This window comes from Burkholderia sp. MSMB1826, assembly GCF_001526325.1.
In the GTDB taxonomy this organism is placed as follows: Bacteria; Pseudomonadota; Gammaproteobacteria; order Burkholderiales; family Burkholderiaceae; genus Burkholderia.
On record NZ_LOYN01000022.1, the window covers coordinates 1 to 230686 of the forward strand.

Sequence of the window (230686 nt, forward strand, 5' to 3'; positions counted from 1 at the left end):
GAATCCGCCTCGCCTGACAACTCAACCAAGCCGGAAATCTCCACTTCCGACCGGGACTAATTCTGGTTCAGGGTCACAAGCCGGAAATCTCCACTTCCGACCGGGACTAATTCTGGTTCAGGGTCACCACATCTGAAGCGGAACGGACGGACGATGGCTGCCCTGCCCCAGACTACTGTGTTCTTCTCATTCTTGGGGCCCCTTCTGAAGTAGATTGAGCGCCATCTGCGTTGACCGCCAACACCTACACAGCGCCTACACGGAGTTTTTGATGAGCAAGCATAGGTTTCGAAACGCGAGCTAACCCATTGATTTTACTGGCCCGCCCTACACGATTCGAACGTGTGACCTACGGCTTAGAAGGCCGTTGCTCTATCCAACTGAGCTAAGGGCGGTCGGGGAGAAAAGACACGGCCTGCCACGGACCGCATTCGGCATCGGGCTTTTGAGCAACGAGCAGCAACACCGCCCGCAACCACATTCACTCAAACCCCCGAAACAAAACGGGCCCGGCATGGAGCCGAGCCCGAAATTATACCCGATCATCGCGCCGGATCACGCGAGACCGGCGCCCGCGGCATCAAACCGGCTGCGGATGCAGCATGAACCAGCCGAGGCAGAACACGCCGGCGATCACGCAATACACGCCGAACGACGCGAGCCGGCCGCGCCCTTCGAAATAGCGCATCAGGAACCGCACGCTCAGGTATGCGGCAATCGCCGTCAGCACGCCGCCGAGCAGCGCATCGGCGAGCTGGTCGCGCGCATGGAACAGCTTCGGCAATTCGAGCACGCCCGCGGCGAAGATGATCGGCGTGCCGAGCAGGAACGAGAATTCCGCCGCCTTCTCCGCCGTCAGCCCCGCCGCGTTGCCGGCGATCATCGTCAACCCGCTGCGCGAGAAGCCCGGAATCAGCGCGCCGATCTGCGCAAGGCCCACGAAGAACGCCTGCTTGAACGTCATCTTCTCGGGCGGCCGATGCGCGCGGCTACGCTGAATGCGATCGCCGAGCCACAGCAACACGCCGTTGACGATCAGCGCGATCGCGACGATCCGCAGATCGTGAAACACGCGTTCGATGCGCTTCTCGAGCAGCAGCCCGACGATGCCGGTCGGGATCGTGCCGATGATCAGCGCCCACATCAGATGCCCGTCGTCGTTCTTGCGGCCGCCGAGCTGCGCGAAGAAGCCGCCGATCAGCGCGATCCAGCGCGCGCGAAAGTACCACAGCAGCGCCAGCGCGGTGCCGAGGTGGAGCGCGACGAGAAAGGGCAGCAGTTGCGGCGCGTGCTTGTCGATGTGCATGCCGAACAGCGCCGGCACGAGCAGCGTATGGCCAAGACTGCTGACGGGGAAGAGTTCGGTTACGCCCTGCAGGACGCTCAGGAATACCAGAAACCAGAGGCTCACGCGTCGGTCCTTTTAGTGAAGATTAAGCGGAAGGGAAAGCGGACGACGCGATGCGCGTCCTGAAAACGCGCCCCGATTATGCCCAGCCAGGATTACTGCGCCAAGGCATTTGGCAGGATATTGCGGCAATGCACACAAACGCTTGCAATTTGTAAGCATCAAGAAAGCAAAAAGCCCGCCATTTGCATGGCGGGCCTGCAGGCGCCGGCAGAAATTGCCGTCAGCGACCGAGCTGATAGAAAAATAATACCGTGCTACCGGTAAACATGCCGAACAGTGCGATTCCCATTGCCATTGCCAGATCCATGGCCCCCTCCGCGAAGTGTCATGACCCGGCAACATCACCGGTTTAGACGCATTATCCAGACCGTCGACAGTGTTAAAAACTCGCAATTTCCCGAGAAGGGTTTTCCCCGACCGCCCGCGGCCCGATAATGGAACGCACGCTGCTCCAGTCACTTCCAACCCGATTCGCCATGCCGATCTTCCAGCAACACGACATTCACGAACTTCACGCCGGCCCGTCGCTCGTCCGGGTCGCTCCGCAATTCGGCGGCCGTCTGCTGTCCTGGCACGTCGACGGCGAACCGGTGATCTTCTGGCCGGAAACCGCCGATTGGAGCAACCTCGCCCGCGTGCGCGGCGGCAATCCGCTGCTGTTCCCGTTCCTCGGCCGCCACCGCGTCGACGGTGAAATCGGCCGCTGGCGCGACGCCGCCGGCGTGGTTCGCGATCTGCCGATGCACGGTTTTGCGCGCGACCTGCCGTTCGACGCGCACCCGTCGGCCGACGGCGCCGCGCTGACGATGACGCTCGACGCGAACGACACGCTGCGCGCGAGCTACCCGTTCGATTTCCGGTTCGAAACGACCTACCGGCTGGCCGACGCGCACACGCTGGAAGCCGCGTTGACGACGACCAATCGCGGCGATACGCCGCTGCCCTATTACGCCGGCCACCATTTCTATTTCGCGCTGCCGCATGGCGAGCGGGCCGACACCCTCCTCGAGCTGCCGCCGACCCGCCGTTGCCAACAGCGCGCGGACGGCTCGATCAGCCCGCTCGAACCGGGCGAAGCCCGTTACCGCCTCGACAATCCGGACATCCTCGATCGCTTCCACTGTCTCGACGGCGAGCCGTCCGCGCCGGTGCGCATCGTGATGCCGGGCCGCGGTCGCACGATCGAGATCGCGCTGGACGTGCCGGGCTCGATCCCGTGGTACGCGGTCACGACGTGGACAGAAAAGCCGGATTCGGACTTCTACTGCGTCGAGCCGTGGCTCGGCCTGCCCGATGCGATCCACAACGGCCTCGGGCTGCGCATGCTCGCACCGGGCGCGACCGAAACGGCCACGCTGCGGATCCGCGTCGCCCCGCTCGCCGGCTGATTCGGCACGCATCGAACCGGGGCGCGGCGGCCCGCCTGCGACCGAAACTGCGGTGCGCGGGTCGAACCCGTTAAAATCGGACGTTTTGTGTTGCCTGCCGCGTCACGCGCGGCAGGGTTTTGCGAGGTTCAATGTTCGAAACAACAACGAAGCGACTCTTCGCAGCCGCCTGCGCCGCCCTGCTCGTCGCGTGCGGCTCCGCGCCCGTCGGCCCCGGGTTCTATCGCGTCGAGCGTGGCGACACGCTCTACAAGATCGCGCGCGACAACCGCACGTCGGTACAGAGCATCGTGCGCTGGAACCAGATGACGAACCCCGATGCGATCGAAGTCGGCCAGGTGCTGCGCGTCGCACCGCCGCCCGGCACGGCCACCGCATCGACGCCATCGAGCACCGGCACCGGCAGCGCGGGCCGCGCGCGCCCGGCCCCTTCCGCGCCGGTCGAATCGGCCGTGAAACCGGCCACGAGCATTGCGCTGATCTGGCCGGCGGCCGGCAACGTGGTGCGCACGTTCGACGGCTCGAAATCGAAGGGCATCGACATCGCGAATTCGCCGGGCACGCCGGTGGTTGCGGCCGCACCGGGTGTCGTGGTCTATGCCGGTAACGGGTTGCGCGGCTACGGCAACCTGATCATCCTGAAGCACAACGCCGATTACCTGACGGCCTACGCGCACAACCGCGCGTTGCTGGTGAAGGAAGGTCAATCGGTCACGCAAGGGCAATCGATCGCCGAGATGGGCAACAGCGACAGCGATCGCGTCGCGCTGCATTTCGAGTTGCGCTATGGCGGCCGCTCGATCGATCCGTCACGCTACCTGCCGGCGCGCTGAGCGCGCGACGGACGACACGCGACACCGGCGCGCATCGCGTGCCGTCGCGGCGAAAACGGAAAAAATCGAGTCAGCGCTTGCGCAGACGTCCGGTGAAACGGCCGGACAACGGATCGACATGACGAGCAAACGCCACCAGCACACCGATTCCGATCAGGCTGAACCCCGCAGCTATCAGAAGCAAATCCATGGTCACACCACTGTTTTGTCTTGATCTTATGCGTCATTGTGGAATCGTGCACTGAGCCGTCACTATTGGACGAGTCAGAACATTCCCTATCAGCGAACACCATTGTGAATTCGTCTGCGTGAAATCCTGATGTAAGCCGTTCACCCGACGCCACGCCGACGCCCAGGAGACCATGCGATGCTGCCCGCCGCCGACCGCTACGACCACCTCCTCTCCCGCTTCCACTGGGACATTCCGACGCATTACAACATCGGCGTGGACGTGTGCGACAAATGGGCCGACGGCAGCGGACGCCTCGCGCTGATCCACGAAACCGCGCAAGGCGACGTCTCCCGCATCACGTTCGACGACCTGAAGAATGCTTCTAACCGGCTCGCGAACAGCTTTGCGCGCGCCGGCCTGCGGCGCGGCGACCGAATCGGCATCTTTCTCGCGCAGGGCCCCGAAACGGCGATCGCCCATCTCGCCGCGTACAAGTCCGGCGCGATCGCCGTGCCGCTCTTCACGCTGTTCGGCGTCGATGCGCTCGAGTACCGGCTCGCGAACAGCGAGGCCGCCGCGCTCGTCACCGACGCGGCCGGCTACGCGAAGATCGCGCCGCTGCGCGCACGACTGCCAGCACTGCATACCGTCTACTGCGTCGGCGACGATGCGCCCGATGCGCCGGGCGTGCTGCGCTATGACGCGGCGCTCGCCGCCGAATCGCCGGATTTCGTGCCGGTCGATACGGCCGCCGACGATCCGGCCGTGATCATCTATACGTCCGGCACGACGGGCAAGCCGAAAGGCGCGCTACACGCGCATCGCGTGCTGCTCGGCCACCTGCCGGGCGTCGAGATGTCGCAGCAGTGCTTCCCGCGCGACGCACGCCTGTTCTGGACGCCCGCCGACTGGGCATGGATCGGCGGGCTGCTCGACGTGCTGCTGCCGTCATGGCATCACGGCGTGCCGGTGCTCGCGCGCCGCTTCGAGAAATTCGACGGCGAGGCGGCGTTCGCACTGATGGCGCGGCACGGCGTCACCCACGCGTTTCTGCCGCCCACCGCGCTGAAGCTGATGCGCGCCGTCGCGGCGCCGCGCGAACGCTACGCGCTGTCGCTGAAATCGGTCGCAAGCGGCGGCGAATCGCTCGGCACCGAATTGACGGCGTGGGGCCGCGACGCGCTCGGCGTGACGATCAACGAGTTCTACGGGCAGACCGAATGCAACATGGTGCTGTCGTCGTGCGCGGCGCTGTTCGATGCGCAGCCCGGCGCGATCGGCAAGGCGGTGCCCGGCCATGCGGTCGCGATCGTCGACGCGGACGGCGCACCGCTGCCGCCCGGCGTCGAAGGCCGCATCGCGGTGCGCCGCCCCGATCCGGTGATGTTTCTCGAATACTGGCGCAACCCCGGCGCGACGCGCGACAAGTTCGCGGGCGACTACCTGCTCACCGGCGATACGGGCACGATCGACGCCGACGGTTTCGTGCGCTTCGTCGGCCGCGACGACGACGTGATCACGAGCGCCGGTTACCGGATCGGCCCGGGCCCGATCGAGGATTGCCTGCTCACGCATCCGGCGGTGCGAATGGCGGCCGTCGTCGGCGTGCCCGACGCGACGCGCACCGAAATCGTCAAGGCGTTCGTCGTGCTGAACCCCGGCCACGCCGGCGACGCTGCGCTCGTCCGCGCGCTGCAGGAACACGTGCGCACGCGGCTCGCCGCGCACGAGTATCCGCGCGCGATCGCGTTCGTCGACAGCCTGCCGATGACCGCCACCGGCAAGATCGTGCGCCGGGCGCTGCGCGACGCGTGAGCGGCCCGCTCGCTCGGCCGGCCCGGCCGGATGGTTTATAGTGGCGCCACGCAGCTATTCCAAGAACTCGATGTCCTCTGATCAACACTCCGCCACGGGCGCGTCGCACAGCCCGCTCTACGCCAAACTCCTCGGCGAGACCGCCAAGATCGACTGGTGCGATCTCGAGCGCTTCTTCGCACAAGGCAAGCTGTTGTCGGTTGCGCGCGACCTCGATCTCGTCAGCGTCGCGGAAGCGGTCGCCAGCGACGACACCGAACAGGTCACGCGCTGGCTGTCGTCCGGCCTCGTCGCGCGCATGCCGGCCGAGACCGCCGCCGACTACGCGGCGCGCAATCCGGAACTGTGGGCGGTCGTCGTCTCGCCGTGGGTCTGCGTGCAGGAACGCGCCTGACGCATCCGCCATGTCCGAATCCGCGTTACCGCACGGGGCCGGCGGCGCTGCGGCCGTCGTCACGCACCGGCGCGTGCTCGCGCTCGCGTTCCCGATCGTCGTCGCGAACCTGACCCAGCCGATCCTCGGCGCCGTCGACACGGCCGTCGCCGGCCACCTCGACGGGGCGCAATATCTCGGCGGCGTCGCGCTCGGCGGCCTGTTCTTCAATTTCGTGTTCTGGGGCTTCGGCTTCCTGCGGATGGGAACGACCGGGCTCGTCGCGCAAGCGCATGGCGCCGGCGACGCCGCCGGGATCCGCCTGAATCTGCTGCGCGCGCTGATCGTCGCGTTCGCGCTCGGCGCCACGGTGCTGGCGCTGCAGGCGCCGCTGCTGTCGTTCGCGCTGTCCGCGCTCGGCGGCAGCGACGCCGTCCACGCGACGGCGCTCGCATACAGCCACGCACGGATCTGGAGTGCGCCGTTCGCGCTCGCGAACTACGTGGTGCTCGGCTATCTGCTCGGCGTGCAGCGCGTTCGACTCGCACTCGTCGCACAGGTGTTCATCAATGCGGTGAACATCGGCGCCGTGCTGCTCTACGTGTACGGCTTCGGTTGGGGCATCGCCGGCATCGGCGCCGCGACCGCCACCGCGGACGCGTGCGGCTTCGCGCTCGGCGCGTGGATGCTGTGGCGGCTGCGGCCGCGCGGCCTTGCACCGCTCGCGGTACGCGCGCTGGCCGACCGGGTGGCGCTCAAGCGGCTGATCGTGCTCAATCGCGACATCTTCCTGCGCACCCTGTGCGTGCTCGGCGCCTTCGGATGGTTCGCGCATCTCGGCGCAAAACAAGGCGACGCGACACTCGCCGCGAATGCGCTGCTGCTGAATTTTCAGACCTTCATGGCGTACGGCCTCGACGGCTTCGCGCATGCGGCCGAGGCGCTCGTCGGCGCGGCGGCCGGCGCGCGCGATCGCCACGCTTTCCGGCAAGCCGTACGCGTCACGCTGTTCTGGTCGGCGCTCGGTGCGCTGCTGTTCGCGCTCGTTTACTGGGTGGCGGGCGGCTGGATCGTCGCACGTCTGACCGACCAGGCCGAGATCCGCGCCGTCGCGCTGCGCTACCTGCCGTGGGCCGCGATCTCGCCGATCGTGTCGGTCTGGGGTTTCCTGCTCGACGGCGTGTTCATCGGCGCGACGCAGACGCAATCGCTGATGCGCGCGATGGTCGTGTCGCTGTCGATCTTCGTCGCGGCCACGCTCGCCGCCGTCGACACGTTCGGCAATCACGGCCTCTGGTTCGCGCTGCTGGTATTCATGGCGGCGCGCGGCGTGACGCTCGCGCGCTACCTGCCGGCGCTGTTACGGCGCATTGGCGCCGACCCGCAAGCCGCATCCGCGGCCCGCGCGTGACAGCGGGCCGAGCGACCGTTACTGCACGGGTTTCGGCGACGGCGCGTCGAGCATCGACGGCGGCGTCACGTCGGTCGGCACGCCGCGATAGTCGGCCGGATCCTCGGGCGGGTGGCCGCGGCGCGCCTGGCGGGGATCGCTGCTGCAGGCGGCAAGAAGGGATGCGACCAGCACGGCCAGCATGAAACGGGTCATCAGGTAGGGCTCCAGAAAACGGCGCGCCCATCGCACGCCGGGACCGCGCCGAGTCTAGCGGAAATCCGGTTTCAGGGTTGCGCCGCGCATGTCCTACTATGTACGCATGGCGCTGTGCCGTTGATAGGAGGCTGCCATGTCGTCTGAGGAAATTGCGGGCCTGATCGGCCTGTTCATCGGTGTGATGGTGCTGGTCGCGCTGTCGTACTTCGAGTCGCGCGAATACAAGCGCAGCCACGAAGGCGAAGGGATGATCCACCACTGGATGGCGGAACACCACCTGCTCGACTGGCGGCGCAAGCACTGAGCGCGCCGCCGCCGTACGGCCCTCCTCCGGCCGTCGCGAACGTGCCGCCCTGCGGCACGGTGGTCGTCGCGTATCGCTGAAATTATCAGGGCCCGATACGCTCACATTGATCGGATACACGAACGCCGTCGCGCGGCACAGGCCACGCGACGGCGTTCGCTTGCGCGCGCCGCGCCTCGGAAGGTGCGACGCGGTTCGATCCGCTCAGCCCAGGAAGTGACGGGCGTAGCGCGCGTTGATGTCCGACAGGCGGAACAGCGTCAGGAAATCCGCGCAGTTGAAGTCGGGATCCCAGGCCGGTGCGCCGCAAATCTTTGCACCGAGACGCAGGTAACCCTTGATCAGCGGCGGCGGCGCGACGACGGTGCCCGTCTGCAGTTCGTCGACCGGCAGCGCCGTGTGCGGGAACGCGCGATACTCGGGCGCCGTCAGCGAGCCTGCCGACAGCGACTGGTACAGGTTCGCCGCGTAGTGACCGCCATCGGCCATCGATACGCTCGCGCAGCCGAGCATCGTCTCGTAGCCGTTCTGCATCATGTACGCGCCGAGGCCGCCCCACAGCGCCATGATGACGGCGCCGCTGCGGTAGTCGCTGTGCACGCACGAGCGGCCGACCTCGACCATCTTGCCGCGCAGGTGCGTGAGCCGCGACAGGTCGAATTCGCCTTCGGCGTACAGGCGGCCGACACGCGCCGCCTGGTGCGGCGGCAGCACGCGATACGTGCCGACAACTTTCAACGTGTCGAGATCGCGGACCAGGAGGTGATCGCAATACGCGTCGAACGGATCGACGTCGAGCCCGGAAGGGCCGCTGACCTGCGCGCCCATCTCTTCGGCGAACACGCTGTAGCGCAGGCGCTGGGCTTCGCGCAATTCGTCTTCCGTACGCGCCCATGCGGCGCGCAGGCGATACTCCGATGTGACGGTTTCACTGGCGCGCGGCAGGTGGCGCCGCGACGTGTCGAGGGGCAGCGAGGCAAAAGGGAGCGTAGGCGTCGGCAGTTCTCGCATTAGGCTTTCCTGGTCGTAAGGAATAGGACGACATGCCCGCCAATGTAGTAATCGGCCGTGACCGTTATGTGGCACGACCGTGTCCTTTCAATGACGTGTCGCCGATTTGACTTTAGCAGAAAGCTCGCAAAACCGTATGATCAATCCCTTCAAACCCATTCGGACGGGCCTCACGCCAGTTCGGGCGTCAGGACGGCCCGCAGCACGGCCTGCCGGCTGCCGTCGCGCGTGCGGCTCGCCAGCCACACGATTCCGCCCTTCTTGACGCTCCAGCTGTCGTCGCCGCCGGCGATCAATTGCGCGGCGACGCTGCCGAGCGTCGGCTGGTGGCCGACGATCACGACCGTCGGGGCGATGCCTTCCGGCCAGCCGGCCGCTGCCAGCACGTCGTCGACGCTGCCGCCCGGGGCGAGCGCGTCGACGGTGCGGTACTGGTCGGTCAGTGCCTCGACGGTCTGTACGGTGCGCGCCGCCGGGCTCGCGAGGATCACGGTATTCGTCTCGAGCCGGCCGCGCAGCCATTTGGCCATCGCCTGCGCGTCCTTGCGGCCGCGCACGGTCAACTGGCGCGCGAGATCGCTCGTCGCGTAGTCTTCGGCCTCGGCGTGGCGCCACAGGATCAGGTTCATCATGATGTTCTCCTTGCTTCGGCGAGCGAACGCGCGCGCATGCGCGCAGGGCGGCCGATCTCACGAGAATTGTCGCAAATCGCGGCCGATTCGCGGCCGGGGCATTTACCCGCATATCGTGATTGACCGAATCGGTCATTCGACGTTATTATGTTTGGCTCGTCGGAGCGTAGCGCAGCCTGGTAGCGCATCTGATTTGGGATCAGAGGGTCGAAGGTTCGAATCCTTTCGCTCCGACCAAAGGAATCAAGGGGTTACAAGCCATTGGCCTGTAGCCCCTTTTCCGTTTACGACGTCGTGTAGGCACCATGTAGGCATCTACTCCCACGATAGGTCAGACACAATGACTTGCGTTGCGGATGTCGCTTAATTGCAGAGCAGAAGCCGTCCAAACTTACGACGAGGGTTCGATTCCCTCACCCGCTCCTCGAGCTCATGCTGATTAGAGCAGCGGGCTCATAACCCGCCGACGCCGTGTTCGACTCACGGGAGGCCTACCACACCGGCCAGCTGTGTGGCCCCGCCCAATACACACGCGGCTCGATGCTCGTTAATATCGGCTCAACAAGCTGTGATCTCTGCCCTCGGAATTGGGGAGCGTCCGGCACTCATCACAAAACGTTGCAGTCGATCCCAAGCCGCCAGATAGCGATGCTTGGGGATCGCTGCCAATTGCTCGTCATGCACGACCAGCACCCGCTCCACATCAGCGGCTTCATCCTCGTGAAGCGCCCACGCCCCACCCCGCTCGGCGCGCGCGATACAGGCATCCAGTACGACTTCCGCTCGTCGGTACAAGTCAAGATCGGAACCCGAAGCCGTCTCGCTTCGCATATAGAACGCCAAATAGACGACCCGGAGCAGGCAAACACCTGATCACAACCCCCGTTTCCGGAGCGAACCATGGCCAGCGCCATGTGGTTCTCGAGTGACAGCGCCCGCACTTTCTCGGTCGACAACGGCAACAGCATTTCTTTCGTCAGCCCGGCGCGCCCTCCTCGACGCATCGTGCGTCCCGGGCTCGTTCCACCTTTTCTCATAACTAGAACTTTCGCTCGCGAGTCATTCCTTACCTTCAAAATCCCACTTCCGGCGCTTCTTCGGATCTTTTGTCATTTCCAGAAACGCACAATTGGGACACCAACGCCCCTTGTTTTTCACGTTTGCTGGTGAGGACTGCCACACATGGCCCCGATGGCACTGCCAAGTCAGTTTCACATGCGCTCCTTGGTATTCCGTCGACATGCACAAACCACCACGCTTCTTCGCGATGTCCTGCATGGTCTCAAGCGTAAGGCGTCGCGCGATACCAGCACATTTCGGACACCAATGCCCGTGCACTACCATATGCCCAGGGGCTTTCCAGCGATGGCTTTGCGCGCATTCGAATAGGTAATGATCCCGACTACGCGTGTACTCTGTTGCCAAGCACCGGCCTCCGTGTCCTCGCGCAACAGCCTGCAATCTTTCTAGCCCGTCGGCAAGGATATTGCATTGCGCCGATTTGACACGCCCGCATTCGGGGCACCATTTGCCTCTACGGATCAGTTCGCCAGTCGTCTCCCACTCGTGCCCTTCGGCACACCGTAGCCGGTAACGTTCAGATAGCCCCCCGGAACGGACCATTGAGAAGATCTCCGCTCCGGCCAGCGATAGCATTCAGCCAGCGCGCTTCAATCTCATCCGCTTCGCATGCCTCACAACGAGCTTGCTCGCTTCGGTACAGTAGCGCCATTGCATTGCGAGTAAATCGGTGGCCCTTCTCGCATTCGAATTCATACCGCTCGTTGTAGCCGGCCCAGGTGCCAGAGAGACAACGCCAGTTCAGCGCCGTAACAGTGGCGTGCAATCGCTCAAACGCTACCGCTCCCGCTTCGTCGAATCGACATGCCGTACACCATGCCCCATCCAAGATCGAACCGGCAAAGCTTTGCCACTCATGGCCTGCTGCACAACGAAACCGGTATCGTGACATCAGGCCCGTATAGCTTTCGCTCAAACAAGCCCCACCCCGTAACGCCGCTGCCGCCTGCAACCGCTGTAGGCCGTCGGACCGGCGTTGTTGTTCGGCATTGTCCTTTCTCGCGCACGCTGGACACCAATGACCGTTTAAAATGAACCCACCTTTGGTCTGCCAGCGGTGGCTACCTGAACATTCCAGTTCATAGCGTGTTGCCCTGCCGACGTATTCCGTAGCGAGGCAACGGCCGCCTTTGCTTTGTGCCGCCGCCTGCAGGCGTGCAAGTCCGTCATGATTCAATCGGCGCGCAGAATTGGCTTCCGCCACGCAACGCCGGCACCAGTGGCCGGCAACGATATGCTGTCCCAGCGCCCCCCACTCGTGCCCCTTCGCACAGCGGAGGCGGTATCGCCTCGCTACGGTCGTGAATTCGCTCCCTACAAGCTCTCCTCCGCGCTCCCTGACAATTTCCATCCATCGGTCACGCAGCGCTTCCCGCTTGCATTCGGGACATGCGGTCACATTTTTGTACAGGATAGACGTCGCAAGCCGCTCGAATCCATGCCCATTCGAACACCGGAAACGGTAGTTCGCCTGTGCGCCAGCCCATGCCATCGTCAGAAGCGTGAGCCCTCCCGCCTCCGCAAGCTCTACTGTATGTTTAAACGCCTCTTCAGCTGTACGCGCCATATCGTAAACAACCGTATTGTTTCACCACGAACACCGGACATCCCACCCAATCGGAACAACTTGCTCCGAAGCCATCTAGAAGACGAGTCCCGAGCTAGAATGCAGTCATGGAAAATCACCTGAAACAGCACCACGCAGCGATCCCAATCCGTCAAATCCGCGCGATGTACGACGACCACACAATCCGGGTCTACCAAGCGTACTCAGACGCGATCGCCGATTCTGCTCTGACGAATGGAACGTTCGTTTCGCCACCGTTCAAGATGGAACGAATGACCTGGATTAAGCCATCGTTCATGTGGATGATGTACCGTTCAGGCTGGGGACTGAAAGATTCCGGACAAAGACGCATTCTCGCCATCGACATATCGCGCGAAGGCTTTGAGTGGGCATTGGCTCATAGCTGTCCGAGTCACCCTGAGGAAGCAATGTATCGAGAGGAATGGTTGCGCATTAAGGAGAGCGCTCCCGTACGCGTTCAATGGGACCCAGAGCGCGATCTATCGCTACAACCGCTCACACACCGTGCGATCCAAATCGGCCTCAGCAAGCAAGCCGTCGATCTGTATGTGCATGAGTGGATACAGCGCATCATCGACGTAACTCAACTGGCATATAGCGTGCACTCTCTCGTCCTCCAAGGCGATTTCGAGTCAGCGCACGCTTTGCTACCTATAGAACGTCCGTACCGTATTGATGCCTAGATTGCACAAGCCCGTCGTGTAATGTGGGAAGGCTGCACACTTACTCCCAATTCACTTCGCAAATCTACTTTCCATGGTTCAGAGTTTGTGCGTCGGCCCTTCACCGTTTGACACCACCGAAGCTCGCGAGTGCGGCGTCTTTCATCTACTCGATGGACACAGCCATTTCAAAAGCAATCTTCGATTGATTGAGGCCACCATCCATGGCTGGCTGCTGCTTCAATTCGTCGAGGGCATAGACGATACCAACTCGACATCCAGGTTTGAACAGTTCCGCGTCAATTTTGTTGTTGACGTAGATCCCCGAGGTACATAGCGACCCATCATCCAACTGAATGTCGATCGTATCGTTTGGCACGTTCTTGTCTTGCCCTGCAACAAACGCCCGCCGGATAACACTAATTTGATAAAGAAGTGGCATTCTACCTTCTTGAATACTGGTCCACCATTCCGTTGATCCAAATAGACCATACGTACCACGAAGCCCCATTCGAGGCTTCGCAGCATTTAGCGTCAACGCTTGTGCGAGCTGAACCTGCATAGGATCTTCTCGCAACCTATCTTCGAACCGAAAGACACATTTCATAGGCAATCCGAGATCCTGAAAATGCAGCAACATCATAAATCCTCATCAGCACAACCCCTCACGCCGAAACAAGCCGGAAGAAATTTGCACACCCAAACCTTGACCACCCTGACTCAAAAACCATCAAACCACAACACCAAGTCGAATACCTGATTCAATCAAAACACATTGATATATGTTACAACTTGATTTTAGTTAACTGACAAATTACAAGAATCATCACCAGCCACTTCAAACCCCTTCAACTTGTCAGAATAAAAAATCTCCTCAGCATCATCGAATTCAGTTTCCACAATCTCAAGCAACTCAGCGACCTTTTCACCGAGACCAACCTTACTCAAGAGTTTTCCCTTATATGCATATTCAGCACCACCCGCGACGGACTCAACCACAATGCTTTCTAGCATATCTTGTTTAAAAACAAGCCGCGCCAATATATTCTGCCAATCATACTCAACAGCCCCCATATCAGCCGCACGAAAATATATAACCCCAGATTGACGACAATCAATCAATATTTTCGGCGAATTTCGGAGCCCAGTCGTTTTTTGGAGAATCTCTCCGTCGCACCCTATAAGCTTTTTAATAGCGTCATGCGGTAAACCAAGGGGTAACCCAAACATTGCCCGCCCTGGCTCAATAGGCGCTTCCCAGTCAAACCCTTGATTCATTAGCGACTCCACTTCCTACTTACCGCGTCAAAACTAATCACATCAGCGACATATTCCCCCCCAAGCAAGTCAGGAGATGCTGGCGCTAGAATTTCCTAAGATCTGTTATTGACGAAATTCACACTGAACATCTTGCCATTTGGCTTCCTTCATTGACAATCGAAACCATGGGCATCCTCGAATTGCTTGACAGAATCTTGCAGAGACGAAGCCGACCCCAATTGGTGTAGCCGCCCGCTCTCCCGCTCTACAACAATCGGCCCATTTCCGCCAAGAGAAAATATAATGTTCCCGGTCTCCAAATATTTTCTCGAATTGAATACGAACACCCATCCATACTGTTTTTCGATCGTCTTTTCCTCAACAACTGCATATCCACCGGTGGACTCGGTTGAACCCATTTGATCAAGATACTCTTGAACACGTTGCAGCGCCTGATCCTTGGTTATAGCCATACTTCCTCCTATTTGTCTGTCCTGAGAATAAACCATCGCGTGTACCCATCGCTCAGGTTTGTAGGCTTGCCAGTTTGTCCATCAAGGAAGCGAATCGATCCGCCTTGGTTTACTACGTTACTAAAGTGTCCTACCTCATCTCCGCGAGCACCGAACACAACTGCTCTGGAGCCATCTCCCCAATTCGACATAGTCTGAGCAATCGCATCAGGGCCTGTACGACCGATCCAATTGAAGGGGGTTTTTCCAAAAGCCGTCGCAACATCCGCTGGGCTTGTCACCTCTCCTGGCAAGGCGCTCGCCGGATTTCCGGCCAATGTCGCGTCTGTGGCAACGGCGCAGTTCGCACAATTCATCGTTCTGCCATCGGACGGATAGATCGAATTTACATCTCGGACGCTGTGCCCGCCGACCGCCTCACCAATATCAACGCTAATACCCGGCTTGCTGCTTGCCAGAACCCTGTCAGTAAGCACCGCCAACGCGGCACTACCAGTCAACACCCCAACAGCAGTCGGATCACCCTGGCCGACAGCCTTCATCGTATCCGAGAACCCAGCCACCGAATTCACAGCGGTTTGCTTCACACCGTTCCGCTGAATCGATTGGCCAACCTCGCTTACAGGATCGCCGACACCGCCACCAATGACGGACAATCCATCAAGCGTTTGCAGCGCCCCCTGCACGGCACCGTTTGCCACCGCTTTGGCAGCCGATGACGCAGCAGTTCCGACCCAAGACGCAACTTGCGTAGCCTTGCCGTTCGCGAGCTTCGTAGCATCCCACACCCTCTCCGCCAAGGAATACTGGAGGAACGTCGGATCGCTCGCTTGCGCATCACGCAAGATCTTCTGTGCTTGAGCGTCTTGCGCTCCAAGCTTCTGCATGTCGTCATAATGCCGAAAGTCCGCGGTACCCTTCACGAACTCCGCAGAACAATCGACTTGCGAGCAAGCAGCTGCAATCAAGCGGTTGTAGAGATCGACATTGTTTCCTGCCAAAGCCTTGATCTTGTCGATTTCCATGGGACTCAATTGCCGATTGAAGCGATCCGCACTCGCTCCAGTCAACGCCCCCGTTCCACCTCCGACCAACGCCCCCGCCCCACCTGCCAGCACGTTCGACGCAAGATTCCCCAGCAGTTCGTCCACGCTCGCGTTACCAGTCGGCCCCGCGTCCTTGATCGATTTGGCGAGCTCATTCAGCTGCGGCGCGAGCTTCGCCGACACACCGGCGCCCGCAGCTCCACCGGCTGCTCCCAATCCCCCACCGGTCAACCCGCCTGTCAATGCACCACCAGCGATATGCAACGCGACGCGGTTGTCGCCGCCTTCGGCCCAGTCCTTCGCATCCTGCAAATATTGCACCTGAAGCTTCGGATCGGTCTCGTTTGCCGCTGCTGTCAATGCTTCACGCTGTTTCTTGTCCGCATAGGCTCCGATCTGCTTCGCGATCGCTTCCGACGCCGCTTGCGCTGCGTTGATCAGATCAGATTGGTTGCTCAACACCTGTTGCAGATCCGGCGTCTTGCTAACCGTGCCATTCAGGTCCGACGTATCACGATTCAGCGTCGCCACATCCTGCTTCTGGTTCGCCTTGTCCGTGATCGTGATGTTGCCGGCACTGATTGCACTCTTCGTGGTCGCATTGCTGCTATCACTCTCGCTCACGTACAGCGGTAACGCGCCGCCCGTATTCTTTCCGCTCGTCTGCCCATGCGTAGCGTAATTGTTGCCACCGTCGCCGACACCACCACCGGCACTAATTCCGAAGCTACTTGCGTCGTATTCCGAGTGGTTCTGAATATCCGAGAACGACAACGTTCCGGTCGTCAATTGGTTCTTATCAGGCGTCGCTGTACTTGCGATATACGCGCCCTTCAGGTCCGTATTGCCCTTGACCGTCCCATCAAAACCACCGTCCCCGGCCTGGATGCCGGTCTGCTCGTTCACGCCCGCGTAGTTGCCTCTCGCATGACCGTTCTGCATACTGGCGCTCGCGCTCGCGCCCGCCATGCTCGCGCTGAACCCGCCGCCCGAACTACTCTGATGCGCCGCGCTCTTGCTCGTATCCTGCACGGACGCGAGATTCAGGTTGCCGCCAACATCCGCGATCACCTTGTTCGCGTTGACGTTCGCCCCGACGATATTAGTGTCACCGCCGCTGATGATCGTCGCCGTCTTGCTCGCGTTGATGTGCGTATTGTTCTGCGTCGCCGCATCCGAGTTCGCATCGCCGTGTGCGCGCGACATTGCCGCCGACACGCCAAACCCGCCCGTACCGTACGAGACCCCCACGCTTGCACTCTTCGACTCGTTCGTGCTGCGCGTGCTGTCGGTGTCCGTGCTGTTGACCAGATTGACCTTGTTGGTCGCCTGCAACAGCACATCCTTCGCGCTCACGTCCGATCCCTGGATCGTTACGTTGCCCTGCCCCGCGTTCTTGTCACCCGTTGCAACGAACGCGGCCGTACCGCCGGCCTTCACGCTGCTGCCATTGTTCTGCGTGCTGTTCTCGGTGAACGTCGACTTGCTGTACGACGAGCCGAAGCTCAGCTCCACCTTCGCTTCGACCTTGCCCTTCGGATCGTTCAACGCATTCGTCATGCTGCCCGTTGCACCGACAAGATCCGCCATCCCGCCAGCCGCCGCGATCGCGTGCAGCGCTGCCGCCCGGCCGTCCTGGCTGCCGCCCGCACCTTGCACCTGCTGATTCACGTTCTGGATCGCGTCGATCACTGGCGACTTCACCGCGAGCGTGAAGCCCGAACTCTTCACCTCGTGCGTTTCTTCGTGATGACGATCCGTCTGCGATGCATCGATCGTCACTTCCTTCGCGATGCCGGTCACATCCTGGGCGGCGACGATGTCCGAACCGGTCACATGGAGCTTGTTACCAGCCACCATCGACACGCTGCCGTCCGTGCTGCCGATCAGGCTGCCCTGCGAACCCTTCACCGTATCGCGGCTGGTATCGATCGTCTGGTTCGTGCCATACGAGATCCCGACACCCGCGCTACCAAGTCCGGAATTCTTCACATCCTTGTAGTGATACTCGCTCGAGGCAGTGTCCGCCGTCGTGACGGTCAGGTCGTGGCCGGCAGAAAGGCTCACGTCGTTGGTCGCCGCGATCGTCGCCGCCTTCGCCGTCAGGTCGTTGCCAGCCTGCACCGCAACCGTGCTGCCCGACAACGTCGTGCCGACCGCATTGGTGTAACTGCTCGAATCGATCGTGTGCGTCGATTTCGATGACAGGAAGCCGTTTTCCTTGTGATAATGCTCGTCGTTCGCGCTCGCGCTCTGTTCACCGGCCTTCAGGTTGACATCATGGCCGGCGCTCACGCCGATTGCGCCCTGCGCGTTGGCATATGCAGCCGTCGCATTCACGTCATGGCCGGCCACTATCGCCAGGTTGCCGCCCGTCGCGATCTGCGTGCCCGTGTCGCTCGACGCCGAGTGTTCCGCGTGGTTGCGAGCATCCCACTTCACCGCGTCCTGGCTGCTCTGACGAACCGCATTCAAATTCACGTCGTTGTTGGCTGCCAATACGGCATTGCCAGTCGTCGCGATTACGGCCGCATTGGCGTTCAGATCGTGACCGGCGACCGCCTGTAAGCTGCCAGCATTGATTGTCGAAATACGGTCGAGACCGGTTGCACTGCTGGTCTTCGTGGTGGCCGAACTCGTCGTAGTCGTCAGGTTGAGGTCTCGCCCGGCCGACAGCGCTACGATATTGCCCTGAATTAACCCGCCGAGATTATTGAGATCCTGGTTCGCGCTCGCGAGCACGGTTCCACCCGACACGGTACCGCTGTTGTCGATCGAATCCGCATGGATGATCGTGACGTTGCGGCTCGCGATCGTGCCCGAGTTCTTGTACGCACCGTTGGCATCGACCGTGACGTTCTTGCCGGAGATGATCGTACCTTCGCCCGTCACATCCGCCGCGTTCGCGTGGAGATAGACCTGTGGCACCAGCACCGTCTGCTGGCCACCATTCGGTAACGTCACCGTCTGACTCACGAGCCAGACGATGTCGCTCGTCAACGCGGCCATCTGCGCATCGGTCAGCGCCGCACCGACGTTCAATCCGAACTGCTGCGATGCCTTCACGCCATTCGCCATCAGCGCCTGATATTCGCTCTGGTTGTCCGTGTAATCGCCAATGAAACGCTGGCCGGTCGTCTGGATGATCTGTTGCTGGATCAGTTGCTGCTCGTAGAAACCGTCGCCGATGCGCTTGAGAACCGTGTTCGGATCGACCTTGAGCGCCTCCAGCATCGTGTCGCTCGATAACCATTTCCGGTAATCGGTAAAGCGCGGGTCCGTCTCGATCAGGAAGTGGCTGCCGGGGTCGCTCGTGACCTGATACAGCGCGTTGTTGGGCAAACGCGTGTTCGGCGTCACCGTGCGCACGACGACATCACCTACATTCGCCTTCACGGCCGATACGTTCCCCGCACCGACACCAGACACGCCCGAGCCGACCAGCAATTGCCCGCCAATATCCTTTCCCGCCACCGGCGTCACGCTCGTACCGCTTGCGCCCTGCGCAACGGACGTCGCTGCCGCCACGCTCTTGATCGGATTTGACGGCTTGCTCGGATCGGTCAGCACCACCGGCAGATCGATGGTCTGCGCCGGAATGGCAGGCATGAAGGGAGTCGAACTGGTTGCGCGCTCGTCACCGCTGAACGCACCGCCAGACTGAACCCACGTATAGATCGCCTGGCCTGAACCCGTGAACGTTTTCGTGCCTTGCGCACCGATGTTCTGTACGTTTTTCGGATTGTTACCGTCACCGGCCACGATCTGACTCTTGTCGTTGACGCCCGAGGCGGTATTGATCGTGATACTACGACCAGAAGTGATCGTGCCCGGTTGCGAAGCCGTGACAACATCCTTGGTCGATGTCACGTTGGCCGTATAAACGGTGTACGTCTGGACGAGGCGGTTCGCCACGTCAGCGTTATACCCGACCAGCGCCTGATTCAGGTTCTGATAGGCGGCAACGGTCGCTTTGTACCACTGCTGGAAAGGCGCACATGCCGCGTTGGTCGAGGTCAGACACGACGGGCTCGCCGAATCGAAGGAATTCGGTTTTGCACCCGTCACGTCCGCTTCAGTGGGGGCCTTGATGGCAAACCAATCGCTGCCGACGCCCCTTCGTCCGAAAATTAGCGCGGCGGGCGCCGTCATGGCGAACGGCCCCTGCGTGACCCACGCGGGATTTGCCTCGGGCGGCGGCGTCACGCCGAACGTCGCCCAGATGTCAGCTGGCACCGTACGATACGCGCCAGTCTGGGCCGCCGCCGCCCCCGAGCCAAAGTAATCGGCCGCGTACGCCGTGTTATCGATTTTGCCGGCCACGCCGTTCATCGTGTACCTCGCGTACTCGGCAAACGGATACTTGGTCGACGGCAGCAGAATGAATTTCTGGTCGTCGTCCAGCGCCCACTGATAGTCCGTGCCCGGATGAATTTCCTGACTGTTCTTCTGGTACAGATAAACGGTCGACGGGTCGATCTTCTCGGTCGAGCCCGGCACCTGATACCACAACTGGTTGCCACTGTCGGTCGTGACCTTCGAAGTCTGGAAGTTCGAGTTCAGATTCTCGAACCGGTCCGCGTTGATCGTGATGTCGCGGCCCGCATCGATCTGCGCGCCATTGTTCGTCACGAGTTGGGCGCTGCCGGTTGCCTGACGATTCGCATCCAGCGCGCCGCCGACGCGAATGTCGTTGCTCGCGTAGATCAGTGCATCGTTCTGGTTCTTGAAAGTCTGCGCGCCAATGTCGAGGTCGCTACGCGATGCGATCACGCCCCCCACGCCTTGGGCGTTCTGGTCGTTGATGATTGTGTTCGCCCTGACTACGACCGTATCGCCATAAATCCGGCCACCGGCATTCGTGATGGTGTCTCCGGCGGTCACCGTCGTTGTGCCACCATCGACCAGACCTTCGTTCGTAATCGACTGGTTCGCGTGGACGTTCGTAGCATTCCCACCAAAAATCTCGCCCGTCGCACGGTTCTGAATGGAATTGGCGTTGACGTTAGCAACATTGCCTGCCGACAGTGTGCCGCTGTTGTCGAGCGCGCCGCCGACCGTGGTCGTCAGATCATGGCCCGCCACAACCTGTCCGGTGTTGGTCAGATCGCCTTGCGTCGTCACATTGACGTCGCCCGCCGATTGGAGCTTGCCCTCGTTGTTCAGCGTCCCGGTCGAGACCGTCAGTTGCTGACCGCCATTGATGTCGCCCTGGCTGTTGATTAGCGTATTGGAGGCCATCAGCGTTGCCGTGCCTTTCGACTGGATGCTCCCCGACGTGTTGTCGATCGTCGGTGCTGTGAGCTTCGCATCCTTGTCCGCGCGAATTGAGCCTGACGTATTGTCGATCGTCTGGTTGGCGTTCAGCGCAACGCTCGCGCCCTCCATGCCGGCCGTCAGCCCCGGCACACCTGCCGTCGTCGGCAGCGTCGAATTGGCGGTCTGCGCATTGCGAATCGTATCGCCCGTCACCGATAGCGCGCCGCTCGCGTGCATGGCCCCACGTGTGTTGTCGACCGTTGTACCGAACACGGTTACATCGCTGTTGCCGCCGATCTGGCCGGCCACGTTCGACACAGTGCCCGAGCTTCGCACTGTCAATGCACCGTCCGCTACAAGTGATCCCGCATCGTTCGTCACGGATGCAGCATTGACGGTCGCCGCTCCGCTTGAAGAGATTGCGCCACCCGCGTTGCTCAGCGCTCCGGTTGTCAGCGTGACACCGTTGCCGAGAACCTGACCACCCGTGGACTGCCCTGCCAGTACGCCGTTGTCGAACGTCTGGCCGTGCGTATCGATGTCGGCGGCTCCCGTTGCCTGCATCAACCCCGACCGGTTATCGAATGCTCCCGACCGGCTCACCAGTGACTGGCTTGCCGCCACTTTACCGAGCGTGTTGTCGACCGCCCCCTGCCCGGACGCGAGCGTAACGTTCGCCCCCGTGATCGTGCCGCCCGAGTTCAACAATCCGGCATTTGTCAGGGTCGTGTCGCCCGAAGCCAGCAGCTTGCCGCCTGCGTTGTCCGTCGTGCCGGATGTCCCCACCGCCAACGCGCCGGAAACCGAACCGATGGTGCCACCGTGGTTCGACACGGTTTGCGCCGTCACCGTCGTGTCGCGTGTCGCAGCGATCGTACCGCCTGCATTCGTCAATGCGCCTGCCACGGTGAGCTTCGCCGCATCCGCCGACACTGTGCCTTGCGAATTGTCGAACGTACCGGCCTGCGTGTTCAGCGCGCCAGCTGCGGTGATCTTGCCCTGCGTATTGTCGAGTGCCTGAGAGACGGTCAACGCCATGTCGCCGGTGGACGTGCCGATCTGGCCCGCACGGTTGCTCAGCGTGCCGGCGGTTGTGGTCAACCCGGTCGCCCCCACCAGCTTCCCGCTGTCGTTCGACAGCGTACGCGTGGCAGTCAGCGACAACGCATTCGTCGTTGACCCGATCTGGCCGCCCGCATTGACGAGGTCTCCCGTCTGGATTTGCGCACCGTGCACGGCCGTCATACTGCCGTTAGTGTTGTCGATTGTGTCGCTTGCGACGGTGAGTGTCTTGGCCGAGCTCACCGTACCGTCAGTGTTCGTCAGCGACTGCGTCGCACGCAGCGTCGTGTCGCCAGCGGCCGATCCGATCGTACCCGCCACGTTGCCAATGCTGTTTGCCGTGACCGACAGACCATTTCCGCTGACCATGGAGCCCGACTGATTCGAGACGTCGCCTGTCGCCGCCACAGTCAGTGTGTCGGTGGCGCCGATCTTGCCACCGGTATTCACCACATCGGACGCTGTGATCTGCGCCGCGTGTGCGCTGATCGATCCGGCTGCGTTGTTGAGATGGGCGGTGCGGATGGTCAGATCGTTACCGGACGCAACCTTGCCGCCGGCGTTGTTCAGCGATTGCGCGACGTCGAGTGAGGTATTTCCCGTCACGGAGCCAATCTGGCCCTGTGCGTTGGAGACCGAATTCGCGGTCAGCGTGAGGCCATTGCCAGCTGCGATCCTCCCGTTGTTGTTCGACACGCTCCCGGTCGTCGTCAATGTCAACGCGCCCGTCGAAGTGCCGATCTCGCCCGCCACGTTCGTAAGGTCGGTTGCAGCGATCTGCGCCGTGCGCGCCGTGATGTGCCCTTGGGTATTGTTGAGCCCACCGGACGAGTTCAGCGACAACGCATCGGCCGCCAACGTGCCGGACCGGTTCGATGCCGATTGCGCGGTCACGTTCGCCAGGTTCTGCGAGCTGATGATGCCCGAGTCGTTGACTAGTTGCCCCGCATTCAGCGTCACGTTCTGGCCGCTCATCGTGCCGGCGACGTTCGACAGCGTGCCATTCGTCGCGACGTTGACTGCACTGGCCGCGTTCACGGTCCCGTGGTCGAGCGTGACGTCGTTTGCGAACAGATTGACGTTATCGCCCGCTGCCAGCGTGCCGCTGCTCGTCACATTTGCAGCGCGTGCCGTGACGGAGCCCCCGCCGACGAGATTGCCAGCGGAATCTGCCCCCGCATATGCCTGCCCACTATTGTTGAACGACGTGGCGGCTATCAGGTTCGTGTTGCCGCCCGACGAAATCGTTCCGGCGTTCGATAATGCGTGCGACGCGTTCAGATCGGTGACCTGCGTACTGACAATCGTGCCTTGCTGGGAAACGTTGACGCCATCGATGCGGGTGTTCGCGGCCGACTGCAGACGCGCGTTCGGCACAATCGTCACATCGCCATTGTTCGCTACTTGAATATCGCCGGTTAGTGACGTGACCGAACCAGCATCTCGCACCCCGACACCGGCCTCGGTCCCAATCATCCGGACGCTATTGGCGAACATACTACCCAGTGCCTGCACGTCGATCGCGACACCAGGCGTCGCGCCGGTGCCGGCCTGGGCCTGCGCGGCGTTGCTCGCATAGTCGACACGGTTCGCGCCCGCGACCGCATTGATCGAATCCGCCCACACCTGACCGTTGATCGTCATCGCACGCGAAATCAGGTCGATCGCACTGCCGTGCGCGTCGAGCCCTGCCCCGGCGATGCCGATCTGTCCTTGCGTCACATTGAAACCCGCGAGCGTACCGTCCGGGTTGAACGTCGGCACGCCGGTGGTCAGTGTGACACGCGGCACATTCAGAAAACCGCAACCCGCACAGGTGATGCCTGCCGGGTTCGCGATCACGAGGTTCGCGCGATTGCCCGCGATCTCGGTAGGTCCGAGCAATTGACTTGGATTGCCTGATGTGATCTGGTTGACGATCACGCGCGCTGAGCTGTTACCCAGGAATGGGTTACCTTGCACCCAGCCGGCAAGCTGGGATTGTGCGTTTTGCCCGCTGTTGACGAGTACCGCGCCCTTCGTACCGACGTTGTACTGCGTGAAGTTGTTCAGCGAGACGCCGTTTTTCGGTGCGGTGATATTGACGAGCGGCACGCCTGATGCCGACACACCAACGACCGGATAGGTCGGACCGCTTCGATCAGGCGTGATCGGTAGCGTAGCCTGCGCTTCCGCAACGAGGGGCTGCATGCCAAATGTGCAGAGCGCGGCAAAGACAGTCGCCCGTGCTGCGAACCAGATCGAGACTCCGGAATCATCGGCCGCAGGACGAACGGCACGTTGTACACGAGAGCGCTCGCCGCCCCCATGCGCCGATGCATTTTCGTCAACTGCCACCAGCATGCCGCGCACGGCACTGAATACCAAGCGAAAGATTCCGGAATTCATGATCGTCTTATTCTTGAATGCATTTCAGGCCGGTATTGCGCACATCGCGCAAACGCCCGGCCCCACTCACGTTACTTGCAGCTCAGTGCCACCAAGCCGTTGATGTTGCCCGTCGTCGTAGCCGGGATGCCGTACGACACGATCAGGTACGGTTGCTTCGCATTCGAACCCATGACCGTGCTCATCAGAGTCGACTTCGTTTTGGAGCTCAGCTCCGTGAGGCCGACGGAGGAAGTCCCGACGAACGACTGGTTCTGGTCGTTGCCGATCGAATACTGCAGATTCAACGTGTAGTTGATGGCCGTATTGCCGAACGTGTCCGTCCCGCTCGTCAGCGTCGCCGCAGCGCCAGCCAGCGAACCCGGTGCCGTGTTACCGTCCACCGATGTCGGGCGCGTTGCAAAGGCGAGCGAACATTGCATCTGCACGGGCGAGGTCACATCGATTGCAACCGGTACGCCAACTGCCCAGACCTGGCCTTGATTGGCGTTATACGTAGCGCCAGACGAATCGGCGCCGTCTGCCCAGCGGCCGATCGCGATGTCGCCATTTCCGGCGAGGTCCGTCACGACGCCTTTCGTCAGCGTTTTGATCGTGCCCGACGAACCGTACGGAATCGCGATATACGCACCCGGCGCCTGCTCTTTGAGCGTCGATACTGGCTGAGAAAGGGCCGTCAGCGTGTAATTCCCGCTCGGCATCTGCGCGCCGTTCCAGGACGCGGGCGGCATCAGAACACGAACCGTCGAAACCTGGCTCGAGATCGATTGCGATTGCCCTTCCACACGAATCCCCGACGAAGACGACGCGCTGCCCGACGGTGCTCCGTTCGACGACGCGCCACTCGATGCGGCATTGCTACCGCTGCCGCCATCGTCACCACCGCCACATGCGCTCAGGCCAAACGCGGCCACCACCGCAAACGTTGCCGTAACGGCTTGAAAAACACGACGCTTCTCGTACAGGTTCTGCATAACCTTTCCTTCTTCTCTTTCTCGATCGACAAAAACACCCGAGTCGCAACACATGTCGTTGCGCTCGGACCACCCCAACTACACTTAGAACAACGTGCTGACCTGGAACAGCAGCGTCGGCGAACTCGTCTTGAAGCCCTGCGGCTTCGACAAAGGAAACCCGAGCGACACGTCGTAGTTCAGTGCGGCACCGAGCACGTTCTTCGGTGCGAGATTGCCGCGCACACCGACAACGGCACCGACCAACGTTTCGCCGAGCAGGTACTGTGCGGCCGGCCCTCGCACGCGCCCGGCATCGACGCCGGCATAAAGCGCCTGCGTGCCAACAGGCGTCGGCACATACCAGTCAAGTTCGTTGGAAACGACCCAGCCGCTCTCTGCAGCCAGCGTCAGTTGCTGATCGAAGCCGCGCACGGCGTAACGCGTGCCGATCGTGAAATAGTCGGAAGGGGTCAGGGGCGTACGTGCGTTCTGCATGTTCCAGCCGAACTGGTACGAGAACGTCTGACTGCCGATCTTGAAAGGGACCTGGGCACTGACGCTCGCCAACTCAACCTGTGTCTTGCCGTCGAAGTCGGGGGCGCCGACCACCGTGCCCGAATTACTGGACAGCCCCGGCAGCGATGCGCGCCAGGCGAACGAGCCGTCGAGGACAACATCGCCGATGTACTGGCGATGCGCGATGCCGAGCTCGTAACCGATGATGTCGCGATGCTGCACGGGAAGATCGACACCATCCAGCGAGTTGCGACTGATCTTATGAAACAGGTTGCCGTGAAGCTCCGTACGCGCGTGAGCGTTCCGATAGATCACGCCCGACAGGCCAGCCTGAAGCTGTGACTGCACGCCGCTGTATTCGATCGGCGCATCGAAGCCGGCCACCGTCTGCTTGTAGCGGGAACGGCTCGCGTTCAACGTCAGCATTGCATAGCCAATCGGCACACCGTAGTTCGCAGACACCGACTGGTTACCCTTGTCGGATGCGCCAAAATTCGCATTCGTCGTGCCGGCGATTTGCAACTGGTCGTAGAGGTGGAACGGCGAGTCGAACGTGAACGAGCCCGACAGTTCATACTTGCCCGTGGAATCGAGGCCCGCGTTGTCCGTACCGATAACGGCATGCCAGCGCTTGCCGGTTCCGGGGTGAAAGACGAGTTCGGAGTCTCCCGGATTCAGGCCCGGCGCGATGTCGAACGTGGCATCGGATTGGGATTGAAGACGACGCAGGTTCTCCAGCCCTTGATCGATGTCGCGCTGGTTCAACAGCACTCCGCCCGACATCGGCAACGCCGCGCGCAACCAGCCGATTGTGGACTTGTCTGCTCGGACATCACTAATGCGCCCCGGCACAACGCGCAGCGTCAACGTGCCCGATTGCAACGTTTGCGTCGGCACGAGCATGCGAGACGTCACGTAACCGCGCTCGATCAGCGCATTATTGGCGGCATCCTGGATCTGCTTGAGTGCCGTCTTGCCGACACACTGGCCCACGACCGGCTGAAGGAAACGCGCGAGCCAGCCGAACGCATTGTCTTCCAGCACGATTTCCTTGATCGGAAAACACGGATTATCGAGCGGCAGGTTCGAGACGCCGAGGACCGCAGTTTTCTCTCCTGTCGGCGTCAATACGTTGGGGCGCGGGTTCAGCTCCTTGGTAGCCTCAAGTTGCTGCTGCTGCAAACGCTGGATTTGTGGGCCGAACGTAGTTTCGGATGGCGGAACGCCTTGGGCCAGCGCAGAAACGCTCGCCAACGCCGAAATCAACGCTGCCGAAGTTTCTCGTTTCTTCACTTGTTAGCGGCGTAATGGTTGGTCTCTCGCGCCGTAATCTATCGAAGTATTCGCCCGTGCATTGTCAAGAATTGCAATGACGATTGATCGATTGACCGCCCAGTTCCGATGCTGTAGCGACTCTCTTGGCCCGATAACTTCTATTACGGCAGCTGCAACCACCCCTTATAATTAACAATTAGAAACATTTAAACAAGTTAGCCATCCATTCATTTAGAGACGCCAGAAGCACCCTTCCTTCCGTCTCTTTCGACACCTCATAGCACTGAATACTCGGCTCTCTCTTTGTTTTTTCTGCAAAATCAGTTCTCGTCGTTACCGAGCATCCATTTCGCAAATTAATTTCAAGACAGTCGCGAACTGTTTCTTGCCAGCAAGCTCTATCATTTAGATAATCCTCTCAAGCAAAAAATCTTGACATGTTTAACTTTTTCATCGGTTTTTTATGCATTGAAATGCCGGTTCGTTCACGATAATCGCACACGTCAACGTGTCGCGTATCTACAACGGTCTCTGCAAGGGCAAAGCCGAGTTCGACACCGCATTCGAGTTTTTCGGACACATATCACCTTCCCGAGCACGGCCTGCTACGGCCGCTCCGCCGCTGCAGTTCCGCTGGCGCACTTCGCTCAGGAATTTCCGTGATCTCTCATCTCCCTCCCTTCGTCCTTATCGGGCTGGGCCTCGCACTCGTCGCGATGTTCGGGTTCGGCTTCTATTAGCTCGCGACCAAGGACCGGCCGACACGCCCTCTTTCCCCCGTCACGCCCCCGCCGGCTCGTGGCACCATCTGCACGCGCGTCACTGATGTCGATGAAGACGACGAACGGGAAGCGTTCGCGCCGTATCCCGATTAGGTTGTTCAGGCGGCACACGAAGCCACCATCGAATCACACGACAGCTATCCCCCCGTTTGGCCAACACGAAGAACCCGTCCACGCATCCCCTGCGAGCGAAGCTCGCCATGATCTGCACGACGCGATCGAATCGTTGATGGGCGAACCAGACAAGCCGGCGCCGCCCCAGCCCGCCACCGCATCGTCATCCGGACCGACGATCCGCTCTCCACGCTGTCTGTCGTCACGTATCGACACGCGCAATCGCGCCCGCATAGCCGGTAGCACCATCGGCAGCGTTGCCGGGGCGACGGGCGGCATGGCCGCCGTACTCGCGGGCGCTGAGACCGGTGCCGTCGTCGGCTCGATTGCTGGCCCAGTCGGCACGCTGTTCAGCGGCCTCGCCGGCGCGGTCATCGCCGGACTCGTCGGCAGCGCCGCAGGCTGTGCGGCCGGCTCGGCCGTCGGTGACGCAATTGATGACAACGTTCTCAACAGTCACCACTGCTGCCTGAGCTGTGGGCACGCCTTCCGCGCCACGCAAAGCTGAACGGTCCCGCTCGTCTACCTCGCATCTCCCAACCGCTCCCCCTCGTCCGGCACTCGCCGGACTGTATGTCCTCGTCTATTTTTCAGGAGGCTTTATGCACCTTGTTTCTTCTATGGCCTATGTCGGCGCAGAGCCTTGGCATGGCCTGGGTAACCGGCTCGCGCCCAAACAGTCACTCGAAGTCTGGCGTCGCGCCGCCGGCATGAACGGCGTATCGAAGAAGCCGAAGTGTGCTTCGTCGCTGCTGGCGGCCGCAATCTCGGTTCAATTCACGCGTCCCCCGAACAGAAAGTGCTGTACCGTTCGGACACCAAGGCGCCGCTAAGCGTTGTGAGCGCCCGCTACCAGGTCGTGCAGCCCGAAGGGATTCTAGAGTTTTACCGTGATTTGCCAGAGATCGGCGGCTTCCAGCTCGAGACCGCCGGCACATTAAAAGGCGGACGGAAAATCTGGGCGCTCGCACCGGTCAATCCGGCACGCTCAAGGACAAAGACGAGGTGAACGGCTACTTGTTGCTCGCCACGGTGTGCGACGGCACGCTCGCGACGGCTGCACAATTCGTATCAATATCAATTCGTGTGGTCCGTAAGAATACGCTTGCGATCGCCCTAAGCAATGGTATCGACACGGTAAAAGTCTTCCATCGTTCGCAATTCGACGCGGCCGCAGTGAAACGACAACTCGGCATAGCGGTCTCCACTTGGCTAGCCACAAAGGGCGCGATACATAGTCGCCTTTTCGTGCGACGTAATGGCCATCAAAAGACATTGTCGAAGAGGCCGTAATCACCTTGCCTTCGTGGTCAGTGTCATCGTGAAGGCGGATTAGATTTATCATGATATTCCGTCTTGACAAAAAATGACCCTAATTTTTCGTTTTGCAAGAAGAGAATGTATTTGGGATGGCAGTTATCTTAAGGTTGTCATCGAGAATGAACTTACGCTCCCGACACTCGGAAGGCTTCCCGTTTGATGCGGCTATATAGTATTTTACGACAAGTATCTTGCTGTCCGCCTTGCTTAGCAATTCTGTGATATATGATCTACCATCCTGAGTTTTAGCAGGGGTTTTTCCATTTGATGAAAAAATATCCAGGGAGTTTAAATCCTTTCCCGCTGAAAGGTCTGATAAGGTGTAATAGCGGCACTCCATGCCGCAACTATGAATCCCGATGTGATATTTTCCTGCGAAATTTATTACAGGAGGCTCCACTAGCTTGTCATCGTCATCCCGCCATCCGGAATCTGTTTTCTTGTAATACTTTGGTATGTGCAGGGAGCCTTGATAAAGAGCGGAAGGATGCTTGGCGAAATCGATATCCTCTCCCCAGCACAAGGCATAGCTTGTTGACGCAACCACAATGACACATTTCAATAAAATACCTGGCTTCATTTTCATTTAATTAAATCATCAAGACCAGGAACTGCAAGATCACTATTTCCTGCCGGCTCGCCCGCCACATACTTTTCAAAATGCTTTTTCACAGATTTCATGCTGACCCCACCTTGACCGGCCGTAAAGTTTGTCTTCACTGTCGCCCCCGCAGATTCCACGGCAGTTCATGTAACCACCATGTAACCCGATGATGGGAAATTCAATCCAACGATATAGCCCCACACTAGGATGTCGATCTACAACACCATCCCATTTCCCCTGATTCGGGTTAGAGGGTCGAATCCTTTCGCTCCGACCAAAGGAATCAAGGGGTTACGGTTGAACACCGTAATCCCTTTTTCCGTTTACGGGCGATTTTTGCCGGCATCCTGGATGCCCACCCGTTTTTCGGCACGCGCGGCGTGCGGCCCGGCCCCGGCTCAACCACCCCATCGCCCCGCCTACACATACACCGCCAAGCCCGCGCACGGAACTTGCTGGAACACGCGATAATACGTGTGAACAACCCGAACCGCGCATGAAAAACAACGTTCTCAAGCCAGCCCTCTGCGCGTCGCTGCTCGTGCTCGCCACCGTCGGCTCCGCATCGGCGAAAGCGCTCGACGACGCGCTCGACTGCCATTCGACCGGCCACAAGTTCGTCGCGCCGCTGCTCGCCGCCGGCGACATCCAGTCGGAGCCGATGCACGTCGAATCGAACTCGGTCAATGCGTTCCGCACGAGCCGCCCGCTGACGGCCTACGGCTTCGGCGTCTATGTCGTGCTAGGCTACCAGGCGAATGACCCGATCTTCCGTCCGGGCGACGGCACGCCGATCGGCGACTGGGCTTACGGGGTCGTCGTGCGCGGCACGAAGAGTTCGGTCGAGGAAGCCGTGCGCAAGGCCGGCAGCGACGCAACCGTCAAGCAGGCGTTCCCGTTCCTGACCGCGATCGTCTGCTCGTCGGACTGAGCGGACCGCCGGCACGCCGGTGCGGCCGCGCCTGAGCGGGCGCGCCGCCGGCATCGCTCCACCCGGAGCCCGAGCGCCTTCCGGCCCGCTATCGCCCCGTCACGCGCCGGTATACACCACGCGATACGGAATACCGACCTTCTCCCACTCCGCCGCCTCCTGGCTGAGGCTGTAGTCGGTCAACGGGTTCTGCTCGACCCAGGCGTTCGGCAGACGCACCTCATACCCGCCCTTCTTCATCTGCGAAACGGAAATGTCGGGCAGCCCCGCGTCGGTCCGGCGCCGGCACAGCAGCGCCGCGAGCCGCAGGCAGAACAGCAGCGGCCACTCGACCTCGCGCGCCTGCGACAATTTCCCGAGCTTGCCCGCATGGCCGAGCACGAGCGCCGCGAGCCGCGCCTGGTCGGTGCGCGAAAAACCCGGCATGTCCGCGTTGCTCGCGATATAGGCCGAATGCTTGTGATACGCGCTGTGCGAGATCGACAGGCCGATCTCGTGCAGCGCGGCCGCCCAGCCGAGGAACATCCGCCCTTCCTCGCGCGCTTCCTCGTCGTCTTCCTCGAGCTCGTCGTAGAAGCGCCCGGCGAGCGCGCCGATCCGCTCGGCCTGCGCACGATCGACGCCGTAGCGGCGCATGAAACCCTCGACGGTCACCGCACGCATGTCCTCGTGCTGCGTCCGGCCGAGCAGGTCGTACAGCACGCCGAGGCGCAGCGCGCCGTCGGTCGTATCGACGTAGTCGACGCCCAGCTCCTCGAACACCGCCAGCATGATCGCCAGGCCGCCGGCAAGCACCGGCACGCGGTCGGGCTTCAGCGCGATCAGCTTCAGCCGGTTGACGTTCTCCGACTTGATCAGCGCACGCTTGAGCCGCTCGAGGCCGCCGCGCGAAATGCCGTGCGTGATGCCCGGATCGTTGAAGCCGTTCGCCTCGACGAGTTCCGCGAGCGCGCGCGCGGTGCCGGACGACCCGATCGCCTGATCCCAGCCGGCCTTCTTGTATTCGCTCGAAATGATCTGGATCTCGCGCTTGGCCGCGAGTTCGGCCTGCCGCATCGTGTATTCGTCGACGTTGCCGGCCGGAAAGAAGGTGCGGCTATGGCTTACACAACCGATGTAGAGGCTTTCCATCACGATCGGCGTGTAGTGCGAACCGATGATGAATTCGGTCGAGCCGCCGCCGATGTCGACGACGAGCCGCTTGCCGGCACTCGCCGGCACCGAGTGCGCGGCGCCCGCATAGATGAGGCGCGCCTCTTCGCGGCCCGCGATCACTTCGATCGGGAACCCGAGCGCCGCCTCGGCCTCGCCGAGGAATTCGGCGGCGTTCTTCGCGACGCGCAGCGTGTTGGTCGCCACCGCGCGCACATGATCGGGATGGAAATCGCGCAGGCGCTCGCCGAACCGCTTGAGCGCCTCCCAGCCACGTTCCTGCGACGCGCGATCGAGCATCTTGTCGCTCGACAGGCCGGCGGCCAGCCGAACCGGCTCGCGCAGCGCGTCGACGGGGTAGATCTGGCTGCCCGCCGGCGTTTCCTCGACGCGCCCGACGATCAGCCGGAAGCTGTTCGAGCCGAGATCCACGGCAGCCAGCAAGTGGGGAGTTGTAACCATCAGAAGGGGGCTCCGTGCGCGTTCTTCCGCGGCCGCCGTTCCGGCAACCGCGGGCGATCAATCAAAGGCGACATTTTAAGCGTGGAACGCTTGCCGTTGCCACGCTTCACGGGCATGCACACTGCTCGATTCCATATAGCCGAAACATTTATGCGACGAAACGGTTACGGCGTAGAATTTCCCGATATAAAAACCATTGCTGTCATCAGCACGTCATCGTACCGTGAGAGTTTCCGAGCGTCCTTTCGATTCATCGCCTGAATTCCCCCCTACTCTGCCGATGTCCGTCCGTTACCCGCTTCTCAATCGTGAACTCGGCATCCTCGGTTTCAACGAGCGCGTGCTGGCCCAGGCGGCCGACCCGCAAGTGCCGTTGCTCGAGCGCCTGCGCTTCATCTGCATCACCAGCAGCAACCTCGACGAATTCTTCGAAGTCCGGATGGCCGGCCTGCAGGAACAAATCCGCGACAACCCCGGCGCGCTCACGCCCGACGGCATGTCGTTACAGCACGCTTACGATCTCGTCGTCGAACGCGCGCAGCGGCTCGTTCATCGACAGTACACGATGCTGCACGAAACCGTGCTGCCGGCGCTCGAACAGGAAGGCATCTACTTCCACGCGAGCGACTCGTGGAACGACGAGCAGCTCGAATGGGCGCGCCACTATTTCCTCGACGAGCTGCTGCCCGTGCTGACGCCGATCGGCCTCGATCCCGCCCACCCGTTCCCGCGCGTACTGAACAAGAGCCTGAACTTCGTCGTCGAGCTCGAAGGCCGCGACGCGTTCGGTCGCCAGGCCGTGATGGGCATCGTGCAGGCGCCGCGCGCGCTGCCGCGCGTGGTGCGCATGCCGCATGCGCTGTCGGGTTTCGAGCACGGCTTCGTGCTGTTGAGCTCGTTCATGCAGCGCTTCGTCGGCGAACTCTTCCCGCAACTCGTCGTGAAGAGCTGCAACCAGTTCCGCATCACGCGCAACAGCGAGCTGTTCGTCGACGAAGACGAAATCACGAACCTGCGTGTCGCGCTGCAGGGCGAACTGCCCGCGCGCCACCTCGGCAACGCGGTACGCCTCGAAGTGTCGGCCGACACGCCGCTGCACATCGTGCGACGCCTGCTCGAGGAAAGCGAACTCGGCGACAAGGACTGCTATCGCGTGGCCGGGTCCGTGAACCTCGTGCGCCTGATGCAGATTCCCGATCTCGTCGACCGCCCCGACCTGAAGTTCACGCCGTTTACCGCATCGACGCCTGCCGCCATCACCAACGCGCCGACGATGTTCGACGCGATCGACGCCGGCGACATCCTGCTGCACCACCCGTACGAAAGCTTCCAGCCGGTGCTCGAACTGCTGCAGCAGGCCGCGAGAGACCCGAGCGTCGTCGCGATCAAACAGACGATCTACCGCACCGGCACCGACTCGCCGCTGATGGACGCACTGATGGAAGCCGCGCGCAACGGCAAGGAAGTGACCGTCGTCGTCGAGCTGCTCGCGCGCTTCGACGAGGAAACCAACATCAACTGGGCGTCGCAGCTCGAAGCCGTCGGCGCGCATGTCGTGTACGGCGTGGTCGGCCACAAGTGCCACGCGAAGATGATGCTGATCGTGCGACGTGTCGTGCAGGCCGGCAAGGCGTCGCTGCGCCGCTACGTGCACCTCGGCACCGGCAATTACCATCCGCGCACCGCACGCCTCTACACCGACTTCGGGTTGATGACGGCCGACCAGAAGATCTGCGAGGACGTTCATCACGTATTCCAGCAACTGACCGGCATCGGCGGCGAACTGACGCTGCACGAGCTGTGGCAGTCGCCGTTCACGCTGCATCCGCGCATCATCGATTCGATCCGCGCGGAGATCGTCAATGCGCAGGCCGGCAAGCGCGCGCGCATCGTCGCGAAAATGAACGCGCTGCTGGAGCCGTCGGTGATCGCCGCGCTGTACGAAGCGTCGCAGGCCGGCGTCAAGGTCGACCTGATCGTGCGCGGCGTCTGCGCGCTGAAGCCCGGTGTGCCGGGGCTGTCGGAAAACATCACGGTGCGCTCGATCGTCGGCCGCTTCCTCGAACACCACCGCATCTACTATTTCCACGCGGGCGGCGCCGAGGACGTCTATCTGTCGAGCGCCGACTGGATGGACCGCAACCTGTTCCGCCGCGTCGAAGTCGCGTTCCCGATCCGCGAGCGCAAGCTCAAGCGGCGCGTGATCGCCGAAGGGCTGTCGGTGTGCCTCGGCGACAATCAGTCGGCCTGGCAGATGCACAGCGACGGCCACTATCGCCGCCGTCGCACCGGCAAGACGATCCGCAACGCACAGCTCGGGTTACTCGCGAAATTCTGCTCGTGAGCCGCCGGCGCGATGCGGGTCGAGCGCCGCTTCGCCCCCAAAAAAAGCAGCCCGCGGGCTGCTTTTTTGATGCCGGGCCGCTACGCGATCATGCTTCGTAAGCGGCCGGCCGGATCGCGATGATGCGCGAGCCCGGGAACCGTGCGGTAAACGTACTGCCGCGTCCTTCCTCGCTCTGCACGTACAGATGCGCGTCGTGCCGCTGCAGCACGTGCTTGACGATCGCGAGCCCGAGGCCCGTGCCGCCCGTATCGCGCGACCGGCTGCGATCGACGCGGTAGAAGCGCTCGGTGAGCCGCGGCAGGTCCGCGGCCGGAATCCCGAAGCCGCTGTCCGTGACGGAAAAGACGCCCTGCGCGCCCTCGCGCCGCCACGACACGACGATCTTGCCGCCGTCCGGCGTATAGCGGATCGCGTTCGTGACGAGATTCGCGAACGCGCTGAACAACTCCGTCTGCGCGCCCGTGACGCCGAGCGTCTCGTCGATCGAGAACGCGATGTCGTGATGCCCGTTCGACAGCGTGTGCGCATCCTCCTTCAGATGATCGAACACCGCACGCATGTCGATCGCGTGATCGACCGGCGGCTTGCTCTCGCCTTCCAGCTTCGCGAGCACCAGCAGGTCGGTCACGATGTGCCGCATCCGCGATGCCTGTTGCTCCATCATGTCGAGATAGCGCGCGCGATCCTCCTCGTTCAGCGGCAACTCGCGCATCGTCTCGAGGAAGCCCGACAGCACGGTGAGCGGCGTCTTCAATTCGTGCGACACGTTCGCGACGAAGTCGCGCCGCATCGCGTCGGTGCGCTCGAGCTCGGTGATGTCCTGCGTGAGCAGCAGCTTGCGGTTCTCGCCGTACGGAAACACCTGCACGGCCAGCACGTTCTGCCGCGAATCGCCCATGCCGCGCATCACCAGCGTCTCGTCGTAATGCTGCGCATTCAGGTAGCGGACGAAGTCGGGGTGGCGCACCAGGTTCGTGATGTGCTGGCGCAGGTCGCGCTTCGCATCGAGGCCGAAATGGACTTCGGCGATCGCGTTGCACCATTCGATCTGGTCGTGGTCGTCAAGCATCGCGACGCCGTTCGGCGACGCCTGGATCGCCTGGATGAAGCGCGAATGCTGCTGTTCGACCTGTCGCACCTGCGCATGCCACTGCTTCGCGAGCTTGTGCAGCCGATAGTAGATTTCGCCCCAGATGCCCGGCGCGCTCGGCACTTCGCCGTAGACCGGCGCATCGAGCAGGCGCCACAAACGTTGCGTATGGAAGGTGCTGAAAAAGCCCTGCGCGACCAGCATCACGACCACGAACGCTAGGCCCGCGGTCGGGCCAGCGAAGACACCGACCAACACGCCGATCAGCACGAGCAGCACGAGCGACACCAGAAAGCGCGCCCAGATGATGTTCATGATTCAGCGTCCGAAAGAATGAACGGCATGCCGCGGCACACGGCATGCCCGAATACGTTACGCGTGCTTGGCGAGGCGGTAGCCGCTGCCGCGCACGGTTTCGATCATCGCATCGCAGCCGGCCGGTTTCAAGGCCGCGCGCAATCGTTTGATGTGCACGTCGACGGTGCGCTCCTCGACGAACACGTGGTCGCCCCACACCTGGTCGAGCAACTGCGTGCGGCTGTGCACGCGCTCCGGATGCGTCATGAAGAAATGCAGCAGGCGGAACTCGGTCGGGCCGAGATCGAGCTTGATCTCACTGCCGTCGCCGTGCGCGGCGACGCGATGCGTGGCAGGGTCGAGCCGCAGCCCGTTGATCGACACGACGTCCTCGGTCAGCTGCGGTGCGCGGCGGCGCAGCACGGCCTTGATGCGCGCCATCAATTCCTTCGGCGAGAACGGCTTCGTCACGTAGTCGTCCGCGCCGATCTCGAGGCCGAGCACCTTGTCCTGCTCGTCGCCGCGGGCGGTGAGCATGATGATCGGGATGTGCTTGGTCCGTTCGTTGTTGCGCAGGTCGCGCGCGAACGCGATACCGGACTTGCCCGGCAGCATCCAGTCGAGCAGCACGAGATCGGGCAGCACGTCGCTGATCAGGTTCTGCGCCTGTTCGGCGTTGTACGCGCGGATCGGGCAGTGACCGGCGTGCTGGAGATTCACCGAGATCAGTTCGGAAATCGCGGGCTCATCTTCAACGACGAGAATGTTGCTGGGCATCGGCACCTCTGTTCTTCCTGTACGGAGTCGATTAACTGTTGGCTTCGCGATCGAGCGTGTCGCGCGGCTGGTGCCGCACGTCGGTGCCCTTCACGATGTAGATGATGAATTCGGCGATGTTCTTCGCGTGGTCGCCGATCCGTTCGATCGCTTTCGCGATGAACAGGTACTCGAGGCCGACCGAGATCGTGCGCGGATCTTCCTGCATGTACGACACGAGCTTGCGCACGAACGCGCGAAACTCCATGTCGATCTCCTTGTCGTCCTTGACGATCTGCGCGGCGGCCACCGTATCCAGGCGCGCGAACGCGTCGAGCGCGCGGCGCAGGATCGTCACGGCCATCTCGCCCGACACCTTGATCTCGGCGATGTTGACCGCACGCGCGGCCGGCTCGTCGACCAGGCGGCGCACGCGCTTCGCGATCTTCTCGGCCTCGTCGCCGGCGCGTTCGAGGTTCGTAATCGTTTTCGAAATCGACATCAAAAGACGCAGGTCGCGCGCGGCGGGCTGCCTCCGCGCGATGATGTTGCCGCACTCCTGGTCGATGTCCACTTCCATCGCGTTCAGCGTTTCCTCGGCCGCGATCACCTTCTCGGCCGTCTCGCGATCGAATTCGTTCAGCGCGTGCATCGCGCCGACGATCTGCGACTCCACGAGGCCGCCCATTTCCAGCACTTTCGACGACACGGCATTCAGGTCCGCATCGAACTGGCTCGACAGATGTTTATCCGACATGACTGTTGTTCTCCGTCATCAACCGAAGCGGCCGGTGATGTAGTCTTCCGTTTCCTTGCGCACCGGCTTGATGAAGATCTTTTCGGTCTCGCCGAACTCGATCAGCTCGCCCAGGTACATGTAGGCCGTGTAATCCGAGCAACGTGCGGCCTGCTGCATGTTGTGCGTGACGATCACGACCGTGTAGTCACTCTTCAGCTCCGCGATCAGCTCTTCGATGCGGCCCGTCGAGATCGGGTCGAGCGCCGAGCACGGTTCGTCGAGCAGCAGCACTTCCGGACGGATCGCGATGCCGCGCGCGATGCACAGACGCTGCTGCTGGCCGCCCGACAACCCATAGCCGCTCTGGCTCAGCTTGTCCTTCACTTCGTTCCACAGCGCGGCCTTCGTGAGCGCCCATTCGACGCGGTCGTCCATTTCCGAACGCGTGAGCTTTTCGAACATCTTCACGCCGAACGCGATGTTGTCGTAGATCGACATCGGGAACGGGGTCGGCTTCTGGAACACCATGCCGATCCGCGCGCGCAGCAGCGAGATGTCGCGCTTCGTCGTCAGCAGGTTCTCGCCGTCCATCAGGATTTCGCCTTCGGCGCGTTGCTCCGGATAGAGCGCGAACATCTTGTTGAACGTGCGCAAGAGCGTCGACTTGCCGCAGCCCGACGGGCCGATGAACGCCGTCACCTTCCCTTCGGGAATGCGCAGGTTGATGTTCTTCAGCGCATGGAACTTGTTGTAGAAGAAGTTGAGGTTGTTGACCTCGATCTTCGCGTTCAGCGGCGCGAGCGGACGGCCGTTCGCCGCATCGTGCGTGCCGGTGGGCGCAGCGTTGCGCTCGACGGGATTCAGGTGGCTTTCTGCCATATTCATCGGATTGCTCCGCCGTTACTTTTTCGAGAAGATCGAGCGCGCCAGGACGTTCAGTCCGAGCACCCCGAGCGTAATCAGGAACACGCCCGCCCATGCGAGCGACTGCCACTCCGCGAACGGGCTCATCGCGAACTTGTAGATCGTGACCGGCAGGTTCGCCATCGGCTGGCTCATGTCCCACGAGAAGAACTGGTTCGACAGTGCGGTGAACAGCAGCGGCGCGGTTTCGCCGGCGATCCGCGCGACCGCGAGCAGCACGCCCGTCACGATCCCGCCGACCGACGCGCGCAGCGTGATCTTCAGCACCATGCGCCATTTCGGCGTGCCGAGCGCGACGGCCGCTTCGCGCAGCGCGTTCGGCACGAGCTTCAGCATGTTCTCGGTCGTGCGGATCACGATCGGGATCTGCAGCAGCGCGAGCGCGATCACGCCGGCCCAGCCGGAGAAGCGCCCCGACTTCGCGACGACGATCGCGTACACGAACAGGCCGATGACGATCGACGGCGCCGACAGCAGGATGTCGTTGATGAAGCGGATCGTGCTCGCCAGCAGGTTCTTCTGGCCGTATTCGGCGAGATAGACGCCCGCGAGAATGCCGATCGGCGTGCCGACCAGCGTGCCGAAGCCGCACAGCAGCAAGCTGCCGACGATCGCGTTCGCGAGACCGCCGCCTTCCGTGTTCGGCGCCGGCGTCGATTCGGTGAACAGTTGCAGCGACAGGCCGCCGACGCCGAGGTGCACCGTCGTGTAGAGAATCCACACGAGCCACACCAGGCCGAAGGCCATCGCGCCGAGCGACGCGGCGAGCGCGATCGCGTTGATGGCCTTGCGCTTGCGCTGCAGGCGGTTGCGCATCGCGTCGAGCGCGGCGCCGTCCGGCCCCGGGAAATTCATGATGGGCTCGCTCATTTCTTGCCCTCTCCCTTCTCGAGACGAAGCAGCAGCAGTTTGGAGATGGACAGCACGATGAACGTGATCACGAACAGGATCAGGCCCAGTTCCATCAGCGCGGACGTATGCAGGCCCGGCTGCGCTTCCGCGAATTCGTTCGCGAGCGCCGACGTGATGCTGTTGCCCGGCGCGAACAGCGACACGCTGTCGAGCAGGTTGGTGTTGCCGATCACGAAGGTCACGGCCATCGTTTCGCCGAGTGCGCGGCCGAGGCCGAGCATCACGCCGCCGATCACGCCGGTCTTCGTATAGGGCAGCACGACCTTCCACATCACTTCCCAGGTCGTGCAGCCGATTCCGTATGCCGATTCCTTCAGCAGCACCGGCGTGACCTCGAACACGTCGCGCATCACCGACGCGATGTACGGGATGATCATGATCGCGAGGATCACGCCGGCCGCGAGGATGCCGATGCCGATCGGCGCGCCGGACGTCAGCGGGCCGAGCACCCACACGTCCTTGAACAGGCGGCCGATCGGTTTCTGGAAGTATTCGGCGAAGATCGGCGCGAACACGAGCAGCCCCCACATGCCGTACACGATCGACGGAATCGCGGCGAGCAGCTCGATCGCGATGCCGAGCGGACGGCGCAGCCACACGGGCGCGAGCTCGGTGAGGAACAACGCGATGCCGAAACTGACCGGCACTGCAATGACGAGCGCAATGATCGACGTCACGATGGTGCCGTAGATCGGCACGAGTGCGCCGTAGATGTCCGAGTTGGGATCCCACTCGGATTGCCACAGGAAGCCGAGGCCGAACTTCTGGATGGTCGGCATCGACGCAATGATCAGGGAAACGATGATCCCGCCCAGCAACAGCAGGGTCACGATCGCGGCGAGCCGCGCAAGGCCGCCGAACAGGACATCCCCGAGACGGCTCGGCGCGCGCTGTGCACTGTCGGGCGATCGGGAGGACGTGTATGAAATATCAGACATGGGTGCCTGCTTTTGATTGCCGGGCGCCGTAACGCCCGGCTTTACCGCACACACTGCCCGACCGGCACGGCCGGGCAGCGAACCGCTGGATGGCTTACTCGGCGGCGACCGGCTTGCCCGAAGCGTCCGTCACCTTCGTCTTCCACTGCTTGCGGATTTCCGTCTCGACCGACGCCGGCAGCGAGATGTAGTCGAGGCTGTCGGCTGCCTTCTCGCCGTTCTTGAACGCCCAGCTGAAGAACTTCAGCGTTTCCGCGCCCTGCTCCGGCTTGTCCTGCTTCGCGTGCAGCAGCACGAACGTCGCACCGACGACCGGCCATGCTTCCTTGCCCGGCTGGTTCGTCAGGATCTGGTAGAACGACTTCGACCAGTTCGCGCCTGCGGCTGCCGCCTTGAACGTTTCCGTCTTCGGCTCGACCACCGTGCCCGTCGAATTCTTCAGCGCGGTGTAGGTCATGTTGTTCTTCTTCGCGTACGCCCACTCGACGTAACCGATCGCGCCCGGCAGGCGCTGCACGAAGGCCGCGACGCCGTCGTTGCCCTTGCCGCCCGTGCCCGTCGGCCAGTTGACCGTCGTGCCTTCGCCGATCTTCGACTTCCACTCGTCGTTGACCTTCGACAGGTAGTTCGTCCAGATGAAGCTCGTGCCCGAACCGTCAGCGCGGCGGACCACGGCGATGTCCGTATCCGGCAGCTTGACCTTCGGGTTCAGCGCGACGATCGCCGGGTCGTTCCACTTCTTGATCTTGCCGAGGTAGATGTCGCCGAGCACCGGGCCCGACAGCGTCAGTTCGCCGGCCTTCACGCCCGGCACGTTGACGACCGGCACCACGCCGCCGACCACCGTCGGGAACTGGAACAGGCCTTCCTTCGCGAGCTCTTCGTCCTTCAGCGGTGCGTCCGAACCGGCAAAATCGACCGTCTTCGCGACGATCTGCTTCAGGCCGCCCGACGAGCCGATGCCCTGGTAGTTGACCTTCGAACCGCCGGACTGCTGGTAGTCCGCAGCCCATTTCGTATAGATCGGCATCGCGAACGTGCTACCTGCGCCCGTGATGTCGGCAGCGTGGGCGGCGACGGCGAAAAGCGCGCCAGCCAGGCCGGCAATCGCGGTTTGCATCAATTTCATGAGACCTCCAGTGTGTGAGCGGATGACTACGGCACCGCGAAGGTTAGGGGCTCCTCATGACGGTAATGTGACAATCGATGAAACTGGCGTGACAGTAACATGACTGGTTGAAAGGGAGTATCGGGGTGGCGCGGCGAGGCGCGGGAGCGGCGCGGGCGGCAAGAATTGCCTGGCTCGGAAGGGTGGGATGGATCGCCCTTTTCCGGGGCGTGCGGGCGCATCGTAGCGCACCGTCAGCCGGACGGGAAGCCCGCCCGGCAAGAGTCATGATTTCGGGGTCGAATGCACGATTCGATCGGAACAGCGCGTGTGCCGAACGTTGCTTCTATTAGGTAAGGCAAACCTTTGCGTCAGACGAAACGACGGCGCCCGAGGGCGCCGTACGCACATTCATCGGCAGTCGGCGCGCGGGTCCGTCGGACCGTCACGCGCCCCGGCGCAGGTCAGGTCGTCGCCGCGCGCACCGCGTCGGCGATCGTCTCCGCATGGCGCACGGCATCGGACGCCTGCTGCGCTTCGACCATCACGCGCAGCACGGGCTCCGTGCCCGATGCGCGGATCAGCACACGGCCGCTGCCGGCGAGCGCGGCTTCGGCTGCATCGATCGCGGCGCGAATCGACGCGCTGCCCTTCCAGTCGGCGCCCGGCTTCATCCGCACGTTGATCAGCTTCTGCGGGAACAGCGTGACGCCGTCGAGCATCTGCGCGAGGGTGCGGCCGCTGCGCTTGAGCGCGGCCAGCACGAGCAGCGCCGACACGATGCCGTCGCCGGTCGAGTGCCGGTCGAGCGACAGGATGTGGCCCGACCCTTCCGCGCCGAGCTGCCAGCCGTGCTCGCGCAACTGCTCGAGCACGTAGCGGTCGCCGACCGCCGCCCGCACGAATTTCACGCCCTCGCGCTGCAGCGCGACTTCGACGGCGAGGTTCGTCATCAGCGTGCCGACCGCGCCGTCGACCTTGCCGTCGGTCGCGATCCGGTCCTTCACGAGCACGTAGAGCAGCTCGTCGCCGTTGTACAGACGGCCGGTCGCGTCCACGACCTGCAGGCGATCGGCGTCGCCGTCGAGCGCAATGCCGAGATCGGCGTGGTTCGCCCGCACCGCGCGCACCAGCGCATCCGGCGCGGTCGCGCCGACGCCGTCGTTGATGTTGAAGCCGTTCGGCGCGACGCCGATCGGAATGACGTCCGCGCCGAGTTCGTGGAATACGTGCGGCGCAACCTGGTACGCGGCGCCGTGCGCGCAATCGATCACGAGCTTCAGCCCGCGCAGGTCGAACGCGGCCGGGAACGTGCTCTTGCAGAACTCGATGTAGCGGCCGCCGGCGTCGTCGAGGCGGCGCGCCTTGCCGAGCCCGTCCGACGGCGCGCACTCGAGCGGCTTGTCGAGCCACGCTTCGATCGCAGCCTCGGTGTCGTCGGGCAGCTTGTTGCCGTCAGCCGAGAAAAACTTGATCCCGTTGTCGTGATACGGGTTGTGCGACGCGCTGATCACGACACCGGCCGACAGACGCAGCGCACGCGTCAGGTACGCGACGCCGGGCGTCGGCATCGGGCCGGCCAGCATCACGTCGACGCCGGCCGCCGAGAATCCGGCCTCGAGCGCGGCTTCGAGCATGTAGCCCGACACGCGCGTGTCCTTGCCGATCAGCACGGTCGGACGCGAGCCTGCCGCGACGTCGGCCGAGCTGGCCAGTACCTTGCCGGCCGCATAGCCGAGACGCAATACGAAATCCGGCGTGATGGGCGCGTCGCCCACCGTGCCGCGAATGCCGTCCGTGCCGAAATATCGACGTCCCATGGAATCCTTCCTCCTTCGTCTTTCTGACTTGCTTATCGTTGCCGCGCGGCTGCGCGCACGGCTTTCCATACTTTCAGCGCATCGACCGTCGCCGCGACGTCGTGCACGCGCACGATCGCGGCGCCGCGCTCGACCGCGCACACCGCGGCCGCCACGCTCGCCGCGACGCGCTCCATCGGCGGCTTGCCGCCGATCACCGCGCCGAGCATCGATTTGCGCGACATGCCGGCGAGAATCGGATAAGCGCGCCCGTCGGGTCGCGCCGGTGCCGTGTCCGGCAATGCGGCCAGCAGCGCATAGTTGTCGTCGACGACCGCCTTGCCGAACCCGAAGCCGGGATCGACGCAGATGCGCTCCGCCGCCACCCCCGCGTCGCGCAGCGCCTGCGCGCGGGCCGCGAGAAAGTCACGCACGTCGGTCACGACGTCGCCGTAGTCGGGTTCGCCGACCTGCATCGTCTGCGGCTCGCCGAGCATGTGCATCGCGCACAGGCCGCTATTGCCGTCGCGCACCGCGTCGATCGCACCCGGCTGGCGGAACCCCCAGATGTCGTTGATCAGGTCCGCGCCGGCGGCCAGCGCCGCGCGCATCACGGCCGGCTTGTAGGTATCGATCGACAGCGGCACGTTCAGCGGCCGCAGCGCCTCGACGAGCGGAATCACGCGCGCGAGCTCGTCGTCGAGCGGCACGGGCGGTGCGCCGGGGCGCGTCGATTCGCCGCCGATGTCGAGCAGGTCCGCGCCGTCGGCGATCATCCGCTCGGCCTGGCGCAGCGCATCGTCGCGCGCGAGGAAGCGGCCGCCGTCGGAAAACGAATCGGGCGTTGCGTTGAGGATGCCCATCACGAGCGGGCGTTCGAACGTCAGTTCGAAGCGGCCGCACCGGAGCGGCGCGGGAATGAACGGGGACACTGCGGAATCGGACACGAGCAACTAGCGTGGATGAATGCAAAACGGGCCGGTGTGAAGCCACACCAGCCCGTGAACGGTGCTAAAGCGGAGATTATGCCGCCGGCGTAGCCGGCGCCGGCGCGCTGCCGGGCTTGACCTCGGCGCTGCCGCCGCCCGACGAATCGCCGCCGACAGCCGGCGAGCTCTTCGGCGAGCGCGGCGGACGGCCTTCCATGATGTCGTTGATCTGATCGGCGTCGATCGTCTCCCACTCCATCAGCGCGGCCGTCATCGCCTCGACCTTGTCGCGGTTCTCTTCGAGCAGGCGACGCGCGAGGTTGTACTGTTCGTCGAGCACGCGGCGGATTTCCGAGTCGACCTTCTGCTGCGTCGCTTCCGAAATCGTGCGCGTGAAGCCGCGGCCGAACGGCGACGCATCGTTCTCGTCGTCGACGTAGACCATCGGCCCGAGTGCGTCGGTCATGCCGAAACGCGCAACCATCGCACGCGCCGTCTGCGTGGCCTTGTTGAAGTCGTCCGATGCGCCGGTGCTGACCAGATTCATGAACAGCTCTTCGGCCACCCGCCCGCCGAACAGGATCGCGAGGCGGTCCAGCAGGTAATCCTTCGAATACGTCTCGTTGTCATGCTCCGGCAACTGCCAGGTGACGCCCAGCGCGCGACCGCGCGGGATGATCGTGACCTTGTGCACCGGGTCGGCCTTCGGCAGCAGCTTCGCGATCACCGCGTGGCCCGACTCGTGATACGCGGTTGCGCGCTTCGCTTCCTCGCGGATCACGGCCGACTTGCGCTCCGGACCCATGAAGATCTTGTCCTTCGCATCCTCGAAATCCTGCATCTCGACGATGCGCTTGCCGCGACGTGCGGCGAACAACGCCGCCTCGTTCACGAGGTTCGCGAGATCGGCGCCCGAGAAGCCCGGCGTGCCGCGCGCGATGACCGCCGCGTCGACGTCGTTCGCGATCGGCACCTTGCGCAGGTGCACGCGCATGATCTGCTCGCGGCCGCGGATGTCCGGCAGGCCCACATACACCTGACGGTCGAAACGGCCCGGACGCAGCAGCGCCTTGTCGAGCACGTCGGAACGGTTGGTCGCGGCGATCACGATCACGCCCGAGTTCGCCTCGAAGCCGTCCATCTCGACGAGCATCTGGTTCAGCGTCTGCTCGCGCTCGTCGTTGCCGCCGCCCATGCCGGCGCCGCGATGACGGCCGACCGCGTCGATTTCGTCGATGAACACGATGCACGGCGCATGCTTCTTCGCCTGCTCGAACATGTCGCGCACGCGGGCCGCACCGACACCGACGAACATTTCGACGAAGTCCGAACCCGAGATGCTGAAGAACGGCACCTTCGCTTCACCCGCGATCGCGCGAGCGAGCAACGTCTTGCCGGTACCCGGAGGGCCGACCAGCAGCACGCCGCGCGGAATGCGGCCGCCCAGTTTCTGGAATTTCTGCGGATCGCGCAGGAAGTCGACGAGCTCGGACACTTCCTCCTTCGCTTCGTCGCAGCCCGCGACGTCGGAGAAGTTCACCGCATTGTTGTTCTCGTCGATCAGCCGCGCACGCGATTTCCCGAACGAGAATGCGCCGCCTTTGCCGCCCCCCTGCATCTGCCTCATCATGTAGAACCAGAACACGATGATCAGGATCGTCGGCCCGAGGTAATACAGCGCGGACATCAGCGCGTTCGGCTCGTCGTCGGCCTTGCCGCTGACCTGCACGCCGTACTTCATCAGATCGCCGACCATCCAGATGTCGCCGGGCGACACGATCTGGTATTTCTGGCCATCAGCCGGAGTGACGGTGAGGTTGCGCCCCTGAACGATGACGTTCTTGACCTTGCCGTTCTTGGCGTCGTCCATGAACTGCGAATAGGACACGCCTTCCTGGACGCGGGGCTTGTCGAACTGCTTGAACACCGTAAACAGCACCAGTGCGATCACCAGCCACACCGCTGCCTTCGAAAACATATTGTTGTTCAAAGCACCACTCCTTCACTCGTAGACGAGCGCCTACATTTTCCTTGCGGCGCCCCTCGGTCATTCTAATCCAGTCCGACCACCCCTGCCATAAGCATTGACAACCGCCGCGATAGCGCTTCGCTTGTCTGGCAAGGGCCGGAGCCCGTTTGCGCATCAGCGCGGGTGCTTCAGTTGCCGACCCAAAATGAACGTTTCGGACGATTTGTCGCGGGATGCCTTGGGCTTGCGCGGCGCGACGACCTTAAACTGCTGTTTGAACTTCTCGACGATCTGGCTGTAGCCGCTGCCGTGAAAACACTTCACGAGCAGCGCACCGTCCGGCTTCAGATGGTTCTGCGCGAATTCGAGCGCCAGATCGCAGAGATGCTCGATGCGCGCCGCGTCCGCCGAGGCCACCCCGGACAGGTTGGGGGCCATGTCGGAAATAACAAGGTCCACTGCGCGGCCTTCGAGCACTTCTTCGAGCTGGTGGAGGACGTCGTCCTCGCGGAAGTCGCCCTGCAGGAAGTGGACGTCGGCGATCGGCTCCATCGGCAGGATGTCGAGCGCAACGATCGTGCCGTCGATGCCGCCTTCGCGCGCCGCGTCGCGCTTCTTGCCCTGCGCGAGCTTGTTGCGGGCATACTGGCTCCAGCTGCCCGGCGTCGCGCCGAGATCGACGATCACCTGGCCCGGACGGATCAGCTTGTCCTGCTCGTCGATTTCCTTCAGCTTGTACGCGGCGCGCGCGCGATAGCCCTCCCGCTGCGCCATTTTGACGTACGGGTCGTTGATGTGGTCGTGCAGCCAGTGCTGGTTGAAGCGGTTTTTTGCCATTCGAGAGAGATTGCTGCCAATTGCTTCGTGAAGCCGCGCTTTTAGCGGATAATACGCGTCTTCTTCGCGCGGCTGCGGCCCCTTTTCAGGCCCAAGCCGCGATTTTACGTGGTTTCGGCGCACGGCTGACGCGGTAACGTTCCGCGATCGCTATCCAGTCGGCGCGCCCTTATTAAGATTTCGACATTTCCATGCCCGCCCTTTCGCTTTCTCCCGCCGAGCGCTCCGCGCTGCGCTCCCAGGCCCATGCGCTCAAGCCCGTCGTGCTGATCGGCGCCGAAGGGCTGACCGACGCCGTACTGAAGGAAATCAAGGTGCACCTCGACGCGCACCAACTGATCAAGATCCGCGTGTTCGGCGACGAACGCGACACGCGCGTCGCGATCTACGACGAGATCTGCGACCGCCTGAACGCGGCGCCGATCCAGCACATCGGCAAGCTGCTGGTGATCTGGAAGCCCGAGGCGGCGGTTGCGGCCCCGACCCGCGGCCGTCGTGCCGGCGCGCTGCCGAGCGCGGCCGAAGCCGCCGACGACCGCAAGGGTCGTGCGCCGCGCACCGTCAAGGTCGTCAAGGTGTCGCCGAACGCGAGCCCCGTGCGCCGTCCGCGGCCGGTCAAGGTCACCGTGCGCGGCAACGAGCGCGTGACCGCAGGCGGCACCGTGAAGCGTGCGAAAAAGCGCCAGGCCAGCACCAAGCGGCCGTTCCAGGGCAAGTAACACGCCGGTGCGGCACGGATTCCCGTGCCGCCCTGCCCCGGCGCGCCGCTCAGGCGTCGCGCGTCGGCAGACGCCAGATCAGCATCAGCCCCAGCACGCTCTCGACGAGATAGAACACGCTCGAGACGCCGTGCAGCATCCCGAAGCGGCTCGCATACGGCGAATTCGCGATATCGGTGCCCGCATCCATCGCGGCCACCCGCAGCGCGTTCATGAACGGCTGCAGCGCGAAATACCCGACCAGCACGCACACGACCATCGCGGCAACGATCCAGCGCACGCGGCGATATTCGCTGATGCCGCGCCGCACCTGCTGGTTCGACAACGCGAGCAGCAGCACGCCGCACACGACGCCGAGGATCGCCTCGATGCGAAACAGCTGGGCGGCGACCGAACCGGCCGTCATCCGCTCCAGCGTCTTGAACAACACGGGCGCGACCGCATACCCGATCGTCAGCAGGCTGCCGACCCACACGGCCGACAGCAGACGGAACACGCGATGCGGCATCACGTCGCCCCGCTTCAGATGTAGCTGACCGAGATGATTTCGTACTCGCGCACGCCGCTCGGCGCCTGCACGGCGGCGACGTCGCCTTCGGACTTGCCGATCAGCGCGCGCGCGATCGGCGAGCTGACCGAGATCAGGCCGTGATCGATGTCGGCTTCGTCGTCGCCGACGATCTGGTACTTGACGGTGTCGCCCGACTCGAGATCCTCGAGCTCGACCGTCGCGGCGAACACCACGCGGCCATCGGCGTCGAGCACCGTGGGGTCGATGACCTGCGCGGCGGACAGCTTCGATTCGAGTTCGGCGATGCGCCCCTCGATGAAGCCCTGTTTTTCCTTCGCGGCATCGTATTCGGCGTTTTCGGACAGGTCGCCCTGTGCGCGGGCCTCCGCGATCGCGTTGATCACGGCCGGCCGCTCGACGGACTTGAGGCGCTGCAATTCATCGCGCAGTTGCTCTGCGCCACGCTTTGTCAACGGAATGGTGCTCATAAACGGCTCAATCGCTAAAAACGGCTATAAAAAAAATCACCGCGATTAAGCGCGCTTCCGATGCACTGGAAACACCGCCTAATCGCGGCACGTGTTGCTTCGACAGGTAACTGACCGCTTAGTTTAGGCGAGCGTGAAGACCTTGTAAATCATAGACTTCCAGATCCTTCAGGTAGCGCAAGCCCTCGACGGCCGCGCGCGCGCCCGACATCGTCGTGTAGTACGTGACCTTGTGCGCCTGCGCGCTCATGCGGATCGAACGCGAATCGGCGATCGCCTGGCGCGTCTCGTCGACCGTCGTGAACACGAGTGCGATCTCGCCGTTCTTGATCATGTCGACGATGTGCGGACGGCCGTCCTTCACCTTGTTCACGACCTTCACCGGCACGCCGGCCGCTTCGATCGCGGCAGCCGTGCCCTTGGTCGCGACGATCGGGTAGCCGAGGTCGTGCAGCATGCGCGCGACTTCGACGGCCTTCGGTTTATCCGCGTCCATCACGGTCAGCAGCACCGTGCCCGACTCCGGCAGGCGCGAACCGGCCGCGAGCTGCGACTTGAACAGCGCTTCGCCGAACGTCTGGCCGACGCCCATCACTTCGCCCGTCGAACGCATTTCGGGCCCGAGGACCGGATCGACGGTCGGGAACTTGACGAACGGGAACACCGCTTCCTTCACGCTGAAGTACGGCGGCTCGATTTCCTTCGTCACGCCCTGCTGCGCGAGCTTCTGGCCGACCATCGCGCGCGCCGCGATCTTCGCGAGCGGCAGGCTGGTCGCCTTCGACACGTACGGCACCGTGCGCGACGCGCGCGGGTTCACTTCCAGCACGTAGATGATGTCCTGCTTCGACCCATCCGCCTGCGGCACCTGCTGGATCGCGAACTGCACGTTCATCAGGCCGACCACGTTCAGCGCCTTCGCCATCGCGCCCGTCTGGCGCTTCAGTTCGGTCACGGTTTCCTTCGACAGCGAGTACGGCGGCAGCGAGCACGCCGAGTCGCCCGAGTGAACGCCCGCCTGCTCGATGTGCTCCATCACGCCGCCGATGAACACGGCTTCGCCGTCGCAGATGCAGTCGACGTCGCACTCGATCGCATCGTTCAGGAAGCGGTCGAGCAGCACCGGCGAATCGTTCGACACCTTCACGGCCTCGCGCATGTAGCGCTCGAGGTCGCGCGGCTCGTGGACGATTTCCATCGCGCGGCCGCCGAGCACGTACGACGGACGCACGACGAGCGGATAGCCGATTTCGTCGGCCAGCGCGAGCGCTTCGTCTTCGGCGCGGGCGGTGCGGTTCGGCGGCTGGCGCAGGCCGAGGTCCTGCAGCAGCTTCTGGAAGCGTTCGCGGTCTTCGGCCGCGTCGATCATGTCCGGCGACGTACCGACGATCGGCACGCCGTGCGCCTCGAGGTCGAGCGCGAGCTTCAGCGGCGTCTGGCCGCCGTACTGGACGATCACGCCGACCGGCTTTTCCTTGTCGACGATCTCGAGCACGTCTTCGAGCGTCAGCGGCTCGAAGTACAGGCGATCGGACGTGTCGTAGTCGGTCGACACCGTTTCCGGGTTGCAGTTGACCATGATCGTTTCATAGCCGTCCTCGCGCATCGCGAGCGCCGCGTGCACGCAGCAGTAGTCGAACTCGATGCCCTGGCCGATCCGGTTCGGGCCGCCGCCCAGCACCATGATCTTCTTGTTCGTGGTCGGCTGCGCCTCGCACTCTTCCTCGTAGGTCGAGTACATGTAGGCCGTTTTCGTCGCGAACTCGGCCGCGCACGTGTCGACGCGCTTGTAGACCGGGCGCACGTTCAGTTCCACGCGGCGCTTGCGGACGTCTTCCGGCGTCGCGCCGAGCAGCTTCGCGAGGCGGCGGTCGGAGAAGCCGCTCTGCTTCAGGTAGCGCAGCTCGTCGAACGTCAGCGACGCGAGCGTGCGGCCGCCGAGCGCCTTTTCCTTCAGGATGATCTGCTCGATCTGCTCGAGGAACCACGGGTCGATCGCGGTTTCCGCGAAGATTTCCTCGGCCGTCATGCCGATGCGGAACGCATCGCCGACGTACCAGATGCGATCCGGGCCCGGCTCGTGGATCTCGATCGCGATCTCGTCGCGGTTGGTCGACTTCTCGTCGAGGCCGTCGACGCCGACTTCAAGGCCGCGCAGCGCCTTCTGGAACGATTCCTGGAACGTGCGGCCGATCGCCATCACTTCGCCGACCGACTTCATCTGCGTGGTCAGGCGAGAATCGGCTTCGCGGAACTTCTCGAACGCGAAACGCGGGATCTTCGTGACGACGTAGTCGATCGTCGGCTCGAACGACGCCGGCGTCTGGCCGCCGGTGATTTCGTTCTTCAACTCGTCGAGCGTGTAGCCGACCGCCAGCTTCGCGGCGACCTTCGCGATCGGGAAGCCGGTGGCCTTCGACGCGAGCGCCGACGAACGCGACACGCGCGGGTTCATCTCGATGACGACCATGCGGCCGTCCTTCGGGTTGATCGAGAACTGCACGTTCGAGCCGCCCGTGTCGACGCCGATCTCGCGCAGCACCGCGAGCGATGCGTTACGCAGGATCTGGTACTCCTTGTCGGTGAGCGTCTGTGCAGGCGCGACCGTGATCGAGTCGCCGGTGTGCACGCCCATCGGGTCGAGGTTTTCGATCGAGCAGACGATGATGCAGTTGTCGGCGCGGTCGCGCACGACTTCCATCTCGTATTCCTTCCAGCCGAGCAGCGACTCTTCGATCAGCAGCTCGCGCGTGGGCGACAGGTCGAGACCGCGCTTGCAGATCTCCTCGAACTCTTCGCGGTTGTACGCGATGCCGCCACCCGAGCCGCCGAGCGTGAACGACGGACGGATCACGACCGGGTAGCCGCTGCCGCCGGTGGCCGCCATGATCTCGGCGTGCACCTTGGTCGCTTCTTCCATCGAGTGCGCGATGCCCGACTTCGCGGAGCCGAGACCGATCTTGGTCATCGCGTCCTTGAACTTCTGGCGGTCTTCCGCCTTGTCGATCGCTTCCGGCGACGCGCCGATCAGCTCGACGCCGAACTTCTCGAGCACGCCGTGGTGGTGCAGGTCGAGCGCGCAGTTCAGCGCGGTCTGGCCGCCCATCGTCGGCAGGATCGCGTCCGGGCGCTCCTTCTCGATGATGCGCGCGACGACTTCCCACGTGATCGGCTCGATGTAGGTCACGTCGGCCGTATTCGGGTCGGTCATGATCGTCGCCGGGTTACTGTTGACGAGAACGACCTTGTAGCCCTCCTCACGCAACGCCTTGCAAGCCTGCGCGCCCGAATAGTCGAACTCGCACGCCTGGCCGATGATGATCGGGCCGGCGCCGATGATGAGGATGCTCTTGATGTCTGTGCGTTTTGGCATGGCTTGTGAATTCAATAAGTAATCGTTGTCGTGGGTCGGCCGGCGGCGCTCAGCTCATGGTCGCGAGCGCAAGCTTCACCGAGAAACCGATGAACAGGCCGCCCACGCTGCTCGCCGCGCCTGCCGCGAGCTTGCGGCGGCGACGGAAATGCTCGGCGAGCCGCGCCCCCGCGAAGATCAGCGTGCTCAGGTACAGGAAGCTCGCGCATTGCGCGATCGCCCCGAGCACGACGAACGACAGCGCGGGATGCGGGAATGCCGGGTCGACGAACTGGATGAAGAACGAGATGAAGAACAGGATCGCCTTCGGATTCAGCAGGCTCACGATCAGCGCCTTGCGGAACGGCCTGTCGAAAGACCGCTCGCCGTCGTCCGCCTGCGGCGCCTCGACCGGCGCATCGCCGCGCGCGCGCAGCTTGCTCCACGCGCCGCGCAGCATCCCGATGCCGATGTACAGCAGATACGCGGCGCCGCCGTACTTGACGACGGAGAACAGCAGCGGGTTCGCCTTCAGCAGCGACGCGACGCCCGCGGCCGACAGCACCATCAGCACGGTATCGCCGACGAACACGCCGCAGGCCGCGCGATAACCGGCCTTCACGCCGCGCTGCGCGGCGAGCGACAGCACGTACATCGAGTTCGGCCCCGGCAGCAGGATGATGAAGATCACGCCGAACACGTAGGTCCAGATATCCGTGATGCCGAGTGCGTGGCCGAACATGATGCGAATCTCCCGTCCTTCGGTTGCGTCGATGACGTTAAGCGTTGCGCTGCTTCGCCGCGTCCATCAGCGCGGTGAAACGGTCGAACAGGTAGCCGATGTCGTGCGGGCCGGGCGACGCTTCCGGGTGGCCCTGGAAGCAGAACGCCGGCTTGTCGGTCAGCTCGAAGCCCTGCAGCGTGCCGTCGAACAGCGATACGTGCGTCACGCGCGCGTTGGCCGGCAGCGAATCGGCGTCGACCGCGAAGCCGTGGTTCTGCGACGTGATCACGACACGGCCGTCGCCGAGATCCTTCACCGGATGGTTCGCGCCGTGGTGGCCCGTTTTCATCTTGAGCGTCTTCGCGCCCACCGCGAGGCCCATGATCTGGTGGCCGAGGCAGATGCCGAAGGTCGGCACGCCGCGCTCGATGAACTCCTTCGTGGCCGCGATCGCGTAATCGCACGGCTCCGGATCGCCGGGGCCGTTCGACAGGAACACGCCGTCCGGATTCAGCGCGAGCGCATCGGCCGCGCTGGCCTGGGCGGGCAGCACCGTCACGTGGCAGCCGCGCTCCGCGAGCATGCGCAGGATGTTGTACTTGACGCCGAAGTCGTACGCGACGACGCGATACTTCGGCGCTTCCTGCATGCCGTAGCCGCCTTCGAGACGCCATTCCGTCTGCTTCCACTCGAACGGCTTGGCGGTCGACACGACCTTCGCGAGATCCATGCCGGCGAGGCCCTCGAACGAGCGCGCGAGCTCGATCGCCTTCGCTTCGTCGTCGGAGCCCGTCAGGATGCAGCCGCTCTGCGCGCCCTTGTCACGGAGGATGCGGGTCAGCTTGCGGGTGTCGATGCCGGCGATCGCGACGACGCCTTCGTCGCGCAGGTAGTCGCCGAGCGTGCGGTCCATGCGGAAGTTCGATGCGAGCGTCGGCAGATCGCGGATGATCAGGCCGGCGGCATGGACTTTCGTGGCTTCGACGTCTTCGGCGTTCACGCCGACGTTGCCGATATGCGGATAGGTGAGCGTGACGATCTGGCGCGAGTAGCTCGGATCAGTCAGGATTTCCTGATAGCCGGTGATCGCGGTATTGAACACGACTTCGCCGATCGTATGGCCTTCGGCCCCGATCGAATAACCACGAAAGACCGTGCCGTCGGCGAGTGCAAGCAAGGCGGGAGAAAAAGACGGCAACACGGGAGGCTCCTTGGGGAACACCCTGCTGCCGACCTGTTTACCCTGCCGCGCGCGCGCCGCGCTGCGTGGGCGCGCGCGGTCGCTAGCTGGACGCGGCCTGCGTTGTCGAGACGCGAACCCGGCGCATGGCGCACGAGGCTTCGCGGCATCGCCCGACAGGCGGCGTGCGGCGGATGAACGGGATGTATGAGGTAGGCGCTAGGGTGCGAGGTTGATCAGCACAAACTTTCAAATTATAGCCTGAAAATGGGCCTATCTTCAATTGATATGGCCGTCCGATCGCGGTCGCGCCGCACCCCGCGGCGCGGCGCGACGTGCTACGGCCCCGTTTCCGGGGCCGCCCTAGCCGCCAGCGTACCGCCGGATCAGTGCGCTTGGCCAGTGCCGCGCGCGGGCCACGCGTACCAGACCGCACTCGCGAGCTGCAGCGCGAGCAGCACGCCCCAGGCGGTGAAGTGCGCGGCCGCCGGATAACGGCCGTCGACCGCCGGCCAGTGCGACAGCACGGCGCCGACGCCGATCTGGAACGCGAAGATCAGCAGGAAGATCACGAGCGTGAGCGTCGTGTTCGCGCGGCCGATCAGATGGGCGGGAAAATGGCCGGCCATCACCGCGTAGGTCAGGATGCCCACGCCGCCGAACATGCCATAGGCGGCCCACAGCCCGGCCGGCGGCAACGGCACGCGCGCGACGATCGCGAACTGCGTCGCGACGAACAGCGCCATGCCGATACCGCAAGTGGCGTAGACCGACACGCCGCGCCGTTCGAGCACGCGCGCCGCCGCGCCGAAGCCGACGCAGCCGGCCATCATCGCGAAGCCGAGCACCGACACGAGGCGCGCGGCATGCGGCGCATCGAACCCGCCGACATCGCGCAGATACGGGCCGACCCACAGCGACTGCATCGCATAGAACACGCCCTGCGTGACGACGGAAAACGACGCGATCTTCCAGAACGCGCGGCTACTCAGGATGTGCCACGTGCCCTTGAACTGGCTGACGAGCCCGCCCTGATGGCGTGCCCGCTGCGCGTCGGGCGCCCCGAAGCCGATCGACGCCGCCACGACCACCGTCAGCGCCGCGAGGCCGAAACAGATCGCGCGCCAGCTCGTCCAGCCGAGCAGCCAGGTCAGCGGCGAGCCGACCATCACGCCGCCGAGACCGCCCACGGCCATCACGAGGCCGTTGACGAGCGGCAGCCGGCCGACCGGAAAATGCTGCGCGAGCGCCTTGAACGCCGCGCCGAGACACACCGATACGCCGACGCCGATCAGCAGGCGGCCGACCATCATCGCGCCGATGCCGTGCGCCGCGCCGAACACGGCCGCGCCGGCCGCCGCGAACAGCAGCATGCCGGCCGTCACGCGGCGCGGGCCGAAGTGGTCGAGCATCACGCCGGCCGGAATCTGCGCGCCGGCGAAGCCGAGGAAATAGAGGCTGGTGAGCAGGCCGAGATCGGCGGCCGACAGCCCGAGCTCGTGCGTGACGAACGGCGCGAAGCCCAGATTGACGCCGCGAAACACATACGACACGAAATACCCGACCGAAAACAGCGCGAGCACCCTCACCTGCACCGACGACATCGCTTCCCCTTGTCATATGAAGACGCGCGACGCAGCGCCGCCGCGCCGCGCGCAAACGAAAACGCCGTCACCTCGGTGACGGCGTTTCGTCGAATTCGTCGGATGATAGCGCAATCGTGCGGGCGTTACCGGCCGCCACGCCGTGCGCACCCCCGCGCTTACTTCTTCTTGCCCTTGTGCGCGGCGGTCTTGGCCGGCGCGGCTTTCGCGGGGGCGGCTTTCGCGGGCGCGGCCTTCGCCGGCTTCGCCGACGACTTGGCGGCGCCGCGCTTGCCGCCGTGCGACTTGCCGCCCACCGCCAGGCTCGCGCGCTCGATGTGCGCACCGCCCGTCGACGTCGCGATCCGTTCCGGGCCGGGTTCCGCCGGCACCGCGCGGCCGACCGGCACGTGCAGCACGAGCGCCTGGCCCGGCATCGCGAGATCGCGGTGCGTACGGTTCCACGCCTTCAACTGACCGACCGACACGCCGTAGCGGCCGGCGATCGCCGCCATCGACTGCTTGCGGCGCACGCGGATCAGCATCTTGCGCGTATCGGGAACGTCCGGCTCCATCGCGAGCACGCCGTTTTCGGCGACGTCGGCGCTGATGTCCTCGTCGTCGTCGTCGCCGCGCGGCACGACGATCGTCGAGCCCGGCTTCAGGCGCATGCCGGCCGGAATCTTGTTGACCGACATCAGCGTATCGGCGTCGACGCCGATCTTCTCGGCGATCGCGGCCGGGCGCGCACGCTCGCTGACCGTGTAGGTGGTCCACGACGACAGCTGGCCGCTGTAGGCTTTCAGGCTCTTCTCGAACGCGGACGCGTTGTCGAACGGCAGCAGGATCTGCGGCTCGGTCGCGCCGAGGATCACCGGCTTCGAGAACGACGGGTTCAGCGAGCGGAACTCGTCGAGCGGCAGGTTCGCGAGCTTCGCGGCCACCGCCACGTCGATGTCGCGCGACGTCGTGACCGTCACGAAATACGGGTGGTTCGGGATATCGGGCAGCGTCAGGCCGTACTGCTGCGGGCTCGCGATGATGTTCTTCACCGCCTGCAGCTTCGGCACGTAGTTGCGCGTCTCGTTCGGCATCCGCAGGCTCTGGTAGTCGGTCGGCAGGCCGGCCGCCTGGTTGCGCGCGATCGCGCGCTGCACGTTGCCCTCGCCCCAGTTGTACGCGGCCAGCGCCAGATACCAGTCGCCGAACATGTCGTGCAGGCGGGACAGGTAGTCGAGCGCGGCGCTCGTCGATGCAAGCACGTCACGACGCTCGTCCTGCCACATGTTGCGCTTCAGGTTGTACGTGCGGCCGGTGCCGGGCATGAACTGCCACATGCCGGCCGCCTTCGCGACCGACAGCGCCTGCGGGTTGTACGCGGACTCGATGAACGGCAGCAGCGCGAGCTCGGTCGGCATGTGACGCGCCTCGAGCTCTTCGACGATGTGATACAGGTACTTCTGCGAGCGCTCGGTCATGCGCTGCACGTAATCGGGCCGCTGCGTGTACCAGGTCGTCTGCATGTCGACGAGATCGCTCTGCAGGTCGGGCATCTGGAAGCCGCGACGGATGCGCGCCCAGAGATCGGAGTCTGCACTGGTCAGGTCGCCGACGGATTGCTTGTCGACGTCGACAGTTTCTTTGGCGGTGGCTGATTTACGGAGGTAGTTGGACGTCGCCTGCGAATCGGCGGCGTTGTTGGCGACAGGGGGCTGGCTCGCACACGCGGCGAGGAGTAGCACCACCATCGCACTCAATATAAGTCGCATGAAAATCTCGGCTTCCGACGGCTGGAAATTGCAGGCGATACTACGGAAGTGCGTGCTTCACGTCAATAAAAACACCGAAAACTCAGCGAAATCCTACATTTGGAGCAATTTTTACAGACACCGCTTGAGCTTTGGAGTCCTCCGGAAAACGTCATCGAAACCGGTTTTTCCATTCGCGCATCAGCGTGAACGCCGCCAGACGATCCGTCACCGTTTCGTGCAGCTCGGCCTCGAGCGTCGCATGGATCGCCGCGCTGTCCGCCCGCATGAACGGGTTAACGGCACGCTCGTGCGCGATCGTAGTGGGCAGCGTCGGCACGCCGCGCGCGCGCAGCGCCTGCGCATCGTCGCGCCACGCCGCGAGCGCCGCATTGCCGGGCTCGCACGCGAGCGCGAAGCGGATGTTCGACAGCGTGTATTCGTGTGCACAATGCACACGGGTGTCGCCCGGCAGCGCCGCGAGCGCGTCGAGCGACGCGAGCATCTGCGCGGGCGTGCCTTCGAACAGGCGGCCGCAGCCGCACGAGAACAGCGTGTCGCCGCAGAACACGTGCGGCACCGCGTTGCCCTGCCCGACCCGCTGGAAATACGCGATATGGCCGCGCGTATGACCCGGCACGTCGAGCACGTCGAATGCGACGGCCGGTGCGTCGAGCGTCACGCGATCGCCGCCCGAAAGCGGCCGCGTGACCACGTCGATCGCTTCGGCCGCGGGGCCGTAAACGGCGAGCGGAGCATCGGCCGGTTGGCTATTGCGCAGCGCCTCGACACCGCCGACGTGGTCGGCGTGGTGGTGCGTGAGTAAAATAGCGGTCAACCGCCAGCCTCGTTCGGCAAGAACCCGGCGTACGGGCGCGGCTTCACCCGGGTCGACGGCGATCGCATCGCAGCCGTCCGAGACGAGCCAGATATAGTTGTCTTCGAATGCCGGAACCGGCACGTATTCCAGCTCGTTCATGGGCGCGCAATCATCGTTATGTCTGACCGTCAAATTATAGACTGGCCCGCCTGGACCGACTCGCCGCCCGGCCGCTACGTGCTGGGCTGGGAGCAGGCGCAGCTCGACCGGATCGTGTCCGACGTCTTCGGCTTCCACGCGCTGCAGCTCGGCTTGCCGCAGCTCGACGCGCTGCGCGAGAACCGCATGCCGTATCGCGGCCTGGTGCTCGATCCGGCGAGCGGCGCGAGCGCGCCGTATCAGTATCCGCGGGCGCGCGAAACGCACGCGGCGGCCCATGCGCCGGCCGATCGCAGCACGACCTGGTGCGACCTGCTCGACCTGCCGTTCGAGTCGCAGAGCGTCGACCTGATCGTGATGCCGCACACGCTCGAATTCACGTCCGATCCGCACCGCCTGCTGCGCGAGGCCGAGCGCGTGCTGATGCCGGAAGGCCAGCTCGTGATCACCGGCTTCAACTCGCTCAGCCTGTGGGGCATGCGGCAGTCGTTCGGGCGCATGGCGAACCGCCCGTTCGTGCCGGCCACGCGCGACCAGATCGCGTTCATCCGGCTCAAGGACTGGATCAAGCTGCTCGGCTTCGACCTCGAACGCGGCCGCTTCGGCTGCTACCGGCCGCCGCTCGCCACCGATCAGTGGCTGGCCCGCTACGGCTTCATGGAGGCCGCCGGCGACCGCTGGTGGCCGATCTTCGGCGCCGTCTACATGGTGACGGCCGTCAAGCGCGTGCGCGGCATGCGTCTCGTCGGCCCGATCAGGATGAAGAAGCCCGTGCTCGCACCGGGCCTGACGCCGGCGGCCTCCCCGACCACCCATCAAGAACGTTCATGACAACCGACACCATCGACATCTATACCGACGGCGCCTGCAAGGGCAACCCCGGCCCCGGCGGCTGGGGTGCGCTGCTGCGCTACGGCACCCAAGAAAAGGAACTGTTCGGCGGCGAGCCGAACACGACCAACAACCGCATGGAGCTGATGGGCGTGATCGCCGCGCTCGAGGCGCTCAAGCGGCCGTGCCGGGTGATCGTGCATACCGACTCGCAATACGTGCAGAAAGGCATCAGCGAGTGGATCCACGGGTGGAAGAAGAAAGGCTGGGTCACCGCGGCGAAGACGCCCGTGAAGAACGCCGACCTGTGGAAGCGGCTCGACGCGCTCGTCGTGCAGCACGACGTCGAATGGCGCTGGGTGAAGGGCCACGCCGGCCACCCCGAAAACGAACGCGCCGACGCGCTCGCGAATCGCGGCGTCGAATCGCTCGCGGCCTGAATCCGGGCCGCCCTCCTCTCTTTCCCGATTTATCCGACATGCGCCAGATCATTCTCGATACCGAAACCACCGGCCTGAACGCCCGCACCGGCGACCGCCTGATCGAAATCGGCTGCGTCGAGCTGCTGAACCGCCGGCTCACCGGCAACAACCTGCACATCTACGTGAACCCCGAGCGCGACAGCGATCCGGGCGCACTGGCCGTGCACGGCCTCACGACCGAGTTCCTCAGCGACAAGCCGAAGTTCGCGGAAGTCGTCGACCAGATCCGCGACTTCGTGAAGGGCGCCGAGCTGATCATCCACAACGCGCCGTTCGACCTCGGCTTCCTCGACGCCGAATTCGCGCGGCTCGGCCTGCCGCCGTTCACCGAGCATTGCGGCGGCGTGATCGACACGCTGGTGCAGGCCAAGCAGATGTTCCCCGGCAAGCGCAACTCGCTCGACGCGCTGTGCGACCGCTTCGGCATCAGCAACGCGCACCGCACGCTGCACGGCGCACTGCTCGACTCGGAGCTGCTCGCCGAGGTGTATCTCGCGATGACGCGCGGCCAGGACAGCCTCGTGATCGACATGCTCGACGACACGGGCGCCGACGGCGGTGCGGCGAACGGCCAGCGCGTTTCGCTTGCGGCGCTCGATCTGCCGGTCATCGCGGCAAGCGACGACGAGTTGGCCGCGCACCAGACGCAGCTCGACGAACTCGACAAGTCGGTCAAGGGCGCCTGCGTGTGGCGCCAATCCACCGACGCGGAAGCAGCGGACGCCGCGCAAGCCGCCTGACGCGGCACCCGCCCCGCCGCGCGTGCGGCCGCGCCTACGCGCGCGGCTGCAGCGCGATCACCGCCATCCCGCCGAGCGCGAGCGCCGCGCCGGCCACGTCCCAGCGGGTCAGCGCGACGCCGTCGACCACCCGCAGCCAGATCAGCGCCACCGCGATGTACACGCCGCCGTACGCGGCGTAAGTGCGCCCCGCCGCGCTCGGGTGCAGCGTCAGCAGCCACGCGAACAGCGCGAGCGACAGGGCGGCCGGCACCAGCAGCCAGGCCGGGCGCCCGGCCTTCAGCACGAGCCACGGCAGATAGCAGCCGACGATTTCGGCCAGCGCGGTAGCGGCGAACAGCGCCGCGATCCTCATCAGTTCGGTCATCCGGTTCCTCGCGAATTCAGCCCGGTCGCGACGGGCGGCGCGACGGCGCCGCGCGCCGCCGATCATACCCGAGCGGGCCGCGCCGGCGCCCCCCGCCAGACGGGCGACTCCGGTCAATTTGCACGATCGTCCGTCATCGTGCTATCATGTCGCCTGTTTCAACATTCAATCTCTGTCTTTTCGATTTTGAGAGAAGTCCGTCCGCACAATGCGGGCCGGTGCCTCGATCGAAATTGCATCCACAGGAAAGCCCGCCCGACAGGCCCGCTTTTCTCGTTTCGTTGCCCCTCCGGGGCGTTGCCGGAACGCCGGACCCTCGTCCGCACCGGCATCTGCCGCCTGCATCACGCGGCCCATTCTTCATGAGCGCACTGTCGCGACGGCCCATCGGGCCCGCGTCGAAGCAGCCCCTCGGCCCTTTGCTGCCTTGCGCAGTCAGTGCTCGATGGTCTGCCCCGACGCGCAGCACACGACCCCGCGCTCGCCGGCAAACCGTGTCGGACGGCCTGCCCGTTCCGGCGCTGTCAAAGGAGTGCATGACCTTGACCGCAACACACGTCAGCCCGACCGCTGTCTCTTCCCCCGCTTCGTCGTCCGCCGAAGCCCCGCTCGCCGTGGACGACATCACCGTCGTCGACCAGAGCCTGCTCAAGCGCGCCGTCAGCGCGATGGCCATCGGCAATGCGATGGAATGGTTCGACTTCGGCGTCTACAGCTATATCGCCGTCACGCTCGGCAAGGTGTTCTTCCCGTCCAGCAGCCCGTCCGCGCAGTTGCTCGCCACCTTCGGCACGTTCGCGGCCGCGTTCCTCGTGCGTCCGCTCGGCGGCATGGTGTTCGGCCCGCTCGGCGACCGCATCGGCCGCCAGCGCGTGCTCGCCGCCACGATGATCATGATGGCCGTCGGCACCTTCGCGATCGGCCTGATCCCCAGCTACGCGTCCATCGGGATCATGGCGCCCGTGCTGCTGCTCGTCGCCCGCCTCGTGCAGGGCTTCTCCACCGGCGGCGAATACGGCGGCGCCGCCACCTTCATCGCCGAGTTCTCGACCGACAAGCGCCGCGGCTTCATGGGCAGCTTCCTCGAATTCGGCACGCTGATCGGCTATGTGCTGGGCGCGGGCGTCGTCGCGCTGCTCACCGCGTCGCTGTCGCAGGACGCGCTGCTGTCGTGGGGCTGGCGCGTGCCGTTCCTGATCGCCGGCCCGCTCGGCCTGATCGGTCTCTACATCCGGATGAAGCTCGAGGAAACGCCCGCGTTCAAGCGCCAGGCCGAACAGCGCGAAGCGCAGGACAAGGCCGTGCCGAAAGCGCGCTTTCGCGAGACGCTGCTGCGCAACTGGCGTGCGCTGCTGCTGTGCGTCGGCCTCGTGCTGATCTTCAACGTGACCGATTACATGGTGCTGTCGTACCTGCCGAGCTTCATGTCGTCGACGCTGCATTTCGACGAATCGCACAGCCTCGTGCTGGTGCTGATCGTGATGGTGCTGATGATGCCGATGACGCTGTACGCCGGCCGCCTGTCGGACAAGGTCGGCCGCAAGCCGGTGATGCTCGCCGGCTGCGTCGGCCTGCTGGTGCTGTCGATCCCGTCGCTGATGCTGATCCATGCGGGCACCACGGCGTCGGTGTTCGGCGGCCTGCTGATCCTCGGCGTGCTGCTGTCGTGCTTCACCGGCGTGATGCCGTCGGCGCTGCCCGCGCTGTTCCCGACCGAGATCCGTTACGGCGCGCTCGCGATCGGCTTCAACGTGTCGGTGTCGCTGTTCGGCGGCACGACGCCGCTCGTCACCGCGTGGCTCGTCGACGTGACGCACAACCTGATGATGCCCGCGTACTACCTGATGGGCGCCGCGCTGGTAGGCATCGTGTCGGTCGTCGCGCTCGCCGAAACCGCGCGCCAGCCGCTGAAGGGCTCGCCGCCGGCCGTCGCGACGCGCCGCGAAGCGCATCAGCTCGCGCGCCAGTTGCGCGAGGAGAACGACGAGTCGGACATCTACGGCGTCGCGACTCCCGCACGCGCATGAGCGTCGCTCAATGAAAAAGCCCCGGCCGAAGCCGGGGCCCGATCGAACCCGATCCGCCCGACCGGCTTGCGCCGGCCGGGCTTTTTTTCATCCGCGCGCCGCGAACGTGCTCATGCGTGCGCTTCGCAGTGACGGCAGAAGATCAGCGCGCGCGAGCGCGACACGGCCGCCTGCGCGCCGCGCGCCGCCACGATCAGCCCGACCTGGCCGAGATTGAAGTCGCGCTCGACCATCAGCTGCGCCAGCGCGGCAAGCGGCAACACGACGGACGGGTGGTACAGACTCGATTCGATCAGGGCTTTCATCATCGGCTCCATCTGGCAACGCGTAATTCGATGGAGTGGATTCTAGGGATCGGTCGCCTCCGGATAAACAGCGCGAATGCGAAGTCACTTGTCAGCCGTCGAGAACAATCGGCAGCGACTGGCCGGACACGAGCCGGCGGCGTCCAACGTCGATGTGCGACGGCCCGGCGCGCGAGCTCTAGGCGAGCGGCGTTTCGACGAAGGCCGGCAGCGCTTCCGCCCGCGCGGAATGCGCGGCGAGCGCCGGATAACGGGCCGGATCGATCCGCGCAAGCACCGGGTAATCTGCGGCCACGAATTGCGTGAAGCGCCACGCCACCGCGACCGTCACGTCGGACTGCAGCAGCCGCGCACCGCCGAACCAGCCGTTGGTGGCCGCGACCAGCGGCTCCAGTGCGCCGTATGCGGCTTCGAGCTGGCTCAGCACGCGCTCGACCCACGGTTCGTGCTGCTTGTCCGACGGCCGCAGCGCCTGCTCGTAGACGACCTGCACGGTCTTCTCGGCGGCGGCCAGCGCGAACCCGATCGGCACCAGCGCGCGCAGCCGGGCATCGACGGCGTCGGGCAGCAGGCGCCGCTCCGGCGCGGCCAGGTGGTCGAGATAGTCGACGATCAGCGACGAATCGATCAGCGTCGCGCCGCCGTCGGTCACGAGCGTCGGCGCCTTGACGACCGGGTTGATCGTCCTGAACTGCTCGACATGACGAAACACCGAGAGCGACTCGTGTTCGAACGGGAGGTCGAGCAGCTTCGCCGAGATGGCGACGCGGCGCACGAACGGGGAATCCAGCATGCCGATCAGCTTCATCGCAAACGCTCCGCTTCGAGGAAATGGAAGCGACGACTGTAGCAGCGTCGCGCGGCAGCGCATAGGGCCCGTTCAGGCCAATAGCGGGCTTGCGCCGGCCATTGCGTGCCCGTGCGCTCGACACGCCGCGTTAGCCGGCCGCAACGAGCTCGCACTGCCCGTCCACAGTGACCATAATGCAGGTTCACGCTCCTTCCGCCCCAGGGTCCGCCATGTGGTACGCCGTCGTCGAGCAGCAGCGGGAATGGATGCGCGCATGGCGCGCGGCGACGCGATACGCGTTCGATGCGTGGCCCGCGGCGTCGCTGCCGCATGCCGCGTCGTCGTGCTACGACGACCTGTTCGAACCGCTGCTCGGGCCGCAGGCCGCGCCGCCGGGCTTCGACCTCGCGTGGCCGGACGTCGGCGAGCAGGTCGTCGCGCACACGCCGTTTTGCGACTTGCGGCGCTTCGCGCACGCCGATGCGCGCCGCACGGTGTTGCTGTGCGCGCCGCTCGTCGGGCACGCGGCCGTGATGATGCGGGAAACCGCCGAAACGCTGCTCGCCGATGGCGACGTCTGCGTGACCGACTGGCGCAATGCGCGCGACGTGCCGCTCGCGGCAGGCCGTTTCGGGCTCGACGAGTACGTCGCGATGCTCGACGACTTCGTCGCCACCCTCCAGCGCGACGATCGGCCGCTGCACGTCGTCGCCGTGTGCCAGGCGACCGTACCGGCGCTCGGCGCACTCGCGCTGCGCGCCGCACGCGGCCTCGCGCCGCCCGCGAGCATCACGCTGATCGGCGGCCCGCTCGACGCGCGGCTGAACCCCAGTGCGCTCGGCGCCGCGGCCGCCGCCCATTCGCTCGACTGGTGCCGGCGCCACCTGATCGACATCGTGCCGCCCGGCTTCGCGGGGCACGGCCGCGCCGTGTTCCCGACCTATCTGCAGCAGGGCGAGATCGCGCTCCTGTATCCGCAACGCTTCCTGACGCTGATCGAAACCTACGCGCTGGCGGCGTCGCGTTTCGACATGAGCGGGCTTGCCGACGCCCGGCGGGCGCTGCGCGAATACACGGCGCTGCTCGACATGCCGGCCGACTATTTTCTCGACACGGTCGACGTCGTGTTCCAGCGCATGCTGCTCGCGACCGGCGCGTGGCGCGTGCGTGGCCGGCGCGTCGACCCCGCCGCGCTGCGCGACGTCGCGCTGCTGACCGTCGAAGGCGCCCGCGACGCGGTCACGGGCGCTGGGCAGACGCATGCGGCGCTCGCCCTGTGCAGCGGCCTGTCGGCCGACGAGCGCCATCGCGTCGACATCGACGATTGCGATCACTACGGGCTGTTTACGGGGCCACGCTGGCACGGCAACGTCCATCCGGCGCTGCAGCGCGTGTTCGCGCTGGCGGAAGCCGGCCGAGCGCGCCCGCGCCGGAGCCGTCGGACGTGACGCCGCGTCAGGGGCGCGCCGCGTCGAGCAGCGCGCGCACCTCGTCGTCGCTCGTCTGCTCGAAGCGCGCGTAGAACTGGCTGATCCCGAAGAACCGCAGCGGCTGCGACACCGTGACGAACGCGTCGGCCAGGCCGTCGAACGCGTGCGCCGCACCCGCCGGCGCGACCGGCACCGCCGCGACGATGCGCGCCGGGTGGCGCTCGCGCAGCGCCTGCAGCGCGACGCGCATCGACGCGCCGGTCGCGACGCCGTCGTCGACGACGATCGCGATGCGTCCGTCCACCGCCTGCGGCGGCACCGCGCCGCGGTACAGCGCCTCGCGGCGTTGCAGTTCGGCCGTCTCGCGCGCGATCACGTCGGAGAGTTGCGCATCGGAGACGTCCATCGCACGGATCACCGAGCGTTGCAGATGCATCGCGCCGCCCGTCGCGATCGCGCCCATCGCGAGTTCGGGGTCGAACGGCACGCCGAGCTTGCGCACGACCAGCACGTCGAGGGGCGCGCGCAGCGCGCACGCGACCGGATACGCGACGGGCACGCCGCCGCGCGGCAACGCGAGCACGACCACATCGCTTCGCCCTGCGTATTCGCGCAACGCGTCGGCCAGTTGGCGGCCCGCGTCGGCGCGATCGGCAAAACCGCTTTCGGTCACGATCGACTCCCTGCCGTTGCGCCGCGTGCGCGCCACCCGCGCCGGCGCCTGTCAACGAGGATGGTGCATCGCTCGCGCCGATGCAAGCAGGGTCACACCGGCGCGACGCGCCGCAACGAAGGGTCAGAGACCGCCGGCCTGCCGGTACAGCCGCCAGAACGACTGGGCGTAGGACTGCGCGAGTTCGGGTGCGCGCCGGAACACGTTCACCGTGTCCGCGTGCTCGGCCGCGCCGTCGGACAGCGTCGTCAGCGCGACGCTGTCGTCGACGATCACGAAGCGCGACGCGGGGCCGCCGCCCCGGGAGTCGATCGCGACGTCGATGCCCGCGGATTTCAGATAGCCGGCGCCGCTGTACCTGCCCGCACGCGGCGGGCGCACCAGCACGACGCGCACTTCGATCCCGCGCGCGCGGGCCGAGCGCAGCGCGCTCGCGACAGCCGGCGGCACCTGCGTATAGCCGGCCAGCAGCACGCGGCGCTGCGCCTGTTCGATCAGGTCGACGGTCGCGTCGGCCGCCGCGTTGTCATACGAAAAGTACGTGCCGACCGATGCGGCGTCGGACGGAATATGGCTGGCGTGGACGCTCGTCGCGCAGCAGAACGCGGCGAGAATGAAGGCGGCTGGTCTCATGGCGGGCGCCATTGTAGCGACGCCATTTCGCGTGGCAAGGGGCGGCGGCGACGCTGCTGCGCCGGCGCAACACACGGTGCGAAACAGGTGCCCGGCGGCCGGGTTTCAGCCGGGTTTCGCCGTGCCGATCAGCCGGCCGCGACGCGCGCGAGCCAGTTCGTCACGCCTTCGACGGAACGGAAATCCGCGAGGCTGCGCGCCGGCAACGCGGGATACGCGCCGGCGGCCATCTCGGCCAGCGCGCGGCCGGGGCCGAGTTCGAGAAACGCGGTTGCGCCGGCCTCCACGCACGCGGCAAGACAGGCCGCCCACTCGACCGGCTCGGCGATCTGCCGCGCGAGCTTGTCGAGGCCCATGTCGACCTCGAGCACCGACGCGCCGTCGATCCCCGAAAACAGCCGCGTGCCGGGCAACGGCCGACGCACGGGTGTCGTGGCCAGCGTCGCGCGGAATGCGGGTACGGCCGCCGCGAGCCGGCGCGTGTGCGACGCGATCCGCACGCAGACGGGCGCGACGCGCAGCGCGCCGGCACGGGTCGCATCGTCGGCCACGGCATCGACATCGGCGCGCCGCCCGGCGACCACGAACGCATCGCCGGGATTCGCGATCGCGATGGCCGCGTCGCGACCGTCGCACAGCCGCGCGAGTTGCGGGCGCGTCAGGCCGCGCACGAACACCATCCGCTCGTCGCCGCCGCTCGCGGCATCCATTTCGCGTGCCCGCGCGGCGGCCAGCTCGAGCGCATCGTGCGGGTCGATCATCCCCGCGACGCTCCACGAGCCGACCTCGCCGACGCTGTAGCCCGCGACGCAACGCCGGCGCGGCCACGCCGCGTCGAGCAGCGCCGCCGCCGCGAGCGCCTGGACCGTGCAAAGAATCTGCGCGGCGCGGTTTTCCCGCAGCGCGTCGGGTCCGGCCTGCCGGACCCACGCGCGCGGATCGTCGCCGAGCAGCCGGCCCGCATGCGCGAACAGTGCGTCGGCCTGCGGCGCCGACCCGGTCAGGTCGAACATGTCGGCGCGTTGCGCCCCCTGCCCCGAGCACAGAATGGCCAGCGTCATCGCGCGTCCCCTTCGGCGTCGAGCGCATCGACGAACACGCTCATCGCGAGCAGGTCGGCCGCGCCGCCCGGGCTCAGCCGGCGCGCGACGAACGCACGATGCGCGGCCGCCGCGCGCAGCCGCCAGTCGGGCGTGCGCACGCCGCCGCGCGCGACGAACGCGCGGGCGGTCGCACGGGCGAAATCGAGGCCGTCCCGGCCGCCCCGATGCAGCAGATTCGTGTCGTCGAGCACGGCGATCAACGCGAAGCACGCGGCAACCCGCGCGGCTTCCGGATCGTCCGGCAGGTCGCGCCGTGCGCGGCGCAGCGCGGGCAGCCCGACCGCGTACACGGACGGGAAACCGTCGGCGGCTTCGCGACGCGCGCCGCCGACACCGTAGCGACGGCTGGCGCACTCGCCGTGGCTGTCCGGCAAACGCGGGCCGCCGAGGATCTCGACGCCCCAGCGACCGGCCACGAACGCACCGAGCGTGGTGCCGTCCGGCATCGCGCCCGGCCGCGCGCGCCGGCCGGCGGCCGCGCACAGCAGCCCGAGCCCGAAGATCGCGCCGCGATGCGTATTGACGCCGCCGGTCGCGGCGAGCATCGCGTGTTCGGCTCGCAGGCCGATCTTGCGCAGCACGGCCATGTCCGCGTCGCGCGCGCCCGCGTCGGCGAGTTCCGCGAAGTACGGTCGCAGCACGGCCGCGCTGCGCGCGAACGTCGCCGCGTCCATGTCCGCGTGACTGCCGGTGTCGACGTGACTGACGAGGCCCGGCTTCGGATAGGTCTCGATCTCGAGCACGAGGCTGCGCTCGGCCAGCGCGGCGATGCGCTCGGCATCGGACGGCCCCGCCAAGCGGCAGGCACCGCGGGCGCTCATCGCGTGCCTCCGGCGAATGCGTCGGCGCGCATCAGCTCGACGGCCCGCGCGGTCTTCACCGCGACTTCAGGCAACCGCGCGTGCAGTTCGCGCCAGTTGACGCCCGCGCCGTCGTCGCGCAGCAGCTCGCCGTCGATGCGCATCGGCGCGCGCGCGTCGATCGCCGCGAGACCGTCGAGCAACGGCGCGAGCGACGCGGGGTCGGGCAGCGGAAATACGATGTCGAGATCGGATGACGCGCTCAGGTAAGCCTCGCCCGTCAGCGCCTGCCAGGCGAGGCTACCGAACACGCGGCCCTGCACGCCGCAGCGCGCGCCGAGCGCATCGAGCGCGCGCAACGGCGCGTGCCATGCCGCGGGCGCGGCGGCGCGCACGTCCGTCAACGTCGGCAGCGGACCGACCGTCGCGAGCGCGTCGGCGGACACGTTCAGCGCGATGCGCCGCTTGCCTGCCGAAGGCGGCAGCGGCAGGCCGAGCGGCACGCGGCCGGCATCGGCTTCATCCGGCGACGCGCGACGCACGATCAGCGGCCAGCCGCGTGCGGCCCATGCGCGTACGAGCGGGTCGCCCGCGAGCGCGGGGTCGCGGGCGAATGCCGCGCCCCACCCGCCCGCCGTCAGCGTGACGAGCGTATGGCGGCGCAGCGGCAGCTCAGCGTGCGGCACGCGCGAGTGCCTCGACGCGGGCGGCGACGTCGGTCGCGATCGGCCTGCCGCGCGCCGCGCGCCGGTCGATGCGCTCGGCCGGCTTGCCGAGCCATTCGCCGACCTGCGCGTCGAGCGCGCGGGACGGATCGAGCACGGCGTCGACGGCGCCCATCTTCACGAGATTGTCGAGGCCCGGCGCGAACACCGGTGTCGAACGCGCCATCTCCTTCAGCACGTCGATCGCCAGCTTGGTCACGCGCGACATCGACGGCAGATCCATCACCTCGGGCTCGGCGCCCGGCACCGCGAGCAGCGTACGCGTCGCGAGCGCGGTCGCGATGAATGCGCCGGCGGCCGTGTGGCCGTACAGCACGCCGATCGTCCGGTGCCCGGCGAGATCCGCGTGCATCAGGCACTTCGCGAGATGCGACAGCCCTTCGTTCAGGCCGAGCAATTCGTCGCGCTTGCTCATCCGCTGGCTGTCGCTGTCGACCAGCACGAGGATCGGCGTGTCGCCGCCGCGCGCGACCGTCTCGAGCACGTGCGACGCGAGCGTCAGCGCCTCATCGATGCCGAACGGCAGGCGCTCGGCAACGCCGATCACGTCGACGCGCACGCCGGCCAGTTCCGCGTGGCCCGTCAGCAGGCCGCCGTTGCGCGCAATCGCGTGGCCCGCGGGAAACAGCGCGTTCAGTACTTCATCGAGCGTCATGCTGCCTCCCGCCGGGCCGCCCCAAGGGAAGCAGGCGCCCCCTCGGGGCGCAGCGAACGAAGTGAGCGTGGGGGTCGTTTCATTTCTGCTCCTGTAACTGGTCGGCGAGCCTGGCGAATTCGTCGTCGGACATGCCGGGAATCGCTTCCGGCCGATCCGCGCCGAGCATGCGCCACACGTCGAGCGCATCCTGGCAAGCGCCGAACCGCTCGACCCGCGCTTCGAGGCGCGCCTGCTCCGCGCGCAGCATCGCCGCATCGAACGCCGGCGCCCGGTCGATCAGCGCGAGCGCGGCCGCGCGGAACGCGGCCGGCGTATCGGCCACGTAGCGATCGGCGCCGCCGATCAGCCGCCGGTGCTTGCCGCCCATCGTGCGCCAGATCAGCGCGCGATCCTTCGAGTCGAATTCCTCGACGCCGCGATTGGTCTCGATCACCTCGGGGCCCGACACGCTGATGCGCCCCTGCTCCGACACCGCGAGCGCGGAACAGCACGCGGCGAGCAACCCGCCGCCGCCGTAGCAGCCCGCGCGCCCGCCGATCAGCCCGATCACCGGCACGCCGGCCGCACGCGCTTCGACGAGCGCGCGCATGATCTCGGCGATCGCGAGCTCGCCCGCGTTCGCTTCCTGCAGCCGCACGCCACCCGTATCGAACAGGATCAGCACCGGCTTGCCGACTTCGCGCGCGGCGCGCAGCAAGCCGGTGAGCTTCGCGCCGTGCACTTCGCCGAACGCGCCGCCCATGAAGCGGCCCTCCTGCGCGGCGACGAATACCGGCCGGCCGTCGAGCCGGCCGTGGCCGACCACCATCCCGTCGTCGAACTGCTGCGGCAGATCGAACAGCGGCAGATGCGGGCTCGTCACGCGCTCGGCCGGCCCCAGGAATTCGTCGAAACTGCCCGCGTCGAGCAGCCCGTCGATACGCTGCCGCGCCGATGCTTCGTACCAGCTCGCCGCATTTGCGACGAACGCCGGCGCGTCGTGAATCGCGTCGCTCATCATGCGTCTCCCTCGATCGCGCGCACGGCCTGCGCGAGCCGCAGCGACACCATGTCGGGGCGCGCGCCGCCGTCGTTGATCGACAGCTTCAGACCGCCCGGCGTGCGCCGCTCGACGAAATCCGACACGACCGCCTGCCAGACCGCGCCGAAACCGACGGCCGCGGTGCGGATGTCGATCTCGCATTCGTTGCCCGGCAGCACGCGCTCGACCAGCACCTCGAGGTTGCCGGACGCGACCACGCCGACGAGCGCCGCGGCCTGCTCGCCCTTCGCGCGTTCGCGCGCGGTGAAGCGATAGTTCAACTGTTCCATGCCCTCTTCCTCACCAGTTGCGGAACCGCGCCGGCGGCGCATAGAGCCCGCCCGACCAGTGCACGAGATCCTTGATCGAACGCGCGGCGAGCCAGCGGCGGTCGGCGTCGAGCGGATCGATGCCGAGATCTTCCGGGCGGCGGATCACGCCGCGCTCGCGCAGCCGTTCGACCAGCTTCCGGTCGCGGCCGCGGCCGACGTCCGTATAGCCGGCGACGCCGCGGATCGCGTGCTCGCGTTCGTCCTTGTCGCGGCACATCAGCAGGTTCGCGATTCCTTCCTCGGTGACGATGTGCGTGACGTCGTCGCCATACACCATGATCGGCGCGAGATCGAGCTGCAGCTTGTCGGCGAGCTTCAGCGCGTCGAGCTTCTCGACGAACATCGGCACGTTCTTGTCGCCGAACGTCTCGCCGATCTGCACGACCAGCTTGCGGCCGCGCCGCAGCGCCGCCGGCGTGTCGGGGTCGGCTTGCGCGCCGGCCTTCAGCCACGGCTCGCTCGGATGGCGGCGGCCGCGCGCGTCGCTGCCCATGTTCGGCGCGCCGCCGAAGCCGGCGATCCGCTCGGCCGTGACCGTCGACGAATGGCCCGCCAGGTCGATCTGCAGCGTCGAGCCGATGAACATGTCGCACGCGTAGAGGCCGGCCGTCTGACAGAACGCGCGGTTCGAGCGCAGCGATCCGTCGGGGCCCGTGAACCACACGTCGGAGCGCGCACGGATGTAGTCGTCCATCCCGACTTCGGAGCCGAAGCAGTGGATCTGCTCGACCCAGCCCGATTCGATCGCGGGAATCAGCGTCGGATGCGGATTGAGCGCCCAGTGCGTGCAGACCTTGCCCTTCAGCCCGAGCTTCTCGCCGTAGGTCGGCAGCAGCAGCTCGATCGCGGCCGTGTTGAAGCCGATCCCGTGATTCAGGCGGCGGATGCCGTACGGTTCGTAGATGCCCTTGATCGCGAGCATCGCGGTCAGGATCTGCGTTTCGGTGATCGCCGCCGGATCGCGCGTAAACAGCGGCTCGACGTAGAACGGCCGACCGGCCTCGACGACGAAATGCACGCGATCGCCCGGGATGTCGACGCGCGGCACCTTGTCGACGATGCGGTCGACCTGCGCGATCACGATGCCGTCCTTGAACGCGGTGGCCTCGACGACGGTCGGCGTGTCCTCGGTGTTCGGGCCGGTGTACAGGTTGCCGTCGGCGTCGGCGCTCACGGCCGCGATCAGCGCGACCTGCGGCGTAAGGTCGATGAAATAGCGGGCGAACAGTTCGAGGTAGGTATGCACCGCGCCGAGCGCGATCTTGCCGCCGAACAGCAGCTTCGCAATGCGCTGCGACTGCGGGCCCGAATACGCGAAGTCGAGACGCTTCGCGATCCCGCGCTCGAACACGTCGAGATGCTCGGGCAGCACGACGCCCGACTGCACCATGTGCAGGTCGTGGATCTTCGCGCTGTCGACGTCGGCGAGCGCGGTGGCGAGCAAGTCGGCCTGCTTCTGGTTGTCGCCTTCGAGGCAGACGCGGTCGCCGGGCCGCAGCACCGCCTCGAGCAACGCGACGGTGTCGCGCGCATCGACCCGCTTGCCGTGCGCGTAGGCCGCGCCGGCCGCGAGGCGTGCATCGCGCGCCTGCCGCGCGTGATTCCATCCCGTCATGAACAGTTCTCCGCTTCGATGGTTCAGCGGCATTCTAAGCCTGGCGCCGCCGCCGATTGATGATGTTGACGAATGCGACTCAGAGGACGCCGCGATGGATGCGGCCCGCCGCGGCCGGCACGCGCCGGCCGCCCGGATCGCACTCGGCGGCTATGCGCCGACCAGCGCGCGCGTCGTGAAGAACAGCAGCGACGGCCCGAGCAGGCAGCCGACGCCGGTATGGAACGTCGCGACCAGCGCGCCGTACGGGACGAGCCGGCGGTCGGTCGCGGCGAGCCCCGCGCTCACGCCGCTGACGGTGCCGGCCAGCCCGCCGAAGATCATCGCGGAGCGCGGCGTCTTCAGGCCCATGAAGTTGGCCGCGACCGGCGTGCCGACCATCACGATGATCGCCTTGACGAGCCCCGTCGCGATGCTGAGTGCGATCACGTCGGAGCTCGCGCCGATCGCCGCGCCCGTGACGGGCCCGACGATGTAGGTGACGGCGCCCGCGCCGATGGTCGTCATGCTGACCGCATCGGTATAGCCGAACGCGCGCGCGATGCACGCGCCGACGATGAACGGCAGCACGGTGCCGAGCAGCAGCGACACGACGCCGACGAGCCCGGCCTTGCGCGCCTCGGTCGGCTGCACCTCGAACGCGGTCGCGACGATCGCGAAATCGCGCAGCATCGCGCCGCCCATCAGGCCGATGCCGGCGAACAGCTTGACGTCGGCCAATCCCTTCTCGCCGCCGGTGAATGCGCCGCCGACGTACGCGAGCACGAGACCGATGACGATCGCGATCGCCGAGCCGTGCACGCGGCCGAACGTGAGCTTGCGCGACGCGATCGAAGACAGCCACATGATCAGGCCGACCAGCGCGAACGAAGCGACGAGCCCGTTGTGGGCGACGGTTTTTTCGAGCATCTGCAGCATGGCGGCCTCCGTTACCGTTCTTCGAATTGCGGCACGCCCGCGAAGGCCGTGTCGTCGCGCCCCATGCGCGCGAGTACCGCGATGCAGCATGCGCAGACCGCGACCGCGCCGACGGCGGCCAGCAGCGCGACCGGCCCGCCCTTGAGCGCGGCGACGACGTTCTGGTTCGCGGCCATCGCGACGACGACCGGGATGTACATCGCGCCCCAGAAACCGACGCCGGCCTCGGTCTCCTTCGGCAGCCAGCCGCGCCGATGCAGCCACAGGCGCAGGCAGATCAGCAGCAGCATCGCGATGCCGACGCCGCCGACGTTGGTCTTCACGCCGATGGCTGCGCCGAGCAGGTCGCCGAGAAACAGTCCGGCCAGGTGGCAGAACGCCAGCAGCGCGGTTCCGTAGATGATCATGAGTCGTCTCCAGTCTCTTCGTGAGGGCGCCTGACGCGTGCGGGAGCCAGGCCCGCACGCCGATCCCGGGCGGACTGTTCGTCTCCTGCGGCGGGGCGCCGCGGCCCGGCGGCTCGTCGTGCGAGCGCGTTCTCGGGGTCGATGGGATGATGCGGGTTCGGGCCGGACGCCGGATGCCTTAGACTGACCGATGCTGCCGGCGGCGCGACACGGGCTACGCGTCCGGCGCCCCCTTCGCGGAGGCCACACTGGCGCGTGATCCGATACTAGCGCCGCAAAATCCGGCCATTTATGAAGTTGTCGAAACCGATTCAGTGGATTTAGCAATGCGTCCGTTACCGCCCGAGCTGCTGCGCAGCTTCGTCGCCGTCGCCCAGTCCGGCAGCTTCACCGCTGCGTCCGAGCGCGTGAGCCTGTCGCAGTCGACCGTCAGCCAGCATATCCGCCGCCTCGAGGAGCTGCTCGACCGGCCGCTGTTCGAGCGCGACACGCGCAACGTGCACCTGTCGCAGCACGGCGACGCGCTGTTCCGCTACGCGGTGCGCATCCTCGAACTGATGGACGAGGCCGTCACGTCGGTATGCGGGCCGCCGCTGTCGGGCAAGGTGCGGCTCGCGATGTCGGAGGATTTCGCGTCGGCGCACCTGACGGCCGCGCTCGCGAGCTTCGTGCAGCGCAACCCGGACGTCGAACTCGCGATCTCGACCGGGCTGTCGGGCGACCTGTTCGACGCGCTCGACGAAGGCCGGCACGATCTCGTGTTCGCGAAACGCATCGCCGGCAGCCGGCGCGGACGCGTGATCCGCAGCGAACCGCTGTACTGGTGCACCGGCCCCGATTCGCCCATCACCGGCCACGAAGCCGTGCTGCCGCTCGCGATGCATCCGGAACCGAGCGTGTCGCGCCGCCGCGTGCTCGAATCGCTCGAAGCCGTCGGGCGCCCTTACCGGATCGCCGTCGTGAGCAGCAGCATCGCGGTGTTGCGGGCGGCCGCGAGCGCGGGGCTCGGCGTCAGCGCGTTCGCCGGCTACGTGATCCCGGCCGGGCTCGCGCGGCTCGAGGCGGGACTGCCGGAACTCGGCGAACTCGAATACGTGATCGATCGCCCGGCGGCCGCGTCGCGCTCGACGCTCGCGCTGGAAGCCACGCTGATCGCGGCGGCGGCCGAGTTGTAACGGCGCCGTGCGCACCTGACGGCTTTGCCCGGCACGCGTCATCGTCCGCGCAGCACCCGCTCGCGACAATGGGACCCATCGGAGGCGCGCCGCGCATCGCCGCGCGTCTCCGGCACCCCGTCCCCTTGATCGGAGCCCGCCATGAAGAACGTCCTGCGATTCGCCGCCGCGACCGCTGCAGCCGCGCTGCTGTCCCCCGCCTTTGCCCAGACCGACGCGTCGGCGCCCGCACCGGGCCTCACGCGCGCGGAAGTCGTCGACCAGCTCAAGCAGGCCTATCTCGACGGCGAACTGCCGACGAACGACGGCAACTACCCGCCGGACGCCGCGACCCGCGCGCGCAATCGCGAACTCGTGCAGGCCGCGAACCCCGCGTGGCTGGCCCATGTGCCGCCCGCGCCCCAGGCAACGTCGCAGCAGTGACCGGCGCCGCCGCCGCGCGCGATCGGGTCGTGATCAGGGCAGGAAGCTGCGGCGCCGCGCGTCGATCAGTTCGACGAGCAACCGGTCGCGCTCCGCCGCCAGTTCCTGCATCGAGCGCTCGCCCTGGATCGCGCGCAGCGCGTCGTTCAGCTTGCGATCGACTTCCGGATCGAACGAAGGCGTGCCGAGGTCGTCCCACCAGCTCGTGATCGGCCCCGACAGGTGCTCGAGGAAGTGCGCGATCCCGCCCGCGCCGCCGCCGAGGTGATAGGTCAGGCACTGGCCCATCAGCCCCCAGCGCAGGCCGGGGCCCCACGCGACGGCCTTGTCCGCATCGGCGACGCTCACGACGCCTTCGCCGACGAGGTGATACACCTCGCGAAACAGCGCGGCCGCGAGCCGATTCGCGACGTGGCCGGTCATCTCCTTGTTCAGGACGATCGTCTGCTTGCCGAGCCCGTCGTAGAAACGCTTCACGCGTCCGATCACGTCCTGGCCGGTCGCATCGCCGCCGACCAGCTCGACGAGCGGAATCAGGTGCGGCGGATTGAACGGATGCGCGATCAGGCAGCGTTCCGGATGCTTCGCGCACGCGGTCTGGATCTCGGACATCTTCAGGCCCGACGAGCTCGACGCGATCGGCACGTGCGCGGGCAGCACGCCGTCCATCTGGCGATAGAGCGCGCGCTTCAGGTCGAGTCGCTCGGGGCCGCTCTCCTGCACGAAGTCGACGCCGTCCAGCGCACGCACGAGATCGGCGTCGAACGACAGCCGCGCGGCAAGCTCCGCGGCCCGCTCGCCGAGAAACGCGGCCAGCGCGTCGCGCAGCCGCGCATCGGCCTGCGGGGCCGGGTCGGTCGCGACGACGTCGAAGCCCTGCGTCAGGTAGAAAGCGGCCCAGCTCGCGCCGATCACGCCGGCACCGACGATTGCGATACGTCGAATGTCCATGGTTGTCCCGTGTGGTTGGTCTGCGGATATGCCGCGCCGATTGTCGCATCGAATCCCGCGCGCTCGCATCGACGCAGATTGCGCAATCCCTCTTGAAATGCGCGACGGCGGCCACTAATTAAGCGTCGTCGGGCAGTGCCTCATGCAACGCACCGCCCCCGTATCGATCCAGTGGAGCCACCCGTCGCGCCCGCCGCAGGCGCCGCGCCGTCACGTCTCCCGCGTTCCCTGTTCAGGAGGACCAACATGAGCGGTATCCATTTCGGCAACGACCTGTTCGACGAATTCGCCCGCGTGCAGCGGCAGATGGCGAGCCTGCTCGGCGAGCGCCCGTCCGGCATCCGCGCGGTGCGCCCCGGCGCCTTTCCCGCACTCAACGTCGGCGCCACCGACGATGCGATCGAGATCGTCGCATTCGCGCCCGGCATGGCCGCGGCCGATTTCGACGTATCGATCGACAAGGATCTGCTGACGATCAGCGGCGAGCGCAAGCCGGCGCCGCGCACCGAAGGCGACGACGTGCGCACGTATGCGCAGGAGCGCTTTCACGGCGCGTTCCGCCGCGTGGTCGAACTGCCGCGCGACGCGGACCCCGACCAGGTCAGCGCCCGCTACGAAAACGGCTGCCTGCTGATTCGCGTCGGCCGGCGCGAAGCATCGAAGCCGCGCGCGATCACCATTCAGTAAACCTTCAGGATACCGACATGAACACGAATCCGACCCTGGCCGAACGCCACCCGGGCACCGTTCACGCTGCCGCCGCCGAAGCCGCCCGCCGGCCCGCGATCACCCCGTCCGTCGACATCATCGAGGGTTCGCGCGGCGTCACGCTGCGCGCCGACCTGCCCGGCGTGCCGCGCGAGAACCTCGACGTGAAGGTGCACGACAATACGCTGACGATCGAAGCCGCCACGCACATCGACACGCCGGCCGAGCTGCGCGTACGGCACGCGGAAGTGCGGGCGACGCGCTATGCGCGGTCCTTCGTGCTGAGCGCCGATCTCGACACGTCGCGGATCGACGCGAACCTGCGCGACGGCGTGCTGACGCTGACGATTCCGCGCCGCGAGGAAACGCGCCCGCGCCGCATCGACGTGACGGCCGGCAATGCGTAAAGGTCGATGCGCGTCCTGACACGACACGCGTGAAAAAGCCCCGCACCGGCGCGATGCCGGGCGGGGCTTTGTTGCATCGAGCCGCGCGCATTCGGGCGCGCGGACGGCAGATTCAATCGAAATCGAACAGGTCGAACACCGACTTCTTGCGACGCCGGCCGTCGTGCCGGTATCGCTCGTCGTGCGAGCGGCCGTCGCGCCCCCAGCCGTCGTCGCGGCCGTGCTGCGCGTACGCATCGCGTTGCGCCGGCGTGTCGCGGCGAGCCGGCGCGTCATCGGTTTCGCGGGCGATCAGCTTGTCGAGTTCGCCGCGATCGAGCCACACGCCGCGGCAGGTCGGACAGTAGTCGATCTCGATCGACTGGCGCTCGGCCATCAGCAGGTCGGGCGTCTTGCAGACAGGGCATTTCATCGCATTTCTCCTTTCCGTTCGAATTTCATTCGGAATCCGTATGAGGTGAAAGAGCCGGCCGCTGCGGCGGCCGGCGTCACGCGTGCCGCGTCAGTCGCGCGCCACGTGCGCCGCCCGCTTCGCCTTCGCGCGCCGCGCCAGCATGTTCATGCCCTCGACGAACGCCGAGAACGCCATCGCCGCATAGATGTACCCCTTCGGCACGTGCGAACCGAATCCTTCGGCGATCAGCGTCATGCCGATCACGACCAGGAACGACAGCGCCAGCATCACGATCGTCGGGTTGCGGTCGATGAAGCGTGCGAGCGGCTGCGCGGCGAACAGCATCACGGCCACGGCGACGATCACGGCGACGAACATGATCGGGACGTGCTCGGTCATGCCGATCGCGGTCACGATGCTGTCGATCGAGAACACGATGTCGAGCATCACGATCTGTCCGATCGCGGCCCACACCGTCAGGCCGGCCGCACCGACGGCCCCGCCCGCGCCGTTACCGTCGTGCGACACGTGGTGATGGATCTCGGTGGTCGCCTTCCACACGAGGAACAGGCCGCCCGACAGCAGGATCATGTCGCGCCACGAGAACGCATGGTCGAACAGCGTGAACACGGGTTCGGTGAGGCTCGCGATCCACGCGACGCTGCCGAGCAACGCGAGGCGCATCACCAGCGCGAGCGCGATGCCGAGACGCTGCGTCCGCGCGCGCTGCGCCTCGGGCAGCTTGTTGCTGAGGATCGAGATGAAGATCAGGTTGTCGATGCCGAGCACGACTTCCATCACGACGAGTGTGAGGAGCGCGGCCCAGACGGCGGGATCGGCGGCAAGCGTCAGCAGGTAGTCCATGGAATGGGCCGATACGAAAGTGGAAAGCCCGATGATATGCCGCCCCACACTTCGGAAAAATCAGAGAGAATCTGACCTTAGGTTCGGTTTTTACGATATATCCTGCTCCGATGCTGAATTTTCGACATCTGTACTATTTCTGGGTCGTCGTGAAGGAAGGCGGCTTCGCGCGTGCGGCCGCCCGACTGGACATGGCCGTGCAGACGATCAGCGCACAGGTGCGAGAGCTGGAGAAATCGCTCGGGCACCAGTTGCTGCGGCCGGCCGGGCGCGGCGTCGCGATGACCGACGCGGGGCAAGCCGCCTTCGCGCGCGCGGAGGTCATCTTCGAGATGGGCCGGCTGATTCCCGACGACGTACGCGCGGCGGCCAGCCAGCCGACCGTGCGGCTCGCGGTCGGCCTCGCGGACGGCATCTCCAAGCTCGCCGCGCACGCGATCCTGGCCCCGGTGCTCGACACGCCCACGCTGCGGCTGCTGTGCCACGAGGGCGAGCACGACGCGCTGCTCGCGGAACTCGCGCTGCATCATCTGGATCTCGTGCTGGCCGGTCAAGGCGCGCCGTCCGGGTCGAACCTGCGCGTGACGAGCGAGCGCCTCGTCGCGTCGCCGGTCGACTGGTACGGGCCCGCGGCGCTCGTCACGCCGAGCGCACGGCAGCGCTTTCCGCAGTGCCTGGCCGGCCTGCCGATGCTGCTGCCGACCGCGCATTCGGCATTGCGCGCGCGTCTCGACCGGTGGCTGGAAAGCGAGCGGATCGTGCCGCGGGTGGCCGGAGAGTTCGAGGACAGCGCGCTGATGGCCGTGTTCGCGGCGCGCGGCCTCGGCGTGTTTCCGCTGAGCGAACTCGGCGCGAACGATGCGTCGCTGTTGCGCGGGCTCAGGCGGCTCGGCCGGGCGGGCGACGTGACCGAGGAAATCCACGCGATCCGCTCGCGGCGCGGCGAACATCATCCGCTGACGTCGCGCTTGCTGGCCGCGGCGCACGGCGCGCCGGCCGTCTGAAGCGAGCGCGACATCAAACGAAACTATAATGTCGCCCCGGCCACACGAGACGTGTGTGCACGCCCATCCGGGCACCACCCTTGCGCCGCCTCTCGCCGAGCCTTCTGAAAGACGCCATGCACAACCGATTTCGCCTGTTTTCCGTTTCGTGCGCGCTCGCGGCCGCGACCGTGCTGGCGGCATGCTCGTCGCCGCCCAAGCCGATCTACCAGCAGGAACAGTTCGACGCGACCAGCAGCCCGTATGCGCATACGTTCCACTCGAAATCCGACGCGGCCTGCGAGGCCGCGCGGCGCGCGCTGCTGAGCCAGGGCTACGTGGTGTCGTCGTCGCGCAACGATGCCGTCGACGGCAGCAAGAATTTCCAGCCGAGCAACGACATGCACGTCGTGATCGAGTTTCACGTCGTGTGCGCGGATGCGAATGCGGACGGCTCGTCGAGCATCGCGTACGTGAACGCGGTGCAGGACCGCTATACGCTGAAGAAGTCGAATACGTCGGCCAGCGTCGGCCTCAGCGTGTTCGGCTCGCTGTCGCTGCCGATCGGGTCGAGCGACGATGCGCTCGTCAAGACCGCGAGCGAGACGATTCCCGCCGGCGTGTTCTATGAGCGCTTCTTCAATCTCGTCGACCATTTCCTGAAGATCGATCCGGCGCGCCGCGACCGTGCGACCGTAAAGGCTGCCGAGAAGGAGCCCGTCGCGCCGCTGCCCGAGCCCGCGCCGACGCCGCAGGGCGAGCCGATGAAGATGACGACGCCGGTCGTACCGACGCCGCCCGCCGCGCCGGTGCCGCTTTCGGCGCCGGGCATCGCGCCGGGGTCGGGTGCGAATGCCGTGCCGTCGGCGGCATCGGCCGTCGCGGCGCCTGCAACGCGCGCTGCCGCGCCGGCGGCGGCGTCCGGGTCGGTGCCGGCTTCGGGCGCCGCGCCCGCAGCGGCGTCCGCGCCTGCGCCGGCTTCGGCGGCCGGTCCGGCGCCTGCGTCGGCTCCCGCATCAGCGCCTGCTCCCGCATCGGCGCCTGTGCCGGCTTCCGGGCCGGCAACCGCGCCGGCCCCTTCGTCGACCTCAGGTTCGACGGCCGCACCGGCTTCCGCGCCCGCGTCTGCTTCGGGTCCGGCAGCAGGGCCGAGCGCCGCCGCTCCGTCGTCGGTCGCGCCCGCGCCTTCGGCGGCAGCATCGGCACCCGCATCTGCATCGGCATCGGCGCCGTCGAGCGCATCGCCTGCGCCGGCTGCCGCCGATCCGGTCGCATCGTCCGCGCCGTCCGGCGCGAGCGCGCCAACCGCGCACTGATCGCCCTCCCGTATCGTCGCGCCCGGGCGAATGCACCGTAGCGCGACGGTACGCCTCCCTTCCGCGTCATTCCCCGAAACCCGTTCATGCCCATGCGGCCGTACGCCCGCCGCGCATGGCCGCGCGGGATTGAAGGGATGACGGCGAGGCAACGCCGACGCATCGCCGCTGGCCGCACGCGGCCCAAGCCCGCAGTTCACCGCACGCGACGATCGCACGCGGCCTGCCGTCTCTCGACTGCGCTGTCTGCCCGCGCCCTCGCCTACCGCAACGTCGCGCGCAGCGTCTGCAAATGCTCGACGGTCGTGGTCACGCCGCCGCAGACGATCACCGCAATGTCCGCTGCCGACGCGAGCACCGGCACCGGCCGCTCCAGCGCGGCCAGCGCAGCGCCGCACGCAGGCTCGACGACGATCCTGTGTTCGTCGAGAAACCGCAGCGACGCAGCCACCGCGTCGGCATCGGACACGACGACCGGATGGATCGCGTGGCGTGTCGCCCATTCGACTGCCGCGTCGCACGGCCGCTTCGCGCCGAGCGTCGTCGCGATGCTCGCGATGGCCGCCAGTTCGACCGGACGCCCCTGCGCGAGCGAGCGCGCGTAGCAGTCGGCGCCTTCCGTCTCGGCCGCGACGACCGGCACGTCGTGCCAGCCGTTGCGCGTCAGCCCTTCGAGCACGCCGCACAGCAGACCGCCGCCGCCGACCGCGAGCACGACCGCGTCGGGCTTCGGGCCTACCGCCGCCATCTCGTCGATCATCGTCGCGTGCCCCTGCCACAGGATGCGGTCGTCGAACGGATGCACGAACGCGTCGTGCTCGCCGAGCGCCGACTGCGCGAACGCGTTCGCCTCCGCCCAGCTCGCGCCGTGCACCACGAGTTCCGCGCCTTCGACGCGGATCAGCTCGCGCGCCCGGGCCGACGTGCTTTCCGGCACGACGACGCGCACCGGCACGCCCAGCTCGCGGCCGCAATACGCGACCGCGATGCCCGCGTTGCCGCCCGACGACGACACGAACCGCCGGGCCCCGTCCGCCTGGCGCGCTTCGCAGACGGCGCCGATGCCGCGCAGCTTGAACGAGCCTGACGGCTGCAGCGCATCGAGCTTCAGCCGGATGGCCTTGCCGAGCCGACGGGACGCGATGGGCGAGCGGATATAAGGAGTCGGGATATGAAGCGGCATGGGACGGGACGCAATGAGGACGGAGGAAAACGCACGCGACGCGCGACGAAGCGAATGCGGCAACGACGGTGGTCATCGTACGGCCCGCTCGTCATGCTTTCCAATACCATCGAATGGCGTTTGCTATGCTTGGCAGGCATATCCACTCACCGGACCGGACACCGCATGCGCCAGATCGAACTGCGTCACCTGCGCTACTTTGTCGCCGTCGCCCAGGCCGGCAGCGTGATGGCCGGCGCCCGCGCGGCCGGCATCGTGCAGCCGGCGCTGTCGCGGCAGATCCGCGAGCTCGAGGACGCGATCGGCACGCCGCTGCTGATTCGCCGCGCGACGGGCGTCACGCTCACGGCGGCCGGTACGAGCTTCCTGCACGACGCGACCGGTCTGCTCGCGATGCTGCAGGACAGCCGCGAGCGCGCGTTGCGCAGTGCGGCCGGCCAGCTCGGCGAACTGCGGCTCGGCGCGCTGCCGAACTGCCTGCCGTTGCCGGTCGTCGCGAACGTCCTGAAGGCGTTTCGCGACGCGTGCCCGGACGTGAAACTGTCGATCGCGCCGATGCTGTCGGCCGAACAGGCGAACGCGCTGATGCGCGGCCAGCTTGACGCCGGGATCATGGCGTGGCGTCGCGAGGAAGCGCCGCACCTGACGGGCGTACGGCTGTTGAGCGATCGCTTCGTGCTGGCGATGCCCGCGCCGCCGGGCGGCCGCTTCGTCGCGCCGCGCACGCTGGCCGACGTCGCGAACGAGCCGTTCGTCTGGTTCGATGCGCAGCGCTCCGCCGCGCACCACCGGTTCCTGATGACCCAGTGCCAGCAGGCCGGCTTCACGCCGCGCATCGCGCAGGTCGGCAGCGACATCCCGACGCTGATCGGTCTCGTCGCGGCCGGGATGGGCTGCGCGTTCGTGCCGCAAAGCGCGTCGCCGACCTGCCCGCGCACGGTCCGGCTCGTCGCGCTCGACGAACTCGCGAGCCGCTTCGACATCGAGTTCGTGTTCGACGGCGCGGCGGCGGCGCCGTCGCCGGTCGTCGCGCGTTTCCTGGCGGCGGTCCGCGAGGCGGCCGGCGAATCGAGCTGAACGAAGGCGGATGCATCGGCGCGCGATCGGACGACGCACGTTGCCACGCCGACGAACGGGAGGCCCATTTCCGCGATCCCGGCGTTTCTGCGGTTTTCGTGGACTAAACGACACCATCGCGTCATCGAAAAAACTTTCAGGACGCCGACAGGCAACGCCACGACCCCGCAATTTTCAAATTGACACCAAAAACAGTCGTTTAACGCCGATTCGAATCGTCATGGCCCGAAATATACTGCGCGCGCATCCAACCCCTCGTGCCAAAGAGAGGATGCGTTTCCGCCCCGGCCACGGTCCCCCTGTGGTCGGGGCTTTTTTGCCGTCGAGCCCGGCGGTGAAAGGCTTTCCGGCTATTGCGCGACGTCGGCCATCGGCGCTCGCCTTCCCCCCGAAGCTCCGCGCCCGAGTCACGCCATGCACGTTGCCCGCACGCTGCATTGTTGACATGAAATCAAGATAATTTCGCCCGGATGCGGCTTTTTCCGCAAAAGTCATGCTGGCACACTTCACGCTGTCCTCGACGGCCTCGCGCCGTCGTTCCCCGCTTACAGGAGCTCACCGCGTGAACCCCACGACTTCCTCCCCGTCCCGCGGCGGCGCCGCACTGCCGCTGCTCGCACTCGCCGCCGGCGCGTTCGGCATCGGCACGACCGAGTTCTCGCCGATGGGCCTGCTGCCCGTGATCGCCGACGGCGTGCACGTGTCGATACCGCAAGCCGGCATGCTGATCAGCGCGTATGCGATCGGCGTGATGGTCGGCGCGCCGCTGATGACGCTGCTGCTCGCGCGCTGGTCGCGCCGCGCCGCGCTGATCGCGCTGATGTCGATCTTCACGATCGGCAACCTGCTGTCGGCCGTCGCACCGGACTACACGACGCTGCTGCTCGCGCGGCTCGTGACGAGTCTCAACCACGGCGCGTTCTTCGGGCTCGGCTCGGTGGTCGCGGCGAGCCTCGTGCCGCGCGACAAGCAGGCCAGCGCGGTCGCGACGATGTTCATGGGCCTGACGATTGCAAACGTCGGCGGCGTGCCGGCCGCGACCTGGCTCGGCCACCTCATCGGCTGGCGCATGTCGTTCGCGGCGACCGCCGGCCTCGGCGTGATCGCGATCGCCGGCCTGTTCGCCGCGCTGCCGAAGGGCGAAGCCGGCACGATGCCCGACCTGCGCGCCGAACTCTCCGTGCTGACGCGGCCCGTCGTGCTCGGCGCGCTCGCGACGACGGTGCTCGGCGCCGGCGCGATGTTCACGCTCTATACGTACGTCGCACCGACGCTCGAACACCTGACGGGCGCGACGCCCGGCTTCGTGACCGCGATGCTCGTGCTGATCGGCGTCGGCTTCTCGATCGGCAACGTCGCGGGCGGCCGGCTGGCCGACCGCTCGCTCGACGGCACGCTGATCGGCTTCCTGGTGCTGCTGATCGCGACGATGGCGGCGTTCCCGCTGCTCGCCGCCACGCATGCGGGCGCCGGCGTCACGCTGCTGGTCTGGGGAATCGCGACGTTCGCGGTCGTGCCGCCGCTGCAGATGCGCGTGATGCGCGCGGCCCATGAAGCGCCGGGCCTCGCGTCGGCCGTCAACATCGGCGCGTTCAACCTCGGCAACGCGGTGGGCGCCGCCGCCGGCGGTGTGGCGATCTCGGCCGGGTTCGGCTACGCGGCGGTGCCGCTCGTCGGCGCGCTGATCGCCGCCGCCGGACTCGCGCTCGTCATGCTGCAGGTCACGCAGCGCCGCCGCACGCCGGCCGCCGCGAATTCGTGAGCGCGGGCGCCCAAACCGCCTGCCCCCTTCCGCACGCATTTTCGCGGCCGCGCCATTGAACCGACCCATGAAGCCGGACGGTTGACGTCCAGGCGGTTCAATGAAAAACACCCCGAAGGCTGGATCTAGTCCACCTTTCGGGGTGCGGTTCACATGCGGCCGTTTTCATTTTCGACGGACGGTCCGATTCCGCCGGCCCGGTCAGCGCCCCGTGGCAAACCCGCCGAAGAACGCGCGCGCGTTCGCATCGAGACTCTCGAGGTGATAGCCACCCTCCTGCACGATCACCGTCGGCAATCCGAGCGCGCCGATCGCGCCGCCCAGTCGCCCGAACCCGTCGGTCGTGACCGCGACCTGCGATTGCGGATCGTCCTTGTAGATGTCGAAGCCGAGTGCGAGCACCAGCGCATCGGGCTGAAACCGCGCGAGCGCGCGCAGCGCGTCGTCGAGCCGCTCGAAGAACGCCGACTCCGGCGCGCCGTGCGGCATCGGCAGGTTGACGTTGAAGCCGGCGCCGGCGCCCGCCCCCGTCTCTTCCTCGTAGCCCGCGACGACCGGGTAGAAGTTGGTCGGGTCGCCGTGAATCGATACGTACAGCACATCGTCGCGGCCGTAGAAAATCTCCTGCACACCCTGCCCGTGATGCATGTCGGTATCGAGAATCGCGACGCGGCGATGGCGGCCGAGCAGCGCCTGCGCGGCGATCGCCGCGTTGTTCAGGTAGCAGAAGCCGCCGGCCGCGTCGCGGCGCGCATGATGACCGGGCGGCCGGCACAGCGCGTAGGCCTCGCGTGCGCCGTCGTTGACGTCGGCGGCCGCGGCCAGCGCGTCCTGCGCCGACCAGTACGCCGAGCGCCACGTATTCGCGCCCACCGGGCAACTGCCGTCGGCGAGATAGCGCGCGGCTTTCGCGAGCACGCCGCGCAGCGGGTTCGGATCGCGCACGAACACGTTCGACATCACTTCGTCGCCCCAGTCGTCGGGCATCCGCTTCCAGTCGCGGTGCGCGTCCTCGAGAAAGCGCAGGTAGTTCATGTCGTGCACGGCAGCAATCGGCGCGGCGCCGCGGTCGGCCGGCTCGCGCACGTCGAAGTCGAGCGAGCGGACGGCCGCGACGAGCCGCGCCGCGCGCTCGGGCACTTCCTGCGGCTCGCGCATCTGCCCGCGCGACAGGTAGCTGCGCGGATGGTGCAGCAGCTGTTCGGGATGGAAATAGGTTTTCATGAAGGTCCTCGTCGATTCGCCGTATCAGGCGCCGTGCGTCACGGCCGGCGCGTCGACGCGCGTCGCGATGCCCGCGCGCGCCAGCACCGCATGGAGCAGCACGTTCGTGCCGCGCGTCACGTCGTCAGGCAACGCGTCCTCGGCTTCGTTGTGCGACAGCCCGTCGACGCACGGAATGAACACCATCGCGGTCGGGCAGCGGCGCGCGAGCAGGATCGCGTCGTGGCCGGCGCCGCTCACGATCCGCTCGTGCGTGTAGCCGAATGCGGCCGCCGCCTGCGCGACCAGCCCGACGCAATCGCGGTCGAACGGCGTCGCCGGGCTGCGCCAGCAGGTATCGATCGCCACCTGCACGCCGCGCACGGCGGCGACGCGCGCGCATGCGTCGCGCAGGTCGCGCTCCATCGCATCGACTTCGGCATCGTCGTGATGACGCAGGTCGACCGTGAACGTCAGGTCGCCGGCAATCGTGTTGCGCGATGCGTTGCGAATCCCGACCTGCCCGATCGTCGCGAGCCCGCGCGGCGCGTAGGCGGCGACGATCCGTTCGAGCTCGAGCGCAATCTGCGCGCTCGCGAAATACGCATCCTTGCGATACGGCATCGGCGTCGTGCCCGCGTGCGCAGCCACGCCCGTCACCGTCACGTCGAGCCAGCGGATCGCCTGCCCGCCCGTGACGACGCCGATCGTCGTGCCGTTCGCCTCGAGCACCGGCCCCTGTTCGATGTGCGCCTCGAAATACGCGTCGACCGCGCCGCCCGTTGCGCGCGTGCCGCGATAGCCGCACGCGTCGAGCGCCGCGCCGAGCGTGACGCCGTCGGCGTCCTGCGTCGCGAGCGCGTCGTCGAGCGGCAACGCGCCCGTGAACACGGCCGAACCGAGCATCGCCGGCGCGAAGCGCGCGCCTTCCTCGTTGGTCCACGACACGATCTCGAGCGGCTTGTCGGTCGCGATGCCCGCGTCGTTCAGCGTGCGCACGAGTTCGAGCGCGGCGAGCACACCGTAGACGCCGTCGAAGCGGCCGCCTTCGGGCTGCGTGTCGAGATGGCTGCCGATCAGCACCGGCGCGGCGTGCGCATCGGCGCCGTCGCGCCGGGCGAACAGGTTGCCGACGGCATCGACGCTCACCGCCAGCCCCGCGTCGCGGCACCATTGCGCGAACAGATCGCGTCCGCGCCGGTCGTCATCGGTGAGCGCGACGCGCCGCACGCCGCCGCGCGGTGTCGCGCCGACGCGCGCCATGTCGGCCAGGCTGCGCCACAAGCGGGCGCCGTCGATTTCCAGCAGGTCGTTCATAAGCATTCCCGATCGATTCGTTCGTTGAGGTTCAATGCGAGCCGAGCGCTTCGGCGGCGGCCGGCCGCGCGGCGCGGCGCGCATCGAGCGCGACGATGCAGAGCAGCGAAATGCCGGCGAGACACGTGTAGAACACCGCGAGCGGCCACCACTGGCCCGTGAAGCGATGCGCGAGCCACGTGCCGACGAGCGGCGTCAGGCCGCCCGCGATCGCGCCGCAAATCTGGTAAGCGAGCGAGATCGCCGAATAACGCACGTGCGCGGGAAACACCTCGCTGACGAAACCCGCGATCACCGAGTAGAAGCCGGCCATGCAGACGACGGCGAGCGCGATGCCCGCGACCAGCGAAGCGGACGTGCCGCCCTGCACGAGCATGAACATCGGATACGGCGACAGCATCGCGAGCAGTGCCGCGAGTTTCAGGAAGCGCGCCCCGCCGATGCGCTCGGCGATCCATGCGGCGAGCGGCTGTGCGAAGAACTGGATGATCGCGACCGCGAACAGGCTGTCGAGGATCAGCGAGCGCGATACGCCGACGTACTGGGTCGTGTACGCGATCATGAACGTGTTCGTGAAATAGACGCCCGCGATGCCGATCGTGTTCGCGCCGATGCAGAGCAGCACGAGCCCCGCCGCGGAACGGAACACTTCCGCGACCGGCAGCTTCACCGTGCGGTTGGCTTCCTTGACCCGCGCGAATTCCGGCGACTCGTTCACGCCGAGCCGGATCAGGATGCCGACCACGAGCAGCACCGAACTCGCGAGAAACGGCAGGCGCCAGCCCCATGCGAGGAAATCGGCCTTGTCCATCGACGTGACCGCGCGGAACGCGATCAGCGACAGGATCAGCCCGGCCGGGCTGCCGAGCTGCGCGAACGATGCGAAGAACGTGCGGCGCCCCTGCGGCGCATGCTCGCCCGCCATCAGCACCGCGCCGCCCCATTCGCCGCCGACCGCGATCCCCTGCACGATGCGCAGCGCGACGAGCAGCACCGGCGCGAGGATGCCGACCTTCGAATAAGCGGGCAGCAGCCCGACGCAGACGGTCGCGACGCCCATCATCATCAGCGTCGTCATCAACGCCTTCTTGCGGCCGATGCGGTCGCCGAGATGGCCGAAGATCACGCCGCCGAGCGGACGCGCGAAGAAGCCGACCGCGAACGTCGCGAACGACGCCATCGTGCTGACGAACGGATCGTGCGACGGGAAATAGAGTTCGCCGAACACGAGCGCGGCAGCGGTCGCGTAGATGTAGAAGTCGTACCACTCGATCATCGTGCCGATGAACGCGGCCGTCGCGGCGCGTCCCGGCTGGCGGGCGGAAGGAAGGGACTGGGTCATGCGGGCTCCTGACGCACGCCGCGGCGGGGCGACGCGCAATATCGTGACGACGGCCGTCTGTCGCGGCCTCGCGCCGCACGCTGCGGCGCCCCTCCTTTATCGGCGACCGCAAATCATTAGTCAAATTTCAAGTTATTATTCGCGATATAAATCGAACTAATGACCGCTCCGGAGACTCGATGCGCCCCGATCTCGCCCCGTTCCTGAACGACCGCCTCGACTGGAACCTGCTGCGCACCTATCTGGTGATCATGCAGGAGCGCAGCGTGAGCCGCGCGGCCGCCCGCCTGCACGTCACGCAGCCGGCCGTCAGCCAGGCGCTGCGGCGGCTCGAGGAAACGCTCGAGCGCCGGCTGATCGAGCGGCGCGGCGCGCACTTCGCGCCGACGCCGGCCGGCGAAGCCGTGTACCGGATCGCGAGCGACATCTACGGCGGCATCTCGCGCCTCGAGACCGAAATCGACGACAGCACGGCCGACCTGACCGGCTCGATCCGACTGCTGACGGTGAGCCGCATCGAGTCGCCCGTCTACGACGAGTTCCTCGCGGATTTCCATCGCGCGTATCCGCGTATCGATCTGCAGATCGAAGTGATGCGCTCGTCGGACATCCTGTCGTCGCTGCTGCAGAAAACGGCCACGGCCGGGCTCGGCCTGTGCCGCACGCCGCACGACAAGCTGGAGATGCGCTGCTTCCTGCGCCAGCGCTACGCGATCTACTGCGGCCGCCATCACCGGCTGTTCGGGCAGACGCAGTTGCGGATGGACGACCTGCTCGCGGAGAATTTCGTGTCGTTCACGAGCGACCAGATCGGCGACAGCCTGTCGCCGCTCACCGTGTTCCGCGACCAGAGAGGCTTCACGGGGCGCATCGTCGCGTCGTCGCCGAGCCTCGAGGAAGTGCGGCGGCTGATCTTCGCGGGCTACGGGATCGGTTGCCTGCCCGAGCACATCGTGCGCGACGACATCGCGCAACAGCGGCTGTGGCGGCTACCGCCCGACGACGGGCTCGTCGATGTCGACGTGTTCCTGCTGTGGCATCGCGACCGCAAGATGAATGCGGCCGAGCACGCGTTTCTCGACGCAATGGAGCGCTGCATTCAGCGCTACTCGCTCGCGGAGCGGCTCGGGAAATGACGGCGCGCATGCGGCCGGAACTCGCGCCGGGCGCCCAAGGCCCCGGCGCGGCGCGCGTTAAAAGCGATGCACGATACCGAGTTGCACGCCGCGCGCATTCGCGCCCGGGTACGCGAGCGGCAGGCCGGGATTCGCCGCACCGGCGAGCGTGTAGCCGGCCTGGTTGCGGTTGCGCAGGTAAGACAGCGCACCGTAGAAGCTCGTGCGCTTCGACAGATCGTACTCATACATCAGCCCGAGCTGATCCGCATTGTTGCCTTGCGACGACTGGTCGTGCAGATACGCGTAACCGAGCGCGACGTAGCTGGCAGGGTTGAACTGGTATTTGACCGACAACCCGTACACGCGCGAATCGATCCCGAGGTCGGCCCACTTCACTGCGGAAAAACCGCCGTACACGGTCGCCTTGCCGATCGCGTAAGACGCACCGGCCATGAGCGTGCGATCGGTCGTAGTCGCCGCGGCGTTCTTCAACCACTGGCCCGCGACGAACGCGCCGAACGGGCCGTGTTCGTAGGTCAGGTCGAACTGCTGGCTGGAACCGGCCGAGCGTACGCCGCCCGCGTCGCCGAATCCGAAATACAGCCCGCCCTGGAAACCCGCGATCTCCGGGCTCTGGTACGACAGCGTGTTGCTCGTGCGGAACGCGAACACGGTCAGGTTGTCCATGCCGGACGCCTGCGTGACGCCGCCGAACGCATCCTGCCCGCCCTGGTCGTTGAATAGCGGCGAATTCTGCCGGCCCGCGCGCACCTTGCCCCACTGTCCCGCGATGCCGACCCACGCCTGCCGGTTGAACATGCTGCCGGCGCTCGCGAGCGAGCCGTCGTTCGGATTGAAGCCGTTTTCCAGCGCGAACTCGATCTTCTGGCCGCCGCCGATATCCTCGCCGCCCTTCAATCCGAATCGACTGCCCCACTGGCCGCCCGAGTTGATCGCGGCCGTATAGCCGTTGCCCGTATTCACGTACTGCGCGAATTCGTCGATCACGCCGTACAGCGTGACGCCGTCCTGCGCGCGCGCAGCGCCCGAACCGGCGACGCAGGCGATCGCCACCGCGACACGAACACCGGCGTGCACCGGCTGCGCGCGGCCATCGATGCCGCGCACTTCATTATGCTTAGTCATACTATTCAATTGACAGAGGTTGAAACGATGCCTGGCGCGGCATGAATGCCGCACCGCCATCGCTGGATACGGGATTGTGTCGACAGCGCCCGGCGCAGGCTGCGCCCGGCTTCGCGCTCAGGCCGGCGGCTTGCCGGCCCGATGCACGAGACGTGTCGTCAGTGGTGGACTTCGCCGCGTTCGAGCGGCAGGATCAGTCGCTCGGGAATGCTGCGTCGCGACGCGCGGGCGCCGACGTAATACAGCACGGCCGGCACGACGAGACCGAGGATCCACGAGATGTCGGTGCCGCCGAGCGCATCGACGAGCGGCCCCGTGTAGATGTGCGTCGACATGAACGGCAACTGCACCAGGATGCCGATCACGTAGATCGCGATGGCCATCGCGTTCCAGCGGCCGTAGCGGCCATCCGGATCGGACAGCGCCGGCACGTCGTAGCGCGACCGCGTGAAGCAGTAGTAGTCGACCAGGTTGATCGCGCTCCACGGCGTGAAGAACGCGAGCAGGAACAGGATGAACGCGGTGAATTCCTTCAGGAACGAATGACGGCCCGCGAGCGCGATCAGCGTCGACACGCAGATCATCCCGAAGATGTAGACGAGGCGGCTCTTCGACGATACCGCGCCCTTGCCGCGAAAACCGCTGACGATCGTGGCCATCGACATGAAGCTGCCGTACGCGTTGAGCGCCGTGACCGTCACCTTGCCGAACGCGATGCTGAGATACAGCAGCGCGGCCACGGCGCCCGTCGAGCCCAGGCCGACGATGTACGACACTTCATGGTGCGCGAACTGGCTGCCGGCGAGCGCGGCCGCGAACACGCCGAACACCATCGCCGCCTGTGCGCCGATCACCGAGCCGAGGCCGACCGCGAGAAACGTCGCGACCGACGACGTCGAGCGCGGCAGATAGCGCGAATAGTCGGCCACGTACGGGCCGAACGCGATCTGCCACGACGCGGACAGCGACATCGCGAGCAGGAAACTCGGCAGCGAGAAATGCCGGTTCGCGAGCAGCGCGCCGATGTCGTGGTTCGCGAACAGTTGCGCGAACATGTAGACGAACGCGACGATGCCGACCACGCTCGCGATCCGGCCGACGAAATGGATCGCGCGATAGCCGAACACGGTCAGCACCACGATCACGGCCGCGAACAGCAGGATGCCGGCCGCATCGTCGACGTGCAGCAGTTGCGCGACGGCCTGCCCGGCCAGCACCGAGCCGCTCGCGGAAAAGCCGATGTACATCAGGCACACCAGCACGATCGGGATCATCGCGCCGTACACGCCGAACTGCACGCGGCTCGAGATCATCTGCGGCAGACCGAGCTGCGGCCCCTGCGCACCGTGCAGCGCCATCACCGCGCCGCCGACGAGCTGGCCGAGCAGCAGCGCGACCAGCGACCAGAACACGTCGCCGCCGAGCACGACCGCGAGCGCGCCCGTGACGATGGCCGTGATCTGCATGTTGGCCGACAGCCACAGCGTGAACTGGCTCAGCACGCCGCCGTGGCGCTCGGCGTCGGGAATGAAGTCGATCGAGCGAACCTCGATCAGTCCGCCGGCTTTTCCACTGGAATTCGTTGACACGGGTCAATCTCCAAAATACTCAGGATCACATATGGTTTGAACGAGACGGGAAGCTGCGAGCCGCCCTTTCGGCTCGTCGAATGCGGGGCGCCGTGGATCGCCGGCATGCGCCACGCACGCAGGGTCTGCCCGCTGGCGCGCAAGCGGCACGACGCGTGCCGACATTGCCAGCGGATGATCTTGTATATACAACTTGCGAGATATCGGTGATTACCCGGTGTCCGGGAATTTTCGAAATCGTCCGAGGAAAGCGCGATGTCCGGCCTGCCGAGGCGACGGTTGCAGATAGAAAAATGAAAGCTGGAGGTTCGCGCGGCGACGCCGCGGCTTGCGGTGCCGACGAGCATCGGCAGGCTGCCGTTCGCCCCCGCCGGCCCGGTACGTCGCCGGTGTCTCGCGCGCGCCGTTTCAGGCGAGCCGGTCCGAGGCAATGACATGCATGCCCGGGCGCGCATCGAGCGCGGCATCGAGCAGCGCGCGGGCAATGCGCGGCGCGGGATTCACGCGCCACTTCAGCGGCAACAGCGGGCGGGCGGCAGTCAGCGCAAGCACCAGCATCCGTTCGCCGAACCTGAACTCGTCGCGGCTGCCGCCGATCAGGCCCGGTCGCACGTACGTGAGCGAATCGAACCCGACGCCGGCGAGCGCCTGTTCGACCTCGCCCTTCACGCGGTTGTAGAAGATGCGCGATGCGGCGTCCGCGCCCAGTGCGGAATTCAGCACGTAGGTCGGCGTGCCGTGCCGATGCGCGAGACGCGCGACCGCGAGCGGATAGTCGTGATCGACGCGGCGGAATGCGGCCTGCGAGCCGGCGGCCCGCATCGTGGTGCCGAGCGTGCAGATCACCGCGTCGGCCCGCCACCAGTCGGCCGCCTCCGGCAGTCGATCGAAGTCGACCTCCAGCGCGCGCATCTTCGGATGCGGCGACAACGGCCGGCGCGCGAGCACGACGACCTGGTCCACCCGCGCGTCGGCGAGCGCGACTTCGAGGACGTGGCGCCCGACGAGCCCGGTCGCGCCGATGAGCAACAGTTTCATGTCCGGTCGTTCCGTGAGGCGCCTGCGTGCGCCAATCGTCGGAAAATGCCGCGTGCGCGCGGCGTTTCTCCATGCCGCACCGCGGCGAACCCGCCGGTGCGCGGCCGATGAATCAGGCGGGATAGCGACACGATGAACGGTTCGCGTGGGACGGTCAACCGCGGCGGCCGCCCCGCCCGCGCCCCGCTATGAACCGAGCGCCGCCTGCCGCGACACGCTCGGCGCCACGCCCGTCCAGCGCTTGTACGCCTGCGAGAACGACGAGATGTCGCTGAACCCCAGTTCGTCCGCGATTTCCTTGATCGACAGTCGCCCTTCGGCAATCAGCGTCTGCGCCCGCGCCTTGCGCACCGCATTCGAGATGTCGCGGAAACACGCACCCTCGTCCCGCAGCCGACGCTTGAGCGTGCGCTCGCTCGTGTTCAGCAGCGTCGCGATGTCCTTCAGCTGCGGCGGCCGGTCGAACGGCCGCGTGGACAGGTATTCGTTCAGGAACGACACGAGGTCGACCCGCGTGCGCCGGCGCGCGATCAGCTCCGCGCACATGCGCTCGCACATCGCGGCCGTCGCGGCATTGGCCTGCGGCAACGGCCGTTCGAGGTGCGCATGCTCGAACGTGATCGCATTAGCTGGCCGCCGGTACCGGACCGGCGTGCCGAGCACGTGCCGGCCGCCGGGTTCGGCGTCGTACGCGAGGTCGAACGTGGCGAGCGTGAACGCGCTGCCGATCGCGTCGCGCAGCACGCGGCACGCGGCGCCCATCGCGCGCTCGACGAAGAAGCGCTGCAGCGGCGCGGACAACTCCGGCGCCGCGTCGAACACGATCGTGCCGTGCCGCCCCGCGCGACGGTACGTCATCCCGACGAATGTATAGGTCAGAGCCAGATACCGGCCCGCGAGCGCGACCGCATCCATCCCGGTCGCGCTGCTCAGCAGCCCGTATCCGAGCAATCCGTAGGCGGAAAGCTGGTACGACAGGCCGACCGTCAAGCCCACGCCCGGCTCGTCGCCGGCCAGCGCGAGCAGGTTCGACGCGACGGCCCGTTCCTGCGCGGCCAGCACCGTGAAATCCGGATCGGCGAGTTGCTTCAGCGTGAGCTGCGAGCCCTTCAGCAGCGCGGCCGGCGCGATCCCGCGGTCGCGCCCGAACGCGATCATCAGCAGGACGGAAGCCGGGCTGCGGACAAAGTTCCAGACGTTCATCGGGCGCCTCGTGACGTGTGTTGGCCTCGATTCTAAAGCGGTTGGCCCGCGCCAGCATGGGCGAGCGCCGCGTGCCGCGCGATGATGGCTCCATCGCAACCGCCCTTTCACTCGACCGACCGGAGTCCGATGCCATGTCCAGGACCTATGCAGATCAGCCCGTCTGGCGCGCCATGCAGGCGTTCCTGCCGCCCGACTTCCAGTGGGCGGCCGATCGCCACCCCGACGAGCAATGGTGGCGCTGGAGAGGCCATCGCCTCCATCTCGATACGTATCGCAATCCCCGCGCGCAGGTGAAGGCGATCCTGTTCCATGGCGTCGGCACGAACGGACGGCAGATGTCGATGATCGTCGGCGAGCAACTGGCACGCCGCGGCTACGAGACGATCGCGGTCGACATGCCCGAATACGGGATGACCGAAGTGGCGCGCGGCGCGCTGGTGCGCTACGACGACTGGGTGCGCGCCGGCAGCGACCTGATCGACGCGGAGCGCGCGAAGGACGATCGGCCGATCGTGCTGTACGGGTTGAGCGCGGGCGGCATGCTGACGTACCACGTCGCCGCGCTGAACGGGAAAGTCGACGGCATCGTCGGCATGACCTTTCTCGACCAGCGCCTGCAGCAGGTGCGCGACGAAACCGCGCGCAATCTGTTCATGAGCCGCGTCGGCGGCCCGATGACGCACTTCGCCGCGAAGACGCCGCTGCGCGCCATGCGCATCCCGATGTCGCTCGCGAGCAAGATGCACGCGCTCGTGAACCGCGACGATGCGCTGAAGGTATGGATGTCCGACCGGACCTCGGCCGGCAACGCGATGACGATGGCGTTCCTCGATTCCTACATGTCGTACCGGCCGGTGGTCGAGCCGGAGGATTTCTCCGTGTGCCCGATCCTGCTCACGCAACCGGCCGCGGACCGCTGGACGCCGCTGCATCTGAGCGAGCCGTTCCTCGCGCGGGTTCGCCACGTGCCGGTCAAGGTCGAGATGCTGGAGAACGCCGGTCACTATCCGCTCGAGCAGCCGGGATTGTCGCAGATGGTCGAAGCGATCGACGCGTTCTATCGTGACGTGACGACGCGGCACGCCGGTCCGGGCGCGCTCGCCTGACACCCGGCGCATACGCGGCCAGCCGTTTCGGAGCGGTTCCGGCACGGCGGTCGGCCGTGCATGCCCGACGCACGCCGACGCACACCGACGCAAGCCGATGTGCGCGGCGCTGCGGCGCATGCGTCCGGCGAACGCGTCACACGTGCAGCGCGTGCCCGAGCGCGCGCAGCGCCGCTTCCTGAAGCGCCTCGCCGAGCGTCGGATGCGCGTGAATCGTGCCGCCGATGTCTTCGAGCCGCGCCCCCATCTCCAGCGACTGCGAGAACGCCGCGGCCAACTCCGACACCCCGCGCCCGACCGCCTGCCAGCCGACGATCACGTGATCGTCGCGCCGCGCGACGACGCGCACGAACCCGTCGGTCGCCTGCAACGTCATCGCGCGCCCGTTCGCCGCGAACGGGAACGATGCGCTCTGGCAGTCGACGCCGGCCGCGTGCGCGTCGTCCGGCGACCAGCCGGCCGTCACGATCTCGGGATCGGTGAAGCACACGGCCGGAATCGACGCGGGCGTGAACCGGCGACGCCGGCCGGCGATCAACTCGGCCACCATCTCGCCTTGCGCCATCGCGCGATGCGCGAGCATCGGTTCGCCCGCGACGTCGCCGATCGCCCACACGTTGCGCATCGAGGTCCGGCACGCGTCGTCGATCCGCAACGCGCGCCCGTTGCGATCGAGCATCAGCGACTCGAGCCCGAACCCGTCGACGCGCGGCCGCCGGCCGACGGCAACCAGCACGCGATCGGCCGGCAGCGTGTGCTCGGCGCCGTCGGCCGCCTGCACGCGCACCGCGCCGTGCGCGTCCAGCCCGAGCACCGTGTGGCCGAGCCGCAGCCGCACGCCGAGGCGCGCGAGCGAATCGGCAACCGGCCGCACGAGTTCGGCATCGTACGCAGGCAGCACGCGCTCGGCCGCTTCGACGACGCTGACGTCGACGCCGAGCTTGCGATAGACGATCCCGAGTTCGAGCCCGATATAGCCGGCCCCGACGACGACCAGCCGCTTCGGCAGCGTCGCGGGCGACAGCGCCTCGGTGGACGACACGACATGCCCGCCGAACGGCATCGACGGCAGTTCGACCGGCTCGGACCCGGTCGCGAGCAGCAGGTGTTCGCAACCGATCCGCACCGCATGGCCGCCGCCGACGACTTCGACGGTCTTGCCGTCGATCACGCGCGCTTCGCCGTGCAGCACGCGCACGCCGTTCTTCTTGAGCAGCGCGCCGACGCCGCGCGTCAGCCGATCGACGATGCCGTCCTTCCATGCGACGCTTTTCGCGATGTCGATCTCGGGCGTGCGCACGCGGATCCCGAGCGCGCCCTCGCCGGCATGACCGCACGCCTGTTCGAACGCGTCGGCCACGTGGATCAACGCCTTCGACGGAATGCAGCCGATGTTCAGGCAGGTGCCGCCGAGCCGGTCGCGTTCGACGAGTATCGTCGGAATGCCGAGCTGGCCGGCGCGGATCGCGGCGACGTAGCCGCCCGGGCCGCCGCCGACGACGAGCAGTGTGGTGTGTTCGTTCTTCATCGGCTCACTCCACGAACAGCAGCGCCGGGCGTTCGAGCACCGCACGCACGGCCTGGATGAATTCGGCCGCGTCCGCGCCGTCGACGACGCGATGGTCGAACGACGACGACAGGTTCATCATCTTGCGCGCGACGACCGCGCCGTCGCGGATCATCGGCCGCTCGACGATCCGGTTCACGCCGACGATGCCGACTTCCGGATGATTGATCACCGGCGTCGACACGATGCCGCCGAGCGCGCCGAGGCTCGAGATCGTGATCGTCGACCCGCTCAGCTCGTCGCGCTGCGCGCGGTTCGCGCGCACCGCATCGGCGAGCCGCGCGATTTCCGCCGAGATCGACCACACGTCGCGCGCTTCCGCATGCCGCAGCACGGGCACCGTGAGGCCGCCGTCCGTCTGCGTCGCGACGCCCATGTGCACCGCGCCGTAGCGCGTGACGACGCCCGCTTCGTCGTCGAAACGCGCGTTGATCTGCGGGAAGTCGCGCAACGCGATCACCATCGCGCGGATCAGCAGCGGCAGCGGCGTGAGCTTGCCGCGCGTGTCGCCGTGGCGGCGGTTCAGTTCCGTACGCAACGATTCGAGCTCGGTGACGTCGATCTCCTCGACATAGCTGAAATGCGGGATACGGCGCTTCGCCTCCTGCATCTTGCGCGCGATCGCCCGCCGCAAGCCGATCACCGGCACTTCGGTTTCGTCGTGGCGTTCGTCGTAGCCGCGCGGTTGCGATCCGTGCGCCGGGCTGCCGCCGGTGCGCGCATACGCGTCGAGATCCGCATGCAGGATCCGCCCGGCTTCGCCGGTGCCGCGCACGTAGCGCAGCTCGATGCCCATGTCCCACGCGCGCTGACGCACGGCCGGCGACGCGAGCGGCCGTTCGCCGGGCGCGAGCGCCGCGCGCGGCGGCGCAACCGGTTCGTCGCGGTGCGGTTTCGTCGGTGCGCGCGGCGCCGCGGGCTGCGCCGGCGGCTCGGCCGGCGCGTCGGCCGCCGGCTTCGACGGCGCCGCCGCCGAGACCGGTGCGGTTTCCACCTTCGTTTCCCGCACCGGCGCCGCGGCCTTCAGGTTGCCGTCGCCTTCGACTTCCAGCCGTATCAGCTCGCTGCCGACCGCCATCATCTCGCCGATCCGGCCGCCGAGCTCGATCACCTTGCCCGCCACCGGCGACGGAATCTCGACCGCCGCCTTGTCGGTCATCACGTCGGCGAGCGGCTGGTCTTCCTTGATCGTCTGCCCGACTTCCACATGCCAGGCCACCAGCTCGACCTCGGCGATCCCTTCGCCGATATCCGGCATCTTGATGACATGAATCCCCATCTCACGCCTCCATCACGCGTCGCAACGCTTCACCGACCCGGGCCGGGCCCGGAAAGTACGCCCACTCCTGCGCATGCGGATACGGCGTGTCCCAGCCGGTCGTGCGCTCGACCGGCGCTTCGAGGTGGTAGAAGCAGTGCTCCTGGACCAACGCCACGAGCTCCGCGCCGTAGCCGCAGGTGCGCGTCGCCTCGTGCACCACGACGCAACGCCCGGTCTTGCGCACCGACGCGACGACCGTGTCGAGATCGAGCGGCCACAGCGTGCGCAGGTCGATCACTTCCGCGTCGATGCCCGTCTCCTCGGCCGCGGCGAGCGACACGTGCACCGTCGTGCCGTACGTCAGCACCGTCACGTCGTTGCCGGGCCGCACGACGGCGGCCGTATCGAGCGGCACCGTGTAGTAGCCTTCGGGCACCGCGCTCGCCGGATGCTTGAGCCACGACGTGACGGGCCGTTCGTGATGGCCGTCGAACGGGCCGTTGTACAGCCGTTTCGGTTCGAGGAAGATCACCGGATCGTCGTTCTCGATCGACGCGATCAGCAACCCTTTCGCGTCGTACGGATTCGACGGCATCACCGTGCGCAGCCCGCACACCTGCGTGAACATCGCCTCCGGGCTCTGGCTGTGCGTCTGCCCGCCGTAGATGCCGCCGCCGCACGGCATCCGGATCGTCATCGGCGCGGTGAACTGGCCGGCCGAGCGGTAGCGCAGCCGCGCGCCTTCCGACACGATCTGGTCGGACGCCGGATAGAAATAGTCGGCGAACTGGATCTCGCAGACCGGGCGCAACCCGTACGCGCCCATCCCGACCGCCGCGCCGACGATCCCGCCTTCCGAGATCGGCGCATCGAACACGCGCGACTTTCCGTATTTGTTCTGCAGTCCTTCGGTACAGCGGAACACGCCGCCGAAGTAGCCGACGTCCTGCCCGAACACGACCACGTCGCCGTCGCGCCCGAGCATCACGTCCATTGCGGAGCGCAGCGCCTGGATCATCGTCATCGGCTGCGTCGCCGTCCCTGCCTCGTGTTGCGCCATGGTCACGCTCCCAGTTCCTGGCGCTGACGGCGCAGATGCGCGGGCAGCTCCTTGTATACGTCGTCGAACATCGACGCCGGCGACGGAATCCGGTCGTCGGCCAACGTCCCGTACTTCTCCGCTTCCTTCTGCGCGGCGATCACCTCGGCCTCGAGCTCGGCCGTCAACGCGTCTTGCGCGCCGTCCGACCAGATGCCCTTCGCGATCAGGTGGCGCTTGAAGCGCTCGATCGGATCGCCGAGCGGGAAATGGGACCAGTCGTCGCTCGGCCGGTACTTGGTCGGATCGTCCGACGTCGAATGCGCGCCCGCGCGGTAGGTCACCCACTCGATCAGCGTCGGGCCGAGGTTGCGGCGCGCGCGTTCGGCCGCCCAGCTCGACGCCGCGTAGATCGCGAGGAAGTCGTTGCCGTCGACGCGCAGCGACGCGATCCCGCAGCCGACGCCGCGCCCGGCGAAGGTCGTGCCCTCGCCGCCCGCGATCGCCTGGAACGTCGAGATCGCCCACTGGTTGTTGACCACGTTCAATACGACCGGCGCGCGGTACACGTGCGCGAACGTGAGCGCGGTGTGGAAATCGGCTTCGGCCGTCGCGCCGTCGCCGATCCACGCGGACGCGATCTTCGTGTCGCCCTTGATCGCCGACGCCATCGCCCAGCCGACCGCCTGGATGAACTGCGTCGCGAGGTTGCCGGAAATGGAGAAGAAGCCGGCCTCGCGATCCGAGTACATCACCGGGAGCTGGCGGCCCTTCAGCGGATCGCCTTCGTTCGACATCAACTGGCAGATCATGCGCTCGAGCGGCACGTCGCGTGCGATCAGGATGCTCTGTTGCCGGTAGGTCGGAAAGCACATGTCGCCGTCGCGCAGCGCCATCGCGTGCGCGGTGCCGATCGCCTCTTCGCCGAGGCTCAACATGTAGAAGGAGATTTTCTTCTGGCGCTGCGCGATCATCATGCGCGCGTCGAAAATGCGGGTCTTGAGCATCGCGCGCAGCCCGGCGATCAGGCGCGCATCGTCGAGATCGGGCGCCCACGGGCCGACGGCCCTGCCGCTGTCGTCGAGCACGCGCACGAGGCTGCGGGCGAGATCGGCGGTGTCCGCCGCGGCAACGTCGATCGGCGGGCGGCGGACGGCGCCGGCCGGCGATAGATGCAGATAGGAAAAATCCGTCTTGCAGCCCGGGCGCCCGGTGGGCTCCGGCACATGCAGACGCAATGGCTCTGACAGGCTCATCGTGTCGTCTCCACGCTCGATTGTGTCTCACGCTGTTTGGGAACGCGCGGGCCGGTTGCCGGCCTGCGCGCGAGCTGACGCGCGGATAAGCACGTCAACCTTGGAAATCTATGCCTTGCGGCGGCGGGCGTCGATGCCCAAGCCGCTCGTTCGCGGTGAGCAGATTTGCCATGACGGATCGCCGCGGCGCGTGAGGTGCGGCCGGCGGAGTCGGCGCAGCACGGGTTTGCTGCGGTGCAGGGCCGTCGGGCGGGCGGCGATCGGGCGTCGCCGACGGATCGACGCGTCCCGATCATGTGAGGGTACGAAGCAAAAGACCCCGCGAAATCCTCGATCTCGGCGGGGTCTTTCGGGTTCGGGCGCGCGCGCGCCCGATCGCCGGTTCACTGCGACGCGCGACCGGTCACGCGTCGGGACGGAACAGGTCGAAGCGGCTGTCGGGCGTCACGTGCACGTAGGCCGACGGGCCGCCCGCACGCAGGATGATGCCCGCGCCGAACGTGTCGAAAATGCCGTCCTTCAGCAGGTCATGGCGGATATGGACGGCGACGACCTCGCCCAGCACCAGCGTGGCCGGCGTCTCGACACCGCGATGATCGCGCAGCCGGATCACGTCGGTCACCTTGCATTCGAAGTTCACGCCGCTTTCCGCGACGCGCGGCACGTCGACGAGGCGCGACGGCACCGCGGTCAAACCGCCCAGTTCGAATTCGTTCACGTCGTACGGCACGGCGGCGCAGGTCTGGTTCATCTGCTCGGCGAGATCGCGCGTCGCGAGATTCCACACGAACTCGCCGGTCTCCTGCACGTTGCGCACGCTGTCCTTCGCGGCGGTGCTCGAAAAGCCGATGATCGGCGGGCGATAGTTGAACGCGTTGAAGAAGCTGTACGGCGCGAGATTGAGCGTGCCGTCGCTGCCGCGGGAGGAGATCCAGCCGATCGGGCGCGGGCCCACGATCGCGTTCAACGGATCGTGCGGCAGGCCGTGGCCTTGCGACGGTTCGTAATAGTGATGGGTCGAGTCGGTCATGACGAGAGGCTTGCAAGAGGCGAACTGCGTTGGAATGCGTCGGTAAGACGCGCGTGCCAAGTATCACATGGCGGCGCTTTCGTCGCATCGACGCGCAGCGTGAGCCGCACGCGCGTGCCGCTGCATGCATCCGCACCAAACAAAAACCCGCGAGCGCTGCATTTCTCGCGGGTTTTTTAAGCCTTCATCGAATCGAATCGCGTCGGGCGATCGATGGTGCCGGGGACCGGACTTGAACCGGCAAGCCAATTAAGGCGGCGGATTTTCGTCACACTGCTTCTTTCGAAGCCGGCGTCGCGTGCGCGAACCGTTCGTGCGCTGGACTATGCCTTCACCGTCGCGCGCGGGCGTGACCGCTGCCCGTGCGCCTTAGGTGCCCCCCGTCTAGTCTCTACACCTTCCTCGCGGGGTGCCGCGAGGCTTGGCTCGGCGTTGCCTCGATGCGCACATCAGGGGTTTCGCCGAATTTGAAGGGTTCTGCACCGACCGTTTCCGGCCGGGCACTCAATCGTTTAAGTCCGCTATGTTTACCAATTTCATCACCCCGGCAAGAGGGCGGACGCGATTCTACCATTGCTTGGCGCATGCGTTCCCTCATTGCGCCGCGCCGCATCGCGACACCGGCCATCGTCGCACCGTTTCCTCCCGCGCATTCGACACCGATACGACACCGATACAACATCGATACGACACGGCCGACGATTTCGTCCCGCGCCGCACCTTCGGCCGATACAATCGACCGCGCGTGTCGGACGGCCTGAACCGTCTGACGTTTGTATCGTGCTCATCGCGAAACAAGCGTCGCATGCGTCATCGCGAAGTCACAAACGTTTTCGATAATTCCCCGGCCGAAAACGTTTACATCGCATGACTTCATGACCTCGACCATCAAGGACGTCGCCGCCCTCGCGGGCTTCTCGATCGCCACCGTTTCGCGTGCGATCAACGCGCCGCATACGGTCAGCCCCGCCACGCTGCAGACGATCCGCACCGCCATCGACACGCTGCAGTTCCGCCCGAGCCCGCTCGGCCGGCAACTGCGCGGCGAGCGCACGCGGCTCGTCGGCGTCGTCGTGCCAACGCTGTCGAACCCGGTGTTCGCCGACTGCCTGCAAGGCATCGATGCGCTCGCGACCGCGGCCGGCTTCAAGCTGATCCTGATGACGACCGAATACGACGCGGCGCGCGAGCGTCATGCGATCGAGACGCTGCGCGAGCAGCGCGTCGAAGGGTTGATCCTCACCGTCGCCGATGCGGATACGCACCCGCTGCTCGACATGCTCGACCGCGACGGCCCGCACTACGTGCTGATGCACAACGACACGCAGCGCCGTCCGTCGGTGTCGGTCGACAACCGCCGCGCCGCCTACGACGGCGTGAAGATGCTGACCGCGCACGGTCATCGCCGCGTGCTGATGCTGGCCGGTTCGCTCGCGGCGTCGGATCGCGCGCGCCAGCGTCATCTCGGTTACGCGCAGGCACTCGAGGAAATCGGCGTGGCGCCGTTGCCGCCCGTCGAAGTCGACTTCAACGCGCCCGAGCTGCCCGATGCGGTGCTCGCGCACCTCACCACGCACGCCACGCGCCCGACCGCCCTCTTCTGCAGCAACGACCTGCTCGCGATGGTCGTGATGCGCGGCCTGCGTCGCGCGGGTTTCTCGATTCCCGACGACCTGTCGGTGCTCGGCTTCGACGGGATCGCGATCGGCGAGCTGCTCGCGCCGCCGCTCGCGAGCGTCGCGACGCCGAACCGCGACATCGGCCGCCACGCCTGGCAGCGTCTCGTCGAATCCATCGGCGGCGCGGCGATCGACCGCACGTCGATGATCCTGTCGCATGCGGTACGCGACGGCGCGACGATTGCGCCGCCGGCCGCCGAGCTGCACTTGCGCAAGGCGTGACCGCAGGCCCCGTCCACGCACACCGATACCACACCACCCCAGCGCCACACCCACTCGCCCGGAGACTCACCGTGTCCTTTCGCCTGACCTCGCTGCTGCGCGCGCTCGCCGCGCCGCTCGCCTGCGCCGCGCTCGTCGCCGGCGCCCCCGCGGCCCACGCCGACGAAACGGCGATCTGCTACAACTGCCCGCCCGAATGGGCCGACTGGGCCGCGCAGATCGCCGCGATCAAGCAGAAGACCGGCATCCGCGTGCCGTTCGACAACAAGAACTCGGGCCAGTCGATCGCGCAGTTGATCGCCGAACAAAAGAGCCCGGTGGCCGACGTCGTCTACCTCGGCGTGTCGTCGGCGTTCCAGGCGAAGGACAAGGGCGTGATCGCGCCGTACAAGCCCGCACACTGGAACGACATCCCCGCGAACCTGAAGGACCCGCAAGGCTACTGGTTCGCGATCCACTCGGGCACGCTCGGCTTCTTCGTGAACAAGGACGCGCTCGACGGCAAGCCGGTGCCGCGTTCGTGGGCCGATCTGCTGAAGCCCGAATACAAGGGCATGGTCGGCTATCTCGATCCGTCGAGCGCGTTCGTCGGTTACGCGGGCGCGGTCGCCGTCAACCAGGCGCTCGGCGGCAGCCTCGACAACTTCAAACCGGGCCTCGACTGGTTCCGCAAGCTGAAGGCGAACGCGCCGATCGTACCGAAGCAGACCGCGTATGCACGCGTGCTGTCCGGCGAGATTCCGATCCTGCTCGACTACGACTTCGATGCGTATCGCGCGAAATACAAGGACAACGCGAACGTCGAGTTCGTGATCCCGAAGGAAGGCACGATCGCGGTGCCGTACGTGATGAGCCTCGTGAAGGGCGCGCCGCACGACGCGAACGGCAAGAAGGTGCTCGACTTCGTGTTGTCCGACGAAGGCCAGAAGCTGTGGGCCAACGCATATCTGCGCCCGGTGCGCGCGCAGGCGCTCGGCGCCGACGTCGCCGCGAAGTTCCTGCCGGCGAGCGAATACGCGCGGGCGAAGTCGGTCGATTTCGGCAAGATGGCGGCCGGCCAGCAGGCGTTCGGACAGCAGTACCTGCAAGTGATGCAGTAAGCGGCCGGTCCCACGTCATGCTCGACCTGACTTTCCCGCTGCGCTGGCGCGTCGCGCTCGTCGCGCCGGCGCTGGCGGTATTCGCCGCGTTCTGGCTGCTGCCGATGGCTGCGCTCGTGCAGGTGTCCGCCGACGGCGCCTTCTTCTCGCACTACGCGGCGCTGCTCGGCAACGCGCGTTACATGAAGAGCCTCGGCGAGACGGTTGCGCTGTCCGCGGGCGTCACGCTCGCGACGCTCGCGCTGTCGACCGTTTCCGGCCTGCTGCTCGCGCGCCGCGAATTTGCCGGCAAGCGCGTGCTGCTCGCGTTGCTCACGTTTCCGCTCGCGTTCCCGGGCGTCGTCGTCGGCTTCATGGTGATCATGCTCGCGGGGCGCCAGGGGCTGATCGGCATGCTGTCGGCGAAGCTCGTCGGCGACAAGTGGGTGTTCGCCTATTCGGTGGCGGGCCTGTTCGTCGGCTACCTGTACTTCTCGATTCCGCGCGTGATCGTCACCGTGATCGCGGCCGCGTCGAAGCTCGACGGGTCGCTCGAGGAAGCCGCGCGTTCGCTCGGCGCGTCGCCGTGGCGCATCTTCGTCGACATCGTGCTGCCCGCGCTCGCGCCGGGGCTGATCGCGGCCGGCGCGATCTGCTTCGCGACCGCGATGGGCGCGTTCGGCACCGCGTTCACGCTCGCCACCGATCTGAACGTGCTGCCGATGACGATCTATACCGAATTCACGCTGAACGCGAACATCGCGACGGCGGCCGGCCTGTCGATCGTGCTCGGCATCGTCACCTGGGCCGTGCTCGCGCTCGCGCGCCGCTTCACCGGCCACACCGCCGCCGCAGCAGCCTGAGGATTCCCGCATGCAATCGCTTTCCGGTTCTTCCGCGCCGTCGCCGGCCCCCGCGCCGGCCCCCTTGCAGACCAAGCGCGTCGCGCGGCATGCGCCGCGCGTCGCCGGCGCGCGTGCGATCGCCACGCTGCAATGGGGCGTCACGCTGCTGCTGTGCGCGTTCCTGATCGTGCCCGTCGTGATGTCGGTACTCGCGGGCCTCACCGTCAACTATTTCCGCGGCCTGTCGAGCGGCCTCACGCTGCGCTGGCTCGAACAAGTGTGGCAGCAGTATCACGGCTCGGTCGCGCTGTCGCTCTACGTCGCGTTCGCGACGCTCGCGATCGTGCTCGTCGTCGGCGTGCCGGCCGGCTATGCGCTGGCGCGCAGCAAGAGCCGTATCGCGCGTGCGATCGAGGAAGCGCTCGTGCTGCCGGTCGCGCTGCCGGGGCTGGCTTCGGCGCTCGCGCTGCTGGTCGTGTACGGCGGCTTCACCGCGTTCCGGATGAGCCTGTGGTTCATCGTCGTCGGCCACGTCGTGTTCACGCTGCCGTTCATGGTGCGCGCGGTGGCGGCCGTCGCGGCCGGCGCCGACCTGCGCACGCTCGAGGAAGGCGCGGCGAGCCTCGGCGCATCGTTCGTCACGCGTTTCGTCACGATCGTGCTGCCGAACCTGCGGCCCGGGATCGTCGCCGGCGCGCTCGCGGTGCTCACGCTGTCGATCGGCGAATTCAATCTCACGTGGATGCTGCACACACCCGACACCAAGACGCTGCCGGTCGGGCTCGCCGATACGTATGCGTCGCTGCGCCTCGAAGTCGGCAGCGCATACACGATCCTGTTCCTGCTGATGACGCTGCCGCTGCTCGTCGCGATGCAGTGGCTCGGCGTCGATCCGTCCGGTACGCGCGCGCCGAAGAAGCGCCCGCGCTGATTTCTTGCAGACATGAAACTCGATTCCACTCCCATCACCCTGACCGGCTGCGCGAAGACGTTCCGCGGCACCCGCGTGCTCGAACCGCTCGACCTGTCGATCGGCGCCGGGGAAACGCTCGTGCTGCTCGGGCCGTCGGGCTGCGGCAAGACGACCACGCTGCGCCTGATCGCGGGCCTCGACACGCCGGACGCCGGCGGCAAGATCGCATTCGGCGACGACGACGTCACCTTGCTGCCGATCGAGCGCCGGCAGGTCGGCATGGTGTTCCAGAACTACGCGCTGTTTCCGAACCTGACGGTGCGCGGCAACGTCGGCTACGGGCTGAAGATCCGCAAGACCGAACCGCGCACGTTGCGCGAACGCGTCGACGAACTGCTCGCGATGATGCGGCTCGACGCACATGCGGACAAACCGGTCGATCAACTGTCGGGCGGCCAGCGTCAGCGCGTCGCGCTGGCGCGCGCTCTCGCGGTGCGCCCACGCGTGCTGCTGCTCGACGAACCGCTGACCGCGCTCGACGCGAAGCTGCGCGACGTGCTGCGCCGCGACATGAACACGCTGCTGCGCGCGCTCGGCGTGACGACCGTCTACGTGACGCACGACCAGGCCGAGGCGATGGAGCTCGGCGACCGGATCGTCGTGATGGGCGCGGGCCGCATCGAGCAGATCGGCACGCCGCGCGAGATCTACTACCACCCCGCGAACCGAACGGTCGCGCAGTTCATCGGCACGCTGAACCGGCTGGCGGGCCAGTGGCGCGACGGCGCGCTCGCAACGACGGGCGGTACGATCGTCACGCCGCATGCGGCCGACGAATGGTTCTTCCGCCCCGAGGATGCGCAGCTCGTCGATCCCGCGCATGCGCCGCTGCGCGGCGCGGTGGGCGCGTGCGCGTTCCTCGGCGAGCGCACGCGGCTCACGATCGAGCATGCGGCGCCCGACGCGCTCGTGATCGACGTACCGGGCCGCATCGCGCTCGCACGCGGTACGGCGGTCGGCCTCACGATCGCGCCGGAAGGCCTGATCGCGCTCGGCGCGTAAGCCTTCGATCGGGCATCATTCACGCAACACCCCACGGCGGCGCACGCCGCCGGGACGACAACCAGACAATTCCGAGGAACGACGATGCTGCTTGCTCAAATCAGCGATCTCCACATCAAGCGCCCGGGCCAGCTCGCGTACCGGCGCGTCGATACGGCGGCCGCGCTCGCCCGCTGCATCGCGAAGCTGAACGCGCTCGTGCCGCGCCCCGACGCCGTGCTCGTCACCGGCGACCTGACCGACTTCGGCCACGACGAGGAGTACGGCAATCTGCGCGGGCTGCTCGCGGCGCTCGAGATTCCGTACTACCTGATGATCGGCAATCACGACGACCGCGCCGGATTGCGCCGCGCGTTCGCCGATCGCGCCGAGCTGCAGGACGGCGAATTCGTGCAGTACGCGCTCGACGTCGGCGCGGTGCGCGTGCTCGCGCTCGATTCGCAAGTGCCGGGCGCGAGCCACGGCGACCTGTGCGACGCGCGCCTCGCGTGGCTCGCCGCGCAGCTCGACGCCGCGCGCGACCGGCCGGTGATCGTCGCGCTGCATCACCCGCCGTTCGCGTCGGGCATCGGCCACATGGACAGGCTGCGTCTCGCGCCCGCCGCCGCCGCGAAACTCGATGCGCTGCTGCGCGGTCATCCGAACGTCGAGCGCGTGCTGTGCGGCCACGTGCACCGCACGATGTTCACGCGCTTCGGCGGCACGCTCGCGTGCGCGGTGCCGTCGCCCGCGCACCAGGTCGCCTTCGACCTGCGAGCCGATGCGCCGTCCGCATTCCGGCTCGAACCGCCGGCGTTCGCGGTCCATCGTCATGCGCCCGAGATGGGGATGACGTCGCATCACGTCTACGTGGACGAAGGAGCGGGGCCGTATCCGTTCTATGAGCCGACCGGCGAGCTGGTCGACTGACGACGTGAAGCGCGTGCCGTGACGGGCGGCGGCCGGTGCCGTTTCGCCGTTTCGCCGTTTCGCCGATTTGCCGGTTCGCCGGTTCGCCGGTTCGCCGGTTCGCCGGTTCGCCGGTTCGCCGGTTCGCCGGTTCGCCGGTTCGCCGCCGGCAGGATTCACGCCGCTCCGGTATGATCGGCAACCTCGACCGGCGCCCGGCCCGCCTGCGCACCCGACGCGTGCGCCGCCCGCCGCGCCGCCCCACTCCGTGCCTGCCGCCATGTCCACCGCCTCCACCGACCGTCCGACCGACGCCGCCTCACCCTACTACTCGCGCAGCCTGCTGTTGCTGCTCGCGACGATCGCGGGCGTGTCGGTCGCGAACATCTACTACAACCAGCCGCTGCTCGACAGCTTCCGCTCGGCCTTTCCGGACGGCGCATCGTGGATCGGCGCGGTGCCGACCGCGACGCAGCTCGGTTATGCGGCCGGCATGTTTCTGCTCGCGCCGCTCGGCGACCGCTTCGATCGCCGCGGGCTGATCCTGCTGCAGATCGCGGGGCTGTCGATCGCGCTGATCGTGGCGGCCACCGCGCCGTCGCTGGCCGTGCTCGCGGCCGCGAGCCTCGCGATCGGCATCCTCGCGACCATCGCGCAGCAGGCCGTGCCGTTCGCCGCCGAAATCGCGCCGCCGGCCGAACGCGGCCACGCGGTCGGCACCGTGATGAGCGGCCTGCTGCTCGGCATCCTGCTCGCGCGGACCGCCGCCGGCTTCGTCGCCGAGTATTTCGGCTGGCGCGCGGTGTTCGCCGCATCGGTCGCGGCGCTCGTCGCACTCGCCGTCGTGATCGTGTTGCGGCTGCCGCGCAGCTCGCCGACGTCGACGCTGTCGTACGGCAAGCTGCTCGGCTCGATGTGGCACCTGGCCGTCGAACTGCGCGGGCTGCGCGAGGCGTCGCTGACGGGCGCCGCGCTGTTCGCGGCGTTCAGCGCGTTCTGGCCGGTGCTCACGCTGCTGCTCGCCGGCGCGCCGTTCCATCTCGGCCCGCAGGCGGCCGGCCTGTTCGGGATCGTCGGCGCCGCGGGCGCCCTCGCCGCGCCGTATGCGGGCCGCTTCGCGGACACGCGCGGCCCGCGGGCGATCATCTCGCTCGCGATCGCGCTGCTCGCGCTGTCGTTCGTGATCTTCGCGCTGTCGGGGTCGAGCCTCGTCGGGCTCGTGATCGGCGTGGTCGTGCTCGACGTGGGCGTACAGGCCGCGCAGATCTCGAACCAGTCGCGCATCTATGCGTTGAAGCCCGACGCGCGCAGCCGCGTCAACACGGTGTACATGGTGTGCTATTTCATCGGCGGCGCGCTCGGCTCGTCGGCCGGCGTCGCCGCATGGCGCGCGTTCGGCTGGACCGGCATGTGCGCGGCCGGCCTGCTGTTTACCGCGCTCGCCGGCTGGTCCCACCATCGCGGCGGCCGGCGCGGCTGAGCGCGGCCGGCCACCGCGGCGTCACGCGTCGGTGCGCGAGGCGGCCGGCTCGGCGGCGGTGGGTGGCGGCGCGAACGCCGGGGCCGGGTCGATCACCGCGCCGGGATCCATCACCGCCGCGGGCGCCGGCACCGCGAGCGGGACAGCGGAAGGCGCGAGGATGGGCGCCGCATCCGGCGTGGCGATCGGCTCGGCGACGGCGGAAGCATCCGCCGCACCGGCCTGCTCGGCCGCGACGGCCGGCGAACCGGTGGCCGTGGCCGCCGCCGCGGGCCGGCGCGCCGGATCGAACACGAACGACAACCCGACGCTGCCGAGGATCGCGACGGTCGCGACCACGGTCGCCATCGTCACCGGTTCGCCCAGCAGCAACGCACCGAGCGCGACCGCGACGATCGGATTCACGTACATGCAACTGCTCGCGATGATCGGGCTCGTGTGGCGAATCAGATAGCCGTACGCGACGTACGCGGCCATCGTGCAGAACACCATCAGGTACACGAACGCGAACACGGACCCGACGGCCAGCTGTTCGACGCGTTCGCCGAGCAGCCACGCGACGATCGTCGACATCAGCCCACCGAGGCCGATCTGCAGCGACGTCGACAGAAACAGGTCGGACGGCAGCTTGAGCCGCGTCGCGAGATGCGCGCCGCCTGCCCAGAACAATGCGCCGGCCAGCACGCAGATCGTGCCGAGCGCCGAGTTCGCGGCGGCCGCGCCGCCCGAATTCAGCACGACGATGCCGACCATCCCCAGCGCGACGGCCGCCCATTCGCCCTTCGTCACCGGCCGCCCGGCGACCGCCGCGATCACGGTCGCGAACAACGGCACCGTGGCCACCATCACCGCGGCCGAACCGCTGCTGACCGTGCGCATGCCGAGCGCGATCGTGCCGGACGACAACGCGACGAGCATCGTGCCGACGATCGCCGCGTTGCGGATTTCCAGCAGCGTCGGCCATTCGGGCTTGCGCCGCAGCGCGAAGATGAACAGGCCGACCCCGCCGAGCAGGTTGCGCAGCCCCGACAGCAACAGCGGCGGGAACGACTGCAGCGCGAAATGCAACCCGCTGTAGGTCGAGCCCCAGACGAAATAGATGAAGACGAGCGCGAGCGCCACACGGCCGCCGCGGCTTTGCGGCAGGCGGATCCGGAACGAAAGGCGGGCGAGGAAATCGAGGAGGCGGTCGAGCGGCGTCATCGTGCGGCCCGCCCGCACGTCACGCCGCGTGCCCCGCTGAAAGACGCCGGCGATGCCGGCAAACGATCCACGCGGGACCGGGAAGGCAGAGCGAACGTGCGGAACGACATGGCAGTGCGAACGGCGACGAAAGAGAACCGGCGAGCGGCGGCAAAAGGCAAAAAAAACGTGCGCAACCGTATCCGGTGCACACGCTCGGCATTATGGCATCAAGGATTCGAAAGCATCGTCGGACCTGTCTGAAAGCATATCGACTGATGTTTCGGCGCGACATTTTTCGCGCGACGCCGGAGGAAAGCGGCGGCTGGAAAATGGGGCTCGACATTGCCGCCCGTGCCGCATTCGGCCCATCGCGCGCGAGCCGTCGGCCGAACGGCCAGTTGTGCATGGCCGTCGCCGTTTCGCCCTTATCGTGACGGGGCGACGCGTGCTGCGCGCCGCACGCTCCGTTCGAACTGCACCTTCACGCTCATACAAAATTTTGTATAATCTTGCCATTCTCCCGCCGAAGCCGGTCGTTTTCATCGGCAGCGCCCTCGACGCGCTTCGCGATTTCCCGCCTGCCGTACGACGCGAAGCCGGTCATCAGATCGATCAGGTGCAGCGCGGCCTGGCGCCCGACGACTGGAAACCGATGCGCACCATCGGCGTCGGCGTACGGGAGATTCGCCTGCGCGACGCGAGCGGCGCGTTCCGGATCGTCTACGTCGCGACGTTTGCCGACGCGGTCTATGTGCTGCACTGCTTCCGGAAGCAATCGGCACGCACGTGCAAGGCCGATATCGAACTGGCCGCCCGGCGCTATCGCGCCCTGTTGACGGAGTGGAAACGATGACCAACGAACGCTACAAGAGCATCTGGGACGCGATCGAGGAACAGCCGGCCGAGGCCGAGAACATGAAGCTGCGGTCCGAACTGATGATCGCGCTCAAGCAACGCCTGGCGCAGCTTGAACTGAGCCAGGCGCAGGCCGCGAAACTGCTGGGCGTCACGCAGCCGCGCGTGTCCGACCTGATGCGCGGCAAGATCAACCTGTTCGCACTCGACGCGCTCGTCAACATGGCGGCGGCGGCCGGCCTGCACGTCGAGCTTCAGGTGCGGGAATCCGCATGACGCCCATGCGCGATGCATTGCGGCGCGCATGCGCCGGTCACGAGCCGCCGAACCAGTTGTACCCTTGATCGACCCAGTAGCCGCCCGGAAACGTATCGGTCACGAAGATTTCCATGATGTGCTTCGGGTTTTTGTAGCCGAGCTTGGTCGGCATCCGCAGCTTCATCGGGAAACCGTATTCCGGCGGCAGCCGGCGGCCGTCGTAGTCGAACGCGAGCAGCGTCTGCGGATGCAGCGCGGTCGGCATGTCGATGCTTTCGTAGTAATCGTCGGCACATTTGAAGCCGACGTATTTCGCACCGGTATCGGCACCCGCGCGTGCGAGAAACGCGCCGAACGGCGTGCCGCCCCAGCGGCCGATCGCACTCCACCCTTCCACGCAGATATGCCGCGTGATCTGTTCCGCGTGCGGCAGCGCCCGAAGCTCGTCGAGCGTCCACACGCGCTTGCCCGTCACGCGGCCGGACAGCACGAGCCGATACGTCGATGCGTCGACGTGCGGCACGTCGTCGATCCCGTAGTACGCATTGAACGGGAACGGCCGCGTGATGTCGGCTTCGGTGTAGGTCGGCGCGAGCCGGTCGGGGCTGAACAGCCATGCCTGCACGCGATCGTTCATGCGCGACACTTTCTCGAGGAACGTGTTGACCGACGCGTCGTCCTGCAACGTGCACCCGGTCAGCATCGCGAGGCCGCCGAGCGTCAGCACGCGCCGGTTGAAGAGCCGTCGCGACGGCATCTCGAGCGTGCGGCGCACGTCGAGTTCGAGCGACTGCCGATCGAGCGTCCAGCGCGGCTCGCCGCGGTTTTTTTCGGATTCCGACATGATGATTTCCTTCGCCCGCGACGCGCGGGTCAGTGACCGCGCAGCATCGCGAGCAGCGAGCGCGGCACCAGCAACGCCATCGCAACGTGAACGACGACGAATGCGACCAGCAGCGACATCGCCCAGAAGTGCACGATGCGCGCGTCGTCGTAACCGCCGAACAGCTCGCGCAGCAGCGGAAACTGCACGGATTTCCAGATCGTGAGGCCCGACAGCACCAACACGACGAGATCGACGATCGCGGTCAGGTACGCGGCACGCTGCACCGCGTTGTAGACGCTCAGGTCGTCGTGCGACAGCCGGCCGCCGAGCGCGGCGCGTACGTCGCGCCACACCGATGCAGGCGTGACCGGCAGCAACTTGCGCGCGAAGCGCCCCGTCGCGATCGACATCGCGAGGTAGAACAGCCCGTTGCCGACCAGCAGCCACATCGCCGCGAAATGCCATTGCAGCGCGCCGCCGAGCCAGCCGCCGAGCGTGATGCCGTGCGCGAACATGAACGGCGGATAGATCGGCGACGCGTCGTAGATGCGCCAGCCGGACAACACCATGAGGATCGCCGCGAGCGCGTTGAGCCAGTGACTCGCGCGCACCCAGCGCGGATGGATCGTCGGCGCGGGCGACGGCACGCCCGCGCGATCCGTGACAGGAACCGTTTGCATGATGATGACTCCCGGGATGAAGCGGCGGGACGCGGTGCGCGCCGGCAACCGGCCGGTCGCGCCCCGCACGCGTTCGTCAGTTCGACGGGCTCATCGCGTCTTTCTTCATCGCGTCGTCCTTCTTCATCGCGTCGTGGCCCATCGCGTCCTTCTTCATCGCATGCTTCTTCATGCCGTCCTTCTTCATCGCGCCGTCCTTCGCCATCGCGTCGTGGCCCATCGCGTCCTTCGACATCGACATGCCGTCCTTCGACATTGCGTCGTTCTGCGCGTGAGCGCCCGTTGCGATCGTGGCAAGTGCGGCGACACAGGCGGCGAGGAATACGTTTTTCATGACATCTCTCCGATACATGGGTTTGGGAGCCGAATAGACGGAGGACGCCGCCGGAAATGACAGCGATGTCGAAAAATTTTTTGAAGCCGGAAACACGGGATGGAAATGCTGTACTGCCCGCCCCTTCCGTCCCGGACGACATCGCGCGTCGACGGCCGCGCTTGCTGCGGCGCACCGTGCGCGCGCCGGCGGTCGCGATCCGCCCGTCGCCCGGCGGCATCGGCTTCGCACCCGGTTGAAACCGCCGGCAAGCCGGTGTATCGTGTGCCCTTGCTAACGCGGGGGTCCTGCAATGCGTTCGGTCGAACGACCGGCATTGCGGGTGAGAAATACCCTTTGAACCTGATCTGGATAATGCCAGCGCAGGGAAGCGTACGGATTTCGCCGCCATCCTTCTGACGAAATCCGCCGCCTCACCAAGCCTCGTCTCCTGCTTAGCTCGAGCCCCACATTCGTCAAGGGCTCCGGGCAAGCGCCGAAGCGCCTGTCCGGCGCCCGCACAGGAGATTGCATGAACGCCAATCCGAAGTTTCTGTCCGCCGACGCCCACGTCGACGCCGCTGCCGTCGCGCCGCTGCCCAACTCGCGAAAGGTGTATGTAACCGGCTCGCAGCCCGACATCCGCGTGCCGATGCGTGAAATCACGCAGGCCGACACCCCGACCGGCTTCGGCGGCGAAAAGAATCCGCCGATCTACGTGTACGACACGTCGGGCCCGTACACCGATCCGGACGCGAAGATCGACATCCGCGCGGGCCTGCCCGCGCTGCGCCAGCGCTGGATCGAAGCGCGCGGCGACACCGAGGTGCTCCCCGGCCTGTCGAGCCAATACGGCCTCGAACGCGCGGCCGATCCGGCCACCGCCGACCTGCGCTTTCCGGGCCTGCACCGCAACCCGCGCCGCGCGCAGGCCGGCAAGAACGTCACGCAGATGCACTACGCGCGTCAGGGCATCATCACGCCGGAAATGGAATACATCGCGATCCGCGAGAATCAGCGCCGCGCCGAGTACATCGAGAGCCTGAAGTCGAGCGGCCCGAACGGCGCGAAGCTCGCCGCGATGATGGGCCGCCAGCACCCGGGCCAGGCATTCGGCGCCGCGGCCTTCGGCGCGAACGCGCTCGCCGAGATCACGCCCGAGTTCGTGCGCGACGAAGTCGCACGCGGCCGCGCGATCATTCCCGCGAACATCAACCACCCGGAATCCGAGCCGATGATCATCGGCCGCAACTTCCTCGTGAAGATCAACGCGAACATCGGCAACTCGGCCGTCACGTCGTCGATCGGCGAGGAAGTCGACAAGATGACGTGGGCGATCCGCTGGGGCGGCGACACGGTGATGGACCTGTCGACCGGCAAGCACATCCACGAAACGCGCGAGTGGATCATCCGCAACAGCCCGGTGCCGATCGGCACGGTGCCGATCTACCAGGCGCTGGAGAAGGTCAACGGCAAGGCCGAGGACCTGACCTGGGAAATCTTCCGCGACACGCTGATCGAGCAGGCCGAGCAAGGCGTCGACTACTTCACGATCCACGCGGGCGTGCGCCTGCAGTACGTGCCGCTCACCGCGAACCGGATGACGGGCATCGTGTCGCGCGGCGGCTCGATCATGGCGAAGTGGTGCCTCGCGCATCACAAGGAAAGCTTCCTGTACGAACACTTCGAAGAGATCTGCGAGATCATGAAGGCGTACGACGTGAGCTTCTCGCTCGGCGACGGCCTGCGCCCCGGCTCGATCTACGACGCGAACGACGAAGCGCAGCTCGGCGAGCTGAAGACGCTCGGCGAGCTCACGCAGATCGCGTGGAAGCACGACGTGCAGGTGATGATCGAAGGCCCCGGCCACGTGCCGATGCAGTTGATCAAGGAGAACATGGATCTGCAGCTCGACTGGTGCAAGGAAGCGCCGTTCTACACGCTCGGGCCGCTGACCACCGACATCGCACCGGGTTACGACCACATCACGTCGGGCATCGGCGCCGCGATGATCGGCTGGTTCGGCACCGCGATGCTGTGCTACGTGACGCCGAAGGAGCACCTGGGCCTGCCGAACAAGGACGACGTGAAGGAAGGCATCATCACGTACAAGCTCGCCGCGCACGCCGCCGACCTCGCCAAGGGTCACCCGGGCGCGCAGGTGCGCGACAACGCGCTGTCGAAAGCGCGTTTCGAGTTCCGCTGGGAAGACCAGTTCAACATCGGTCTCGACCCGGACAAGGCGCGCGAATTCCACGACGAGACGCTGCCGAAGGATTCGGCCAAGGTCGCGCACTTCTGCTCGATGTGCGGCCCGCATTTCTGCTCGATGAAGATCACGCAGGACGTGCGCGAATTCGCGGCCCAGCAGGGCGTGTCGGAAACCGAGGCGCTGAAGAAAGGGATGGAGGTCAAGGCGGTCGAGTTCGTGAAGACCGGCGCCGAGATCTACCACCGTCAGTAAGCGCGCCGCGAGCCGCACCGGCTCGCATCGCGATGCACGCAGCCCGCTTTCGAGCGGGCTTTTTTGCGCATGTCGCGTGCCTGCCGGCCCAGACGAAACAATTGATTACGAAACCGCGCGAGCCTTAACAAGTCCTTACAGCAGCGTCGCGGAACGGCGCGTAGATTGGGGACATGCGCGGCCGCCAGCCGGTCGTGCGCCTTCCGTTCACTACCACAAGGACAACGATCATGAACTCGATTCGGCGTTTTGGGGTATGCGCTCTGCTCGTCGCGACGGTGGCCAGCCTGTCGGCCTGCGATTCGATGTCGCGACGCCAGCGCGATACGGCAATCGGTGCGGGTGTCGGCGGCGTCGCCGGCGCGGCGATCGGCGGCAACGCGCTGTCGACGCTGGGCGGCGCGGCGGCCGGCGGCATCATCGGTAACCAGGTCGGCAAGTAAAGCAGTCGCATCGGCCGGTTGGGCGTCGCCCAGCCGTCGGCCGGTCGGTTCAACGGCGTTTCCGCACCGCGGAAGCGCCGTTTTCGCATGCGACATCGCAGCCGGTCCGGCCGCGGCCCGGAAATGATCGGTTACCGTTTCTCATACCGTGTCATCGGTACTCGGCCTAAGCTTCAAGCATCTGCCGATGGCCGGCTTTCGCCGGAGACACACGATGAACAGGACCTTCGTCGCCGCAGCGCTCGCCTGCACGACGCTCGCCGGCTGCTATTACCCGTACGGCTATTACACTGCGGCGCCGGTGCCGGTACAGCCCGCGCCCGTATATGTCGATCCCGGCCCCGCCTACTACTATCCGGCCCCTGCATATGCGCCCGCGTGGGGCAGTTATTGGGGCCCCGCGCTGTCGCTCAATTTCGGCTTCGGCGGACGCGGCGGCTGGCGTCATCACTGATCGATCGCGCCGTCGGCGTGTGGCCGGCCGTCCGCCGTCGACGCCAAGCGGCGCAATTCCCGTTTCTTGTCGTTTCATCCGATCGTGAAACGACGGTGCGGTAACGCGGTGTAAGATTCGTCGCATCCCGTCCCCGCCCTCGCCGATCGATGTCGCCCAAGAACGCTTTCCTGCTGACCGTGCTCGCCGCCCTGTGGGGCGCCTCCTTCCTGTTCATCCGGATCGGCGTAGTCGATTTCGGCGTCGCGCCGTTGATGGCGCTGCGCGTGGGCATCGGCGCGCTGTTTCTCGCGGGCTTCGCGCTGACGCGCTTCACACCCGCCGATCTCGGCGCCCGGCTGCGCCGTCATGCGTGGCCGCTGTTCGTCGTCGGCGCGCTGAATTCGGGCATCCCGTTCTGCCTGTTCGCGTTCGCCGAGCTGACGCTGTCGGCCGGCGTGACGTCGGTGATCAACGCGACGACGCCGCTGTGGGGCGCACTCGTCGCTTACCTGTGGCTGAAGGACAAGCTGTCGCTGCCGCGCGCGCTCGGCCTCGTCATCGGGTTTGCCGGCGTGCTCACGCTCGTGTGGAACCAGATCGCGAACGCGCACGGCGACACGGGCGCCGCAGCGACCGCGCTCGCCGCGGCGGCCGCGCTCGGCGCGACGCTGCTGTACGGCATCGCGGCCAACTATACGAAACGCAAGCTCGGCGGCGTCGATCCGCTCGTCAATGCAGTCGGCAGCATGATCGGCTCGACCGTCCTGCTGCTGCCGTTCGCGATCGCGACGTGGCCGGCCGCGCCGGTCGGCGCGCACGCCTGGGGCGCGGTGCTCGCCCTCGGCGTCGCGTGCACGGGCATCGCGTATTTCATCTTCTTCTACCTGATCGCGCATATCGGGCCCGCCCGCGCGATCACCGTGACCTTCGTGATCCCCGTGTTCGGGCTGCTGTGGGGCGCGCTGTTCCTCGGCGAACACGTGTCGGCCGTGATGATCGAAGGCTGCGCGATCGTGCTCGTCGGCACCGCGCTCGCAACCGGCGTGATCAAGCGGATTCCCGGCGTCCGACCGCGCGACGGCGAAGTGGCCTGACGATCGGCGCGGCCGGCGCGCGGAGACCGCCGTCCGCCGGCAATGCCGATGGCGACGCGACGCGACGCGGGTATGCGGACGCGCCGCCGATCGCGCCGCGGCGCGCACGCATCTGGCTCATTCGTCTGACGGCGGCGGCTCCGGCCGCCGGGATTTCCCGCATCGGCCTGCGCATCGGACGGCAGCGACGCACGGCCATGCCGCCGCCCGGTGGCGGGACGCGGGATCGTCGTCCGCCGCCGCGGCGCGCTTCGTTTCGCGACGGTCATGCACCGTACGCATGCACGCGAGGCCGGTCGCCGCGCCGCAGCGCGCGGGCCGGAATCGCGGTGTACCGTTTGCGTCTGGAGTTACCCTGATACGCGCGCCGCGGCAATCCCGTTACACTCGGAACACTCATCCGCAGAAGGCGGTCTCGATGCCCCCCGTTCTTCCGCGTCCGCCTGCGCATGCGGCTGCATCGGCGTGGCGGTGCGCCGCCGCCCGCTCCCGGGCACCGTCGACATGAAGTCCACCCGCGACCTGTCGCTCGACGCCCTGCTCGAACGCCTCACGCCGACGCCCCACGGCTGGCTCGCCACCTACCGCGCCACGACATTGCGCAGCGTGTTCCAGCCCGTGCTGTCGATCACGCACAAGCGCGTCGTCGGCTACGAGGCGCTGCTGCGCGTCGTCGACGGGAACGGCGCGCTGGTGTCGCCCACCGCCCTGTTCGACAAGACGCGCGGCGACGCCGACGCGCTGCTGCTCGACCGGCTCGCGCGCTGCCTGCACACGGCCAACTTCGTCACGCAGGGAATCGGCGACGGCTGGCTGTTCCTGAACGTGACGCCGCGCGTGCTCGACACGGGCCTCGTGCAGCGCGAGTTCGTCGAGGCGCTGTGCCGGCATTTCGCGCTGCCGCCGAACCGCATCGTGCTGGAAGTGGTCGAGCAGCCGGCACGCGACGAAGCCGCGCTTGCCCGCACGATCGACATGATCCAGCATCGCGATTTCCTGATCGCGATCGACGATTTCGGCACGGGGTTCTCGAACTTCGACCGCGTGTGGCGAGCGCGGCCCGACATCGTGAAGCTCGACCGCTCGCTCGTCGAGCGTTCGACCGCCTCGGCCGACGATCGCCGCATCATGCATCACCTCGTGTCGATGCTGCACCAGGCCGGCGCGATGGTGCTGGCCGAAGGCGTCGAAAGCGACGACGCACTGCAGGCGCTGATGGAAGCCGACATCGATTTCGTGCAGGGTTTTCAGTTCGGCCAGCCCGATGCATCGATCGCGCACGCGAGCGCGGCGGCGCCCGCGATGCTCGATGCCGCGTGGCGGCGCTTCATCGCCCGCCGGCACACGCCGGTGGCCGCCCAGCAGCCGGGCTTCGACGCGATCGAACGGCTCGTGCTCACCGGCGCGGCCGCGTTTTCGGCAAGCGGCAACCTGCAGGACGCCGCGCAACGCGTGTTCGCGGTACCGGCCGCGCGACGCGTGTTCGTCACGGACGAGACCGGCGAACAGTTCCTGCCGTCGATCGGTGCGCCGCCCGACGACAGCCAGGCGAGCGTGACCCGCCTCGCGCCGCTCTTCCCGGAAACCCACAGCAACTGGTCGCGGCGCCCGTATTTCCAGCGTGCGATCGCCGCCCCCGGGCGCGTCGCGCTGATGGGCCCGCATTTCTCGCTGACGGAAGGCCGCGACTGCTATACGGCCGCCGTCGCGATCCGCGCGCAGAGCCGGCTCGTCGTGTTCTGCGTCGACTTCGTGCTCGACAGCGCGGGAACCGTGATGCGGTAGCCGCCGCGCGCGGCGGACGATCGCGTGCGACGCGCGTGAGCGTTCATTGGTCAGTCGACCACCTTCCCACGCCCCGACTTCACCACGCTGCGGCGCGACTTGTGCTCGAGCCGCCGCTCCTTCGACGCGCGCGTCGGCCGCGTCGCGACCCGGGCACGCGGCGTGTGCGCGACGCTGCCGATCAGCGCATCGAGCCGCGCGAGCGCGGCCTCGCGGTTCTTCTCCTGCGTCCGATACTCCTGCGACTTGATCACGACGACGCCGTCGCGCGTGATGCGCTGGTCGGACAATGCGAGAAGCCGCTCCTTGATGACCGGCGGCAGCGACGACGCGCGGATGTCGAAGCGCAGATGAATCGCGCTCGACACCTTGTTCACGTTCTGCCCGCCCGCGCCCTGCGCACGCACGGCCGTCCATTCGACCTCGGCCGGATCGAGCGTGTAGCGAATCATCATCGCGAAGCCTCCGTGCGGCGCCGGGCGAGCGCCTCGTCGACGCGGGCCGCGAGCCCCGAATCGCGCTGCGTGCGCGTCGCGACCGCCTGCGCCAGCACGCGCCGCGGCCCGATCACCTGCACGCGCGTGCGTGCGCGCGTGACGGCCGTATAGACGAGCTCGCGCGTGAGCACCCGGCCGAACGACGCAGGCAGCACGAGCGCGGCTTCGTCGAATTCCGAGCCCTGCGATTTGTGCACCGTCAGCGCGAACGCCGTTTCGTGCGGCGGCAGCGCGGCCGGCGACACCGCGCGCGCGGCGCCGTCCGCGCGCCGGAACCACACGCGCAGCACACCGTGCGCGTCGGGCAGCGCAATGCCGATGTCGCCGTTGAACAGCCCGAGCGCATAGTCGTTGCGCGTGACCATGATCGGCCGCCCGGTGAACCAGTGCGCGCCGACCGCGAGCGGCACGCGCGCCGCATGCCGCACGTGCGCGGCCACCAGCGCATTGACGTGTTCCGCCCCGCGCGAGCCGCTGCGGGTCGCGCACAGGATCCGGAACCGGTTGAGCGCGTCGAACAGCGGCAGCGGATCGGGCGCCGGCGCGGCCAGCGCGTCGCGCAATGCATCGAGGTATGCGCCGAAACGCCGTGCGAGCCGCTCGACCGTCGACGACGCCAGCGTGTCGCCCGCATCGTCGTGAAACGATGCGGCTGCCGAGTCGTCGGCGGGCAGCGCATCGAGCGCCGCCTGCACGTCGCCGCGGCGGATCGCGAGCGACAGTCGGCCGATCGGCGAATCGAGACCGAAGCGGTAATTGCGTTCGAGCCACACGACGCAGTCCGCGAGCGGTGCCGGAGCGGGCGTTCCTGCGGATGCGGCAGCGGCTTCGCCGGCCCATGGCGATGCGGCCGCCGCCGCCGACGCCAGCGCCGCATCGTCTGCGTGGAACGGCGCCAGCTCGACGGCGTCGAGCCAAGCGAGCTCGTCGGCCTCGATCCAGGCCGGCGCATCGCCCGGTGCGCCGGCATCGACCGGTGCCGACCCGGATGACGGCGACGGCGCGATGTCGGCCGACGACGCTTCGTCATCCTGCGGTTCGTCGTCGAAGAGCGACGCCTGTCGCGCATCGACTTTCGGCCGAGGCGCCGATTTGCGCGCAACAGGCGCGGATGCCGACGGCGAAGCCGGAGCCCGTGCGGACGCGGATGCCGGATGCGCGCGCGCATCCGCTGCCGGCGCGGCTTCGTGCGGCACCGGCACCGGCAACGCCGCGACGAACGCCGCCTCGTCGATGCCCAGCGCCTGCGCGATGCGCGTGCGGGCCGCGGCGGTGAACGCCGGCCGTGCGCTCAGCTCCGCGAACACGGCGCCGGCCTCGACCGCGGCCAGTTGATCCTTGTCGCCCAGCAACACGAGACGCGCACCCGGCGCGAGCGCGTCGAGCAGATGCGCGGCGAGCGCGACGTCGATCATCGACGCCTCGTCGACGACGATCAGATCGTACGGCAACGGATTGTCGCGATGATGCCGGAAGCCGGCCGCCCCGCCGCCGCCCAGCAGCCGATGCAGCGTATACGACGTGTCGGGCAGGCGCGCCGCGAGTTCGGGCGGCAGATCGCCGGCGCGCGCGTGCAGCGCCTCCTGCATCCGCTGCGCGGCCTTGCCGGTCGGTGCGGCCAGCGCGATGCGCAGCCCCGGGTGCGCATCGAGCAGGCAGGCCAGCACACCGACGACGGTCGTCGTCTTGCCCGTGCCCGGCCCACCGCTGACGATCGTCACGCGGCCGGTCAGCGCGACGATCGCCGCCACGCGCTGCCAGTCGACTTCGCCGGTCGCCGGCCCGAAGTAACGGGCGAGACTGTCGCGCAACCGGTCGGGCGACAGGCCTTCGTCCGGCGCGGCGACACCGGCCTGCGCGACGAGCGCATCGGCGAGCCGCCGTTCGTAATCGAAATAGCGCGACAGGTACAGATGATCGAGCCGGTCGACGATCAGCGGCCGCTCGTCGCCGCGCGCGAGCGTGCCGAACGCGACCACGCCGCTCGCGGCCAGCGCCGCGCGCACCTCGTCGAGCGACGCTTCGTAGCGCTGCGCGAGCGCGTCGAGCGCGACGCACACGTGGCCGCCGGCGGTCGCACGGCTCGTCGCGAACGCGGCGCGCGCGGCCCAGCGCGCCGCCGCGGCCGGCGCACCGGCACGGCGCGCGAGGTCGCCGATGCGGCGTGCGAAGCCTTCCGCGAGCGCGATGCCGAAATCGGCCGGCTCGGGCAGCCGCGCGACGAGGCCGCCGGTGAATTCGAGCATGTCGTCGGACGCGGTCATGCGCGGCCCCCTTCCATCATCCGGTCGAGTGCGTCGACGAGCGCGCGCGCGGGCCGCCGCGCATGCACGCCGGCCGGCTCGCCGCCGCTGCGCCAGCCGGGCCGCACGCCGCGCACGAATAGGTACAGGTAACCGGCGATGTGCGTGTCGTAGTCGTAATCCGGCAGCCGGCCGCGCAGGTAGCGATGCAGCGCGACCGTATAAAGCAGCGCCTGCAGGTGATACGCGTGATCGGCCATCGCGACGTCGAGCGCGCGCGGGCCATAGGCGTCCGGCGTCGTGCCGAGGTGGTTCGACTTCCAGTCGACGATCCAGAAACGGCCGTCGTGTTCGACGATCATGTCGATGAAACCCTTGATGAAACCGGCGAGCGTGCCCGCCTCCAGTGCAACGTCCGGATAGCCGTGCGCGACCAGCAGCCGGCGCAGCGCCGTCAGGTCGAGCGACGGCGCCGGGAACAGGAAGCCCATTTCGTCGAGCCGCTTGGCCGGATCGAGATCGGCGAGCCGCATGCCCGGCACGAGCTCGGTGTGCACGACGTCGTCGACGAGCCGCGCCATCATCGCCGGCAGGCGTGCCGCGAGCGCCGGCTCGGCCTCGACCGGCCGGTCGTGCAGCGCGCCGAGTGCGGCCTTGTGCCACGATTCGGGCTCCGCGAACCGGCTGAGCTCGAACAGGCGGTGCAAGCATTCGCCGGCCGCCGCCCCGCGCGGGAACATGAGGATGTCGTCGTCCGGCGGGGCGGCCGCCACCGTGTCGGCCAGTATCGGTTCGCCATCCGGCGCCACCGCGGCAAGCGCATCGTGATCGGGCCGCAATTCGTCGTCGGGCACGGCCGCGACGCCCGCCTCCTCGCGCGCCATCGACGCGGTCAACGAGCTGAAGCTCGCCATCCGCCACGCATCGCGCAGTATGCGCGTCGCATGGCGCGCCGCGAGCGTCTGCGACGCGTCGTGCCCGGCCGCGAGACGCTCGCGGCGCGCAGGCACGGGCAGCGGCGCGATGCTCACGGGGCCGCCCGCGAGCGCGCGCCATGCCGCATCGAGCGCGGCCTCGTCGGGCGGCTCGTCCAGCCACGCGTCGAACGCATGGCCGGCACCCGCGACGAGCCAGTTGAGCACGCTGCGCCGCGCTTCGCGCGTCGAGCGCGACGACAGGTACGGCCCGGCGACGACATAGCAGCGATACACCGCGCGCGTGAGCGCCACGTAGACGAGCCGCGCGCGTTCCGCGGCCTGCTCGCGCAGCGCCTGCCGCGCCGCGTGCGCGGCCGCCTCGTCGTCGCATCCGTAATGCAGCACCGCATCGCCCGCGTCGTCGTGATACTCGCGCGCATCGGGCAGCGCGGACGACGGCGGCTCGCGCAGCCCGCCGTCGTTCAGGAACGGACAGAACACGATCGCGTATTCGAGGCCCTTCGACTTGTGTACCGTGACGATCTGCACGAGGTTGCGATCGGATTCGAGCCGCAGTTGCGCTTCCTCGCCGCCGCCGTCGAGTCGTTGCGCGGCGAGCCAGCGCAGCGTCGGCGCGATGCCGGGCTGTGCGGACGCCCGCGCTTGCGTCAACTCGGCCAGATGGTTGACGTCGGTCACGCGGCGCTCGCCGTCCGCACCGGCCATCAGCCGTTCGGCGATCCGCAGCTCGCGCGTGAACGTGCGCCACATCACCGCGAAACCGCGTTCGCGCCACAGCAGCCGATAGCGCGAGAAGCGCTCGACCCAGCTCATCGCATCAGCGCTGTCGGCCGCCGACGCGCCGGGTGACGCATCGCCGTCGCCCTGCTCCATGCGCCACAGCGCGCCGGCGTCGAGCCCGAACCAGTCGGACGCGAGCGCCGCGCGCAGACGCCGCAGGTCGCCCGGCGCATCGATCGCCGCGAGCACGCGTTCGAGCTGCTCGGCGTCGCCGGTCGAGAACACCGACGCCTGCGCCAGCTCGACGCTGCCGATGCCCCACGTCGCGAGCACGCGCTTCACGAGGCTACCCTGCCGGTGCGTTTGCACGAGCACCGCGATGTCGCCCGGCGACAACGGCGTGTCCCCCAGCCGCACGCGCCCTTCACGTGCGCCGCGCATCAGCCGCGCGATCTCGGCCGCGCAGGCCTGGGCAGCCTGCGCTTGCGCGTCGCGCTTGAGCAACATGCCTTCGCCGCCCGGCAGCGCCCATATCCGGAAATCGCCCGCCGGCCCCGGATCGGTTTCGTCGACGAACGGCGCCCGCACGCGCGTGCCGGCGCGCACCGCGTAATAGTCGAGCCCGTCGAGCACGAATGCGCGCGGATTCGACATGAAGAAGCGGTTGCACGCATCGACGATCGCGGGCGTCGAGCGCTGATTGACCGCGAGCGTGTAGCACGCGCTCGCCCGTGCGCGCGCGGCGAGATAGGTATGCAGATCGGCCGCGCGAAAACTGTAGATCGCCTGTTTCGGATCGCCGACGAGGAACAGCGGGCCGCCCGGCGCGAAGATCCGGTCGAAGATCGCGAACTGCAGCGGATCGGTATCCTGGAACTCGTCGATCAGCGCGGCCGGATAGCGCGCGCGCAGCGTGTCGGCGAGCCACGGATGCGCGTGCAGCGCGTGATACAGGTTCGCGAGCAAATCGTCGAACGACACGACGCGCCGCGTGCGCTTGCGCTCGGCCAATTCGCGCGGCGCCATGTCGAGCCATTCGGCGATCAGCGCGAGCCAGCGCGCGCGCTGCGTGGCCTCGGCCGCGGCCACGGCCGCTTCGAGCGCGTCGGCCACCTCGAAGAACGCGTGTGCGGGCGTCGTACCGCCTTTTTTCGTCGCCTTCGTGAGCGCGGTTTGCGTGAGCTTCAGCGCGGCTTTCGGCAGCGCGGCCGTCGCGTCGCCCTGCTCGAAATGCACCGCCCACGCGGCGAGCGCATCGGCGAGCGCGTCGGGCTTGTGCGAGCGTTGATTGAGCGCGGGCTGCGCGGCGCGCAGCAGCGCATCGATCGCCTCGCGCTCGGCCGCCCACATGCGCGCGGCTTGCGCGAAGCATTCGGCCGCGGCCGCTTCGGCCGATTCGTCCGGCTCGGTCACGCCGTCCCAGCGCAGCGCGGCAAGCGGCTTCTTCAGCCGGCGTGCGAGTTGCGCATCGAGCGCGGCCGGGCCGGCCCCCGATTCGACGAGCCAGGTCGCGAAGCCCGGCCAGCGCGCGGCCGCCGGTTCGACGCGCGTGCGCCAGAAATCCGCGGCGAGTTCGAAGCGCAGCGACGCATCGTCGGCCTCCATGTCGAACGCGAACGGCATCGCGGCCGCGAACGGCGCTTCCTGCAGCGCGCGCTGGCAGAACGCGTGGATCGTATGGATCGCGGCCTGGTCGAACGCGCGCAGCGCGCGCCGGATCCGCTTCGCAGCCGTCTCCGGATCGAGCGCACCGTCGACGCCGAGCGCGGTCTCCCACAGACGCGCGATGAACGGATCGCCGCCGTCGTCGCCCGTGTCGAGCGCATGCGCAAGCTGCGCGAGCCTGCTGCGAATCCGCTCGTGCAGTTCGGCCGTCGCCGCTTTCGTGAAGGTCACGACGAGGATTTCGTCCGCGCCGAGATCCTTTTCGAGCAGCAGACGCACATACAGTGCGCAGATGTTCCACGTCTTGCCGGTGCCGGCCGACGCCTCGATCTGGTTGACGCCGTCGAGCGGGCACGCGAACACGTCGAGTTCGAGCGCCTGCGGCTGCGACACGGCGCTCATGCGACCTCCTTCAGATGCTCGACGAGCGGCTCGAACACGAGCCGCGCGAGCGTGCCGAACGGCTCGTCGAGCGACGGATGCGCGCCGCGCCATGCGATCGCGATGGCCGGATCGTCGGCTTCGCTCGCCACCCGCTCGTTGATCCACACGCTCGCGGCCTTGACCTCGCCGTCGGACACCCGCGCCCACGCACTGCGCGGGAAGAACCGCAGCGGCATGCGTCGCCCCGCGCGAAACAGCGCGGCCAGCGGCGCGAGCCGTTCGAGCGGCGCCGCGACGGGCGTCAGCTCGAACGCACCGCCGCTGCCGAACCACAGCGTGCGGCGCGGGCCGCCGGGCTCGATCGCACAGTAGACGAGATGCGCGAGCCACGCGGACAGGTAATCGCGCGCACTCGGCCGCGCATAGCGATAGATGACCTGCCCGGCCGGCGTCAGCCGATTCAGCGTGCCGTGCAATTCGAGCGGCGCGCTCACCGCGTCGGCCGCCAGCATCGCGTCGTCGGCGCCGAACAGCGCCTGCTCGGTATCGGGCCACGTCGGCACGACGGTGAGCGAGAACGGCCGCCGCTCGATGCCGTCGGCCAGCGCACGGCGCACGTTCGACGCAAGCTGCGTCATCGAACCGAGCGCCTGATCGCGCCATACCGCGCCCGTCGCACCGCCGGGCAGTTCGGGGCTCGCGTCCGCAATGCGCAGCGCATGATCGTGCACGCCGCCGTCGCCGGCTTCGATCAGGAGCGGCAGCACGCGCTCGGCAAGCGCGTCGCTGCCGGCGAAGTCCAGCGCGAACGGCTCGGTATCGAGCAGTTCGGCCTGCGCATCGGCCAGCACGATGCCGAGCCGGCCGCGCAGCAACGCGCGCGCCGGATGGCGCCAGAAACGTTCGAATTCGCCGAACGCGACGGGCTCGACCGGCTCCGCCGGCAGCGGCTGCGCGAAGAACGGCTGCTCGCGCGGCCCGTCGCGCGACGCCTCGGCGGCCAGCAGCGACGCGAGCGTCGCGCGCTCGGCGTCATACGAAACGAGGCCGCTGCCCGGCTGGAAATACGCGGCCGCGAACGGTTGCAGCGGATGCTCGACGATGAACGCGCGGCGCGCGGCATCGACCGCGTCCGGTGCGGCGCCGGGCCCGGCCGTGACGTCCGCGAGATGATCGAGCAGTTCGTCGACCAGCGCCGCCGGTGGCAACGGCGCGTTGTCGCGAATGCTGCGGCCCGTATAGGCGATCAGCAACCGGTCGCGTGCGGCGAGCAACAGGTCGAGAAACAGATTGCGCTCGTCGTCGCGGCGCTGCCGGTCGCCCAGCTTCGGCAGCACGGCCATCAGGTCGAACTCGTCCGCGCGCGCGAGGCTCGGCAGCACGCCGTCGTCCATCCCCAGCAGGCAGACGACGCGATACGGCAGCCCGCGCAAGCTCGTCAGCGACGAGAACGTGACGCCGCCCCACGGCACGCCGCCGCGGGCCGGATCGTCGAGCGCCGCGGCGAGCCCCGCGCGGACGACGGCCGCCGGCAACGCCTCGTCGGGCGCGCCCTCCGTCATCGCGGCCAGCATCGCGTCGAGCGCGTCGCGCACGCCGGCCAGCGCGTCCGCATACGCGGCGCCCGAGTCGAAGAAGCGCGCGAGCGTGTCCGCGAACAGTTCGCTCCAGCCGCGCGGCGTGTGCGACTCCGCGAGCCGCCGCGCGAAGCCGTCGAGATCGTCGGTAAACCGTGCGAGCCGGCCGAGCAGTTCGGCCTCGCTGCCCGTGGCCGCCTCGATCGGCAGCCACGCCCCGATCGGCGCCGCCCCTTCGGGCATCGCATAGCCGAGAAAGAGCCGCGCGAGCGCATCGGAGAACGTATGGCGCGGCGCGGGCACGGCCGCGTCGTCGCTCGCGAGCGGCGACAACCCACGCCGCGCGCCGGCGGCCGCGAGCCAGGTCTGCACCGTTTCGAGCGCGGCCGCGTCGATGTCGTAGCGCGCGGCCACCGCATCCACGCGCAGCCATTCGACCAGCTCCGGCGCGCCGACCTGCCGCTCCGGCAACGCGAGCCAGTCGAGCAGCACGCGCGCGACCGGATTCGCCTGCGACGGCGGCAGGCCGGTGATCCGGTAAGGCACCCGCGCACCGCCGGCGCCGGCCGTGCCGAACACCGCGTCGATCAACGGCCCGGCCGCGGCGAGATCGGCCACCGCGACGAGCACGTCGGACGGCTGCAGGCTCGCATCGGCGTCGAACCAAGCGAGCAGCCGGTCGTGCAGCACCTCGAGCTGGCGCGCGAGGCTGTGGCACACGTGCACCTCGATCCCGCGCTCGACCGGCGTGTCGCCGATTTCGGCCTCCGGTTGCAGTTCGAGGATCGCGTTCTGCACGCGCGCGAGCCAGGTGGGCGCGGGATTCTCGACGAAACGCGACGCATCGCCTGATGCGGCGCCTTCGGTCAGCTCATGCAGCATGTGCAATTGCGCCTGCGTCTGCCTGCCCCATTCGGCGAGCAGCGGATGGCCGACCTCCTGGAAGTCGCGCCGCCCGGCCGCATCGAGCGCCTCGGCGTGCGCGGCGGTCACGATGTCGAACCAGAATTCGCGGCACGGATTCAGCGCGTAGACGCGCACGTCGATCCAGCGCGACAGTTCGCGCAACAGCGCGACGTGCAGCGGCGGCATCGTCGGCAGCGCGAACACGCTGACCGATTCGGGCCAGTCGGCGCGCGCGAGCGCATCGGCATCGAGATGGCGCGCTTCGACGAGAAAGCGGTGCGCCGGCGGCGTGCCGCTGTCGCTCAGCTCGGCGAGCAGCGCGCGCCACAGCGCGGCCTGCCAGCGCTCGTCGTCGCGCGCGGCGTCGCCGATCCCGCGCGGCGCGCCGTCGCCCGCGAGCACCGATTCGCCGGCCTGCCACGCGGCCAGCCATTCGGGGCGATAGGTCAGGTAATGATCGAGCACGGCCGCGACGCGATGAGCCAGTTCGTAGCGCATCGCATCGTCGGACGCCGACAGATACGCGGCCAGCCGCGGCGACGCGCGCCACGGCGCACCGTCGGCCGCCTGCGCGAACAGCCGGTAGCAGCGCCACACGAGCCGGTCGGGCGCGAACGGCGAGCGCGCAGGCACCGTCAGCACGCGGCCGATCTGCGCCCACAGCCACTGCGCGAGATACGTGAACTCGACGTTCGCGCACACGCCGTTGCGCGCGGCGATGTCGAGCTCGAGGCGGCGGCGCAGCGCCGCGCTCGGCACGATGACCTGTTGCGGCGCCCACGGGCCGTTGCGGGCCGGGAACGCGGCCAGATCCTCGAGCAGCGCGTCGGCCAGCGTTTCGTGACGGTTCGAATAGAAAAGATGGAGCATGAAGCGGGCGTCGGAACCTCGCACCGGCGGGATCGGGCGAACAGGATCACCAAGGATAGCAAATGGGCCGCCGCCGCGAACCTCGGCCGGAAAGCCAGCTTTTGCGAGCCGCGAAATACGATAGACTCGTCGCCAGTCAATACGCCGCCCCCGGGCGTCTTCGTCTGCCATTCAGCCCATCGATGCGCTATTCGGTCGAAATCAGAAAGTTTTTCTACAGCCAGTACTTTTTCGGCGGCCTGCGGATCGCGGTCGGCGTGTCGCTGCCGGCCGTGTTGTGCCTGATCGTGTTTCACAACCGGGAGCTCGGCTTCACGATCTCGACCGGCGCGCTCGGCGCCTGCGTCGTCGACATGCCGGGCCCGCTCAAGTACAAGCACAACGAAATGCTCGCGTGCAGCGTGATCGGCTTCCTGGCCGCGCTCGCCACCGGCCTCGCGACACCGAACATCTTCGCGCTGTGGCTCACGATCGTGCCGCTCACGTTCGTGCTGTCGCTGATCGTCGTCTACGGCAACCGCTGGCCGCAGATCAGCTTCGCGACGCTGTTCATGATGGTGATGACGCTCGAGGAAAAATTCACGCCGCTGCAGGCGTTCGTCAACGCGGGCTGGATTCTCGCGGGCGGCCTCTGGTACACGTACTGGGCCACGCTGGTGTCGCAATGGCAGGCCCGCCGGATCGAGCAGCAGGCGCTGGCCGAAAGCCTGTTCGCCTGTGCCGACTACCTGCTCGCGCGCGCGCAGTTCTACGATCTCGACGCCGATCTCGACGAGTGCTATCGCAATCTCGTCGCCCGGCAGATCACCGCGGTCGAAACGCAGGAAACCGCGCGCGACATCGTGCTGCGCAACCTGCCGAAGCTGCGGCGCGGCAAGCTCGATCCCGGCCGCACGACGATGTACAACCTGTTCATCAACAGCGTCGACCTGCACGAGCTGTTCGTCGGCGCGCATACCGATTACCCGCTCGTGCGCAACACGTTCGGCGGCTCGGATCTCATCATTTTCTACCGCGACCTGATCCGCAAGGCCGCGGCCGATCTCGAGGAAATCGGTCTCGCGGTGCTCGAGAACCGCGCGCCGCATTCGCGCATCAGCGTGAAGGCCGAGCTGCGCGCGATCGAGTACGAGATCGAGCTGATGCGCAAGAAGAACTTCGCGGCCACCCACGCGGAAGCGTATGCGGCCGTGCTCGCGACGTTCCGGCGCATCTGGAGCGCGACGCGCCTGATCGACCGGATGCGCCGCAACCTGTCGGGCCACGCCGATCCGCAGCAAACCGAACTGAAGATCGACAAGGCGCTCACGCGTTTCCTGCAGCGCCGCCGCATGTCGCCGCTGCTGATCTTCTCGAACCTGAACATGCGTTCGCCGAGCTTCCGCCATGCACTGCGCGTGACGATCGCCGTGGCGGTCGGCTTCTGGATCGGCCGGCTGCTGCCGCTCACGAACGCGTACTGGATCGTGATGACCACCATCATCATCCTGAAGCCCGGCTACTCGCTGACCAAGCAGCGCAACGCGCAGCGGATCATCGGCACGCTGATCGGCTGCGCGGCGAGCATCGCGCTGATCTACACGGTGAAGGAGCCGCACCTGCTGATCGCGATCATGTTCGGGTCGATGGTGATGAGCTACAGCCTGCTGCTGTTCAACTATGCGGCGAGCGTCGTGTTCACGTCGTCGTACGTGCTGCTGATGTTTCACTTGCTCGCGCCGGGCAGCATGCGGATCATCGGCGAGCGCGCGATCGACACGGTGGTCGGCTGCATGATCGCGATCGCCGCGAGCCGGCTGTTCCCGTACTGGGAATACCGGCTGATGGGCAAGCTCGTCACCGACATGCTGACGTCCACCCGCAAGTATTTCGAGGCCGTGTGGCGCGCCGGGCGCGGCATGTCGCCGCCGCCGGTGCCGACCGCCGACGGCGCGGCCGTCGTACCCGTCGTCGCCGCGGCGATCGAAACGCCGGTCAGCCCGCTCGACGACGACTACCGCTACCGCCTCGCCCGCAAGGACGTGCACATCGCGTTCGCGAACCTCGGGCAGGCGTTCCAGCGGATGATGATCGAGCCGAAGGCGCACCAGCGCTTCGTGCCCGAACTGAACGACCTGCTCGTGCAGACGCACGTGCTCGGCGCGCAGATCACGGCTGCCGCGCCGCTGATTCGCAGCGCATGCGCGGCCGATGGCGGCCTCGTCCACGACGACGCGCTGCAGCGCGGCCTCGCCGCCGTGCTCGAGAATCTCGAAAAGGCCGAAGCCGGCGAGCCGCCGCCCGCCGACCAGCTCGAGACGTCGAAGCAGATCACGCGCGATCTCGATGCGATGGTCGTGTCCGCGGAAAAATCCGACGCGGTCGGCGCCGAGCTCACGCACGACCTGAAGGTGCTCGCGCACCAGTGCAAGCAGATGCTCGCGTCGTCGCTGCTGATCCGCAAGGATGCGAGCGTGATCCGCCTGCCCGCCTGACCGCGCATGTCCGCGCCGGCAGGCCGGCCCGCGCACGTCGCGACCGGGCCGCCGGCGCGCGCCGGCTTGACGCTTGTCCCGAAGCATGCCCCACCCGCTCACACGGCCCGCACCTGCGGGCGCGCGAGTGTTCCATGCGCCGTTCCTCTCGCCGCGCCAGTCAGGGAATACCCGATTCCGGTCACCAGGCCCGGCTTGTTATCATTCGTTCACATTCAAGTTGTATAGACAACTTGAGCCAATCGGACCGGCCGCGCTCGCCCGGTTCGTCGCATAAAACGATATCGGAGACTCGATGAAAAACTTGCAGCGCCACCTGAGCGCGCGGCACATCCGCTTTCTCGCACTGGGCTCGGCGATCGGCACGGGCCTGTTCTACGGGTCGGCGTCCGCGATTCAGCTCGCGGGCCCGGCGGTGATCCTCGCGTACCTGCTGGGCGGCGCGGCCGTCTACATGGTGATGCGCGCGCTCGGCGAGATGGCCGTGCGCGAACCCGTCGCGGGCTCGTTCGGCCACTACGCGACCGAGAACCTCGGCCCGTTCGCGGGCTTCGTCACCGGCTGGACCTACACACTCGAAATGGTGATCGTCGCGATCGCCGACATCACCGCGTTCGGCATCTACATGGGCTTCTGGTTTCCGGATGTCCCGCAATGGATCTGGGTGCTCGGCGTCGTCGCGATCATCTGCGGGCTGAACCTGTGCCACGTGAAGGTGTTCGGCGAGCTCGAATTCTGGCTGTCGATCATCAAGGTCGGCGCGATCGTCGCGATGATCGGCGGCGGCGTCGCGATCCTGCTGACCGGCATGCACTTCGGTCATTCGGCCGACGTGCCGACGTTCGCGAACCTGTGGAACCACGGCGGCTTCCTGCCGAACGGAATCGGCGGGCTGATCGCGTCGCTGTCGGTCGTGATCTTCGCGTACGGCGGGATCGAGGTGATCGGGATGAGCGCCGGCGAGGCGAAGGACCCGGAGCGCGTGATTCCGCGCGCGATCAACGCGGTGCCCGCGCGCATCCTGCTGTTCTACGTGCTGACGATGGTGGTGCTGATGTCGATCGGACCGTGGACCGGCGTCGGCAGCGACGGCAGCCCGTTCGTGCAGATCTTCTCGGCGCTCGGCGTGAAATCCGCCGCGACGATCCTGAACCTCGTCGTGATCAGCGCGGCGATCTCGGCGATCAACAGCGACATCTTCGGCGCGGGCCGGATGATGTTCGGGATGGCGCGGCAGGGTCAGGCGCCGCGCGTGCTGATGACGACGTCGCGCCACGGCGTGCCGTGGGTCACGGTGCTCGTGATGGCCGCCGCGCTGCTGGTCGGCGTGCTGCTCAACTACCTGATGCCGAAGGACGTGTTCCTGGTGGTCGCCGCGATCGCGACGTTCGCGACCGTGTGGGTGTGGCTGATGATCCTGCTGTCGCAGGTCGCGATGCGCCGGCGCCTGTCGCGCGCGGAAGTCGCGGCGCTGAAGTTCAAGGTGCCGCTGTGGCCCGTCGCGCCCGCGCTGACGATCGCCTTCATGGGTTTCGTGATCGTGATGCTCGGCTGGTTCGACGATACGCGCGTCGCGCTGTATGTCGGCGCGGCATGGCTCGCGCTGCTCGCGGCCGTGTTCTATGCCCGGATCCGGCCGAAGTTCGCGCCTGCGTCACGGTGACGCACGGCTGACTCTCCATGCGGTGCGCCGGCTCCGGCGCCCGCGTCTCTCGCGTCTCTCGCGTCTCTCGCGTCTCTCGCGTCTCTCGCGGATCCCACAGCGTCACACGACGCATCGTACCGCCCACCGCAGTCCCGCTCTCCCGTTCCCGTACCTGCGCATCGCTGCGGCCCCGTCCCGGGCCGCGCGGCGATCACGCACGGGCACGACGCGTCAATGCGACGCGGCGCTCGCGCTCGCGGCCTCGGCCGGATGGGCCTCGTCGTACGCGTGCTTCTGCGAGATCGCGTTGTACAGGATCGTCCCGATCACGAGCAGCACGGCCACGACGATCAGGATGCTCACGTTGCGGACAGGGTTCTTCTTGCGCTGATCGTTCATGGTCGGGGCGGCTCCGTCGAATTCGTTGAAGCCGGCATTCTACGCGCTTGTATCCGCGCCGCACCGTGCCGTCGCGCTCTCCGCCCGGCGTCTTCCCGACGGCTTTCGAAAGCTTTCATTTGATAATCATTCCCATTTCGATCTAGAATCGCAAATCTTTCGTTTTGTAATGTTCCGAGTCGCTCGGGCGGCAGGCGCGCGCCGGAACGCTTCCTCGTCCACCTGCCCCACCGGAGTCTCCATGTCGAATCCGCGCACCCGCCTGCTGCCGCTCGCCGGCACCCTCGCCCTGGCTGCGGCCGCCTTCGCGCCGCTTGCCCAGGCGGCCGAGGAAGTGAGCCTGTACACCACCCGCGAGCCGAAGCTGATCCAGCCGCTCATCGACGCGTTCACGAAGCAGAGCGGCGTCAAGGTCAACACGGTGTTCGTCAAGGACGGCCTGCTCGAGCGCGTGAAGGCGGAAGGCGCGCAGTCGCCGGCCGACGTGCTGATGACGGTCGACGTCGGCAACCTGCTCGACCTCGTCGACGGCGGCGTCACGCAACCGGTGCGCTCGAAGGCGCTCGACGATGCAATTCCCGCGAACCTGCGCGGCGCGCAGGGCGACTGGTATGCGCTGTCGCTGCGCGACCGCGTGCTGTACGTCGAAAAGGACCTGAAGGTCGATGCGTTCCGCTACGAGGATCTCGCCGATCCGAAATGGAAGGGCAAGGTCTGCATCCGCTCGGGCCAGCATCCGTACAACACGGCGCTCGTCGCCGCGATGATCGCGCACGACGGCGAAGCCGCGACCGAGAAGTGGCTGCGCGGCGTGAAGGCGAACCTCGCGCGCAAGGCGACGGGCGGCGACCGCGACGTCGCGCGCGACATTCTCGGCGGCATCTGCGACGTCGGTCTCGCGAACGCATACTACGTCGGCCACATGAAGAACGCGGAAGCCGGCACAGATGCCCGCAAATGGGGCGATGCGATCAAGGTCGTGCGCCCGACGTTCGCGAACGCGAAGAGCGGCGGCACGCACGTGAACATCAGCGGCGCGACGGTCGCGAAGCACGCGCCGCACAAGCCCAACGCGGTGAAGCTGCTCGAATACCTGGTGTCGCCGGAAGCGCAGGCGCTGTATGCGCAGGCGAACTACGAATACCCGGTGCGCGCGAACGTGAAGCTCGACCCGGTGATCGCGAGCTTCGGCACGCTGAAGGTGGACCCGCTGCCGCTGGCGGATATCGCGAAGTATCGCAAGCAGGCAAGCCAGCTCGTCGACAAGGTCGGCTTTGACAACTGACGCATCGCCTGTCCGCGCCTGTCGCGAGCCGCGTCGTTCGCGGCCGCGCGCGGGCAGCCTGTGGCTGCTCGCGGCGCTGACGATCGCCGCGGCGGTCGCGGCGCCGCTCGCGGTGCTCGTGGCCGCCGCGTTCGACGCCGATCTCGCGCACTGGCGGCATCTCGCCGAATTCGTGCTGCCGCAGGCACTCGTCAATACGCTGCTGCTGCTCGCGGGCGTCGGCACGATCGTGTCGATCGTCGGCACCGGCTGTGCATGGCTCGTCACCGCCTACGATTTTCCCGGCCGCCGGATCCTGACCTGGGCGCTGCTGCTGCCGCTCGCGGTGCCTACCTACATCGTCGCGTTCGCGTATCTCGACCTGCTGCATCCGATCGGCCCCGTGCAGGGCGCGATCCGCTGGCTGCTCGGCTTCGACAGTCCGCGCCAGTTCCGCCTGCCCGACCTGCGTTCGCTGCCCGGCGCGATCTTCGTGCTGGGCTTCGTGCTGTATCCGTACGTCTATCTGAGCACGCGCGCGATGTTCGTCACGCAGTCCGCGAGCCTGCTCGAGGCCGCGCGCACGCTCGGCGCCGGCCGCGTCGCGACGTTCTGGCGCGTCGTCGTGCCGCTTGCCCGGCCGGCGATCGCGGTCGGCATGAGCCTCGCGCTGCTCGAAACGCTGAACGATATCGGCGCGTCGGAATTTCTCGGCGTGCAGACGCTGACCGTGTCCGTCTATACGACGTGGATCACGCGCTCCGATCTCGCCGGCGCCGCGCAGATCGCGCTTGCGATGCTCGCGATCGTCGTCGGCATGATCGCGCTCGAACGCTACGGGCGCCGCCGCCAGCGCTACGCGCACGGCCGGCGCATGCGGCCGATCGCGCCGCGCCGCCTGGCCGGCGCGGCCGCGCTGGGCGCCGCGGCGCTCGGCTGGCTGCCCGTCCTGCTCGGCTTCGGCGCGCCGGCCGCCTATCTCGCGGTCGAGACCGGCAAGCGACTGCACCTCGTCGGCGGCGTATCCGCGCAACTGATGACGGGGCTCGCGAACACGCTGACGATCGCGACCGCCGCCACCGTCACGACGCTCGCGTGCGGGCTCGTCGTCGCGTGGGCCGCGCGCGCGCAGCGCGACAGCGCGCGCGCGGGCCCTGCCCGCCTGTGCACGCGGATCGCGAGCCTCGGCTACGCGGTGCCGGGCACCGTGCTCGCGATCGGCCTGCTGATTCCGTTCGCGGCGGCCGACCGGCTGTTCGGCGTGGCGCTCGGCCGCGACGGACTGCTGCTGATGGGCTCCGCGACCGCGCTCGTGATCGCGTATACCGTGCGCTTCCTCGCGATCCCGGCCGGCGGCATCGAAGCCGGCCTCGCGCGCATTCCGCCGTCGCTCGAACAGGCCGCGCGCTCGCTCGGCGAGACGGCCGGCGGCACGTTGCGCCGCGTCCATCTGCCGCTGTTGCGGCCCGCGCTCACGACGAGCGCGCTGCTGGTGTTCGTCGACGCGATGAAGGAGCTGCCGGCCACGCTGCTGCTGCGCCCGCTGAACTTCGACACGCTCGCGACGTGGCTGTATGCGGAAGCCGCGCGCGGCACCTATGAAGAAGGCGCGGTCGCCGCGCTCGCGATCGTGCTGGCCGGGCTCGTGCCCGTGATCCTGCTCGCCCGCACCCGCCACAAGATCGGAGCCTGACACCGTGAACCTGCTCGAACTCGACGACCTCTGCGTCGCCTACGACACGCCGCACGGCCGCCGCACCGTGGTCGACGGCCTGAGCCTCGCGCTGCCGCGCGGCGACATCGGCTGCCTGCTCGGCGCGTCCGGCTGCGGCAAGACCACCGTGCTGCGCGCGATCGCCGGCTTCGAACCCGTGCGCATGGGGCGCATCGTGCTGGACGGCACGCCGGTCGCGGCGCCGTCGCTCGACGTGCCGCCCGAGCGGCGGCGCATCGGCATGATGTTCCAGGATTACGCGCTGTTCCCGCACCTGAGCGCGGCCGACAACGTCGCGTTCGGCCTGCGGCGCAGGCCGAAGGCCGAACGGCGCCTGCGCGTCGCGCAGATGCTCGAGCTCGTCGGCCTCGCCGATTCCGGCGACGCGTATCCGCACGAACTGTCGGGCGGCCAGCAGCAGCGCGTCGCCCTCGCGCGCGCGCTCGCGCCGTCGCCGGAATTGCTGCTGCTCGACGAACCGTTCTCGAATCTCGACGTCGATACGCGCGAGCGGCTCGCGTTCGAGCTGCGCGACATCCTGAAGCACACGGGCCACACCGCGATCCTCGTCACGCACAATCAGGCGGAAGCGTTCGCGATCGCCGACCGGATCGGCGTGATGAAGGACGGCCGGCTCGCGCAATGGGATACGCCGTACGCGCTGCACCATCATCCGGCCAGCCCGTTCGTCGCGGATTTCGTGCGCCGCGACGCCCTGGCCGACGAGCGCGCACGCGCCCTCGCGCGCGGCCGCTGACACCGCGTCGCCGACGCGACGGCGTGCCCGTCAGGCGGGCTCGGCCAGATCGCGCACGGGCAGCGCGGTCGAATACTTGATCTGCTCCATCGCGAACGACGAACTGACGTCGAACAGCGGCACCGTGCGAATCAGTTGCTTGTAGACGCGATCGTAGTCGTCGATCCCCGCCACGACGACGCGCAGCAGGTAATCGGTCTCGCCGCTCATCCGGTAGACCTCGACCACTTCCGGCATGTCGCGCACCGCCTGCGTGAAACGCTGCGCCCATTCCTCGGTGTGCTGGTTCGTGCGGATCGCGACGAACACGGTCGTGCCGACCCCGAGCTTGCGCGGATCGCACAGCGCGACCTGCGCGCGAATCGCGCCGGTTTCCTTCAGCCGCTGCACGCGCTTCCAGCACGGCGTCTGCGACAGGTTCACGCGCTGCGCGAGCTCGGCGATCGGCAGCGTGGCATCCGCCTGCAGCAGCTCCAGCAGCTTACGATCGATGGCGTCCATTTCTCCATTCCCTCGTCGATAGAAATTTATTCTATTCATCCTGTCCAACGGGGAACAATATGAAAACTGCCTCGTTGCGTCGACCGGTGTAAATACCGATCCGTCATGCACGCGATCGCTTTCGCCGCGCGCCGCGCCAAATGAAACAGGCGACGCCGCCCGCGAGGGCGGAATCGCCTGACATGGCTGCGCGTCGCCGCTTGCACGTCGCGCCCGGGCCGGCGCTTACCCGCCGCCGGCCGTCACGCCGCTCAATACGCGACCGTCGCGATCTCGCGCACGAAGCTGTCCTGCTCGAGCGCGTCGACGAACGCGACCGCGTAATCTTCCGCCGAGATCTTGCTGTTGCCTTGCGCGTCCACGATCAGCTTGCCGATGCCGGTGCGGAACGTGCCCGTGCGCTCGCCCGGCGCGATCAGCGCGGCCGGTGCGAAGAAGGTCCAGTCGAGATCGGCGACCGTCTTCAGGTAGCCGAGCGCGTCGCGGTGCGCGAGCGCCTGCGGCTTGTACGCGTCCGGGAAACCTTCGGTGTCGACGAGTTGCTTGCCCGGCGCGACTTCGAGCGAACCGGCGCCACCCACGACGACGAGCCGCTTCAACCCGGCCTGACGCGTGCCGGCGACCAGCGCCTTCGCGACCGCGACGACCTGCGCCGCATCTTCCTGCTTCGGGCCGTACGCGCTTGCGACGACGTCATGGCCCGGCAGCGCGGCCGCGATGCTGGCGGCGTCGAACAGGTCGGCCGCCTTCGCGGTGATGCCGTCGCCGGATGCGCCCGGATGGCGCGACAGCGCCGTGACGCGGTGGCCGCGCCGCACGGCTTCCGCCGCGATGCGCGAGCCGATCATCCCGGTGGCGCCGAACAGCGCGATATTCAACGAACGTTGCGTCATATCGATTCTCCAGAAATAAAAATATGTAACACGATTAATTACACATAAGACCGAAAAAAACGGGGCGAAGCCCCCGTTGCGCCGATCGTCGCGCGCATACGCGCCGCCCGGCTTCCTGCCCTGCCCGCCGCCGGGCACCCGTCGTCGGTTGTCCGCCGCGAGTTGCCCGTTGCCGGTCGCCCGTTGCCGGTCGCCCGCTGCCGGTTACCCGCCGGCGCGCGCCGCTCGTTGCGTGCGCTGTTCCAGATCCAGCATGTCGGCCGTCACGTCGACCAACGTGCGCGTGGCGAGCGAAGCCTCCATCGCGCGCTGCGCGTCGCCGATATAGCCCGTCAGCACGCCCTGGATGTGCCGCCCGACGAGACACGCCGGATTCGGCGCCTCCCGGTGCAGCGCGAACAGTTGCGCATCGTCGACCGCGCGATACACGTCGAGCAGCGTGATCTCGCCCGGCTCGCGCGCGAGCAGCGCACCGCCACCCGCCCCGAGCTGCGACGTCGTCAACCCGGCTGCCGCCAGCATCGACAGCAACCGGCGAATCAGCGCCGGATTCGTATTCACGCTGCCCGCGATGATGTCGGACGACAACGGCACGCCTTCCTGCATCGACAGCAAGGCGAGCACGTGAACGGCAAACGCGAACCGGCTGCTGGTATTCATCCCTGACTCACTCGGCGACGCCGGCCCGACCCGCGACCGGCGAAATGTGTATCCATCATAATTACATTTTGCGGATCGTGCAAGCCTGCGTCATTCGCCGCTCGCGGGTTTCGCCCCCGCGGCATTCTGCTGGCTCCACTGCTGGAGTTTCTTGCCGGCTTCGGCGATCTTCGCGCCCGCTTCGGAAGCCGCATGCGCGACGACGGCGGACGCCGCCGCGTCGATCTGCGCCTGCGCGGCCGACGCGAGGCCGCTCGCGGACAACGGCGGCACGGCCGACGCCGCGGATGCGATACCCGCCTTCGCCGCGTTGATCTGTTGATTGACGGTGCTCGCCACCTGGTCGAGCGCCTTGGCCGCATTGTTCGCCGCATCGGCGGCCGCGCTCGCGGCCGTATCGGGCTGCGCGGCCGGCGTGCCGGACTTCTCGCAACCCGCGAGCAACAGCAGCGCGCCGGCGGTCACGGCCGCCAGCACGGACCCGGGCACGCGACGCGCCCGCGATGTCTTCATGTTCATCAGCAATCTCCGGCCGCGCATTGCACGACCTCATGGTTGGACCGGTGTCGATGATACCGCCTGTGGAACAGGCCCAATGACGACCCGCGATTAAAAATCCCTTTCAATTTCGGATTCGTCTGATTCAATCGCGGGCGCCACGCCTCTAAAGTTGGCACGCTCCAATTCGCTTCATCCGTGCCTCCTTTTTCCTCGTCATGGCTTTCCTCGTCGACTGGCTCATCGCCCTGGCCGCGCTGCTCGCCGGCACCCTGTTCATGTGTCTGCGCGCGCCGTCGGCGCGCCGCCTCGCCGAATCCGGGCGTCCGCGCCGCATCGCCTGCGCGCGCCTGCTCGCGCAAGCCGTGATCGGCTTCTGGACGGCCGCGCTGATCGTCGCGCAAGGCATCCTCGGCGCAGACGGCGACGGCCAGTCCGTCGCGGGCTTCGCGGCGCTCGCGTTCGCCGCGCTCGGGCTGGCGACCGTCGCCGCCTACTGGTCGGCGTGCGCGCTGCGGCTGCGCCGTCCGCCCGCGCTGTTCGCGCGCCACTGACGCGCCAGATCGGTGCACCGCAACGCCGCGCCGCGCACCGCTTCATTCGCCGTACGCACCGATTCGGCACGTGTCGCACCACACGCGTGCATCGGGCATGGCCCCGCGCCGACGTCCGCCGCGCCCTCATCCCGTGCACGATTCACCGGAATGCCGCACCGCGCGGTATCCGGGCACCAGTTCCACGCAACCGTTCACCACATTGGCTCGATACTTGCATTCCTTGCCCGTTTTTTGCGCAAGGAAGCCAGGGCATGGATGGTCTGAAATCCGGCGTCGACACACTGTTCCTGTTGATCGGCGCCGTCATGGTGCTCGCGATGCACGCGGGCTTCGCATTTCTCGAACTCGGCACGGTCCGCAAGAAGAACCAGGTCAACGCGCTCGTGAAGATCCTGGTCGACTTCTCGGTGTCGACGCTCGCGTATTTCTTCGTCGGCTACACGATCGCGTACGGCGTCGAATTCTTCGACGACATCGGCACGCTGTCGCAGCACAACGGCTACGCGCTCGTGCGCTTCTTCTTCCTGCTGACGTTCGCGGCGGCGATCCCGGCGATCGTGTCCGGCGGCATCGCCGAGCGCGCGAAGTTCAACCCGCAGCTCGTCGCGACGCTGATCATCGTCGGGTTCATCTATCCGTTCTTCGAAGGGATCGCCTGGAACGAGCGTTTCGGCGTGCAGGCCTGGCTCACGCATGCGTTCGGTGCGCCGTTCCACGACTTCGCGGGCTCGGTCGTCGTACATGCGTTCGGCGGCTGGGTCGCGCTGCCGGCCGTGCTGCTGCTCGGCGCGCGCCACGGCCGCTATGCGAAGGACGGCCGGATCGCCGCGCACCCGCCGTCGAACATCCCGTTCCTCGCGCTCGGCGCCTGGGTGCTCGCGGTCGGCTGGTTCGGCTTCAACGTGATGAGCGCGCAGACGCTCGACAAGATCAGCGGCCTCGTCGCGGTGAACTCGCTGATGGCGATGGTCGGCGGCACGCTCGCGGCGTGGATGGCCGGCCGCAACGACCCGGGCTTCACCTACAACGGGCCGCTCGCGGGCCTCGTCGCGGTATGCGCGGGCTCCGACGTGATGCATCCGATCGGCGCGCTCGTCACGGGCGCGGCGGCCGGTGCGCTGTTCGTCGCGATGTTCACCTGCGTGCAGAACCGCTGGCGCATCGACGACGTGCTCGGTGTCTGGCCGCTGCACGGGATGTGCGGCGCGCTCGGCGGCCTCGCGGCAGGCGTGTTCGGGCTGCCGGCGCTCGGCGGTCTCGGCGGCGTGTCGTTCCTGTCGCAGCTCGTCGGCACGCTCGGCGGCATCGCGCTCGCAACGGCGGGCGGCACGCTCGTCTACGGCGCGCTGAAGGCGACCGTGGGCCTGCGTCTCGATCGCGAAGCCGAATTCGACGGCGCCGACCTGTCGATCCACCGCATCTCGGCCACGCCCGAGCGCGATTGAGCGCGAGCAAGCATCCGATGGGCATCCCGCAGCATGCCTGACGGATGCCCGACGCATCATTACGTTTTCAATTCAAAAAACTTTCATCTAGCGTCCCTACACTTCGGTCCAGATTTCAACTTGCCTTCGCGAAGCTTGCCGCTCGCCTGCTTCGCGAACGCCATTCTTCCAACAACCGAAACTGGACTCCACATGCCCGCGTTGCCCAATGCTTCCCGTCGTCAGGCCCTGAAGATCCTCGCCGGCGCACCGATGCTCCCCCTTTCCGGCCTCGCGCTGCCGGCCCTGCTGACGGGTTGCGGCGGCGACGACGATCCCGCGTCGACGCCGGCCCCGGTCGCCGCTGCCTATACGTCGGCGGCATTCTCGACGATGGCCGCGCCCACGCTCGACAACGCGGCCGCGATGGCCACGACGACGGTCGGCTCGACGCTGTCGGTGTCGTTCTCGGACGGCTCGTCGCGCAACTTCAAGCTCGCGTACCGGCCGTTCTTCGTGACGGGCGACATGGTGCCGGACGGCAACGGCGGCACGACGCTCGCAGGCGGCTACTACGACATCAACAACCAGCCGATCATCGATCGCTCGGTGGCCGGCAAGGAGCGCCAGTTCTATTCCGACTGCCCGGACGGCAGCTCGCTGCTGACGCTGAAGAACGCGAACGTGCCCGGCGTGAAGGGCAACACGGTGTTCGCGGTCGTGCAGTTCGAATATACGACGCGCGACCAGGCCAGCGCGTCGCAGTACGGCCAGCTGCCGTCGCCGATCGCCGTGCTCACGCTCGACCAGGATCCGGCCACCGGCGCGCTGAAGGTTGTGAAGTACCACAACGTCGATACGTCGAAGGCGCACGGCCTGTGGATCACCTGCGGCGCGAGCCTGTCGCCGTGGGGCACGCACCTGTCGAGCGAGGAATACGAGCCGGATGCGACCAAGGCCGCAACCGACGCGCAGTTCAAGGCGTTCAGCAAGAACACGTTCGGCGACGAGACGAAGGCGAACCCCTACCACTACGGCCACCTGCCCGAGATCACCGTGAACCCGGACGGCACCGGCACCGTGAAGAAGCACTACTGCCTCGGTCGCATCTCGCACGAGCTGATCCAGGTGATGCCGGACCAGCGCACCGTGATGATGGGCGACGACGCCACCAACGGCGGCCTGTTCATGTTCGTCGCCGACAAGGCGGCCGACCTGTCGGCCGGCACGCTGTACGTCGCGAAGTGGACGCAGACGTCGTCCGCGGGCGCGGGCACCGCGACGCTCACGTGGATCAAGATCGGCCACGCGACCAGCAGCGAAATCGAAACGCTCGCGAACACGCTGAAGGCGTCGGACATCATGGACCTCGCGACCGCCGATCCGAACGATGCGAGCTACACGAAGATCCACTTCGGCGGCAAGTTCAACTGGATGCGCGTGAAGCCGGGAATGGAAAAGGCGGCCGCGTTCCTCGAGACGCACCGCTACGCGGCGCTGCTCGGCGGCAGCATGGCGTTCACGAAGCTCGAAGGCACGACCGTGAACGCGAAGGACAAGATCGTCTACACGGCGATGTCGCGGATCGAAACGTCGATGGTCAAGGGCAACGCGGTGTCGCGCGACGTCGCGGTCGACAAGAAGATCGCCGCGGGCGCCGTCTATGCGCTGAACCTGAAGGCCGGCCAGCGCGACACGACGGGCGGCGCGATCGACAGCGAATGGGTGCCGGTCGACATGGGCGCGCCCGCCGCGCTCGTCGGCGAGGACCTCGCCGCGGCCGACGCGCTCGGCAACCTCGCGAACCCGGACAAGATCGCGAACCCGGACAACCTGAAATTCTCCGAAAAGCTGCGCACGCTGTTCATCGGCGAAGACTCGGGCATGCACGTGAACAACTTCCTGTGGGCCTACAACGTCGACACGAAATCGCTCGCGCGCGTGCTGTCGTGCCCGGCGGGCGCCGAATCGACGGGCCTGCACGCGGTCGACGAGATCAACGGCTGGACGTACATCATGAGCAACTTCCAGCACGCGGGCGACTGGGAATCGCCGCTGCACGACAAGGTCAAGCCGACCCTCGACCCGCTCGTGCGCGCGAACTACAAGGATCGCTTCGGCGCCAGCGTCGGCTACCTGACCGCCGAGCAGACCAGCATCAAGCTCGCGAAAGGCTGACGGGCTGCGCGCGAGGGGGCACTGCTTCCTGCAGGGCGCCCCTGGCCCGGGGGCTTTTCTTCATCACGGTTCATTCGTCGGCGCTCCACGCCGTTTCACGCGCGATGCCCATTGCGGGCATCGCGCTTTTTTTTCACTGCGATGCGCCCCCGCGCCGGATGACGAGCGGCACGCCTGTTCGAAACCCGGCCTGCCACCATGGGTCGCTACGGCGATGCGCACCAGATCGCACAGACGACCGTATCGACGGGCGACCCGTAACGCTCCTTCACGTTCTCGTCAATCGCAGCTTCCCACCGCTCTCCTCCGTCCCTTTTCGTGACGCGAACGCTTCATTCCAACATCCGTTCGGGCTTTGAACCGTCAATACAGCTTCCGCGCCCCCGGATGAATGCGCGTCGGACAATCTTCACTCCACCAACAACAATGAGACTCATTCGCATTTGAATTACGATGCAAATCGGATGGCCCTCCGCTTGCATCGCTGCTTCTTCTTTGAACAGGAGTACAGATAACAGTCATGCTTTCGTCCATCGCCTTTCACCGCGCGTATCTGGCTGCCAACTTCCCCGCATGGCTCGTTCATGTCGCCATGTTCTGGGTCTTCGCCGAAGACTATGTCGCAGACTACGTGTTCGGCAGCGTCGTCGGGATGACGTGCATCGCCATGTATTGCCATTTTTCGACGGCGCACCAAGAGCGCATCGACGCCATCCCTTACTACTCGCGGGCGTTGCTCGTGTCGGCGTCTGCAATATCGATCGGCACCTGCTCGATCGGTCTGATCTCGAAGCTCAACGGCGACGCAGCCACCTTTTCCTTCGCGCTTCCGATCATGCTTGGGAGAGTCGGCTACGACTACTTGCGCCAGATTCGATTCAAAAACCCCCATCGCTGAGCGCATGGCATCGCACGCTCGCACGGTCACTGCGGCAGACGCGCGATAATACGGGTTTGACACATCACGGCGGGCATACGAATCGGGAGCGGGAGTCAGGCAGCGTGACCGCCACCTTCCCGGATCATTGAGCATGCGGACGGGCGAGCGACGGACCGAAGGAAATGGGGGCGCCCCCCCTGTGCCGAAAGCAGCTCTCATCGTCAGCTCACGACTTGTGATCCAGTCTTCACTCCTGCACCCGGTTTGCCCTCATGCGGCTGCGCTTCGCTTCGTTTGCGATAATCGAGCCAGGACGGGACTGCGGGAGTGCCTCATGCAGGGTGCACAAAAAAAAAAGCGCCACGGAGACCGTGGCGCTAAAAAAGTTCTAGCCATTCCGAGGGCCGTGCTAGAACCTGAGAGACTGCGCGAAACATCGTTGCCGGTTAAACTCTTGAAACGATGTTTCGAAAACGTGAGACATTCTTTCCGTTTCCGCCCGACAAGTCAAGCGGTATTTGCACCGGTTCATGCACTTTCCGACAACGCTCATTTGAGTGTTTTCCCAATAAACCAAGGGTGAACCCGTAAAATCTCATCCGATGACCGGTTCACCTGCGGAACATGCATCTTTTGACAATAGTCCTACAATACCAACAAAATTGAAATCGAGTTTCGGAATTAGAGAGAATCCCTCGTGTCGACCACTGTAACCTCTCCCGCGTCGCGGGACCGTGAATCGTCGCCCGACGAGATCACCGCCCTCGCCCGCGGTCTCGCCGTGCTGCGCCGCATCGCGGCTGCCGACGCCCCCGTCAGCAACCGCGAACTGACCGAATTGACCGGCATCCCGAAGCCGACCGTCTCGCGCATCACCGCGACGCTCGTCAGCGCCGGCTTCCTGTTCCAGTTGCCCGACAGCGAGCGCTTCGTGCTGACCGCGTCGGTGCTCGAACTCAGCCACGGCTTCCTGCGCAACTTCGACATCCGCGCGCGTTCCCGGCCGTTCATGATCGAGCTGGCCGAGCGCACGTCGCTGTCCGTGCACCTCGCGGTGCGCGACCGGCTCGACATGGTCGCGATCGACGTGATCCGCCCGCGCTCGGCCGTGCTCGTCACGCGCCTCGAAATCGGCTCGCGGATGGACATCGCGCGTACGGCCGTGGGCCGCGCGTATCTCGCCGCGCTCGAGGACGACGAGCGCCGCCAGTTGCTCGAATCGCTGCGCACCACCGCCGGCGACGACTGGCCGCACGTGTCCGCCCGCCTGACGCCCGCGCTCGACGAAGCGATGCGCGACGGCCACGCGATCGCGATCGGCGAATGGCGCGAAGGCCTGAACGCGGTCGCGGCCGGTTTCGTCGGCCCGTCGGGCCAGCGCTATTCGGTGAATTGCGGCGGCGCGTCGCACCAGTGTCCGCCCGAATGGCTGCAGGAACACGTGGTGCCCGCGCTGCACGAATGCATCGCGAAGATCACCCGCGAAATCGGCGGCGCGCCGGCCCGGCGCATCGGCCCGTAATCGTTTCGTCATAGTCGTGTCGCGTTGTGTAACGACCGTAACCCGTTGAAAGATAGACCGCTGGACTGTAACGGGGACGGCACGTAGGATCATGCCCATCGTCGCACCGCATTCGCGGCGCGCACCGCTCTTTTCCCGCGCGGATCGGCGGGGCCCCGGACCGAGCCGGGCCGCCCCGCCGCGTCGCCCACGCGCAGCCGAGCAGCCCGATTTCCGGGCCGCCGCGCCGTCTTCCTGACAGAACACGATGGATAACGAACAAAAGCCCACGCCCCCTTCGAAAGACCCCGCACCCACCGTCGCACGCCGCCCGCGCCGCACGCTGCTGCTCGGGACCGTCGCGGTCGTCGTCATCGGCGGCCTGTTGTGGTGGCACCCGTGGAACCGCACGCCGGCGGCAGGCAGCACGGCGAAAAGCGCGGGCGCCAGCGCCGCCGCGGGCAGCCATCGCGGCCGCGGCGGCCCCGCTGCGATGGCGAACGTGCCGCAGCCGGTGCAGGTCGCCACCGCGACGCAGGGCGAGATGCCGATCGTGCTGTCCGCGCTCGGCACCGTCACGCCGCTCGCGAACGTGACGGTGAAGACGCAACTGTCGGGCTACCTGCAGTCGGTATCGTTCCAGGAAGGCCAGATCGTCAAGAAGGGCGACGTGCTCGCGCAGATCGATCCGCGCCCGTACCAGGTCGCGCTCGAGAACGCCGAAGGCACGCATGCCCGCGACGCGGCGCTGCTCGCGACGGCCCGCCTCGACCTGAAGCGCTACCAGACGCTGCTGGCGCAGGACTCGATCGCGTCGCAAACCGTCGATACGCAGGCGTCGCTCGTCAAGCAGTACGAAGGCGCGGTGAAAACCGACCAGGCCGCGATCGATTCCGCGAAACTCAATCTCACGTATGCGCGCATCACCGCGCCGGTCTCCGGTCGCGTCGGCCTGCGCCAGGTCGACCCCGGCAACTACGTGACGCCGGGCGACACCAACGGCATCGTCGTGATCACGCAGTTGCAGCCGATGAGCGTGATCTTCACGACGTCGGAAGACAACCTGCCGCAGATACTCAAGCAGGTGAACGCGGGCCAGAAGCTGTCGGTCACCGCCTACAACCGCAACAACACGGTGCCGCTCGAGACGGGCTCGCTCGCGACGCTCGACAACCAGATCGACACGAGCACCGGCACGGTCAAGCTGCGCGCGAACTTCGATAACAAGGAAGGCATGCTGTTCCCGAATCAGTTCGTGAACACGCGGCTGCTCGTCGACGTGATCCGCAACGCGACGATCGTGCCGACCTCCGCCGTGCTGACGGGCTCGATCGGCCAGTTCGTCTACGTCGTGAAACCCGACAACACGGTGACGGTGCGCAAGGTCACGGTCGGCCCGGTCGACGGCGAACGCACGAGCATCGTCAGCGGCGTCGCGCTCGGCGAGCGCGTGGTGACCGACGGCTCGGATCGCCTGCGCGAAGGCGCGAAGATCTCGATTCCGGCCGACAAGCCGAAAGGCGCGTCGGGCGCACGCGGCGCAGGCGCGGCGTCGGGCGCCTCGGGCGCATCGGGTGCCGGCGGTCATCGCGGCGGACACCGGCACGGCGCGTCGCAGGCAGCGGCCCCCGCGGCCCAGTAACGCGCGGGCCGCTCGATGAATCCATCCCGCCTGTTCATTCTCCGGCCGGTCGGCACCGCTCTCCTGATGGCGGCGATCATGCTGGCCGGCCTCGTCGCGCTGCGCTTCCTGCCGCTCGCCGCGCTGCCCGAGGTCGACTACCCGACGATCCAGGTCCAGACCTTCTATCCAGGCGCGAGCCCGGAAGTGATGACGTCGTCGGTCACCGCGCCGCTCGAACGCCAGTTCGGGCAGATGCCGTCGCTGAACCAGATGTCGTCGCAAAGCTCGGCCGGCGCGTCGGTGATCACGCTGCAGTTCTCGCTCGACCTGCCGCTCGACATCGCCGAACAGGAAGTGCAGGCCGCGATCAACGCGGCCGGCAACCTGTTGCCGTCCGATCTGCCGGCCCCGCCGATCTACGCGAAGGTGAACCCGGCCGACGCGCCGGTGCTGACGCTCGCCGTCAAGTCGAAGACGCTGCCGCTCACGCAGGTGCAGGACCTGGCCGACACGCGCCTCGCGATGAAGATCTCGCAGATCGCCGGCGTGGGCCTCGTCAGCCTGTCGGGCGGCAACCGGCCGGCCGTGCGGATCCAGGCGAACCCGACCGCGCTCGCGAAGTACGGGATGAACCTCGACGACCTGCGTACGACGATCTCGAACCTGAACGTCAACACGCCGAAGGGCAACTTCGACGGCCCGACGCGCGCGTACACGATCAACGCGAACGACCAGCTGACGAGCGCCGACCAGTACAACAGCGCGGTCGTCGCGTACAAGAACGGCCGCCCGGTGATGCTGACCGACGTCGCGACGGTCGTCGCCGGCTCGGAGAACACCAAGCTCGGCGCGTGGGTGAATTCGGACCCCGCGATCATCCTGAACGTGCAGCGCCAGCCGGGCGCGAACGTGATCGCGACCGTCGATGCGATCAAGGCGCAGTTGCCGAAGCTGCAGGAGACGCTGCCGGCCGCGCTCGACGTCGAGATCGTCACCGATCGCACGACGATGATCCGCGCGGCCGTGCGCGACGTGCAGTTCGAGCTGCTGCTCGCGGTCGCGCTCGTCGTGCTGGTGATGTACCTGTTCCTCGCGAACGTCTACGCGACGATCATCCCGAGCCTGTCGGTGCCGCTGTCGCTGATCGGCACGCTCGCGGTGATGTACATGGCCGGCTTCTCGCTGAACAACCTGTCGCTGATGGCGCTCACCATCGCGACCGGCTTCGTCGTCGACGATGCGATCGTGATGATCGAGAACATCGCGCGCTACGTCGAGGAAGGCGAATCGGGGCTCGAGGCCGCGCTCAAGGGCTCACGGCAGATCGGCTTCACGATCATCTCGCTGACGGTCTCGCTGATCGCGGTGCTGATCCCGCTGCTGTTCATGGGAGACGTGGTCGGGCGCCTCTTCCACGAATTCGCGATCACGCTCGCGGTGACGATCGTGATCTCGGCGATCGTGTCGCTCACGCTCGTGCCGATGATGTGCGCGAAGCTGCTGCGCCATTCGCCGCCGCCGGAGAGCCATCGCTTCGAGGCGCGCGTGCACCGGGCGATCGACTGGGTGATCGCGCGCTACGCGGTCGCGCTCGAATGGGTGCTGAACCGCCAGCGCTCGACGCTCGTCGTCGCGCTGCTGACGCTCGGGTTGACCGCCCTGCTCTATGTCTACGTGCCGAAGGGCTTCTTCCCCGCGCAGGACACCGGCGTGATCCAGGCGATCACGCAGGCGCCGCAGTCGATCTCGTACGGCGCGATGGCCGAACGCCAGCAGGCGCTCGCGGCCGAAATCCTGAAGGATCCGAACGTCGACAGCCTCACGTCGTTCATCGGCGTCGACGGCAGCAACATCACGCTGAACAGCGGCCGGATGCTGATCAACCTGAAGGCGCGCGACGAGCGCTCCGAAACCGCCGCGCAGATCATCCGCGACCTCCAGCAGCGCGTGTCGAACATCACCGGCATTTCGCTGTTCATGCAGCCGGTGCAGGATCTGACGATCGACTCGACGGTCAGCCCCACGCAGTACCAGTTCATGCTGACGAGCCCGAACGCCGGCGAATTCGCGACCTGGGTGCCGAAACTCGTCGCGCGGCTGCAGCAGGAGCCGTCGCTCGCCGACGTCGCGACCGACCTGCAGAGCAGCGGGCAATCGGTGTACATCGAGATCGACCGCGCGAGCGCCGCGCGCTTCGGCATCACGCCGGCGACCGTCGACAACGCGCTGTACGACGCGTTCGGCCAGCGCATCGTGTCGACGATCTTCACGCAGTCGAACCAGTACCGCGTGATTCTCGAGTCGGAGCCGAAGGAGCAGCACTACGCGCAGTCGCTGAACGACATCTACCTGCCGTCGGCCGGCGGCGGCCAGGTGCCGCTGTCGTCGATCGCGTCGTTCCACGAGCGGCCGTCGCCGCTGCTGGTCGCGCACCTGTCGCAGTTCCCGTCGACGACGATCTCGTTCAACCTCGCGCCGGGCGCGTCGCTCGGCGAAGCGGTCAAGGCGATCGAGGCCGCCGAGAAGGACATCGGCCTGCCCGGCTCGTTCCAGACGCGCTTCCAGGGCGCGGCGCTCGCGTTCCAGGCGTCGCTGTCGAACCAGCTGTTCCTGATCCTCGCGGCGGTCGTCACGATGTACATCGTGCTCGGCGTGCTGTACGAGAGCTACATCCACCCGATCACGATCCTGTCGACGCTGCCGTCGGCCGGTGTCGGCGCGTTGCTCGCGCTGATGATCACCGGGCACGATCTCGACATCATCGGGATCATCGGCATCGTGCTGCTGATCGGCATCGTGAAGAAGAACGCGATCATGATGATCGACTTCGCGCTCGAGGCCGAACGCGTCGAAGGCAAGCCGCCGCGCGAGGCGATCTACCAGGCGTGCCTGCTGCGCTTCCGGCCGATCCTGATGACGACGCTCGCCGCGCTGCTCGGCGCGGTGCCGCTGATCGTCGGCTCGGGCGCGGGCTCCGAGCTGCGCCAGCCGCTCGGGATCGCGATCGCCGGCGGCCTGATCGTGTCGCAGGTGCTGACGCTGTTCACGACGCCCGTGATCTACCTCGGCTTCGACTCGCTCGCGCGCCGCATGCGCGGCTGGTTCGAACGCCACGGGCCGGGCACCGATGCAGGCAAGCACACGGGTGCATAAATGAAACAACCCCCACGCTCACTTCGTTCGCTGCCCCCCAAGGGGGCGGTCGGCACCCTTGGGGCGGCCCAGCGAGTGCCGACATGAAACAACCCCCACGCTCACTTCGTTCGCGTGGGGGGGCACAGCCCCCCCATCTCCCGAAAACGCATCCGTCGGAACACGCGGCGGCCCAGCGGGTGCCGACATGAACCTGTCGCGCCCCTTCATCAACCGCCCCGTCGCGACGACGCTGCTCGCGCTCGGCGTCGCGCTCGCGGGCCTGTTCGCGTTCATCAAGCTGCCGGTGTCGCCGCTGCCGCAGGTCGACTTCCCGACGATTTCCGTGCAGGCGTCGCTGCCGGGCGCGAGCCCGGAAACGGTCGCGACCAGCGTGACGAGCCCGCTCGAACGGCATCTCGGGTCAATCGCGGACGTCTCCGAAATGACGTCGACGAGCACGGTCGGCAACGCACGGATCATCCTGCAGTTCGGCCTGAACCGCGACATCGACGGCGCCGCGCGCGACGTGCAGGCCGCGATCAACGCGGCGCGCGCCGACCTGCCCGCCGCGCTGAAGAGCAATCCGACCTACCGCAAGGTCAACCCGGCCGATTCGCCGATCATGGTCGTGTCGCTGACGTCGGAGACGGCATCGCCGGCGAAGGTATACGACGCCGCGTCGACGGTGCTGCAGCAGTCGCTGTCGCAGATCGACGGGATCGGCCAGGTCACCGTGAGCGGCTCCGCGAACCCGGCCGTGCGCGTCGAGCTCGAACCGCAGTCGCTGTTCCACTACGGGATCGGCCTCGAGGACGTGCGCGCGGCGCTGGCTTCCGCGAACGCCAACGCGCCCAAGGGCGCGATCGAGTTCGGTCCGCAGCGCTTCCAGCTCTATACGAACGACCAGGCGTCCGAAGCGTCGCAATACCGCGACCTCGTCGTCGCCTACCGCAACGGCTCGGCCGTGCGGCTGTCCGATCTGTCCGACGTCGTCGATTCGGTCGAGGACCTGCGCAACCTCGGCCTGTCGAACGGCAAGCGCGCGGTGCTCGTGATCCTCTACCGCTCGCCCGGCGCGAACATCATCGAGACGCTCGATCGCGTGCGCGCGGCGCTGCCGCAGCTCACCGCGTCGCTGCCGGCCGACATCACGGTCACGCCGGTGCTCGACCGCTCGACCACCATCCGCGCGTCGCTGAAGGACACCGAACACACGCTGCTGATCGCGATCAGCCTCGTCGTGATGGTCGTGTTCCTGTTCCTGCGCAACTGGCGCGCGACGCTGATCCCGAGCGTCGCGGTGCCGATCTCGATCGTCGGCACGTTCGGCGCGATGTACCTGCTCGGCTTCTCGATCGACAACCTGTCGCTGATGGCGCTGATCGTCGCGACCGGCTTCGTCGTCGACGACGCGATCGTCGTGCTCGAGAACATCGCGCGGCACATCGAGAACGGCAAGTCGCGGATGCAGGCGGCGCTCGACGGCGCGCGCGAAGTCGGCTTCACGGTGCTGTCGATGAGCATCTCGCTCGTCGCGGTATTCCTGCCGATCCTGCTGATGGGCGGGATCGTCGGGCGCCTGTTCCGCGAGTTCGCGCTGACGCTGTCGCTCGCGATCGCCGTGTCGCTCGCGGTGTCGCTCACGGTCACGCCGATGATGTGCGCGCGCCTGCTGCCCGACAAGCACGACCCGCGCGACGAAAGTCGCTTCGGGCGCTTCCTCGAACGCGGCTTCGCGCGCATGCAGCGCGGCTACGAGCGCTCGCTGTCGTGGGCGCTGCGCCGGCCGCTGCTGATCCTGCTGACGCTGTTCGCGACGATCGGGCTGAACGTCTACCTGTACGTCGTCGTGCCGAAGGGCTTCTTCCCGCAGCAGGACACCGGGCTGATGATCGGCGGCATTCGGGCCGACCAGGCGACGTCGTTCCAGGCGATGAAGCTGAAGTTCTCCGAGATGATGCGGATCGTGCAGGCCAATCCGAACGTGAAGAGCGTCGCGGGCTTCACCGGCGGCACGCAGACCAACTCCGGCTTCATGTTCGTCACGCTGAAGGACCGCACCGAGCGCAAGCTGTCGGCCGACCAGGTGATCCAGCAACTGCGCCCGCGGCTGGCGGACGTGGCAGGCGCGAGCACGTTCCTGCAGGCCGCGCAGGACATTCGCGTGGGTGGCCGGCAGAGCAACGCGCAGTACCAGTTCACGCTGCTCGGCGATTCGAGCGCCGACCTGTACAAGTGGGGGCCGATCCTGACCGAGGCGCTGCAGAAGCGCCCCGAGCTGACCGACGTGAACTCCGACCAGCAGCAAGGCGGCATGGAGGCCATGGTGACGATCGATCGCGCGACGGCTGCGCGCTTCGGCATCAAGCCCGCGCAGATCGACAACACGCTGTACGACGCGTTCGGCCAGCGCCAGGTGTCGACGATCTACAACCCGCTGAACCAGTACCACGTCGTGATGGAAGTCGCGCCGAAGTACTGGCAGAGCCCGGAGATGCTGAACCAGGTGTGGATCAGCACGTCGGGCGGCAGCGCGAACGGTTCGCAGACCACCAACGCGGCCGCCGGCACCTTCGTCGCGACCGCGGCCGGCACGTCGAGCGCGGGCACGGCCGCGCAGAGCGCCGCGGCGATCGCATCCGATTCCGCGCGCAACCAGGCGCTCAACGCGATCGCGGCGAGCGGCAAGTCGAGCGCGTCGTCGGGCGCGTCGGTGTCGACGTCGAAGTCGACGATGATCCCGCTGTCGGCGATCGCGACGTTCGGGCCGAGCACGACGCCGCTGTCGGTCAACCACCAGGGGCTGTTCGTCGCGACCACGATCTCGTTCAACCTGCCGCCGGGCGTGTCGCTGTCGCAGGCGACCCAGGTGATCTACCAGACGATGGCGCAGATCGGCGTGCCACCGACGATCGTCGGCAGCTTCCAGGGCACCGCGCAGGCGTTTCAGCAGTCGATGAACGATCAGCCGATCCTGATCCTCGCGGCGCTGCTGGCCGTCTACATCGTGCTCGGGATCCTGTACGAGAGCTACATCCACCCGATCACGATCCTGTCGACGCTGCCGTCGGCCGGCGTCGGCGCGCTGCTCGCGCTGCTGCTGTTCAAGACCGAGTTCAGCATCATCGCGCTGATCGGCGTGATCCTGCTGATCGGCATCGTGAAGAAGAACGCGATCATGATGGTCGACTTCGCGATCGACCAGACGCGCAACAACCGGAAGTCGTCGTTCGATGCGATCCACGAGGCGTGCCTGCTGCGCTTCCGGCCGATCATGATGACGACGATGGCGGCGCTGCTCGGCGCGCTGCCGCTCGCGTTCGGCAGCGGCGACGGCGCCGAGCTGCGCGCGCCGCTCGGGATCGCGATCGCCGGCGGCCTGATCGTGTCGCAGGTGCTGACGCTCTATACGACGCCGGTCGTCTACCTGTACATGGACCGGCTGCGCGTGTGGGCCGAGAAGCGCCGCAACCGCCGCGGCAATACCGGCGGGCCGGCGGTCGCCGGCGAGTGACGGAAAGCGGCCGCCGGCCAGGCGGGCGCTGTCCGCGCTTGAACACCGGCCGCGATCGACTATCGTGTGTGCATGCCCACCGCCGCGCCCTTCCCGGGAACCTGCCATGAACGTCCAGCTCAACCACACGATCGTCTGGTGCCGCGACAAGCATGCGTCGAGCCGCTTCCTCACCGAACTGCTGGAATTGCCGCCGCCGACGCCGTTCGGCGCGATGCTGGTCGTCGCGCTCGACAACGGCGTGTCGCTCGATTTTTACGAACAGGCGGGGGAGATCCGGTCGCAGCATTACGCGTTCCTGATCGACGAAGCCGGCTTCGATCGCGTGCTCGCGTGCATTCGCGAACGCGGGCTGCCGCACTGGGCCGATCCCGCGAAACGGCAAGCCGACGATATCTACCGCCACAACGGCGGACGCGGTGTGTACTTCGACGATCCGGACGGTCACTTCCTCGAGGTGATGACGCGGCCGTACGTGCTGAACGGTTAGCGCGACAGCGCCGGCATTGCACCGGCCCGGATGGCGCGGCGCGGGTGTCGGCCGGTTGTGTCGGCCGGTTGCGGACGAGAACCGGCCGAGCGCGCGACCGCCGCCGGCCGCCGTTACTCGCGTTACTCGTTACTCGGCGGCAACCGTCGTCTTGCGCGGACGACGCGCACGCGGCGCCGCCTTCCGGGCCGGCTTCTTCGGCTTGGCGGCGGCCGGTGCTTCGGCAGCCTCGTCGGCCGCCGCTTCGACCGGCGCCACGTCGTGCGACGGCTGCACGGCTTCGCTCCGGGCGCCGGAAGCGTGAGACGCCGGCTCGGCGGGCGCCGCCGCCGCGTGCCGCTCGTCATGTGCCGCGTCGCGATTCGGTTCGTCCGCATGCTGGCCGTGCGCCTGCGCATCGCCACTCTGCTTCGCGTCGCCGTGCGCGGCGGCGTCCGGCTTGCCGGCCGCGTGGCGACCGGCGCCCTTCGCGGCCGCGCCCTTCTTCGTGCCGGTCTTCTTTGCCGCGCTCTTGCGCGCCCGCTTGCGGCCATCCTTCGCGTCACCCTGCGCGTCGGCCACCTCGGCCACGTCGGACGTGTCGCGCGTTTCGGCCGGCGCCACGTCGGCGACCTCGGCAAGCGCCGCGTCTTCCGCGTCGACCTGCACGCTTTCGTGAACGACCGCTTCCGCCCGCTCCCCGCGCCGGCGCGCCCCACGGTCGGTCGGCGCCGGCTCCGCCGCGCGCGTGCCGCGCTGGGCGCCGTGGTACGCCGCGCCGCCCTCACCGCCTGCCGCGACCGGCTCGGCTGCAACCGACTGGCGAGCCCGCGACACGAACGCCCCCGATTTGTCGTCGCGCCCCACTTCGAGCAGGCCGCGCGCCTGCGCCTCGTCGAGCAGGTTGCCGAACGCACGGAATCCGTAGTACGACTCGTTGAAATCAGGCTTGCGGCGCTTGATCGCGCTCTTGAGCACCGACGCCCAGATCTTGCCGACGTCGTCGCGCTCCGACGCGAGCGCATCGAACGTCTCGACCGCCAGTGCGATCGCCTCGGCCTTGCGCGCGTCCATGTCGTGCTTGCGCGACGGCTCGTCCGGCCGCTTCGCGCCGCCGTTGCCCGCGCGCTGCTGCTGTTCGCGCTTCGCAAGCGCACGCTGCTGCTCGCGCACCAGATCGTCGTAGAAGATGAATTCGTCGCAGTTCGCGACCAGCAGATCCGACGTCGATTTCTTCACGCCGACGCCGATCACCTTCTTCGCGTTCTCGCGCAGCTTCGACACGAGCGGCGAAAAATCCGAATCGCCGCTGATGATCACGAACGTATCGACGTGCGACTTCGTGTAGCAGAGATCGAGCGCGTCCACGACGAGCCGGATGTCGGCCGAATTCTTGCCCGACTGGCGCACGTGCGGAATCTCGATCAGCTCGAAGCTGGCTTCGTGCATCGACGCCTTGAAGCCCTTGTAGCGATCCCAGTCGCAATAGGCCTTCTTCACGACGATGCTGCCTTTCAGCAGCAGCCGCTCCAGCACGGGCTTGATGTCGAATTTCTCGTACTTCGCGTCGCGCACGCCGAGCGCGACGTTCTCGAAGTCGCAGAATACGGCCATGCTCACGTTGTCCAGGGGTAATGCCATGTGTACTCCAACCGGTGGGCCGACGCGTTGTTCACACGTAGCGGCGAAAAATGCATCGCGCACATGATAGCCGGTCGGCGCGTCATTCCCGCATCCGTGTGAACGAATGAACGCCGCCACCCGGGCCGGTACGCCCGCGCCGGTATGCCCCTTATTACGCGCCCGCCGCCGGGCCGATTCGACATTACACTTGAGTTATCGGTCGTCCGTCCCTATCTGGGAGGATGACGCATCGAGCAAGGAGCGGTTTCATGACGACGAAGGTACTGCTGATTGGCGCGACCGGACGGACGGGCCGGGCCTGCGCGGATCTGCTGCTCGAGCAGCCGGAGTTCGAGCTCACGGCGCTCGTGCGCCGGCACGGCTATGCGCTGCCCGGCGCGCGGGTCGTCGAGGCCGATCTGACGAACGATTTCTCGCACGCGTTCCAGGGCATCACGCACGTGATCTACGCGGCAGGGTCGGCCGAATCGGAAGGCGCGACCGAAGAGGAACAGGTCGACCGCGACGCGGTCGCCCGCGCGGCCGAGTACGCGCTCGCCTACAACGCGCAGAAGCTCGTGGTGGTCAGCTCGCTGTCCGCATACCGGCCCGAGCAGGGGCCGGACGCGCTGCACCACTATTCGCAGATGAAGCGCGAAGGCGACGATCGCGTGATCGCGTCGGGCGTCGACTACGTGATCCTGCGCCCGGGCCCGCTTACGGACGACCCGGGCGTCGGCAAGATCGCGCTGACCGACACGTGGCTCGAGCCCGCGCCGCCCGTCTCGCGCCAGGACGTGGCATGGGCCGCGATCGAGGCGATCAAGCTCGGCATCTCGCGCAAGGTCGTCGGCTTCGTCGGCGGCAGCGTGCCGATCGAACAGGCGTTGCGCGCGTAACGGCCCGTTGCGCGCCGCCGGCAGGCGGCGCATGCCCGTGCCCGCGGCCCGCACGACGGGCCGTTTTCACGCGCGGGGCAGCCGCTTACTGCTTCGGATGCGCGTCGGCCCACGCCTTCACCGCGGCGAGCGTGTTCTCGACGTGCTTGTCGGGCGACAGGCTCGTGTATTCGTAGAGAATCTTCCCTTCCGGCGAAATCACGTAGGACACGCGGTTCGCGCGGTCGAGCGCCGGCAGCTTCGCGTCGTATTCGCGGATGATCTTCGCATCGGGGTCGGCCGCCACCGGGAACTTGCTCCGGCACTCGCTCACCGAGAACTTCGTCAGCGTGTCGATGTTGTCGGCCGACACGCCGATCACCGTCGCGCCGTAAGCCTTGTAACGGTCGACCGCGTCGGCGAACGCATGCGCCTCGATCGTGCAGCCCTTCGTGAACGCCGCCGGATAGAAATACAGCACGACCGGCCCCTGCTTCAGGGCGTCCGCGAGCGAGTACGTGTAAGTCTTGCCGCCCAGCGACGCCTGCGTCGTGAAATCGGGCGCCGCGGCGCCCGGCTTCAGTTCCGCCTGCGCCAGCAGTGCATGGCCGGCCACCAGCGCCGCCATGGCGCCCAGCAACAGTTTTCGCTTCATCTGCGTCCTCATTTCTTATAAAGTCAGCCCGATGTAGGCCACGAGAGCGTTCGCCTGCCGAACACCCGTGTCGATGATCCGGATCCGCGGCAGCGCCGCCCGCGGCCGGCTCGTTAAAGATTCCGCACAGTCTGCCGTTATTCCTTCCGGACAACCGGTTCCAGCCCTTCACGTCAGCGAGAAACATGGAAGCCAACAGGAAACAGACGTCACGCAAGGGCTCCTGGCGCAGCGCCTTGCATACGCTGCGCCGCTTCGCCCGGTCGGGCGGCGCGCTGATGCCCGCGCGCGCCGTCGCGCCGCGCCGCGACGATTCCGTGCGCAACTGGCTGGAACAGACGGTCGGCACGGTGGATTTCCTCGCCCATGTGGACCGCGAATTGCGCTTTCTGTATGTGTCCGACGCCAGCCTGCGCTTCATCGGCTACCACCGCGACTACCTGCATACGCTGACGCTGCGCGACCTGATCGCCGAACAGGATACCCCCGCGCTCGAAGGCCTGCTCGCCCGTGCCGCACGTTCCGGCCAGGTCGAGAAGGCGACGATGTGCATCGTCAAGTCGCTCACCTACCCGCTGGACGTCGAGGTCCGCGCGTTCAAGAGCCGCCACCACGGCGTCGATGGCTTCGCGATCGCGGCCTTCGACGTGTCGTCGTGGCGCGCGCTCGAGGCACGCCTCACGTACGAAATGCACCACGACCCGATGACGGGGCTCGACAACCTGTCCGCGCTCGTGCCGGCGCTGATGCGCGCGCAGCAGACCGCCGACGAGGACGGCACCTGCGCGGCGCTGCTGCTGCTCGACCTCGACGACTACCAGCGGATCAACCGCGCGCTCGGCTACGACGCGGGCGACATGCTGCTGCGCGAGACCGCGCAGCGGCTGAAGGCGCTCGTCACGCCGAACGAGCGGCTCGCGCGCGTCGCGAGCGACAAGTTCGCGGTCGTGCTGGGCGCACCGGACCGCACGCAGGCGAGCCAGACCGCCGATGCGCTCGCGCGCCGGCTGCAGGCCGCGGTGCGCGAGCCCTACGTGTATCAGGGGCAAACCGTGCACCTGTCCGCGAGCATCGGCATCGCGCTCTACCCCGACGAACGTGCCGCGCCGCATCGGGCCCAGCACCACAGCCCGCTGCTGCGCCGCGCCGACCACGCGCTCGCGCAGGCGAAGGCATCGGGCGGCAACGCGCTCGCGTTCCATGCACCCGTCGACGATCCGGCCGACGCCGAACGGCTCAAGCTCGAGGCCGACCTGTACGACGGCGTGCGCAACGGCGAGTTTTCGCTGCATTTCCAGCCGATCACGCGCAGCCAGTCGGGCGCGGTGGTCGGCGTCGAGGCGCTGATCCGCTGGCGCCATCCGGTGCACGGCCTCGTGCCGCCAGCCACCTTCATCCCGCTCGCCGAATCGATCGGGCTGATCAACTACCTCGGCAACTGGGTGCTCAAGGCCGCGTGCATGCAGCTCGTCGCGTGGGACGGCCAGGGGCTCGCGCTGCAATACGTGGCGGTCAACGTGTCGCCGCAGCAGTTCCGCGACCCGCGCTTCACGCAGAGCGTGCGCGAGGCGATCGCGCTGACCGGCATCGACCCGCGCCGTATCGTGCTCGAAATCACCGAAAGCCTGCTGATGCACGATCCCGCGCACGCGAAAATGCTGCTCGAGGAGCTGACCGGCCTCGGCATCCGCTTCGCGATCGACGATTTCGGCACCGGCTATTCGAGCCTCGCCTATCTGCAGCGCTTCCCGCTCGCGAAGCTGAAGATCGACCGCAGTTTCGTCGAGAACCTGCTGACGTCGCGCAACGACCGCGCGATCGTGTCGGCGGTGGTCGGCCTCGCGCAAACACTGGATCTCGAGCTCGTCGCCGAAGGCGTCGAGACCGAGGCGCAGCGCGAGCTGCTGACGGAGATGGGCTGCAATCACATCCAGGGCTGGCTCGTCTGCCAGGCGCTGCCGTCCGAGGAGCTCGCACGGCGCTTCGAGGCGCAGCAGCTGCACCTGCACGCCGCCGCCTGACGCGCGCGGCGAACCGAACAGATCCGTATGTCAATCACCGAACACCTGCCCCGCACCGCGCTGCTCGACAAGCTGTGGGCCCGGATGAACGAACGGGGCGATTTCCCGCTGCTGTCGGAATCGCTGCGCGCGACGATGGCCGCGATGAAGAACGACGACCTCGACTTCACCGCGCTCGTGCGCGTCGTGCTGTCGGACTTCGCGCTCACGCAGAAAGTGCTGCGCCTCGCGAACTCCGCGATGTACATGGCGTTCGGCGGCAACATCACCACCGTGACTCGCGCGCTGATGGTGCTCGGCATGGACGCCGTCGGCCATCTCGTCGTCGGACTCAAGCTCGTCGACCATTTCCATCAGAGCACGCCGCGTCGCATCGACGCGAAGCTGGAGCTGAACCGCGCGCTGCTGTCCGGCTGCGTCGCGCGCAAGCTCACCGAACGCGTCGAACTGCGCGCGGGCGAGGAGGCCGTCGTCTGCACGCTGATGCGCCAGGTCGGCAAGCTGCTGGTGGTCTGCTATCTCGACAGCGAATGGGACCGTATCCGCCGCCGCGCGTCCGAGCTGAACGGCGACGAATCGGCCGCCTGCGCCGAGGTGCTCGGCGTCGGCTTCGACGAGATCGGCCTCGAGGCGGCCGCGCGCTGGCGATTGCCCGACGTGATCCGCGCGGGGATGGCCAACGACGACGGCCACGCGACCTGTGCCGACGCGTTCGACGATGACGGCGTCGGCTGCTGCCCGGCGGTCGCCGCCGACGACGGCCCGGCCGATCGCGGCCCGGCCGATCGCATCCGCTGGCTGCGCGCGGTGAGCCGCTGCTCGACCGACGTCGCCGGTGCGCTCGCGCTGCCGGCCGGCCCGCAGCGCGACGCGCGCGTCGCGGCGCTCGCGCTGCACTGCAGCCCGACACTCGGCATGGAACCCGCGGCGCTCGTCGAGATCGCCGAGCGCCTCGCGCGCGAGGAAGCGAGCGACACCGTGATGCGCGAGATCGTCGAGCTGCGCGCGAACGCCGATGCGATCGCGCGCGCGCAGGCCGAGCCCGAGGCATGCCTCGAAGCCGGCCTCGCGGACCTGCGCGCGCTGCCGTCCGAGCACGTGCTGACGCCGGTGCTCGCGCTCGCGTCGGAAAGCCTGCTGGCCGGCCTCGCCTTCACGCGCACCGTGATGTTCGTGCGTCACGACGACGGCACGTTCGCCGCGCGTCTGGGTTTCGGCCCCGGCGTCGATACGGCGCTCGACCGGCTGCGCTTCGACGAGCGCTTCGAGCCGGACGTGTTTCATCTCGCGATCTCGAACTCGGTCGGGATCTTCATCGAGCAGGCGCAGGAGCCGAAGATGATGAAGCGCCTGCCCGCGTGGTATCTCGACGCGTTCGACGACACGCGCGCGTTCGTGCTGCTGCCCGTGCGCGTCGGCGCCACGAGCGTCGCGCTGCTGTACGGCGACTGGGCCGGCGTGCAGCCCGCGCGCAAGATCTCGCAGCAGGAGATGGCCGTGCTCAACGAACTCGCGCGCGAGCTCGGGCGGTTCTTTCCCGCGCCGCCCGGCTGACGCTCCGCCCCACCGCCGTTTGCGCTCCACCAAAGCAAACCGGCCGCATCGGCGGCCGGTTTTTTACCATCGTGCGATCGAACGAAACGCTTACTTGAGCGTGACGGGCACGCTGAAGTACTTCTTCGCGAGGTTGTCGATCGTGCCGTCGGCCTTCAGTTCCTTCAGCGCCTGATCGAGCGCGGTCTTCAGCGCCGCGTCGTTCTTGCGCAGGCCGAAGCCGACGCCCGAGCCGAGGATTTCGGTGTCGCTGACCGTGCCGCCCGCGAACGCGAAGCCCTGGCCTTGCGGCTTCGTCAGGAAGCCCTTCGAGCCGGCTTCCGAATCCTGGAAGGTCGCGTCGAGACGGCCCGACTTCAGATCGGCGTACGCCAGATCCTGCGTCTGGTACGGCACGACTTCGACGCCGGCCGGCGCCCACTTCTTCTTCGCGTACGCTTCCTGGATCGTGCCCTGCAGCACGCCGACGCGCTTGCCCTTCAGCGATTGCGGGGTCGGCAGCAGGCCGCTGCCCTGCTTCGCGATCAGCTGGTTCGGAATCGTGTAGATCGGGTCGGTGAACGCGATCGCGTGCTTGCGCTGGTCGGTGATCGTCATGTCCGAGTTGATCGCGTCGAACTTGCGCGCCTGCAGCGCCGGGATCAGGCCGTCGAAGTCGTTCTCGACCCACACGCACTTCGTCTTCAGCTTCGCGCACACCGCGTTGCCGATATCGATGTCGAAGCCGGTCAGCTTGCCGTCGGGCGTCTTGTATTCGAACGGTGCGTACGAGGCCTCGACGCCGAACCGGATCTCCTTCAGATCCGCGGCAAACGCGCTGCCTGCCGCCACGGCCGATGCCGCCACCACCGCATGCGCGGCCACTTTACGCCAATCCAACTTCATCAGGTGTTCTCCTCGATACTCGAATGTTCCGGAACGACGGGCGCATGCATCATCGCAGGGTCGGATGACCCCGGCAATGCCGACGCCGCGCCGTGATGCGACGCAACAGTCGCAAGGCCGCGATTGTACCAATCCGTGCGGCCCGATATGACAAAGCGGCCGCCGATACGCGATGCTGCGCTGCGTGCCCGGCGGCCGCCACGCGACCTGTCGAACTTGCAAGACGGTGTCGCAAATACGCAAGCGCGGCGCCCACGCCGTGGGCACGACGTGCGGGCGTCATCGCAAAAATGAATGGATCGCGAACCATGCGCGGGCCGCGAGGCGCAGCAGCCCGCCCGATCGCGCATCGATCAGACGAGTGCGGCCAGCGTATCGCGCGTCGTATCGACGACCAGCAGGCCCGCGCGCAACCCCGGCTTCACGGTCGGGTTCGGGAACACGATGCGCTCCTCGTCGTGCTGCACCGTGTAGCGATAGTCGCCGTCCTGCGCGAGCACGGTGCCGCGCGGGAACGCGGTGAAGTTCGCGACGTCGGCCGCGACGAACAGCTCGAGCGCGTCGCTCTGCTTCGTGATCTGATCGATCACCGTGAAGACGCGCGGCAGCGACGGATGGCCGCCCGCGGCATCGACGTCCGTCGCCCCCGCCGACACGAGCTTGCGCACCGCGCGGTCGGCCGGCGCGAAGCGCGTCAGGTCGTTCTGGCCGAACGGCCGCACCTTGCCGAGTTCCAGCGTGCACGCGAGCGCGCCGCAATGCTCGGCCGTGAAATGCGAATACGTGTTGCCTTTCGCCGTATGCAGCAGCACGGCCGCGATGCGGGCGTCGCCGAGCCATTCGACCATCGCGCGCGTGGGCGGCGTGCCCGTGTACGGCAGCAGCGCGAATTGCTCGAACACCGATGCGCGAATCGCCGTGTGCATGTCGATGTGCCAGCGTGCGCCGGCCGCCGGCGCCGCCGCGAAGAATGCGGAAGCCGCCGCTTCGAGTTGCGCGGCGCGCGGCGCTTCGCGGCTCGCGGGCGCCTGCGCGTGACGACCGCCGAACAGCCGGTTCAGGTCGTCGTCGAAATAGCGTTGGCCCGCGCGCATCGCCGGCACGTTGCCGAGCACGACGAGCAGCCGGCACGCGAGCGGCAGCGCGCCCGACGCCAGATCGCGCACCAGCAGCGACAGCAGCTCGATCGGCGCGGTCTCGTCGCCGTGCACGCCGGCCGACACGAGCACGCTCGCGCGCGCCGCGGCGCCGGCCGCGGCCGGTTCGAACGCGAGCAGCCCGTCGCCGAGCCATTGCCAGCGCACCGCGCCGCCCGCGCAGACGCCGCCCTGGTCGGCCGGCGCCTCGCCGGCCAGCGTGAACGCGAGAAAATCGTCGAGCAGCGCGACGGCCGGCATCCGTGCCTCAGCGCTGGAAGTCATACAGCGACCCGACGCGCAGGATCTGCGTGAGCTCGTCGAGCGCCGTACGCGACTCGGCGAGCAGCGCCGGATCCGCGAGGTCTTCCGGTGCGAGGCGATCGCGATAGTGCTTGTCGATCCACGCGTCGAGCGACGCGAACAGCGTATCGTTGATCCACACGTTCGACGTGACGGCCGCGCGCTCCGCTTCGGTCAGCACGACGCGCAGGCGCAGGCACGCGGGGCCGCCGCCGTTCTTCATGCTTTCGCGCAGGTCGAACACGAGCACGTCGCGAATCGGGCCGTTGCCGGCCGCGAGCTGGTCGAGATAGGCGGCGACCCTCGCGTTCTCGCGGCATTCCTGCGGCACGACGAGTACCTGCGACCCATCCGCGCGCGACAGCAGCTGGCTGTTGAACAGGTACGACGTCACCGCGTCGTTCACGCTCACGGCCGCGTCCGGCACCTCGATCACGTTCAGGCGCGCACCGCGCGCGTCGAGCGCGGCGGTCAACGTGTCGTAGATCGCCTGCTTGTTGACGAACGCGCGCTCGTGCGTGAACAGCGTATCGCGGTTGCCGACCGAGATCACGTCGTTGTGGAACACGCCCGCATCGATCACGTCCGGATCCTGCTGCGCGTAGACCGTCGCTTCCTCGGCGAGCCCGTGACGATGCGCGACCGCGCGGCTCGCCTCGAAGGTCTGGCGTGCCGGGAAGCGCTTCGGCTCCGGGCCGCGGCGGTATTCGGCGCGGCCGTACACGAAGAACTCGATGCCGGGCTTGCCGTATTCGGCGCAAAAGCGCGTGTGGTTCGCCGCGCCTTCGTCGCCGAGCGCCGGCGTGCCCGTCAGCGCTTCATGCACCGCGAAGTGCGCGGGGTCCGCGAACAGCGTCGACAGCGTGCGGCGCGTCGCTTCGTGTTCGATCGCTCGATGCAGCTTGCTGCACAGGTTCGCCGGCGTGAAGTGCACGCGGCCGTCGCTCGTATCCGCCGACGGGCTGACGGTGGCCGCGTTCGCGGTCCACATCGCCGACGCCGAGCTCGCCGCGGCGAGCAGCTCGGGCGCCTGTTTCGCGGCCTTCGCGATCACGTCGGCGTCCTTGCCCGAGAAGCCGAGCTCGCGCAGCAGGCGCAGCGACGGCCGCTCCTGCGGCGGCAGCACGCCTTGCGCGAAGCCGAGATCCGCGAGCTGCTTCATCTTGCGCAGCCCTTGCTTCGCGGCGGCCTTCGGGTTCGCGGCCGACTTCTCGTTGTTCAGCGACGCCACGTTGCCGAACGACAGCCCGGCATAGTTGTGGGTCGGGCCGACGAGCCCGTCGAAATTGGCTTCTTGTGCGTTCATCGTCGTTCCCTCGATCAGAAATGCAGGCCCGGCGACAGGCTCGCGGGCAAAGTCAGTTGCGTGCTTTCCACCGACGCCATCGGATACGCGCAGTAATCGGCCGCGTAGTACGCGCTCGGGCGATGGTTGCCCGAGCGGCCCGTGCCGCCGAACGGCGCGGCGGACGACGCGCCGTTGGTCGGCCGGTTCCAGTTGACGATCCCGGCGCGGATCGTGCGGCGGAAGTGCTCCCACACCTTCGCGTCGTCGGCCAGCAGGCCCGCGGACAGGCCGAACGCCGTGTCGTTCGCGCGCTCGATCGCGTCGTCGAACGTCGCATAGCGGACGATCTGCGCGAGCGGGCCGAAATGTTCTTCGTCGGGCAGGTTCGCGACGCCCGTTACGTCGACGATCGCGGCGTTCACGAAGCCGAGGCGCGGATCGCGCTGCGTCATCGCGACGATCGGCTTCGCGCCCTGCTCGACCAGGCGCGCCTGCGCGTCGACCAGCTTCGCGGCCGCGCGTGCCGAGATCACCGCGCCCATGAACGGCTGCGGATCGGCGTCGAACACGTCGGCGGTGATCTTCGACGTGACGTCGGCGAAGCGCGCGAGGAAGCGATCGCCGAACGCGTCCTGCGGCACGAAGATGCGGCGCGCGCACGTGCAGCGCTGGCCGGCCGACAGGAACGCCGACTGGATCGTATGGTGCACGGCCGCGTCGATGTCCTCGACTTCGCCGATCACGAGCGGGTTGTTGCCGCCCATCTCGAGCGCGAGCACGATTTCCGGACGGCCGCCGAACTGCTTGTGCAGCAGCGTGCCGGTATCCGAGCTGCCGGTGAAGAACAGCCCGTCGATCTGCCGATGGTTCGCGAGCGCGATGCCGGTATCCTTCTCGCCCTGCACGAGGTTCAGCACGCCGGCCGGCAGCCCGGCTTCCTTCCATACCTCGACCGTTGCGCGCGCAACGCCTGGTGCGAGTTCGGACGGCTTGAACACGACCGTGTTGCCGGCGATCAGCGCCGGCACGATATGACCGTTCGGCAAGTGGCCGGGGAAGTTGTACGGGCCGAACACCGCGACGACGCCGTGCGGCCGGTGACGCAGCACCGCGACGCCGTCGGCCATGTCCTGGCGCTTCTCGCCGGTGCGTTCCTGGTAGGCCTGGATCGAGATGCCGACCTTCGCCGCCATCGACGCGACTTCGGTGCGCGCCTCCCACAGCGGCTTGCCCGTCTCGCGGCCGATCGCGGTCGCGAGCGCTTCCTTGCGTTCGGTGAGCAACGCGGCGAAGCGCTGGACGATCTCGCAGCGCGCTTCGAAGTCGAGCGCCGACCAGCCGGCGAACGCACGGCGCGCGCTCGCGACCGCACGGTCGACGTCCGCCGCCGACGCACTTTCGCCCTGCCACGCGACAGCGTCGGTACCCGGGTTGCGCGAAGCGAAGACGGGGCCCGAGCCTGCGGTCCAGGCGCCGTCGATGAAGAGTTCCGTCATGATTCGTTTATCCCTGTTTGACTTTGAGCGGCAGCACGCGGACCGGGTCGCCAGCCTTCACGTCGAGCGCGACGGCATCGTCGGCCGACAGCACGAACGAGCCGTTCGCGACCACGCCCGGCGCGACGCCGACGCGGAAATCGTTGAGCGACGTGTTCGACACGAGCGACTTCGGCGCGTCGTCACGTGCATCGGGCACGCCGATCGCGACCGGTACGACGACGCTCTCGCGCACCGTGCGCAGGTCGTTGACGTGGCATTCGAGCACGGGGCCCGCATCGAAGATGTCGACGTGATTCTGGTAACGCAGCCCTTCCGCTTCGAGCATCTTGCGCGCCGGCAGCGTGTCGCGATGCGTGAGGCCGACCGCGTCCTGCGCGTCCTGCGGCAGCAGGTCGACGTACACCGGGTAGCGCGGCATCAGTTCCGCGAGGAACGACTTGCGGCCGTGCGAGCTGAGGTAATCGGCCGCGTTGAAATCGATCTGGTAGAAGTGCGAACCGACCGCGCGCCAGAACGGCGACGTGCCGTCCTCGTCGAAGTGGCCGCGCAGTTCCGCGCAGATGCGCTCCGGAAAGCGGTCGCGGAATTGCGCGATGAACATGAAGCGCGAACGCGACAGCAGGCCGCCGACGCCGCCCGTGCGATAGCGCGGGCTCAGGAACAGCGAGCACACTTCCGCGTAGCCCGTCAGGTCGTGCGAGATGTTCAGCGCGGACATCCGCGTCCACACGCCGAGCTCCTGGCTCGCGTGCACGACCGTGCTCACGCGATAGTTGTAGAACGGCTGCTCGAGGCCGACCTGCGTTTCGATTCCGCACACGCCCGCGATGTCGCCCGTCTTCGAGTCTTCCATCACGAAGAAGTAGCCGGCCTCACCCGGTGCGGCCCGGCCTTCGAGCGTGCGGCGCGAACGCTCGATGCGCGCGGCGAGCGCGTCGCGGTCGGGCTTGAACGTGGTCAGGCCCGGCCCGGTTTCCTGCGCGAGCGACACGAGCGCGTCGACGTCGCCCGTTTGTACGACCCGAACGACGATCATGCTGCGTCTCCCGTCAAATCTTCATCGCTGCGGCGATGCAGCGGCACGCAGCGCACCACATCGCCTTCCTTCACATCGAGCGCCGCGCGCACGTCGCCGGCCAGCGGCGCATCGTGCGCGTCGCCCGGCAGGTCGGCCAGCACGCAGCGGAACGATTCGCCGCTGCCCGTCGACACCATGTACGCGACGTCGCCCTGCTGATGCGCGGCCTCGCGCACGACGCGCTCCGAGCCATGCTTCACGCACGCGGTGCGGTCGACCTGCGCGGTCAACACCGGGCCGGCGTCGAAGATGTCGACGAAGCGGTCGGGCTCGAAACCTTCCTCGAGATGGATGTCGTACGCGAGCAACGCCGTTTCGTTCGGCTCGCCGAGCACGCGCTGCGCGGCTTCCGGCAGCAGCGGCACATAGAGCGGATAGGCCGGCATCACTTCCGCGATGAACGTGCGGCTGCGGCCGCCCGATGCGATGTCGACGTCGGTGAAGTCGCGGCCGAAGAACTTGCGGCCCACCGCTTCCCAGAACGGCGATGCGCCGGTGCCGTCGCTCACGCCGAGCAGCAGCGTGAAGACTTCCGGCGTGAAGCGGCGCCGGTTCGCGGCGATGTACATCATCCGGGCGCGCGAGATCAGGTGCGCGGCCGCGTCGCCGCGCAGCGACGGATCGACGTAAAAGCCCGCGAGCCGGCTCTTGCCGGTCAGCTCGTGCGACATCGTGAGCGCGTGGATCTTGCGGTTCACGTGCAGCTCGCGCGACGCGTGGATCAGTGCGTCGTTGCGGAACGCGTAGAACGGTTCCGAGTAGCCGGCCGCGGCCACGATGCTCGCCGTGCCGAGCAGCTTGCCCGTCGACGAATCCTCGAGCACGAACAGATAGAACTCCTCGCCGGCGAAGTCGACGTCCGCGCGAAACGAATCCTCGGAGAGCGCCACGCGCGCTTCGAGCGCCGCGCGGTCGTGCGGCAGCGAGTGCAGGACCGGCTGCGCGGTGCGCGCCATGTGCGCGAGCGCATCGAGATCCGTGAGTTTGCCGGGGCGAACAAATAGCATCGTCGTTCCTGTCTGCGATGGGCGCGCCGCTCAGCGCGCGGTGGCTTCCTGTGCGGCGAGCACGTGTTCGACCGCCTTCTCGAAGCGCTTCGTGCCTTCGTCGAGCAGGTCGAACGGGATCACCAGCGACGGGACGAAGCGCAGCACGTTCGGGCCGGCGATCAGCATGATCAGGCCGTTCTCGGCGGCGGCGGTGACGAAGTCCTTCGCGCGGCCGTCGAATGCGGCGGTGAGTTCCGCGCCGACCAGCAGGCCCTTGCCGCGGACGTCCTTGAAGATGCCGAAACGCGCGTTGATGCGTTCGAGCGCGCCCTTCAGGCGCACGCTGCGTTCGCGCACGCCTTCGAGCAAGGCCGGATCGCCGATCAGTTCGACGACCTTGTCCGCGATCGCCGACGCGAGCGGGTTGCCGCCGTACGTCGTGCCGTGCACGCCGACCTTGAAGTGCGCGGCCAGTTCGTTCGTCGTCAGCATCGCGCCGATCGGGAAGCCGTTGCCGAGCGCTTTCGCGGTCGTGAGGATGTCCGGCGTGACGCCCGTGTCCATGTAAGCGTAGAACTGGCCCGTGCGGCCCACGCCCGTTTGCACTTCGTCGAAGATCAGCAGTGCGTCGTTGGCGTCGCATGCTTCGCGCAGCGCCTTCAGGAACGCCGGATCGGCCGGGATCACGCCGCCCTCGCCCTGCACCGGCTCGACGATCACGGCGCAGGTTTGCGGGCCGATCGCGGCCTTCGCGGCTTCGATGTCGTTGTACGGCAGGTGCTTGATGCCGGCCGGGACCGGGCCGAAGCCTTCCGAGTACTTCGGCTGGCCGCCGACGCTGACGGTGAAGAACGTGCGGCCGTGGAACGACTGCACGAACGAGATGATTTCGAATTTGTCGGCGCCGTGGCGATCGAACGCGACGCGGCGCGCGAGCTTCAGCGCGGCTTCGTTCGCTTCCGCGCCCGAGTTCGCGAAGAACGCGCGATCGGCGAAGGTCAGCGATTCGAGGCGCTTCGCGAGGCGCAGCACCGGCTCGTTCGTGTAGCCGTTGCCGATGTGCCAGAGCTTGCGGCTTTGCTCGTCGAGCACCTTCAGCAGTTCCGGGTGGCCGTGGCCGAGCGACGTCACCGCGATGCCGCACGCGAAATCGATGTATTCGCGGCCGACCGTGTCCCACACGCGGGAGCCCTCTGCGCGATCCGGCACGAACGGGGCGGGGGAAAATACCGGCACCATCACTTCGTCGAATGTCTGGCGGGTCACGGTCGAGGTCGTCATGGTCGTTCCTTTCGGTTTCGTAAGAGGGTTCAACAGGTTCAAGTTTAGGTAAGGGTGGCGCAAGCGTCTTGCGGAATTGCGACGGGTTCTATCGGAAGCAGATAGTGCGCGTCATTTTGCCCTCTCGGGCGGGGGGCGTGGCTTGGTTCGTATTTTTGGGAGCTTGTGGGGGTCCGCTCGGGTTGGTCGTGAAGCACCTGCGATCGCGTCGGTCTATTAGCGTCGCCCCTGCGCGGGGCGGCGGTCACTTTTCTTTGTCTTGCCAAAGAAAAGTAACCAAAAGAAAGGCGCTCGATATCGCATGACCTCCCGGTGCCATAGCCATCGGAGTGGTCCGCACAAAAGTGTCCGCGCCAGTCACGAACCCGAAGTGGTTCGAGCAATGGTTCTGACACCACTCACTACCCCACGGAGCGGTATACCATCCGCTAGCTCCATCCTCGCTACGCTCGGCTGCAAGGTACTTCAGGGCATGCCGGTGCGTTCGCGCTCCTCCAGGAACTGTCAGTGCCAGCCCTCTTTCTGCTCTCGGCATTTATATGGGCAGGTCGTTCGACGATCGGCGTTCTCCGATAGGCATGTATGCGCCCCCCTTTCTCGCGAGGCTTTCCTGCGTATCGAAAATACAGTGGGTCCCTGGTGAGGACGGGCAATGCCGGCATGGTGGGGATGGACCTGTCGGCCGAGCGAAGCGAGGACGGAGCTAGCGGATGGTATACCGCTTTGTTGGGTAGTGAGTGGTGTCAGAACCATTGCTCGAACCACTCCGTTGTCCTGACTGGCGCGGACACTTAGATGGTGGCCACTCTGATGGCCATGGCACCGGGAGGTCATGCGATGTCGGGCGCCTTTCTTTTGGTTACTTTTCTTTGGCAAGACAAAGAAAAGTGACCGCCGCCCCGCGCAGGGGCGACGCTAATAGACCGACACGATCACAGGTGCTTCACGCCGCCGCTGGGCGGGCCGCCCCAAATCCGAAAACGCAAAAAAGGCCCAAAAAACCGCTAATCTTTCCCGCGCTCGACGAGCGCCCCACCGCGAGGTTCGCTACCGCCCCCGGTCTGCTTCTCGAGCCAGGCTCGCCGATCTTCCCGCGGCGTGACGCCGAACCTTTCCCGATAGGCATTGGAAAAATGCGCAGCAGAAGAGAACCCACAGGCGAGACTCACCTGCACCACCGACTTGCTGGTCCGCTGCAACTGCGTCCGTGCCTTGAGCAACCGAAGATTGAGGTAATACTTGGAGGGCATCGCCCCGAGATACTGCCGAAAGAGCCGCTCGAGCTGTCGGCGCGACACGCCGACCAACCCGGCGATCTCATCGGTCGTCAACGGATCCTCGACATTGGCCTCCATCAACAGCAACGCGTCGTTCAACCGCGGATGCCGCTCGCCCGGCGCAGTCACGAAAGGAATCCGCTGCCGCTCCTCGCCGCTGCGCAGCGCCCCGACCCCCAGCGCATCGGCAATCCGCTCCGCGAGATCCGCCCCATGTTCCCGGCCGATCATCGCCAGCATGAAGTCGACGGTCGCCTGCCCACCGGCACAGGTCGCCCGGTCGCGATCGATCTCGAAGATCTGCTGCGTGACGATCGACCGCTCGAACTGTTCGGCGAACTGCTGGTACGTCTCCCAGTTCACGCTCACGCGATACCCGGAAAGCTGCCCCGCCATCGCGAGCCACCACACGCCGTGATGAATGCCGGTCACGACCGGCGTGCGCTGCCCGACCCGGGCGAGACTCGCGAGAAACAACCGGTAATCGGCAAACTGCTGAAACCGCTCCGACACGACGATCAACCAGTCGCACGCGATCGCATCGTTGAACGCCGCATCGGCATGCCATTGCGCGCCGCCGGCGAGCGGCACCGGCCGCCCGTCCCACGAACACACCTGCCAGCGGTACAAAAGCCGCCCGTCGATCTCGTTCGCCAGGTTCAACGCATCGACGATCGGACCCACACCCGACATCGACACGGGCGGCAATGCAACGATCGCCACCTGCGTCGTGCGGGTGGCGCCTGCGGGACGGGACACCGGTACCACGGTTGAAACCTGCCCTGTCGCGTTACTTGAGGCTGCCCGACAGGAACTGCTTGAGCCGCTCGCTCTGCGGGCGCACCAGCACTTCCTTCGGATCGCCCTCTTCCTCGGTCCGCCCCTGATGCAGGAACATCACGTGGTTCGACACGTTGCGTGCGAAGCCCATCTCGTGCGTGACGACGATCATCGTGCGGCCCTCCTCGGCCAGCTTCTGCATCACCTTCAGCACTTCGCCGACCAGTTCCGGATCGAGCGCGGAAGTCGGCTCGTCGAACAGCATCACGTCCGGATGCATCGCCAACGCACGCGCGATCGCCACGCGCTGCTGCTGGCCGCCGGACAGATGCGACGGATACTGCTTCTCGACGCGCGGCGGCAGGCCGACCTTCTCCAGGTACTCGCGCGCACGCTCCTCGGCTTCCTTCTTCGAAATGCCCAGCACGTGCACCGGCGCTTCCATCACGTTCTCGAGCACGTTCATGTGCGCCCACAAGTTGAAGTGCTGGAACACCATCGCGAGCTTCGTGCGGATGCGCTGCAGTTGCTTGTGATCGGCCACCTCCAGCGCGCCGGTCTTGTCGGCCTTCGTGCGCACGGCCTCGCCGTCGACGACGATCTGCCCCGCATTCGGCCGCTCGAGAAAATTGATGCAGCGCAGGAACGTGCTCTTGCCCGAGCCGCTCGCGCCGATGATGCTGATGACGTCGCCGGCCTTCGCGTCCAGCGACACGCCCTTGAGCACCTCGTTGTCGCCGTAGCGCTTGTGAATGTCGACCGCGGCAAGCTTCACGGAAGCGGACGCGCTCGTTTGAGTGATCTCGGCCAACTGGCTCTCCTCGAGTGAATTCAATGACGGGCGGCCGCGAGATACGCGAGCCAGTGGCGCTCCGCGCGGCGAAACGCCGCGACGAGTGCGAACGATACCGCAAGATAGATCAGCGCGGCGATTCCGAACGACTGGAACGCCATGTAGGTCGCGGAATTGGCGTCGCGCGCGACCTTCAGGATGTCGGGCACGGTCGCCGTGAACGCGACGGTCGTCGCGTGCAGCATCAGGATCACCTCGTTGCTGTACAGCGGCAGCGCGCGGCGCAGCGCCGACGGCAGGATCACGCGGCGGTACATCGTGAACGGCGTCATTCCGTACGCGCGCGCCGCCTCGACTTCGCCGTGTGGGATCGCACGGATCGCCCCGGCGAAGATCTCGGTGGTGTATGCGCAGGTGTTCAGCGCGAACGCGAGGATCGCGCAGTTGAAGCCGCTGCGGAAGAACGCGTCGAGCAGCGAGTGCGAACGCACGAACTCGAAGCTGTACATGCCCGTGTACATCAGCAGCAACTGCACGTAGAGCGGCGTGCCGCGGAACACGTACGTGTAGAAGCGCACGGGCATCGACACCCACTTGTTCCTCGACACGCGCGCGACCGCGAGCGGCACCGCGCACACGAAGCCGAGCGAAATCGATGCGACGAGCAGCCACAGCGTCACCGCGAGGCCGGACAGGCGCTGGCCGTCCCAGAAAAGGAACGCCTTGCCGAATTCCTGGAGGATCTCGATCATAGTTCTGCGTGCCGCACGCCCATGGAATAACGCTTCTCGAGCTGGATCAGCACGAGGTTGGAGACGGTCGTGATCGCGAGATAGATCAGCGCCGCGACGAGAATGAAGAAGAACATGTTGAACGTGCTCTTGCCGGCGTCCTGCGCGGCCTTCACGACGTCCGCGAGACCGATGATCGACACCAGCGCGGTCGCCTTCACGAGCACCTGCCAGTTGTTGCCGATGCCCGGCAGCGCAAAGCGCATCATCTGCGGAAACATGATCCGCGCGAACACGCGCGCGCCGCTCATCCCGTAAGCCGCACCGGCTTCGAGCTGGCCGCGCGGGACCGACAGGAACGCGCCTCGAAACGTCTCGGTGAAGTACGCGCCGTAGATGAAGCCGAGCGTCAGCACGCCGGCCACGAACGGATCGATGTCGATCTGGTTCCAGCCGACGAGGTCGGTGAACTGGTTCAGCCAGATCTGGATGCTGTAGAACAGCAGCAGCATCAGCACAAGATCGGGCACCGAGCGGATCAGCGTCGTATAACCGGTCGCGATCGCTCGCAGCACCCGGTTGTGCGACAGCTTCGCCACCGCGCCGATCAGTCCCAATGCCACCGCAGTGGCGAGCGACAGCACCGACAGCTCGATGGTCTGCACGGTGCCGGCCCAGAGGACAGGACCAAAGCCGTAAAGGAACACGCGCGTCTCCAGAATTGAATGAATGCCGACGCGTATGCCTGTCCCGCGCCGGGCTGACGCGGATAGTCGCAAGCGAAATTGATTGCCTCAAATCACCGTGCGCGCGGTTGCTGCATCGCAGCAATTCGTCCCACCATTTGTGCGCACGACTTACGCCGCTGTTTCAAAAGGGAAAAACCCGCTTCCTGACAGTCTCATGACGCGTCGGGAAGCGGGTTTTTTGCAATTTTCCGGTCGCTTTTTCGATATAGCGCCGCACTGGCCATCGGGCCGAATGGGCATGTCCGGACACGCGCCGCACAATCGCTCGGTCCTGCCCGCGACGCGAGCGGCGCCGATTCGCTGCCATCCACGGCGGCGCCCGCTTTTTGCATCTACAAAAACTCATTGCCATCTCATGTTTTTGCATCCACAATTAGTCGAAATTCCATTCGTTTTCGACGAGGCCAAGGATCTGTCGAACCGACTGAAACACGGCATCTCGTTGCGAATGGCCGAATTCGCCGAGTGGGAAGCAGTGCGCACATGGGTGGATACCCGGAGGAATTACGGCGAGACGCGCTGGATCTGTCTGGTGCCGATCGGCGCGCGCCTTTATACGGCGATCGTCGTCCCGCGCGGCCGCACGCTGCGTGTCGTCAGCCTGCGAAAAGCCAACAACCGAGAGATGATTCGATATGAAGAAGGCGGTTAAATTCATCCGCAACACGCCCGAGGAAGAAGCGGCGATCGCGCGCGGCATCGCCGCCGATCCGGACGCCCGTGAGCTCGGCGACGACGAAATCGATGCGATGGAGCCATTCGTCGAGGTCGTCGCGAAGAAGTTCGGGCGCCCGAAGCTCGAGCACCCGAAGGAACAGGTCAGCATCCGCTACGACGCCGACATCCTCGCCGCGTTTCGGGCGGACGGCCCCGGCTGGCAGACGCGCATGAACGACGCGCTGCGCGACTGGCTGAAGAAGCGCCGCGCGTGAGCGTCACCGCCCTTTCAGGATGTCGGAGCGCGACGTCGTATAGACGAGCCCGTCCGGGCCGAAATGGACGTTGAAGAACGCATCGGTGTTGACGCCGTCCTCGAGCCAGCGCCAGCTCCAGACCGTCTCGGGCTTCAGCGGATATTGCGCGATGTCGCCGGGCTTGCCGAGCAGGCGTCGCACCTCGTCCTCGTCCATTCCCGGGCGCACTTTCGCGAAATTCTCGGCGGTCAGCACCTGCGTCGCGCCCGTGTAGCGCCCGTTCGCATCGAGGTCGACGAACCAGGTCTGGTTGCCCATCGGGCCACGCGGATATTCGAGACGCTTCGAGCCGTCGGTGAACGTGCGCTCGGTCTCGGGCTTGCCCATCGTGCCGCGCACGTCGGCCTCGGTCGACTCGCCGACCTTCAGCCCCTTCAGCAGCAGCGGCGCGGGTTTGATCGCGTTGAAGAAATCCCTGATACGTTGCACGTCGAGATGGCCTTGGTCGTCGCAACCGGTTAGCGCCAGCGCGGCGGCCAGCATCGTCACGGAAAGCAGCCGGAAACGGAAAATCATCGGAAGACATGCGCGTGGAGAAAACACGCGGCAAGGATACCCGCACCGCGCCAAAAGCGCGAGACGGGTCGTGCGGGCCGTCCCTCGTTCAATGCGTCGTTTCGGTTTCGGTCCGGGTTTCGGACGCCCGATTCGCCGGCGGCGCCCTGCGCGGCACGGCCGGCGGCGCGCCCAAACGGCGGCGCGTGCGCACCAGCTCGGCAAGCTGCCACGAGCCGAGCGCGAGGCAACCGAACAGCACCTCGCGGCCGCGCTTGATCACCGCGAGCGACAGCGCCGTCTCGCGGTCGACGCCGAACATCTGCGCGAGCAGCACGACGGTCGCTTCCTGCACGCCGAGCCCGCCCGGCACCATGAATGCCGCATGCCGCACCGCCTGCGTCATCGCCTCGATCGCGATCGCCCCGCCGATCGACACCGGGTGGCCGAGCAGTGCGAGCGCCCAGTAGATCTCGAGCGCGCCGAGCACGTAGCCGGCCAGTTGCCAGAAGAAGGCGCTGAACAGCAGGCCCGTGCGCGACATCAGCGAATCGATGTCGGCGTCGAGGCGACGGCCGTCGACGCCCTGCAGCAGCCGGTGCGAATCGCCGAGCAGGCGGCCCGCGAAACGCTCGATCGCGTGGAAAATACCGCCGCGCCGCATCAGCACCACGCCGAGCACCGGCAACGGCAGCGTCAGCAACAGCGCAAGGCCGATCGTGCCGCCGCCCATGTTGTCGGTCGTCGCGAGCAGCAGCACGAGGCCGAGCGCCGCGAACGCATACTGCACGACGATCGTCACGAGCACCTCGACGATCACCGACGCGGTCACACGGCTCGCATCGGGCACTTGCCAGCGCGCGAGCCGGATGCCGACGATCTCGCCGCCGATCCCGACCACGGGCAGCAGCCGGTTCACGGCCTCGCGCACGGTCGCGATCCACCACAGGAACGGCAGCGAGCTGCGCCGGTCGAGCAGCAGATGCCACGCGAACGCGTCGAGCAGCAGCGGCAGCGCGTGGAACGGTACCAGCCACAGCAGCGCGTAGCCGGCGCGCGCGAGCATCTGCGACACGTCGCCGACGCCTTCGTGCAGCCCCAGCGCGAGCAGGATGCCGATGCCGATCGGCCAGCCGAGCCACTTGATCCACTTGCTCATGACGGCTGGGCTCCCGGTGCGCGCGACGCGTGCGCGCCGCGCCGTGCCGCGGGCTCGCCGAACACGGCGGCGAAACCGCCGGTCGCGACGCCCGCCGCTTTCAGCGCGGCCGCGACGCGCGGCGACAGCAGCGCATCCAGTTCGTCGGCCGGACGGTAGCCGGCCATCGTCGGCGTGATCGGGCCGTCGCCGGCTTCGGCCGGATGGCAGTAGATCTCGCCGACGCCCGGCGGCAGCTTCGCGAGCGCGTCGAGCAGCACGGCCTCGTCCATCGCGCCCGTATGCTCGATGCCGACCACGTAGTCGTTGTGCGCGAGCCCGGCCCGCTCGAGCCGCGCGCGCACCAGCGCGATCCACGGCTTGAGCCACGCGGGCGCGCTCGTTTCGTAAGGCAGCCGCACCGCGCGCAGCCCGTAGTCGCGGCCGATCTCGACGATCATCGACAGCACGGTCGGATGCAGGTGGAAATGCTTGTGCGCGTTCACGTGGTCGAGCGGCAGGCCGCTCGCCGCGAACGCATCGAACTGCGCACGGATTTCGCGGCGCAGTTGCGCGCGAACGTGCGGCAGGAAGAAGAAGCGACAGCCGTCCTTCGCCATCGCGTCGCCGAATCGCCCGTCGGGGCCGACGAGTGCGGGAATGTCACGCGCGGGCAGCGTGGCCGGGCCGTCCGCGAGCACCAGATGCAGCCCGACCGCGAGCGACGGCAGCCGCCGCGCGCGTTCGATCGCATCCTGCGCGGCGCTCGCGCCGACCATCAGGCTCGCGGCATTCAGCACGCCGTCGCGATGCGCACGCTCGACCGCCGCGTTGACGCGCGGATGCAGCCCGAAGTCGTCCGCGGTGAAGATCAGCGCCCGCGCCGCCCGCTGCGTCGCCACGAATCAGGCCTCGTGCGCGCGCAGGAAGCGGAAGAACTCGACGCCTTCGCGCAGGCGACGCTTCATCATGTCCCAGCTCGTCAGCATCTCGCGCACGATCTCCCAGATCTTCGACGGACGGAAGTAGAACTGGCGATAGAACTGCTCGAGATGGTGATAGATCTCGTCGCGCGACAGGTGCGGATAACCGATCGCCGCGAGCTGCACGCCTTCCTTGCTCACCAGGTTGATGGTCTTGTTCTCTTCCATCCAGCCGTTTTCTACGGCCTGCTTGTAGAGCGTCGTGCCCGGATACGGCGCGGCGAGCGAGACCTGGATCGTGTGCGGGTTGATTTCCTTCGCGTACTCGATCGTCTTCTTGATGGTCTCCTGCGTCTCGCCCGGCAGGCCGAGGATGAAGGTGCCGTGGATCTTGATGCCGAGCTTCTTGCAGTCCGCGCTGAAGCGGCGCGCGAAATCGGTGCGCACGCCCTTCTTGATGTTCACGAGGATCTGGTCGTCGCCCGATTCGAAGCCGACCAGCAGCAGGCGCAGGCCGTTCTCCTTCATCACCTTCAGCGACTTGTACGGCACGTTCGCCTTCGCGTTGCAAGACCAGGTCATGCCGAGCTTGCCCAGACCGATCGCGATGGCTTCCGCGCGCGGCAGGTCGTCGGTGAAGGTGTCGTCGTCGAACATCAGTTCCTTCACTTCCGGCATGTTGTCGCGGATCCACTTCGCTTCCGCGAGCACGTTCTCGACCGAGCGCGTGCGGTAGCGATGGCCGCTGACCGTCTGCGGCCACAGGCAGAACGTGCAGCGCGACTTGCAGCCGCGGCCCGTGTAGATCGACACGTACGGATAGTTCAGATAGCCGATGAAGTAGTTGTCGATCTTCAGGTCGCGCTTGTAGACGGGCGCGACGAACGGCAGTTCGTCCATGTTCTCGAGGATCGGACGCGCTTCGTTGTGCTCGATCGAACCGTCCTTCGCGCGCCAGCTCAAGCCCTTGATCTCGGCGAACGGCTTGCCTTCGGCGAGTTCCTTGCAGGTGTAGTCGAACTCCTCGCGGCACACGAAGTCGATGGCGTCGCTCGCCGTGAGCGAGTTGTGCGGATCGACCATCACTTTCGCGCCGACCATGCCGACCAGCATCGACGGCTTCATCTTCTTGAGATCCTGCGCGAACATCGCGTCGGTCGGGAACGACGGCGTGCTCGTGTGGATGATCACGAGATCGTAGTCGTTGGCGATCTTCAGCGTCTCCTCGACCGACAGGCCGTCGGCCGGCGCGTCGACGACGCGGCTGCCCGGCACGAGCGCGGCCGGCTGCGCGAGCCAGGTCGGATACCAGAAGGAACGGATTTCGCGCTTCGCCTGATAGCGCGAGCCGGCTCCGCCGTCGAAGCCGTCATACGAAGGGGCCTGCAAGAACAGCGTTTTCATGAATGCTCCGGTAGCCTGCATAGTTCGTTTCGTTGCAACGATTCAGTCAAAAATCGCGGGCCGCCATGCGGGCGCCCGCCTCTCCGTCATGTCGCGCCGCGCGGCTTCGCCGTGCGACGCGTCTCGGCCCGCGGGCCGGTTCGATCGACGGCCCTAGCGGCCGTCCACTGCTTCCACGGCGGCCGCCGCGCGTTCGCCGCCGACGACCGTCATCCTCGCGCCGCGCCACACGACGTGCGTGCCGAACACGGCCGCGAGCCACTCGAGCGCGAGCAGCGTATCGCGCACCGCGACGAGCGGCAGGTCGCGCCAGAACGCGCGCCAGCCGTCCTCGCCGCGCGCATGCAGCACGAGCCGCCCGAATGCGCCGACCGCGGCCGCTCCGCCCGCCAGCCAGCCGGCGACGGTGCCGTCGAGGCGCAATGCGAGCGCCGCGCCGATCGCGAGCCACGGCACGGTAAACGTAATGAACAGGAACGCGAAGCCGGCCGGGTTCAGCGAACGAATCGTGCGCAGCCAGCGCGTCTCGCGGTGCCATAGCGGCCCGAACGACGGTTCGATCACGTCGGTCGCGACCTCGACCTCCGACAGCACGGTGCGCCGCCCGAGGCGGCGCGGCAGCTCGGCCAGCCAGAAATCGTCGGCCAGCTCGTCCTTCAGCGCGACGAGACCGCCGATCCGGTCGAGCGTGTCGCGCGTGAGCGCGAGCGTCGCGCCGAAGCCAAAGCGGCTCGAACGGCCGAGATGCGTGATCCGCACCGACGGCGCGAACCAGGCGTCGACGAACTGGGCGCCGATCCGCGTCCAGAAGCCGCCGACGCTGCGCGCATGATACAGGCACGTGACGACCCCGACCGACGCGTCGGCGAGCGGCGCCGTCACGCGCTCCAGATAGTCGGGCTCGACCGCGATGTCGCTGTCCGCGATCACGATGCGGCCGTATTTCGCGCGCTCGGCGAGATTGATCAGGTTGCTGACCTTCAGGTTCTTGCCATGCACGCGCGCGTCGATCACGAGCATGATGTCGCACTCCGGATGATCGGCGCGCAGCCGCTCGACGATGGCGATCGCCGGATCGGCGGACGATGCGACGCCGAACAGCACCTCATAGCGCGGATGGCGCTGCACGCAGAAAGTCGCGAGGTTTTCGTACAGGTGCGGCTCGGCGCCGCACAGCGGCTTGAGCACGCTGACCGGCTCGAAGCCGTCGCGCACCGCCGTGCGCGGCATGCGCGGCCGCGGCGCGAAGGCCGCGACGAGCGCATAGCCGGCCGCGGCCAGCGTGAACGCGATCAGGAGCCAGTCGAGCAGCGTGACGGTGGGCGTCATGCGCGACGCCTCCCGACGACCTGGGCGCCATGGCAAGCGCGCGAGCGCGATTGAGCGTGATGCGGTTTTCCGACAACGACGAACGCGGGCACGACCCGACTCCTTGTTCCAGCAGCGTCTGTAATGGGGAGGCACGACCCGTTGTTCGGGTTCGGCCATGCCCGGCTTCGCGTGGCGTATCCCCGCGCAGCGCCAGGACGGCATGCGGGAAGACTCGAATGGCTCCATCGGCACAACATGGGCAGGCGCCGGATTTTAGCAGTCCGCGCTGCCCCGCGCTCGGCGCTACGAGAAACGGACTAGTGCAATTCCGGCAAAGCTGAGCGGTCGACGAACCGGATCGGCCCGGCCACGTTCACATTAGCGTAAGCACTTTGCAGGCGTATTGCAGTCTTGAAAATCAAACGTTTCGTGCAAATTTGTATGTCGATGCGGTATCACTTCCAATCGCCGTAAAGTTTGGTAATTAATCGGCGATTGGTTCGATTTTTGCAACGATCGTCGCGAGCAACCCTGCGCCCCTGTAAGGCGCATGGGTATCCGCGCGCCACCAGCACGTTCCGGAACCCTTTGGCAAAATCCTTGGCGTCTGTTGCGTAATCGCATCACCACGCCACCCCGTTTCGAAGGTCTTCCGATGACACCGTTTTCCGTACTCGATCTCGCCCCCATTCCGGCCGGCGCCGACGCATCGCAAGCGTTCCGTAACACCGTCGACCTCGCGCAGCACGCGGAGCGCTGGGGCTATCGGCGCTACTGGCTGGCCGAGCATCACAACATGCCGGGGATCGCGAGCGCGGCCACCGCCGTCGTGATCGGCCACGTCGCGGGCGCCACGCAGACGATCCGGGTCGGCTCGGGCGGCGTCATGCTGCCGAACCATGCGCCGCTCGTGATCGCCGAGCAGTTCGGCACGCTCGCGTCGCTGTATCCGGGGCGCATCGACCTCGGCCTCGGCCGCGCGCCCGGCACCGACCAGACCACGTCGCGCGCGCTGCGCCGCGACCTGATCGGCAGCGCGGACTCGTTTCCGGACGACGTCGCGGAATTGCAGCGCTACTTCGCGGAGCCGGTACCCGGCCAGCGCGTGCGGGCGGTGCCGGGCGCCGGGCTCGACGTTCCGGTGTGGCTGCTCGGGTCGAGCCTGTTCAGCGCGCAGCTCGCGGCGATGCTCGGGCTGCCGTTCGCGTTCGCGTCGCACTTCGCGCCGGACTATTTGATGCGGGCGCTCGAGATCTATCGCGCGCAGTACCGGCCGTCGGCCGCATGGCCGAAGCCGCATGCGATGGTCGGCGTCAACGTGTTCGCGGCCGACACCGACGACGAGGCGCGGCGCCTGTTCACGTCGTTGCAGCAGCAGTTCATCAACCTGCGGCGCGGCACGCCGGGCAAGCTGCCGCCGCCCGTCGACGTGCTCGAGGCGAGCGAACTCGAACTCGCGACCGTCGCGCATTCGCTGTCGTTCGCGGCGGTCGGCTCGCGCGACACGGTGCGCGACAAGCTGCGCGACCGTATCGCGCAGACGGGGGCCGACGAGCTGATCGTCACCGCGCAGATCTACGATCATGCCGCGCGGCTGCGCTCGTTCGAGCTGACCGCGCAGATCCGCGACGAGCTCGCGAACGAAGCAAGCTGACGGCCCGACCGGGCGCGGCCTGCCGCCTGCCCCGCATCACTGCGGGTGCACGGCGTCCAGCCCGTCGAGCAGCGCCTTGTGGAACGCGTCCGGGTCCTGGATCTGCGGCGCGTGTCCGAGCGCCGGGAATTCGACGAGCTGCGCGCCGGGAATCGCGGCCTGCGTGCGCTTCGCGAGTTCCGGATAGCGGCCGAGCTTCGCGTGCACGTCGGGCGGCGCGACGTCCTTGCCGATCGCGGTCGTATCCTTGTCGCCGATCATCAACAGCGTCGGCACGCGGATCGCGCCGAATTCGTAGACCACCGGCTGCGTGAGGATCATGTCGTAGATCAGCGCGGAGTTCCACGCGACCGCGTCGCGGCCGGGGCCGCGATACATCCCGGCGAGCATCTGCACCCAGCGCTCGTACGACGGCGACCACTTGCCCGCGTAGTACGTGCTCTGCTCGTAGCGGCGGATGCCGTCGGCCGTGGTCTTCTGTTCGCGCGCATACCAGTAGTCGACCGACAGCGGCGGCACGCCGAGCGCCTTCCAGTCCTCGAGGCCGATCGGGTTCACGAGCACGAGCTGGTCGGTCGCCTTCGGATACATCAGCGCGTAGCGGATCGCGAGCATCCCGCCCGTCGAGTGGCCCATGATCGTCGCCGACTTCACGCCGACCGATTCGAGCAGCGCGTGCGTGTTGCGCGCGAGTTGCTGGAAGCTGTACTGGTAGCGCTCGGGCTTCGACGACTTGCAGAAACCGATCTGGTCCGGCGCGATCACGCGGTAGCCGGCGCGGCTCAGCACGCCGATCGTGTCCTCCCAGGTCGCCGCGCAGAAGTTCTTGCCGTGCAGCAGCACGACGGTGCGGCCGTTCGGGTGCGCGGGCTGCACGTCGAGGTACGCCATCTCGAGGGTTTCGCGCTGCGACACGAACGCGTATGCGTGCACGGGCGCCGGATACGCGAACCCTTCGAGGCGCGGGCCGTACGTGGGCCCGTCGTTGGCGGCGGTCGTCGCGGCGACGGTCGCAACGGGCATCGCGCACGCGGCGGCGGCGCTCGCGCCGAGCACGGCGGCGCGAGCGACGGACAACATCTTGCAAATCGAAAGCATGGCGATGACGGTGATTGGAGACACGCGCGGGCAGTCGGGCTGCAGCCTTGCTGCGTCGCGCCCCGCGATTCTACGCGGTCGCGTGACGACGACGCGCAACACTCCGGGCCGCGCGACTTCCGCGCGTACGACGAACTCGGGTATCGTGTGACGTGACCCTGAAACGCGTGCAGGCGAATTCCCATGAAAAACGTCCTCAGCATTCAGTCGCACGTCATCTACGGCCATGCCGGCAACAGTGCGGCCGTGTTCCCGATGCAGCGTCTCGGCATCAACGTCTGGCCGCTCAACACCGTCCAGCTGTCGAATCACATGCAGTACGGCCACTGGGCCGGCAGCGCGATCGATGCCGCGAAGATGGAACAGCTCGTCGACGGCGTCGCCGCCATCGGCGCGCTCAAGCGTTGCGACGCGGTGCTGTCCGGCTTTCTCGGCTCGCCGCCGCAGGCGCGCGCGGCCGTCGAGATCGTGCGCTCGGTGAAGGCGATGAATCCGAACGCGTGGTACTTCTGCGATCCGGCGATGGGCCAGACGGGCGGCATCCGGCCCGAGCCCGGCGTCGAGGAATTCATCGTCCAGGAGATGCCCGCGCTCGCGGACGGCATGTCGCCGAACCACTCCGAACTGCAGAAGCTCGCCGGGCGGCGCATCGAGACCGTCGCCGAAGCCGTCGACGCGTGCCGCGCGCTGATCCGCCGCGGCCCGAAGATCATCCTCGTCAAGCACCTGCACGACCGCAACAGCCCGGCCGACCGTTTCAACATGCTCGCCGTCACCGAAACCGAAGCGTGGATCGGCCAGCGGCCGCTGTATGCGTTTCCGCGCCATCCGGTCGGCGTCGGCGACCTGACCAGCGCGATCTTCGTCGCGTGCCGGCTGCGCGGCGACTCGGTGCGCGCCGCGTTCGAGCACACGCTCGCGGCCGTGCATGCGGTCGTGAAGGCCACCTACGACGCCCGTCGCTACGAGCTCGAACTCGTCGCCGCGCAGGACGAAATCGCACGGCCGAGCGAATGGTTCGGCGCGTGGGTGACCGACGCCTGACGCGTGCGCATCGCGTTCCTCGCCGCCGCCGCTCTGCGTCCTCTGCCGTCCCCGCAGCCATCCCGCCGCTGCCGGCTCCTCCGGCGTGCCACGCGCCACCCGCCTCACCTGCCTCACCTGCCTCACCCCCCCCCCCCCCCCCCCCCCCCCCCCCCCCCCCCCCCCCCCCCCCCCCCCCCCCCCCCCCCCCCCCCCCCCCGCCTCACCCGTCGCCGCTTCTTCGCCGTTCGTACCGCGGCGCGCAGCCGACGGCAATCCGATCCACGCGTGCAAACGTTTCCGGACTTCACATGAATGACACCGATTCCTCGCTATGCTCGCGGCGGCACGAACCAGCGCAGCCGCATCCTGCGCCCCGGCGCGTGCCGTTCCCGCAGGTCCCGCCAATCGGCTCCCCCTTTTCCGCACGATAACGACCATGACCCGATCGAACCGTCGTGACTTCCTGCGCGTCGCCGCCGGCACTGCCGGCGCCGCCGCGCTGAACCTGTTCCCGCCCGTGATCCGAGATGCGCTCGCGATTCCCGCGAACCGCCGCACCGGCACGATCCGCGATATCGAACACATCGTGATCCTGATGCAGGAGAACCGTTCGTTCGACCACTACTTCGGCACGATGCGCGGTGTCCGCGGCTTCGGCGACCCACGCCCGCTGCGCCTCGCGAACGGCAAGTCGGTGTTTCATCAGCCGGTCGGCCCGGCCGAACTGCTGCCGTTCCACCCGGGCGCCGACAAGCTCGGCCTGCAGTTCCTGCAGGACCTGCCGCACGGCTGGCAGGACATGCACGCCGCCTGGAACAAGGGCCGCTACGATCAGTGGGTGCCGAACAAGGGCACCACGACGATGGCGTACCTGAAGCGCGACGACATCCCGTTCCACTACCAGCTCGCCGACGCGTTCACGATCTGCGACGCGTACCATTGCGCGATCCCGAGCTCGACCGACCCGAACCGCTACTACATGTGGACGGGTTACGTCGGCAACGACGGCACGGGCGGCGGCCCGGTGCTCGGCAACGACGAAAAGGGCTACGGCTGGACGACCTATCCGGAAGTGCTCGAACAGGCCGGCGTGTCGTGGAAGATCTACCAAGACATCGGCACCGGGCTCGACGCGAACGGCTCGTGGGGCTGGACGCAAAACCCGTACATCGGCAACTACGGCGACAACTCGCTGCTCTACTTCAACCAGTACCGCACCGCGCTGCCCGGCACGCCGCTGTACGACAAGGCGCGCACCGGCACCAACGTCAGCGCCGGCGGCACGCTGTTCGACGTGCTGCAGCAGGACGTGAAGAACGGCACGCTGCCGCAGGTGTCGTGGATCTGCGCGCCGGAAGCGTATTCCGAGCATCCGAACTGGCCCGCCAACTACGGCGCGTGGTACATCGAGCAGGTGTTGAAGGTGCTCGTGTCGAATCCCGACGTGTGGAGCAAGACCGCGCTCTTCATCACGTACGACGAAAACGACGGCTTCTTCGATCACGTGCCCCCGCCGTTCGCGCCGCAGTCGCGCGACAACGGGCTGTCGACGGTCGCGACGACCAACGAGGTGTACGCCGGCGACGCATCGCACATGGCCGGCCCGTACGGCCTGGGGCCGCGCGTGCCGATGCTGGTCGTGTCGCCGTGGACCAAGGGCGGCTGGGTCTGCTCGCAGACCTTCGATCACACGTCGCTGCTGCAATTCATCGAGGCGCGGTTCGGCGCGCAGTATCCGGTCACGGCCGCCAACGTGTCGCCGTGGCGTCGCGCGGTGTGCGGCGACCTGACGTCGGCGTTCGACTTCGCGACCGCGGACGCCGCCTGGCCGACGCTGCCCGACACGAGCGGCTACGCGCCGCCCGACCGCGCGCGCCATCCCGACTACATCCCGGTGCCGCCGGTGCTGCAGAAGCTGCCGAAACAGGAGGCCGGGCTGCGTCCGGCGCGTGCGCTGCCGTACGAGCTGTTCGTGCACGGTCGCGTCGAAGCCGCGAACGGCCAGTTCCGGCTGACCTTCGCGAACACCGGCCGGGCAGGCGCGGCGTTCCAGGTCCAGTCGCGCAATCGCGTCGACGGCCCGTGGGCGTACACGGTCGAAGCCGGCAAGCGCGTCGCCGACACGTGGAGCGCCGCCGCGTCGCTCGGCCTGTACGACCTCGACGTGTACGGCCCGAACGGCTTCTACTGCCATTTCCGCGGCCCGTTCGCGACCGGTGTCGGCAGCGCGAACGTGAACCCCGAAGTGATCTACGGCTACGACGTCGCGAACGGCAACATCACGCTGCGCCTGATGAACCGCGGCCACAAGGCCGTGCGGCTCAAGGTCACGAACGCGTACGGCCACGGCCACGCGCGCACGTTCGACCTCGCGCCGGGCGCGCACGTCGACGATTACTGGGACCTGCGCGGCAGCCACGGCTGGTACGACCTGACCGTCAGCGACGGCCGGCTGCTCGGCTTCCTGCGCCGCTTCGCGGGTCACGTCGAAACGGGCCGCCCGAGCACCAGCGACCCGCTGATCCGCACGAGCGCGTCGCACGACGACGCCGAGGCCGCATCGGACGCCCTGTCCGACTGACGTCGGCCCAACGCGGCGCGGCCCCGGGCGGGCCGCGCCGCCGCTCCGCCCCCCCTTCCTCCCCACCCGTTCCGTTCGCGACGGGAAATTCCCGATACCGGCCGCCTGCGCACGCGCGGAAGCTATGCGCAAATCCGCATCGAATGCGCGGCAAATTTCCAAGACCCGTGCATATCGGCGACCTATATATCGAGGCAATCGGGGCTCTTCGCGGAGCCTGACGGGAGATGTTTCCGAGAATCACGATGCCGACCTCCCCGCCCGATTCCGAGAAGCGGTCGAACCGCCCGCCCGTCGCACGCGCCGGCCCGCCCGAACGCGTGCGGTACCCACTCGCAGGTGTCGAACAAGAGGAACAACATGAAATTCCGTCATTCCCTGCTGTCGGTGTCGATTGCATCCGCGCTTGCCCTCCTCTCGCAACAGGCCGCCCAGGCTGCCGACGCAACCGACGTGAAAGTCGGCTTCGCCGCGCCGCTCACGGGCGTGAACGCCGGCTACGGCAAGGATCTGCAAAACGGCGTACAACTCGCGCTCGACGATGCGGTCGCGCAGAAGGTGCAGATCGCCGGCAAGCCTGCCCGTTTCAATCTCGTCGTGCAGGACGACCAGGCCGACCCACGCATCGGCGTGCAGGCCGCGCAGGCGCTGGTCGACCAGAACGTGTCGGTCGTGGTCGGTCACTTCAACTCGGGGACGACGATCCCGGCGTCGGTGGTCTACGACAAGGCCGGCATTCCGGTGATCGACCCGGCCGCGACCAATCCGACGCTCACGTCGCGCGGGCTCGCGAACATGTTCATGGTGATCGCGACCGACGGCCAGAATGCCGGCAACGCAGGCAAGTACGCGGTCGACGTGACGAAGGCGAAGCGCATCGCGATCATCGACGACCGCACGGCGTTCGGCCAAGGCGAGGCCGACGAATTCGAGAAGGCGGTGAAAGCCGCGGGCGGCAACCTCATCGGCCGCGAGTTCACCAGCAACCAGGCGGTCGATTTCCGCGCGCAGATCACGAGCCTGAAGGCCAAGAATCCCGACCTGATCTTCTTCGGCGGCCTCGATTCGCTCGCCGCGAACTTCATCAAGCAGATGCGGCAACTCGGGCTGAACGCGCAGTTCGTCGGCGGCGGCGGCGTGAAGGACAACGAATTCATCAAGATCGCGGGGTCGGCCGCCGAAGGCGCGATGGCGTGGGAATATGGCCGGCCGCTCGACGAGCTGCCGCAGGGGAAGGATTTCGAGGCGCGCTTCAAGAAGCGCTTCGGCGTCGACGTGCTGTCGTACGCGCAGTTCGGCTACGACGCCGCGTGGGCGGCGATCAAGGCGATGCAGGCGGCCGGTTCGACCGACCCGAAGGCCTATCGCCCGGCGCTCAAGAAGATCGACTTCGAAGGCGTGACCGGCCGTATCTCGTTCTCGAACGACGGCTCGCTGAAGAGCGGGATGTCGACGCTGTACCAGGTGAAGAACGGCGCGTGGAAAACGATCGTGACGAAGGGAGGCTGATCGGCGAAGGAGGCGGCCGGCGGCGGAAACGCCGCGCGGCCGCGAAGAGATCGAGGCGGCGACGCCGATCTCGTATGACGACTGATGTTATGGCGTCGCGGCCGGGCCCGCTCCACGCGAGCCCCGCGATGCCAGGTCAGCCGGCCTCGGCTTCGGCTGCCTCGTGCGCGCGGCGCAGCCGCTCGCGGCTGTTCGTCAGGTGCGTGCGCATCGCGGCGCGGGCGGCTTCCGGGTCGTGGCGCGCGATCGCCTCGTAGATGTCCTCGTGCTCGTGGTTCAGCCGGCCGACGTAGCGCTCGAGGTCGTCGCCGGCAAAGCGCGCCGAATTCACGCGCGTGCGCGGGATGATCGACGTGCCGAGCTGCGTCATGATGTCGACGAAATAGCGGTTGCCGGTGGACTGGGCGATCTGCAGGTGGAACTGGAAATCGAGTTGCGCGGTGTCGCGGCCGCTGCCCGCGCCCGTCGCGATCGCGTCGAGCGCGCGCCGCAGCGCGGCGAGGTCGGTATCGTTCGCGCGCTGCGCGGCGAGGCTTGCGCACTCGCTTTCGAGGCTGATGCGCAACTCCAGCACCGCGAGCACGTCGCGCAGCGTCGTGATCGTCGCGGGATCGATGCCGAGCGTCTGGCGGCGCGACGGCTCCAGCACGAAGCTGCCGATGCCGTGGCGCGTCTCGACGAGCCCGCTCGCCTGCATCCGCGAGATCGCCTCGCGCACGACCGTGCGGCTCACGCCCTGTGCCGCCATGACTTCGGTTTCGGTCGGCAGCTTGTCGCCGGGACGCAGCGTGCCGTTTTCGATCTGCGCGGTCAGCGCGTCGACGACATCTTGTGCGAGGCTGCGTGCGCGACGGCGCGGCGCTGCGGGAAGCGTAGGCACGGACATGTGGCCGGTTCCTTTTTGAATGATCGTAATGTGAGCCGAGGGTTTACGCGGGGTTTGAGCGAAAGCCGATGATTCATTATACTGCGTCACAAGTCATCCGACGACTGATGATCGGCGCACGGATCTCCTGTCGCTCAGGTCGGCTGTTCGGCACGCCCGGTCCCGTGCGCGACGATCGACCCGCGTTCGCGTTCTGCGCGCCACCGGCCGGCTGTCGCTCCCACCCCGTTCCGGGGTTGCGTCGACGTGCGGGCTTGCGCGCCGCGCACGTCGGTTGTCGAATGATCGCACCTCCCGCCGCGCGCAGCAAAGCTTTTGCCGCACGGCATCGCCCACTCTTTCGCCATCGCCGCCCATGAACGCCGTCACTGCCTCGCCCTCCCACGACACGCCGCGCATCGTCGACCTGCAAGCGATTCCGGTCGCCGGCCACGACAGCATGCTGCTCAACCTGAGCGGCGCGCACGGCCCGTTCTTCACTCGCAACCTCGTGATCCTGAAGGACAGCGCGGGCCGCACGGGCGTCGGCGAAGTGCCCGGCGGCGAAAGCATCCGCCGCACGCTCGACGACGCGCGCGCACTGGTCGTCGGCCAATCGATCGGCAACCATCATGCGGTGCTCAACGACGTGCGGCGCACCTTCGCCGACCGCGACGCGAGCGGCCGCGGGCTGCAGACCTTCGACCTGCGCACGACGATCCACGCGGTCACCGCGCTCGAAGCCGCGCTGCTCGACCTGCTCGGCCAGCATCTGGGCGTGCCGGTCGCCGCGCTGCTCGGCGAAGGCCAGCAGCGCGAGCGCGTCGAAATGCTCGGCTACCTGTTCTACATCGGCGATCGCACGAAGACCGCGCTGCCCTACCGCGACGGCCGCGGCGCAACCGACGACTGGACGCGCGTGCGCGACGAAGCCGCGCTGACGCCCGAAGCCGTCGTGCGACTCGCCGAAGCCGCGCACGCGCGCTACGGCTTCAACGACTTCAAGCTGAAGGGCGGCGTATTCGAGGGGGCACGCGAGATCGAAGCCGTGACGGCGCTCGCCGAGCGCTTCCCCGACGCGCGCGTGACGCTCGATCCGAACGGCGCATGGTCGCTCGACGAGGCCGTGCGGCTGTGCCGCGACCAGCATCACGTGCTCGCGTATGCGGAAGATCCTTGCGGCGCGGAGAACGGTTACTCGGGCCGCGAGGTGATGGCCGAATTCCGCCGCGCGACGGGGCTGCCGACGGCAACCAACATGATCGCGACCGACTGGCGGCAGATGGGCCATGCGGTGCAGCTGCACGCCGTCGACATCCCGCTCGCCGATCCGCACTTCTGGACGATGCAGGGGTCGGTGCGGGTCGCCCAGATGTGCCGCGACTGGGGCCTCACGTGGGGTTCGCATTCGAACAACCACTTCGACGTGTCGCTTGCGATGTTCACGCACGTCGCGGCCGCGGCGCCGGGCCAGGTCACCGCGATCGATACGCACTGGATCTGGCAGGACGGCGAACGGCTGACGCGCGAGCCGCTGAAGATCGAGAACGGGCTGGTGGAAGTGCCGAAGCGGCCGGGGCTCGGCGTCGACATCGACATGGATGCGGTCGCGCGCGCGCACGAGCTGTACAAGCAGCACGGCCTCGGCGCCCGCGACGACGCGGCGGCGATGCAGTATCTGATCCCGGGCTGGACGTTCAACAACAAGCGCCCCTGCCTCGTGCGCTGAGCATGGGCGAGCCGGGCGGCGGAACCGCCCGGTCGGACGGGAATCGACGGGCACGACGCCGTGCGCGGCCGGTCCGGCTGGCGCCGGGCTCGAAACGCCTCGCGAGTGGGACGGGATCCGGATGGTTGTCGCCATGCCGGACTTGCGTGGCCGCACCGGCCGACCAACCCTAACCGGGCGTCCCTCACCAGGCGTCCCTAGTCTGGCTCGCCGGGCACACCCCTAGCCGGGCGCCCCTAACCGGGCGTCCCTATCCCCCGCGCCATCCCCGACGCGGCGAACACGATGACGATCACCAGCACCGCCTGCCAGTGACCGATCCGCACAAAAGTGCGCGCACGGTCGATATCGGGCATCTGCTGCCGCCGCGCGGCGACACGCCAGCGGATCAGTCCCAGCATCGGCGCGATCTCGAGCAGAAGGATCAGCACGAGCGCGGTCATCTTCAGGTGAAAGAGCGGTTCGTGCAGGTAGTAAGCGGTCCCTTTCTCGAAACCGCCGAACGCGCGTGCAAGGCCCGTCGCGATCAGCACGAGCGCGGACAGCCCCCAGACCGCATCGGCCTTGAACACGCCGGACAAATCGGCTGCCTGCGCCGAAGCGACGAGCCGACGCAACGCGCGGTTGCGCCCCGCGATCGCGGCAAACGCGACGCCGAACGCACTCAGGTGAATGGCGGCCAGCAACCAATGGACGATCATCGCGCCTCCTTGTCGCCCGCGCCCGGTGCGCGAGCCCTGTCAGACGATCTGCTTGAGCGCCGCGTCGAGCGCGAGCACCGCGACGCGGTCGCCTTCGGTCGCGAGCGGCGTGCGCATCACGGTCTGCCGGTTGTGACCGACAGCGGCCGGCGAATCCCACAGCAGCTCGACCTTCGGCCGATTGAACAGGCTGCCGCGGCGCGGCGGCACGACCGCCGGCTGCGCGCCCTGCTCGCCCGCGGCGAGCGCCGCGTGGCCGGGCCAGCGCACCGACAGCTCGCGCGCGTCGTACTGGCCGACCTTGCGACTTTCCATCCAGACGATCGCGGTACGCGTCAGCACGTCGAGCGAAATCGCATACCGGCCAACCGCGAAGCGGCGCGCGGCCACGTTGGTCCGCCACAGCGGCCGGGGCCGGCAGATCCAGACGATCGCCGCGTACAGCGCCGGCGCGGCGACGAGCCAGCCGTTGGTCGCCGTCACCGCATGCAGCGCGCGGCGCCAGCCGGCCGCCCACGTGAATGCACCGATCGACCATACGGCGAACAGGAGACCGATCAGCGCGAACGCGCGCAGCGCCTGGCGCAGCCACTGCGGCAGCGGATGGAACGGGCGCTCGGCCCGTGCGGCGGCGCCGGGCAACGCGAGCAGCAGGAAGATCAGGATGAGATAGACGAATGCCCACGGCGACGACACCATCGCCGACAGCGACGAGCGATAGCCCATCTGGGACATCGAGAACAGCCAGCGCGCGAGCAGCACGAGACCGATCGCGCGCAACGCGAAGATCACGCCGGCGCCGGGGGCCGGCGCTGCGCGCGTGGTTTTCGTTCTCGCCAAGACTGCTCTCCTCTGGATATTCGTACCGGCCGGATTTCACGGCACGGCCATTATAGGGACATTACTGTCTGGACAGATGGCCGGATGGCGTGGCGGGCCGCTTCGGGGGTCGTTCGCGGCGCCGGGCGCGGCGAGAATACAACAGATCCGCGCCGCAGATGTGACAACGCCCCGCCGGAAAACCCGGACGGGGCGTCGTGACGGCCGCGCGGCGGCGGCCCGCAATCAGCTTGCGTTGACTTCGCGAAGCACCGTGCGGCGCTTCTGGCGCAGCAGTTCCTCGTAGCCCTTCACGTAATTCTGCGCCATCACCTTCGACGAGAAACGGGCTTCGAACGCGGCGCGAACCTTCTCGCGCGGCAGCGTGTCGAGACGCTTGAGCGCGGCGACGGCCGACAGCTCGTCTTCGACGACGAAGCCCGACACGCCGTTGTCGATCACTTCCGGCACCGAGCCGCGCTTGAACGCGATCACCGGCGTGCCGCAGGCCATCGCCTCGATCATCACCAGGCCGAAGGGCTCCGGCCAGTCGATCGGGAACAGCAGCGCATGCGCGTTACCGAGGAATTCGGTCTTCTCCGCCTCGCTGATTTCGCCGATGTACTCGACGTGCGGCAGCGCGAACAGCGGCTTGATCTTCTCTTCGTAGTACGCGCGGTCGGCCTTGTCGAGCTTCGCGGCGATCTTGATCGGCAGGCCGGCCTGCTCGGCGATGCGGATCGCCGTGTCGACGCGCTTCTCCGGCGAGATGCGGCCGAGGAACGCGAGGTAGCTCGGCTTCACGTTCGGGATCGGCGTCAGCAGGTTTTCCGGCAGGCCGTGGTAGACGGTCGACAGCCAGTTCGCCTGCGGCAGCGGAATGCGCTGGTTGTCGGAGATCGACACGACCGGCACGTCGCTGAACGCATTGAAGATCGGCTGCAGTTCCGGCAGGTCGAGACGGCCGTGCATCGTCGTCAGATGCGGGACCGGCTGGCGCGAGAACAGCGAGAACGGGTAATAGTCGATGTGGCAGTGCAGGACATCGAACTCTTCCGCGCGGCGGCGCACCTGCTCGAGGAGCAGCATGTGCGGAGCCATCACGTCGCGGATCGTCGGGTCGAGGCGCAGCGCCTGCGGCCAGCACGCTTCGAGCTTCGCGGACGTTTGCGAATCGCCGCTCGCGAAGAGCGTGACGTCATGCCCCATCTCGACGAGTGCTTCGGTGAGGTAGGACACCACTCGCTCGGTACCGCCGTACAGTTTCGGGGGCACCGCTTCGTGCAACGGAGCGATTTGGGCGATTCGCATGCGTAACTCCTAAAAAATCGGCAAAAAACCAGGTATGGGTCGGCAACCTGCCGGCGGTCCGGGCTGGCTGCGCGTCGCCCGAACATCGGACGAATCGGCCTGCCGGGAGCGTCGAAACCCGCGCTGCTCAAGGAGCGTCGGCGACGCGACAGGCATAGAACGTTTGAAACGAAGACCCGTTGACAGGGGTTCGTAAAAAAACCTGGAATCGAACCCGGAGCCGATTATCTAGGGTTAATCCCGATACGGCGCACGACATTTCAAACACTTTACTTTGTTACAAAGGCGCAACACTTTGCAACCCGCGGACTCGGGCGTCCGTTCTAGAGTGGAAGGCCGTTTTGGCGATCCTTGTTAACCCGCAGCTGCCGGCAGCGCGATTCCGGCATACGACGCAGGACGGGATGCCGGATTTTATCTCAAAATCGAGCGCGAGCCCCTGGCCAAGGCAAGATTCGCGCAGCGCGACGCGCGGCGTTGTTTACAATGCCGGATTATTCAGTCCGGGCGAACGCCGGCCTGCGACCCAGCCGCCTCGCTCACTCACCGAATCACCGCACGCATATTTTGGAATCTCTCACCCCCGCCCAGCGCAACGCCCACAACGCGAAGCTGTCGAGCTACGCGCACCGGCCGATCGCGTTCCTGTTCCGCTACATCCGCCTCCACCCCGTCGCGCACCTGGTCGTGCTCTGCAGCGTGTTGGCCGCCGTCGGCTGCGCGCTCGGCTCGCAATATGCGATCAAGCACCTGATCGACGTGCTGGCGACCGGACGCCATCACCCGGGCCCGCTGTGGAGCGCGTTCGCGCTGCTCGTCGGGCTGATCGCGGCCGACAACCTGCTGTGGCGCGTCGGCGGCTGGGTCGCCGCGCACACGTTCGTCGCGGTCACGGGCGACCTGCGGCGCGACCTGTTCCAGTATCTGATCGGCCATTCGCCGACGTATTACTCGGAGAAGCAGCCGGGCACGCTCGCCAGCCGCATCACGGCCACGTCGAACGCGGTCTACACGTCGGAGAACACGATGGCGTGGAACGTGCTGCCCCCGTGCATCGCGGTGATGGGCGCGATCCTGATGATCATCGTCGTCAATCCGCTGATGGCAGCCGGCCTGCTCGGCTGCTCGGCCGTGCTGTCCGTCATCCTGTTCAAGCTCGCCGGCCGCGGCTCCGCGCGCCACCATGCGTTCGCGGCGAAGGCCGCGGCGGTCGACGGCGAGCTCGTCGACGTGATCGGCAACATGGGCCTCGTGCGCGCGTTCGGGATGACGCTGCGCGAACAGAAGCGCTTCAGCGCGACGGTGAAGGCCGAGATGGATGCGCGCCAGCAGAGCCTGCTCTATCTCGAAAAGCTGCGGCTGCTGCATGCGGTGATCACCGCGATGCTGTCCGCCGGCCTGCTCGGCTGGGCGCTGTGGCTGTGGGATCAAGGCCGCGCGACGTCGGGCGACATCGTGCTCGTCAGCTCGCTCGGCTTCACAATCCTGCACGGCACGCGCGATCTCGCGGTCGCGCTCGTCGACGTCACCCAGCACGTCGCACGTCTGTCCGAAGCCGTGAAGACGCTGCTCGAACCGCACGGCATGCCGGACCGCTCGGACGCGCAGCCGCTGTCGGCCAAGGGCGGCCGCGTCGACTTCGAGCGCGTGACGTTCGCATACCCGCACCGCCGCGCGATCCTCGACCACTTCGACCTTCATATCGAGCCGGGCCAGCGCGTCGGCCTGATCGGCAAGTCGGGCGCCGGCAAGTCGACCGTGCTCGCGCTGCTGCAGCGCTTCTACGACACGCAGGACGGCGCGGTGAAGGTCGACGGCCAGGACGTGAAGGGCATCACGCAGGACAGCCTGCGCCACGCGATCGCGCTGGTGCCGCAGGACATCTCGCTGCTGCACCGGACGATCTACGACAACATCGCGTACGGCCGCCCCGACGCGACCCGCGACGAAGTGCTCGCCGCCGCGCGCGACGCGCGCTGCGCGGAGTTCATCGAAGCGATGCCGGAAGGCTATGACACGATCGTCGGCGACCGCGGCGTCAAGCTGTCGGGCGGCCAGCGCCAGCGCATCGCGATCGCGCGCGCGATCCTGAAGGATGCGCCGATCCTGCTGCTCGACGAAGCGACGTCGGCGCTCGACAGTGCGTCCGAGGAAGCGATCCAGAGCGCGCTCGACCGCCTGATGGTCGGCCGCACGGTGATCGCGATCGCGCACCGCCTGTCGACGCTGCGCAACTTCGACCGCATCATCGTGATGAACAACGGCAAGGTGATCGACGACGGCCCGCCCGACGTGCTGCGCAGCCGCCCCGGCCTGTATCGCGACCTGCTCGCGAAGCAGCATGGCCGCCATCATGCGGCCCCCGACGGCAACACGCCGACCGGCGAACGCGTGGCCTGACGCGCCGGCATCGCGCCGACGAAAAAAGCCGCCGTGCTTCTCGCACGGCGGCTTTTTCAATTGCGCCGACAGCAACGGAACGGATCAGACCTGCTGCAGATCGCGCAGGAAATTGTCCCGCCACACCGACACGTTGTTCTCGCGAAGCTGCGCGATCATGTCCGCATAGCGCGCGCGCCGCTCGGCGAGCGGCATCGTCAGCGCCTGCGACAGCGCATCGGCCATTCCGTCGATATCGATCGGATTGACGATCAGCGCGCCCGTGAGCTCGCGCGCGGCGCCCGCGAAACGCGACAGCACCAGCACGCCCGGATCGTCCGGATTCTGCGCGGACACGTATTCCTTCGCGACGAGGTTCATCCCGTCGCGCAGCGGCGTCACGAAACCCACGCGCGCGAGCCGGTACAGCGCGGCCAGCACCTGACGGTCGTACTGACGGTGAATGTAGAGGATCGGCGCCCAGTCGAGCTCCGCGTAGCGCCCGTTGATACGCCCCGACTCCGCTTCCAGCTGCAGGCGGATGTCCTGGTACGCACGCAGGTCCGCACGCGTCGACGGCGCGATCTGCAGGAACGACACGCGGTTGCGGATCGACGCCTGGTGCTCGAGCAGCTTCTCGAACGCACGGAATCGTTCGACGAGCCCCTTCGAATAATCGAGCCGGTCGACGCTCATGATCAGTTGCCGCCCACGCAGCGACGTCGCGAGCGTGCGCACCGCCTTGCCGTGCTCGCCCGCCTGCGCGAGCGACGCGATCTCGTCCGGATAGACGCCGATCGGATAGGCGGCCGCGCGCAGCGTCTGGCCGAACGCGCGTACGCGCACCGTGTGCCCGTCGTGCTCGACTTCGCCGTCCGCCTCGAACTCGACGTAGTCGCAGAACGCGCGCAGATCGGGCTCGGTCTGGAAGCCCAGCAGATCGAACGCGCACAGCGACTCGACGAGCTCGCGGTGCGGCGGCACGTTGACGAGCACCTGCGCGGCCGGAAACGGGATGTGCAGGAAGAAGCCGATACGGTTCTTCACGCCGGCGTCGCGCAACGCGCGCGCGAACGGAATCAGGTGGTAGTCGTGCACCCAGATCACGTCGTCGTCCTGCAGCAGCGGCACGAGCTGCTGCGCGAGCCAGACGTTGACGCGGCGATAGCCGTCGAACTCGTGGCAATCGTACTGGATCAGGTCCGCGCGGTAATGGAACGCGGGCCACAGCGTCGCGTTGGAGAACCCGCGGTAATACTGGTCGTAATCGCGGCGCGACAGCCCGACCGTCGCGAACGTCACGGGCCCGCGCTCCTCGATGCGGATTTGCGGCTGCGGTGCGCCGGACGCGACCACTTCGCCGCTCCAGCCGAACCACATGCCGCCGGTTTCCTTCAGCGCGTCGTAGACGCCGATCGCGAGGCCGCCCGCCGCCGGTTCGCCTTCCGAAATCGGCGCGACGCGGTTTGAAACGATGATGAGCCGGCTCATGCGTGCGGCTGCCCCGCGCCGAGCCAGCATGCGATCTGCTCATGCAATGCGTCGACCGAATCGAGCCGCATGCGCGCGGACGTCTCGCCCGCACCGACCTTGATCGACAGGCCGCCGCGCGCGTTGACCACCGCGAAGCCCTTCTCGTCGGTCAGATCGTCGCCCGCGAACAGCGGCACGCGGCCCGCAAAGGGCGGCTCGTCGAGGAACGCGGCCAGCGCGCGACCCTTGTCGACGCCCTTCGGCTTGATCTCGAACACCATCTTGCCGGGTTGCAGCACGTACGCATCCGCATAGTCGGCGACGAGGCGCTCGGCCGCTTCGCGCGCCACCGCCTCGCGCTCGGGCGCATTGCGAAAATGCAGCGCGACGGCCGCGCCCTTGATCTCGAGCAGCATGCCCGGATGGCGGTCGACGACGTCCGCGAGCTCGCGCTCGATGCGCAGCAGGCGCTCGTCGTTGAAGCCGATGCGCTGCGTGTCGCCGTTCGCATCGCGGCGCTCCGCGCCGTGCAGGCCGGCGATCGGCAGGCCGGGCATCTTCAGGAACGTGTCGAGGTTGTCGATGCCGCGCCCGGACACGATCGCGACCGCGCCGTGCGAGCGGCGCGACAATTCGTCGAGCAGCGTCAGCAGCGACGGCGGAACGCGAATGCTGTCGGGCGTCGGCGCCAGTTCGACGAGCGTGCCGTCGAAGTCGAAGAAGAACGCGGTATCGGTCAGGGACAGGGAAGCCGGAACGGATTGCATCGATTCGATAGTCTGAGGAGCAGCCGGCACATGCCGGCCACCGCTGCGCGAATGGAGTTGTGCGCATCTTACCGCGCCTGCGCGTCCAGATGGGCGAAACCGGAGCTGCGCGGACACCACGCAGGCCGCCGCGTCAACTGCGACATATTGCCCCGCTCGCCCGTGCCGTACGGGTTTCGAAAGGACGCAGGCGCGCGAATTGCGCTACAGTCGCAACCGCCTGCCGCGCGACGCATGGCATCGTGCCGGCCGGCTGCTCGTTGAGTCCGATCGAGCTTGGGGACCGTTTCCGTATGGAACGCACATGCGAATGTCCGAAACTGCTCGTAGGGCAACGAGTGAGGAGCGCCGTTTGGCCGAGCCAAACAAGCGACGCGCGACGCCGCCATACGGGCAGTTTCGGACAATCCCGTAGAATATTTTTTAATTTGGGGTTGCGCGTTCCATATGGAAACAGTCCCTGAGATGCCGTCTGCCTGTCCCGCGCCGCGCCGGCGCCTCTCCCGCCTCATCCGCACGGCCGCGGTCCTCGCCGCCGCCCTGGCGCTCGCCGCGTGCACGCACGACGAGCCGCGCTGGAACCTGACCAACGTCACCGGCCACCTGCCCGACCTGTCGTTCGAGCTGACGGGCGGCGACGGCCATCCCGTCGATGCCGATGCGTTCCGCGGCCGCGTCGCGCTCGTCTACTTCGGCTACACGCACTGCCCCGATGTCTGCCCCGAAACCCTGGCGCGGCTGATGGAAGTGCTGGCGAAGCTCGGCCCGCAGGCGGACCACGTGCGCATCCTGTTCGTCTCGGTCGATCCCGCGCGCGACACGCCGCAGGCGATGCAGTCCTATGTCGCCGCGTTCGACGCCGCGCACGCGCGCGGCCTGACCGGCACCGACGGCCAGATCGAATCGCTCGCGAAGCGCTATCGCGTCGCGTACCAGATGGAAAAGCGCGATCCGTCCGGCGGCTACGAAGTGACGCACAGCTCGGCCGTCTACATCTTCGACGCGACCGGTCGCGCGCGCCTGCTCGCGACCGATCGCGATTCGCCCGACGCCATCGCCGCCGATGTGCGCCGGATCATCGACCCTGCCTCCACGACCTGAATTCCGCGATGAACACGAAAACGACCCTCAAGACGTTCGCCCTCCTCGCCGCGCTGTGCGCCGGCGCCCACGCCTATGCCGCCGGCGCGATCAGCGCGCAGAATGCCTGGGTGCGCTGGCTGCCGAACAAGCTGCCCGCGGGCGGCTACGTGACGCTCGTGAACGCCGGCGACAAGCCGATCGACCTCGTCGACGTCGACAGCCCCGACTACGGGATGGCGATGCTGCACCAGACGGTATCGAACGGCTCGACGCAGAAGATGGAGATGGTCGACAAGCTGACGATCCCCGCGCGCGGCAAGGTCGACATCGCGCCGGGCGGCTATCACTTCATGCTCGAGGAGCCGAAGCACGCGATCAAGCCGGGCGACACCGTGCATCTGCGCCTGAAGTTCTCCGACGGCGAAACGGTCGATGCGCCGTTCGCCGTGAAGTCGCCGGCCCGGGCGAAGTGATGCACGCGCGATGAACCTTCTGTACTGGCTCGATCCGTGGGAACCGTCGCCGACCGTGGTCATCGCGGTGCTGGCGGCCGCCGTGCTGTTCGCACGCGGCGTGAAGAAAGCGAAGGTGTCGCCGCTGCGGCAGTTCTCGTTCTGGTTCGGGCTGACGGCGCTCTACATCGCGCTGCATACGCGGCTCGACTACTTCTTCGAGCACGAATTCTTCATGCACCGCGCGCAGCACCTCGTGCTGCATCACCTCGGGCCGTTCTTCATCGCGCTGTCCTATCCGGGTGCGGCGATCCGCGCAGGCATTCCGTTCCGCTGGCGGCAGCGCTTCGTGCGCCCCGCGCTCGCGTGGGCGCCGGTGCGCGCGGCGTTCGACGTGGTATTCCATCCGGTCGTCGCGGTCGTGCTGTTCGTCGGGCTGATCTATTTCTGGCTGCTGTCGCCGATCCACTTCATCGCGATGCTCGACTGGCGTCTCTATCGCGCGATGAACTGGAGCATGGTGATCGACGGGCTGCTGTTCTGGTGGCTCGTCGTCGATCCGCGTCCCGCGCCGCCCGCGCGGCTGTCGCCGGGCCGCCGGATCCTGATCGTCGTCGCGGCGATCCCGCCGCAGATCGCGCTCGGCGCGCTGATCTTCTTCACGCCGCACGAGCTGTATCCGATCTATTCGATCTGCGGCCGCGCGTTCACGTGGCTGAGCCCGCTGCGCGACCAGCAGATCGGGGGCCTGCTGCTGTGGATTCCCGGCTCGATGATGAGCGTGATCGGCGCGCTGATCGCGCTGCGGCACTGGCTACGGCTGTCCGCGCGCGGTCGCCTGATCGGCGAACGGGCCGCGCAGCGCACGGACGAACCGACCGTCCCACGCGGCGCGCACTGATTGCCGCGCAGCGCGGCGCGCGTCACGCGCGCGCGCTGCTCATCCAGATGTGCGGAATGCCGTCCTCGTCGTGCACGTCCGAACTCGGCGTGAAGCCGAACGCTCCGTAGAAACGTTGCAGGTGAGCCTGTGCATGCAGGCTCACCGGCGTATCCGGCCACTGCGCGCGGATATGCTCGAGCGCGCGCGACAGCAGCCCGTTGCCGAGCCCGGCGCCGCGAAACGCGGCGGTCGTCAGCACGCGGCCGATGCGCACGTCGGTGTGCTGCGCGTCCGGGAGCAGCACGCGCAGATAGCCGGCCAGACGGCCGGCCGGATCGAAGGCCGCCAGGTGCCACGCGGCCTGGTCCGCATCGTCGATGTCGCGATACACGCAGTTCTGTTCGACGACGAATACGGCGCTGCGCGCTTCGAGGATCGAATAGATTTCGCGCGCCGTCAGCGCGTCGAAGGATTTCCAGCGCCAGTCGAGATCGGCGGTACTCGGGGATGCGGCGGGTGCGGATGCGTTCATGTGCGGTCCTGAGTCGGGCGCGCCGACCGGCGCGCGGCAACCGTCAATTATGCCTCGAAGCACGCATCGCGCGCGACCGCCTGCCCGCGTGCGAAAAAAAGGCCCCGCATCGCGCGGGGCCTGCTCGTCATGCCGTCATGCCGTCATGCCGTCATGCCGTCATGCCGGCATCTGGCCGAAGCGGCCGCTGTTGAAATCCTCGATCGCGGTACGAATCTCCGCTTGCGAGTTCATCACGAACGGACCGTAGCCGACAACCGGCTCGTCGATCGGCTCGCCGCTCAGGATCAGCAGCTTCGCGTCGCCGTTCGCTTCGATCTCGACGTCGCTGCCGTCGCGGCCCAGTTGCACGAACTGCGCTTCGCGGGCCACCGTCTCGCCGTTCACCTGCACGGTGCCGCTCAGCACGACCACCGCGAGCGTACGCCCTTCGGCGACCGGAAACCGCGCATGGCCGCCTGCGACGAGCCGCACGTCCCACACGTCGATCGGCGTGTGCGTGCGGGCCGGGCCGCGCCGCCCGTCGAGCTCACCGGCGATGATCCGCGCCCGCCCCGCGCCGTCCGGCAACTCGACCACCGGGATATCGGCGTTCAGCAGCGTCTGGTAGCCGGGCGCGCCCATCTTGTCCGCGGCGGGCAAGTTCACCCACAGCTGCACCATCTCGAGCGGGCCGCCCCGCTTCGTGAACGCCTCCGAGTGGAATTCCTCGTGCAGGATCCCGCTCGCGGCCGTCATCCACTGCACGTCGCCCGGGCCGATCGTGCCGCCCGCGCCGGTCGAGTCGCGGTGCGCGACTTCGCCGTCATAGACGATCGTCACCGTTTCGAAACCGCGGTGCGGATGCTGGCCGACACCGCGCGGCGTGCTCGTCGGTTCGAACGTCGCCGGGCCCGCGTAATCGAGCAGCAGGAACGGGCTCAGGTGCGTGCCATGAGACTGGTAGCTGAACATCGAACGCACCGGGAAACCGTCGCCGACCCAATGACCGCGCGGCGCACTGTACACACCCTGGATCTTCTTCATTGCCCTTCTCCGTATTGCGGCGAAACCCGTGTTTCGCATCCATGGATGACAATATAGAGATGGAACGATCGATCCGGTAGACTGCCAAAATCGCACTCAGCGTTCCATTTCATGAACGATAAAGCGCGGGATCTCAACGATCTCTACTACTTCGTGCAGGTCGTCGAACACGGCGGCTTCGCGCCGGCCGGGCGCGCACTGGACATGCCGAAATCGAAGCTGAGCCGCCGCATCGCGCTGCTCGAGGCGCGGCTCGGGATGCGGCTGATCCAGCGTTCGACGCGCCGCTTCACGGTCACCGACGTCGGCCAGACCTATTACGCGCATTGCCGCGCGATGCTCGTCGAGGCCGATGCCGCCGACGAGGCGATTGCGCTGCTGCACGAGGAGCCGCGCGGCATCGTGCGCGTCAGTTGCCCGATCGTGCTGCTCGATTCGCTGGTCGGCACGATGATCGCCGCGTTCATGGCCGCGTGCCCGCGCGTCGAGATCCACCTGGAAGCCACGAATCGGCGCGTCGACGTGGTCGGCGAAGGAATCGACGTCGCGATCCGCGTGCGTCCGCCGCCGCTCGAGGACAGCGATCTCGCGCTGCGCGTGCTCGCCGAGCGCGGCCAGTGTCTCGTCGCGAGCCCCGCGCTGCTGCGCGAGCATGGCGTACCGGTCGTTCCCGCCGATCTCGCGCGGCTGCCGAGCCTCGATCACGGCGTGCCGCAGTCCACGCACGTGTGGCGGCTGCGCGGGCCCGACGGCGCGCACGCGGAAATCCATCACCAGCCGCGCTTCGTGACGGGCGGGATGCTCGCGCTGCGCGCGGCGGCCGCCGCAGGCGTCGGCGTCGTGCAGTTGCCGACGATGATGGTACGCGACGAGGTGTCGCGCGGTGAACTGGTCACGGTGCTACCGGACTGGGCACCCCGCCGCGAAATCGTGCACGCGGTGTTCGCGTCGCGCCGCGGGCTGCTGCCCGCGGTACGGGCGCTGCTCGACTTTCTGGCCGAGCGGTTCGCCGAACTCGAACCGGACTGAACGCGCCGCATCGCCCACGCCCCTGCGCTGCAGACCGCGCGCGCGTGCCGTAGACTGCGGTACGCGCAGTGCGCGCTTTCACAACCTCTATCGCTTTCCCGCCATGTTCACGCTGTCCAACGACCCTACCGCCTCCAAGGCCGACCAATACGCGACGCTCGTCGAGCAGGCGCGCGCGCTCGTCGAATCCGAACGCGACCTGATCGCGAACGCGGCGAATTTCTCCGCGCTCGTCTATCACTCGCTCGATCGCCTGAACTGGGCGGGCTTCTACTTCTTCGACGGCACCGAACTCGTGGTCGGCCCGTTCCAGGGCAAGCCCGCGTGCGTGCGGATCGCGCTCGGCAAGGGTGTGTGCGGCACCGCCGCGCAGACGCGCGAGACGCAGGTCGTGCGCGACGTGCACGAGTTCCCCGGCCATATCGCTTGCGATGCGGCGTCGGAATCGGAAATCGTCGTGCCGCTGGTGGCCGGCGACGGCACGCTGATCGGCGTATGGGACGTCGACAGCCCGGTCGCCGCGCGCTTCGACGACGAAGACCGCCGGGGCATGGAAGCGCTGTGCCGCGTGTTCGTCGAACACGCGTGGCAGAAGGCGCGCGGTTAAGCTCGGCGGCGCCGCGGCGCTGGCCGCGGCAAGCGAAACGGGCTCCGCGAAGGAGCCCGTTTCATTGCAACGCCGCGCCGCCGTATGCGGCGCACGGTCGCCGTCAGGCCGCGTGCGTGCCGGAAAGCGCGGCGAACGCCTGCGGCTTCGCGTCCTCGGTCAGCACCTCGACGCCCGTTTCCGTCACCACGACCATGTGCTCCCATTGCGCGGACAGCGAATGGTCCTTCGTGACGACCGTCCAGCCGTCGGCCAGCACGTGCGTATCGCGCTTGCCCGCGTTCAACATCGGCTCGATCGTGAAGATCATCCCCGGCCGCAACGGCAGACCGGTGCCCGGGCGACCGTAATGCAGCACCTGCGGTTCGTCGTGATAGACGTCGCCGATGCCATGCCCGCAATATTCGCGCACCACGCTGAACCCTTCGCGATGGGCGACCTGCTGAATCGCATAGCCGACGTCACCGAGCGTCGCACCGGGGCGCACCGCGCGGATGCCGGCGTGCATCGCCTCGTAGGTCGCCGCGACGAGCCGCCGCGCGAGCGCGTTCGGTTCGCCGACGAAATACATGCGGCTCGTATCGCCGAACCAGCCGTCCTTGATCACCGCGATGTCGAGGTTCACGATGTCGCCGTCGCGCATCGGCCGCGACGTCGGAATGCCGTGACAGACCACGTGGTTGACCGACGTGCACAGCGTCTTCGGATAGCCGTGGTAGCCGATGTTCGCGGGAATCGCGCCCAATTCGTCGACGATGTATTCGCGGCAGCGCGCATCCAGCTCGTCGGTGGTGACGCCCGGCTTCACGTGCTCGGTGATCATCGTCAGCACCTGCGACGCGAGCCTCGCGGCTTCGCGCGACTTGGCGATTTCCGCGGCGCCGCGGATCGGGATTTCGCGTTTCGCCATTACGCCACCTGCTCGATATGCTGCGCGACCGGTTCCGCCGGCCCCACGTCGCCGCCACGCGCCTCTGCCTCGATCAACATCTTGCAGATGTCGCCGTAGGACAGCGACGGATTGAGCTCCGCCAGCATTCCGACGCGCAGCCAGTGTTCGGCCTGCGCGTTGATCGAACGGCTCAGTGCCGTGCTCGTCGAGCGCAGCCGCTCATGCATGTGCTCGGAAATCTTGATGATGCCCATATATCCCCAATTAAACGAAACGTAGCTGTTTCGTATATTACGCCGCGCCTGATGACCGAGCAAGCCGTTCGGTTCCGTCCCCTTCTTCAATCCGCGTCGGGGAATGCCGTTGACATCGAATTCCATCTTGCTGGAAAATAAATCCATCATGAAAGAATCAGCGATTCCCACGGCCGACGACGCCGGTATCAACGAGCGCATTGCCCGGCGCGTGCGCGATCTGCGCGCCGTTCGAGGCTACACGCTCGATGCGCTGGCCGCGCGTTCCGGTGTCAGCCGTTCGATGATCTCGCTCATCGAACGCGCGTCGGCCAGCCCGACGGCCGTCGTGCTCGACAAGCTCGCGGCCGGCCTCGGCGTGTCGCTCGCCGGGCTGTTCGGCGGCGACCGGGACGACGCGCCCGCGCAGCCGCTGGCCCGCCGCGCGCAGCAGGCCGAATGGCGCGACCCGGCGTCCGGCTATGTGCGGCGCAACCTGTCGCCGGCCAGCTGGCCGTCGCCGCTCCAGCTCGTCGAGGTCGATTTCCCGCCCGGCGCGCGCGTCGCGTACGACAGCGGCGGGCGCGAAAGCGCGCTGCATCAGCAGGTGTGGATCATCAGCGGCCGCGTCGACGTCACGTTGGGCGACGCGCTTCACGAACTTCGCGAAGGCGACTGCCTGGCCATGCGGCTCGACCGGCCGCTGATCTTCAGCAATCCGTCGTCGCATGCCGCGCGCTATGTCGTCGCGATCTGCGACGCATCCGCCGCCGTGCGGAGCGCGTGATGCGCGCGTCGAGTGCGCACCCGATTTAGAGCCAACAGGAAGGAATCCGTATGAACTCCCCGTCACAGCGCGACGACGTGCGCCTGATCGATTGCAGCGAGGCCGAACACGCAGCGGCCATTCTCGAGATCCTGAACGACGCGATCGTGAACTCGACCGCCCTGTACGACTACCGGCCGCGACCGCCGGAAGCAATGGTCGCGTGGTTCGCGACGAAGCGCGCGGGCGGCTTTCCGGTCTTCGGCGCCGTCGACGCCGCGGGCACGCTGCTCGGCTTCGCGAGCTGGGGGACGTTCCGCGCGTTCCCGGCCTTCAAGTACACGGTCGAACACAGCGTGTACGTGCGCAACGATCAGCGCGGCCGCGGGCTCGGCGAACTGCTGCTGCGCGAAGTGGTGCGGCGTGCACGCGAAGCGCAGGTGCACGTGCTGGTCGGCTGCATCGACGCGACCAATGCCGGAAGCATCGCGCTACATACGAAACTGGGATTCGTGCACGCGGGCACGATCGCCGAGGCGGGATTCAAGTTCGGCCGCTGGCTCGATGCGGCGTTCTATCAGTTGAAGCTCGAGACGCCGGTGCAGCCGGTGGATGGGTGATTGATGGGCGGCCGTCGCATGCATCGTGTGCGATTGTTCAAAGCGACGCAAAAAAGAAGAGCCTCGCCGTAGCGAGGCATTATCTCGCTCTGCCTGGAGGCGCGGGCGGGATCGAACCGGCCTGAACGGTTTGCAAGCCGTCGTACGTGTCTTTACTTCGATTACTTATACGGCTTAACCGCCAAGGTAGCGGCTTTCTGAATGCGGGTCTTTGCATGGCGGCTGGCGGCTCCACCATCTTCGGCGCTACTTCCGATTGCGCTCAATCCTCGGCAACTTCTGCGCCCGAAATGACTCGGCGATGAAGTCCACGAACGCGCGTGTTTTGGCTGGCAAGAGCTTTTGGTTCGAAAAATACAACGACAATGGCCCAGCATCGACATACCAATCTTCCAGCACTCGCACCAGGGCGCCGCTGGCGAGGTGTGGCGCTGCATGTAGCAGCGAAACCACACCGACGCCAATACCCAGTAGCGCCGACCGACAAACCGCATCAGGGTCATTGACCAGCATCACCGGCTTTTCTGCCACTGCCATCTCAGTGCCAACCGAGTTGCGCATGACCCATGCGCGCTGACGACTGCTTAGCGGCGAACGCATCGACACGCTTCCCAGTCTCGCGAGATCAGCGGGATCTTTCGGGGGAAGTTTATCGACCATGTATGCCGGTGATGCCACCGCGATCAAATGAATCCGGCCCAACTCGCGAGCCACCATCCCCGCAGGTAGCTCGAAGCCGCCCCCAATTGCCACGTCGAATCCTTCCCCGATGAGATCGACCGGCCGGTTATCGAAAAACCAATCCGGCCTCACCTCAGGATAGCGTTCCAGGAAAGCAGGCATCAGCGGTAACAGATAGTCCATTCCGAAACCCGCTGGAACGCTCAATTTCAGAACGCCCGACGGTTTGGCGGCATTGACCATGAGATCCGCAATCGCACCTTGGATACTGTCGAGACCGCTCCGCACCGACAGCAGGAAGCGGTCGCCCGCTTCGGTGGGCGTCAGGCCGCGCGTGCTACGTTGAAACAATTGGACGCCCAGGTTGCGCTCAAGATGCGCAACGTTGCGGCTGACCGCTGCAGGCGTAAGCGCGAGCCTGCGTGCAGCCGCCGAAAAGCTTCCTGACTCGGCGCTCCGGACGAAGCATTCCAGGTTGGCAAGACTTTCCATGACGAGCTTCAAATATTGATTGAAACTGATTCTACTTGCATTCAACTACCTGTAAAGACTCAACGAGCATAAAGTCCCTCTACGAAATGACTTTCAACCAGAGGGAACCAGTATGAGTATCGCAATCATCGGGGCCGGTGCCATTGGCTCGGCCATCGCGCGTAATCTCGCCCGTAGTGGCATCTCGGCTTCCATTGCCAATAGCCGCGGACCGCAATCACTACAAGCACTGTCCGATGAACTCGGCCCCTATATTCGAGCCGTGAGCGTAAAAGAGGCTGCACGCGCTGACATCGTGTTTCTCGCGGTGCCTTGGGATCAGGTGGCCACGGCCTTGAAGGATCTCGGTCCGTGGAACGCCCGTGTTCTAGTCGACGCAAACAATGCGGTAGAAGTACGAATCGGTGCCGACAACGTACCGTCGTTCCATGCCATCGATTTTGGCGGTCGTGCTTCCAGCGAGCTGGTCGCGCAGTGGGCGCCGGGAGCAAGGGTTGTGAAGGCGTTCAATCATTTGAGTGCCGGGCCGCTGGCCTCTGGCCCCAAGGTTGACGGTGGTCGACGCGTGCTGTTCCTGGCCGGACAAGATGCTGATGCAAAGAAATCCGTCAGCGATCTGATCGTTCGCCTCGGTTTCGCGCCGGTCGATCTCGGTGGTGTGGACGAAGGTCGGCTCATCCAGTTTCCGGGTGGGCCGCTCGCGGTGATTAACCTCACCCAGCTGGATCAGTAACGACAAAGCGATGCAGAAAAAGAAAAGCCCCGCCGAAGCGGGGCTTTTTTTCTGGAGGCGCGAGCCGGAGTCGAACCGGCCTAAACGGCTTTGCAGGCCGCTGCATAACCGCTTTGCTATCGCGCCAAAAGCGGACTGTCCGGATGCCGTGAGGCAAGCGACAGATTTTCATTCGAGGACCGGAAGTCCATCAAATAAAAAGGGAAGCGTGGCTTCCCCGTTACCTGGAGCGGGAGACGAGTCTCGAACTCGCGACCTCAACCTTGGCAAGGTTGCGCTCTACCAACTGAGCTACTCCCGCATTGTCCTGCATCTGCAGCGCTTCGCCGTACTACACGCTGCCAGAAAAATCTGGAGCGGGAGACGAGTCTCGAACTCGCGACCTCAACCTTGGCAAGGTTGCGCTCTACCAACTGAGCTACTCCCGCATGTGTCCTGCATCTGCAGCGCTTTGCCGTACTACACGCTGCCAGAAAAAATCTGGAGCGGGAGACGAGTCTCGAACTCGCGACCTCAACCTTGGCAAGGTTGCGCTCTACCAACTGAGCTACTCCCGCGTATCGCTACGCTACTGCTTCCCCGTCACACACTTACTTCGTCGTGCAGCGGAGAAGCGAGATTATGTCGAAGGCACATTCGTGTGTCAAGGGCTTTTCCAGCCCTTTTTACAAAAACCGCCGCGCCATGCGGCGCGGCTCACGCGCCGCCGCGCTCGCGAATCTGCGGCCATGCGAGCTTCATGTAGTACAGCATCGACCAGATGGTCAGCACCGCGGCGAGATACATCAGCCACTCGCCCCACACGCGCGTATCGATCGTCACGATGCCGAGCGGCAACGGCCCGTAGAACAGCAGCATCGGAATCGCGACCATCTGGCATGCGGTCTTGAACTTGCCGAGCTGATTCACAGCGACGCTCTTCGACGCGCCGATCTGCGCCATCCATTCGCGCAGCGCCGAAATCGCGATCTCGCGACCGACGATCACGAGCGCGATCGCCGCGTCGACCCGCGAAATCTGCACGAGAATCAACAGCGCGGCCGTCACCATCAGCTTGTCCGCCACCGGATCGAGAAACGCGCCGAACGATGACGTCTGGTTCCACTTGCGGGCGAGGAAGCCGTCGAACCAGTCGGTCAGCGCGGCGAGGATGAAGATCGCCGCCGCCGCGAGGTTGCGGTGCGCGCCGTCCATCACCGAGTCCGGCAGATAGAACACGCCGACGACGAGCGGAATCAGCACGATCCGTACCCACGTCAGGAAAATCGGGAAATTGAACGGCATGGCATACGGGACAGTAAAGGATTCGCAATTGTGCCGTGTCGACCGGCCTGCCACAAGAATGCTGGCAAATGCCGCCGGCCGCACGGCCGCGTCAGTGAAGCTGCTTGTAGATCTGCTCGGCGAGCGCGTGCGAAATGCCTTCGACGCTCGCCAGCTCCTCGACACTCGCGGCCACCACGCCGCGCAATCCGCCAAAACGCGCGAGCAGTCGCTGCCGGCGCTTCGCGCCGACGCCCTCGAGCTCCTCGAGCCGCGACGTCTGGCGCGCCTTCGCCCGCTTCGCCCGCATGCCGGTGATCGCGAAACGGTGCGCCTCGTCGCGGATCTGCGCGACGAGCATCAGCGCGGCGCTCTCCTTGCCGAGTTCGAGCGGCGCGCGACCGTCCGCGAACACCAGCGTCTCGAGGCCGACCTTGCGCCCCTCGCCTTTCGCGACGCCGACCAGCATCGACGTGTCGAGGCCGAGCTCGGTGAACACCTGTCGCGCGATCTCGACCTGGCCCTTGCCGCCGTCGATCAGCACGATATTGGGCAGCAGGCTCGACGCCTCGGCCTGGCGCGTCGACTCGCCGTCGATGCCGGCCGCTTCGTCGGCGGCCGCGGCCTGTGCGGCCTGTTCCACCATCTTCTCGTAGCGGCGCGTGAGCACCTGCCGCATCGCCGCGTAATCGTCGCCCGGTGTGATGCCCGTGATGTTGTAGCGGCGATATTCGCTCGATTGCATCTTGTGATGGTGATAGACGACGCACGACGCCTGCGTCGCCTCGCCCATCGTATGGCTGATGTCGAAGCATTCGATCCGCAGCGTCGCGAGATCGTCGCTGTCGTAGCTGAGCGTGTCGGCCAGCGCACGCGTGCGCGCCTGCTGCGAGCCCTGCTCGGACAGCAGCCGAGCGAGCGCGAGCCGCGCATTCTGCTCGGCCATCGACAGCCACGCGCGCCGCTGCCCCTGCGGCTGCCGCACCAGCGACACCTTGTGGCCAGCCTGCTCGGACAGCAGCTCCAGCAGGTCGCGACTCGCGGGCGCATGACTGACGACGAGCACGGGCGGCACGCGATTGCCGAGATAGTGCTGCGCGATGAACGCATCGAGCACCTCGGCCTCGACCGATGCCGCCGTCGTGCCACGCGCGCCGCCGGCCTCTTCCTGGGGCTGGTCGGGCAGCGTGTCGAGCGTCGCATCGACCGCCTCCGCCGGCTCGGCCTCGTCGCCGAGACCGCCTTCGGCGAGCGTCAGCGCACTTTCGACGTGTGTCGGGAAATACGCTTTGTCCCCGAGGTGCCGGCCGCCGCGGACCATCGCGAGATTCACGCACACGCGTCCGCCCTGCGCGACGACGGCCAGGACGTCGACGTCGCTGTCGCTGCCGACCTCGATCGCCTGCTGGTGCAGCACCGTCGCGAGCGAACTCATCTGATTGCGCACGGCCGCCGCCTGCTCGAATTTCAGCTCGGCTGCGAACGCGTGCATCTTCTGCTCGAGCTCCTTCATCACTTCGGACTGCCTGCCGAGCAGGAACCGCGCGGCGTTCGATACGTCGACCGCGTAATCCTCGTCGGAGATCGCGCCGACGCACGGCGCCGTGCAGCGCCCGATCTGGTGCAGCAGGCACGGCCGCGTGCGGTTGTTGAAGACCGAATCCTCGCAGGTGCGCAACTGGAACACGCGCTGCAGGATCTGGATGCTCTCGCGCACGGCCCACGCGCTCGGGAACGGCCCGAAATACTGGTTCTGCTTGTCGACCGAGCCGCGGTAGTAGGCCATCCGCGGAAAGCGGTGCGCGGTGAGCTTCAGGTACGGATACGACTTGTCGTCGCGAAACAGGATGTTGTAACGCGGCGCGAGCGCCTTGATCAGGTTGTTCTCGAGCAGCAGCGCTTCGGCTTCCGAGCGCGTGACGGTGGTTTCGATGCGCGCGATGCGCGTGACCATCATCGCGATGCGCGGCGACAGTTGCGTCTTCGTGAAATAGCTCGACACGCGCTTTTTCAGGTCGCGCGCCTTGCCGACGTAGAGGACGGCGCCCGCCGTGTCGTAATAGCGATAGACACCCGGCATGTGCGGCAACTGCGCAAGGATCTTCTTCGGTTCGAACGGGGTATCGGAGGCTTCTGGGGATGTCATGCGTGAGCCGGGCGCCTTGTAACGCGGAACGGGTCTATTAGAATCGCCAGTTTAGAGCATTCACCGGCCCGCTTCGATGCCACGCCCCCCCGCTGCCCCCCTCTCCGCCGTGCCGCTCGCGCCGGGCGAACCGATCGCCTGCGACCTCTTCTGCACGGTGATCGACAATTTCGGCGACATCGGCGTGTGCTGGCGCGTCGCGCGCCAGCTCGCGCACGAGCACGGCTGGCAGGTTCGCCTGTTCGTCGACGACCTGCACACGTTCGCACGCCTGCTGCCGCAGGTCGATCCCGACGCGACGCGGCAGACGGTCGACACGATCGTGATCGAGCACTGGCATGCGGAAGTCGGCGACGCGCTGGACATCGCCGACGTCATAATCGAGGCGTTCGCGTGCGAGTTGCCCGGCGCGTATCTCGCGGCGATGGCGCGGCGCGCGCGGCGCCCCGTGTGGATCAACCTCGAATACCTGAGCGCCGAGGACTGGGTCGCCGATTTCCACTTGCGGCCATCGCCGCATCCGCGCTACCCGCTGCTGAAGACGTTCTTCTTCCCGGGCTTGTCGGCCGGCACGGGCGGCGTGCCGAAGGAGCACGACCTCGACGCGCGCCGCACGGCCTTCGACACCGATCCGGCCGCGCGCGCCGCGTGGTGGCAGCGCGCGACCGGCGGCGCGCCGCCGGCGCCCGGCACGACGGTCGTCAGCCTGTTCGCCTACGAAAACCCGGCCGTCGACGCGCTGCTCGCGCAATGGCGCGACGGCCCGTCGCCGGTCGTCGCGCTCGTGCCGGTCGGGCGTCTGTCGCCCGCCGTCGCGCGTTTTTTCGGGGTCGAATCGTTCGCGGCGGGCGCACGGGCGCGCAGCGGCAACCTGACCGCCCACGGTCTCGCGTTCGTTCCGCAGGCCGACTACGACCCGCTGCTGTGGGTCGCCGATTTCAATTTCGTGCGCGGCGAGGATTCGTTCGTCCGCGCACAGTGGGCGCGCAAGCCGTTTGCGTGGCACATCTACCCGCAGGCCGACGACGTGCACCTGCCGAAGCTCGACGCCGCGCTCGCGCACCTGTCGGCCGGTCTCGCCGATGCGCCGCGCGCGGCGCTCGAGCGGTTCTGGCATGCCTGGAACGGCGCCGGCACACCCGACTGGGCCGATTTATGGCAGCACCGCGCCGCACTGGAGGCCAATGCGGCCCGCTGGGCCGACGCGCTCGCGGCCGTCGGCGATCTCGCCGGAAAGCTGGCGGAATACGCAAAATCTCAGTTAAAATAAGCGGTTATCCGACGGCTGACCATGCAAGCGCTCGCGTTTGAGCTTTGGGGGCCCACCGGAACGCATCTGCTTGGCGCCTCACCCGTTGTGCAACGCTCAGGCACCTATTTATTCGATTGGATCAGGACAGTTTTTTATGAAGACCGCACAGGAACTCCGCGTAGGCAACGTCGTGCAGATCGGCAGCGACGCATGGGTCATCGCCAAGACGGAATACAACAAGTCGGGCCGTAACGCCGCCGTCGTCAAGATGAAGATGAAGAACCTGCTGACGAACGCAGGCCAGGAATCGGTCTACAAGGCCGACGACAAGTTCGACGTCGTCGTGCTCGATCGCAAGGAAGTGACGTACTCGTACTTCGCCGACCCGATGTACGTGTTCATGGACGCCGACTACAACCAGTACGAAGTCGAAGCGGAAATGATGGGCGAAGCGCTGAACTACCTCGAAGACGGCATGGCTTGCGAAGTCGTGTTCTACAACGAGAAGGCGATCTCGGTCGAACTGCCGACGATCCTCGTTCGCGAAATCACCTACACGGAACCGGCCGTCAAGGGCGACACGTCGTCGGGCAAGGTGCTGAAGAACGCGAAGCTGGCGACCGGCTTCGAACTGCAAGTGCCGCTGTTCTGCAACACCGGCGACAAGATCGAAATCGATACGCGCACGAACGAATACCGCAGCCGCGCGTAATCGTCCGCGATACCCGCATCGAACAAAGCGCCCTTCGGGGCGCTTTTTGTTTGTCTGGCGCCAACAGCTACCACGAGCGAGAGCCATAAAGAGCACAAAAGCCACCGGTAAAGATATTCAATTTGTATCATCGGTAACTGTTTTATAGCGCCGGAGAAATAATGCGCGTGACGCGTTCGGCGGGGCATAAAATCAATCTTTAATCCGACATGCGGCTGCGGCCCGCTGGCCGACAGCCCGCCTCTCTTGACTCGACTCGCGTCCACCATGCCACACGCCCTGATTGTCGAAGACGATCCCAACAGCCTGTCAGGCCTCACCGCACTGCTCGCCGCAGACGGCTTCTCGGTCGACACGGCCACGTCGCTCGCCGAAGCGCGCACGGCGCTCGGCCGCTCGATTCCCGACGTCGTGCTCGTCGACTTGAACCTGCCGGACGGCAGCGGGTTCGACCTGCTCCAGCACCTGCCGCAGCAACAGCCGAACGGCTCGCTGCCGGTGATCGTGCTGACGGGCAACGCGACGGTCGAGAGCGCCATCGAGGGCCTGCGCCACGGCATCTGGGACTACCTGCTGAAGCCGATCAACATTCCGCGCCTGCGCAGCCTGCTCGCGCGGATCCCCCGCCCGTACGAACTGATCGACGAAGTGCAGTCGCTGCGTGCGTCGCTGCGCCAGCTCGGCCGCTTCGGCGCGCTGGTGGGCCGCAGCGACGCGATGCAGCACGTGTACGACATGATCGAGCACAACGCCCGCACCGAAACAGCCGTGCTGTTCTCGGGCGAAGCCGGCACCGGCAAGAAACTGGCGGCGCGCACGCTGCACGAACTGAGCCGGCGCCGCAAGGGGCCGTTCGTCTCGTTCGACTGCCGCATGCTCGCGCAGGCCGGCCGGCACGGCGCGTCGCTCGACAGCGTGCTGTTCGGCCATGAACGCGGCGCGTTCGACGGCGCCGAGCGCCGCGAATCGGGCCTGTTCGAGCAGGCCGGCGGCGGCACGCTATTCCTCGACGAAATCACCGCGCTGCCGCTCGTGCTGCAGGAAGCGCTGCTGCACGCGCTCGATTCGCAGAACTTCATGCGGATCGGCGGCACGAGCCCGATCACCAGCGATTTCCGGCTGATCGCGGCCACGCGCCGCCCGGCGCGCGAAGCGGTGGCGAACGGCACGCTGCGCGAGGATCTGTGGCTGCGCCTCGACGCGGCGTCGATCACGATGCCGCCGCTGCGCGAGCGCGACGGCGACGCGCTCGCGATCGCGGACGCGCAGATCGACGAACTGAACCGCGAAGCGCGCGCAACCGGCCGCAGCACGACCGACAAGCGGGCGGCGCCGGGCTTCGTGCGCGAATGCCTGTCCTACGAATGGCCGGGTAACGTGCGCGAGCTGCAGGAACGCGTGCGCTTCGCGTACGACGCGTCGGGCGACTTCATCGAGACGCTGCGCGCGGGCGAAGCCAGTTTCTCCGCCGGCGCCGCACTGAACGGCAGCAGTGTGCAGATCAAGGTCGGCACGCCGCTGTCCGACGTCGAGGATCTGCTGATCCGCGCGACGCTCGACGCGGTCGGCGGTACGCGCCACCGCGCGGCTACGCTGCTCGGCATCAGCCCGAAGACGCTGTACAACAAGCTGCAGCGGATGAAGGTGAACTGAGCGGGCGGCTCTGAATGCGGGGGCTGACGGGATTTGACCGTTAGTTGCGTCCACGTCCGAGCTCGTCCCGGTGACTGTCCTGATCGAGCAGTCTCGATCCGCAAAAAAGCCGCGCTATTGCGCGGCTTTCTGTTTGAGGCGACCCAAACGACGCGACGCACGCCATCCGTGCCCGCTTACGCCAGCGCGCTGCTCAACAGCGCCTGCGCCTGCAGATACTCAGGCTGCGTGACCAGCTTCTCCCACTTGAGCGCCTTGCCGCGCGCACGCATCCGCTTGATGCGCCGCACCGACTCGGCCGAGGCCCGCGCCTTCAATCCGTTCAGCACGACTTCGGCCGCGTCCGGCTGGTTGCAGACGAGCACCATGTCGCAACCGGCGGCGAGCGCGGCGTCGGCTGCCTGCGTGAGCGTGCCGCCTTCGCGCGCCGCCTCCATCGACAGGTCGTCGCTGAAGATCGCGCCCGTGAAGCCGAGCTTTCCGCGCAGGATGTCCTGCAACCATACGCGCGAAAACCCGGCCGGCCGCTTGTCGACCTGCGTGTAGATCACATGCGCCGGAATCACCGCCGACAGCGACAGCCCGAGCCAGTCGTACGGCGCGACGTCCTGCTCGAGGATCGCATCGAGCGTGCGGTCGTCGGTCGGCAGCGCGACGTGCGAATCGGCTTCCGCGAAGCCGTGCCCGGGGAAATGCTTGCCGCAGTTCGCCATGCCGGCGAGCGACAGCCCGTGGTTCAGGCTCTTCGCGAGCAGCGTGACGACGCGCGGATCGCGATGGAACGCACGATCGCCGATCACCTTCGAGTGCCCGTAGTCGAGATCGAGCACCGGCGTGAAGCTCATGTCGATCCCGCACGCACGCAATTCGGCAGCCAGGATGTAGCCGACGGCGGTCGCGACCTTCGTCGCGAGCAGTACGTCGCGATCCCACAGTTCGCCGAGGCGGCGCATCGCGGGCAGCACCGTGAAGCCGTCGGTGCGGAACCGCTGCACGCGCCCGCCTTCGTGATCGACGGCGATCAGGATGTCTTCGCGCACCGCGCGAATCGAATCGGTCAGCGCGGTCAGTTGTGCACGATTCTGGAAGTGCCGCGCGAACAGGATCACGCCGCCGGTATTCGGATGCGCGAGGCGCCGCGCATCGTCGCGCGACAGGGTCGTGCCGACGACGTCGAGCATGACCGGGCCGGGAGTCGTTTTCATCGAATCGGGAATTCCGTCAGGAGGGGGTTCGGGAAACAGGTCCGGGGGCAGGCGCGGCGTCCGTTTCGGCGATCACGAACGACACCGCGTAGTCGCGTTCGTCGCTGACCGTCACGCGCGCCGTGATGCCGCGAGCGGCCAGCCAGTCGGCCAGCTCGCCCGAAGCGACCACGTACGGCTCGCCGCTTGGATGGTTGAGCGTCTGCAGTGCGCGCCACGTCATCGGCCAGTGCATGCCGAGTCCGATCGCCTTCGAGAACGCTTCCTTCGCGGAGAAGCGCGTCGCGAGAAACGCGATGCCGCGCGCCTCGGAGCGGGCGCGCCGCGCGTGGAACACGCGCAGCTCGTCGGGGCCGAGCACCTTCTCGGCAAACCGGCCGCCCGTGCGTTCGAGCACGGCTGCGACGCGGCTCACCTGCGCGATGTCGGTACCGATGCCGTAGATCGCCATGTCAGTCTCCGCCGGGGCAGCCCGGCGCGGCCGGGTCAAGCGTGTCGCAAACGGCGTGCGGGGCGCGGCGGCCTCGCATCTCAGCGCGCGCCGCCGTGCAGCGCGGCGACCCGTGCGGCGACCATGATCGCCTTCATCTCGCGCACCGCGTTGTCCCAGCCCGCGAAGATCGCGTGCGCGACGATCGCGTGACCGATGTTGAGCTCGACGATGCCGTCGATCGCGGCAATCTGCTGCACGTTCGTGTAGTGCAGCCCGTGGCCCGCATTGACCTTCAGTCCGAGCTGCGCGCCGGCCTGCACGCCCGCGACGATACGCTCGTATTCGCGCTGCTGCTCCGCCTGGTCGTGCGCTTCGGCGTAGCGGCCCGTATGCAGCTCGATCACCGGCGCGCCCGCTTCGTGCGCGGCGCGGATCTGCGTGTCGTCCGGGTCGATGAACAGCGACACGCGCACGCCGACGTCGGCGAGCTGCTTGCACGCCGCGCGCACGGCCTCGAAGTGGCCGGCGACATCGAGACCGCCTTCGGTCGTCAGTTCCGCGCGCTTCTCCGGTACGAGGCACGCATCGTGCGGACGCACTTCGCACGCGATGTCGAGCATCTCGGCCGTCACCGCGCATTCGAGGTTCATGCGCGTCTTCAGCAGCGGGCGCAGCTCGCGCACGTCGGCGTCGACGATGTGACGACGATCCTCGCGCAGGTGCAGCGTGATCGCGTCCGCGCCCGCCTCTTCGGCGGCGAGCGCCGCGCGGATCGGATCGGGATAGCGCGTGCCGCGCGCATTGCGCAGCGTCGCGACGTGGTCGATGTTCACGCCGAGGTCGATGGCGGTGGGCGTTGTCAGGAAGAAGCTCATAGGTTTTGCAGGTCGATCAGGATCTGACGCGTGGCGAGCGGCGTGCCGCCGAGATAGGTGTTCAGCAGGAAGCGCATCAGCGTCTTGCTCTGCGCAACCGTCTGGGCTCGATGGTAATCGTCCTGCTCCATGTCGAGCAACGTCTGTCCGGTGATGACCGGCCAGTGCGACGGCACGTCGTCGTCCGCATTGCGCACGCCGCGCTCGGGATCGAACACGTAGCGGCGCTCGGGCTCGACCGCGCGGCGCGCGACCGTGCGGTTCAGCGCCATCGCATACCCGGTCTCGCGCAGCAGCACACGCTCGAACGAGCGCAGCACCTGCACCGCGGGCTCGCCGTGCGCGAGGCGCGTGAGGGTCAGCACGTAATGATTGAACAGCGGCGGCTGAGGATCCTCGCGCGCGCAGAATTTCACGAGCAGCTCGTTCGCGTAGAAACCGCACAACAGCCCGTCGCCGCTTAGCGGCAGCATCCCGCCGACCCACTCGGCGCCCGTCAGCGTGCGCACCTCGGATTTGCCGGACCACGACAGCAGCAGCGGCTGGAAGGTCTGCAATACGCCGCGCAACGCCGAGTGCGGGCGCTTCGCGCCCTTTGCGACGAGCGCGAGCCGGCCGTGGTCGCGCGTCAGCACGTCGACGATCAGGCTCGTTTCCCGATACGGATAGCTGTGCAGCACGTACGCCGGCTGCTCGGCGACGCGGAAATCGGACGTGCGAGACGCCGCGCGCCGCACCTTGCGCGGCGGTTCGGGCGGTGCCGGCAACGGCGCGTCGTTCGCGCCGGCGCTCACCGCGTCTTCGGTCGACGTCAGCGCGTCATTCGTACCCATAGGCACGCAGCCCCGCCTCGTTGTCGGCCCAACCGCTCTTCACCTTCACGAAGGTCTCGAGGTAGACGGGGCCGTCGAACAGCTTCTCCATGTCCATCCGCGCCTCGGTGCTGATCTGCTTGAGCTTCTCGCCCTTCTTGCCGATCACCATCGCCTTGTGCGAATCGCGCTCGACGAGGATCGTCGCGAAGATGCGCTTCAGGCGGCCCTCCTCCTCGAACTTGTCGATCAGTACGGTGCTCGTGTACGGCAGTTCGTCGCCGGTCCAGCGGAATACCTTCTCGCGCAGGATTTCGGCCGCGAGAAAGCGCGAGCTGCGGTCGGTCAGTTCGTCCTCGCCGTAGATCGGCTCGCCTTCCGGCAGGTACGGCTTGATCGTGTCCAGCAGGCGCTTGATGTCTTCCGGCCGCTGCGCCGACAGCGGCACGAGCTCGGTGAATTCGCGCAGTTCGCTCACTTTCTGCATGAACGGGAACAGCGACGCCTTGTCGTTCACGCGGTCGATCTTGTTCGCGATCAACAGCGTCGGCATGCCGGGCGGGATCAGGTCGAGCACCTTCTGGTCGTCGGGCCCGAAGCGGCCGGCCTCGATCACGAACAGGATCACGTCGACCGACGTCAGCGTCGACGTGACCGCGCGGTTCAGCGAACGGTTCAGCGCGGTGCTGTGACGGGTCTGGAAGCCGGGCGTGTCGACGAACACGAATTGCGCGTCGTCGAACGTGTTGATGCCGGTGATGCGGTGACGGGTCGTCTGCGCCTTGCGCGACGTGATGCTGATCTTCTGGCCGACGAGTGCGTTCATCAACGTCGATTTGCCGACGTTCGGGCGGCCCACGATCGCGATCATGCCGCAACGGAAACCGGTAGGAGCGGGAGTGTTCATATCGTTTGGGGGACAGGTTCGGAAACGGCCGCGCGGCGCGCGGCACGATCGATGGGCAATTCAGTGGCCGGCATCGGCCACGCGCGCCTGCGCGGCAGCAAGGCTCGCGCCGCCGGGCGGCGCATCGGCGTCGGGCGTCGCGGCATCGCGTGCGCGCGCCGGCGTGCGCGCAGCGGCGTCGGCACTCGCGGAAGGCTTGTCGGCCGACGGCGATGCCGAATCGGCTGCGTGGCCGGCCGGCTTGTCGGCTGCGCGCGACGCGGCCTCGGCGGGTTTTTCCGCGGCCTTGTCGGGCCGCTCGGCCGGTTTGTCGGCAACCTTGTCGGTCGCCGGCTTCGCCGTCCGCTCGCCCTTGTCCGTGGCCGGCTCGACATGCGCCGCGCGAATCGCCGCCATCGGCGCGACGGCCGGCTCGCCCGTCGTTGCAGCAGCTGCAGCAGCTGCAGCAGCCGCAGCGGTTGCAGCCGGCGCCGCGCCGGCCGCCCTGGCCTCGCGCGCCGCCGCACGTTCCTTCCGTTCCGGCGAGCGCAGGTCGAGCGCTTCCTGCACGCCCTTCACGCCCGGCACGATCTCGGGTTCGACATGCTTGGACCCGCGTGCGTTTTTCGAGCGCTTCGGCTTCGCGGCCAGCATCGGCGCGGCCGCCATCACTTCGTCGAGCGCCTTCTTCGCGGCGGCCTGCTCGGCCGCACGCCGGCTCGCGCCGGAACCCGATACCTTCACGTCCAGCTTCGGCACCGTGCACTCGACCTCGAACTGCTGATTGTGCGCCGCACCATGCGTCGCGACGACCGTATAGGTCGGCAGCGCGATCTTGTGCCCCTGCAAGTATTCCTGCAGCAGCGTCTTCGCATCCTTGCCGAGCGTGCGCGGATCGATGTGGTCGAGAATCGGGATGTAGAGCCGCTTGATGACCCCTTGGGCGGCTTCGAAGCCGCCATCGAGGAATACGGCCCCGATGATGGCTTCGAACGCGTCCGCGAGGATCGACGGGCGACGGAATCCGCCGCTGCGCAGCTCGCCCTCGCCAAGCCGCAGGCCGTCCGAGATATTCAGGGCCTGAGCAATTTCGTACAACGATTGCTGTTTGACGAGGTTGGCGCGTACGCGCGACAGGTCACCTTCGTCCAGCTTGCCGAAACGCTGGAACAAAAGGGCGGCCACCGCGCAATTCAGAACGGAATCGCCGAGAAACTCGAGCCGTTCGTTGTGCGTGGCGCTGTGACTGCGATGGGTCAAAGCCTGGCGCAACAATTCCGCATTGCGAAATTCGTAGCGCAGCCGGCTTTCCAACTGGGATAGGGGCATGTGCAGGAGTATAACGCGGGCGCCCGGTCGGGCCGAAACGGCACGGCCGGACGCGAAAAGGCGTGACGAGGCGGTGTTACCGCCGGTTCTTAAAGTAGTTCGGCAATACGCGACGCGGCCCGTGCGTCGCGTATTGCGTGCGAATCGAATGCGGTCAGTTGAAGGAACCGATGCGCTTCAGGTCGCCGAAGTTCATCCAGATGAAGAACGCGCGGCCGACGATGTTCCGGTCCGGCACGAAACCCCAGTAGCGGCTGTCCGCGCTATTGTCGCGGTTGTCGCCCATCATGAAGTAGTGACCGGGCGGCACCTTGCAGATCACGCCGCGGCTGTTGTACGTGCAGTTGTCGCGATACGGATAGTCGTACGCGCCCATCACGAACGGCGGCACGGCCGGGTTGTTGAGGATCGCGTTCTTCTTGTTGCCGATCGTTTCCTCGAACTGCTTCGCGTAATTCTGGCGCTCGTCGTCGAAGAAATCGGGCAGCGGCGTTTCGGGCACCGGCTGGCCGTTGATCGTGAGTTGCTTGTCCTGATACGCGACCGTGTCGCCCGGCAGGCCGATCACGCGCTTGATGTAATCGACCGACTCGTCCTTCGGATAGCGGAACACGACGACGTCGCCGCGCGACAGCGGGCTGCCCTGCGTGATCTTCGTGTTCGTGACCGGCAGGCGCAGCCCGTACTCGAACTTGTTGACGAGGATGAAGTCGCCGACGAGCAGCGTCGGCACCATCGAGCCCGACGGAATCTTGAACGGCTCGACGACGAACGAACGCACGACGAACACGGCCAGGATCACCGGGAAGAAGCTCGCCGTGTACTCGAGCCACCACGGCTGGCGCAGCTTTTCGTCACGCAGCTTCGAACGCGTCTGCGCCGCGTTTTCGTCCGCGAAACGCTTGTCGATGCGCGACTGCTGGCGATCGAACTCCTCGATCGCCGAGTCGGCCGCCTTGCGACGCCGCGGCAGGAACACCAGTTTGTCCAGCACCCACGCTACGCCCGTCACGATGACGAGCACAAAAAGAATCAGCGCAAAATTCATAAAGGATCAGTCCTGTTATTTGTCTTCGACGCGCAAGATCGCGAGGAACGCCTCCTGCGGGATCTCGACCGAACCCACCTGCTTCATGCGTTTCTTACCTTCTTTCTGCTTCTCGAGCAGCTTCTTCTTGCGCGTGATGTCGCCGCCATAGCACTTCGCGAGCACGTTCTTGCGGAGCGCCTTGATGTTCTCGCGCGCGACGATGTGCGCGCCGATCGCGGCCTGGATCGCCACGTCGTACATCTGGCGCGGGATGATCTCGCGCATCTTCGCGGCGACTTCGCGGCCGCGATATTGCGATTGCGACCGGTGCACGATGATCGACAGCGCGTCGACCTTGTCGCCGTTGATCAGCATGTCGACCTTCACGACGTCCGACGAACGGTACTCCTTGAACTCGTAATCCATCGACGCATAGCCGCGCGATACCGACTTCAGGCGATCGAAGAAGTCGAGCACGATCTCGGCCATCGGAATCTCGTACGTGAGCTGCACCTGGCGACCGTGATACTGCATGTTGATCTGCGAGCCGCGCTTCTGCTCGCACAGCGTGATCACCGAGCCGACGTAATCCTGCGGCATGTACAGGTTCACGGTGACGATCGGCTCGCGCACTTCGGCGATGCGGCCGGGCTCCGGCATCTTCGCCGGATTCTCGACCATGATCGTCGAGCCGTCGCTCTGCACGACCTCGTAGACGACCGTCGGCGCGGTCGTGATGAGATCCATGTCGAACTCGCGCTCGAGCCGCTCCTGCACGATCTCCATGTGCAGCAGCCCGAGGAAGCCGCAACGGAACCCGAAACCGAGCGCCTGCGACACTTCCGGCTCGTACTGCAGCGATGCGTCGTTCAGCTTGAGCTTCTCGAGCGATTCGCGCAGCGCGTCGTACTGGTTCGCCTCGACCGGATACAGCCCCGCGAACACCTGCGGCTTCACTTCCTTGAAGCCCGGCAGCGGCTCGGCAGCGACCTTGGTCGCGTGCGTGACGGTATCGCCGACTTTCGCGGCCGTCAGTTCCTTGATGCCCGCGATGATGAAGCCCACCTGCCCGGCCGACAGCGACTCGAGATTGCGCGACTTCGGCGTGAACACGCCGACGTGCTCGACCGGATACTGCGCGCCGGTCGCCATCATCTTGATCTTGTCCTTCGGACGCAGCGTGCCGTTGACGATGCGCACGAGCATCACGACGCCGACGTAGTTGTCGAACCACGAATCGATGATCAGCGCCTGCAGCGGCGCGGCCGGATCGCCCTTCGGCGGGGGCACCTTCGCGATCAGCGACTCGAGCACGTCCTCGACGCCGAGGCCCGTCTTCGCGCTGCAGTGCGTCGCGTCGGTCGCGTCGATGCCGATCACGTCCTCGATCTCCGCGATCGCGTTCTCGGGGTTCGCGGCCGGCAGGTCGATCTTGTTCAGCACGGGCACGACCTCGACGCCGAGCTCGATCGCCGTGTAGCAGTTCGCGACCGTCTGCGCCTCGACGCCTTGACTCGCGTCGACGACCAGCAGTGCGCCCTCGCACGCGGACAGCGAACGGCTGACCTCGTACGAGAAGTCGACGTGCCCCGGCGTGTCGATCAGGTTCAGGTTGTAGACCTTGCCGTCGCGTGCGCGATAGGACAACGCGGCAGTCTGCGCCTTGATCGTGATGCCGCGCTCGCGCTCGATATCCATCGAGTCGAGCACCTGCGCTTCCATTTCACGGTCGGCGAGGCCGCCGCATACCTGGATGATGCGATCCGCGAGCGTCGACTTGCCATGGTCGATGTGGGCGATGATCGAGAAATTGCGAATATGATCCATTCAGTGCCGATCAAGCGAAAAAGGCGCGCTCACGACTGCGGAGCACGCCTTGTAAGTCGGTGAAAAAACGGCTTATTTTAGCCGAAAAGGCTTACGCCGGGCGGGATTTCGGACGCCCCGCCACGCGGGAGCCCGGCCGAGCCGACCGCCGGATCGTGCCCCGTGCGAAGCGGCGCCGGCTCGCGGCGGACCCGGCTCAGCGCCGGGACGCCAGCGCGTCACGCACCCGCGCGTCGTCGAACCGGTGGCGGCACACTTCCGCGCCGTCCAGCAGCAGCACGGGCACGTCCTCGTCGTAACGCGCGACGAGCGCCGCATCGGTGTCGATGTCGATGTAGTCGACCGCGACGCCGAATTCGGCCGCCACCGGCGCCAGTGCGTCGCGCATGTCGTCGCACAGGTGGCACCAGCCGCGGCCGTAGAGCGTGAACATCGGCGCGTTACTTCTGGCGCGGCCGCACGGGCACGAACTGCGTGTTGTCGCCACGCCGCACGAGCACCGCGACCGCCTTCTGCGGATCGAGCTGCGCGGTCACGTCGGCGAACTGCTTCGCGCTCGTGATGTCGGTGTCGCCCACCCGCAGCACGATGTCGCCGCGCTGCAGGCCCGCACGGGCGGCCGGGCCGTCGACGCCGTCGATCTGCACGCCGTTCTTCAACTTCAGCGTCTTCATCTGCTCCGCCGTCAGGTCGCTGACCGTCAGGCCGAGCGAATTGGTCTGGCGCGGCTTCTGCGGCGCGTTCTTGCGCTGCTCGGCCTTCGCCGTCGACTCGGCCGGCGTCTCGGCGATCGTGATCGGCAGATCGCGCGCCTGACCCTTGCGCCACACGCTGACCGTCGCCTTCGTGCCAGGCTTCGTGTCGCCGACCATGCGCGGCAGATCCGACGCCGCATCGACCGGACGGCCGTTGAACTTCAGGATGATGTCGCCCGGCTGGATGCCGGCCTTGTCGGCGGGGCCGCCCGGCTCGACGCTGCTGACGAGCGCGCCTTCGGCCTTCGGCAGCCCGATCGAGTCGGCCACGTCCTTCGTCACCTCGCCGATCGCCACTGCGATGCGGCCGCGCGTGACCTTGCCCGTCGCCTTCAGCTGGTCGGCCACGCGCATCGCCTCGTCGATCGGGATCGCGAACGAAATGCCCATGAAACCGCCGGTGCGGCTGTAGATCTGCGAGTTGATGCCGATCACCTCGCCCTGCATGTTGATCAGCGGGCCGCCCGAGTTGCCGGGGTTCACGGCGACGTCGGTCTGGATGAACGGCAGATAGTCGCCCGTGTTGCGGCTCTTCGAGCTGACGATGCCGGCCGTGACCGTGTTGTCGAGGCCGAACGGCGAACCGATCGCGACGACCCATTCGCCGACGCGCACCTTGTTCGAATCGCCGATCGCGACGACCGGCAGGTTCGACGCCTGGATCTTGACGACCGCGACGTCCGTGCGGTCGTCGACGCCGATCAGCTTCGCCTTGAATTCGCGCTTGTCGGTCAGCGTCACGTAGATGGTGTCCGCATCGTCGACGACGTGCGCATTGGTCATCACGTAACCGTCGGCCGACACGATGAAGCCCGAGCCGACGCCGCGGTTCTGCTCGGTGTCGGGCGGATTGTCCGGCGCCGGCGCGTTCTTCGGGTTGCCGCCGCCGTTACCGGGCGCCTGCGGCAGCGGAATGCCGAAGAAGCGCCGGAAGAATTCGGACATGTCGCCGTTGTCGAAGCCGGGCGGGAGCATCCCGCGCGGGCCGCCCGTCGGCACGTTGGCGGTGGTCCGGATGTTCACGACGGCCGGGCCGACCTTTTCGACCAGATCGGCAAAGTCGGGCAGGCTGGCAGCGGGAGCCGTCACAGCGAACGCGGTATGCGGCACGAGCGGCAGGCAGGCAGACAGCGCCGCCGCCGCGAGCCATTTGCGCAGCGTGAGTTTCATCATGTCGGAAGCCGTAGCGTTACTTGGAAGCCTTGTATTCTATGGCAGACGCGAACTGCTGCAACGTGGCCGGCGGCACTTCGCCGAGCACGGTGATCCAGTAGTCGCCGCGGCGCTTCACGAGAACGTGCGTCGCACCGGTGCTGCCCGCGCCTTCCTTGCGCGTATTCTTTTCGGCCGGCTCGATGAAAACCGAGATCGTCGCGAGGCCGTCGGTGAAGACGGCCTGATCGACCGGGATCGGCGGATCGCCCGCATCGCGCGCGGCCATCGGCCGGCGCACTTCACGAATCTTCCGGAAGCCGGCGACGCTCGGCGCAAGCTGCCAGCCCTGCGCTTCCATGTCGACCGCTGCGACCGGCGGGCGCACGACCGTCCAGCCGCTCAGATTGCGCATGCCGGCTGCAATCGCGGCCTTGTCGCCGCTTGCGCCACCCGTCTGCAGTTGCGAGAACGCGATCTGTTCGAGCACGTGATCGTTCGCGTCGAGCGTCTGCGAACGCAGCAACAGCCCGGTGCGCGCATCGGCCCACAGCTTGTACGTGAAACGATACGCATCCTTCGGCACGAGCTCGACGACCTGCGCGTCGATCCCGGCCACGCGGTCCTTGCCGAGCGACTTCGCATCGTAGACGGACATCACGTGCTCGCCGCTCGCGCCGAGCAGCGCGGGGAACGAGTCGCGCGTCTGACGGCGCTCGACCACGCACAGCTTGCGTTCGGGCACGAACGTATACAGCTCGTCGTTGTGCCGCAGCAGCTTGCGCGGCTTGCCGTCGAGCGTCTCGATCCGCTCGAACTCGCCGTCGCGGGACGAGACGTGCGCGATGCGCGACGACTGCACGTACCCGCCTCGCTGGTAGACGAACGTACCTTCGTAGCTCTGCTGCTGCGCCGCCTGCTGGACGCGGTCGAGCCAATCAGCGGCGCCCTTGCGGGTCGCGACGGGATCGTCCGGTTGCTGGGCGCTGGCGGGAAGGGATTGAACGGACAACAGGGCGGCTGCGCAAAGCAAAAGGGCCGGCAGCCGCTTCCATCCGGAGATGGCGTGATTCAACTGCAATGTCCGCATCGGGGTTATTGGCCTGGCGTGGTGGTCACGGCAGCGCGGATCAGCGGCATCGAACCCGTGACGACGGGCTGCTGCGCGAATTGCTGGTGCGCTTCAAGGTATTGGTCGAGGCTGGCGTCGCGAATGATGTTGACGTCCTGCAGGCCCGGCTGGGCCGATGCCTGCGCAACCGTCACGCGCTGCAGGTTGCCGGTCTGGGGCGCGCCTACCGATGCGACCTGGACGGCGCCCGGGGCGCCGGCCGTCTGCATCTGCGGGACGACGATCCACGTCAGCGTGGCGGCCGCGGCGGCCACCGCGAACGCGGGCACGACGCGGCGGCGCAGCGACAGCAGCTTGCGCGCAACCGGCGCGGCCGCCGGCGCCAGCAGGTGCGGCTCGCTTTCGAGCGCAGCCGACATGCGCGCGGTGAACGCGACGCTCAGCGCGGGCGACAGCGCGAGCTCGTCCGAGCGCAGCGCATCGCCGATCAAGTGGTACTGGGCCCATACGGCGCGATCCGCGCGGTCGAGTTCAGCCAGAAACTGCCCGTGATCCGGGCCGTCGAACATTTCGCCGTCGACCAGCGCGGAAATGCGCTCGCCGCGCGAGCACGCTTGCGATTGCGTATTGACCGACCCCATGATGCTCCCCATCTTGCACACCCCGTCGTGACTTCACGACTCTATCCGTAACTAGACCCCGACCCGCGTCGTTCCGCCCGTCGCGCTTACCAGCGCTTGCCTTCGGGCGTATCGAGCAGCGGACGCAATTTGGCAGCGATTGCTTCGCGCGCGCGGAAGATCCGCGACCGGACCGTCCCGATCGGACAGCCCATCATTTCCGCGATCTCTTCGTAGCTCAGGCCCTCGATCTCGCGCAGCGTGATTGCCTGGCGCAGTTCTTCGGGCAGCAGAGCCATTGCAGCGTTGACCGTCTCGGCAATCTGCTTGCTCATCAACATCGACTCAGGCGTGTTGATATCCCTTAGTTGGTCTGCATCGGAGAAAGTTTCCGCTTCCTCCGCATCGGCCTCGGTCGAGGTCGGCGCCCGGCGGCCTTGCGTCGCAAGGTAGTTCTTCGCCGTATTGACGGCAATCCGGTACAACCACGTATAGAACGCCGATTCGCCGCGGAATTGCGGCAGCGCACGATACGCCTTGATGAACGCGTCCTGGGCCACATCCTCGACCTCGGCGGGATCCCGCACGAGGCGCGAGATCAGCCGAATGATCTTGCGGTGGTATTTGGAGACCAGGAGTTCGAACGCCGCCTTGTCGCCCTTCTGTACGCGCTCGACCAGAGCCTGATCGATTTCTTTTTCACTCACCTGACAAATCCGTTAACTAGGGATGCAACGCGGAGCGCTATTGTAGCGTTCCGGCGCCGGACGCTGGTTACGGCCGGTAACCGTGCTGCCGTCATGCCCGCCCCGCCGCCCCGGCCGTCCTCGCCAGCACCG

At 66.9% G+C, this 230686-nt stretch carries 199 protein-coding genes, 6 tRNA genes, 3 pseudogenes and 1 riboswitch (1 of these 209 cut by a window edge); of the genes and pseudogenes, 79 read left to right on the forward strand and 129 right to left on the reverse strand.

Annotated features, from left to right (window positions below):
• Positions 1–318: 318 nt before the first annotated feature.
• A tRNA-Arg gene (locus tag WS95_RS12285) sits at positions 319–395 on the reverse strand.
• A 185-nt stretch (positions 396–580) separates the two neighbouring features.
• Positions 581–1411 carry an undecaprenyl-diphosphate phosphatase gene (locus tag WS95_RS12290; RefSeq protein ID WP_034206973.1) on the reverse strand — a complete coding sequence of 277 codons (831 nt, stop codon included), beginning with the start codon at positions 1409–1411 and terminating at the stop codon, positions 581–583.
• A 476-nt stretch (positions 1412–1887) separates the two neighbouring features.
• On the opposite strand from WS95_RS12290, the gene WS95_RS12295 reads away from it, so the two are divergent.
• The 5 genes from WS95_RS12295 to WS95_RS12315 all read left to right on the forward strand — a co-directional run bounded on the left by WS95_RS12295 (position 1888) and on the right by WS95_RS12315 (position 7403).
• Positions 1888–2799, forward strand: coding sequence for an aldose epimerase family protein (locus WS95_RS12295; protein ID WP_059782656.1), 912 nt, complete (start codon positions 1888–1890; stop codon positions 2797–2799).
• 131 nt (positions 2800–2930) lie between these two features.
• Positions 2931–3632, forward strand: a complete 702-nt coding sequence (locus WS95_RS12300; protein ID WP_059782654.1) for a peptidoglycan DD-metalloendopeptidase family protein — start codon at positions 2931–2933, stop codon at positions 3630–3632.
• A 367-nt stretch (positions 3633–3999) separates the two neighbouring features.
• The gene (locus WS95_RS12305) at positions 4000–5619 is read left to right on the forward strand and encodes an acyl-CoA synthetase (RefSeq protein ID WP_059824067.1); all 1620 of its coding nucleotides are present in this window, start codon (positions 4000–4002) and stop codon (positions 5617–5619) included.
• Positions 5620–5689: 70 nt separating this feature from the next.
• On the forward strand, positions 5690–6013 hold the full coding sequence (locus WS95_RS12310; RefSeq protein WP_034207875.1) for a DUF2288 domain-containing protein: 324 nt from the start codon (positions 5690–5692) through the stop codon (positions 6011–6013).
• A 10-nt stretch (positions 6014–6023) separates the two neighbouring features.
• Positions 6024–7403: an MATE family efflux transporter gene (locus WS95_RS12315; protein ID WP_059824069.1), complete on the forward strand. Its 1380-nt coding sequence runs from the start codon at positions 6024–6026 to the stop codon at positions 7401–7403.
• 18 nt (positions 7404–7421) lie between these two features.
• On the opposite strand, the gene WS95_RS35335 is transcribed toward WS95_RS12315, so the two are convergent.
• Positions 7422–7598 (reverse strand): hypothetical protein, encoded by a 177-nt coding sequence (locus tag WS95_RS35335; protein WP_179950193.1) that lies wholly within the window; start codon positions 7596–7598, stop codon positions 7422–7424.
• A gap of 136 nt (positions 7599–7734) precedes the next feature.
• On the opposite strand from WS95_RS35335, the gene WS95_RS35340 reads away from it, so the two are divergent.
• Positions 7735–7905: a hypothetical protein gene (locus WS95_RS35340; RefSeq protein WP_175888554.1), complete on the forward strand. Its 171-nt coding sequence runs from the start codon at positions 7735–7737 to the stop codon at positions 7903–7905.
• 204 nt (positions 7906–8109) lie between these two features.
• On the opposite strand, the gene WS95_RS12320 is transcribed toward WS95_RS35340, so the two are convergent.
• Positions 8110–8916, reverse strand: coding sequence for a GNAT family N-acetyltransferase (locus WS95_RS12320; RefSeq protein WP_034206968.1), 807 nt, complete (start codon positions 8914–8916; stop codon positions 8110–8112).
• Positions 8917–9086: 170 nt separating this feature from the next.
• The gene (sixA, locus tag WS95_RS12325; RefSeq protein ID WP_034206967.1) at positions 9087–9548 is read right to left on the reverse strand and encodes a phosphohistidine phosphatase SixA; all 462 of its coding nucleotides are present in this window, start codon (positions 9546–9548) and stop codon (positions 9087–9089) included.
• A 160-nt stretch (positions 9549–9708) separates the two neighbouring features.
• Between sixA and WS95_RS12330 the strand changes: the two genes are divergently transcribed.
• Positions 9709–9785, forward strand: a tRNA-Pro gene (locus tag WS95_RS12330).
• Positions 9786–10106: 321 nt separating this feature from the next.
• Here the strand turns inward: WS95_RS12330 and WS95_RS33215 are convergent.
• Together WS95_RS33215 and WS95_RS36185 are read right to left on the reverse strand one after the other, a co-directional pair.
• Positions 10107–10516: pseudogene (locus tag WS95_RS33215) on the reverse strand (hypothetical protein).
• 91 nt (positions 10517–10607) lie between these two features.
• Positions 10608–11204, reverse strand: coding sequence for a zinc-ribbon domain-containing protein (locus tag WS95_RS36185; RefSeq protein WP_441294158.1), 597 nt, complete (start codon positions 11202–11204; stop codon positions 10608–10610).
• Positions 11205–12302: 1098 nt separating this feature from the next.
• On the opposite strand from WS95_RS36185, the gene WS95_RS33225 reads away from it, so the two are divergent.
• Positions 12303–12899: a DUF4291 domain-containing protein gene (locus WS95_RS33225; protein ID WP_082746909.1), complete on the forward strand. Its 597-nt coding sequence runs from the start codon at positions 12303–12305 to the stop codon at positions 12897–12899.
• A gap of 145 nt (positions 12900–13044) precedes the next feature.
• Here the strand turns inward: WS95_RS33225 and WS95_RS12350 are convergent, their stop codons facing one another.
• The 6 genes from WS95_RS12350 to WS95_RS12365 form a co-directional block, all read right to left on the reverse strand.
• On the reverse strand, positions 13045–13440 hold the full coding sequence (locus WS95_RS12350) for a hypothetical protein (RefSeq protein WP_257139744.1): 396 nt from the start codon (positions 13438–13440) through the stop codon (positions 13045–13047).
• Between the two features lie 236 nt (positions 13441–13676).
• A complete protein-coding gene (locus WS95_RS34785; RefSeq protein ID WP_156444476.1) occupies positions 13677–14156 on the reverse strand; it encodes a hypothetical protein in 480 nt (159 codons plus the stop codon).
• A gap of 149 nt (positions 14157–14305) precedes the next feature.
• Positions 14306–14611 carry a YrhB domain-containing protein gene (locus WS95_RS33230; RefSeq protein ID WP_179950194.1) on the reverse strand — a complete coding sequence of 102 codons (306 nt, stop codon included), beginning with the start codon at positions 14609–14611 and terminating at the stop codon, positions 14306–14308.
• Positions 14612–14619: 8 nt separating this feature from the next.
• On the reverse strand, positions 14620–24366 hold the full coding sequence (locus WS95_RS12355; RefSeq protein ID WP_082746911.1) for a two-partner secretion domain-containing protein: 9747 nt from the start codon (positions 24364–24366) through the stop codon (positions 14620–14622).
• A 71-nt stretch (positions 24367–24437) separates the two neighbouring features.
• Positions 24438–25340 carry a hypothetical protein gene (locus WS95_RS12360; RefSeq protein WP_059824073.1) on the reverse strand — a complete coding sequence of 301 codons (903 nt, stop codon included), beginning with the start codon at positions 25338–25340 and terminating at the stop codon, positions 24438–24440.
• A gap of 84 nt (positions 25341–25424) precedes the next feature.
• On the reverse strand, positions 25425–27131 hold the full coding sequence (locus WS95_RS12365; protein WP_059824075.1) for a ShlB/FhaC/HecB family hemolysin secretion/activation protein: 1707 nt from the start codon (positions 27129–27131) through the stop codon (positions 25425–25427).
• 807 nt (positions 27132–27938) lie between these two features.
• On the opposite strand from WS95_RS12365, the gene WS95_RS35745 reads away from it, so the two are divergent.
• Both WS95_RS35745 and WS95_RS33235 read left to right on the forward strand, forming a co-directional pair.
• A complete protein-coding gene (locus WS95_RS35745; protein ID WP_257139745.1) occupies positions 27939–28517 on the forward strand; it encodes a hypothetical protein in 579 nt (192 codons plus the stop codon).
• Positions 28518–28611: 94 nt separating this feature from the next.
• A pseudogene (locus tag WS95_RS33235) lies at positions 28612–29221 on the forward strand (DUF932 domain-containing protein); the annotation flags it as partial.
• Between the two features lie 22 nt (positions 29222–29243).
• Here WS95_RS33235 and WS95_RS34790 read toward each other — a convergent pair.
• Positions 29244–29354, reverse strand: a pseudogene (locus WS95_RS34790) (PAAR domain-containing protein); the annotation flags it as partial.
• A gap of 27 nt (positions 29355–29381) precedes the next feature.
• Entirely contained in the window at positions 29382–29915 is a 534-nt protein-coding gene (locus WS95_RS33240; protein WP_257139746.1) for a hypothetical protein, read from the reverse strand.
• 514 nt (positions 29916–30429) lie between these two features.
• Between WS95_RS33240 and WS95_RS12375 the strand changes: the two genes are divergently transcribed.
• Complete coding sequence (locus tag WS95_RS12375) at positions 30430–30864, forward strand: hypothetical protein (protein WP_059782643.1); 435 nt, start codon at positions 30430–30432, stop codon at positions 30862–30864.
• A gap of 99 nt (positions 30865–30963) precedes the next feature.
• Here WS95_RS12375 and ppx read toward each other — a convergent pair whose 3' ends face one another.
• Positions 30964–32478 carry an exopolyphosphatase gene (gene ppx / locus WS95_RS12380; protein WP_034206962.1) on the reverse strand — a complete coding sequence of 505 codons (1515 nt, stop codon included), beginning with the start codon at positions 32476–32478 and terminating at the stop codon, positions 30964–30966.
• A gap of 280 nt (positions 32479–32758) precedes the next feature.
• On the opposite strand from ppx, the gene ppk1 reads away from it, so the two are divergent.
• On the forward strand, positions 32759–34822 hold the full coding sequence (gene ppk1 / locus WS95_RS12385; RefSeq protein WP_059501994.1) for a polyphosphate kinase 1: 2064 nt from the start codon (positions 32759–32761) through the stop codon (positions 34820–34822).
• Positions 34823–34910: 88 nt separating this feature from the next.
• Here the strand turns inward: ppk1 and phoR are convergent, their stop codons facing one another.
• The 11 genes from phoR to WS95_RS12440 all read right to left on the reverse strand — a co-directional run bounded on the left by phoR (position 34911) and on the right by WS95_RS12440 (position 47123).
• Positions 34911–36230: a phosphate regulon sensor histidine kinase PhoR gene (gene phoR / locus WS95_RS12390; protein ID WP_059501992.1), complete on the reverse strand. Its 1320-nt coding sequence runs from the start codon at positions 36228–36230 to the stop codon at positions 34911–34913.
• Positions 36231–36287: 57 nt separating this feature from the next.
• Positions 36288–36989 carry a phosphate regulon transcriptional regulator PhoB gene (gene phoB, locus WS95_RS12395; protein WP_006750313.1) on the reverse strand — a complete coding sequence of 234 codons (702 nt, stop codon included), beginning with the start codon at positions 36987–36989 and terminating at the stop codon, positions 36288–36290.
• Between the two features lie 31 nt (positions 36990–37020).
• Positions 37021–37725 (reverse strand): phosphate signaling complex protein PhoU, encoded by a 705-nt coding sequence (phoU, locus tag WS95_RS12400; protein ID WP_034206959.1) that lies wholly within the window; start codon positions 37723–37725, stop codon positions 37021–37023.
• Between the two features lie 18 nt (positions 37726–37743).
• Positions 37744–38592, reverse strand: a complete 849-nt coding sequence (pstB, locus tag WS95_RS12405; RefSeq protein WP_034206958.1) for a phosphate ABC transporter ATP-binding protein PstB — start codon at positions 38590–38592, stop codon at positions 37744–37746.
• A 15-nt stretch (positions 38593–38607) separates the two neighbouring features.
• Positions 38608–39501: a phosphate ABC transporter permease PstA gene (gene pstA / locus WS95_RS12410; RefSeq protein ID WP_034206957.1), complete on the reverse strand. Its 894-nt coding sequence runs from the start codon at positions 39499–39501 to the stop codon at positions 38608–38610.
• A complete protein-coding gene (pstC, locus tag WS95_RS12415) occupies positions 39498–40481 on the reverse strand; it encodes a phosphate ABC transporter permease PstC (protein ID WP_034206956.1) in 984 nt (327 codons plus the stop codon). Before pstC ends, pstA begins: the two co-directional genes overlap by 4 nt.
• A 94-nt stretch (positions 40482–40575) precedes the next feature.
• Positions 40576–41610, reverse strand: coding sequence for a phosphate ABC transporter substrate-binding protein PstS (pstS, locus tag WS95_RS12420; protein WP_034206955.1), 1035 nt, complete (start codon positions 41608–41610; stop codon positions 40576–40578).
• Between the two features lie 443 nt (positions 41611–42053).
• Positions 42054–43409: a phosphoglucosamine mutase gene (glmM, locus tag WS95_RS12425; RefSeq protein WP_059824079.1), complete on the reverse strand. Its 1356-nt coding sequence runs from the start codon at positions 43407–43409 to the stop codon at positions 42054–42056.
• A gap of 32 nt (positions 43410–43441) precedes the next feature.
• Positions 43442–44335, reverse strand: coding sequence for a dihydropteroate synthase (gene folP / locus WS95_RS12430; RefSeq protein ID WP_034207873.1), 894 nt, complete (start codon positions 44333–44335; stop codon positions 43442–43444).
• Between the two features lie 76 nt (positions 44336–44411).
• Positions 44412–46307: an ATP-dependent zinc metalloprotease FtsH gene (ftsH, locus tag WS95_RS12435; protein ID WP_034206953.1), complete on the reverse strand. Its 1896-nt coding sequence runs from the start codon at positions 46305–46307 to the stop codon at positions 44412–44414.
• A gap of 153 nt (positions 46308–46460) precedes the next feature.
• Complete coding sequence (locus WS95_RS12440) at positions 46461–47123, reverse strand: RlmE family RNA methyltransferase (protein WP_034206952.1); 663 nt, start codon at positions 47121–47123, stop codon at positions 46461–46463.
• 191 nt (positions 47124–47314) lie between these two features.
• Between WS95_RS12440 and WS95_RS12445 the strand changes: the two genes are divergently transcribed.
• The gene (locus tag WS95_RS12445) at positions 47315–47842 is read left to right on the forward strand and encodes a YhbY family RNA-binding protein (protein WP_059782635.1); all 528 of its coding nucleotides are present in this window, start codon (positions 47315–47317) and stop codon (positions 47840–47842) included.
• Between the two features lie 49 nt (positions 47843–47891).
• On the opposite strand, the gene WS95_RS12450 is transcribed toward WS95_RS12445, so the two are convergent.
• The 8 genes from WS95_RS12450 to gloB all read right to left on the reverse strand — a co-directional run bounded on the left by WS95_RS12450 (position 47892) and on the right by gloB (position 58407).
• Positions 47892–48350 carry a DUF4149 domain-containing protein gene (locus WS95_RS12450; RefSeq protein ID WP_059824081.1) on the reverse strand — a complete coding sequence of 153 codons (459 nt, stop codon included), beginning with the start codon at positions 48348–48350 and terminating at the stop codon, positions 47892–47894.
• A 14-nt stretch (positions 48351–48364) separates the two neighbouring features.
• On the reverse strand, positions 48365–48841 hold the full coding sequence (greA, locus tag WS95_RS12455) for a transcription elongation factor GreA (protein WP_034206950.1): 477 nt from the start codon (positions 48839–48841) through the stop codon (positions 48365–48367).
• A gap of 118 nt (positions 48842–48959) precedes the next feature.
• Entirely contained in the window at positions 48960–52214 is a 3255-nt protein-coding gene (gene carB, locus WS95_RS12460) for a carbamoyl-phosphate synthase large subunit (protein WP_059782632.1), read from the reverse strand.
• A gap of 49 nt (positions 52215–52263) precedes the next feature.
• Positions 52264–52935, reverse strand: a complete 672-nt coding sequence (leuE, locus tag WS95_RS12465) for a leucine efflux protein LeuE (protein WP_034206948.1) — start codon at positions 52933–52935, stop codon at positions 52264–52266.
• Between the two features lie 37 nt (positions 52936–52972).
• The gene (gene carA / locus WS95_RS12470) at positions 52973–54118 is read right to left on the reverse strand and encodes a glutamine-hydrolyzing carbamoyl-phosphate synthase small subunit (protein WP_034206947.1); all 1146 of its coding nucleotides are present in this window, start codon (positions 54116–54118) and stop codon (positions 52973–52975) included.
• 365 nt (positions 54119–54483) lie between these two features.
• Positions 54484–55701, reverse strand: a complete 1218-nt coding sequence (locus tag WS95_RS12475) for an MFS transporter (protein WP_080747752.1) — start codon at positions 55699–55701, stop codon at positions 54484–54486.
• A gap of 158 nt (positions 55702–55859) precedes the next feature.
• The gene (locus WS95_RS12480) at positions 55860–57449 is read right to left on the reverse strand and encodes a transglycosylase SLT domain-containing protein (RefSeq protein ID WP_034206946.1); all 1590 of its coding nucleotides are present in this window, start codon (positions 57447–57449) and stop codon (positions 55860–55862) included.
• Positions 57450–57600: 151 nt separating this feature from the next.
• The gene (gene gloB, locus WS95_RS12485) at positions 57601–58407 is read right to left on the reverse strand and encodes a hydroxyacylglutathione hydrolase (RefSeq protein WP_034206945.1); all 807 of its coding nucleotides are present in this window, start codon (positions 58405–58407) and stop codon (positions 57601–57603) included.
• An 18-nt stretch (positions 58408–58425) separates the two neighbouring features.
• On the opposite strand from gloB, the gene WS95_RS12490 reads away from it, so the two are divergent.
• Genes WS95_RS12490 through dnaQ form a run of 3 tightly spaced genes read left to right on the forward strand, consistent with a single transcriptional unit; the run spans position 58426 to position 60460 of the window.
• On the forward strand, positions 58426–59238 hold the full coding sequence (locus WS95_RS12490; RefSeq protein ID WP_034206944.1) for a class I SAM-dependent methyltransferase: 813 nt from the start codon (positions 58426–58428) through the stop codon (positions 59236–59238).
• Positions 59235–59678, forward strand: a complete 444-nt coding sequence (gene rnhA, locus WS95_RS12495; RefSeq protein ID WP_034206943.1) for a ribonuclease HI — start codon at positions 59235–59237, stop codon at positions 59676–59678. Before WS95_RS12490 ends, rnhA begins: the two co-directional genes overlap by 4 nt.
• A 38-nt stretch (positions 59679–59716) precedes the next feature.
• The gene (gene dnaQ / locus WS95_RS12500) at positions 59717–60460 is read left to right on the forward strand and encodes a DNA polymerase III subunit epsilon (protein WP_059824083.1); all 744 of its coding nucleotides are present in this window, start codon (positions 59717–59719) and stop codon (positions 60458–60460) included.
• A gap of 34 nt (positions 60461–60494) precedes the next feature.
• Here dnaQ and WS95_RS12505 read toward each other — a convergent pair whose 3' ends face one another.
• Positions 60495–60827: a YnfA family protein gene (locus tag WS95_RS12505; protein WP_059824085.1), complete on the reverse strand. Its 333-nt coding sequence runs from the start codon at positions 60825–60827 to the stop codon at positions 60495–60497.
• 536 nt (positions 60828–61363) lie between these two features.
• On the opposite strand from WS95_RS12505, the gene proP reads away from it, so the two are divergent.
• Positions 61364–62854, forward strand: coding sequence for a glycine betaine/L-proline transporter ProP (gene proP, locus WS95_RS12510; protein ID WP_059824087.1), 1491 nt, complete (start codon positions 61364–61366; stop codon positions 62852–62854).
• Between the two features lie 110 nt (positions 62855–62964).
• On the opposite strand, the gene WS95_RS12515 is transcribed toward proP, so the two are convergent.
• Positions 62965–63162: a hypothetical protein gene (locus WS95_RS12515; protein ID WP_034207872.1), complete on the reverse strand. Its 198-nt coding sequence runs from the start codon at positions 63160–63162 to the stop codon at positions 62965–62967.
• 175 nt (positions 63163–63337) lie between these two features.
• Positions 63338–63967 (reverse strand): glutathione S-transferase family protein, encoded by a 630-nt coding sequence (locus WS95_RS12520; RefSeq protein WP_059824089.1) that lies wholly within the window; start codon positions 63965–63967, stop codon positions 63338–63340.
• A 212-nt stretch (positions 63968–64179) separates the two neighbouring features.
• Here WS95_RS12520 and WS95_RS12525 point away from each other — a divergent pair, with 212 nt between their 5' ends.
• The gene (locus WS95_RS12525; RefSeq protein ID WP_059782625.1) at positions 64180–65397 is read left to right on the forward strand and encodes a polyhydroxyalkanoate depolymerase; all 1218 of its coding nucleotides are present in this window, start codon (positions 64180–64182) and stop codon (positions 65395–65397) included.
• 7 nt (positions 65398–65404) lie between these two features.
• On the opposite strand, the gene WS95_RS12530 is transcribed toward WS95_RS12525, so the two are convergent.
• The 11 genes from WS95_RS12530 to madL all read right to left on the reverse strand — a co-directional run bounded on the left by WS95_RS12530 (position 65405) and on the right by madL (position 74264).
• Positions 65405–66052, reverse strand: a complete 648-nt coding sequence (locus tag WS95_RS12530) for a phosphoribosyltransferase (RefSeq protein ID WP_059824595.1) — start codon at positions 66050–66052, stop codon at positions 65405–65407.
• A gap of 123 nt (positions 66053–66175) precedes the next feature.
• Positions 66176–66697 (reverse strand): phospholipase D-like domain-containing protein, encoded by a 522-nt coding sequence (locus WS95_RS12535; protein ID WP_059782623.1) that lies wholly within the window; start codon positions 66695–66697, stop codon positions 66176–66178.
• A 116-nt stretch (positions 66698–66813) separates the two neighbouring features.
• Positions 66814–67746, reverse strand: a complete 933-nt coding sequence (locus WS95_RS12540) for an acyltransferase domain-containing protein (protein ID WP_059824091.1) — start codon at positions 67744–67746, stop codon at positions 66814–66816.
• On the reverse strand, positions 67743–68609 hold the full coding sequence (gene mdcB / locus WS95_RS12545) for a triphosphoribosyl-dephospho-CoA synthase MdcB (protein ID WP_059824093.1): 867 nt from the start codon (positions 68607–68609) through the stop codon (positions 67743–67745). The genes WS95_RS12540 and mdcB overlap by 4 nt, the downstream gene beginning before the upstream one ends.
• Positions 68606–69274, reverse strand: coding sequence for a malonate decarboxylase holo-[acyl-carrier-protein] synthase (mdcG, locus tag WS95_RS12550; protein WP_034206934.1), 669 nt, complete (start codon positions 69272–69274; stop codon positions 68606–68608). Before mdcG ends, mdcB begins: the two co-directional genes overlap by 4 nt.
• Entirely contained in the window at positions 69261–69968 is a 708-nt protein-coding gene (gene mdcE / locus WS95_RS12555) for a biotin-independent malonate decarboxylase subunit gamma (protein WP_059824095.1), read from the reverse strand. Before mdcE ends, mdcG begins: the two co-directional genes overlap by 14 nt.
• Positions 69969–70047: 79 nt before the next feature.
• The gene (locus WS95_RS12560; RefSeq protein ID WP_059824097.1) at positions 70048–70971 is read right to left on the reverse strand and encodes a biotin-independent malonate decarboxylase subunit beta; all 924 of its coding nucleotides are present in this window, start codon (positions 70969–70971) and stop codon (positions 70048–70050) included.
• The gene (mdcC, locus tag WS95_RS12565; RefSeq protein ID WP_006485317.1) at positions 70968–71282 is read right to left on the reverse strand and encodes a malonate decarboxylase acyl carrier protein; all 315 of its coding nucleotides are present in this window, start codon (positions 71280–71282) and stop codon (positions 70968–70970) included. The genes WS95_RS12560 and mdcC overlap by 4 nt, the downstream gene beginning before the upstream one ends.
• Before the next feature lie 10 nt (positions 71283–71292).
• Positions 71293–72939, reverse strand: a complete 1647-nt coding sequence (mdcA, locus tag WS95_RS12570; protein ID WP_034206931.1) for a malonate decarboxylase subunit alpha — start codon at positions 72937–72939, stop codon at positions 71293–71295.
• A gap of 150 nt (positions 72940–73089) precedes the next feature.
• The gene (gene madM, locus WS95_RS12575; RefSeq protein ID WP_027784056.1) at positions 73090–73857 is read right to left on the reverse strand and encodes a malonate transporter subunit MadM; all 768 of its coding nucleotides are present in this window, start codon (positions 73855–73857) and stop codon (positions 73090–73092) included.
• A gap of 11 nt (positions 73858–73868) precedes the next feature.
• Positions 73869–74264, reverse strand: a complete 396-nt coding sequence (madL, locus tag WS95_RS12580) for a malonate transporter subunit MadL (protein ID WP_034206930.1) — start codon at positions 74262–74264, stop codon at positions 73869–73871.
• Between the two features lie 326 nt (positions 74265–74590).
• On the opposite strand from madL, the gene WS95_RS12585 reads away from it, so the two are divergent.
• Both WS95_RS12585 and WS95_RS12590 read left to right on the forward strand, forming a co-directional pair.
• Positions 74591–75439, forward strand: a complete 849-nt coding sequence (locus tag WS95_RS12585; protein WP_034206929.1) for a LysR substrate-binding domain-containing protein — start codon at positions 74591–74593, stop codon at positions 75437–75439.
• Positions 75440–75580: 141 nt separating this feature from the next.
• Positions 75581–75862 (forward strand): DUF4148 domain-containing protein, encoded by a 282-nt coding sequence (locus WS95_RS12590; protein WP_059824099.1) that lies wholly within the window; start codon positions 75581–75583, stop codon positions 75860–75862.
• Positions 75863–75895: 33 nt separating this feature from the next.
• On the opposite strand, the gene WS95_RS12595 is transcribed toward WS95_RS12590, so the two are convergent.
• Positions 75896–76813: a 3-hydroxyacyl-CoA dehydrogenase NAD-binding domain-containing protein gene (locus WS95_RS12595; RefSeq protein WP_059824101.1), complete on the reverse strand. Its 918-nt coding sequence runs from the start codon at positions 76811–76813 to the stop codon at positions 75896–75898.
• Between the two features lie 246 nt (positions 76814–77059).
• On the opposite strand from WS95_RS12595, the gene WS95_RS12600 reads away from it, so the two are divergent.
• Together WS95_RS12600 and WS95_RS12605 are read left to right on the forward strand one after the other, a co-directional pair.
• On the forward strand, positions 77060–77500 hold the full coding sequence (locus WS95_RS12600; RefSeq protein WP_034206926.1) for an Hsp20/alpha crystallin family protein: 441 nt from the start codon (positions 77060–77062) through the stop codon (positions 77498–77500).
• 17 nt (positions 77501–77517) lie between these two features.
• Positions 77518–77928: an Hsp20/alpha crystallin family protein gene (locus WS95_RS12605; protein ID WP_059824103.1), complete on the forward strand. Its 411-nt coding sequence runs from the start codon at positions 77518–77520 to the stop codon at positions 77926–77928.
• A gap of 112 nt (positions 77929–78040) precedes the next feature.
• Here the strand turns inward: WS95_RS12605 and WS95_RS12610 are convergent, their stop codons facing one another.
• On the reverse strand, positions 78041–78340 hold the full coding sequence (locus tag WS95_RS12610; RefSeq protein ID WP_059782609.1) for a TFIIB-type zinc ribbon-containing protein: 300 nt from the start codon (positions 78338–78340) through the stop codon (positions 78041–78043).
• 90 nt (positions 78341–78430) lie between these two features.
• A complete protein-coding gene (locus WS95_RS12615; RefSeq protein ID WP_034206923.1) occupies positions 78431–79186 on the reverse strand; it encodes a TerC family protein in 756 nt (251 codons plus the stop codon).
• A gap of 110 nt (positions 79187–79296) precedes the next feature.
• Here WS95_RS12615 and WS95_RS12620 point away from each other — a divergent pair, with 110 nt between their 5' ends.
• Complete coding sequence (locus WS95_RS12620; RefSeq protein WP_059824105.1) at positions 79297–80190, forward strand: LysR family transcriptional regulator; 894 nt, start codon at positions 79297–79299, stop codon at positions 80188–80190.
• 116 nt (positions 80191–80306) lie between these two features.
• Positions 80307–81485 carry a DUF2242 domain-containing protein gene (locus tag WS95_RS12625; protein WP_059824107.1) on the forward strand — a complete coding sequence of 393 codons (1179 nt, stop codon included), beginning with the start codon at positions 80307–80309 and terminating at the stop codon, positions 81483–81485.
• Between the two features lie 262 nt (positions 81486–81747).
• Here the strand turns inward: WS95_RS12625 and WS95_RS12630 are convergent, their stop codons facing one another.
• Positions 81748–82668, reverse strand: coding sequence for a pyridoxal-phosphate dependent enzyme (locus tag WS95_RS12630; RefSeq protein ID WP_059824109.1), 921 nt, complete (start codon positions 82666–82668; stop codon positions 81748–81750).
• Between the two features lie 165 nt (positions 82669–82833).
• Here WS95_RS12630 and WS95_RS12635 point away from each other — a divergent pair, with 165 nt between their 5' ends.
• Positions 82834–83745, forward strand: a complete 912-nt coding sequence (locus tag WS95_RS12635; RefSeq protein ID WP_059824111.1) for a LysR family transcriptional regulator — start codon at positions 82834–82836, stop codon at positions 83743–83745.
• Between the two features lie 562 nt (positions 83746–84307).
• Positions 84308–85507, forward strand: a complete 1200-nt coding sequence (locus tag WS95_RS12640) for an MFS transporter (protein ID WP_059824113.1) — start codon at positions 84308–84310, stop codon at positions 85505–85507.
• Between the two features lie 201 nt (positions 85508–85708).
• On the opposite strand, the gene WS95_RS12645 is transcribed toward WS95_RS12640, so the two are convergent.
• Genes WS95_RS12645 through WS95_RS12655 form a run of 3 tightly spaced genes read right to left on the reverse strand, consistent with a single transcriptional unit; the run spans position 85709 to position 89369 of the window.
• The gene (locus tag WS95_RS12645; RefSeq protein WP_059824115.1) at positions 85709–86731 is read right to left on the reverse strand and encodes a histone deacetylase family protein; all 1023 of its coding nucleotides are present in this window, start codon (positions 86729–86731) and stop codon (positions 85709–85711) included.
• 24 nt (positions 86732–86755) lie between these two features.
• Positions 86756–88027, reverse strand: coding sequence for a Zn-dependent hydrolase (locus WS95_RS12650; RefSeq protein WP_059782598.1), 1272 nt, complete (start codon positions 88025–88027; stop codon positions 86756–86758).
• Positions 88028–88058: 31 nt separating this feature from the next.
• Positions 88059–89369, reverse strand: a complete 1311-nt coding sequence (locus tag WS95_RS12655; RefSeq protein WP_059824116.1) for an MFS transporter — start codon at positions 89367–89369, stop codon at positions 88059–88061.
• A gap of 179 nt (positions 89370–89548) precedes the next feature.
• Here WS95_RS12655 and WS95_RS12660 point away from each other — a divergent pair, with 179 nt between their 5' ends.
• Positions 89549–90505, forward strand: coding sequence for a LysR family transcriptional regulator (locus WS95_RS12660; protein WP_059824118.1), 957 nt, complete (start codon positions 89549–89551; stop codon positions 90503–90505).
• 57 nt (positions 90506–90562) lie between these two features.
• Here the strand turns inward: WS95_RS12660 and WS95_RS12665 are convergent, their stop codons facing one another.
• The 5 genes from WS95_RS12665 to WS95_RS12680 form a co-directional block, all read right to left on the reverse strand.
• Positions 90563–91633, reverse strand: a complete 1071-nt coding sequence (locus tag WS95_RS12665) for a porin (protein WP_059824120.1) — start codon at positions 91631–91633, stop codon at positions 90563–90565.
• 158 nt (positions 91634–91791) lie between these two features.
• Positions 91792–93222, reverse strand: a complete 1431-nt coding sequence (locus WS95_RS12670) for a purine-cytosine permease family protein (protein WP_034206909.1) — start codon at positions 93220–93222, stop codon at positions 91792–91794.
• Positions 93186–93569: a hypothetical protein gene (locus tag WS95_RS33260; RefSeq protein WP_230624907.1), complete on the reverse strand. Its 384-nt coding sequence runs from the start codon at positions 93567–93569 to the stop codon at positions 93186–93188. Before WS95_RS33260 ends, WS95_RS12670 begins: the two co-directional genes overlap by 37 nt.
• A 61-nt stretch (positions 93570–93630) precedes the next feature.
• Complete coding sequence (locus WS95_RS12675) at positions 93631–94260, reverse strand: NAD(P)H-binding protein (protein WP_059824121.1); 630 nt, start codon at positions 94258–94260, stop codon at positions 93631–93633.
• A 186-nt stretch (positions 94261–94446) separates the two neighbouring features.
• Entirely contained in the window at positions 94447–95463 is a 1017-nt protein-coding gene (locus tag WS95_RS12680) for an AraC family transcriptional regulator (RefSeq protein ID WP_059824123.1), read from the reverse strand.
• Positions 95464–95597: 134 nt separating this feature from the next.
• On the opposite strand from WS95_RS12680, the gene WS95_RS12685 reads away from it, so the two are divergent.
• Positions 95598–96572, forward strand: a complete 975-nt coding sequence (locus WS95_RS12685; RefSeq protein WP_059824125.1) for an alpha/beta hydrolase — start codon at positions 95598–95600, stop codon at positions 96570–96572.
• A 136-nt stretch (positions 96573–96708) separates the two neighbouring features.
• Here WS95_RS12685 and lpdA read toward each other — a convergent pair whose 3' ends face one another.
• From lpdA to WS95_RS12710, 5 genes are all read right to left on the reverse strand, one after another.
• Positions 96709–98100 carry a dihydrolipoyl dehydrogenase gene (gene lpdA / locus WS95_RS12690; protein WP_059824127.1) on the reverse strand — a complete coding sequence of 464 codons (1392 nt, stop codon included), beginning with the start codon at positions 98098–98100 and terminating at the stop codon, positions 96709–96711.
• Between the two features lie 4 nt (positions 98101–98104).
• The gene (locus tag WS95_RS12695; protein ID WP_059824128.1) at positions 98105–99418 is read right to left on the reverse strand and encodes a dihydrolipoamide acetyltransferase family protein; all 1314 of its coding nucleotides are present in this window, start codon (positions 99416–99418) and stop codon (positions 98105–98107) included.
• A gap of 1 nt (position 99419) precedes the next feature.
• Entirely contained in the window at positions 99420–100460 is a 1041-nt protein-coding gene (locus tag WS95_RS12700; RefSeq protein WP_059824130.1) for an alpha-ketoacid dehydrogenase subunit beta, read from the reverse strand.
• Positions 100461–100462: 2 nt separating this feature from the next.
• The gene (locus tag WS95_RS12705) at positions 100463–101695 is read right to left on the reverse strand and encodes a 3-methyl-2-oxobutanoate dehydrogenase (2-methylpropanoyl-transferring) subunit alpha (RefSeq protein WP_059824132.1); all 1233 of its coding nucleotides are present in this window, start codon (positions 101693–101695) and stop codon (positions 100463–100465) included.
• Positions 101696–102098: 403 nt separating this feature from the next.
• Positions 102099–102725 carry a flavin reductase family protein gene (locus tag WS95_RS12710; RefSeq protein ID WP_059501889.1) on the reverse strand — a complete coding sequence of 209 codons (627 nt, stop codon included), beginning with the start codon at positions 102723–102725 and terminating at the stop codon, positions 102099–102101.
• An 875-nt stretch (positions 102726–103600) separates the two neighbouring features.
• Between WS95_RS12710 and WS95_RS12715 the strand changes: the two genes are divergently transcribed.
• From WS95_RS12715 to WS95_RS12745, 7 genes are all read left to right on the forward strand, one after another.
• Complete coding sequence (locus WS95_RS12715) at positions 103601–104626, forward strand: LacI family DNA-binding transcriptional regulator (protein ID WP_034206872.1); 1026 nt, start codon at positions 103601–103603, stop codon at positions 104624–104626.
• A 71-nt stretch (positions 104627–104697) separates the two neighbouring features.
• On the forward strand, positions 104698–105726 hold the full coding sequence (locus WS95_RS12720; protein ID WP_034206871.1) for an ABC transporter substrate-binding protein: 1029 nt from the start codon (positions 104698–104700) through the stop codon (positions 105724–105726).
• A gap of 17 nt (positions 105727–105743) precedes the next feature.
• Positions 105744–106568 (forward strand): ABC transporter permease, encoded by an 825-nt coding sequence (locus tag WS95_RS12725; RefSeq protein WP_059824133.1) that lies wholly within the window; start codon positions 105744–105746, stop codon positions 106566–106568.
• Between the two features lie 10 nt (positions 106569–106578).
• Positions 106579–107481, forward strand: a complete 903-nt coding sequence (locus tag WS95_RS12730; RefSeq protein WP_059782574.1) for an ABC transporter permease — start codon at positions 106579–106581, stop codon at positions 107479–107481.
• Between the two features lie 12 nt (positions 107482–107493).
• The gene (locus WS95_RS12735; protein WP_059824135.1) at positions 107494–108525 is read left to right on the forward strand and encodes an ABC transporter ATP-binding protein; all 1032 of its coding nucleotides are present in this window, start codon (positions 107494–107496) and stop codon (positions 108523–108525) included.
• Positions 108526–108609: 84 nt separating this feature from the next.
• On the forward strand, positions 108610–109434 hold the full coding sequence (locus WS95_RS12740; RefSeq protein ID WP_059824136.1) for a phosphodiesterase: 825 nt from the start codon (positions 108610–108612) through the stop codon (positions 109432–109434).
• A gap of 259 nt (positions 109435–109693) precedes the next feature.
• The gene (locus WS95_RS12745) at positions 109694–110893 is read left to right on the forward strand and encodes an MFS transporter (protein ID WP_059824138.1); all 1200 of its coding nucleotides are present in this window, start codon (positions 109694–109696) and stop codon (positions 110891–110893) included.
• Positions 110894–110914: 21 nt separating this feature from the next.
• Here WS95_RS12745 and WS95_RS12750 read toward each other — a convergent pair whose 3' ends face one another.
• Complete coding sequence (locus WS95_RS12750) at positions 110915–112096, reverse strand: EamA family transporter (RefSeq protein WP_059824597.1); 1182 nt, start codon at positions 112094–112096, stop codon at positions 110915–110917.
• A gap of 481 nt (positions 112097–112577) precedes the next feature.
• Between WS95_RS12750 and WS95_RS12755 the strand changes: the two genes are divergently transcribed.
• Both WS95_RS12755 and WS95_RS12760 read left to right on the forward strand, forming a co-directional pair.
• Entirely contained in the window at positions 112578–112931 is a 354-nt protein-coding gene (locus tag WS95_RS12755; RefSeq protein WP_059782568.1) for a type II toxin-antitoxin system RelE/ParE family toxin, read from the forward strand.
• A complete protein-coding gene (locus WS95_RS12760; protein WP_034206864.1) occupies positions 112928–113209 on the forward strand; it encodes a helix-turn-helix domain-containing protein in 282 nt (93 codons plus the stop codon). Before WS95_RS12755 ends, WS95_RS12760 begins: the two co-directional genes overlap by 4 nt.
• A gap of 37 nt (positions 113210–113246) precedes the next feature.
• On the opposite strand, the gene WS95_RS12765 is transcribed toward WS95_RS12760, so the two are convergent.
• The 3 genes from WS95_RS12765 to WS95_RS12775 form a co-directional block, all read right to left on the reverse strand.
• The gene (locus tag WS95_RS12765; RefSeq protein WP_034206863.1) at positions 113247–114035 is read right to left on the reverse strand and encodes a molybdopterin-dependent oxidoreductase; all 789 of its coding nucleotides are present in this window, start codon (positions 114033–114035) and stop codon (positions 113247–113249) included.
• A gap of 29 nt (positions 114036–114064) precedes the next feature.
• Positions 114065–114697, reverse strand: coding sequence for a cytochrome b/b6 domain-containing protein (locus WS95_RS12770; RefSeq protein ID WP_059824139.1), 633 nt, complete (start codon positions 114695–114697; stop codon positions 114065–114067).
• 76 nt (positions 114698–114773) lie between these two features.
• Positions 114774–115031, reverse strand: a complete 258-nt coding sequence (locus WS95_RS12775) for a pentapeptide MXKDX repeat protein (protein WP_034206862.1) — start codon at positions 115029–115031, stop codon at positions 114774–114776.
• 56 nt (positions 115032–115087) lie between these two features.
• Here WS95_RS12775 and WS95_RS34795 point away from each other — a divergent pair, with 56 nt between their 5' ends.
• The 6 genes from WS95_RS34795 (at position 115088) to WS95_RS12800 (ending at position 121232) form a co-directional block, all read left to right on the forward strand.
• The gene (locus WS95_RS34795; RefSeq protein WP_156444477.1) at positions 115088–115270 is read left to right on the forward strand and encodes a hypothetical protein; all 183 of its coding nucleotides are present in this window, start codon (positions 115088–115090) and stop codon (positions 115268–115270) included.
• Between the two features lie 31 nt (positions 115271–115301).
• Positions 115302–115418: riboswitch (TPP riboswitch) on the forward strand.
• Positions 115419–115542: 124 nt separating this feature from the next.
• A complete protein-coding gene (gene thiC, locus WS95_RS12780) occupies positions 115543–117474 on the forward strand; it encodes a phosphomethylpyrimidine synthase ThiC (RefSeq protein WP_034206861.1) in 1932 nt (643 codons plus the stop codon).
• A 230-nt stretch (positions 117475–117704) separates the two neighbouring features.
• Positions 117705–117917, forward strand: coding sequence for a glycine zipper 2TM domain-containing protein (locus WS95_RS12785; RefSeq protein WP_011545020.1), 213 nt, complete (start codon positions 117705–117707; stop codon positions 117915–117917).
• Positions 117918–118131: 214 nt separating this feature from the next.
• On the forward strand, positions 118132–118371 hold the full coding sequence (locus WS95_RS12790) for a hypothetical protein (RefSeq protein ID WP_059824141.1): 240 nt from the start codon (positions 118132–118134) through the stop codon (positions 118369–118371).
• A 149-nt stretch (positions 118372–118520) separates the two neighbouring features.
• The gene (locus tag WS95_RS12795; protein WP_059824142.1) at positions 118521–119447 is read left to right on the forward strand and encodes a DMT family transporter; all 927 of its coding nucleotides are present in this window, start codon (positions 118521–118523) and stop codon (positions 119445–119447) included.
• A gap of 504 nt (positions 119448–119951) precedes the next feature.
• Positions 119952–121232 carry a sensor domain-containing phosphodiesterase gene (locus tag WS95_RS12800; protein WP_059824598.1) on the forward strand — a complete coding sequence of 427 codons (1281 nt, stop codon included), beginning with the start codon at positions 119952–119954 and terminating at the stop codon, positions 121230–121232.
• 50 nt (positions 121233–121282) lie between these two features.
• Here the strand turns inward: WS95_RS12800 and arfB are convergent, their stop codons facing one another.
• The 4 genes from arfB to recC are packed head-to-tail and all read right to left on the reverse strand — an operon-like array spanning position 121283 to position 131032.
• Positions 121283–121687, reverse strand: coding sequence for an alternative ribosome rescue aminoacyl-tRNA hydrolase ArfB (arfB, locus tag WS95_RS12805; protein WP_059782560.1), 405 nt, complete (start codon positions 121685–121687; stop codon positions 121283–121285).
• Positions 121684–123993, reverse strand: coding sequence for an AAA family ATPase (locus WS95_RS12810; protein WP_059824144.1), 2310 nt, complete (start codon positions 123991–123993; stop codon positions 121684–121686). Before WS95_RS12810 ends, arfB begins: the two co-directional genes overlap by 4 nt.
• Entirely contained in the window at positions 123990–127697 is a 3708-nt protein-coding gene (gene recB, locus WS95_RS12815; protein ID WP_059782557.1) for an exodeoxyribonuclease V subunit beta, read from the reverse strand. Before recB ends, WS95_RS12810 begins: the two co-directional genes overlap by 4 nt.
• Positions 127694–131032 (reverse strand): exodeoxyribonuclease V subunit gamma, encoded by a 3339-nt coding sequence (gene recC / locus WS95_RS12820; protein WP_059824146.1) that lies wholly within the window; start codon positions 131030–131032, stop codon positions 127694–127696. The genes recB and recC overlap by 4 nt, the downstream gene beginning before the upstream one ends.
• 182 nt (positions 131033–131214) lie before the next feature.
• Between recC and WS95_RS12825 the strand changes: the two genes are divergently transcribed.
• Both WS95_RS12825 and WS95_RS12830 read left to right on the forward strand, forming a co-directional pair.
• A complete protein-coding gene (locus WS95_RS12825; RefSeq protein WP_034206855.1) occupies positions 131215–133506 on the forward strand; it encodes an FUSC family protein in 2292 nt (763 codons plus the stop codon).
• 295 nt (positions 133507–133801) lie between these two features.
• Complete coding sequence (locus WS95_RS12830; protein WP_034206854.1) at positions 133802–135169, forward strand: amino acid permease; 1368 nt, start codon at positions 133802–133804, stop codon at positions 135167–135169.
• Positions 135170–135382: 213 nt separating this feature from the next.
• Here WS95_RS12830 and WS95_RS34800 read toward each other — a convergent pair whose 3' ends face one another.
• Entirely contained in the window at positions 135383–135550 is a 168-nt protein-coding gene (locus WS95_RS34800; RefSeq protein WP_108041923.1) for a hypothetical protein, read from the reverse strand.
• Positions 135551–135791: 241 nt separating this feature from the next.
• Between WS95_RS34800 and WS95_RS12835 the strand changes: the two genes are divergently transcribed.
• Genes WS95_RS12835 through WS95_RS12845 form a run of 3 tightly spaced genes read left to right on the forward strand, consistent with a single transcriptional unit; the run spans position 135792 to position 139285 of the window.
• Positions 135792–136835, forward strand: a complete 1044-nt coding sequence (locus tag WS95_RS12835; RefSeq protein ID WP_059824147.1) for a Fe(3+) ABC transporter substrate-binding protein — start codon at positions 135792–135794, stop codon at positions 136833–136835.
• Positions 136825–138507 carry an ABC transporter permease gene (locus WS95_RS12840; RefSeq protein ID WP_059824149.1) on the forward strand — a complete coding sequence of 561 codons (1683 nt, stop codon included), beginning with the start codon at positions 136825–136827 and terminating at the stop codon, positions 138505–138507. Before WS95_RS12835 ends, WS95_RS12840 begins: the two co-directional genes overlap by 11 nt.
• Before the next feature lie 4 nt (positions 138508–138511).
• Positions 138512–139285 carry an ABC transporter ATP-binding protein gene (locus WS95_RS12845; RefSeq protein ID WP_034206851.1) on the forward strand — a complete coding sequence of 258 codons (774 nt, stop codon included), beginning with the start codon at positions 138512–138514 and terminating at the stop codon, positions 139283–139285.
• A 30-nt stretch (positions 139286–139315) separates the two neighbouring features.
• Here the strand turns inward: WS95_RS12845 and WS95_RS12850 are convergent, their stop codons facing one another.
• From WS95_RS12850 to WS95_RS12865, 4 genes are all read right to left on the reverse strand, one after another.
• Positions 139316–139786: an Lrp/AsnC family transcriptional regulator gene (locus tag WS95_RS12850; protein WP_006484401.1), complete on the reverse strand. Its 471-nt coding sequence runs from the start codon at positions 139784–139786 to the stop codon at positions 139316–139318.
• A 251-nt stretch (positions 139787–140037) separates the two neighbouring features.
• Positions 140038–140679: an NAD(P)-dependent oxidoreductase gene (locus tag WS95_RS12855; RefSeq protein WP_034206850.1), complete on the reverse strand. Its 642-nt coding sequence runs from the start codon at positions 140677–140679 to the stop codon at positions 140038–140040.
• A 204-nt stretch (positions 140680–140883) separates the two neighbouring features.
• Positions 140884–141339 carry an Rrf2 family transcriptional regulator gene (locus WS95_RS12860; RefSeq protein WP_034206849.1) on the reverse strand — a complete coding sequence of 152 codons (456 nt, stop codon included), beginning with the start codon at positions 141337–141339 and terminating at the stop codon, positions 140884–140886.
• Between the two features lie 90 nt (positions 141340–141429).
• Entirely contained in the window at positions 141430–141858 is a 429-nt protein-coding gene (locus WS95_RS12865) for a hypothetical protein (protein WP_059782754.1), read from the reverse strand.
• Positions 141859–142055: 197 nt separating this feature from the next.
• Here WS95_RS12865 and WS95_RS12870 point away from each other — a divergent pair, with 197 nt between their 5' ends.
• From WS95_RS12870 to WS95_RS12910, 9 genes are all read left to right on the forward strand, one after another.
• Positions 142056–142391, forward strand: a complete 336-nt coding sequence (locus WS95_RS12870; protein WP_059782550.1) for a hypothetical protein — start codon at positions 142056–142058, stop codon at positions 142389–142391.
• Positions 142392–142645: 254 nt separating this feature from the next.
• Complete coding sequence (locus WS95_RS12875) at positions 142646–143839, forward strand: ammonium transporter (protein WP_059824150.1); 1194 nt, start codon at positions 142646–142648, stop codon at positions 143837–143839.
• Positions 143840–144031: 192 nt separating this feature from the next.
• Positions 144032–145996 (forward strand): PhoX family protein, encoded by a 1965-nt coding sequence (locus WS95_RS12880; protein WP_059782546.1) that lies wholly within the window; start codon positions 144032–144034, stop codon positions 145994–145996.
• A 520-nt stretch (positions 145997–146516) separates the two neighbouring features.
• Positions 146517–146894: a hypothetical protein gene (locus WS95_RS12885; protein WP_059824152.1), complete on the forward strand. Its 378-nt coding sequence runs from the start codon at positions 146517–146519 to the stop codon at positions 146892–146894.
• Positions 146895–147573: 679 nt separating this feature from the next.
• Positions 147574–148398 (forward strand): IclR family transcriptional regulator, encoded by an 825-nt coding sequence (locus WS95_RS12890; protein WP_034206844.1) that lies wholly within the window; start codon positions 147574–147576, stop codon positions 148396–148398.
• Positions 148399–148645: 247 nt separating this feature from the next.
• Positions 148646–150019 carry an MdtA/MuxA family multidrug efflux RND transporter periplasmic adaptor subunit gene (locus WS95_RS12895; RefSeq protein ID WP_059824153.1) on the forward strand — a complete coding sequence of 458 codons (1374 nt, stop codon included), beginning with the start codon at positions 148646–148648 and terminating at the stop codon, positions 150017–150019.
• A gap of 15 nt (positions 150020–150034) precedes the next feature.
• On the forward strand, positions 150035–153154 hold the full coding sequence (locus WS95_RS12900; RefSeq protein WP_059824154.1) for an MdtB/MuxB family multidrug efflux RND transporter permease subunit: 3120 nt from the start codon (positions 150035–150037) through the stop codon (positions 153152–153154).
• Positions 153155–153341: 187 nt separating this feature from the next.
• Positions 153342–156650: an efflux RND transporter permease subunit gene (locus WS95_RS12905; protein WP_059824155.1), complete on the forward strand. Its 3309-nt coding sequence runs from the start codon at positions 153342–153344 to the stop codon at positions 156648–156650.
• A 106-nt stretch (positions 156651–156756) separates the two neighbouring features.
• Positions 156757–157140 (forward strand): VOC family protein, encoded by a 384-nt coding sequence (locus WS95_RS12910; protein WP_059824157.1) that lies wholly within the window; start codon positions 156757–156759, stop codon positions 157138–157140.
• 129 nt (positions 157141–157269) lie between these two features.
• Here WS95_RS12910 and WS95_RS12915 read toward each other — a convergent pair whose 3' ends face one another.
• Complete coding sequence (locus WS95_RS12915; protein WP_059824159.1) at positions 157270–158760, reverse strand: NYN domain-containing protein; 1491 nt, start codon at positions 158758–158760, stop codon at positions 157270–157272.
• A gap of 251 nt (positions 158761–159011) precedes the next feature.
• Between WS95_RS12915 and WS95_RS12920 the strand changes: the two genes are divergently transcribed.
• Complete coding sequence (locus tag WS95_RS12920) at positions 159012–159641, forward strand: SDR family oxidoreductase (protein WP_034206834.1); 630 nt, start codon at positions 159012–159014, stop codon at positions 159639–159641.
• Between the two features lie 85 nt (positions 159642–159726).
• Here WS95_RS12920 and WS95_RS12925 read toward each other — a convergent pair whose 3' ends face one another.
• Positions 159727–160275, reverse strand: coding sequence for a peroxiredoxin (locus tag WS95_RS12925; RefSeq protein ID WP_027783990.1), 549 nt, complete (start codon positions 160273–160275; stop codon positions 159727–159729).
• Positions 160276–160553: 278 nt separating this feature from the next.
• Here WS95_RS12925 and cdpA point away from each other — a divergent pair, with 278 nt between their 5' ends.
• Together cdpA and WS95_RS12935 are read left to right on the forward strand one after the other, a co-directional pair.
• A complete protein-coding gene (cdpA, locus tag WS95_RS12930; RefSeq protein WP_218920992.1) occupies positions 160554–162296 on the forward strand; it encodes a putative bifunctional diguanylate cyclase/phosphodiesterase in 1743 nt (580 codons plus the stop codon).
• A gap of 27 nt (positions 162297–162323) precedes the next feature.
• Positions 162324–163850, forward strand: coding sequence for an HDOD domain-containing protein (locus tag WS95_RS12935; protein WP_059782528.1), 1527 nt, complete (start codon positions 162324–162326; stop codon positions 163848–163850).
• 90 nt (positions 163851–163940) lie between these two features.
• On the opposite strand, the gene WS95_RS12940 is transcribed toward WS95_RS12935, so the two are convergent.
• The 11 genes from WS95_RS12940 to WS95_RS12990 form a co-directional block, all read right to left on the reverse strand.
• Positions 163941–164735: an ABC transporter substrate-binding protein gene (locus tag WS95_RS12940; protein WP_006490898.1), complete on the reverse strand. Its 795-nt coding sequence runs from the start codon at positions 164733–164735 to the stop codon at positions 163941–163943.
• Positions 164736–165088: 353 nt separating this feature from the next.
• Positions 165089–166132, reverse strand: coding sequence for a succinylglutamate desuccinylase (astE, locus tag WS95_RS12945; protein WP_059824162.1), 1044 nt, complete (start codon positions 166130–166132; stop codon positions 165089–165091).
• Positions 166133–166139: 7 nt separating this feature from the next.
• Complete coding sequence (astB, locus tag WS95_RS12950; RefSeq protein ID WP_034206829.1) at positions 166140–167480, reverse strand: N-succinylarginine dihydrolase; 1341 nt, start codon at positions 167478–167480, stop codon at positions 166140–166142.
• Between the two features lie 14 nt (positions 167481–167494).
• Entirely contained in the window at positions 167495–168958 is a 1464-nt protein-coding gene (astD, locus tag WS95_RS12955; protein ID WP_059824164.1) for a succinylglutamate-semialdehyde dehydrogenase, read from the reverse strand.
• Between the two features lie 7 nt (positions 168959–168965).
• Complete coding sequence (gene astA, locus WS95_RS12960) at positions 168966–169997, reverse strand: arginine N-succinyltransferase (protein ID WP_059824165.1); 1032 nt, start codon at positions 169995–169997, stop codon at positions 168966–168968.
• Positions 169994–171046, reverse strand: a complete 1053-nt coding sequence (gene aruF / locus WS95_RS12965; RefSeq protein ID WP_034206826.1) for an arginine/ornithine succinyltransferase subunit alpha — start codon at positions 171044–171046, stop codon at positions 169994–169996. Before aruF ends, astA begins: the two co-directional genes overlap by 4 nt.
• A gap of 30 nt (positions 171047–171076) precedes the next feature.
• Positions 171077–172309, reverse strand: a complete 1233-nt coding sequence (locus WS95_RS12970) for an aspartate aminotransferase family protein (protein ID WP_059824167.1) — start codon at positions 172307–172309, stop codon at positions 171077–171079.
• A gap of 1004 nt (positions 172310–173313) precedes the next feature.
• Positions 173314–174354, reverse strand: coding sequence for a GlxA family transcriptional regulator (locus WS95_RS12975; RefSeq protein ID WP_059782519.1), 1041 nt, complete (start codon positions 174352–174354; stop codon positions 173314–173316).
• Positions 174355–174376: 22 nt separating this feature from the next.
• Positions 174377–175177 carry an ABC transporter ATP-binding protein gene (locus tag WS95_RS12980; protein WP_034206824.1) on the reverse strand — a complete coding sequence of 267 codons (801 nt, stop codon included), beginning with the start codon at positions 175175–175177 and terminating at the stop codon, positions 174377–174379.
• A gap of 20 nt (positions 175178–175197) precedes the next feature.
• Complete coding sequence (locus WS95_RS12985) at positions 175198–175911, reverse strand: ABC transporter permease (RefSeq protein ID WP_059824169.1); 714 nt, start codon at positions 175909–175911, stop codon at positions 175198–175200.
• On the reverse strand, positions 175908–176597 hold the full coding sequence (locus WS95_RS12990) for an ABC transporter permease (protein WP_006488734.1): 690 nt from the start codon (positions 176595–176597) through the stop codon (positions 175908–175910). The genes WS95_RS12985 and WS95_RS12990 overlap by 4 nt, the downstream gene beginning before the upstream one ends.
• A gap of 82 nt (positions 176598–176679) precedes the next feature.
• On the opposite strand from WS95_RS12990, the gene WS95_RS36025 reads away from it, so the two are divergent.
• Both WS95_RS36025 and WS95_RS13000 read left to right on the forward strand, forming a co-directional pair.
• Complete coding sequence (locus WS95_RS36025) at positions 176680–177291, forward strand: BrnT family toxin (protein WP_306454117.1); 612 nt, start codon at positions 176680–176682, stop codon at positions 177289–177291.
• Positions 177275–177571 (forward strand): BrnA antitoxin family protein, encoded by a 297-nt coding sequence (locus tag WS95_RS13000; protein ID WP_034206822.1) that lies wholly within the window; start codon positions 177275–177277, stop codon positions 177569–177571. Before WS95_RS36025 ends, WS95_RS13000 begins: the two co-directional genes overlap by 17 nt.
• Before the next feature lie 3 nt (positions 177572–177574).
• Here WS95_RS13000 and WS95_RS13005 read toward each other — a convergent pair whose 3' ends face one another.
• From WS95_RS13005 to hpnI, 5 genes are all read right to left on the reverse strand, one after another.
• Entirely contained in the window at positions 177575–178129 is a 555-nt protein-coding gene (locus tag WS95_RS13005) for a hypothetical protein (protein ID WP_006488732.1), read from the reverse strand.
• Between the two features lie 88 nt (positions 178130–178217).
• Positions 178218–179267: a lysylphosphatidylglycerol synthase domain-containing protein gene (locus WS95_RS13010; RefSeq protein ID WP_059824172.1), complete on the reverse strand. Its 1050-nt coding sequence runs from the start codon at positions 179265–179267 to the stop codon at positions 178218–178220.
• The gene (gene hpnK / locus WS95_RS13015; protein ID WP_059824174.1) at positions 179264–180148 is read right to left on the reverse strand and encodes a hopanoid biosynthesis-associated protein HpnK; all 885 of its coding nucleotides are present in this window, start codon (positions 180146–180148) and stop codon (positions 179264–179266) included. The genes WS95_RS13010 and hpnK overlap by 4 nt, the downstream gene beginning before the upstream one ends.
• Before the next feature lie 3 nt (positions 180149–180151).
• Complete coding sequence (gene hpnJ / locus WS95_RS13020) at positions 180152–181594, reverse strand: hopanoid biosynthesis associated radical SAM protein HpnJ (protein WP_306454042.1); 1443 nt, start codon at positions 181592–181594, stop codon at positions 180152–180154.
• 132 nt (positions 181595–181726) lie between these two features.
• Complete coding sequence (gene hpnI / locus WS95_RS13025; protein WP_059824175.1) at positions 181727–182902, reverse strand: bacteriohopanetetrol glucosamine biosynthesis glycosyltransferase HpnI; 1176 nt, start codon at positions 182900–182902, stop codon at positions 181727–181729.
• A 637-nt stretch (positions 182903–183539) separates the two neighbouring features.
• Here hpnI and WS95_RS13030 point away from each other — a divergent pair.
• Entirely contained in the window at positions 183540–184538 is a 999-nt protein-coding gene (locus tag WS95_RS13030) for an LLM class flavin-dependent oxidoreductase (RefSeq protein WP_059824177.1), read from the forward strand.
• A gap of 36 nt (positions 184539–184574) precedes the next feature.
• Here the strand turns inward: WS95_RS13030 and WS95_RS13035 are convergent, their stop codons facing one another.
• Complete coding sequence (locus tag WS95_RS13035; protein ID WP_059824179.1) at positions 184575–185636, reverse strand: alpha/beta fold hydrolase; 1062 nt, start codon at positions 185634–185636, stop codon at positions 184575–184577.
• Positions 185637–185819: 183 nt separating this feature from the next.
• Here WS95_RS13035 and pdxY point away from each other — a divergent pair, with 183 nt between their 5' ends.
• The 3 genes from pdxY (at position 185820) to WS95_RS13050 (ending at position 190752) form a co-directional block, all read left to right on the forward strand.
• The gene (gene pdxY / locus WS95_RS13040; protein WP_034206814.1) at positions 185820–186680 is read left to right on the forward strand and encodes a pyridoxal kinase PdxY; all 861 of its coding nucleotides are present in this window, start codon (positions 185820–185822) and stop codon (positions 186678–186680) included.
• Positions 186681–187098: 418 nt separating this feature from the next.
• The gene (locus tag WS95_RS13045; protein ID WP_059782141.1) at positions 187099–189243 is read left to right on the forward strand and encodes a phosphocholine-specific phospholipase C; all 2145 of its coding nucleotides are present in this window, start codon (positions 187099–187101) and stop codon (positions 189241–189243) included.
• A 360-nt stretch (positions 189244–189603) separates the two neighbouring features.
• Entirely contained in the window at positions 189604–190752 is a 1149-nt protein-coding gene (locus tag WS95_RS13050) for a branched-chain amino acid ABC transporter substrate-binding protein (RefSeq protein ID WP_034206812.1), read from the forward strand.
• Positions 190753–190888: 136 nt separating this feature from the next.
• Here the strand turns inward: WS95_RS13050 and WS95_RS13055 are convergent, their stop codons facing one another.
• Positions 190889–191638, reverse strand: coding sequence for a FadR/GntR family transcriptional regulator (locus tag WS95_RS13055; protein ID WP_034206811.1), 750 nt, complete (start codon positions 191636–191638; stop codon positions 190889–190891).
• 355 nt (positions 191639–191993) lie between these two features.
• On the opposite strand from WS95_RS13055, the gene gudD reads away from it, so the two are divergent.
• Positions 191994–193346 (forward strand): glucarate dehydratase, encoded by a 1353-nt coding sequence (gene gudD, locus WS95_RS13060; RefSeq protein WP_034206810.1) that lies wholly within the window; start codon positions 191994–191996, stop codon positions 193344–193346.
• Positions 193347–193582: 236 nt separating this feature from the next.
• Here gudD and WS95_RS13065 read toward each other — a convergent pair whose 3' ends face one another.
• The 3 genes from WS95_RS13065 to WS95_RS13075 form a co-directional block, all read right to left on the reverse strand.
• A complete protein-coding gene (locus WS95_RS13065; RefSeq protein ID WP_059824180.1) occupies positions 193583–194047 on the reverse strand; it encodes a DUF2214 family protein in 465 nt (154 codons plus the stop codon).
• 39 nt (positions 194048–194086) lie between these two features.
• On the reverse strand, positions 194087–194887 hold the full coding sequence (locus tag WS95_RS13070) for a hypothetical protein (protein ID WP_059782136.1): 801 nt from the start codon (positions 194885–194887) through the stop codon (positions 194087–194089).
• Positions 194888–195112: 225 nt separating this feature from the next.
• Positions 195113–196177 (reverse strand): glycosyltransferase family 4 protein, encoded by a 1065-nt coding sequence (locus tag WS95_RS13075; RefSeq protein WP_034186533.1) that lies wholly within the window; start codon positions 196175–196177, stop codon positions 195113–195115.
• 567 nt (positions 196178–196744) lie between these two features.
• Here WS95_RS13075 and WS95_RS13080 point away from each other — a divergent pair.
• Positions 196745–198577, forward strand: a complete 1833-nt coding sequence (locus WS95_RS13080) for an ABC transporter ATP-binding protein (protein WP_034206807.1) — start codon at positions 196745–196747, stop codon at positions 198575–198577.
• 84 nt (positions 198578–198661) lie between these two features.
• Here WS95_RS13080 and otsA read toward each other — a convergent pair whose 3' ends face one another.
• The gene (otsA, locus tag WS95_RS13085; protein WP_059824182.1) at positions 198662–200047 is read right to left on the reverse strand and encodes an alpha,alpha-trehalose-phosphate synthase (UDP-forming); all 1386 of its coding nucleotides are present in this window, start codon (positions 200045–200047) and stop codon (positions 198662–198664) included.
• The gene (gene otsB, locus WS95_RS13090; RefSeq protein ID WP_034206805.1) at positions 200044–200796 is read right to left on the reverse strand and encodes a trehalose-phosphatase; all 753 of its coding nucleotides are present in this window, start codon (positions 200794–200796) and stop codon (positions 200044–200046) included. Before otsB ends, otsA begins: the two co-directional genes overlap by 4 nt.
• Before the next feature lie 465 nt (positions 200797–201261).
• On the opposite strand from otsB, the gene WS95_RS13095 reads away from it, so the two are divergent.
• Genes WS95_RS13095 through WS95_RS13105 form a run of 3 tightly spaced genes read left to right on the forward strand, consistent with a single transcriptional unit; the run spans position 201262 to position 203232 of the window.
• Positions 201262–201897, forward strand: coding sequence for an SCO family protein (locus WS95_RS13095; protein ID WP_059824183.1), 636 nt, complete (start codon positions 201262–201264; stop codon positions 201895–201897).
• Between the two features lie 8 nt (positions 201898–201905).
• Positions 201906–202352 (forward strand): copper chaperone PCu(A)C, encoded by a 447-nt coding sequence (locus tag WS95_RS13100; protein ID WP_059824185.1) that lies wholly within the window; start codon positions 201906–201908, stop codon positions 202350–202352.
• Between the two features lie 10 nt (positions 202353–202362).
• Positions 202363–203232: a cytochrome c oxidase assembly protein gene (locus WS95_RS13105; protein ID WP_059824187.1), complete on the forward strand. Its 870-nt coding sequence runs from the start codon at positions 202363–202365 to the stop codon at positions 203230–203232.
• A gap of 22 nt (positions 203233–203254) precedes the next feature.
• Here WS95_RS13105 and WS95_RS13110 read toward each other — a convergent pair whose 3' ends face one another.
• Together WS95_RS13110 and WS95_RS13115 are read right to left on the reverse strand one after the other, a co-directional pair.
• Entirely contained in the window at positions 203255–203746 is a 492-nt protein-coding gene (locus tag WS95_RS13110) for a GNAT family N-acetyltransferase (protein ID WP_059824189.1), read from the reverse strand.
• Between the two features lie 159 nt (positions 203747–203905).
• On the reverse strand, positions 203906–204772 hold the full coding sequence (locus WS95_RS13115; RefSeq protein WP_059824191.1) for a pirin family protein: 867 nt from the start codon (positions 204770–204772) through the stop codon (positions 203906–203908).
• 111 nt (positions 204773–204883) lie between these two features.
• Between WS95_RS13115 and WS95_RS13120 the strand changes: the two genes are divergently transcribed.
• Positions 204884–205801: a LysR family transcriptional regulator gene (locus WS95_RS13120; RefSeq protein WP_034206799.1), complete on the forward strand. Its 918-nt coding sequence runs from the start codon at positions 204884–204886 to the stop codon at positions 205799–205801.
• A gap of 103 nt (positions 205802–205904) precedes the next feature.
• Entirely contained in the window at positions 205905–206408 is a 504-nt protein-coding gene (locus tag WS95_RS13125) for a GAF domain-containing protein (RefSeq protein WP_059824193.1), read from the forward strand.
• Positions 206409–206511: 103 nt separating this feature from the next.
• Here WS95_RS13125 and map read toward each other — a convergent pair whose 3' ends face one another.
• Entirely contained in the window at positions 206512–207318 is an 807-nt protein-coding gene (map, locus tag WS95_RS13130) for a type I methionyl aminopeptidase (RefSeq protein WP_059824194.1), read from the reverse strand.
• On the reverse strand, positions 207318–207554 hold the full coding sequence (locus tag WS95_RS13135) for a ParD-like family protein (RefSeq protein ID WP_034206796.1): 237 nt from the start codon (positions 207552–207554) through the stop codon (positions 207318–207320). The genes map and WS95_RS13135 overlap by 1 nt, the downstream gene beginning before the upstream one ends.
• Positions 207555–207702: 148 nt before the next feature.
• Here WS95_RS13135 and WS95_RS13140 point away from each other — a divergent pair, with 148 nt between their 5' ends.
• Entirely contained in the window at positions 207703–208320 is a 618-nt protein-coding gene (locus WS95_RS13140) for a helix-turn-helix domain-containing protein (RefSeq protein ID WP_059824196.1), read from the forward strand.
• A 50-nt stretch (positions 208321–208370) separates the two neighbouring features.
• Positions 208371–208919 (forward strand): GNAT family N-acetyltransferase, encoded by a 549-nt coding sequence (locus WS95_RS13145; RefSeq protein ID WP_034206794.1) that lies wholly within the window; start codon positions 208371–208373, stop codon positions 208917–208919.
• Positions 208920–209165: 246 nt separating this feature from the next.
• Here the strand turns inward: WS95_RS13145 and WS95_RS13150 are convergent, their stop codons facing one another.
• Complete coding sequence (locus tag WS95_RS13150; RefSeq protein ID WP_059824197.1) at positions 209166–210092, reverse strand: LysR family transcriptional regulator; 927 nt, start codon at positions 210090–210092, stop codon at positions 209166–209168.
• A 112-nt stretch (positions 210093–210204) separates the two neighbouring features.
• Here WS95_RS13150 and WS95_RS33285 point away from each other — a divergent pair, with 112 nt between their 5' ends.
• The gene (locus WS95_RS33285) at positions 210205–210825 is read left to right on the forward strand and encodes an NADPH-dependent F420 reductase (protein WP_082746914.1); all 621 of its coding nucleotides are present in this window, start codon (positions 210205–210207) and stop codon (positions 210823–210825) included.
• A gap of 52 nt (positions 210826–210877) precedes the next feature.
• Here the strand turns inward: WS95_RS33285 and WS95_RS13160 are convergent.
• The 6 genes from WS95_RS13160 to uvrC form a co-directional block, all read right to left on the reverse strand.
• Positions 210878–210951, reverse strand: a tRNA-Cys gene (locus tag WS95_RS13160).
• A 99-nt stretch (positions 210952–211050) separates the two neighbouring features.
• Positions 211051–211126 (reverse strand) — tRNA-Gly (locus tag WS95_RS13165).
• A 51-nt stretch (positions 211127–211177) separates the two neighbouring features.
• Positions 211178–211253: transfer RNA gene (locus WS95_RS13170), tRNA-Gly, on the reverse strand.
• Between the two features lie 53 nt (positions 211254–211306).
• Positions 211307–211382 (reverse strand) — tRNA-Gly (locus WS95_RS13175).
• 139 nt (positions 211383–211521) lie between these two features.
• Positions 211522–212109, reverse strand: coding sequence for a CDP-diacylglycerol--glycerol-3-phosphate 3-phosphatidyltransferase (gene pgsA / locus WS95_RS13180; protein ID WP_034206791.1), 588 nt, complete (start codon positions 212107–212109; stop codon positions 211522–211524).
• Positions 212110–212200: 91 nt separating this feature from the next.
• Entirely contained in the window at positions 212201–214234 is a 2034-nt protein-coding gene (gene uvrC / locus WS95_RS13185; RefSeq protein WP_059779761.1) for an excinuclease ABC subunit UvrC, read from the reverse strand.
• Between the two features lie 76 nt (positions 214235–214310).
• Between uvrC and earP the strand changes: the two genes are divergently transcribed.
• The 3 genes from earP to WS95_RS13200 all read left to right on the forward strand — a co-directional run bounded on the left by earP (position 214311) and on the right by WS95_RS13200 (position 217851).
• Complete coding sequence (gene earP, locus WS95_RS13190; RefSeq protein ID WP_059824201.1) at positions 214311–215504, forward strand: elongation factor P maturation arginine rhamnosyltransferase EarP; 1194 nt, start codon at positions 214311–214313, stop codon at positions 215502–215504.
• A 136-nt stretch (positions 215505–215640) separates the two neighbouring features.
• Entirely contained in the window at positions 215641–216198 is a 558-nt protein-coding gene (gene efp, locus WS95_RS13195; RefSeq protein WP_034206788.1) for an elongation factor P, read from the forward strand.
• Between the two features lie 267 nt (positions 216199–216465).
• Positions 216466–217851: a sigma-54-dependent transcriptional regulator gene (locus WS95_RS13200; RefSeq protein ID WP_034206787.1), complete on the forward strand. Its 1386-nt coding sequence runs from the start codon at positions 216466–216468 to the stop codon at positions 217849–217851.
• A gap of 176 nt (positions 217852–218027) precedes the next feature.
• On the opposite strand, the gene nagZ is transcribed toward WS95_RS13200, so the two are convergent.
• The 14 genes from nagZ to WS95_RS13270 form a co-directional block, all read right to left on the reverse strand.
• Positions 218028–219056 (reverse strand): beta-N-acetylhexosaminidase, encoded by a 1029-nt coding sequence (nagZ, locus tag WS95_RS13205; RefSeq protein ID WP_059824203.1) that lies wholly within the window; start codon positions 219054–219056, stop codon positions 218028–218030.
• Between the two features lie 16 nt (positions 219057–219072).
• Complete coding sequence (gene acpS / locus WS95_RS13210; RefSeq protein ID WP_034206785.1) at positions 219073–219507, reverse strand: holo-ACP synthase; 435 nt, start codon at positions 219505–219507, stop codon at positions 219073–219075.
• 80 nt (positions 219508–219587) lie between these two features.
• Positions 219588–220364, reverse strand: coding sequence for a pyridoxine 5'-phosphate synthase (gene pdxJ, locus WS95_RS13215; protein WP_034206784.1), 777 nt, complete (start codon positions 220362–220364; stop codon positions 219588–219590).
• On the reverse strand, positions 220361–221197 hold the full coding sequence (gene recO / locus WS95_RS13220) for a DNA repair protein RecO (protein ID WP_059824205.1): 837 nt from the start codon (positions 221195–221197) through the stop codon (positions 220361–220363). Before recO ends, pdxJ begins: the two co-directional genes overlap by 4 nt.
• Positions 221184–222083, reverse strand: coding sequence for a GTPase Era (era, locus tag WS95_RS13225; RefSeq protein WP_034206782.1), 900 nt, complete (start codon positions 222081–222083; stop codon positions 221184–221186). The genes recO and era overlap by 14 nt, the downstream gene beginning before the upstream one ends.
• A 60-nt stretch (positions 222084–222143) precedes the next feature.
• Positions 222144–223391, reverse strand: coding sequence for a ribonuclease III (gene rnc / locus WS95_RS13230; protein WP_059824207.1), 1248 nt, complete (start codon positions 223389–223391; stop codon positions 222144–222146).
• Positions 223392–223545: 154 nt separating this feature from the next.
• The gene (gene lepB, locus WS95_RS13235) at positions 223546–224439 is read right to left on the reverse strand and encodes a signal peptidase I (RefSeq protein ID WP_034206780.1); all 894 of its coding nucleotides are present in this window, start codon (positions 224437–224439) and stop codon (positions 223546–223548) included.
• Between the two features lie 15 nt (positions 224440–224454).
• Positions 224455–226248 carry a translation elongation factor 4 gene (lepA, locus tag WS95_RS13240; protein WP_059824208.1) on the reverse strand — a complete coding sequence of 598 codons (1794 nt, stop codon included), beginning with the start codon at positions 226246–226248 and terminating at the stop codon, positions 224455–224457.
• Between the two features lie 196 nt (positions 226249–226444).
• Positions 226445–226681: a glutaredoxin family protein gene (locus WS95_RS13245; RefSeq protein WP_011544941.1), complete on the reverse strand. Its 237-nt coding sequence runs from the start codon at positions 226679–226681 to the stop codon at positions 226445–226447.
• A 7-nt stretch (positions 226682–226688) separates the two neighbouring features.
• Entirely contained in the window at positions 226689–228176 is a 1488-nt protein-coding gene (locus WS95_RS13250) for a DegQ family serine endoprotease (RefSeq protein WP_059824210.1), read from the reverse strand.
• Between the two features lie 16 nt (positions 228177–228192).
• Entirely contained in the window at positions 228193–229245 is a 1053-nt protein-coding gene (locus tag WS95_RS13255) for a MucB/RseB C-terminal domain-containing protein (RefSeq protein ID WP_034206777.1), read from the reverse strand.
• A 5-nt stretch (positions 229246–229250) separates the two neighbouring features.
• Positions 229251–229868 (reverse strand): sigma-E factor negative regulatory protein, encoded by a 618-nt coding sequence (locus WS95_RS13260; RefSeq protein WP_034206776.1) that lies wholly within the window; start codon positions 229866–229868, stop codon positions 229251–229253.
• A gap of 86 nt (positions 229869–229954) precedes the next feature.
• The gene (gene rpoE, locus WS95_RS13265; protein WP_006490873.1) at positions 229955–230554 is read right to left on the reverse strand and encodes an RNA polymerase sigma factor RpoE; all 600 of its coding nucleotides are present in this window, start codon (positions 230552–230554) and stop codon (positions 229955–229957) included.
• A gap of 91 nt (positions 230555–230645) precedes the next feature.
• Positions 230646–230686 carry the final stretch of a protein YgfX gene (locus WS95_RS13270; RefSeq protein WP_059824212.1) on the reverse strand. It continues 424 nt past the right edge of the window, so the window shows 41 of its 465 coding nt (coding positions 425–465); the start codon falls outside the window, past its right edge; its stop codon occupies positions 230646–230648.

Excerpts from the sequence above, each read along its gene's own strand:
- WS95_RS12295 (WP_059782656.1), top strand. The coding sequence starts at position 1,888 with ATGCCGATCTTCCAGCAACACGACATTCACGAACTTCACGCCGGCCCG.
- WS95_RS12300 (WP_059782654.1), top strand. The coding sequence starts at position 2,931 with ATGTTCGAAACAACAACGAAGCGACTCTTCGCAGCCGCCTGCGCCGCC.
- WS95_RS12305 (WP_059824067.1), top strand. The coding sequence starts at position 4,000 with ATGCTGCCCGCCGCCGACCGCTACGACCACCTCCTCTCCCGCTTCCAC.
- WS95_RS12310 (WP_034207875.1), top strand. The coding sequence starts at position 5,690 with ATGTCCTCTGATCAACACTCCGCCACGGGCGCGTCGCACAGCCCGCTC.
- WS95_RS12315 (WP_059824069.1), top strand. The coding sequence starts at position 6,024 with ATGTCCGAATCCGCGTTACCGCACGGGGCCGGCGGCGCTGCGGCCGTC.
- WS95_RS35335 (WP_179950193.1), bottom strand. The coding sequence starts at position 7,598 with ATGACCCGTTTCATGCTGGCCGTGCTGGTCGCATCCCTTCTTGCCGCC.
- WS95_RS35340 (WP_175888554.1), top strand. The coding sequence starts at position 7,735 with ATGTCGTCTGAGGAAATTGCGGGCCTGATCGGCCTGTTCATCGGTGTG.
- WS95_RS12320 (WP_034206968.1), bottom strand. The coding sequence starts at position 8,916 with ATGCGAGAACTGCCGACGCCTACGCTCCCTTTTGCCTCGCTGCCCCTC.
- sixA (WP_034206967.1), bottom strand. The coding sequence starts at position 9,548 with ATGATGAACCTGATCCTGTGGCGCCACGCCGAGGCCGAAGACTACGCG.
- WS95_RS36185 (WP_441294158.1), bottom strand. The coding sequence starts at position 11,204 with ATGCTATCGCTGGCCGGAGCGGAGATCTTCTCAATGGTCCGTTCCGGG.
- WS95_RS33225 (WP_082746909.1), top strand. The coding sequence starts at position 12,303 with ATGGAAAATCACCTGAAACAGCACCACGCAGCGATCCCAATCCGTCAA.
- WS95_RS12350 (WP_257139744.1), bottom strand. The coding sequence starts at position 13,440 with ATGCAGGTTCAGCTCGCACAAGCGTTGACGCTAAATGCTGCGAAGCCT.
- WS95_RS34785 (WP_156444476.1), bottom strand. The coding sequence starts at position 14,156 with ATGAATCAAGGGTTTGACTGGGAAGCGCCTATTGAGCCAGGGCGGGCA.
- WS95_RS33230 (WP_179950194.1), bottom strand. The coding sequence starts at position 14,611 with ATGGCTATAACCAAGGATCAGGCGCTGCAACGTGTTCAAGAGTATCTT.
- WS95_RS12355 (WP_082746911.1), bottom strand. The coding sequence starts at position 24,366 with ATGAATTCCGGAATCTTTCGCTTGGTATTCAGTGCCGTGCGCGGCATG.
- WS95_RS12360 (WP_059824073.1), bottom strand. The coding sequence starts at position 25,340 with ATGCAGAACCTGTACGAGAAGCGTCGTGTTTTTCAAGCCGTTACGGCA.
- WS95_RS35745 (WP_257139745.1), top strand. The coding sequence starts at position 27,939 with ATGTCGATGAAGACGACGAACGGGAAGCGTTCGCGCCGTATCCCGATT.
- WS95_RS33240 (WP_257139746.1), bottom strand. The coding sequence starts at position 29,915 with ATGAAAATGAAGCCAGGTATTTTATTGAAATGTGTCATTGTGGTTGCG.
- WS95_RS12375 (WP_059782643.1), top strand. The coding sequence starts at position 30,430 with ATGAAAAACAACGTTCTCAAGCCAGCCCTCTGCGCGTCGCTGCTCGTG.
- ppx (WP_034206962.1), bottom strand. The coding sequence starts at position 32,478 with ATGGTTACAACTCCCCACTTGCTGGCTGCCGTGGATCTCGGCTCGAAC.
- ppk1 (WP_059501994.1), top strand. The coding sequence starts at position 32,759 with ATGTCCGTCCGTTACCCGCTTCTCAATCGTGAACTCGGCATCCTCGGT.
- phoR (WP_059501992.1), bottom strand. The coding sequence starts at position 36,230 with ATGAACATCATCTGGGCGCGCTTTCTGGTGTCGCTCGTGCTGCTCGTG.
- phoB (WP_006750313.1), bottom strand. The coding sequence starts at position 36,989 with ATGCCCAGCAACATTCTCGTCGTTGAAGATGAGCCCGCGATTTCCGAA.
- phoU (WP_034206959.1), bottom strand. The coding sequence starts at position 37,725 with ATGTCGGATAAACATCTGTCGAGCCAGTTCGATGCGGACCTGAATGCC.
- pstB (WP_034206958.1), bottom strand. The coding sequence starts at position 38,592 with ATGAATATGGCAGAAAGCCACCTGAATCCCGTCGAGCGCAACGCTGCG.
- pstA (WP_034206957.1), bottom strand. The coding sequence starts at position 39,501 with ATGAGCGAGCCCATCATGAATTTCCCGGGGCCGGACGGCGCCGCGCTC.
- pstC (WP_034206956.1), bottom strand. The coding sequence starts at position 40,481 with ATGTCTGATATTTCATACACGTCCTCCCGATCGCCCGACAGTGCACAG.
- pstS (WP_034206955.1), bottom strand. The coding sequence starts at position 41,610 with ATGAAATTGATGCAAACCGCGATTGCCGGCCTGGCTGGCGCGCTTTTC.
- glmM (WP_059824079.1), bottom strand. The coding sequence starts at position 43,409 with ATGGGACGTCGATATTTCGGCACGGACGGCATTCGCGGCACGGTGGGC.
- WS95_RS12440 (WP_034206952.1), bottom strand. The coding sequence starts at position 47,123 with ATGGCAAAAAACCGCTTCAACCAGCACTGGCTGCACGACCACATCAAC.
- WS95_RS12445 (WP_059782635.1), top strand. The coding sequence starts at position 47,315 with ATGCCCGCCCTTTCGCTTTCTCCCGCCGAGCGCTCCGCGCTGCGCTCC.
- WS95_RS12450 (WP_059824081.1), bottom strand. The coding sequence starts at position 48,350 with ATGCCGCATCGCGTGTTCCGTCTGCTGTCGGCCGTGTGGGTCGGCAGC.
- greA (WP_034206950.1), bottom strand. The coding sequence starts at position 48,841 with ATGAGCACCATTCCGTTGACAAAGCGTGGCGCAGAGCAACTGCGCGAT.
- carB (WP_059782632.1), bottom strand. The coding sequence starts at position 52,214 with ATGCCAAAACGCACAGACATCAAGAGCATCCTCATCATCGGCGCCGGC.
- leuE (WP_034206948.1), bottom strand. The coding sequence starts at position 52,935 with ATGTTCGGCCACGCACTCGGCATCACGGATATCTGGACCTACGTGTTC.
- WS95_RS12475 (WP_080747752.1), bottom strand. The coding sequence starts at position 55,701 with ATGTCGTCGGTGCAGGTGAGGGTGCTCGCGCTGTTTTCGGTCGGGTAT.
- WS95_RS12480 (WP_034206946.1), bottom strand. The coding sequence starts at position 57,449 with ATGCGACTTATATTGAGTGCGATGGTGGTGCTACTCCTCGCCGCGTGT.
- gloB (WP_034206945.1), bottom strand. The coding sequence starts at position 58,407 with ATGAACGAGCTGGAATACGTGCCGGTTCCGGCATTCGAAGACAACTAT.
- WS95_RS12490 (WP_034206944.1), top strand. The coding sequence starts at position 58,426 with ATGTCTGACCGTCAAATTATAGACTGGCCCGCCTGGACCGACTCGCCG.
- rnhA (WP_034206943.1), top strand. The coding sequence starts at position 59,235 with ATGACAACCGACACCATCGACATCTATACCGACGGCGCCTGCAAGGGC.
- dnaQ (WP_059824083.1), top strand. The coding sequence starts at position 59,717 with ATGCGCCAGATCATTCTCGATACCGAAACCACCGGCCTGAACGCCCGC.
- WS95_RS12505 (WP_059824085.1), bottom strand. The coding sequence starts at position 60,827 with ATGACCGAACTGATGAGGATCGCGGCGCTGTTCGCCGCTACCGCGCTG.
- proP (WP_059824087.1), top strand. The coding sequence starts at position 61,364 with ATGACCTTGACCGCAACACACGTCAGCCCGACCGCTGTCTCTTCCCCC.
- WS95_RS12515 (WP_034207872.1), bottom strand. The coding sequence starts at position 63,162 with ATGATGAAAGCCCTGATCGAATCGAGTCTGTACCACCCGTCCGTCGTG.
- WS95_RS12520 (WP_059824089.1), bottom strand. The coding sequence starts at position 63,967 with ATGAAGCTGATCGGCATGCTGGATTCCCCGTTCGTGCGCCGCGTCGCC.
- WS95_RS12525 (WP_059782625.1), top strand. The coding sequence starts at position 64,180 with ATGTGGTACGCCGTCGTCGAGCAGCAGCGGGAATGGATGCGCGCATGG.
- WS95_RS12535 (WP_059782623.1), bottom strand. The coding sequence starts at position 66,697 with ATGGCGCCCGCCATGAGACCAGCCGCCTTCATTCTCGCCGCGTTCTGC.
- WS95_RS12540 (WP_059824091.1), bottom strand. The coding sequence starts at position 67,746 with ATGACGCTGGCCATTCTGTGCTCGGGGCAGGGGGCGCAACGCGCCGAC.
- mdcB (WP_059824093.1), bottom strand. The coding sequence starts at position 68,609 with ATGAGCGCCCGCGGTGCCTGCCGCTTGGCGGGGCCGTCCGATGCCGAG.
- mdcE (WP_059824095.1), bottom strand. The coding sequence starts at position 69,968 with ATGACGCTCGATGAAGTACTGAACGCGCTGTTTCCCGCGGGCCACGCG.
- WS95_RS12560 (WP_059824097.1), bottom strand. The coding sequence starts at position 70,971 with ATGATGAGCGACGCGATTCACGACGCGCCGGCGTTCGTCGCAAATGCG.
- mdcC (WP_006485317.1), bottom strand. The coding sequence starts at position 71,282 with ATGGAACAGTTGAACTATCGCTTCACCGCGCGCGAACGCGCGAAGGGC.
- mdcA (WP_034206931.1), bottom strand. The coding sequence starts at position 72,939 with ATGACGGGATGGAATCACGCGCGGCAGGCGCGCGATGCACGCCTCGCG.
- madM (WP_027784056.1), bottom strand. The coding sequence starts at position 73,857 with ATGCTGCAGATGCTCGAAAAAACCGTCGCCCACAACGGGCTCGTCGCT.
- madL (WP_034206930.1), bottom strand. The coding sequence starts at position 74,264 with ATGATCATCTACGGAACCGCGCTGCTGGCGTTCTGCCACCTGGCCGGA.
- WS95_RS12585 (WP_034206929.1), top strand. The coding sequence starts at position 74,591 with ATGCGTCCGTTACCGCCCGAGCTGCTGCGCAGCTTCGTCGCCGTCGCC.
- WS95_RS12590 (WP_059824099.1), top strand. The coding sequence starts at position 75,581 with ATGAAGAACGTCCTGCGATTCGCCGCCGCGACCGCTGCAGCCGCGCTG.
- WS95_RS12595 (WP_059824101.1), bottom strand. The coding sequence starts at position 76,813 with ATGGACATTCGACGTATCGCAATCGTCGGTGCCGGCGTGATCGGCGCG.
- WS95_RS12600 (WP_034206926.1), top strand. The coding sequence starts at position 77,060 with ATGAGCGGTATCCATTTCGGCAACGACCTGTTCGACGAATTCGCCCGC.
- WS95_RS12605 (WP_059824103.1), top strand. The coding sequence starts at position 77,518 with ATGAACACGAATCCGACCCTGGCCGAACGCCACCCGGGCACCGTTCAC.
- WS95_RS12610 (WP_059782609.1), bottom strand. The coding sequence starts at position 78,340 with ATGAAATGCCCTGTCTGCAAGACGCCCGACCTGCTGATGGCCGAGCGC.
- WS95_RS12615 (WP_034206923.1), bottom strand. The coding sequence starts at position 79,186 with ATGGACTACCTGCTGACGCTTGCCGCCGATCCCGCCGTCTGGGCCGCG.
- WS95_RS12620 (WP_059824105.1), top strand. The coding sequence starts at position 79,297 with ATGCTGAATTTTCGACATCTGTACTATTTCTGGGTCGTCGTGAAGGAA.
- WS95_RS12625 (WP_059824107.1), top strand. The coding sequence starts at position 80,307 with ATGCACAACCGATTTCGCCTGTTTTCCGTTTCGTGCGCGCTCGCGGCC.
- WS95_RS12630 (WP_059824109.1), bottom strand. The coding sequence starts at position 82,668 with ATGCCGCTTCATATCCCGACTCCTTATATCCGCTCGCCCATCGCGTCC.
- WS95_RS12635 (WP_059824111.1), top strand. The coding sequence starts at position 82,834 with ATGCGCCAGATCGAACTGCGTCACCTGCGCTACTTTGTCGCCGTCGCC.
- WS95_RS12645 (WP_059824115.1), bottom strand. The coding sequence starts at position 86,731 with ATGAAAACCTATTTCCATCCCGAACAGCTGCTGCACCATCCGCGCAGC.
- WS95_RS12650 (WP_059782598.1), bottom strand. The coding sequence starts at position 88,027 with ATGAACGACCTGCTGGAAATCGACGGCGCCCGCTTGTGGCGCAGCCTG.
- WS95_RS12655 (WP_059824116.1), bottom strand. The coding sequence starts at position 89,369 with ATGACCCAGTCCCTTCCTTCCGCCCGCCAGCCGGGACGCGCCGCGACG.
- WS95_RS12660 (WP_059824118.1), top strand. The coding sequence starts at position 89,549 with ATGCGCCCCGATCTCGCCCCGTTCCTGAACGACCGCCTCGACTGGAAC.
- WS95_RS12665 (WP_059824120.1), bottom strand. The coding sequence starts at position 91,633 with ATGACTAAGCATAATGAAGTGCGCGGCATCGATGGCCGCGCGCAGCCG.
- WS95_RS33260 (WP_230624907.1), bottom strand. The coding sequence starts at position 93,569 with ATGCTCGTCGGCACCGCAAGCCGCGGCGTCGCCGCGCGAACCTCCAGC.
- WS95_RS12675 (WP_059824121.1), bottom strand. The coding sequence starts at position 94,260 with ATGAAACTGTTGCTCATCGGCGCGACCGGGCTCGTCGGGCGCCACGTC.
- WS95_RS12680 (WP_059824123.1), bottom strand. The coding sequence starts at position 95,463 with ATGAACGTCTGGAACTTTGTCCGCAGCCCGGCTTCCGTCCTGCTGATG.
- WS95_RS12685 (WP_059824125.1), top strand. The coding sequence starts at position 95,598 with ATGTCCAGGACCTATGCAGATCAGCCCGTCTGGCGCGCCATGCAGGCG.
- lpdA (WP_059824127.1), bottom strand. The coding sequence starts at position 98,100 with ATGAAGAACGAACACACCACACTGCTCGTCGTCGGCGGCGGCCCGGGC.
- WS95_RS12695 (WP_059824128.1), bottom strand. The coding sequence starts at position 99,418 with ATGGGGATTCATGTCATCAAGATGCCGGATATCGGCGAAGGGATCGCC.
- WS95_RS12700 (WP_059824130.1), bottom strand. The coding sequence starts at position 100,460 with ATGGCGCAACACGAGGCAGGGACGGCGACGCAGCCGATGACGATGATC.
- WS95_RS12705 (WP_059824132.1), bottom strand. The coding sequence starts at position 101,695 with ATGAGCCTGTCAGAGCCATTGCGTCTGCATGTGCCGGAGCCCACCGGG.
- WS95_RS12710 (WP_059501889.1), bottom strand. The coding sequence starts at position 102,725 with ATGACCGACTCGACCCATCACTATTACGAACCGTCGCAAGGCCACGGC.
- WS95_RS12715 (WP_034206872.1), top strand. The coding sequence starts at position 103,601 with ATGACCTCGACCATCAAGGACGTCGCCGCCCTCGCGGGCTTCTCGATC.
- WS95_RS12725 (WP_059824133.1), top strand. The coding sequence starts at position 105,744 with ATGCTCGACCTGACTTTCCCGCTGCGCTGGCGCGTCGCGCTCGTCGCG.
- WS95_RS12730 (WP_059782574.1), top strand. The coding sequence starts at position 106,579 with ATGCAATCGCTTTCCGGTTCTTCCGCGCCGTCGCCGGCCCCCGCGCCG.
- WS95_RS12735 (WP_059824135.1), top strand. The coding sequence starts at position 107,494 with ATGAAACTCGATTCCACTCCCATCACCCTGACCGGCTGCGCGAAGACG.
- WS95_RS12740 (WP_059824136.1), top strand. The coding sequence starts at position 108,610 with ATGCTGCTTGCTCAAATCAGCGATCTCCACATCAAGCGCCCGGGCCAG.
- WS95_RS12745 (WP_059824138.1), top strand. The coding sequence starts at position 109,694 with ATGTCCACCGCCTCCACCGACCGTCCGACCGACGCCGCCTCACCCTAC.
- WS95_RS12750 (WP_059824597.1), bottom strand. The coding sequence starts at position 112,096 with ATGACGCCGCTCGACCGCCTCCTCGATTTCCTCGCCCGCCTTTCGTTC.
- WS95_RS12760 (WP_034206864.1), top strand. The coding sequence starts at position 112,928 with ATGACCAACGAACGCTACAAGAGCATCTGGGACGCGATCGAGGAACAG.
- WS95_RS12765 (WP_034206863.1), bottom strand. The coding sequence starts at position 114,035 with ATGTCGGAATCCGAAAAAAACCGCGGCGAGCCGCGCTGGACGCTCGAT.
- WS95_RS12770 (WP_059824139.1), bottom strand. The coding sequence starts at position 114,697 with ATGCAAACGGTTCCTGTCACGGATCGCGCGGGCGTGCCGTCGCCCGCG.
- WS95_RS12775 (WP_034206862.1), bottom strand. The coding sequence starts at position 115,031 with ATGAAAAACGTATTCCTCGCCGCCTGTGTCGCCGCACTTGCCACGATC.
- WS95_RS34795 (WP_156444477.1), top strand. The coding sequence starts at position 115,088 with ATGACAGCGATGTCGAAAAATTTTTTGAAGCCGGAAACACGGGATGGA.
- thiC (WP_034206861.1), top strand. The coding sequence starts at position 115,543 with ATGAACGCCAATCCGAAGTTTCTGTCCGCCGACGCCCACGTCGACGCC.
- WS95_RS12785 (WP_011545020.1), top strand. The coding sequence starts at position 117,705 with ATGAACTCGATTCGGCGTTTTGGGGTATGCGCTCTGCTCGTCGCGACG.
- WS95_RS12790 (WP_059824141.1), top strand. The coding sequence starts at position 118,132 with ATGAACAGGACCTTCGTCGCCGCAGCGCTCGCCTGCACGACGCTCGCC.
- WS95_RS12795 (WP_059824142.1), top strand. The coding sequence starts at position 118,521 with ATGTCGCCCAAGAACGCTTTCCTGCTGACCGTGCTCGCCGCCCTGTGG.
- WS95_RS12800 (WP_059824598.1), top strand. The coding sequence starts at position 119,952 with ATGAAGTCCACCCGCGACCTGTCGCTCGACGCCCTGCTCGAACGCCTC.
- arfB (WP_059782560.1), bottom strand. The coding sequence starts at position 121,687 with ATGATGATTCGCTACACGCTCGATCCGGCCGAGGTCGAATGGACGGCC.
- WS95_RS12810 (WP_059824144.1), bottom strand. The coding sequence starts at position 123,993 with ATGACCGCGTCCGACGACATGCTCGAATTCACCGGCGGCCTCGTCGCG.
- recB (WP_059782557.1), bottom strand. The coding sequence starts at position 127,697 with ATGAGCGCCGTGTCGCAGCCGCAGGCGCTCGAACTCGACGTGTTCGCG.
- recC (WP_059824146.1), bottom strand. The coding sequence starts at position 131,032 with ATGCTCCATCTTTTCTATTCGAACCGTCACGAAACGCTGGCCGACGCG.
- WS95_RS12825 (WP_034206855.1), top strand. The coding sequence starts at position 131,215 with ATGCGCTATTCGGTCGAAATCAGAAAGTTTTTCTACAGCCAGTACTTT.
- WS95_RS12830 (WP_034206854.1), top strand. The coding sequence starts at position 133,802 with ATGAAAAACTTGCAGCGCCACCTGAGCGCGCGGCACATCCGCTTTCTC.
- WS95_RS34800 (WP_108041923.1), bottom strand. The coding sequence starts at position 135,550 with ATGAACGATCAGCGCAAGAAGAACCCTGTCCGCAACGTGAGCATCCTG.
- WS95_RS12835 (WP_059824147.1), top strand. The coding sequence starts at position 135,792 with ATGTCGAATCCGCGCACCCGCCTGCTGCCGCTCGCCGGCACCCTCGCC.
- WS95_RS12850 (WP_006484401.1), bottom strand. The coding sequence starts at position 139,786 with ATGGACGCCATCGATCGTAAGCTGCTGGAGCTGCTGCAGGCGGATGCC.
- WS95_RS12855 (WP_034206850.1), bottom strand. The coding sequence starts at position 140,679 with ATGACGCAACGTTCGTTGAATATCGCGCTGTTCGGCGCCACCGGGATG.
- WS95_RS12860 (WP_034206849.1), bottom strand. The coding sequence starts at position 141,339 with ATGAATACCAGCAGCCGGTTCGCGTTTGCCGTTCACGTGCTCGCCTTG.
- WS95_RS12865 (WP_059782754.1), bottom strand. The coding sequence starts at position 141,858 with ATGAACATGAAGACATCGCGGGCGCGTCGCGTGCCCGGGTCCGTGCTG.
- WS95_RS12870 (WP_059782550.1), top strand. The coding sequence starts at position 142,056 with ATGGCTTTCCTCGTCGACTGGCTCATCGCCCTGGCCGCGCTGCTCGCC.
- WS95_RS12875 (WP_059824150.1), top strand. The coding sequence starts at position 142,646 with ATGGATGGTCTGAAATCCGGCGTCGACACACTGTTCCTGTTGATCGGC.
- WS95_RS12880 (WP_059782546.1), top strand. The coding sequence starts at position 144,032 with ATGCCCGCGTTGCCCAATGCTTCCCGTCGTCAGGCCCTGAAGATCCTC.
- WS95_RS12885 (WP_059824152.1), top strand. The coding sequence starts at position 146,517 with ATGCTTTCGTCCATCGCCTTTCACCGCGCGTATCTGGCTGCCAACTTC.
- WS95_RS12895 (WP_059824153.1), top strand. The coding sequence starts at position 148,646 with ATGGATAACGAACAAAAGCCCACGCCCCCTTCGAAAGACCCCGCACCC.
- WS95_RS12900 (WP_059824154.1), top strand. The coding sequence starts at position 150,035 with ATGAATCCATCCCGCCTGTTCATTCTCCGGCCGGTCGGCACCGCTCTC.
- WS95_RS12905 (WP_059824155.1), top strand. The coding sequence starts at position 153,342 with ATGAACCTGTCGCGCCCCTTCATCAACCGCCCCGTCGCGACGACGCTG.
- WS95_RS12910 (WP_059824157.1), top strand. The coding sequence starts at position 156,757 with ATGAACGTCCAGCTCAACCACACGATCGTCTGGTGCCGCGACAAGCAT.
- WS95_RS12915 (WP_059824159.1), bottom strand. The coding sequence starts at position 158,760 with ATGGCATTACCCCTGGACAACGTGAGCATGGCCGTATTCTGCGACTTC.
- WS95_RS12920 (WP_034206834.1), top strand. The coding sequence starts at position 159,012 with ATGACGACGAAGGTACTGCTGATTGGCGCGACCGGACGGACGGGCCGG.
- WS95_RS12925 (WP_027783990.1), bottom strand. The coding sequence starts at position 160,275 with ATGAAGCGAAAACTGTTGCTGGGCGCCATGGCGGCGCTGGTGGCCGGC.
- cdpA (WP_218920992.1), top strand. The coding sequence starts at position 160,554 with ATGCCCGCGCGCGCCGTCGCGCCGCGCCGCGACGATTCCGTGCGCAAC.
- WS95_RS12935 (WP_059782528.1), top strand. The coding sequence starts at position 162,324 with ATGTCAATCACCGAACACCTGCCCCGCACCGCGCTGCTCGACAAGCTG.
- WS95_RS12940 (WP_006490898.1), bottom strand. The coding sequence starts at position 164,735 with ATGAAGTTGGATTGGCGTAAAGTGGCCGCGCATGCGGTGGTGGCGGCA.
- astE (WP_059824162.1), bottom strand. The coding sequence starts at position 166,132 with ATGCCGGCCGTCGCGCTGCTCGACGATTTTCTCGCGTTCACGCTGGCC.
- astB (WP_034206829.1), bottom strand. The coding sequence starts at position 167,480 with ATGAACGCACAAGAAGCCAATTTCGACGGGCTCGTCGGCCCGACCCAC.
- astD (WP_059824164.1), bottom strand. The coding sequence starts at position 168,958 with ATGACGGAACTCTTCATCGACGGCGCCTGGACCGCAGGCTCGGGCCCC.
- astA (WP_059824165.1), bottom strand. The coding sequence starts at position 169,997 with ATGATCGTCGTTCGGGTCGTACAAACGGGCGACGTCGACGCGCTCGTG.
- aruF (WP_034206826.1), bottom strand. The coding sequence starts at position 171,046 with ATGCTATTTGTTCGCCCCGGCAAACTCACGGATCTCGATGCGCTCGCG.
- WS95_RS12970 (WP_059824167.1), bottom strand. The coding sequence starts at position 172,309 with ATGACGACCTCGACCGTGACCCGCCAGACATTCGACGAAGTGATGGTG.
- WS95_RS12985 (WP_059824169.1), bottom strand. The coding sequence starts at position 175,911 with ATGATCGAGATCCTCCAGGAATTCGGCAAGGCGTTCCTTTTCTGGGAC.
- WS95_RS13000 (WP_034206822.1), top strand. The coding sequence starts at position 177,275 with ATGAAGAAGGCGGTTAAATTCATCCGCAACACGCCCGAGGAAGAAGCG.
- WS95_RS13005 (WP_006488732.1), bottom strand. The coding sequence starts at position 178,129 with ATGATTTTCCGTTTCCGGCTGCTTTCCGTGACGATGCTGGCCGCCGCG.
- WS95_RS13010 (WP_059824172.1), bottom strand. The coding sequence starts at position 179,267 with ATGAGCAAGTGGATCAAGTGGCTCGGCTGGCCGATCGGCATCGGCATC.
- hpnJ (WP_306454042.1), bottom strand. The coding sequence starts at position 181,594 with ATGCAGGCTACCGGAGCATTCATGAAAACGCTGTTCTTGCAGGCCCCT.
- hpnI (WP_059824175.1), bottom strand. The coding sequence starts at position 182,902 with ATGACGCCCACCGTCACGCTGCTCGACTGGCTCCTGATCGCGTTCACG.
- WS95_RS13030 (WP_059824177.1), top strand. The coding sequence starts at position 183,540 with ATGACACCGTTTTCCGTACTCGATCTCGCCCCCATTCCGGCCGGCGCC.
- WS95_RS13035 (WP_059824179.1), bottom strand. The coding sequence starts at position 185,636 with ATGCTTTCGATTTGCAAGATGTTGTCCGTCGCTCGCGCCGCCGTGCTC.
- pdxY (WP_034206814.1), top strand. The coding sequence starts at position 185,820 with ATGAAAAACGTCCTCAGCATTCAGTCGCACGTCATCTACGGCCATGCC.
- WS95_RS13045 (WP_059782141.1), top strand. The coding sequence starts at position 187,099 with ATGACCCGATCGAACCGTCGTGACTTCCTGCGCGTCGCCGCCGGCACT.
- WS95_RS13050 (WP_034206812.1), top strand. The coding sequence starts at position 189,604 with ATGAAATTCCGTCATTCCCTGCTGTCGGTGTCGATTGCATCCGCGCTT.
- WS95_RS13055 (WP_034206811.1), bottom strand. The coding sequence starts at position 191,638 with ATGTCCGTGCCTACGCTTCCCGCAGCGCCGCGCCGTCGCGCACGCAGC.
- gudD (WP_034206810.1), top strand. The coding sequence starts at position 191,994 with ATGAACGCCGTCACTGCCTCGCCCTCCCACGACACGCCGCGCATCGTC.
- WS95_RS13065 (WP_059824180.1), bottom strand. The coding sequence starts at position 194,047 with ATGATCGTCCATTGGTTGCTGGCCGCCATTCACCTGAGTGCGTTCGGC.
- WS95_RS13075 (WP_034186533.1), bottom strand. The coding sequence starts at position 196,177 with ATGCGAATCGCCCAAATCGCTCCGTTGCACGAAGCGGTGCCCCCGAAA.
- otsA (WP_059824182.1), bottom strand. The coding sequence starts at position 200,047 with ATGAGCCGGCTCATCATCGTTTCAAACCGCGTCGCGCCGATTTCGGAA.
- otsB (WP_034206805.1), bottom strand. The coding sequence starts at position 200,796 with ATGCAATCCGTTCCGGCTTCCCTGTCCCTGACCGATACCGCGTTCTTC.
- WS95_RS13095 (WP_059824183.1), top strand. The coding sequence starts at position 201,262 with ATGCCGTCTGCCTGTCCCGCGCCGCGCCGGCGCCTCTCCCGCCTCATC.
- WS95_RS13100 (WP_059824185.1), top strand. The coding sequence starts at position 201,906 with ATGAACACGAAAACGACCCTCAAGACGTTCGCCCTCCTCGCCGCGCTG.
- WS95_RS13105 (WP_059824187.1), top strand. The coding sequence starts at position 202,363 with ATGAACCTTCTGTACTGGCTCGATCCGTGGGAACCGTCGCCGACCGTG.
- WS95_RS13110 (WP_059824189.1), bottom strand. The coding sequence starts at position 203,746 with ATGAACGCATCCGCACCCGCCGCATCCCCGAGTACCGCCGATCTCGAC.
- WS95_RS13115 (WP_059824191.1), bottom strand. The coding sequence starts at position 204,772 with ATGAAGAAGATCCAGGGTGTGTACAGTGCGCCGCGCGGTCATTGGGTC.
- WS95_RS13120 (WP_034206799.1), top strand. The coding sequence starts at position 204,884 with ATGAACGATAAAGCGCGGGATCTCAACGATCTCTACTACTTCGTGCAG.
- WS95_RS13125 (WP_059824193.1), top strand. The coding sequence starts at position 205,905 with ATGTTCACGCTGTCCAACGACCCTACCGCCTCCAAGGCCGACCAATAC.
- map (WP_059824194.1), bottom strand. The coding sequence starts at position 207,318 with ATGGCGAAACGCGAAATCCCGATCCGCGGCGCCGCGGAAATCGCCAAG.
- WS95_RS13135 (WP_034206796.1), bottom strand. The coding sequence starts at position 207,554 with ATGGGCATCATCAAGATTTCCGAGCACATGCATGAGCGGCTGCGCTCG.
- WS95_RS13140 (WP_059824196.1), top strand. The coding sequence starts at position 207,703 with ATGAAAGAATCAGCGATTCCCACGGCCGACGACGCCGGTATCAACGAG.
- WS95_RS13145 (WP_034206794.1), top strand. The coding sequence starts at position 208,371 with ATGAACTCCCCGTCACAGCGCGACGACGTGCGCCTGATCGATTGCAGC.
- WS95_RS13150 (WP_059824197.1), bottom strand. The coding sequence starts at position 210,092 with ATGGAAAGTCTTGCCAACCTGGAATGCTTCGTCCGGAGCGCCGAGTCA.
- WS95_RS33285 (WP_082746914.1), top strand. The coding sequence starts at position 210,205 with ATGAGTATCGCAATCATCGGGGCCGGTGCCATTGGCTCGGCCATCGCG.
- pgsA (WP_034206791.1), bottom strand. The coding sequence starts at position 212,109 with ATGCCGTTCAATTTCCCGATTTTCCTGACGTGGGTACGGATCGTGCTG.
- uvrC (WP_059779761.1), bottom strand. The coding sequence starts at position 214,234 with ATGACATCCCCAGAAGCCTCCGATACCCCGTTCGAACCGAAGAAGATC.
- earP (WP_059824201.1), top strand. The coding sequence starts at position 214,311 with ATGCCACGCCCCCCCGCTGCCCCCCTCTCCGCCGTGCCGCTCGCGCCG.
- efp (WP_034206788.1), top strand. The coding sequence starts at position 215,641 with ATGAAGACCGCACAGGAACTCCGCGTAGGCAACGTCGTGCAGATCGGC.
- WS95_RS13200 (WP_034206787.1), top strand. The coding sequence starts at position 216,466 with ATGCCACACGCCCTGATTGTCGAAGACGATCCCAACAGCCTGTCAGGC.
- nagZ (WP_059824203.1), bottom strand. The coding sequence starts at position 219,056 with ATGAAAACGACTCCCGGCCCGGTCATGCTCGACGTCGTCGGCACGACC.
- acpS (WP_034206785.1), bottom strand. The coding sequence starts at position 219,507 with ATGGCGATCTACGGCATCGGTACCGACATCGCGCAGGTGAGCCGCGTC.
- pdxJ (WP_034206784.1), bottom strand. The coding sequence starts at position 220,364 with ATGAGCTTCTTCCTGACAACGCCCACCGCCATCGACCTCGGCGTGAAC.
- recO (WP_059824205.1), bottom strand. The coding sequence starts at position 221,197 with ATGGGTACGAATGACGCGCTGACGTCGACCGAAGACGCGGTGAGCGCC.
- era (WP_034206782.1), bottom strand. The coding sequence starts at position 222,083 with ATGAACACTCCCGCTCCTACCGGTTTCCGTTGCGGCATGATCGCGATC.
- rnc (WP_059824207.1), bottom strand. The coding sequence starts at position 223,391 with ATGCCCCTATCCCAGTTGGAAAGCCGGCTGCGCTACGAATTTCGCAAT.
- lepB (WP_034206780.1), bottom strand. The coding sequence starts at position 224,439 with ATGAATTTTGCGCTGATTCTTTTTGTGCTCGTCATCGTGACGGGCGTA.
- lepA (WP_059824208.1), bottom strand. The coding sequence starts at position 226,248 with ATGGATCATATTCGCAATTTCTCGATCATCGCCCACATCGACCATGGC.
- WS95_RS13245 (WP_011544941.1), bottom strand. The coding sequence starts at position 226,681 with ATGTTCACGCTCTACGGCCGCGGCTGGTGCCACCTGTGCGACGACATG.
- WS95_RS13250 (WP_059824210.1), bottom strand. The coding sequence starts at position 228,176 with ATGATGAAACTCACGCTGCGCAAATGGCTCGCGGCGGCGGCGCTGTCT.
- WS95_RS13255 (WP_034206777.1), bottom strand. The coding sequence starts at position 229,245 with ATGCGGACATTGCAGTTGAATCACGCCATCTCCGGATGGAAGCGGCTG.
- WS95_RS13260 (WP_034206776.1), bottom strand. The coding sequence starts at position 229,868 with ATGGGGTCGGTCAATACGCAATCGCAAGCGTGCTCGCGCGGCGAGCGC.